Source organism: Actinopolyspora mzabensis, from assembly GCF_900101095.1.
Lineage (GTDB): Bacteria > Actinomycetota > Actinomycetes > Mycobacteriales > Pseudonocardiaceae > Actinopolyspora > Actinopolyspora mzabensis.
The window spans coordinates 73,709-275,416 of sequence record NZ_FNFM01000009.1 but is presented as its reverse complement, the minus strand read 5'-3'; the positions used below and the strand labels follow the sequence as shown (position 1 = coordinate 275,416).

The 201,708-nt window shown below is 68.5% G+C and carries 177 protein-coding genes, 1 tRNA gene and 2 pseudogenes; 68 read left to right on the top strand and 112 right to left on the bottom strand.

Annotated features, from left to right (window positions below; all coding sequences use genetic code 11):
• Positions 1-349: 349 nt before the first annotated feature.
• On the bottom strand, positions 350-793 hold the full coding sequence (locus BLR41_RS16710; RefSeq protein WP_092629569.1) for an HAD-IA family hydrolase: 444 nt from the start codon (positions 791-793) through the stop codon (positions 350-352).
• 132 nt (positions 794-925) lie between these two features.
• Between BLR41_RS16710 and BLR41_RS16705 the strand changes: the two genes are divergently transcribed.
• Positions 926-1,288, top strand: a complete 363-nt coding sequence (locus tag BLR41_RS16705; protein ID WP_092629568.1) for an Rv3235 family protein — start codon at positions 926-928, stop codon at positions 1,286-1,288.
• Positions 1,289-1,396: 108 nt separating this feature from the next.
• Here the strand turns inward: BLR41_RS16705 and secA are convergent, their stop codons facing one another.
• The 7 genes from secA to BLR41_RS16670 form a co-directional block, all read right to left on the bottom strand.
• Complete coding sequence (gene secA / locus BLR41_RS16700; RefSeq protein ID WP_092629566.1) at positions 1,397-4,261, bottom strand: preprotein translocase subunit SecA; 2,865 nt, start codon at positions 4,259-4,261, stop codon at positions 1,397-1,399.
• Between the two features lie 336 nt (positions 4,262-4,597).
• Positions 4,598-5,350: a ribosome hibernation-promoting factor, HPF/YfiA family gene (gene hpf, locus BLR41_RS16695; protein ID WP_092629563.1), complete on the bottom strand. Its 753-nt coding sequence runs from the start codon at positions 5,348-5,350 to the stop codon at positions 4,598-4,600.
• Positions 5,351-5,833: 483 nt separating this feature from the next.
• On the bottom strand, positions 5,834-6,526 hold the full coding sequence (locus tag BLR41_RS16690) for a ComF family protein (protein WP_218120191.1): 693 nt from the start codon (positions 6,524-6,526) through the stop codon (positions 5,834-5,836).
• A 134-nt stretch (positions 6,527-6,660) separates the two neighbouring features.
• Positions 6,661-8,397, bottom strand: a complete 1,737-nt coding sequence (locus BLR41_RS16685; RefSeq protein ID WP_092629560.1) for an LpqB family beta-propeller domain-containing protein — start codon at positions 8,395-8,397, stop codon at positions 6,661-6,663.
• A complete protein-coding gene (gene mtrB, locus BLR41_RS16680) occupies positions 8,397-10,040 on the bottom strand; it encodes an MtrAB system histidine kinase MtrB (protein ID WP_092629690.1) in 1,644 nt (547 codons plus the stop codon). Before mtrB ends, BLR41_RS16685 begins: the two co-directional genes overlap by 1 nt.
• Before the next feature lie 151 nt (positions 10,041-10,191).
• Positions 10,192-10,869, bottom strand: coding sequence for an MtrAB system response regulator MtrA (mtrA, locus tag BLR41_RS16675; protein ID WP_043576314.1), 678 nt, complete (start codon positions 10,867-10,869; stop codon positions 10,192-10,194).
• 127 nt (positions 10,870-10,996) lie between these two features.
• Positions 10,997-11,638, bottom strand: a complete 642-nt coding sequence (locus BLR41_RS16670; protein WP_092629559.1) for a dTMP kinase — start codon at positions 11,636-11,638, stop codon at positions 10,997-10,999.
• A 265-nt stretch (positions 11,639-11,903) separates the two neighbouring features.
• Here BLR41_RS16670 and BLR41_RS16665 point away from each other — a divergent pair, with 265 nt between their 5' ends.
• Positions 11,904-14,573 carry a hypothetical protein gene (locus BLR41_RS16665; RefSeq protein WP_092629557.1) on the top strand — a complete coding sequence of 890 codons (2,670 nt, stop codon included), beginning with the start codon at positions 11,904-11,906 and terminating at the stop codon, positions 14,571-14,573.
• A gap of 299 nt (positions 14,574-14,872) precedes the next feature.
• Here the strand turns inward: BLR41_RS16665 and BLR41_RS16660 are convergent, their stop codons facing one another.
• The 6 genes from BLR41_RS16660 to BLR41_RS16635 all read right to left on the bottom strand — a co-directional run bounded on the left by BLR41_RS16660 (position 14,873) and on the right by BLR41_RS16635 (position 21,435).
• Positions 14,873-16,378, bottom strand: a complete 1,506-nt coding sequence (locus BLR41_RS16660; RefSeq protein WP_092629687.1) for an amino acid permease — start codon at positions 16,376-16,378, stop codon at positions 14,873-14,875.
• A gap of 347 nt (positions 16,379-16,725) precedes the next feature.
• Positions 16,726-18,009 carry a mannose-6-phosphate isomerase, class I gene (gene manA, locus BLR41_RS16655; protein WP_092629555.1) on the bottom strand — a complete coding sequence of 428 codons (1,284 nt, stop codon included), beginning with the start codon at positions 18,007-18,009 and terminating at the stop codon, positions 16,726-16,728.
• 157 nt (positions 18,010-18,166) lie between these two features.
• On the bottom strand, positions 18,167-19,246 hold the full coding sequence (locus BLR41_RS16650; protein ID WP_176798021.1) for an SIS domain-containing protein: 1,080 nt from the start codon (positions 19,244-19,246) through the stop codon (positions 18,167-18,169).
• Between the two features lie 5 nt (positions 19,247-19,251).
• On the bottom strand, positions 19,252-19,479 hold the full coding sequence (locus tag BLR41_RS16645; protein WP_092629551.1) for a Trm112 family protein: 228 nt from the start codon (positions 19,477-19,479) through the stop codon (positions 19,252-19,254).
• Positions 19,480-19,588: 109 nt separating this feature from the next.
• Positions 19,589-20,938, bottom strand: coding sequence for a phosphomannomutase/phosphoglucomutase (locus BLR41_RS16640; protein ID WP_092629549.1), 1,350 nt, complete (start codon positions 20,936-20,938; stop codon positions 19,589-19,591).
• 140 nt (positions 20,939-21,078) lie between these two features.
• On the bottom strand, positions 21,079-21,435 hold the full coding sequence (locus BLR41_RS16635) for a DUF3499 domain-containing protein (RefSeq protein ID WP_245694359.1): 357 nt from the start codon (positions 21,433-21,435) through the stop codon (positions 21,079-21,081).
• A 265-nt stretch (positions 21,436-21,700) separates the two neighbouring features.
• Here BLR41_RS16635 and BLR41_RS16630 point away from each other — a divergent pair, with 265 nt between their 5' ends.
• The gene (locus BLR41_RS16630) at positions 21,701-22,174 is read left to right on the top strand and encodes a metallopeptidase family protein (protein WP_092629546.1); all 474 of its coding nucleotides are present in this window, start codon (positions 21,701-21,703) and stop codon (positions 22,172-22,174) included.
• A gap of 264 nt (positions 22,175-22,438) precedes the next feature.
• Here BLR41_RS16630 and BLR41_RS16625 read toward each other — a convergent pair whose 3' ends face one another.
• Both BLR41_RS16625 and BLR41_RS16620 read right to left on the bottom strand, forming a co-directional pair.
• Complete coding sequence (locus BLR41_RS16625; protein ID WP_092629545.1) at positions 22,439-26,005, bottom strand: glycosyltransferase; 3,567 nt, start codon at positions 26,003-26,005, stop codon at positions 22,439-22,441.
• Between the two features lie 334 nt (positions 26,006-26,339).
• Positions 26,340-26,651, bottom strand: coding sequence for a WhiB family transcriptional regulator (locus BLR41_RS16620; RefSeq protein WP_092629543.1), 312 nt, complete (start codon positions 26,649-26,651; stop codon positions 26,340-26,342).
• Positions 26,652-27,056: 405 nt separating this feature from the next.
• On the opposite strand from BLR41_RS16620, the gene BLR41_RS16615 reads away from it, so the two are divergent.
• The 6 genes from BLR41_RS16615 (at position 27,057) to BLR41_RS16590 (ending at position 31,872) form a co-directional block, all read left to right on the top strand.
• Complete coding sequence (locus BLR41_RS16615; RefSeq protein ID WP_245694355.1) at positions 27,057-27,848, top strand: site-2 protease family protein; 792 nt, start codon at positions 27,057-27,059, stop codon at positions 27,846-27,848.
• A gap of 131 nt (positions 27,849-27,979) precedes the next feature.
• Positions 27,980-28,990 (top strand): 2-phospho-L-lactate transferase, encoded by a 1,011-nt coding sequence (gene cofD / locus BLR41_RS16610; protein ID WP_092629542.1) that lies wholly within the window; start codon positions 27,980-27,982, stop codon positions 28,988-28,990.
• Positions 28,987-30,330, top strand: a complete 1,344-nt coding sequence (locus tag BLR41_RS16605) for a coenzyme F420-0:L-glutamate ligase (protein WP_092629541.1) — start codon at positions 28,987-28,989, stop codon at positions 30,328-30,330. Before cofD ends, BLR41_RS16605 begins: the two co-directional genes overlap by 4 nt.
• Positions 30,327-30,905: an NUDIX hydrolase gene (locus tag BLR41_RS16600; protein WP_092629539.1), complete on the top strand. Its 579-nt coding sequence runs from the start codon at positions 30,327-30,329 to the stop codon at positions 30,903-30,905. Before BLR41_RS16605 ends, BLR41_RS16600 begins: the two co-directional genes overlap by 4 nt.
• An 80-nt stretch (positions 30,906-30,985) precedes the next feature.
• On the top strand, positions 30,986-31,609 hold the full coding sequence (locus BLR41_RS16595) for a hypothetical protein (RefSeq protein WP_143013109.1): 624 nt from the start codon (positions 30,986-30,988) through the stop codon (positions 31,607-31,609).
• Between the two features lie 65 nt (positions 31,610-31,674).
• Complete coding sequence (locus tag BLR41_RS16590) at positions 31,675-31,872, top strand: DUF397 domain-containing protein (protein WP_092629534.1); 198 nt, start codon at positions 31,675-31,677, stop codon at positions 31,870-31,872.
• A 120-nt stretch (positions 31,873-31,992) separates the two neighbouring features.
• Here the strand turns inward: BLR41_RS16590 and BLR41_RS16585 are convergent, their stop codons facing one another.
• Positions 31,993-32,181, bottom strand: coding sequence for a DUF397 domain-containing protein (locus tag BLR41_RS16585; RefSeq protein WP_092629531.1), 189 nt, complete (start codon positions 32,179-32,181; stop codon positions 31,993-31,995).
• A 16-nt stretch (positions 32,182-32,197) separates the two neighbouring features.
• Complete coding sequence (locus BLR41_RS16580) at positions 32,198-33,049, bottom strand: helix-turn-helix domain-containing protein (RefSeq protein ID WP_092629529.1); 852 nt, start codon at positions 33,047-33,049, stop codon at positions 32,198-32,200.
• Between the two features lie 209 nt (positions 33,050-33,258).
• Between BLR41_RS16580 and BLR41_RS16575 the strand changes: the two genes are divergently transcribed.
• Entirely contained in the window at positions 33,259-33,555 is a 297-nt protein-coding gene (locus BLR41_RS16575) for an HC3 family zinc finger protein (protein ID WP_092629528.1), read from the top strand.
• A 257-nt stretch (positions 33,556-33,812) separates the two neighbouring features.
• Positions 33,813-34,442 (top strand): hypothetical protein, encoded by a 630-nt coding sequence (locus BLR41_RS16570; protein WP_245694353.1) that lies wholly within the window; start codon positions 33,813-33,815, stop codon positions 34,440-34,442.
• A gap of 318 nt (positions 34,443-34,760) precedes the next feature.
• Here the strand turns inward: BLR41_RS16570 and BLR41_RS23165 are convergent, their stop codons facing one another.
• Positions 34,761-34,910, bottom strand: coding sequence for a hypothetical protein (locus tag BLR41_RS23165; RefSeq protein ID WP_218120190.1), 150 nt, complete (start codon positions 34,908-34,910; stop codon positions 34,761-34,763).
• Positions 34,911-34,918: 8 nt separating this feature from the next.
• Entirely contained in the window at positions 34,919-36,016 is a 1,098-nt protein-coding gene (gene manB / locus BLR41_RS16565; RefSeq protein ID WP_092629682.1) for a mannose-1-phosphate guanylyltransferase, read from the bottom strand.
• A gap of 344 nt (positions 36,017-36,360) precedes the next feature.
• Between manB and BLR41_RS23160 the strand changes: the two genes are divergently transcribed.
• Complete coding sequence (locus BLR41_RS23160) at positions 36,361-36,843, top strand: prolipoprotein diacylglyceryl transferase (protein ID WP_218120189.1); 483 nt, start codon at positions 36,361-36,363, stop codon at positions 36,841-36,843.
• Between the two features lie 448 nt (positions 36,844-37,291).
• Here the strand turns inward: BLR41_RS23160 and BLR41_RS16555 are convergent, their stop codons facing one another.
• The 3 genes from BLR41_RS16555 to BLR41_RS16545 all read right to left on the bottom strand — a co-directional run bounded on the left by BLR41_RS16555 (position 37,292) and on the right by BLR41_RS16545 (position 40,744).
• The gene (locus BLR41_RS16555; RefSeq protein WP_092629680.1) at positions 37,292-38,179 is read right to left on the bottom strand and encodes a glycosyltransferase family 2 protein; all 888 of its coding nucleotides are present in this window, start codon (positions 38,177-38,179) and stop codon (positions 37,292-37,294) included.
• Between the two features lie 100 nt (positions 38,180-38,279).
• Complete coding sequence (locus BLR41_RS16550) at positions 38,280-39,428, bottom strand: glycosyltransferase family 4 protein (RefSeq protein ID WP_092629526.1); 1,149 nt, start codon at positions 39,426-39,428, stop codon at positions 38,280-38,282.
• Positions 39,429-39,553: 125 nt separating this feature from the next.
• Positions 39,554-40,744, bottom strand: coding sequence for a glycosyltransferase family 4 protein (locus BLR41_RS16545; protein WP_342745387.1), 1,191 nt, complete (start codon positions 40,742-40,744; stop codon positions 39,554-39,556).
• A gap of 85 nt (positions 40,745-40,829) precedes the next feature.
• Here BLR41_RS16545 and BLR41_RS16540 point away from each other — a divergent pair, with 85 nt between their 5' ends.
• On the top strand, positions 40,830-41,795 hold the full coding sequence (locus BLR41_RS16540; RefSeq protein ID WP_092629525.1) for a glycosyltransferase family 2 protein: 966 nt from the start codon (positions 40,830-40,832) through the stop codon (positions 41,793-41,795).
• Between the two features lie 31 nt (positions 41,796-41,826).
• Here BLR41_RS16540 and BLR41_RS16535 read toward each other — a convergent pair whose 3' ends face one another.
• The 5 genes from BLR41_RS16535 to BLR41_RS16515 are packed head-to-tail and all read right to left on the bottom strand — an operon-like array spanning position 41,827 to position 44,685.
• On the bottom strand, positions 41,827-42,345 hold the full coding sequence (locus tag BLR41_RS16535) for a DUF6346 domain-containing protein (protein WP_176798020.1): 519 nt from the start codon (positions 42,343-42,345) through the stop codon (positions 41,827-41,829).
• A gap of 51 nt (positions 42,346-42,396) precedes the next feature.
• Positions 42,397-42,900 (bottom strand): DUF6346 domain-containing protein, encoded by a 504-nt coding sequence (locus BLR41_RS16530; RefSeq protein ID WP_176798019.1) that lies wholly within the window; start codon positions 42,898-42,900, stop codon positions 42,397-42,399.
• Positions 42,901-42,956: 56 nt separating this feature from the next.
• A complete protein-coding gene (locus BLR41_RS16525) occupies positions 42,957-43,889 on the bottom strand; it encodes a WXG100 family type VII secretion target (protein WP_092629524.1) in 933 nt (310 codons plus the stop codon).
• 1 nt (position 43,890) lies between these two features.
• Positions 43,891-44,223: a type VII secretion target gene (locus BLR41_RS16520; RefSeq protein WP_092629523.1), complete on the bottom strand. Its 333-nt coding sequence runs from the start codon at positions 44,221-44,223 to the stop codon at positions 43,891-43,893.
• Between the two features lie 3 nt (positions 44,224-44,226).
• Complete coding sequence (locus BLR41_RS16515; RefSeq protein WP_092629521.1) at positions 44,227-44,685, bottom strand: YbaB/EbfC family nucleoid-associated protein; 459 nt, start codon at positions 44,683-44,685, stop codon at positions 44,227-44,229.
• Positions 44,686-44,902: 217 nt separating this feature from the next.
• Here BLR41_RS16515 and BLR41_RS16510 point away from each other — a divergent pair, with 217 nt between their 5' ends.
• From BLR41_RS16510 to BLR41_RS16500, 3 genes are all read left to right on the top strand, one after another.
• On the top strand, positions 44,903-47,389 hold the full coding sequence (locus BLR41_RS16510; protein ID WP_092629674.1) for a glycosyltransferase: 2,487 nt from the start codon (positions 44,903-44,905) through the stop codon (positions 47,387-47,389).
• Positions 47,370-48,464: a glycosyltransferase family 4 protein gene (locus BLR41_RS16505; protein WP_218120196.1), complete on the top strand. Its 1,095-nt coding sequence runs from the start codon at positions 47,370-47,372 to the stop codon at positions 48,462-48,464. Before BLR41_RS16510 ends, BLR41_RS16505 begins: the two co-directional genes overlap by 20 nt.
• Positions 48,465-48,722: 258 nt before the next feature.
• Positions 48,723-49,184: a VTT domain-containing protein gene (locus tag BLR41_RS16500; protein ID WP_245694346.1), complete on the top strand. Its 462-nt coding sequence runs from the start codon at positions 48,723-48,725 to the stop codon at positions 49,182-49,184.
• Between the two features lie 73 nt (positions 49,185-49,257).
• On the opposite strand, the gene rfbD is transcribed toward BLR41_RS16500, so the two are convergent.
• The gene (rfbD, locus tag BLR41_RS16495) at positions 49,258-50,169 is read right to left on the bottom strand and encodes a dTDP-4-dehydrorhamnose reductase (protein WP_092629519.1); all 912 of its coding nucleotides are present in this window, start codon (positions 50,167-50,169) and stop codon (positions 49,258-49,260) included.
• A gap of 236 nt (positions 50,170-50,405) precedes the next feature.
• Positions 50,406-51,380: a dTDP-glucose 4,6-dehydratase gene (gene rfbB, locus BLR41_RS16490; protein WP_092629517.1), complete on the bottom strand. Its 975-nt coding sequence runs from the start codon at positions 51,378-51,380 to the stop codon at positions 50,406-50,408.
• A 563-nt stretch (positions 51,381-51,943) separates the two neighbouring features.
• On the opposite strand from rfbB, the gene BLR41_RS16485 reads away from it, so the two are divergent.
• The 4 genes from BLR41_RS16485 to BLR41_RS16470 all read left to right on the top strand — a co-directional run bounded on the left by BLR41_RS16485 (position 51,944) and on the right by BLR41_RS16470 (position 56,831).
• Positions 51,944-53,374, top strand: a complete 1,431-nt coding sequence (locus BLR41_RS16485; RefSeq protein ID WP_245694336.1) for an LCP family protein — start codon at positions 51,944-51,946, stop codon at positions 53,372-53,374.
• Between the two features lie 234 nt (positions 53,375-53,608).
• On the top strand, positions 53,609-55,150 hold the full coding sequence (locus BLR41_RS16480) for an LCP family protein (RefSeq protein WP_245694334.1): 1,542 nt from the start codon (positions 53,609-53,611) through the stop codon (positions 55,148-55,150).
• Positions 55,151-55,249: 99 nt separating this feature from the next.
• Positions 55,250-55,981, top strand: coding sequence for a TIGR03089 family protein (locus BLR41_RS16475; RefSeq protein WP_092629515.1), 732 nt, complete (start codon positions 55,250-55,252; stop codon positions 55,979-55,981).
• Between the two features lie 64 nt (positions 55,982-56,045).
• Positions 56,046-56,831: a thioesterase family protein gene (locus BLR41_RS16470; RefSeq protein ID WP_092629513.1), complete on the top strand. Its 786-nt coding sequence runs from the start codon at positions 56,046-56,048 to the stop codon at positions 56,829-56,831.
• Between the two features lie 36 nt (positions 56,832-56,867).
• Here BLR41_RS16470 and purE read toward each other — a convergent pair whose 3' ends face one another.
• Positions 56,868-57,359 (bottom strand): 5-(carboxyamino)imidazole ribonucleotide mutase, encoded by a 492-nt coding sequence (gene purE, locus BLR41_RS16465; RefSeq protein ID WP_092629669.1) that lies wholly within the window; start codon positions 57,357-57,359, stop codon positions 56,868-56,870.
• A gap of 137 nt (positions 57,360-57,496) precedes the next feature.
• Positions 57,497-58,420 carry a LysR family transcriptional regulator gene (locus tag BLR41_RS16460; RefSeq protein ID WP_092629666.1) on the bottom strand — a complete coding sequence of 308 codons (924 nt, stop codon included), beginning with the start codon at positions 58,418-58,420 and terminating at the stop codon, positions 57,497-57,499.
• Between the two features lie 74 nt (positions 58,421-58,494).
• Between BLR41_RS16460 and BLR41_RS16455 the strand changes: the two genes are divergently transcribed.
• Positions 58,495-59,409 carry a DMT family transporter gene (locus tag BLR41_RS16455; protein WP_092629511.1) on the top strand — a complete coding sequence of 305 codons (915 nt, stop codon included), beginning with the start codon at positions 58,495-58,497 and terminating at the stop codon, positions 59,407-59,409.
• 195 nt (positions 59,410-59,604) lie between these two features.
• Here the strand turns inward: BLR41_RS16455 and BLR41_RS16450 are convergent, their stop codons facing one another.
• The 3 genes from BLR41_RS16450 to BLR41_RS16440 all read right to left on the bottom strand — a co-directional run bounded on the left by BLR41_RS16450 (position 59,605) and on the right by BLR41_RS16440 (position 61,516).
• Positions 59,605-60,066: a DUF2599 domain-containing protein gene (locus tag BLR41_RS16450; protein ID WP_176798018.1), complete on the bottom strand. Its 462-nt coding sequence runs from the start codon at positions 60,064-60,066 to the stop codon at positions 59,605-59,607.
• A 300-nt stretch (positions 60,067-60,366) separates the two neighbouring features.
• A complete protein-coding gene (locus BLR41_RS16445) occupies positions 60,367-60,564 on the bottom strand; it encodes a DUF397 domain-containing protein (protein WP_092629507.1) in 198 nt (65 codons plus the stop codon).
• Positions 60,548-61,516 carry a helix-turn-helix domain-containing protein gene (locus BLR41_RS16440; RefSeq protein ID WP_176798017.1) on the bottom strand — a complete coding sequence of 323 codons (969 nt, stop codon included), beginning with the start codon at positions 61,514-61,516 and terminating at the stop codon, positions 60,548-60,550. The genes BLR41_RS16445 and BLR41_RS16440 overlap by 17 nt, the downstream gene beginning before the upstream one ends.
• Before the next feature lie 22 nt (positions 61,517-61,538).
• Here BLR41_RS16440 and BLR41_RS16435 point away from each other — a divergent pair, with 22 nt between their 5' ends.
• Positions 61,539-61,739 (top strand): hypothetical protein, encoded by a 201-nt coding sequence (locus BLR41_RS16435; protein ID WP_218120187.1) that lies wholly within the window; start codon positions 61,539-61,541, stop codon positions 61,737-61,739.
• Between the two features lie 334 nt (positions 61,740-62,073).
• On the opposite strand, the gene BLR41_RS16430 is transcribed toward BLR41_RS16435, so the two are convergent.
• Entirely contained in the window at positions 62,074-63,258 is a 1,185-nt protein-coding gene (locus tag BLR41_RS16430) for a 5-(carboxyamino)imidazole ribonucleotide synthase (RefSeq protein WP_092629504.1), read from the bottom strand.
• Positions 63,259-63,445: 187 nt separating this feature from the next.
• Entirely contained in the window at positions 63,446-64,273 is an 828-nt protein-coding gene (locus BLR41_RS16425; RefSeq protein WP_218120186.1) for a hypothetical protein, read from the bottom strand.
• 331 nt (positions 64,274-64,604) lie between these two features.
• On the opposite strand from BLR41_RS16425, the gene BLR41_RS16420 reads away from it, so the two are divergent.
• Positions 64,605-67,250 (top strand): sigma-70 family RNA polymerase sigma factor, encoded by a 2,646-nt coding sequence (locus tag BLR41_RS16420; RefSeq protein ID WP_218120185.1) that lies wholly within the window; start codon positions 64,605-64,607, stop codon positions 67,248-67,250.
• 148 nt (positions 67,251-67,398) lie between these two features.
• Entirely contained in the window at positions 67,399-68,100 is a 702-nt protein-coding gene (locus BLR41_RS16415; protein WP_245694329.1) for a GtrA family protein, read from the top strand.
• A gap of 136 nt (positions 68,101-68,236) precedes the next feature.
• On the opposite strand, the gene BLR41_RS16410 is transcribed toward BLR41_RS16415, so the two are convergent.
• From BLR41_RS16410 to BLR41_RS16390, 4 genes are all read right to left on the bottom strand, one after another.
• A complete protein-coding gene (locus tag BLR41_RS16410; protein WP_092629503.1) occupies positions 68,237-69,739 on the bottom strand; it encodes a family 43 glycosylhydrolase in 1,503 nt (500 codons plus the stop codon).
• A 253-nt stretch (positions 69,740-69,992) separates the two neighbouring features.
• Positions 69,993-72,536 carry an alpha-L-arabinofuranosidase C-terminal domain-containing protein gene (locus BLR41_RS16405; protein ID WP_092629502.1) on the bottom strand — a complete coding sequence of 848 codons (2,544 nt, stop codon included), beginning with the start codon at positions 72,534-72,536 and terminating at the stop codon, positions 69,993-69,995.
• A gap of 469 nt (positions 72,537-73,005) precedes the next feature.
• On the bottom strand, positions 73,006-74,274 hold the full coding sequence (locus BLR41_RS16395; protein WP_092629499.1) for an ATP-binding protein: 1,269 nt from the start codon (positions 74,272-74,274) through the stop codon (positions 73,006-73,008).
• A 123-nt stretch (positions 74,275-74,397) separates the two neighbouring features.
• Positions 74,398-75,072 carry a response regulator transcription factor gene (locus BLR41_RS16390; protein WP_092629498.1) on the bottom strand — a complete coding sequence of 225 codons (675 nt, stop codon included), beginning with the start codon at positions 75,070-75,072 and terminating at the stop codon, positions 74,398-74,400.
• A gap of 178 nt (positions 75,073-75,250) precedes the next feature.
• Between BLR41_RS16390 and hisN the strand changes: the two genes are divergently transcribed.
• Positions 75,251-76,033, top strand: a complete 783-nt coding sequence (hisN, locus tag BLR41_RS16385) for a histidinol-phosphatase (RefSeq protein ID WP_092629496.1) — start codon at positions 75,251-75,253, stop codon at positions 76,031-76,033.
• A 720-nt stretch (positions 76,034-76,753) separates the two neighbouring features.
• On the opposite strand, the gene BLR41_RS16380 is transcribed toward hisN, so the two are convergent.
• Both BLR41_RS16380 and BLR41_RS16375 read right to left on the bottom strand, forming a co-directional pair.
• Positions 76,754-77,182: a hypothetical protein gene (locus tag BLR41_RS16380; RefSeq protein WP_092629494.1), complete on the bottom strand. Its 429-nt coding sequence runs from the start codon at positions 77,180-77,182 to the stop codon at positions 76,754-76,756.
• Positions 77,179-77,430, bottom strand: coding sequence for a hypothetical protein (locus BLR41_RS16375; protein WP_092629492.1), 252 nt, complete (start codon positions 77,428-77,430; stop codon positions 77,179-77,181). Before BLR41_RS16375 ends, BLR41_RS16380 begins: the two co-directional genes overlap by 4 nt.
• 343 nt (positions 77,431-77,773) lie before the next feature.
• On the opposite strand from BLR41_RS16375, the gene BLR41_RS16365 reads away from it, so the two are divergent.
• Together BLR41_RS16365 and BLR41_RS16360 are read left to right on the top strand one after the other, a co-directional pair.
• Entirely contained in the window at positions 77,774-78,622 is an 849-nt protein-coding gene (locus tag BLR41_RS16365) for a helix-turn-helix domain-containing protein (RefSeq protein ID WP_092629490.1), read from the top strand.
• Complete coding sequence (locus tag BLR41_RS16360; protein ID WP_092629488.1) at positions 78,622-78,813, top strand: DUF397 domain-containing protein; 192 nt, start codon at positions 78,622-78,624, stop codon at positions 78,811-78,813. The genes BLR41_RS16365 and BLR41_RS16360 overlap by 1 nt, the downstream gene beginning before the upstream one ends.
• 131 nt (positions 78,814-78,944) lie before the next feature.
• Here BLR41_RS16360 and BLR41_RS24025 read toward each other — a convergent pair whose 3' ends face one another.
• Positions 78,945-79,130: an Imm1 family immunity protein gene (locus BLR41_RS24025; RefSeq protein ID WP_176798016.1), complete on the bottom strand. Its 186-nt coding sequence runs from the start codon at positions 79,128-79,130 to the stop codon at positions 78,945-78,947.
• Positions 79,131-80,940: 1,810 nt separating this feature from the next.
• On the bottom strand, positions 80,941-82,107 hold the full coding sequence (locus BLR41_RS16350; protein WP_092629484.1) for a hypothetical protein: 1,167 nt from the start codon (positions 82,105-82,107) through the stop codon (positions 80,941-80,943).
• 104 nt (positions 82,108-82,211) lie between these two features.
• Here BLR41_RS16350 and BLR41_RS16345 point away from each other — a divergent pair, with 104 nt between their 5' ends.
• The 7 genes from BLR41_RS16345 (at position 82,212) to BLR41_RS23550 (ending at position 89,727) form a co-directional block, all read left to right on the top strand.
• Positions 82,212-84,284 carry a TIGR03986 family type III CRISPR-associated RAMP protein gene (locus BLR41_RS16345; RefSeq protein ID WP_176798015.1) on the top strand — a complete coding sequence of 691 codons (2,073 nt, stop codon included), beginning with the start codon at positions 82,212-82,214 and terminating at the stop codon, positions 84,282-84,284.
• Positions 84,281-85,696 (top strand): Cas10/Cmr2 second palm domain-containing protein, encoded by a 1,416-nt coding sequence (locus BLR41_RS16340; protein ID WP_092629480.1) that lies wholly within the window; start codon positions 84,281-84,283, stop codon positions 85,694-85,696. Before BLR41_RS16345 ends, BLR41_RS16340 begins: the two co-directional genes overlap by 4 nt.
• Entirely contained in the window at positions 85,693-86,250 is a 558-nt protein-coding gene (locus BLR41_RS16335; RefSeq protein WP_092629478.1) for an RAMP superfamily CRISPR-associated protein, read from the top strand. Before BLR41_RS16340 ends, BLR41_RS16335 begins: the two co-directional genes overlap by 4 nt.
• The gene (locus BLR41_RS16330) at positions 86,247-87,470 is read left to right on the top strand and encodes a type III-B CRISPR module-associated Cmr3 family protein (protein WP_092629476.1); all 1,224 of its coding nucleotides are present in this window, start codon (positions 86,247-86,249) and stop codon (positions 87,468-87,470) included. Before BLR41_RS16335 ends, BLR41_RS16330 begins: the two co-directional genes overlap by 4 nt.
• Positions 87,467-88,783 (top strand): RAMP superfamily CRISPR-associated protein, encoded by a 1,317-nt coding sequence (locus BLR41_RS16325; protein WP_092629474.1) that lies wholly within the window; start codon positions 87,467-87,469, stop codon positions 88,781-88,783. The genes BLR41_RS16330 and BLR41_RS16325 overlap by 4 nt, the downstream gene beginning before the upstream one ends.
• Positions 88,780-89,262, top strand: a complete 483-nt coding sequence (locus BLR41_RS16320; RefSeq protein ID WP_092629473.1) for a hypothetical protein — start codon at positions 88,780-88,782, stop codon at positions 89,260-89,262. The genes BLR41_RS16325 and BLR41_RS16320 overlap by 4 nt, the downstream gene beginning before the upstream one ends.
• A 69-nt stretch (positions 89,263-89,331) precedes the next feature.
• Positions 89,332-89,727: a hypothetical protein gene (locus tag BLR41_RS23550; RefSeq protein ID WP_245694328.1), complete on the top strand. Its 396-nt coding sequence runs from the start codon at positions 89,332-89,334 to the stop codon at positions 89,725-89,727.
• Between the two features lie 203 nt (positions 89,728-89,930).
• On the opposite strand, the gene BLR41_RS16310 is transcribed toward BLR41_RS23550, so the two are convergent.
• The 11 genes and pseudogenes from BLR41_RS16310 to BLR41_RS16260 all read right to left on the bottom strand — a co-directional run bounded on the left by BLR41_RS16310 (position 89,931) and on the right by BLR41_RS16260 (position 100,364).
• Positions 89,931-90,488, bottom strand: a complete 558-nt coding sequence (locus BLR41_RS16310) for a TetR/AcrR family transcriptional regulator (protein ID WP_092629652.1) — start codon at positions 90,486-90,488, stop codon at positions 89,931-89,933.
• Positions 90,489-90,501: 13 nt separating this feature from the next.
• A complete protein-coding gene (locus BLR41_RS16305) occupies positions 90,502-91,083 on the bottom strand; it encodes a sugar O-acetyltransferase (RefSeq protein ID WP_092629472.1) in 582 nt (193 codons plus the stop codon).
• Positions 91,084-91,147: 64 nt separating this feature from the next.
• Complete coding sequence (locus BLR41_RS16300) at positions 91,148-92,350, bottom strand: MFS transporter (protein ID WP_092629470.1); 1,203 nt, start codon at positions 92,348-92,350, stop codon at positions 91,148-91,150.
• A gap of 496 nt (positions 92,351-92,846) precedes the next feature.
• Positions 92,847-93,104 (bottom strand): annotated as a pseudogene (locus BLR41_RS23880) (hypothetical protein); the annotation flags it as partial.
• Between the two features lie 345 nt (positions 93,105-93,449).
• On the bottom strand, positions 93,450-96,026 hold the full coding sequence (locus BLR41_RS23720; protein WP_092629469.1) for a glycohydrolase toxin TNT-related protein: 2,577 nt from the start codon (positions 96,024-96,026) through the stop codon (positions 93,450-93,452).
• Positions 96,023-96,352: a WXG100 family type VII secretion target gene (locus BLR41_RS16285; protein ID WP_092629467.1), complete on the bottom strand. Its 330-nt coding sequence runs from the start codon at positions 96,350-96,352 to the stop codon at positions 96,023-96,025. The genes BLR41_RS23720 and BLR41_RS16285 overlap by 4 nt, the downstream gene beginning before the upstream one ends.
• Entirely contained in the window at positions 96,352-96,870 is a 519-nt protein-coding gene (locus tag BLR41_RS16280) for a YbaB/EbfC family DNA-binding protein (protein WP_143013105.1), read from the bottom strand. The genes BLR41_RS16285 and BLR41_RS16280 overlap by 1 nt, the downstream gene beginning before the upstream one ends.
• A 118-nt stretch (positions 96,871-96,988) precedes the next feature.
• On the bottom strand, positions 96,989-97,657 hold the full coding sequence (locus tag BLR41_RS16275) for an adenosylcobinamide amidohydrolase (RefSeq protein WP_092629465.1): 669 nt from the start codon (positions 97,655-97,657) through the stop codon (positions 96,989-96,991).
• Positions 97,654-98,604: a hydroxymethylglutaryl-CoA lyase gene (locus BLR41_RS16270; RefSeq protein ID WP_092629649.1), complete on the bottom strand. Its 951-nt coding sequence runs from the start codon at positions 98,602-98,604 to the stop codon at positions 97,654-97,656. Before BLR41_RS16270 ends, BLR41_RS16275 begins: the two co-directional genes overlap by 4 nt.
• A 132-nt stretch (positions 98,605-98,736) precedes the next feature.
• On the bottom strand, positions 98,737-99,246 hold the full coding sequence (locus BLR41_RS16265) for a PH domain-containing protein (RefSeq protein WP_092629464.1): 510 nt from the start codon (positions 99,244-99,246) through the stop codon (positions 98,737-98,739).
• 284 nt (positions 99,247-99,530) lie between these two features.
• On the bottom strand, positions 99,531-100,364 hold the full coding sequence (locus BLR41_RS16260) for a biotin--[acetyl-CoA-carboxylase] ligase (RefSeq protein ID WP_092629462.1): 834 nt from the start codon (positions 100,362-100,364) through the stop codon (positions 99,531-99,533).
• A gap of 241 nt (positions 100,365-100,605) precedes the next feature.
• Between BLR41_RS16260 and BLR41_RS16255 the strand changes: the two genes are divergently transcribed.
• Both BLR41_RS16255 and BLR41_RS16250 read left to right on the top strand, forming a co-directional pair.
• A complete protein-coding gene (locus tag BLR41_RS16255; RefSeq protein ID WP_092629461.1) occupies positions 100,606-102,243 on the top strand; it encodes an acyl-CoA carboxylase subunit beta in 1,638 nt (545 codons plus the stop codon).
• A 115-nt stretch (positions 102,244-102,358) separates the two neighbouring features.
• Positions 102,359-102,646, top strand: coding sequence for an acyl-CoA carboxylase epsilon subunit (locus BLR41_RS16250; protein WP_245694326.1), 288 nt, complete (start codon positions 102,359-102,361; stop codon positions 102,644-102,646).
• A 397-nt stretch (positions 102,647-103,043) separates the two neighbouring features.
• On the opposite strand, the gene BLR41_RS16245 is transcribed toward BLR41_RS16250, so the two are convergent.
• From BLR41_RS16245 to BLR41_RS16230, 4 genes are all read right to left on the bottom strand, one after another.
• The gene (locus tag BLR41_RS16245) at positions 103,044-103,346 is read right to left on the bottom strand and encodes a hypothetical protein (protein WP_245694325.1); all 303 of its coding nucleotides are present in this window, start codon (positions 103,344-103,346) and stop codon (positions 103,044-103,046) included.
• Positions 103,347-103,441: 95 nt separating this feature from the next.
• The gene (locus BLR41_RS16240) at positions 103,442-104,236 is read right to left on the bottom strand and encodes a putative protein N(5)-glutamine methyltransferase (RefSeq protein WP_218120182.1); all 795 of its coding nucleotides are present in this window, start codon (positions 104,234-104,236) and stop codon (positions 103,442-103,444) included.
• A gap of 146 nt (positions 104,237-104,382) precedes the next feature.
• On the bottom strand, positions 104,383-105,891 hold the full coding sequence (gene glpK, locus BLR41_RS16235) for a glycerol kinase GlpK (RefSeq protein ID WP_092629458.1): 1,509 nt from the start codon (positions 105,889-105,891) through the stop codon (positions 104,383-104,385).
• A 238-nt stretch (positions 105,892-106,129) separates the two neighbouring features.
• Positions 106,130-106,873, bottom strand: coding sequence for an MIP/aquaporin family protein (locus BLR41_RS16230; RefSeq protein ID WP_092629457.1), 744 nt, complete (start codon positions 106,871-106,873; stop codon positions 106,130-106,132).
• A gap of 346 nt (positions 106,874-107,219) precedes the next feature.
• Here BLR41_RS16230 and BLR41_RS16225 point away from each other — a divergent pair, with 346 nt between their 5' ends.
• Both BLR41_RS16225 and glpD read left to right on the top strand, forming a co-directional pair.
• The gene (locus BLR41_RS16225; RefSeq protein WP_092629455.1) at positions 107,220-108,014 is read left to right on the top strand and encodes a DeoR/GlpR family DNA-binding transcription regulator; all 795 of its coding nucleotides are present in this window, start codon (positions 107,220-107,222) and stop codon (positions 108,012-108,014) included.
• A gap of 149 nt (positions 108,015-108,163) precedes the next feature.
• Positions 108,164-109,906, top strand: a complete 1,743-nt coding sequence (gene glpD / locus BLR41_RS16220; RefSeq protein ID WP_092629454.1) for a glycerol-3-phosphate dehydrogenase — start codon at positions 108,164-108,166, stop codon at positions 109,904-109,906.
• A gap of 235 nt (positions 109,907-110,141) precedes the next feature.
• Here the strand turns inward: glpD and BLR41_RS16215 are convergent, their stop codons facing one another.
• The 9 genes from BLR41_RS16215 to BLR41_RS16180 form a co-directional block, all read right to left on the bottom strand.
• On the bottom strand, positions 110,142-110,909 hold the full coding sequence (locus tag BLR41_RS16215; RefSeq protein WP_245694324.1) for an ESX secretion-associated protein EspG: 768 nt from the start codon (positions 110,907-110,909) through the stop codon (positions 110,142-110,144).
• A 44-nt stretch (positions 110,910-110,953) separates the two neighbouring features.
• Positions 110,954-111,865, bottom strand: coding sequence for a PPE domain-containing protein (locus BLR41_RS16210; protein WP_092629451.1), 912 nt, complete (start codon positions 111,863-111,865; stop codon positions 110,954-110,956).
• A gap of 28 nt (positions 111,866-111,893) precedes the next feature.
• Positions 111,894-112,274 (bottom strand): PE domain-containing protein, encoded by a 381-nt coding sequence (locus BLR41_RS16205; RefSeq protein ID WP_218120181.1) that lies wholly within the window; start codon positions 112,272-112,274, stop codon positions 111,894-111,896.
• A 245-nt stretch (positions 112,275-112,519) separates the two neighbouring features.
• Positions 112,520-113,149, bottom strand: coding sequence for a DUF3558 domain-containing protein (locus BLR41_RS16200; RefSeq protein WP_092629637.1), 630 nt, complete (start codon positions 113,147-113,149; stop codon positions 112,520-112,522).
• A 139-nt stretch (positions 113,150-113,288) separates the two neighbouring features.
• Complete coding sequence (locus BLR41_RS16195) at positions 113,289-113,684, bottom strand: DUF1707 SHOCT-like domain-containing protein (protein ID WP_092629450.1); 396 nt, start codon at positions 113,682-113,684, stop codon at positions 113,289-113,291.
• Positions 113,685-113,920: 236 nt separating this feature from the next.
• The gene (locus tag BLR41_RS16190) at positions 113,921-115,708 is read right to left on the bottom strand and encodes an acetyl/propionyl/methylcrotonyl-CoA carboxylase subunit alpha (protein WP_092629448.1); all 1,788 of its coding nucleotides are present in this window, start codon (positions 115,706-115,708) and stop codon (positions 113,921-113,923) included.
• A 418-nt stretch (positions 115,709-116,126) separates the two neighbouring features.
• Positions 116,127-117,518, bottom strand: coding sequence for a dicarboxylate/amino acid:cation symporter (locus tag BLR41_RS16185; RefSeq protein ID WP_092629447.1), 1,392 nt, complete (start codon positions 117,516-117,518; stop codon positions 116,127-116,129).
• Between the two features lie 156 nt (positions 117,519-117,674).
• Positions 117,675-117,770: a putative leader peptide gene (locus tag BLR41_RS24020; RefSeq protein ID WP_425426929.1), complete on the bottom strand. Its 96-nt coding sequence runs from the start codon at positions 117,768-117,770 to the stop codon at positions 117,675-117,677.
• 65 nt (positions 117,771-117,835) lie between these two features.
• Positions 117,836-118,504, bottom strand: a complete 669-nt coding sequence (locus tag BLR41_RS16180; protein WP_092629445.1) for a Maf family protein — start codon at positions 118,502-118,504, stop codon at positions 117,836-117,838.
• A 161-nt stretch (positions 118,505-118,665) separates the two neighbouring features.
• Between BLR41_RS16180 and BLR41_RS16175 the strand changes: the two genes are divergently transcribed.
• Positions 118,666-119,970 carry an aminodeoxychorismate synthase component I gene (locus BLR41_RS16175; RefSeq protein ID WP_092629444.1) on the top strand — a complete coding sequence of 435 codons (1,305 nt, stop codon included), beginning with the start codon at positions 118,666-118,668 and terminating at the stop codon, positions 119,968-119,970.
• A gap of 19 nt (positions 119,971-119,989) precedes the next feature.
• On the opposite strand, the gene BLR41_RS16170 is transcribed toward BLR41_RS16175, so the two are convergent.
• The 4 genes from BLR41_RS16170 to BLR41_RS16155 form a co-directional block, all read right to left on the bottom strand.
• On the bottom strand, positions 119,990-120,877 hold the full coding sequence (locus tag BLR41_RS16170) for an MIP/aquaporin family protein (RefSeq protein WP_092629442.1): 888 nt from the start codon (positions 120,875-120,877) through the stop codon (positions 119,990-119,992).
• 193 nt (positions 120,878-121,070) lie between these two features.
• On the bottom strand, positions 121,071-121,958 hold the full coding sequence (locus tag BLR41_RS16165; protein WP_245694323.1) for a neutral zinc metallopeptidase: 888 nt from the start codon (positions 121,956-121,958) through the stop codon (positions 121,071-121,073).
• A gap of 282 nt (positions 121,959-122,240) precedes the next feature.
• Positions 122,241-122,648, bottom strand: coding sequence for a thiol-disulfide oxidoreductase DCC family protein (locus BLR41_RS16160; protein WP_092629631.1), 408 nt, complete (start codon positions 122,646-122,648; stop codon positions 122,241-122,243).
• 320 nt (positions 122,649-122,968) lie between these two features.
• Positions 122,969-124,372, bottom strand: a complete 1,404-nt coding sequence (locus BLR41_RS16155; RefSeq protein ID WP_092629441.1) for an NAD(P)H-quinone dehydrogenase — start codon at positions 124,370-124,372, stop codon at positions 122,969-122,971.
• 438 nt (positions 124,373-124,810) lie between these two features.
• Here BLR41_RS16155 and BLR41_RS16150 point away from each other — a divergent pair, with 438 nt between their 5' ends.
• Positions 124,811-125,269, top strand: a complete 459-nt coding sequence (locus BLR41_RS16150; RefSeq protein WP_092629440.1) for a gamma-glutamylcyclotransferase family protein — start codon at positions 124,811-124,813, stop codon at positions 125,267-125,269.
• Positions 125,270-126,148: 879 nt separating this feature from the next.
• On the opposite strand, the gene BLR41_RS16145 is transcribed toward BLR41_RS16150, so the two are convergent.
• The 11 genes from BLR41_RS16145 to mbhE all read right to left on the bottom strand — a co-directional run bounded on the left by BLR41_RS16145 (position 126,149) and on the right by mbhE (position 138,156).
• Positions 126,149-127,369, bottom strand: coding sequence for a M20 family metallopeptidase (locus tag BLR41_RS16145; protein WP_342745386.1), 1,221 nt, complete (start codon positions 127,367-127,369; stop codon positions 126,149-126,151).
• A gap of 185 nt (positions 127,370-127,554) precedes the next feature.
• On the bottom strand, positions 127,555-128,874 hold the full coding sequence (locus BLR41_RS16140; RefSeq protein WP_092629439.1) for an amidohydrolase: 1,320 nt from the start codon (positions 128,872-128,874) through the stop codon (positions 127,555-127,557).
• A gap of 401 nt (positions 128,875-129,275) precedes the next feature.
• Entirely contained in the window at positions 129,276-129,545 is a 270-nt protein-coding gene (locus tag BLR41_RS16135; RefSeq protein ID WP_143013104.1) for a hypothetical protein, read from the bottom strand.
• Positions 129,546-130,186: 641 nt separating this feature from the next.
• A complete protein-coding gene (locus BLR41_RS16130) occupies positions 130,187-131,851 on the bottom strand; it encodes a BCCT family transporter (protein WP_092629436.1) in 1,665 nt (554 codons plus the stop codon).
• A gap of 207 nt (positions 131,852-132,058) precedes the next feature.
• On the bottom strand, positions 132,059-132,409 hold the full coding sequence (gene mnhG, locus BLR41_RS16125; RefSeq protein WP_092629435.1) for a monovalent cation/H(+) antiporter subunit G: 351 nt from the start codon (positions 132,407-132,409) through the stop codon (positions 132,059-132,061).
• Positions 132,406-132,672, bottom strand: a complete 267-nt coding sequence (locus tag BLR41_RS16120; RefSeq protein WP_092629433.1) for a monovalent cation/H+ antiporter complex subunit F — start codon at positions 132,670-132,672, stop codon at positions 132,406-132,408. Before BLR41_RS16120 ends, mnhG begins: the two co-directional genes overlap by 4 nt.
• Positions 132,672-133,283, bottom strand: coding sequence for a Na+/H+ antiporter subunit E (locus tag BLR41_RS16115; RefSeq protein WP_245694319.1), 612 nt, complete (start codon positions 133,281-133,283; stop codon positions 132,672-132,674). Before BLR41_RS16115 ends, BLR41_RS16120 begins: the two co-directional genes overlap by 1 nt.
• Positions 133,276-134,811: a Na+/H+ antiporter subunit D gene (locus BLR41_RS16110; RefSeq protein ID WP_092629432.1), complete on the bottom strand. Its 1,536-nt coding sequence runs from the start codon at positions 134,809-134,811 to the stop codon at positions 133,276-133,278. The genes BLR41_RS16115 and BLR41_RS16110 overlap by 8 nt, the downstream gene beginning before the upstream one ends.
• Positions 134,808-135,230 (bottom strand): Na(+)/H(+) antiporter subunit C, encoded by a 423-nt coding sequence (locus BLR41_RS16105; protein WP_092629431.1) that lies wholly within the window; start codon positions 135,228-135,230, stop codon positions 134,808-134,810. The genes BLR41_RS16110 and BLR41_RS16105 overlap by 4 nt, the downstream gene beginning before the upstream one ends.
• A complete protein-coding gene (locus BLR41_RS16100; RefSeq protein ID WP_092629430.1) occupies positions 135,227-135,793 on the bottom strand; it encodes an MnhB domain-containing protein in 567 nt (188 codons plus the stop codon). The genes BLR41_RS16105 and BLR41_RS16100 overlap by 4 nt, the downstream gene beginning before the upstream one ends.
• Entirely contained in the window at positions 135,790-138,156 is a 2,367-nt protein-coding gene (gene mbhE, locus BLR41_RS16095) for a hydrogen gas-evolving membrane-bound hydrogenase subunit E (protein WP_092629425.1), read from the bottom strand. The genes BLR41_RS16100 and mbhE overlap by 4 nt, the downstream gene beginning before the upstream one ends.
• Before the next feature lie 601 nt (positions 138,157-138,757).
• On the opposite strand from mbhE, the gene BLR41_RS16090 reads away from it, so the two are divergent.
• The 3 genes from BLR41_RS16090 to BLR41_RS16080 all read left to right on the top strand — a co-directional run bounded on the left by BLR41_RS16090 (position 138,758) and on the right by BLR41_RS16080 (position 143,245).
• Positions 138,758-140,548 (top strand): serine/threonine-protein kinase, encoded by a 1,791-nt coding sequence (locus BLR41_RS16090; protein WP_092629623.1) that lies wholly within the window; start codon positions 138,758-138,760, stop codon positions 140,546-140,548.
• 152 nt (positions 140,549-140,700) lie between these two features.
• Positions 140,701-141,519 carry a purine-nucleoside phosphorylase gene (locus BLR41_RS16085; protein ID WP_092629424.1) on the top strand — a complete coding sequence of 273 codons (819 nt, stop codon included), beginning with the start codon at positions 140,701-140,703 and terminating at the stop codon, positions 141,517-141,519.
• A 46-nt stretch (positions 141,520-141,565) separates the two neighbouring features.
• Positions 141,566-143,245 (top strand): phospho-sugar mutase, encoded by a 1,680-nt coding sequence (locus tag BLR41_RS16080; protein ID WP_092629620.1) that lies wholly within the window; start codon positions 141,566-141,568, stop codon positions 143,243-143,245.
• Positions 143,246-143,781: 536 nt separating this feature from the next.
• Here the strand turns inward: BLR41_RS16080 and BLR41_RS16075 are convergent.
• On the bottom strand, positions 143,782-144,744 hold the full coding sequence (locus BLR41_RS16075) for a pentapeptide repeat-containing protein (protein WP_218120179.1): 963 nt from the start codon (positions 144,742-144,744) through the stop codon (positions 143,782-143,784).
• Positions 144,745-144,966: 222 nt separating this feature from the next.
• On the opposite strand from BLR41_RS16075, the gene BLR41_RS16070 reads away from it, so the two are divergent.
• Complete coding sequence (locus BLR41_RS16070; protein ID WP_092629421.1) at positions 144,967-145,419, top strand: flavodoxin family protein; 453 nt, start codon at positions 144,967-144,969, stop codon at positions 145,417-145,419.
• Between the two features lie 64 nt (positions 145,420-145,483).
• Here the strand turns inward: BLR41_RS16070 and BLR41_RS16065 are convergent, their stop codons facing one another.
• Both BLR41_RS16065 and BLR41_RS16060 read right to left on the bottom strand, forming a co-directional pair.
• Complete coding sequence (locus BLR41_RS16065; RefSeq protein WP_245694315.1) at positions 145,484-146,665, bottom strand: glycosyltransferase family 2 protein; 1,182 nt, start codon at positions 146,663-146,665, stop codon at positions 145,484-145,486.
• A gap of 225 nt (positions 146,666-146,890) precedes the next feature.
• The gene (locus tag BLR41_RS16060; protein ID WP_092629420.1) at positions 146,891-148,279 is read right to left on the bottom strand and encodes a glycoside hydrolase family 18 protein; all 1,389 of its coding nucleotides are present in this window, start codon (positions 148,277-148,279) and stop codon (positions 146,891-146,893) included.
• Between the two features lie 326 nt (positions 148,280-148,605).
• Between BLR41_RS16060 and upp the strand changes: the two genes are divergently transcribed.
• Complete coding sequence (gene upp / locus BLR41_RS16055) at positions 148,606-149,229, top strand: uracil phosphoribosyltransferase (RefSeq protein WP_092629418.1); 624 nt, start codon at positions 148,606-148,608, stop codon at positions 149,227-149,229.
• Positions 149,230-149,329: 100 nt separating this feature from the next.
• Here upp and rsmI read toward each other — a convergent pair whose 3' ends face one another.
• Entirely contained in the window at positions 149,330-150,190 is an 861-nt protein-coding gene (gene rsmI, locus BLR41_RS16050) for a 16S rRNA (cytidine(1402)-2'-O)-methyltransferase (protein WP_176798013.1), read from the bottom strand.
• Between the two features lie 11 nt (positions 150,191-150,201).
• Between rsmI and BLR41_RS16045 the strand changes: the two genes are divergently transcribed.
• On the top strand, positions 150,202-151,779 hold the full coding sequence (locus BLR41_RS16045; protein WP_218120178.1) for a dolichyl-phosphate-mannose--protein mannosyltransferase: 1,578 nt from the start codon (positions 150,202-150,204) through the stop codon (positions 151,777-151,779).
• 45 nt (positions 151,780-151,824) lie between these two features.
• On the opposite strand, the gene BLR41_RS16040 is transcribed toward BLR41_RS16045, so the two are convergent.
• Positions 151,825-152,565, bottom strand: coding sequence for an ABC transporter permease (locus BLR41_RS16040; protein WP_092629413.1), 741 nt, complete (start codon positions 152,563-152,565; stop codon positions 151,825-151,827).
• Positions 152,562-153,500, bottom strand: a complete 939-nt coding sequence (locus BLR41_RS16035) for an ABC transporter ATP-binding protein (protein WP_092629411.1) — start codon at positions 153,498-153,500, stop codon at positions 152,562-152,564. Before BLR41_RS16035 ends, BLR41_RS16040 begins: the two co-directional genes overlap by 4 nt.
• Before the next feature lie 167 nt (positions 153,501-153,667).
• Between BLR41_RS16035 and BLR41_RS16030 the strand changes: the two genes are divergently transcribed.
• Entirely contained in the window at positions 153,668-154,855 is a 1,188-nt protein-coding gene (locus BLR41_RS16030; protein ID WP_092629409.1) for a sensor histidine kinase, read from the top strand.
• A 3-nt stretch (positions 154,856-154,858) separates the two neighbouring features.
• Complete coding sequence (locus tag BLR41_RS16025; RefSeq protein WP_092629408.1) at positions 154,859-155,461, top strand: response regulator transcription factor; 603 nt, start codon at positions 154,859-154,861, stop codon at positions 155,459-155,461.
• 34 nt (positions 155,462-155,495) lie between these two features.
• Here the strand turns inward: BLR41_RS16025 and lat are convergent, their stop codons facing one another.
• Positions 155,496-156,860 (bottom strand): L-lysine 6-transaminase, encoded by a 1,365-nt coding sequence (gene lat, locus BLR41_RS16020; RefSeq protein WP_092629407.1) that lies wholly within the window; start codon positions 156,858-156,860, stop codon positions 155,496-155,498.
• A 210-nt stretch (positions 156,861-157,070) separates the two neighbouring features.
• Between lat and BLR41_RS16015 the strand changes: the two genes are divergently transcribed.
• The gene (locus BLR41_RS16015; protein WP_092629405.1) at positions 157,071-159,110 is read left to right on the top strand and encodes a neutral/alkaline ceramidase; all 2,040 of its coding nucleotides are present in this window, start codon (positions 157,071-157,073) and stop codon (positions 159,108-159,110) included.
• A gap of 289 nt (positions 159,111-159,399) precedes the next feature.
• Here the strand turns inward: BLR41_RS16015 and BLR41_RS16010 are convergent, their stop codons facing one another.
• Positions 159,400-159,783, bottom strand: a complete 384-nt coding sequence (locus BLR41_RS16010) for a hypothetical protein (protein WP_176798012.1) — start codon at positions 159,781-159,783, stop codon at positions 159,400-159,402.
• A 663-nt stretch (positions 159,784-160,446) separates the two neighbouring features.
• On the opposite strand from BLR41_RS16010, the gene BLR41_RS16000 reads away from it, so the two are divergent.
• Together BLR41_RS16000 and BLR41_RS15995 are read left to right on the top strand one after the other, a co-directional pair.
• Positions 160,447-161,331 carry a helix-turn-helix domain-containing protein gene (locus BLR41_RS16000; protein ID WP_092629404.1) on the top strand — a complete coding sequence of 295 codons (885 nt, stop codon included), beginning with the start codon at positions 160,447-160,449 and terminating at the stop codon, positions 161,329-161,331.
• A 12-nt stretch (positions 161,332-161,343) separates the two neighbouring features.
• The gene (locus BLR41_RS15995) at positions 161,344-161,544 is read left to right on the top strand and encodes a DUF397 domain-containing protein (protein ID WP_092629403.1); all 201 of its coding nucleotides are present in this window, start codon (positions 161,344-161,346) and stop codon (positions 161,542-161,544) included.
• Positions 161,545-161,664: 120 nt separating this feature from the next.
• Here BLR41_RS15995 and dgoD read toward each other — a convergent pair whose 3' ends face one another.
• On the bottom strand, positions 161,665-162,810 hold the full coding sequence (dgoD, locus tag BLR41_RS15990) for a galactonate dehydratase (RefSeq protein WP_092629613.1): 1,146 nt from the start codon (positions 162,808-162,810) through the stop codon (positions 161,665-161,667).
• A gap of 322 nt (positions 162,811-163,132) precedes the next feature.
• On the opposite strand from dgoD, the gene BLR41_RS15985 reads away from it, so the two are divergent.
• The 4 genes from BLR41_RS15985 (at position 163,133) to BLR41_RS15970 (ending at position 166,696) form a co-directional block, all read left to right on the top strand.
• Entirely contained in the window at positions 163,133-163,882 is a 750-nt protein-coding gene (locus BLR41_RS15985; protein ID WP_092629401.1) for a FadR/GntR family transcriptional regulator, read from the top strand.
• A 76-nt stretch (positions 163,883-163,958) separates the two neighbouring features.
• Positions 163,959-164,852: an SMP-30/gluconolactonase/LRE family protein gene (locus BLR41_RS15980; RefSeq protein WP_092629400.1), complete on the top strand. Its 894-nt coding sequence runs from the start codon at positions 163,959-163,961 to the stop codon at positions 164,850-164,852.
• On the top strand, positions 164,849-165,799 hold the full coding sequence (locus BLR41_RS15975; RefSeq protein WP_092629398.1) for a sugar kinase: 951 nt from the start codon (positions 164,849-164,851) through the stop codon (positions 165,797-165,799). The genes BLR41_RS15980 and BLR41_RS15975 overlap by 4 nt, the downstream gene beginning before the upstream one ends.
• A 273-nt stretch (positions 165,800-166,072) precedes the next feature.
• The gene (locus tag BLR41_RS15970) at positions 166,073-166,696 is read left to right on the top strand and encodes a bifunctional 4-hydroxy-2-oxoglutarate aldolase/2-dehydro-3-deoxy-phosphogluconate aldolase (protein WP_092629397.1); all 624 of its coding nucleotides are present in this window, start codon (positions 166,073-166,075) and stop codon (positions 166,694-166,696) included.
• Between the two features lie 50 nt (positions 166,697-166,746).
• Here BLR41_RS15970 and BLR41_RS15965 read toward each other — a convergent pair whose 3' ends face one another.
• Positions 166,747-168,156: an MFS transporter gene (locus BLR41_RS15965; protein ID WP_245694313.1), complete on the bottom strand. Its 1,410-nt coding sequence runs from the start codon at positions 168,154-168,156 to the stop codon at positions 166,747-166,749.
• A gap of 72 nt (positions 168,157-168,228) precedes the next feature.
• Between BLR41_RS15965 and BLR41_RS15960 the strand changes: the two genes are divergently transcribed.
• The 3 genes from BLR41_RS15960 (at position 168,229) to BLR41_RS15950 (ending at position 172,102) form a co-directional block, all read left to right on the top strand.
• Positions 168,229-169,152, top strand: a complete 924-nt coding sequence (locus BLR41_RS15960) for a LysR substrate-binding domain-containing protein (RefSeq protein WP_092629611.1) — start codon at positions 168,229-168,231, stop codon at positions 169,150-169,152.
• A 279-nt stretch (positions 169,153-169,431) separates the two neighbouring features.
• Entirely contained in the window at positions 169,432-171,153 is a 1,722-nt protein-coding gene (locus BLR41_RS15955) for an SDR family oxidoreductase (RefSeq protein ID WP_092629609.1), read from the top strand.
• A 169-nt stretch (positions 171,154-171,322) separates the two neighbouring features.
• Positions 171,323-172,102, top strand: coding sequence for an IclR family transcriptional regulator domain-containing protein (locus BLR41_RS15950; protein WP_092629607.1), 780 nt, complete (start codon positions 171,323-171,325; stop codon positions 172,100-172,102).
• 122 nt (positions 172,103-172,224) lie between these two features.
• Here the strand turns inward: BLR41_RS15950 and BLR41_RS15945 are convergent.
• Positions 172,225-173,091, bottom strand: a pseudogene (locus BLR41_RS15945) (glycine/sarcosine N-methyltransferase); the annotation flags it as partial.
• 998 nt (positions 173,092-174,089) lie between these two features.
• Between BLR41_RS15945 and BLR41_RS15940 the strand changes: the two are divergent.
• Complete coding sequence (locus BLR41_RS15940; protein ID WP_176798011.1) at positions 174,090-175,406, top strand: peroxidase family protein; 1,317 nt, start codon at positions 174,090-174,092, stop codon at positions 175,404-175,406.
• Positions 175,407-175,577: 171 nt separating this feature from the next.
• Here BLR41_RS15940 and BLR41_RS15935 read toward each other — a convergent pair whose 3' ends face one another.
• A complete protein-coding gene (locus BLR41_RS15935) occupies positions 175,578-177,041 on the bottom strand; it encodes a catalase (RefSeq protein WP_092629390.1) in 1,464 nt (487 codons plus the stop codon).
• A gap of 755 nt (positions 177,042-177,796) precedes the next feature.
• On the opposite strand from BLR41_RS15935, the gene BLR41_RS15930 reads away from it, so the two are divergent.
• From BLR41_RS15930 to BLR41_RS15915, 4 genes are read left to right on the top strand one after another with little or no spacing between them, the layout of a single operon-like run.
• The gene (locus BLR41_RS15930) at positions 177,797-178,408 is read left to right on the top strand and encodes a M15 family metallopeptidase (RefSeq protein WP_092629389.1); all 612 of its coding nucleotides are present in this window, start codon (positions 177,797-177,799) and stop codon (positions 178,406-178,408) included.
• Positions 178,405-179,550 (top strand): alanine racemase, encoded by a 1,146-nt coding sequence (alr, locus tag BLR41_RS15925; protein ID WP_092629388.1) that lies wholly within the window; start codon positions 178,405-178,407, stop codon positions 179,548-179,550. Before BLR41_RS15930 ends, alr begins: the two co-directional genes overlap by 4 nt.
• Positions 179,547-180,542: a D-alanine--D-alanine ligase family protein gene (locus BLR41_RS15920; protein ID WP_092629387.1), complete on the top strand. Its 996-nt coding sequence runs from the start codon at positions 179,547-179,549 to the stop codon at positions 180,540-180,542. Before alr ends, BLR41_RS15920 begins: the two co-directional genes overlap by 4 nt.
• Complete coding sequence (locus tag BLR41_RS15915) at positions 180,539-181,588, top strand: acyltransferase family protein (protein ID WP_218120177.1); 1,050 nt, start codon at positions 180,539-180,541, stop codon at positions 181,586-181,588. Before BLR41_RS15920 ends, BLR41_RS15915 begins: the two co-directional genes overlap by 4 nt.
• Before the next feature lie 200 nt (positions 181,589-181,788).
• On the opposite strand, the gene BLR41_RS15910 is transcribed toward BLR41_RS15915, so the two are convergent.
• From BLR41_RS15910 to BLR41_RS15875, 9 genes are all read right to left on the bottom strand, one after another.
• Entirely contained in the window at positions 181,789-182,367 is a 579-nt protein-coding gene (locus tag BLR41_RS15910; RefSeq protein WP_143013103.1) for a hypothetical protein, read from the bottom strand.
• A complete protein-coding gene (locus BLR41_RS23715; RefSeq protein WP_281240966.1) occupies positions 182,364-182,495 on the bottom strand; it encodes a hypothetical protein in 132 nt (43 codons plus the stop codon). The genes BLR41_RS15910 and BLR41_RS23715 overlap by 4 nt, the downstream gene beginning before the upstream one ends.
• A gap of 387 nt (positions 182,496-182,882) precedes the next feature.
• On the bottom strand, positions 182,883-183,260 hold the full coding sequence (locus tag BLR41_RS15905) for a DUF1330 domain-containing protein (protein WP_092629604.1): 378 nt from the start codon (positions 183,258-183,260) through the stop codon (positions 182,883-182,885).
• Between the two features lie 365 nt (positions 183,261-183,625).
• Positions 183,626-184,324: a mycothiol-dependent nitroreductase Rv2466c family protein gene (locus BLR41_RS15900; protein WP_092629384.1), complete on the bottom strand. Its 699-nt coding sequence runs from the start codon at positions 184,322-184,324 to the stop codon at positions 183,626-183,628.
• 583 nt (positions 184,325-184,907) lie between these two features.
• Positions 184,908-184,980: transfer RNA gene (locus BLR41_RS15895), tRNA-Ala, on the bottom strand.
• 90 nt (positions 184,981-185,070) lie between these two features.
• On the bottom strand, positions 185,071-185,715 hold the full coding sequence (gene sepX / locus BLR41_RS15890) for a divisome protein SepX/GlpR (RefSeq protein ID WP_245694309.1): 645 nt from the start codon (positions 185,713-185,715) through the stop codon (positions 185,071-185,073).
• A 525-nt stretch (positions 185,716-186,240) separates the two neighbouring features.
• Positions 186,241-186,906: a GNAT family N-acetyltransferase gene (locus BLR41_RS15885; protein ID WP_092629382.1), complete on the bottom strand. Its 666-nt coding sequence runs from the start codon at positions 186,904-186,906 to the stop codon at positions 186,241-186,243.
• Positions 186,907-186,984: 78 nt separating this feature from the next.
• Positions 186,985-188,208 (bottom strand): molybdotransferase-like divisome protein Glp, encoded by a 1,224-nt coding sequence (gene glp, locus BLR41_RS15880; protein WP_092629380.1) that lies wholly within the window; start codon positions 188,206-188,208, stop codon positions 186,985-186,987.
• 64 nt (positions 188,209-188,272) lie between these two features.
• Positions 188,273-189,193: a UTP--glucose-1-phosphate uridylyltransferase gene (locus tag BLR41_RS15875; protein ID WP_092629379.1), complete on the bottom strand. Its 921-nt coding sequence runs from the start codon at positions 189,191-189,193 to the stop codon at positions 188,273-188,275.
• 38 nt (positions 189,194-189,231) lie between these two features.
• Here BLR41_RS15875 and BLR41_RS15870 point away from each other — a divergent pair, with 38 nt between their 5' ends.
• From BLR41_RS15870 to BLR41_RS15860, 3 genes are all read left to right on the top strand, one after another.
• Positions 189,232-189,828, top strand: coding sequence for a 5-formyltetrahydrofolate cyclo-ligase (locus BLR41_RS15870; RefSeq protein WP_092629377.1), 597 nt, complete (start codon positions 189,232-189,234; stop codon positions 189,826-189,828).
• Between the two features lie 222 nt (positions 189,829-190,050).
• Entirely contained in the window at positions 190,051-190,410 is a 360-nt protein-coding gene (locus tag BLR41_RS15865; RefSeq protein WP_092629376.1) for an FmdB family zinc ribbon protein, read from the top strand.
• Positions 190,411-190,631: 221 nt separating this feature from the next.
• Positions 190,632-191,303, top strand: a complete 672-nt coding sequence (locus tag BLR41_RS15860) for an SAF domain-containing protein (RefSeq protein WP_092629375.1) — start codon at positions 190,632-190,634, stop codon at positions 191,301-191,303.
• 338 nt (positions 191,304-191,641) lie between these two features.
• On the opposite strand, the gene BLR41_RS15855 is transcribed toward BLR41_RS15860, so the two are convergent.
• From BLR41_RS15855 to BLR41_RS15825, 7 genes are all read right to left on the bottom strand, one after another.
• Complete coding sequence (locus BLR41_RS15855) at positions 191,642-191,821, bottom strand: hypothetical protein (protein WP_092629602.1); 180 nt, start codon at positions 191,819-191,821, stop codon at positions 191,642-191,644.
• Positions 191,822-191,993: 172 nt separating this feature from the next.
• Complete coding sequence (locus BLR41_RS15850; protein ID WP_092629600.1) at positions 191,994-192,494, bottom strand: molybdenum cofactor synthesis domain-containing protein; 501 nt, start codon at positions 192,492-192,494, stop codon at positions 191,994-191,996.
• 259 nt (positions 192,495-192,753) lie between these two features.
• The gene (locus BLR41_RS23530; protein ID WP_245694307.1) at positions 192,754-194,550 is read right to left on the bottom strand and encodes a trypsin-like peptidase domain-containing protein; all 1,797 of its coding nucleotides are present in this window, start codon (positions 194,548-194,550) and stop codon (positions 192,754-192,756) included.
• A 96-nt stretch (positions 194,551-194,646) separates the two neighbouring features.
• Entirely contained in the window at positions 194,647-195,744 is a 1,098-nt protein-coding gene (galT, locus tag BLR41_RS15840) for a galactose-1-phosphate uridylyltransferase (protein ID WP_092629374.1), read from the bottom strand.
• The gene (locus tag BLR41_RS15835) at positions 195,741-196,580 is read right to left on the bottom strand and encodes a DeoR/GlpR family DNA-binding transcription regulator (protein ID WP_092629595.1); all 840 of its coding nucleotides are present in this window, start codon (positions 196,578-196,580) and stop codon (positions 195,741-195,743) included. Before BLR41_RS15835 ends, galT begins: the two co-directional genes overlap by 4 nt.
• 293 nt (positions 196,581-196,873) lie before the next feature.
• Entirely contained in the window at positions 196,874-198,337 is a 1,464-nt protein-coding gene (locus BLR41_RS15830; protein WP_092629372.1) for a HAMP domain-containing sensor histidine kinase, read from the bottom strand.
• Positions 198,334-199,026: a response regulator transcription factor gene (locus tag BLR41_RS15825; protein WP_092629370.1), complete on the bottom strand. Its 693-nt coding sequence runs from the start codon at positions 199,024-199,026 to the stop codon at positions 198,334-198,336. Before BLR41_RS15825 ends, BLR41_RS15830 begins: the two co-directional genes overlap by 4 nt.
• Before the next feature lie 216 nt (positions 199,027-199,242).
• Between BLR41_RS15825 and bluB the strand changes: the two genes are divergently transcribed.
• Positions 199,243-199,923, top strand: a complete 681-nt coding sequence (bluB, locus tag BLR41_RS15820; RefSeq protein ID WP_092629368.1) for a 5,6-dimethylbenzimidazole synthase — start codon at positions 199,243-199,245, stop codon at positions 199,921-199,923.
• 105 nt (positions 199,924-200,028) lie between these two features.
• Entirely contained in the window at positions 200,029-201,522 is a 1,494-nt protein-coding gene (locus BLR41_RS15815) for a GGDEF domain-containing protein (RefSeq protein WP_092629592.1), read from the top strand.
• The last annotated feature ends 186 nt before the right edge of the window (positions 201,523-201,708 follow it).

The window sequence follows — 201,708 nt, the reverse complement described above, 5'->3', positions numbered from 1 at the left end:
CCAGCAGATCTCCCGAATGCCCTTTGCTGTTGACTGCATCCACCGTAGCACCCCAACCAACCCCCCACTCACCGGGGGGCCACCCACCAACACCGAAACCCAACCCACCAAGGCCAGATCCCGAGCCAGCAAGCACCAGGCACCACATGCAGTTCTTCAAACAACCAGCCACCACCACGAACCGAACACCAGAAACCACCCAAACAAACCCGGAACCACATCCCAGGCTCACCATTTCCCGTGATTTCCAGCCCGGCCCCGCCGTGCTGACAACAACCACTCTAAACCCCCACCACACCACCCCACACACCCACCCCCACCAACCACCAAAACACCAGGTGACACCGGATTATCGAGACTGTTCGCTTAACTCCGACTCGAAAAGCACGGAAAGTTCGTGCAGCGTCGACTCGACATCGGAATGCACGATCCCCACCATGCCCATCTCGACGGCCGCGGCAACGTTGCGCGCCTCGTCGTCGACGATGACGCACCGCTCTGCGGACACTCCCAGCTGTCCGAGTACGTGCCGAAAGCTCGCGGCGGCGGGCTTCCGAAACCCGGTCTCGGCCGAAACGGCCACCACATCGAACAACCGATCGCAGTCGATCGTCGTGGGGCGACTGTCCCCGTTCGACAACAAAGCGACGGTCACGTCACGGTCGCGCAACCACTCCACAGCCCGCACAACCGGTGCCGTCTCCGCATCGGAACCGGCTGCCCGCCCCGACGAAAGCTCCCCGAAATCGTCCAGGACCCCACCGAAATCGACCACGAGCGCCGACAAAGTCATTCCGACCACCTAACTCGCGCCCACTCGAACAGCCACGCTCATCCCATCGGGTGGTTGCCCGGTTCGGAGTGAACGTGCGGCGGAGCCGACGCACTCCTAATCCGTGAAACCGCCGGAAAGGAGAGCACCGTCATGCGCGAAGGAACCACCGCGCTCGCCGACGGCGAGAACCGCACCCCACCGTCCTACTCGGCGTCGGCACTGGCTCACGGCGCGGCCAGAAGCATGGTGGAGGTCCTGACCGGTCGAAGGCCGCTCCACCAGATACGCCGGTGGTTGAGCAGACCGGTGGCCGGCCTGCTGACGACCCTCACTCGACGCGAAACACCGCTGGACTTCCGCACGCGGATGAACTCGGTGCACGCCTGCCCCACCAACTCCAGCACCGTGGAAGTCTGCGTGGTCATCCGCGAACCGAACCGGCACCGCGCCATGACGCTCCGCCTGGAGCGAATGGATGCCGGGTGGTGGTGCACCCTGCTCAAGCTGATGTAACTCGGGAGGTGCATGTGGACTTACCCCGCTCGGGACGGGATCCCACGTAGGGGACCGTGGGATCCCGTCCATTCGAGCATCAGCTCGGCGAAGTTCGGGGAACCCCGCTCAGCGCTTCTTGCCCTTCTTGGACTCGGCCCGGGCGGCGGCACGACGTTCCCGCCTCGTGCCCTGCTGCTCCGAAGCGGAGTCATCGGATTCGCCGTTGCTCGTCTCGACCCCGCCGTTCTCCGACGGTCCCGAGTAACTGAGCTGCTGTCCCGACCTTCCGGCCCCGTTGCCGCGCAGGGCTGCCGGAACCTGCGACTGCTCTTCCTGCTGCGCCCCCAGCTGGCTCAGCGCGGGCCCCGCGGCCCGGGACTTCTTACCACTCTTGGAGCTGGGCTGGGCTGCCTGGCCGTCCTCCGCAGCGGCACCGTCACCACCGGAGCTCTGGCTGACCGAAACCGGCACCGACGGTTCCGCGGGCTCCTCCGGTTCGGCGGCCTCGACATGGACGTTGAACAGGTAACCGACGGACTCCTCCTTGAGTGCTTCCAACATGGCGTTGAACATGTCGAAGCCCTCACGTCGGTATTCGAGCAACGGATCCCGCTGTGCCATCGCACGCAGCCCGATACCTTCCTTGAGGTAATCCATCTCGTAGAGGTGCTCCCGCCACTTGCGGTCCAGCACGCTGAGCACGACACGGCGTTCGAGCTCGCGCATGCCGCCTTCGCCGACCATCTCCTCGATCTCGGCCTCCCGTGCGTCGTAGGCACGTTTGGCATCGGCGAGTACCGCGTCGTTCACCTTCTTGCTGCTGAGGTCGCCGTCCTCCTCGGCGATGTCCTCCCAGTGGATCGAGATCGGGTAGAGGGTCTTGAGGGCGGTCCAGAGCTGCGGGAGATCCCAGTCCTCCGAATATCCTTCGGAGGTCGCGCCCTTCACGTAGGCGCTGACCACATCCTCGATCATGTGCTCGACCTGCTCGCGCAGATCCTCGCCCTCCAGCACACGCCTGCGTTCGGTGTAGATCACCGAGCGCTGCTGGTTGAGTACCTCGTCGTACTTGAGGACGTTCTTGCGGATCTCCATGTTCTGTTGTTCGACCTGGGTCTGAGCGCTGCGGATGGCCCTGGTGACCATCTTGTGCTCGATCGGAACGTCGTCCGGGACCTTCAGGCGAGTCATGACGGTCTCGACCATGTTGGCGTTGAAGCGGCGCATCAGCTCGTCACCGAGCGAAAGGTAGAACCGCGACTCGCCGGGGTCGCCCTGCCGTCCGGAACGACCACGCAGCTGGTTGTCGATCCGGCGTGACTCGTGCCGTTCGGTGCCGAGCACGTAGAGTCCGCCCGCCTCGCGTACCTCGTCGGCCTCGGACTCGGCCTGCTCCTTGATCTTGTCGACCACCGCGGGCCACTCGGCCTCGTACTCCTCCCGGTTGTCGACCGGATCGAGACCCCGCTTCCGCAGTTCGCTGTCGGCCAGGTGATCGATGTTGCCGCCGAGCACGATGTCGGTACCACGACCGGCCATGTTGGTGGCAACGGTTACCGCGCCCCTGCGGCCCGCCTCGGCGATGATGCCCGCTTCGGACTCGTGGTGTTTGGCGTTGAGCACGCTGTGGGGAACACCGCGCTTGGTGAGCAGCTTCGCCAGGTACTCGGAGCGGTCGACGCTGGTCGTGCCGACCAGCACCGGCTGTCCGTTACCGTGCCGTTCCTCGATGTCCTCGGCGACGGCGGCGAACTTGGCCTCCTCGCTCTTGTAGATCAGGTCGGGCTGGTCCTGCCGGATCATCGGCTCGTTGGTGGGAATCGAGACCACACCGAGCTTGTAGGTGCTCTGGAACTCGGCGGCCTCCGTCTGGGCCGTACCGGTCATACCGGCGAGCTTGTCGTAGAGCCGGAAGTAGTTCTGCAGCGTGATCGTGGCCAGCGTCTGGTTCTCGGCCTGGATATCGACGCCTTCCTTGGCCTCGATCGCCTGGTGCATGCCCTCGTTGTAACGACGCCCGTGCAGCACGCGACCGGTGAACTCGTCGACGATGGCCACTTCACCGTTGCGGACGATGTAGTCCTTGTCCCTGCGGTAGAGTTCCTTGGCCTTGAGCGCGTTGTTGAGGTATCCGACCAGCGGGGTGTTCGCGGCCTCGTAGAGGTTGTCGATCCCGAGCTGATCCTCGATGATGTCGACGCCTTCCTCGGTGACGCCGACGGTGCGCTTGCGCTCGTCCACCTCGTAGTGCTCGTCCCGGGTCAGCATCGGAGCCAGTCGCGCGAACTCCTGGTACCAGCGAGAGGACTGGTCGGCGGGACCGGAGATGATCAGCGGGGTCCTGGCCTCGTCGACGAGGATCGAGTCGACCTCGTCGACGATCGCGAAGTTGTGGTCGCGCTGTACGCACTCGGCCAGACTCCAGGCCATGTTGTCGCGCAGGTAGTCGAAGCCGAACTCGTTGTTGGTTCCGTAGATGACGTCACAGTTGTAGGCGTCCCTACGCTGCTCGGGAGACATCTCGGCCGTGATCGCGGCGACTTCCATACCGAGGAAGCGATATATTCGGCCCATCCACTCCGAGTCACGTTTGGCCAGGTAGTCGTTGACCGTGATGACGTGGACGCTGTTGCCCGTGATCGCGTTGAGATAGCCGGGCAGCACGCAGGTGAGCGTCTTGCCCTCACCGGTTTTCATCTCGGCTATCTGACCGAAGTGCAGCGCGGCACCGCCCATGAGCTGGACGTCGAAATGCCGATTGCCGAGTGTTCGCCTGGCTCCCTCACGAGCGACCGCGAAGGCCTCGGGCAGGAGCTTGTCCAGCTGCTCGCCGTCGGCGTAACGGCCCTTGAACTCATCGGTCTTGGCCCGCAGCTCGTCATCGGACAGCGCGACCGTGTCGTCTTCGAGCTCGTTGATGTGCGCCGCGATGGAACGCAGGCGCTTGAGCATCTTACCTTCGCCAGCGCGGAGCAGTCGGGACAGGACCATCCGGTCGACCTCACTTGCTGATCGTGACGCGCCCGTCACGGACGCTTTACGGCCATAGTATTAGAAGCCCACCCCCGCACGGTTCGCTCAGGCACCGTCGGCCGATGCTCACTGCTCGAACACCGGAAGTGGCCACGGAGCACGAACGTTTCCGGCACGCACGTGTGTTCCCGCCACACCCGATCGTGCGGTGGCAGGGGGAATCTGGCCGCCCGTGGGCCGCGTCGAACCACAGACGTGGCCGTCCCCGCGCACCACGGTACGCGGTGGACGACCACGATGGTTATGGTCCGTACCAAATCGGTACGGCTGGAGTAGCCGCGGGGACCACCCGGCTCAGGCCAGTCTGATCACTCCGTAGTCGAATCCCTTACGGCGGTAAACCACGCTGGGTTTGTCGGCTTCCGCGTCGAAGAACAGGTAGAAGTCGTGTCCCACCAACTCCATCTCGTAGAGGGCCTGGTCCACGGTCATCGGGGTGGCGGGGTGCTCCTTCTCGCGGACGATTCGCCCGGGTTCGTAGTCACTGCTTTCCTCACGCTGTTGCGGGAATCCGGCGCCCGCAGGAGGTTCGGTTGTCCGGGAAGCCCGCTGATTGCTCACGGCGCTCTCGCTCACGGTGCTGTTCCCCTCCGCGCTGTCGTCTCGCAGCTGGTCGGTCGGCGGTTCCAGGAGTGTCGTGCGTGTGCGGCCGCCGGTCGTACCTCCGGCACCGGCGACGGCGACCGGACGATCCGCCATCGCTGCGGTGGCCTGCGCCACCGAACGAGGGTTGCGCCGGCCGTAGTGCACCTTCCGGCGGTCGTGCATCTTGCGTAGCCGGTTCTCCAGCTTCGTCGACGCGGCATCCAGGGCGGCGTAGAAGTCGACCGCGCTGGCCTCTGCTCGTACCGCCGGTCCGCGTCCCTTGAGGGTGATCTCGACCCGCTGGCAGTTCTTCGCCTGGCGTGGATTACGCTCGTGCCGGAGCTCCACGTCGGCCCGCATGGCCTTCCTGTCGTAACGGTCGAGGCGGCTCAGCTTCTCGTCGACGTGCTGCTGGTAATGCGTGGGCACCTCGACGTTGCGGCCCTTGACGACGATGTCCATTCACGACCTCCGTTGCTCAGCGTGCTTCCGTGAATGACGATCACGGCGACACCGGAGTGAGCGTGCTCAGCTCGTTTCCGGCGTCAGGGTCATCACTGCCTCACCTCATTCCACTGCCGGAAAACGGCTTGATGGGAACGCACGTTAGCTCGCGTTGCGGAGTTGTGACACCCCCCGAGTCGGGTGAAGTCAATTGGACACCCTGAGTAATTGCTCTGCTCCCGGGTTCGCAATGACACACCTCCGCCCGGCGCTGGGCCGGTCCCGACGACAGCAGTAGCACGGCCATGGCCAGTGCTCGCCCTTTCGGACCTGTACCCGGACGTCCGCACGTGCCCGCGCCGGGCGGTACGGTCATCCGCGTATACCCGGCAAACGCACGAGACAAACCATCGGTTCCCGGTGAGCCGGAATCTGGTTCACCTCGCGGGAAACACGGGTGGGCAACGGGCTGCTCCGGATGCAGGATCGGGTACGGGTCGGTCAGGACTCCCGGCAGGCGCTCGCCAGCACCAGTACGGCCACCACCGGGATTCCGACCTCGGACAGCGCTCTTCGGCAGTTGAGCACCGTGGCACCGGTGGTGAGCACGTCGTCGAGCAGCAGCACGGGCGTACCGGGCGGCGGCAGGCGGCCCGGGCGCGGCAGTACCCCACCACGCAGGTTCTCGAAGCGCGGTCCGCTGCCCAACCCGACCGATTCGCGCACTCGCGGACTCAGCCGAAGGCAGTCGGCCGTGCGCACGCCGGGCAACCTCCGCTCCGCGCGGCGGGCGAGCCGCGTCAGGTGCGCTCTGCCCCTGCGCCGCACGGCCGCGTCCCTCGACGGAGCCGCCACCAGCCGAAGCGAGTCGGTTTCGTGGATCGAGCCGGAGGCGAGCACCGCCCGGACGGCGGTGGCCACGTGCTCTCCCAGCGGTCTTTCCAGGTCACGACGAGCGCCCTCCTTGTAGGCCAGCAGCGTCGTACGCACGCGACCGCGATAACGCGCCAACGCGTGAATCGGCGGTTCCCGGAACAACGCGGGAGGGCGGATCACGCGCAGCTCGCGGAACCGCCGGTCGCATTCGGCGCACAGCACGGATCCGGCCAGGCCGCAGCCCGCACAGCGCAACGGCAGCAGCAGATCCACCAGCCCCGCGGGGACGACCGAGAAGGAGCGTCGATCGAATGACACGCCAACGAGGTTGCCTGGTGGGCGGGCCGGGCCGGGCACCCAGCTACCAACGGCTCGGCGTGTCGGTTTCACACCGTCCCGGGGCGGCTCGGTACCCGCTGCTCCGAGTCGCTCGGAGCGGTCCGCTCGCTCGATCAGCCAGGGTAGAAGGGGATCGAGGCCGCCCCGATCGGGATTTCCCGCAGCACTTCCCAGTAATCGGACAGATCCTTGGCCTGCCAGAGATAGGAGTCGTCGGCGACTATCACCCGTTGGTCCGGCCCCACGGTCACCCGTTTGGGGTTGCGCAGGTTGGAGGACCGGTAGGAGTCCCAGCTGAAACCGTCGACGGCGACCCTGACCGCGGGCTGACCGTCCCTGGCGGTGATGGCCACCAGCGAGTCGCCGGTGAGCCAGTCGACCCCCTTGATCTCGGAGTCCCCGGTACCCCCGCTCAGCGTCACGGGCTGTTGCAGCGCCACCTCCGAATCGCCGCCCGCTATACCCGCGACGACTATTCGCCCGTCCACGACGGCGGCGAGCCGGGTACCGCCGCGGGAGATCCGCAGGGCTTCGATCTTCCCCTCGCCCGGGAACGCGCTCGCGTCGATCCGGCTGACCGACCAGGAACCGTTCTCGTCCCGGGTCGCCCGCATCACCCGCTCACCGTCGACGACGGTCCAGAACTCGGTTCCACTGCGCCAGGTGGGCCTGCTCATGAAACTGCCTCGGATCCCGAGTCTGCGCAGTTCACCGCCGTACTCGCCCACGCGCAGCTCGACGCCGCTGTCGCCGCTGCGCACCACGGCGGACACGCGGGAGCCGTCGTCGGAACGAGCGGCGGTAGTGATCCGGTAACTCCCGTTGCCCGCGGGGCCAGGTGTCTGAGGGGCGTTCTCGCTGAACACCAGCAGCCGCTCGTTGACGACCGCGAGCGGCTTCACATCACGGGGCACCTCGTTCTGCTGCTCGTACTCGCTCACATCGGAAGGACGCAGCACCTCGGTGTTCGACAGCAACGACGCGCCCTCGCGCTGCAGCTCCACCCGCGCGGTTCGGACACCGCGCAGCGTCAGCACCACCTGTGCGGCGATCAGCCGCTTCTTCTTACCGCTCAGCTCGCCGAGGTCGCGAAGATTGACGAGCAGCGCGCCGTTGTCGGTCTCGCTCACGTTGCTCGCCGTGGTGGTGCCCTCCGGTATGGCGGTCTTCATCGCCAGATCGAACCCCTCGGACGGTCCCGACAGCAACAGGCTGATGACCCGCGAGGGCAGTGTGCTCTTCGGGTTCTGTCGCACCCACCGGATGTCGGGGATCACGCCTTCACGCTGATGGTCCAGGAAGTAGACCGATACCGCTCGGTAGTGGGACTTGAAGGCGACGCTGTCCACCAGCAGCTTTCGCGGCGGATCGACTATCCGCCACTGCCCGTCGGAACGCTGCCTGACCTTGACCCGCAGGCTCAGGTCCTTTTCCCCGGGTACGTAGGACTGGTCCTGCCGGATTTTGCCGAGCTGGTGCACGTCCAGACCGACGATCCTGACGGAGTCGGCGGTTTCCGGTTCCGACTTCGGCACGGTGTTGACGCTGTTGACGAGGAACAGTTCCGAGGGAGCTTGCCATGATTCGGCCGTTTGCTCGGTCAGGTGCAGTCGGGCCGCCTCGTAGCCGTTGGTGGGCTCGGCGGTGGCCTCCAGGAAACTGCGGACCAGGTCCAGGGCGTTGAGGCTCTCGGGCGGTGGTTCGGCCTCGGTGCTCGTCTCGGGCCCCTCCTCGACCTGGCGGATCACGGCGGGGCTGGTCTCCTCCGGTATCGAGGCACAGCCGGTGACCGGAACGGACAGCACCAGCAGCAGAGTCACCGCTCGGACGAGCCGCCGTCGCAACCTCATCACTGCTCCTGTTCGCCGGGACCGGAGCTCCGGGCCGGTCCATGGTCACCTTGCTCGGACCCCTCGCTCGAGGAGTCGGAATCGTTGTCCGTCACGTCCCCCGCCACGGCCAGCAGCGCCTCGGGGGCGGCGATGCTGCGGGTGCTCGGCAGCGACAGCGGGCTCTTGTCGACCCGGTCTCCCGACTCGCGCGGCAGGGTGAGTCGGAAGCAGGAGCCCTTGCCGGGTTCACCCCATGCGTCGAGCCAGCCACCGTGCAGCCGAGCGTCCTCGGCCGCGATGGAGAGTCCGAGCCCCGTCCCGCCGGTCTGTCGGTCCCGCGATGGATCGGCGCGCCAGAACCTGGTGAACACGAGTTCCGCCTCGCCGGGGCGCAGTCCGACACCGTAGTCGCGCACGGTGACCGCCACCGCGCGGTCGTCCGCGGCGAAGTTGATGTCCACCGGTTTGCCCTCCGCGTGGTCGATGGCGTTGGCGACGAGGTTTCGCACGATGCGTTCGACCCGCCGGGCGTCCGCGAGAACGTGCACCTCCTCGGCGGGGAGCTCACCACGCAGCTCGACTCCACCGGTGCCGGCGATGGGCAGTAACGAGTCCATGACGCGACGCACCAGGTACGGCACGTCGAGCGATTCGGTGGAGAGGTCGGCGACCCCGGCGTCGAGCCGGGATATCTCCAGCAGATCGCCGAGCAGCGACTCGAACCTGTCGAGCTCGTCGACGAGCAGTTCGGCGGAGCGCTCCAGACCGTCCGGCAGATCGTCGCGGGAGGCGTGCAACACGTCCGCGGCCATCCGCACGGTCGTCAGCGGAGTACGCAGCTCGTGCGAGACGTCCGAGGTGAAGCGCCGCTGGAGTTGGCCGAACTCCTCGAGCTGCTGAATCTGCTGCTTGAGGCTGTCGGCCATCTCGTTGAACGAGTCCGCGAGCCGGGCCATGTCGTCCTCGCCGATGACCCGCATCCGCTCGTCGAGATTGCCCCCGGCCAGCCGCTCTGCGGTATGGGCGGCCTGTCGAACCGGACGCACCACCTGTCTGGTGACGAGATTGGTGATGGCACCGAGCAGCACGAGCAGCACCAGGCCGCCCACCAGCAGCGTGCTCTGTACCAGCCCCAGTGTTTTGCGCTCCGACTCCAGCGGGAACAGGAAATAGGCCTGCAACGGTCGGGTGGCGGTTCCGGCCGGGCTGCCGATGATGAGCATGGTGACCGTTTCACCGTCTCGTCTGACGGTGTCGATCTTACTGGCCAGATTGTCCTTCTTGACGAGCTTGCGCAGCGATTCCGGAACGCTGTCGATGGGTCCCGCGGAAGGTTGTTCGCCGTTCTCGGTGATGGCTTGGCCGTCCACCAGGGCGGGCTCGTAGTTCCCGGCGAGCGATTCGGTCCCGGTCTTGTCGGCGGCGCTGGTGGTCAGCTGGTTCAGTGCGGCTTCCAGCTGCTCGGCGACCTCGCCGGAATTGGGATCGACCGCCGTCAGCTGGTACTCCAGGATCGGCAGGTTCTGCTCGACCTGCCGGACCGCGGCGTCCTCCTTGTTCTGCAGCAGCCTGTTGGTGATCTGCGTCTGCAGCACCATCCCCAGCACGAAGACCACGGCCGAGGACAGCGCCAGGGTGCTGACGACGACACGCAGCTGCATCGAGCGGCGCCAGGTCGATTCGAACCAGTGCCAGCGCCTGCGGACGTCCTCCCGGAGACGGACCGCGAAGGAGCGCTCGGCACCGGCACGAGGCTGCTCACCGTTCACCCCGCCCGTCCTGCCGCGTCGAGACGATCATCGTGTTCGGCGATCACGGCGGCCCGGCCTTGTACCCGACGCCCCGAACCGTCAGCACGACCTCCGGGTGCTCCGGATCCTTCTCGATCTTCGACCGAAGTCGCTGTACGTGTACGTTGACCAGCCGCGTGTCGGCCGCGTGCCGATAGCCCCACACCTGCTCCAGTAACACCTCGCGGGTGAAGACCTGGCGGGGCTTGCGCGCGAGCGCGACCAGCAGGTCGAACTCCAAGGGGGTCAGCGAGATCGGAACTCCGTCGCGCGTGACCTCGTGCCCGGGGACGTCGACCGTAAGGTCACCGATGGAGAGCACCTCGGCGGGTTCCGCCTCCGTGCGGCGCAGCCGTACCCGCAGCCGGGCCACCAGCTCCTTCGGTTTGAACGGTTTGACGATGTAGTCGTCGGCACCGGACTCCAGCCCGAGGACGACGTCCACGGTGTCACTCTTCGCGGTGAGCATGACGACGGGAACCATCGACTCGGCGCGAATGGCCTTGCACACGTCGATGCCGTTCATGCCCGGCAGCATCAGGTCGAGCAACACCAGATCGGGTTTCAGTTCACGCAGCGCGGGCATCGCCTTGGTGCCGTCGTTGACGACGGCGGTATCGAACCCTTCACCGCGGAGTACGATGGTCAACATCTCCGCCAGGGCAGGGTCGTCGTCCACCACGAGCACGCGTGACTTCATGCCCCACATGGTTGCACTTTGCACCACGGGGGCAAGCACCACCCGGTATTCATCACCGCAGGTCGTCGGATCACTGCCCAGCGCGATGGCTATGGTACCGCCAAACGGAGCACTACGGTGGAGTAGGTTACGCGATCACACGATCGGCCAGCCCCACCGGATCCGTGGTGGCGGCGTCGTCCACCACGTGCCAGGGCGACCACCACGACATCTCGGCGAGTTCCAGATAAACCGCCGCACAACGGTCCTGCAGTCCCGAGTCCGACTCGAACCTGTCCCTGCCGTCCCCCGTGCCGGATCGTTCCCTGCGTTCGGCCCGGTCCGCGGCGACCTCACTTGGAACCCGGAGCAGGATCTGCAGTTCCGGTTCCGGCAGCCCGAATCGGGTGACCTCGAGTTGGTACGCCCAGGAGACGAACTCACCGTCGGCGTGCTGCCACAGCCGGGCTGCCCCGTAGGCGGCGTTGGAGGCCACGTAGCGGTCGAGCAACAGCACGTCGTGTTCGGCGAGCCGCGCTCGCAGCCACTCCGCGGACCGCTGCCGGTCCAGTGCGTAGAGCACGGCCATGCCGTACACGGACTCGGCCAGGTCACCGTGCGCACCCCGCAACGCCTCGGCGACGAGATCGGCGTGCACGTCCTGGCCGTAGCGCGGAAAGGCGGCGCGGCCCACCGACAGCCCTCTCGCCGTCAGCTCGCCGCTCAACGCGCCGGCCAGCGTCTGTTTCCCCGCGCCGTCCAGCCCTTCGATCACGATCAGTCGCCCCATGGTGCGAACCCTACGCAGCACGGCCACCGGTTTGGCGACCGCGGGGGCGACCCGGTCGCGGGCCGCTCCGGGTACGGCGGGAAAGTGTCGGCGAAAGGATTCGGGAGGACGGTCGCGGCAGGACCGTCGAGAAGAGACAATCGAGCCGGGAGAATCAGCTCCCACAGGACCGAGTCGGGAGCCGCTCGTCCGTCGTGACTGGACTCGCGAACTCCGCGAGGAACGCGGGCACGGCCCCGAACCGCACCGACCCACAGGAGGAACAGTGCACGTACCCGGGCCGGACACTCGCGTGGTCGAGCTGCGGGTACACGGCGTCCTCGGAACGAAACCACGCGACCTGACGGATTCGGTGGCTTCGGTGGACGTGGCCGGGGACGGCACCGGACGGATCGTCAGCCCCGCCGACCGACTGCTGCGCCCGATCCCGGGGCCCGACCTCACCGCGGGAGAACGAACCGTCCCCCGTTCGGTGGAGGGTTATGTCTGGGGCGGCATGACGTCCGGGCGCGGCAAAGCGCTGTGGGCGCTGCTGTTCCCGTTCGCGCTGGCGAACCTGGCGCACTGGATGCTGCCGCCGGTCAACCGGTCCTGCCGCTGGTCACGCTCGCTGGGAGCACTGCTCCGCGCGGGCCTGCGACTGGCTGGGCTGCTGCTGACGATGCTGTTCACCGCGCAGCTGACCGTGCTGAGCCTGGATCTGGTGGCAGCCCAGTGCCTACGTGCCGGGAGCGGGTGTCTGAGCGCCGTTCCCGACGGGCTGCGGGCGTTCGAACCGCTGCGTTCGGTCCCCGCCCTGCTCCTCGTAGTGGGCGCCGTGTTCGGCATGTACCGCCTGTCCGCGATGTCCTGGCAGGTTCGGGACCCGAGCGGTTCCGGGAGCGGGCACAGCGCGCAGGCGCCGAGACTGCCCGGAACCGGGGTGGTGCGCGATCCGAGCACCCCCGCCCTGCGGACACTGCACGCGGTGGCCGCGCTGTGCACGACGGTGCTGCTGGCTCTCGGCGGACCGAACGCCGCCACGGATCCACGCTGGCTGGCGGCAGCGGCCGTGACAGCGCTGTGTGTGCTGGGAACGTTGCTGTTGGACGATCCGACCGGTTCGGGAGAGACCGAGAGCGGTTTCCGGCGTTCCGCAGCCCCGCTGCTGGGGCACTACGCGCGAATCCTGCTGCTGGGCACGGGCGGGATACTGGTACTGCTCACAGCGCTCTTCCCGGCGCACCTGTCCGGCCCGCTCCCCGGCTCGGGGCCGGTGACCGACTCGCTGACCCTCGGCCTGCTTGCGCTGTGCGGCTGCATCGGGGCAGTGCTGCTGCCGGCCACGTTGCTGGCTCGTCGCTCGTGGCGTCGTCTCCCGGTGAGGCTGCGCCCGTGGGCCGGTGGCTGGTTCGCCGCGCCGGTACTGCTGATCGCCTGCCTGCTCGGGGCGGGTTTCGGCGCGGGTCTGACGTTGAGCGCGCGTCAGGCGCTCGGCGCTGATCTGCTGCTGCCGGTCTCCTACGACACCGTGACGCTGCTGTGGGGCACGGCGACGGCCGCGCTCGTACTCGCGGGGCTCGTGGTGGTGCCGTGGGCATGGTTGCGCTGGTGGCGCGCGATCCGCACAAACGGGGTTTCCCCCGAGGTGGAGCTGCTGCACGCCGGGCGCCCCGCGGATCAACGCAGCGCCGAACGCGCGTGGAAATGGGCCGAGCTGCAACGCAGCCACGGGCATCGGCTGGTGCTGCTGCTGGCGGGTGCCCTGACGCTGGGTACGGTCCTGGCGCTGGTGCTGCGTCTGGTCGGGCCCGAACCTCCCCTCTGGGGACGTTGGTTGCTGCTGCTGGGGGTGGGCGCACTCGCGACGCTGGCGGCGACGCTGCTGCGGATGGTTCACCTGGCGGTGCGTCGCCCGAACGCGGGACGCCAGTTGAGCCTGCTGTGCGATCTGACCCTGTTCTGGCCGCGGGATTCTCATCCGATCGTGCCACCGTGCTACGCGCTGAAGGTGATCCCCGAGCTGGTCGACCGGGCGTGTGAGCATCTGGCGGACCCGAACACCCGCGTGGTGCTGTCCGGCCACAGCCAGGGCAGCCTGCTCGTCTCCGTCGCCGCGGCCAGGTTGCTCGGCAGGCTCGACGAACAGGATCACGAACGGATCGGCCTGGTGACGGCCGGTTCACAGCTGCAGTGGGCCTACGCTCGCGGGTTTCCCGGCTTTCTCGGTCACGAGGCGCAACGCTCCCTCGCGGGGTCGCTGGCCGGACAGTGGCGGTCATTGTGCCGAGGGACTGACCCGATCGGGGGTGCGGTCGGGACGTGGAACCGGCAGGTCCACGACGGCAAGCTGCTGGGGGTGGGTTTCCGCCCGGACGGCAGCGAGGGGCCGCTGCCCGCCGCCGCGCGCGGTCCCACCGGCGCGCTGGTTCTCGGCAACGATCACTGGTTGCCCGATCCGCAGCGCGGACCGTTCGAACATCGGCGTTGGACGGCCGGGCTGTTGCGGCACTCCGAGTACAGCGGCGACCCCGAGTGGGACAGGGCCGTGTCGATGGCGGCGGCCCTGGAGGTTCCGGCTCGTGGCACGAACCTCCCGCTACGCACGACGATGGTCGATCCGGCGGGCAACTCCCGGAACGGCAAGACCAATCGCACGGACGCTGCCGAGGGGCACGCTGCGAACCGTCCCGCCGGTGGGCCGTCGACGAGGGCGAACTCGCACCCCGTCACGGGTGGGGAGACCGGCAGGCGGGAAGAAAGGCTCGCCCCCGTGGCCACCGAGCTCCCCGTGACGCAGGACCCGGCCGGGCAGGAGAACCACGTCGCCGAAACCGACGGAACGGAACAGCCCGCTCCGCCCCCGCAGGCCGAACCTCCGGAGATCATCGACCTGCCCGGGATGACGCCGCCCTGGGAACGCGGCCCCGCCCTGCGTCCCTCGTCGAGCCAGTGAGCCGCGTCGGTCAGCCGCGCTCGTCGAGCTTCGGGGTCGGTCGTGGAGCGATTATCGCTGCACCGTGCTCACGCCTCGCGTAGATTTCGCGAGAAATCGACGGACAACCGGCGCAGCGCCGCACCCCTACCCCTCTCGCAGCCTGCACCGCCGCGGGTTCTCCGGTGCGGCTCTCGCGAAGAAGGCCCGACGTTGGGTAGATCGCTACCCGATGTCGGGCCTCCCCGCAGCGAGAGCCGTGCCAGAGGTTCCGCCCCAGAACCCGCCAAGCAGCTGGCACGGCCGATCCCTCCGAACCCTCAGTCGGGGAGGTTGTCGGCCCTCTCCCGCTGCCCGAGCACCGAGTGGGTGCGGCTGTAAAGGGCGTAGATGATCACACCCGCGAGCATCCACACGAGGAACCTGATCCAGGTGAACGCGGTCAGGTTGATCATCAGCCACAGGCAGGCCAGCACCGCCAGGATCGGAACCGCCGGAACCAGCGGCGCGCGGAAGCCGCGCGGCAGGTCGGGACGCTTGCGCCGCAGCACGATCACGCCGACCGAAACCAGGACGAACGCGAACAGAGTACCGATGTTGACCATCTCGGCGAGGCTCGAGAACGAGAAGAAACCGGAAGCGACGAACACCACCGCACCGACCAGCACGGTGGTGCGCACCGGAGTTCCACGGTGCGGGTCGGTCTTGGCCAGGCCGCGGGGCAGCAGGCCGTCCCTGGCCATGGCGAACAGCACCCTGGTCTGGCCGAGGAGCAGCACCATCACCACGGTGATGAGACCGATCAGTGCTCCCACCGAGATCAGTGTGGCCGCCCAGTTCACCCCGTTGACCTCGAAGGCGGTCGCGAGGGTGGCGCTCTGCCCGTCGGGGCCGGTTGCCAGCTCGGTGTAGCGCACCATGCCGGTCAGCACGAGCGACACTCCCACGTACAGCACGGTGGTGATCACCACCGAACCGAGGATGCCGCGCGGCGCGTTCCGCTGCGGATCGCGGGTCTCCTCCGCCGTGGTGGCCACCACGTCGAAGCCGATGAAGGCGAAGAACACCACCGAGGCTCCCGCCAGCAGCCCGTAGATGCCGAACGTGCTGGACTCACCACCGAGCAGCAGCGAGAGCAGCGACTGGTGCAGGGCGGGTCCGCCTTCGGATGTGCTCTGCCCCTCCGGGATGAACGGGGTGTAGTTGTCCGGTTTGATGTAGGCGATCCCGGCCAGGATGATGAACAGCACCACGCCGACCTTGATGGCCGTGATCACCATGCTGACCCGGGCCGAGAGCTTGGTTCCGGTGATCAGCACCGCGATCAGCACCGCGACGAGCAGCATGGCTCCCCAGTCGAACTGCAGCGGCCCCAGGGGAAGCTTGGTCTCCAAGGAGATCCCCATGCCGGACATGACCTGCTGCAGGTAAGACGACCAGCTCTTGGCGACGGCCGAGGCCGCGATGGAGAACTCCAGGATCAGGTCCCAGCCGATTATCCAGGCTAAGAACTCGCCGAACGTGGCGTAGGAGTACGTGTAGGCGCTGCCTGCCACCGGGACGGTGGAGGCGAATTCGGCGTAGCACAGTGCCGCGAGGGCGCAGGCGATCGCGGCGAGCACGAAGGCGAGCGAGACGGCGGGCCCGGAGGTGTCACCCGCTACCTGTGCGGTGAGCGTGAAGATCCCCGCACCGATTACCACCGAAACACCGAAAACGATCAGATCCCAGGTACCGAGATTCTTCCGTAGTCTGGTGTCGGGTTCATCGGTGTCCAGGATCGATTGTTCGACCGTTTTGGTCCGCCAGATTCCGTTTCCTGGCACCACTGCCTCCTCGGATCATGCTTGCTGGTGGCACCGCACGATAACGGGCACGAGACCGCTGCCGACCGTGGTTGAGAACACAATCTACTAACGAGCCGCCGGATCCGCGCGAATCAGGAAGCACGAGCGCCAGAAAAGTTGCACGACACCACTAATTGCTCGTGAAAAATACTCTTTTATGCGAGTACCGCCCCACGAGGAGCGAGTGTGCCCGAAGCGTGTTTCGAGCGCACCGCGAGACGTCGAGGCACGGGACGCGACAGCTCGATGCCCGGCACCGCTGCCGAGAGCGGACGGGAGCTCCGGCCGAACCCACCCGCCGAGTCCGCCCGAGCAGAGAACCCCGTTCAGACAGCGCCGGGTGCCGCTCGGAACAACTGCACCCCTTCGCCAGCCGCACCGAGCGGCTGCGCCAGCACACAGGGGTCCGAAGCAGCGAGCCAGACCGAGTCCCCGCGCGACAACTCCAGCTCGCGAGCGTTACCGGAGCCACCGCTGTGGCTGCCGTTCCCGTTGGTACCGGCCCCCGCGGCATAGGGGGACAACCTGACCCCGCCCTCGGTGCACAGCAGGATCTGCGGCCCGGCGGAGTCGAGCAGGACACCGGACCGGTCGCCGTGCTGCCATTCCACTCTGGACAACTCGAACTCGTCGGCCTCGGTGCGGTAGACCGTCAGATTGGGGTCGCGCCGCTCACCGTTGAGTATTCGCAGTTCACCGTTCTCGAAGTCGAGCACCCTGAGCAGTTCGGCCACGTCGACGTGCTTGGGGGTCAGGCCGCACCGAAGGATGTTGTCCGAATTGGCCAGTATCTCCACGCCGGTCCCGCGCAGATAGGCGTGCAGGTTCCCGGGCGCGAGATAGATGGCCTCCCCCGGCCGCAGCACGATTCGGTTCAGCAGCAGACTCGCCAGCACCCCGGCGTCGTTCGGGTAGTCCTCCCCCAGTTCGAGAACCGTGCGGCATTCCTCGGTGAACTCCCCCTCGGAGCGCACGTGCTCGGCACACGCCCGCAACAGATCCGGCATCAGCGCCCGGAGAGTGTCCTCCGGCAGAGTGATCCACGTGGTGAACAAGGCGCGCAGCCCGTCCCGATCCGGCTGGTCGGCCAGCAGGCGGGTGTGCGCCCGCAGGCTCGGCACGTCGAGCTGGTGCAGCAACCGAACGGTGGTTTCGGCGGCGCGGAACCCCGCGAGCGCGTGGAACTCGGTCAACGCACAGATCAACTCGGGTTTCGCGGTGGGATCCGGGTAGTTGCGGTCGGCCGCACTGCGCGGAACCCCGTCCGCCTCCTCCCGGGCGAACCCGTCGGCCGCCTGCTCGGCGGAGGGGTGGGCCTGCAGGCTCAACGGCTCGTCCGCGGCGAGCACCTTCATCAGGTAGGGCAGCCGATTGCCCCATATGCCGGTGCACGCCTGCCCCAGCTGATGGGTCGGCTCCGCGTCCAACAAGCGCACCAGCGAAATCTCCGATCCGTCCTGACACAGCAACCGCGAGGAATCTCCGGGATGGGCACCCATCCAGAGTTCGGCTTCGGGATGTGGCGCGGGGACGGGACGGCCGAGCAGCTCCGCGATCGCGGTCCGGGACCCCCAAGCATACGGGCGTACCGCGTTGCGCAGTAACTCCACAGTCGTTCTCGCTTCCTCGTCTAACCGCGTTTCCCCGACGGAACCGATACCGCCCGGCGGGAGTACAACGAATGGTGTCCCGCCCGCGCTTCGCAGGAGCACAACGGAACCTCCGTGCGAATCGGCCGGGGATGCGGGCGCCGAAGCACCCAGGTCCTCACCGCGCCGCCGACACCGGTCTGTCGTTCCCGTTCAACGAGCCCGAAATCAGTCCGATGTAGACCGCAGCCATGTCGAACCCGACCGCGAGGGACAGCGAACCGCGGACCCCGTCCCCCTGCTGGGACTCGTTCGGGGCGAGTACGTCGGCGCCGGGCAACGCCGCTGTGGCGGTTTGCTCGGTGAACCGTGCCCGTTCACCGGCACGGGTGCTCAGCAGCACGACGCGCCACCCGGCCGTGGTCTCCTCCGTGGGGTCGGCGAACAGATCCGCCTCGCTGCCGACGGTCGCGGCGGCGCGGTGCAGCGCCGCACGATGCACCGCCTGCTGATAGTCGGTGACGTCACACGGTATTCCCGCGTAGCACCCGAGGACGAAGGAACCGTGCCGGGCGACCGCCGTGGACGGCTCGTCCACTCCCCACAGCAGCGGGATGTGGTCGGCCAGCCGCAACGCCAGTGACTTGGCCGGATTCTCCGAGATCTCGTTTCCGGGGTGGGAGCGCTCCGCCTGTTCGTCCAACGAGTCGGCCAGTACGTCGGTGTCGGTCTCGAGCAGTCCCAACGCCGTGAGAACCCTCACCCCCGCGGTGAAGGCGTGCGCCAGCCCCAGCGGTTCGGGCACCGGAATCCTGGGGGGTATCGTTCTCGCCCGCCCCGCCGCGGCGGCCGCCAGCGGGCCCTCGTCCGGAGCGGCGAGAATCACGCTCGCCCCGCGCCTGGCGGCCAGTTCGAGCGACTCGGCCAGCGAGGTGTCCCCACCGTCGGCCCCGTAGGCGAAGACCACGTCCAACGGGCCGATCCAGGTGGGCATGACGTCGGTGACCACCACGGGAACCGGGCAGGAGGGGCCGAGCAGGGCCGCGAGCAACCGACACGCGGCAGGCCCGACACCGGAGGTGGACAGCAACACCAGAGCACGCGGCTTGTCCCCGGCGAGATCGTCCACGCCCGCCTCCGAAGCGGCGGAGGCCGCCGCTCGAACCTGCGCACCCCCCAGGGCGGACATACGGAGCAGACCTCCGGTGTCCAGCTCGAAGAGTCGCTGCTGGTCCTCGAGGACGCTGTCGTCCAGCACCGTCCTCACCCCTCCCCTGACTCGTCGGGGACGGGGTCGGCTCCGGAAGCGGGGAGGGCCTCCTCCAGCAGGAGAACGGGAATTCCCTCCCGAACGGGGAAACCGCGCCCACAGGAGGTGCAGGTCAGATATTCGGCGTCCGGATCGTCCGGCAGACCGTCCCGCAGCGGCGCGTGTCGGGGGCACGGGCACACCAGGATCTCCCGCAGTCGGGGATCGATCGCCACAGTCACTCTTCCTCCCTGGAATCACACCGCATCATCGGCCGGACGGCCCACCACCGGCCGGAACACCAAGACGCACCGGCGAGGACGCCGCACGCCCCGCCGGGAGCGGGCGGCTCTACTTCCGCAGTACCGCCAGCACCTCGTCGCGCAACGCGACCATGTTCGCCGAATCGACGCCCTCCACGTTCAATCGGAGGACCGGCTCGGTGTTGGACGGGCGAAGGTTGAACCACGACCCGTCCGACAACTCCACGGTAAGCCCGTCGAGCTCGTCGATACGAGCACCGTTGCGGTTACGAAACACCTCGATCACCGCACGCATCCGGGCCGAGGGGTCGTCCACCGTCGAGTTGACCTCACCGGAAGCCACGTAGCGGGTGTAGCCAGCCATCAGCTCCGCGAGCGAACCTGACTGACCACCCAGCGCCGCCAAGACGTGCAGCGCGGCCAGCATCCCCGAATCGGCGCGCCAGAAGTCCCGGAAGTAGTAGTGCGCCGAGTGCTCCCCGCCGAAGATCGCGCCGGTTTCGGCCATGGTCTGCTTGATGAAGGAGTGGCCGACCCTGGTGCGGACGGGCTTGCCGCCCTGTTCGATGACGATCTCGGGCACGGCCCTCGAGGTGATCAGATTGTGGATGACGGTGGAGCCCGGCTCCTTGGCCAGTTCCCGCGTGGCGACCAGAGCGGTGATCGCGCTGGGGGAGACCGGCTCACCCGCCGCGTCGACCACGAAGCACCGGTCCGCGTCGCCGTCGAAGGCCAGCCCCGCGTCCGCGCCGACTTCGCGCACCTTGGCCTGCAGGTCCACGAGGTTGGCGGGCTCCAGCGGATTCGCCTCGTGGTTGGGGAACGTGCCGTCGAGCTCGAAGTACATCGGCACGAGTTCGACGGGGAGACCGTCGAAAACGCTGGGGACGGTGTGCCCGGCCATGCCGTTGCCCGCGTCGACGACGATCTTCAGCGGTCGGATCGTGGTCAGGTCGACCAGCCCGCGCAGGTAGTGCGCGTACTCACCGAGCATGTCGCGCTCGGTGACCGTGCCCTGCGCACCGAGGAACTCGGGCACACCGTGGCCCACGAGCTCCTTGATCTCGGACAGCCCGCTGTCCTGCCCGACGGGGGCGGCTCCGGCGCGGCACAACTTGATCCCGTTGTACTGGGCCGGGTTGTGGCTGGCGGTGAACATCGCGCCGGGAAGATCCAGGTGGCCCGAGGCGAAGTAGAGCATGTCGGTGCCGGCCAGGCCGATGTGGATCACATCGATTCCCTGCCCGGTCACTCCCTCGGAGAACGCTGCCGCCAACTCGGGAGAGGAATCCCGCATGTCGTGACCCACCACCACCGCGGGTCCACCGACCAGTCTCGTGAACGCGGCACCGACTTCGCGGGCCACATCCGTGTTCAGATCATCGCCCACCAAACCCCGGATGTCATACGCCTTGACGATCCCCGACAGGTCCCGCACGCTGCACTCTCCCGTATTGACGGCATCCTTTGCCTGCGTGCCGCAGCTTACCCGCGAACGGCTCGGCCGTGGTGTCCGCCGACTGCCACAGGGGTTCGGCGGGAAAGACGGGAACGTGACAGCGACGGGATCCCCGAGGGCTACTCGTTGCCCGGGTCGGGCAGCGCACGCAGATGGCCTCGTTTACTTCCGCCCCCGTAGAACCCGGGGGGATCGGCCGGTTCGGAACGGCCCGCCTCCCGAACCGCCTCGGCGAGGGCGGTGAGGTCGTCGCCGGAAGGCTGGTCGGCGCTGAACTCCCCCTCGTGCCGCACCACGTGCCAGCCCTTGGGGACGGTCAACCGAAGGGCGTGTTCCTCGCAGAGGTCGTAGCTGTGGGGTTCGGCATAGGTGGCCAGCGGGCCGACCACCGCGGTCGAATCCGCATAGGCATAGGTCAGCGTCGCTACCGCCGGGTCGGTGCACCCGGTTCGAGAGCAACGCCTCACGCTCCGCACGCCTGGCACCATAGCGCTCTTGTCACGTCGGTACTCGACGGCACGCGGAAAAACCTGCCGGAATACCCCGATGTGGGAACTACCATCCGGCGCTCACCCGGAGAGGGCGATCCGTTGCGCTGCATTGATCATCCTGTTGGTGAAGTTGCGCACTCCAGCGAAACTACGCGGACGAATTATCCGAAACGTATCGCACGAACACGTTCGGTAGCTAGTGGTTCGGGCGCGATTCCGTATCCGGTTTCGGGCGGAGTATCCTCAGCGCGTGGTGACCACACGGCAGGCTCGACAGCGAACCGGAAAGCGACGGGACCGACACGGCCGCGGCCTACGCGGGCCGCTCTACCCGTCCTCGGTTCCTGCCGCCCGGAGCCGCTCGCAGCGCTTCGACGCGCTGGTACTCGACGCTCTCGAACCGATCGAGCAGCGGTGGCACACCGAACTCACCCAGCTCGACGTGGCGGTCGACGAAGTACCGGAAGTCGATGTGACGTCCCCCGAGTCCGTGGTGTGGGGCGACGACATGGTCGTGGACTCCAACGTGCCACTGGCGCGCCTCGTGCCGGAGAGCACCGATCGGCGCGGCAACGCCACCAGGGCGCGAATCGTGCTGTATCGACGTCCGCTCGAGGCCAGGGCGGGCAACGGCACGGACATGACCGACCTGATACACGACGTGCTCGTGGAGCAGATCGCCAGCTATCTCGGACTCGATCCCGGAGTGATCGACGGCAACTGACCCGATTGTGGCTGTATCACCTCGGTTTGGCGGGACGGTTCCGTGGCGGAACCTCTCGCGGGCTCTCGCTGCGGGGCCCCCGACATCGAGTAGGTACTACGCCACGTCGGGGGCGTCCTCGCGAGAGCACCACGAGAGAACCCGCGGCGGTGCCGGTGGCAAGGGTGGTCGGAGTTCACCCTGCGAGGGTGCTCGGGACTCGGCCTGCGTCGATGGGGCGCGGCGATTTCGTGGGAAATCGACGCCGCGCGGGGTCGCGCCGTATCAGTGTTCCGTGGAGTCGTCCCGCTGCCGTCGACCGCGGCCGGGGAAGGCACCGATCAGCGTGAACAGGACCGCGGCGGCCTGGCACGCGAGCAGACTGGTGCGAGGCACGGCGGTGAAACCGATCCTCACCTGCCCACCCGTCTCGGGCAGCGGCACGGCCACCTGCTCTCCCCAACCCGTGGCGAGCCCCACACTCGAGCCGTCGATGTACGCCCGCCAACCGGACTCCCGCTGGGCCGCGAGCAGCAGCACCCTTCCGGGACCTCCCTTGGAGACCCGAATCGTCACGTGCGGCAACCGGGTGGATATTCCTATCGGCCGGGTTCGCGGGCGCGGTGAGACGTCCTCACGGGCGTTGCGCGCCAGCGCGGGACCGAGCAGCGTCACGGGGGTGTGGGGCAGCAGCACCCGGAACACCCGCCGCCCGTTCACGGACTCTCCGGTGGCCGCGACGGTTCGGCCCGAGAGTGCCACGAATCCGGTCGAGTCGCCGCCCTCCGGAAGCGCGATGCGCCCCGCTCCCCTGGAAGCGGCTGCGGCCACTCCGGAACGCACCCGTTCCGCCTCGCCCGACAGCAGATCGGCCTGGATACGTGAGAGGGCCGCGACAGCCCCGGGAGCCGGCGCCAGCGAAGCACTGCCGAACCGGGGCCGCGGCCGGGGCGTGAGTCTCGGCGCTCCGGCGTCGGGGCGCAGGGTGAGCCAGTAGCCGGTGTCGCCCGCCGTGGTCGACGTCTCGGGAGCCGGACGCAGCGGCCCGGACCGTGCCGTGAGAAGCGTCCCGAGCGCCAGCGACAGCAGCACCACGACGGCGACCGCTCCCACCGGGCGCCACGAGACCACCCCTGTGGACCACCTTCGTGGTCCGGCGACACAGGCCAGCACGACCCAGAGCAGGCCGCACGCCGTCAGCAGCAACGCTCCACCGGCCCACCCGACACGGTCGGTCCCGCCGAGCAGCGGTGGCAGGGCGATCCGTGCGACGAGCAGACTCGCGCCCCATCCGAAGCAGGCCACCACCACACCGGGCAACGCCGCGCGACCGGGCACCCGGAACAGCAGGAGCAGCGCCGCGCCCACCGGCAGCGAAACGGCGAGCCAGCCCCACGCGCCGTCGCCGGGGTGCAATGCCAGCAGCGAGAGCCCGGCGGGATGCTCGGTCACCGGAAGGCCGGGCCCGTGCCACAGGAGCTCCGGATGTCGCAGCGCCACCACCGGCCACGGCAGCAGACAGGCCACGGGGAGCAGCACGAACGAGGCCAGCCCCGCCAGCCTGCGCACCGCACCCGCGGGGGCGAAGGGCGGGCAGAGGAATCCCACCACCGCGAGCAGCACCAGCAGCACGTACACGCCCGGGGCGAACGCGGCCAGCACCGCCGCCGCGAGCGCGGTGCGGCACGCCGTGCCCAACCAGTTGGGGCGCCCGCCCCCGTGACGCGGCACCAGTCCCAACAATCCGGCGAGGCCCGCCAGCAACGGCGGGAGCAGTACGTGCGCCAGCACCGCGTCGAGACGTCCCTGCACCACCCCCGCCATCGCGACCGGAAGCAGCGCGTAGGCCGCGGCGGCCAGGGCCAGCCAACTCCGGGGAACCGGGATCGAACGGCCCGCCAGGTAGGCGGACAGCCCGGCGAGGGGCAACTGTGCCAGCAGCAACAGTGCGACCGCCGTGGGCGGACCGCCGAACGGGGCGAGCAGCCCGCCCAACAACCCCAGCACCAGCAGGGTCGGCGGCGCAGGGGCTCCGGTTCCACCGTGGAGCGGATGCCACGCGGCGAGGTAGCTCGACCACGTCTGCTCCAACCCCGCCGCGGGCAGCAGCCTGCCCCCGTGCAGCTCCGCGCCCAGGCGGGAGGTCTCGGCGAACGGGCCGTGCGCGAGCAGCGCCAGCAGTACCAGCCCGACGAGCAGCACGAGCGGTGGGTTCAGCAGCAGCTCGCGCAGCACCCGCCGGCGGTCGACCGGCACGAACAGCAGCTCGTCCGCGGTCGATGCGGTGCCGGCGGCTCCGTCGCGGGGAGCGGGGGTGGGTCGTACCCGCGCTTCGATTCCGTCGCCGGCCTCGTCCGCACCGGTCTCGTTGTCCCGTGCGGCGCCGGAATGGTGCTCGGGCACGGCGATCACCACCGGATCGGTGGGTCTGCGCAGCCCCATCGCGGAGCGTCGGCGGGTACCCGCGTGCCCCAGCGCTCCGCTCGGCAACGCGTCCGGCCCGTGCTTGGCGGGGTTCGGCACCTCGGGAACGCGGGCGGGCGACGCACTCGACAGATCGAGGCCGAGCCGGGCGTCGTGCCGCACCCGGTTGCGCACCAACCTGGCGTATCCGCTCAGCACGAGGTCACGCATTCGATCGCCCCTGCCGGTCAGCAGGCCGTCGAGCCCGCTGCCCGCCGTGGCGGCTCTGCCGTGGCCGAGGCGTGCGTCCCGGAGCCGCAGCCTTCCCGTGAGCAGCCGGAGTCCTACCAGGAGCTCCGCGAACGCCTCCGGTGGTCGTCCCGTCACGAGCCGGGCGAAACTCCGGGGCAGCGCCAGCAGCACCAGCCGCGGTACGCCGAAGCGGTAGGCCCGGTTGCCCACATTGGCGAGGTAGGTGCGCACCTCGCCCTGGCGCCGAGTGGTGGCGGCGGTGCGGGAGTCCGCACCCTCGTCGCGCGGTTCACCCCGCTCGCCGGTGGTTGAGGCCACCGCGCGCCGCATGCGGGCCTCCGGCACGCACAGCACGAGGTGTCCGGCGGTGTTGGCCCGCCAGCCCAGGTCCACTTCCGCGCAGCCCGGTGGCAGTTGCTCGTCGAACCCGCCGAGCTCGTCGAAGACCTCGCGCCGTACCAGCGCACACGCCCCCGAGACCGCCAACACCTCGGACACCTGCAACGCGGAGCCCGCATCGGCCGGGAGGTGGCCGAGCGCCGGATCGAGTCCCGGTGATCGTGGACCGGTGCGCACCCGGCCCGAGGTGTCCATCGACAGTCCCGCGTCGACGATCAGCCGCGGGTCGTCCCGGTCGAGCCCCAGCGGGCCGAGCACGGCCGCCGAGGAATCGTTGTCGGCCACCCGCAGCAGCGTGTCCAGGCAGTCGGGTTCGGGAGCGGCATCGTCGCGCAGCAGCCACAGCCAGCTGCCGGGATCGCCCCAGCGCTGCTCGGCGTGGGCCACGGCGTGCGCCACTGCCGCGCCGAAACCGGTGTCGCTTCCGACGGTGAGCACACCGTCCAGCAACCCCGAACCGCCGGTCGCGGCACCGTCCACGGCAGTCCCATCCGGATCAGCCCCGTCCGGATCAGCCCCGTCCGGATCGATCTCCCCCGTAGCGGCACCGTCGGTCACCGAGCTTCCGGGCGCCGAGCTTCCGGGCGCCGCCTCCGCCGCGAGCGATTCGCCGGCTTCCCCGGCCGAACCGATCTCCACCGCCAGGAAGTGGCGTGGCGACACCGTCAGGCGCCGCAGTGCCGTCAGCACCTCCGGCAACCACTCCGCACCCCGACGACACACCAGCACCGCCAGCACCGGTGCCGTGCTCGGGTGGTGTTCACCGCTCGTCTCCCCGGCGGAACGTAATGCGGCCACCGTGTCCTCCCGCGTGCCGTGGTCCGATCACCGCACGACGGTAATGGACGGCCACGCGTTGGGGGACATGCTCCTACCGACGAGTAGGAATTCGTTGCCGCAGTGGACGGCTCGACTGGCGAGCGAGTTGATCAGCGGATGGCGTTGTCCACCGAGGGACGGCGCCGAACGAGCACCCCGAAAACCGGCAACGCAGCGGGTCCTCCCGCGTGTGCTCCCCGTGCGGACGCCCCCGAGACAGGCAGAAGACCACTCGATGTCGGGGCCGCCGAGGTGAGAGCCCGCGGGAGGCCCCGCCACCCGATCACTCGACGAACGGAACCGAAGAGTTCGGTCAACTGGCCTGCCGTTTGAGCCTGCGCCGTTCCCGCTCGGAAAGTCCTCCCCAAATACCGAACCTTTCGTCGTGCTCGAGGGCGTATTCGAGACATTCCGAACGTACTTCACATCCGGCGCAAATACGTTTCGCCTCGCGAGTGGAACCACCTTTTTCCGGAAAGAACGCCTCCGGATCGGTTTGGGCGCACAGCGCGCGTTCCTGCCAGTCCTGATCTTCCTCCGCCTCGATCAGTCCGGCCAGAATGTCGAGCTCGGCGACGCGAGCGTCCTCCCCCGCTGTCAGACCTTCCTGCTCGGTCCGCAACATTTGAACCTCCCCCGTTAAATTTTTCCGTTCCCGCGGCCCTCCCCAGGACTCACGGGACGTGATGAACCGGACAACCGGTTCGGTGTGGCCGGAATACCGGCCGCCGGACGAAATCGCGATCACGCCATCGCGGTTCGTCCGACCGTGCGCTTACCGGGCCTCCCGTCACCCGGCACCGCCGATCAGGTGATCGGTTTCCCCATCCCACCGAGTCAACCGATCAATCTTCCAGCGGTGAATAACACCAATGTGATTACACCCGTGTAGCCCGCCACGGTCAAGCGGAGACCATCCCGTAGGGGGACGGTTCCATCGACCGAAGGAGCAGAACGGGGTAACCGGAACAGTCCAACGGGGATCCCCCGTTCGGACCGCTCAAGATCCTCGAGTCAAGGAATACCACCGATGCGGCGACGACGCTTGGTGAGCGACCGGGAGACTGGTGGGGTGCGAAACACCCCGACACGTATCAGCCCACTGTTCCTCGCCCTGCTGGGGGCCACGGTCCTCGGCGGAGTGCTGGCCACCTCGGACAACCGGGCGCTGATCATCACCGGAGTCGTACTCCTCGTGCTCGGTGGCTGGGCCACCTCGCTGTGCCTGCACGAGTTCGGGCACGCCGTCGCCGCGCTGCGCGGCGGTGACCGCGAGGTGCGGGCGAAGGGCTATCTCACCCTCGACCCGAGGCGCTACACCGATCCGGTGCTGAGCCTGTTGCTGCCGATCCTGTTCGTGCTCATCGGCGGCATCCCGCTGCCCGGCGGCGCGGTGTGGATCAACCACGCGGCGTTGCGGTCCAAACGGGACGAGGCGAACGTCTCACTGGCCGGCCCGACGATGAACCTGCTGCTGGGTATCGGTCTCACCGCCTCGGTCGCCACGATCGAGATGCCGCTCGGACTGGCCGCCGGGCTGTCCTACCTGGCCTTCCTGCAGGTGATCGCCTTCGTGCTCAACATCCTGCCGGTTCCCGGACTGGACGGCTACGGCGCCATCGAGCCCTGGCTCTCGCCCAGGGCACGGCACTTCGGCGAACAGGCCCGGCCGTGGGCGCCGCTGGGGATCATACTGATCCTGTTCGTGATCCCCGGTGCGAGCTACGTCTTCTTCAGCGGGGCGGAAGCGCTGTTCAACGCGGTCGGCGGCAACACCCGCCTCTACGCGTACGGGAATCTGTACTTCCGGTTCTGGGAGTGACGCTCGTCGCGTGACCCGCCACGGGCGAGCACGCCGGGCGGCCCAGCGCTCCGCCCGGCACCGGTTGTCGCGGGCGGGGTCCACCAAGCCGCGGGACAGCCCCCGCCCCCGCCCGTGGGAGGATTCGGGACGTGAAGGTCGCAGTACTGGTCGGCGGAGTCGGTGGTGCGCAGTTCCTGCTCGGCGTCAAGCAGGCCCTGGGGCTGCCCCCGGTCGGCGAGCCCGAGGGGTCCGCACCGCACGAGGTCTCCGCGATAGTCAACATCGCCGACGACGTCTGGATGCACGGTCTGCGGGTGTGCCCGGACCTGGACACCTGCATGTACACCCTCGGCGGTGGCATCGACACCGGCAAGGGGTGGGGCCGCGCGTCGGAGACCTGGTCGGTCTCGGAGGAGCTGGCCGCCTACGAGGCCGAACCCACCTGGTTCGGCCTGGGTGACCGCGACATCGCCACCCACCTGATCCGCACCAGGATGCTGCGGGCCGGGTATCCGCTCTCGGAGATCACCGAGGCGCTGTGCGACCGGTGGCGGCCGGGCGTGCGGCTGCTGCCGGTGACCGACGACCGCGTCGAGACGCACGTGGCGATCGAGGACCCTTCCGGCTCGGGTGCCCGAGCGGTGCACTTCCAGGAGTGGTGGGTGCGCTACGGCGCCAAGCCCGAGGCCAGCGCGATCGTTCCGGTCGGCGCGGACGAGGCGACCGCCCACGAAGGGGCCATCGAGGCGATCAACGAGGCCGACATCGTGCTGGTGGCGCCGTCCAACCCGGTGGTCAGCATCGGGACGATGCTGGCCGTGCCGGGGGTACGTGCGGCGCTGCGCGAGACCACGGCGGCCGTGGTCGGGCTCTCCCCGATCATCAGCGGCGGGGCGGTGCGCGGCATGGCCGACGCCTGCCTGCGCGCGATCGGGGTGAGCAGCACCGCCCAGGCGGTGGGCGAGCACTACGGTTCCCGCTCCACCTCCGGGGAGGGCATCCTGGACGCCTGGCTGGTCCACAGCACCGACACCGCCCAGGTGCCGGGTGTGGCGACCCGTTCGGTGCCGCTGCTCATGTCGGACACCGCGGCGAGCGCGGAGATGGCGCGGGTGGCCCTCGACATCGGCGGGGTGGCCGCTCCGGAGGTGAGCGCATGAACGACCACGCCGCCGACGAGGAACTGCGGGTCCAGCCCGTTGCGGGACTGCCGGAGTTCGCGGCGGGCGACGATCTCGCGGGGGCGTTGCTGGCGGCGGCGCCCTGGCTGCGCGACGACGACGTCCTGGTGATCACCAGCAAGATCGTGTCCAAGATCGAGGGCCGGGTCATGGACACTCCGTCGGATCCCGAGGAGCGGGACGCGCTGCGGCGCGAACAGGTGCTGGCCGAGGCCGAGCACGTGCTGGCCCGCAAGGGCAGGACGCTGATCACGCAGAACAAGCTCGGCATAGTGCAGGCGGCATCCGGGGTGGACGCGTCCAACGTGGCCACCGACCAGATCGCGCTGCTGCCCCGCGATCCCGACACCACGGCGGAGCGGTTGCGCGCCGAGCTGGCCGAGCGGGCCGGGATCCGGGTGGCCGTGGTGATCACCGACACGATGGGGCGAGCCTGGCGGCTCGGCCAGACCGACGTGGCGATCGGTTCGGCGGGCGTGGCGGTGCTGCACCGCTACGCGGGCAGCACGGACTCGCTCGGCAACGCGCTGGAGGTCACCGAGGTGGCGGTGGCGGACGAGATCGCGGGCGCCGCCGACCTGGTCAAGGGCAAGCTGGGCAGAACCCCGGTGGCGGTGGTGCGCGGGATAGACGAGCGCGACGACGGTTCACGAGCGGGTGACCTGGTGCGCACCGTCGAGGAGGACCTGTTCCGGCTGGGAACCGCCGAGGCGATCGCGCAGGGACGCGGCGAGGCGGTGCTGCTGCGCCGCTCGGTGCGCGAGTTCGCCGACACACCGGTGGACGCCGAGGCGCTGCGCCGGGCGGTGGGTGCGGCGTTGACCGCGCCCGCCCCGCACCACACCCGACCGGTGCGGTTCGTGTGGCTGCGGGACCGCGCACTGCGCGGCAAGCTGCTGGACGCGATGCGGACCGCGTGGCTGGAGGACCTCCGCGCGGACGGGCTCTCCGAGGAGCGGGCCCGCCGCCGCGTCGGGAGGGGGAACCTGCTCTACGACGCGCCGGAGCTGGTGGTGCCGTTCCTGCTCCGGGACGGCGCGCACGACTACCCGGACGAGCGCCGCACCGACGCCGAACGCTCGATGTTCGTGGTCGCGGGCGGGGCCGCCGTGCAGAACCTGCTGGTCTCGCTGGCCGCCGAGGACATCGGCTCCTGCTGGGTCTCCTCCACGCTGTTCTGCCCCGAGGTGGTGCGGCACACGCTGGAACTGCCCGAGCACTGGGAGCCGCTGGGGGCGGTGGCAGTGGGGTACCCGGCCGAGCCGCCCGAGGGGCCGCGAGAGCCGCGCGATCCGGAAGAGGGTTTGGTGGAACTTTGAACGGGCCGCACACCGACGCGTTGCACACGCTGGAGGACTGGACACCGCCCACAGTGGCCGGTGGAGCGCCCGATCCGGGGCAGGAGGCGCTGCGGCACGCCTTCGTGGGCCTGCTGCGGGCGCGCGGCGACGCCTGCCTGCGGGAGTGCGAACCGGGCCACGTGACCTGTTCGGCGCTGGTGTTGGACGACAGCGGCGAGCACACCATGCTGACGCTGCACCCCAGGGTCGGCCGGTGGTTGCAGCTGGGCGGGCACTGCGAGCCCGCGGACGAGACGCTGGCCGCCGCGGCGTTGCGGGAGGCCACCGAGGAGTCCGGCGTCGAGGGGCTGGTGGTTAATCCCGACCCGGTGCACCTGGACGTGCACCCGGTCACCTGCTCGTTGGGCAAACCGACCCGCCACTTCGACGTGCGGTTCGTGGTGCGCGCGCCCTCCGGGGCCGTGCCGCGCCGCAGCGAGGAGTCGGTGGACCTGCGCTGGTGGCCGCTGGGTTCGCTGCCCGGCGGTGGCGATCTCACGCCGCTGGTGACGGCCGCGTCCTCCCGGCTGGGCGGCGATTTCGCGAGAAATTGACGGCCGTCCGGGGCGGATCCGATATCCGAACGCTGGTCCGATCCCCGAGGCCCGGAACACGCCGACCGGAACGAGCACCCATGAGCCACCCGGCCACACTGCCGCCCTGCCCCGACCCGCGCACCGGGCAGCCTCGTCCACCGCACGCACCGCTGGTCAGAGACCGAAACCGGAACGCGGCGACCAAGCGGGGTAAGCAGCACAACGCACCACGGCCGCCGCACGAGGCGTCTCCGATGGTCGAGTGGTTCCACCACTCCCGGTTACGCTCCCTGCTGGCCAGATTGACCCTGGTGTCCGTCATCTTCGTGATCGGTGTCTTCATGGGCGGGGTCGATCTGCCACGAGTGCTGGTTTTCTGGGTCACACTGGGCTCTTGGGCGTTGATTTCCGGGCTACGGAAGCACAATCCGAGCCTGTCCGCCGGGGTCGACTGGTTGGCCCACGAGAACGGGGACTTCGTGCTGACCTATCAGCTCGCCTTGGTCGAAGTAACCGGAACGAAGCTGCACCAGTCGCTGCGGCTCGTCGACGTCCACGGCAACGAGTTCTCCTCCTATCTCGACGATCCGCAGCGGAACACCGAGCTGTGGGACCTCGTCTACAACGGCATCCTGCACTCGGTGCATGTCAACGGGGCCACGATCAGCCAATCCACCCGCGATTCACTCGAACTCGACGACCCCTTGCGCTTCCGGGGATAGTGAGCGGCGCGGTTCCCGACGCTTCCCTGCCGCCGCACACCGAACCGCCGAGCGAGAGGTGAACGATGACCGGCAAGAACCCCGGCAAGGACCGCCGTCTCGACTGGCGGGTATCCAGCTACAGCGGCAACAACGGCGCGTGCGTCGAGGTCTCGGCGCTGCCCGGCGCGGTCACCGCCCGCGACTCCAAGGACCGCCAAGGCGCGGTGCTGACCTTCGACCAACACCAGTGGCGGGCCTTCCTGCACAGCCTGCGCGGGTAAGCACCGGGAAAACCGCGGACGACGACGATCCAACGCCGCTGGTGACGGCCGCATCCTCCCGGCTGGGCGGCGATTTCGCGAGAAATTGACGGCCGACCGGGGCTGCGGCCGGGTACTACCTCAGCGGTCGTTCACCGCACCGCGCAGTGTTCCCAGGAAGTCGAGCCACCGCGCCTCGGTGAAACGCAGCGTCCCGTGCTCGGGAGCCTTCGAGTCCCGCACGGCCACCGCGTCGCCGCCCAGTCCCACCTCGACGCAGTTCGCGCCGTTGCTGGTGTAACTGGAAGTACGCCAGGTTAACCGATCCATCGCATTCCTTCCGTAGTCAGCTCAACGCTCGCGCTCGTTTCGCGATCTCGTCGATCGACTCCTCTTGGGTGAGCGCAACCGAACAGAGCCTCTCAGCGGCTTTTCCGTAAGCCGCTACCTGATTCTCGTCCTGGATGTAGACCGCACCGTTCGGGTACTCGATGTAGCCCACCGACTTCGCTTCCTCGAAGTCGAGCACGCTGAACTCACCATCGAGACCGTCGTGTACCGGCACGGACAACGGCATCACGTGCATGGTCACGTTGTCCCGGCTTGCGAGTTCGAGCAAGTGCCGCAGTTGCGAGGCCATCACTTCCGCCCCACCGACGAGTCGGTCGAGCACCGACTCCTCTATGACCGTCTGGAAGTCGAGCGGCGAGTTCCCGTCGAAGAGTCGCTGCTGACGCTCCATCCGGAGCTTGACGACGCGTTCGGCGTCGATAGCGCTCACTCGAAGGTTATCGGCCAACAGGGCCTGCGCGTAATCCGGAGTCTGCACCAGTCCCGGCAGCGCCAGCGGTTCGTACATGAACTCCCGTGTGGCCAGCCCCTCCAGCCCGACGAATGTCTTCATCCAGTCCGGCACCACGTCCGAGAAGGCGGCCCACCAGGTTCCCTGATCGGCTCTGCCGGAGAGTGAAGCCAACCGGTCGATCTGCGCCTCGTCGGCTGCGTAGAACCGCAGCAACGTGGTCACTTCCTCGGGATGTTGCTGGTTACGGCCGATCTCCAGATAGTTGATCTTCGAGTGGGTGCACCCGAGCGCCTTGGCGGCAGCGCTCTGAGTCCTGCCCGAAGCGATACGCGCGAGGCGTAGCTCGTTGCCTATCAACCAGCGCAACGCGGACGGATCTGATCTGTCGGCCACCAGCGAACCTCCGTGTGCTCACCCACTTCCGGCTCCAGTTTCCCAGCATCATGTTCGCCCACTGAAATTCACCTACTTGTGGCACTTACACCGGCACATGTGCCTAGTAATGTGCCAAAGTGTCGACCGGAGCTGACGAGTCTGGAACTTTTCCCAGCGAACAGCTATCGAGTCGGCCTCACTCACGAAAAGCGAGGAAAGGAACGACCATGACGCTTCCCGAGGAAACGCTGCGCTGGCGGGGACCGGTGGTGTGGTGGCAGCCGGTGGCGGGCTGGCGGCACGCGCTGTCGCCGGAACTACGCCCCAGACCGGGGCAGCGACGAACGACGCTGTGCGGCGAGGACGTCGAACTGATCGACCCGACCGAGGTGGACTGGCTGATGCCCACCTGCGACACCTGCATGTCACTGGCCTGCGGCCGGATGGAGCAACTACGCCTGAACGAGGACGAGGAAGCGCGACGCCGAGCCGCGATCCGTCGTCTGACAGGTGAGAGTGAATGAGCACATCACGGGAAGAACATCGACTCGAGGAATGATCCCGCGCATGGCGGCACGGATCACGTCGTGCCGCCAGCCTACTGTGATGCTCGGCAGGAAACCGATCCTTCTGAGTAGCAGCACCCTGTCGATTTCGCAATTCAGAGTGACACCCTGCCCACTGATTCACTTTCGGCAGGCTGGGGAGGACCGTTGGCGATCAGCGACGCCGCGGGCGCGGTCGGCGACTTCGTCGGTGACATCTTCTGAAACGAGCACCCATGAGCCACACAGCCGGACTGCCGCCCAAACCCGACCCCAGGACCGGAGAACCACGGCCACCACGCGCGCCGCTCGAACCGGATTGGAAGCGTGCCGAGGACAAACGTCCCGGAGGTGAGCACCAAGTACCTCAACCACCCGACGGATACGGCCCCGTACTCGAATGGTTCCGTCCCACACGGGGTTACTCCGTGACACTCGGTGCGATCATGGCGACCATCATGTTCGTCTTCTTCTGCATCAGGGACACTGGATTCAGTTGGATGACGACGTGGTGGCTGTGGCTGTTCGTCGTTCTTTCACCGATACCGTTCCTGTTCATGGGGAGAGCCATCCGCATTTCCGCTGGCGCGGACTGGCTGCGCTACGGGAAGAGCGGATTCGTCGGCACCTACGAGCTCACCACGGTGAAGATCACGACCGGTGGAGCATCACGTTATCTTGAGCTCACGGACGAACACGGAAACAGCACGTACGCTCCGCTACACAACCTTCAGATGAACCGCGAGCTGTGGGACCTCGTCTACAACGGCATCCTGCACTCGGTGCGCGGCAACGGCGCCGAGACCAACAAACTCGCCCGGACCTTCCTCGACCTCGACAACCCGCTGCGGTTCCGAGGGGAGTGAGCGGCGCGGGCGCCGCCCGCGACTCCGAGGGCGCCAGGGCGCGGTGCTGACCTTCGACCACCAGCAGGGGCGGGTCTTCCCGCACAGCCTGCGCGGCTGAGGGCTGTCCGTAGATTTCTCGCGAAATCGCCGGCTCACCCGTGGCGCATCGCTCGTTCACCGAGCCGGGCTCGTCTCTCAGCCGGGGAGTTTCGTAAACCGCCCGGTGCCGGCCCTGGGGGGCGGGGCCACCCCACCCACTCGTAGCCCAGGTTCTCCGTCCACTCCCGTTCCGACGAGGTCGGTGTCGATACGATCACCCGCTGCTCGGCGAAATGCTCATTTCGGACCGTTTTCCTGTCCCGGAGCTTCCTCACGGACCGCGCGCACTGCCTCGACGATCTCGTCCATGCTCAGCGGGCCACCGCCCACCGGCTGCAGTTCGGTCAGTGCAAGATTTCGCGCGAACCGCGCTTCTTCCTCCGACATCCGCTCCCTCAGCAGTCGTGCGAGAAGCGCACCCCACCGGCGGGCAGTTCCACGCCGGGCCAGACGCGCACGCCTTCGAGCAGTTCGCAGCCCGCGCCGACCACGGCACCGTCGGCGACCACGGCACCACGCAGCACCGTGCCCGCCCCGATAACGGCCCCCGCTCCCACGACGCTGTCGGCGATCTCGGCACCGGCCTCAACCCTGGCCCCGTCGAACAGCGTGGCCCCCGAAAGCGCTGCCCGTTCGGACACGACGCAGTCCGCACCGACCGTGGTACCTCCCCCCAGTGAGGCGCTCTCGGCGATCGAGGCACCGGGCAGCACCAGCGACTCCCCCACCCGGCCGTCGAGCGCCTCCGTGGGAGCGACGCCCCGGACCAGATCCGCCGAGCCGCGCGCGAAAGCGGCGGGCGTGCCCAGATCCAGCCAGTAGCTGGAGTCCACGTACCCGTGCAACCGCGCTCCGGACTCCAGCAGTCCCGGGAACGTCTCGCGCTCCACCGAGACGGGACGGTCCCCGGGAATCCCGTCGATCACCTCACGACGGAAGACGTAACACCCCGCGTTGACCTGGTCCACCGGAGGATTCGGCGTCTTCTCCAGGAAAGCGGTCACCCTGCCGTCCTCGTCGGTGGGCACACAGCCGAACCGGCCGGGATCGTCCACCCTGACCAGGTGCAGTGTGACGTCGGCCGCATCCGCGCGGTGCTCGCCCAGCAGCGCGGGCAGGTCCACGCCGGAGAGGATGTCCCCGTTGAACACCAGCACATCGGGTTCCCGCAGCCGGTCCGCCACGTTGCGGATCGCACCGGCGGTGTCCAGCGGCTCGTGCTCCACCACGTACTCCAGCTCCAGCCCCATGCCGGAACCGTCACCGAAGTACTCGGTGAAGGTCTCGGCCCGGTAGGAGGTGCTGAGTATCACCCTGGTGACCCCCGCGGCGCGGATCCGCGAGAGCAGGTGGGTCAGGAACGGCACTCCGGCAGTGGGCAGCATCGGTTTGGGGGCGGACAGGGTCAGCGGCCGCAACCGCGTGCCTCGGCCACCCACGAGCACCACGGCCTCCGCACCGCTGGTCGGCGCGTGGTCGTCGGGACTCGTCATCGCCATGCACCTCCCCGGACCGAGGGTCCGCTCGTTTCGACTCGCACGGGTGATCGTCGCCTACGACCCGGCCACTTCACACCGTCGTCGAATTCGACCAACTCATCACCCTGACGTAGGAATCCATGAGGAATACTCTGGCAGTAGCAGCACCCACCTGGTATGGCGCCCCTGGTCGGCACGGTCCGCCAATGCGAAACCACGCGGTGTCGAACACTCTGTCACGATGGACCTGCCACCACGGGGTCGAGCCGTGAGGTCGGCCGACTCGGGACCGGCTAATCCACCGGACGGACGGGCCACGCTGCGGCTGAAAATCCACCGGCCAGCATTGAGAGGGACCAATGGACCCCCGCAACCGAGCCGACGAATCACTTGCTCGTGCGCGGGCACGGGGTGCGTTCGTCGTCACACCGGACAGCGCTACCTCGCCGATGGACGCGGCGCAGACCGTGCGCATCCCGCGCGACTCGATGCGTGACGTGGAGCGGGAGGATCCGAACTCCACGCAGCTCCTCCCGGACTCGACGGGACAGTCCTCCCAGCGGGAGCAGCGGAGCAATCAGCAGGAACAGCAGAACCCCCGAGGGGAACAGCCCAACCAGTGGGAGCAGCGTCCCCGCCAAGGGGAGCAGGAGAGCGCGCGGCGCTCGGAGCCCCAACGGCCGGAGCAGCACCCCCCGGCCGAGCACTCCACAGCCGAGCAGCCGTCGACCGAACAGCGGGCCTGGCCCACCTACGACGCCGACGTACCCACCACACCGCACCGGATCGACAACGCCGCCTACCGGCACGATCCCCGGCACAGTCCACAGCGGTTCGACTGACTCGGCGTCCCGGCAGACCCACTCTGCGCGGGAGAAGAGCTCACCGGGGGGTGGAGCCCTTCAACTCCCGGGCCGAACCCCGACCACTTCCGCTGTCGGCACCGCTGCGGGATTCCCCGCAGCGGTGTCGATTTCTCGCGAAATCGCCGGGCCGGTGCGGCGGTGCGGGCGTCAATTTCTCGCGAACTCGCGGTGCACGAGAACGTCGTCGGGAAACGACCATGCGACTGAGAAGCGCGGGAAACCCCGAAGCCGAACCCCGAGCACTCCCGCAGGTCGAGTTCCAACCACTCTCACCACCGGCACCGCCGCGGGTTCTCCCGCACGGCTCTCGCGAAGACGCCGGAGACGTTGTGTACCTACCCGATGTCGCCGGACCCGCAGCGAGAGCCGTGCGAGAGATTCCGCCACGGAACCATCCCAGCAGCTGACGTGGAACGCTCTGCTACTAGCGGTCGGAGTTGCGCGCGACGAACCGGGCACGTGCGCCCAGCGCGGCCCGCAACGCGACCCGCAACGGTGCGCGGGTCGGCCCGGGATTCCGGTCGGCGAGGTAGCGGTATGCACTGCGATGGTGTTCGTGCAGCATCCGCCCCGAGGAACGGGCCGTGGCGTGCCCACCGATGTGGGTCACCTCACTGTCCGGCACGTACACGTTGAGCCAGCCCGCGCGGCCCAACCGGTCGCCGAGGTCGACGTCCTCGAAGTACATGAAGTAGCGCGGATCGAAACCGGTCACCGAGTCCAGCGCGGCTCGCCGCAGCAACAGGCAGGAGCCGGACAACCATCCGGCCGTGCGCTCGGCGGAGCTGTCGGTGGACTGCCGGTAGGCGCGGCTGAACGGATTGTCGGGCCATATCCCGCCCAGCAGGGCGTGCCCGGCTCCTCGTCCCAGTGACGGCAGCGCTCGGGCCGAGGGGTAGACGCTGCCGTCCGGTTCCCGGATCAACGGGCCGAACGCACCGCCGCGCGGCCAGCGTTCGGTGGCCGCCAGCAGCTCGTCGAGACTGCCGGCGCTCCACTCGACGTCGGGATTGGCGACGACCACCCAACCGATGTCGTCGCCCAACTCGGCGATACCGCGGTTCGCGGCCGAACCGTAACCCAGGTTGGCGCCCATACTCGCGAGCTCCACGCCGGGGCGCAGCGCGGCGCGTTCCGGGGAGCCGTCGGTGGAACCGTTGTCGGCGAGGATCACGCTGAGTTGCCGATCGGTGGCCTTGGGCAGGGTCTCCAGAAAACGGTCCAGCGCGTTGCCGGGCGAATAGGTGACGGTGACGACGGCGAGCCCCTCGCCGTAACTTTGGGAGTCGCGCACGTCGTCATTCTCACGCATGGCGCGGAACCGAGCGGCCCCGGGAGCCGCCAACCGCGACGCCCCGCCCGGAGGCGGCCGAGTTACGGCGACGCCGCACGCCGCCTCGCCCGGAGCGGTTTCACCGCAGACAGCGGTGCCACCGGTTGCGCCGGTGCAGATACTCGGCGTGCTCGTAGGCGGCGCGATGCCTGTCCGCGCAGTCGGCCCAGGTGAACTCCTTGGCACGCTGCTGGGCCGCGCTGGACAGTTCGGAACGCCGCACCGGATCGTCGAGCAGCTCGCCGATTCCATGCGCGATCCCTCGTTCCGCCACACCGCAGTAGGCCACCGCGTCTCCGCCCACCTCCGGCAGACTGAGCCTTCGGGTGGTGAGCACGGCCGCGCCGCAGGCCATCGCTTCCAGCACCGGAAGACCGAACCCCTCCCCGAGGCTCGGATAAGCCACCAGGGCGGCTCCCCCGAGCAAACCGGCCAACCGATCGAACGGTTGATAACCGGCACGAATCACCCGAACACGGTGCGGTACCGATTCGAGCGCGTTTTCCACATCGGTGTCCCACCCGGTCTGCCCGGCCAGCACCAGAGCGGGGGAATCGCGACGGTCGGCGACCGCCCGGGCGAAACCGCGGATCAGCGCCGGAACGTTCTTGCGCGGCTCCAACGCCCCCAGAAAGGCCACATAGGGCTGGTCGCCGAGCCCGAGGGAACGCCGCACGGCGGTGACCTCCTCAGGTGCCGGCGGGTGGAACCGCTCCGGGTCCACCCCGTGATACATCACCCGCAGCCGCGTGGCGTTGGCTCCGGCTGTGCGGATGAGCTCGTTGGAGGTAGCTCTGCTGGGCACCACGCAAACCGTGGCGCGGCGCAGCGCCGCCCGGGTCCACGCCCGGAAGAACCGTGCCTTGACCGGCGAGTGCAGCGGCGCGTCGGAGAAGAACGTGGCGTCGTGCAGCGTCACCACCGAAGCGCTGGTGTTGGCCAGCGGAACGGTGTAGTGCGGGGAGTGCACCACACGGGCGTTCAGCCGCCTCGCGAGCCTCGGCAGCGTGGTCTGCTCCCAGGAGAGCCGGGCGGTGCGGGTGACGACCGAGTCCGCGGCGGGCACTATCCGGGTGTGCGGCGCGATCCTGCCGTAGAGCTCGGCGTCGCGTGGCTGGCAGGCCACGCTCATCGGTGTTCCGGCGGTGTCCAGCGCGGCGAGCAGGGAATCGATGTATCTGCCGACGCCGCCTCGGTCCGCGGGCACGGCGGTGGCGTCGACAAGCACGTGTGGATCTCCTCGGTGCACGCGAGCAGCCTAGGAGGTAGGCATCGGCCCTCGTGGCGGGATGGTGAAATCCACCGCCGCCAAGCCCGAAATGTGACAGCGCTCCCACCCGTTGGGGGGATCGCTCACCGAGCGTCGGGGCGCGGAGAGTGGTTAGCCGCGTCCGCAGCACCGGTGTGCAGGCGCCAGACGCGGCGGGCGGTGTCGTGCCAGTCGAACCGGCTCGCCCGAGAGCCGCCGGCTTCGATCATCCCTGCCGCCAGACGTGGATCGGCGAGCACCTCGCGCAGCGCCGACGCCAGCGCGGTCGCGTCCGATCTGGGCACCGCGACGCCCGCCCCGTCCGCGAGTTCCACGAGCGCGGGAGCGTCGGAATGCACCACCGGGGTTCCGGCCGCCATCGCCTCCAGCACGGGCAGCCCGAATCCTTCAGCCATGCTGGGGGCCACGAGGGCGGCCGAGCGACGCAGCAGCACAGCCAGGTCGCTGTCCGCGACGGGACCGAGATACCGGAGCCTGCCGGGTGGGAGCCCGTGGCGAGCCGCGAGATCCGACAACGAGACGTCGCCCCAGCCGGGCGCGCCCACCACCAGCAGTGGGACCTCCGGAGCTTCCGGCTCGGCCAACGCGCGGATCAACCACTCGTAGCCCTTGCGGGGCTCGATCGTGCCCACGGCGAGCAGGTATCTCGGTGGCAGCCGCAGCCGACGTGCCCTCTCCTCCGCTGACTCGCCCGTCTCCGCTGGGTGCCCCGTCTCCGCTGGGTGCCCCGTCTTCGCTGTGCCGGGGGAGAGCACGGCGGTGCCGACCCCTTCGCCGATCACCTCGATCCGCGTGGCGCTCGGGACGTGTCGCCGCAGGTCGGCGGCGACCGCCTCGGTGGGCACCACCAGCGAGTCCGCCTTTCGCGCCGCCCTGGCCACGGCTCGCCGGTGCCAGACCGCGCCGCGTGCGGTGAGTGTCTCGGGATGGCTCCAGGGAACCGTGTCGTGCACGGTCACGACCAACCCACGGCCGGGCGCGACCGGCGGGAACAGCGGCGTGGGGGCGTGCACCGAATCGGCGGAGACGCGGGGCCACCGGCAGTACTGCCAGGCCAGGGTCAACGCCCTTCTCGGCAGTGGCAACACCTCCGGGCCGCCCACTCCCTCGACCTCGGCGCGGGCCGGATCACCGCCGGAGCTGACGACCGTACTCACTTCCCAGCCGGGCGGAGCCGTGGCCGCCAACGCGCGCAGCAACTCACGGGTGTAGCGCCCCGTGCCACCCGGTACCGGTGCGAGCAACTGCTCGGCCACGACAACCAGCTTCGGCACAGCCACCCCCAGTCCACACGTTTCACCGACCGCTGCCCGCCAGACAACCACATCCGCGATCGGGGTGAGGCGATAGGCTACGGACGTGACCGTGGAGCAGGCCCGCAGCACGATCGTGGTGGTGACCTGGCGCGGTGCCGAGCACATCGGAGCGTGTCTGGACGCGCTCGCCCGGCAACGGAACCACCGGCTGCTGGTGGTGGACAACGCCTCCGACGACGGCACGAGCGAACTGCTGGCCCGGCACCCTTCGACTCCCGAGGTTCTCCGACTACCCCGCAACCTCGGCTACGCGGGCGGTCTCGCTGCTGCCTTCGGGCTGGTGCGGACACCCTACTTCGGCTGGCTCAATGACGACGCCGCACCGGCACCGGATTGGCTGGCCACATTGGAGGATTCGTTGGACCACGATCCGGGTGTCGGTGCGGCGACGAGTCGGATGTGGAACCGGCGGGGGCCGCTCTCCAGTGGTGTTCGGCTGACCGGCACGGGGCACGGCGCCGACACCGTGGCGGGGGACGGCATCGTGCCAGCGGACAACGCCGGTACGGGTGAGGAAGTGTTCGGGTTCTGCGGCGGGGCGGCCCTGCTGCGCACCTCGGCGCTCTCGACGGTCGGCGGCATCCCGGCCGACTACTTCTGCTACTACGAGGACACCGACACCTCCTGGCGCCTGCGGCTGGCCGGGTACGGGATCACGCGGACGGCCGCGAGCTGCGAGCACTCGCACGGTTCGTCCTCCGATCCCGGATCGGCACGGTTCCACCGCTGGAACGAGCGCAACCGGCTGCTGACGCTGCTGCGCTGTGCGCCTGTGGAGGTCGCCCTGCGGGAACTGCTGCGGTTCGGCGCGATCACCCTCACGCTGCCCTGGCGCGGACTGCGGCAGCGGCGAGTCCCGGACGCAGCGAACTTCCGGGTGCCGCTGCGGCTGGGAGTGCTGGCCGAAGTGGCCGCGCGGGCGCCGACGACTCTGCGGCAGCGACGCAGGATCACCGAGGTCTGTGCCGTCGATCGCCGTCGTCTCTGGCGGAGCTGGGCCGGGAAGTGAGGGACGTAGGCCCGCCTTCCCGGCCGGGAGATCAGGTTTCGACGGACTCTTTCCCGCTGAACATCTGGTAAAGCCGGACACAGGCGGGCACTCCCACCATGAATCCGAACAGCATCACGGCCAGCATCACGGGCACCCCGAGCCATATGTTCGGCTCGTAATCGGCCCGGAACACCTCCGGACGAGTGCTGGTGGTACCGGCACCACCGCTTCTGATGGCCCGCCGGACCACCGCGACTTCCTCACCGACATCGCCGGGCTTGAGCTGCGAACCCGAGACCTCCCACATCTCCGTCGTGCCGTCCCGCCAGGTCACCCGCGCCTGACAGATGTAACCGAAACCGACGATGTTGCCCCGCTCCGGAGCGTCCGACTCCGTGATCGGACCGTCGAACCGGCACTGCTGCGCCACAGCCGTGCCACGAGCCGTCACTTCCGAACCGACAACCCCGAAACCGAAGAACGGGATCACCACGAGGATCCCCGAGAGGAACAGTGCCACCCCGACCGGCACCAGCAACACGTCACGAATGAAACGAACAACACGCACGCCGAACTCTTCCTCTCCCGTTCTTCGGCGATCGAACCGAACGAACTTTACTCACTCGACCGGAACGCTCTCCCCCGAGAAAATCCGGGACAGCCCGGAAATCCCGAGAGCGGCGAACACGAATCCCAACAGACACGTGGCCAGGACCGAACCCCACGCCAAGAGCACCTGTGGTTCGAAGTCGGCACGGTAGATCTGCGGACGCGTGTCGCTGCCCTTGGAGTAGTCGATCCGCCGCTCGACAACGTCCACCCTGTTCCCGACATCGTCCCCGGTCAGTTGCGAACCGCTCACTTCGCGCGTCTCCACACCGCCGTCGTTCCAGTGAACCCGAGCTCGGCAGATCCATCCGAAGCCGATCACGTTCTCCCGCTTCGGGGCACTCGACTTCGCGATCGGCCCCGCGAAGCGGCACTGCTGCGCGACAGCGGTACCGCGCGCCGAGACCTCGGCCCCCGCCGCACCGGTTCCGAAGTACGGCAGTACGACGAAGAACGCGGCCAGAAACAACAGCACCCCGATCGGCACCAGCAACACATCACGAACAACACGCACGATTTCTCCCAGGACCGGCCCGATAGCTGCTCCGCGAGCTACGAAAACTTCACGGCTCACGCACCGTCGGTGTGATCGTGCTTGCCCATCTCGTGATCCGCGTAGTCCTGGTCGTCGGCCGTGGCACCGATCGCGGCGGTGTTGCGAGCGATCTCCTGCCCACGGGTCAGATCGGACAGTGAGCGGTTGCTCGCCCAGTTCTGGATACCCTTCCCGATCCGCGAGTTCGGCTGCAGCAACTCGTCCACCTTGGTCAGCAGTGGTTTTACCTTGCCCACGAGCTCAGCCAGCTGCCGGAAGGCCCGGACGATCTTGTCCAGCCATTCGGAGACCCTGCTGGCCCACTTCGCGACGATCCGGATGCCGTCGGCGATGAGCAGCGGGGTGAGCGCACCGAGCGAGAGACCGGCCGCCGCCGAGGACCGCACCAGATAGGTGACCAGTTCGGACATGGCCGAGGCGATCATGTCCCGCACGGTGGTGCGGACGATCAGGATGGCCGTTCCCGCACCGGAAACCGCCGCGCCAACCGCCCTGGCCGATTCCGCGGCTCCCTCGATGAGCTTGGCCTCGCCGGAGCCGAACATCCGGTACGACTCGGCGGCCGGTCCCTGCCAGCCTGCCGTGTCGGTGTCGACCGCCTGTTGCATCTCCGTCGCTGCCTGCTGCAACTCGTCCGAGATGTTGGCCCAGGTGTGGGCGTTGGCCTGCACCTGGTCGTGGTTGCCCGCCAGCGAGTCCAGCATGTCCGGTAGCGGCCAGACGTGTTCCATCATCCAGGCGAAGGTGGAGGTCAACAGCGCGTCGAACGGATTGGCCACGGTGGCGAGAGCGTCCACAGCGGCGGCGCCGCCGGTGATGGCGGCTTCGCCCCAGTCCTCATTCTTTACCGCGCGCCAGGAATCGACGGCGAAATCGACGACCATGAGGCCGTCCTCCCACATCTGGGAATCCGGCTCCGCCTCGACCAGCGGATTGTCCTGGCTCACGTCAGATCTCCCCCAATTCGTTGCGCACCGACTCCAGTAGTTCGGAGACGTGCTGATCCACGGCGTCGTAGGTCTCCGCCGCTCCCTCGATCCCGGCGGCCGTGGCCTCCACCGCCGCGTTGGCGGTCGCGATGGTCGCCATGCACTGCACCTCGATCGCACCGATCAACGGGGTGAGGATGGGGCTGCACAGGATCCCGTACGCGTCCGTGCCGTTCAGCGAGACCTCACCGGCAGCACCCTGCGCCGTGCCGATCCGGTCGGTCACCTGCTGCAGGTGCTGCGCGTGCGCGCGGATCTCGTCGGTGTTGACGTCGAAACGCTGTTCTCCCAAGGTTCACCTCCTGCGCTGGTTCAGCCAGTCGTACTCGTCGAACTGCTCGTCGTCGGAGTCCTGGCCGCCACGAGTGGACGCGGCGTCCCCCTGCTCCGGTTCCACCGGAAACCGGTCGCGCATCCCGGACAACACCGAATCCATCGTCTCGCTGTCCTGCCCCAGCACGGGTTCCATCGCTTCCCGCATCCGATCCGTGAGCTGCGCCTGGGCCGAACGCACCGTGGTCAGGATCGTCTCGGACAGCTGCTCGGGACGCTGTCGCAGCGCACCGTCCTCCAGCCGCAGATCGGACATGTTGCCGTTCTGGTCGACGGTCACCCGCACCGAACCGTCCCCACTGCTCGCCTCGCCCGAGACCGCCGAGGCCGCGTCCTGGATGCGCTGCGCCTGCTGCATCTTGTCCTGGATCTGCTGCCGGAAACCGGCCAGCATCTCGTCCGGATCGGAAGGTGTGCTCACTTTTCCCCTCGTCCTTTCACCCGGTCGTGCTCCGAACTCGTACGGATACTACGGAGCGGTTCACAGCGACATGACACCAGACGAGTGAGGCCGTGTTGGGCAGAACGGATCATTCCGGACAGCGGACACCCGACACCGGGTGCCTGCGCGAAGCGGTACTCACCCGATAGGGCAGTCTGGTGGCGTGGCTGACCCCGGGAACAGTGCCGAGCTGCCGATGGTGTCGGTGATCACCGTCAACTACTACGGCACCGACAGCACCATCACCTGTCTGAACGCGGCGCGAGAGTTGGACTACCCACCCGACAAACTCGAACTCATCTGCGTGGACAACGAGAGTTCGACCGAGAACGCGGAACGGCTCGGTGCTCTCGACGGGGTGAAACTGCTGACGTCCCGGGAGAACCTGGGATTCGCGGGCGGCTGCAACCTGGGGGCCCGGGAAGCGAGCGGCACCGTGCTGGCGTTCCTGAACAACGACGCGGTACCGGACCCGGGGTGGTCGCGCGCGGCGGTCGAGGTACTGCGTGCCGCACCGACGGTGGGAGCCGTGGCGGGCAAGGTGCTGGATTGGCAGGGCAGCCGGATCGACTTCGTCGACGGCGGGCTTACCTGGTTCGGCATGGGCTACAAGCGCCACGCTGGCGAGCTCGACGACGGCAGTCACGACGGCGCCCGCGACGTGTTGTTCGGCACCGGTTCCTCGCTGTTCGTACGCACCGAGCTCTTCCGAGCACTCGGTGGGTTCGACGAGCGGTTCTTCATGTTCTACGAGGACGTGGACCTGGGGTGGCGGTTGAACCTGCGCGGCTGGCGGGTGCGCTACGAGCCGACCTCGGTGGCCTACCACCGGCACCACGAATCTATGACCGCGGTGAGTTCGGCACGCGAGCACTACCTGCTGGAGCGCAACGCCCTGGCCGCGTTGTACAAGAACGTCTCCGAGGCGACCCTGGCGCGTGCGCTGCCCGCCGCGCTCGCGTTGAGCGTGCGCAGGTCGACCGCCCGTGGCGAACTGGACCCGCACCAGCTGGAGCTGGACCGCAGGCCCGCCGATCCGCGCGAGGACGAAACACCCGTACCCGTGGACCGACAGGTCCTGGCCGGGGTGCTCGCCATCGACCGGTTCGTCGACCTGCTGCCCGAGTTCGCACGCGCCCGCGAGGTCGAACAGCGCGAGCGGGTCCGCTCGGACGCCGACCTGGTTCCGCTGCTGCGCAAAGCGATGGAACCCGCCTATCCGCTACCGCGTTACCTCGCGGCGCACGACGCGCTGGTGGAGGCCTTCGAGCTGGAAACCGTCTTCGGGGGCTCGCGCCGGATCGCGGTGTTGACCGGGGACGCGATCACCGAACGGATGGCCGGGCCCGCCATCCGGGCATGGCACACGGCGGAAGCGCTCGCCGTGGAGCACGAGGTGCGACTGATCAGCGTCAACGCCGAGGTCACTCCCTCCGATGCGGACTTCGCGGTGCTGCGCGCCGCACCCCGCGAGCTGCCGTCGCACGTGGACTGGGCGGACATCGTGGTGGTGCAGGGGCACGTGCTGGAGATGGTGCCCGCGCTGCGACGGCAGGACTCCGGCACGATCGTGATCTGCGACATCTACGACCCGATGCACCTGGAACTGCTGGAGCAGGGCAGGGACACCGACGAGCAGCGCAGGGACGCGGACCTGCGCGGCACCACCGAGGTGCTCAACAAGCAGCTGCGCCGCGGCGACTTCTTCCTCTGCGCCTCGCAGCGGCAACGACACTTCTGGCTGGGCCACCTCGCCGCACTGGGCAGAATCACACCCTCGGTCTACGACGACGACCCGACCATGCGCTCGATGATCTCGGTGGTGCCGTTCGGACTGCCGAACCGGCCACCGAGTCGCACCGGCCCGGGCATGCGCGGGCAACGGGAGGGCATCGGGCCCGCGGACAAGATCGTGCTGTGGGCGGGTGGGGTGTACAGCTGGTTCGATCCGCTCACCCTGCTGCACGCGGTGCACCGGCTGTCGGAACACCACCCCGAACTGCGGTTGTTCTTCCTCGGGATGCGGCACCCCAACCCCGACGTCCCGGAGATGGGCATGTCGGACCGGACCAGGGAACTGTCCGACCGGTTGGGACTCACCGACAAGCACGTCTTCTTCAACGAGACCTGGGTGCCGTACGAACAACGCCAGAACTACCTGCTGGACGCCGACTGCGGAGTCACCACGCACTTCGAACACGTCGAGACCACCTTCGCGTTCCGCACCAGGATGCTGGACTACCTCTGGGCAGGGCTGCCGGTGGTCACCACCGACGGCGACTCGTTCGCCGACCTGGTGCGGGACGAACGGCTCGGCGTGGTGGTCCCCGCCGAGGATCCGAATGCCCTGGCGGAAGCCATGGAACGGGTGCTCTACGACGAGCCGTTCATCCAGGAGTGCAAGGAACGGATCGCCGAGGTGCGGGAGCGGTTCACCTGGGAGACGGCACTGCGACCGCTGACGGAGTTCTGCCGCGCTCCGCGTCCGGCTCCGGACCGCCTACCGGCCAGTGCTCCGCTGACGCGAACACCCCGGAAGTCGAGGACGGCGGCGCTGCGCGAGGATGTCGGACTGCTGCGCGAGTACCTGGACCAGGGCGGGGTACGCGAGGTCACCAAACGTGCGGCGGGCAGACTGCGCCGACTCGCCGGGCAACGGCTGCGTGGCAAGGGAAACCCCTGACGTGCGGATAGTGCTGGACGGAACCCCGCTGTTGGGAACGCGCACCGGGATCGGACGCTACACCGCCCGCCTGAGCGAGGCACTGGCCGAACTCCCCGAAACACGGGTGCGGCTGCTGGGACTGACCACCCGCGGCTGGTACGCACTGCGCGGTGCGGCCCCGGCGGGAACCCGGACGTGTGGTCCACCGCTTCCCGCGAGGATGCTGGCGGCGTGCTGGTCGCGTTCGGAGTTCCCACCGATCGAACCGCTGGGTGTGCGCGGTGACGTGGTGCACGGCACGAACTTCGTGCAGCCCGCCACGGCACGCACTCCGGGGGTCGTCACGATCCACGATCTCGACTTCCTCGACACATCCGCGAGCGGTACGAGCGGTGCAGTGCGAGAGCGGTCGGTGGCCCGCTCCGTACGGCGAGCGAAGGTGGTGTGCACCCCGAGCTCGGCGGTCGCCGAGCGGGTCGTGGCACGTTTCGGGATCAGTGCGCGGCGCACGGTGGTGACCCCGCTGGGAGTGGATCCGGAGTGGTTCGAGGCGCGACCGCCGGACCCGGCACTGCGGCGACAGTACGGCCTGCCGGCGGACTATCTGCTCTTCGTTGGCGACGACGGCCCGCGCAAGGGACTGTCCACACTGCTGGAAGCGCTGGATCCCACACTGCCGCCGCTCGTCATGGCGGGTCCGAGCGGTACGGGGACGGGAGAAGCGCGCTCGCTCGAGCGGGTGATGCGCACCGGCTACCTGCCGGACGAGGTGCTGCGCAGCGTGGTGGCGGGTGCCACCGCGCTGGTACTCCCGTCGCGCGACGAGGGATTCGGGCTGCCGGTCCTGGAGGCGATGGCCGCCGGGGTTCCCGTGGTGTGCAGCGACATCGCCGCGCTGCGCGAAGTGACGGCGGGGCACGCCCACCTGTTTCCGTACGGCCGTGCCACGGCACTGCGCGCGGCACTGCGTCGGGCCGTAGAGTCAACCGGGGACCACGAGTCCCGGGAAGCGGCACGCGGCCACGCCGCCGGATTCACCTGGCAAGGATGCGCCGAGGCAACGATGCGGGCCTATCGGCTGGCACGGTCCTGACGAGGTGGCGCCGCCTCCGGCGCCCGCCAGCTCGGGGCCGACAGCTCGACCGGCGGAACCTCCCACCGCTCGGCCGCGCCAGTTCCGAGCAGGACACTCGCGGGCGACTTTCACGCCATTCGGCCCCGCCGTGACTTCGGAGCGGATAGGATCACCAGTGGTGATCAGCAGTACACCCTGAGTGCTCGCGCGGTTCCGCGACACCGGGGAGATTCGCTTCGCGGGGGAAAGGTGCTCTGGGCGCTGAGCGTGTTCGCGATGAGCGCGGGCACCGCCGTGGTGCCGGTGTTCAGTGCCGAGGTGTACCTGGTTTCGGTGGTGCTGACCCAGCCCGGCCCGCCGTGGTGGGTGCTGGGCCCGGTGGCGGCGGTGGGACAGCTGTTGGGCAAGGCGGTGCACTACCTCGCCGCTCGGGGTGCCTTGCGGCTGCCGAAACTGCTGAAGCGCGACGGTGGCCGCGAGGGGTGGCGATGGCCACGCCGACTGGGCGAGCTGTGCGAGCGACACCCCGTCGGCGGGGCGAGCACGGTGCTGCTCAGCGGCCTGGTCGGCGTGCCACCGTTCGCCGCCGTCGTGCTCGCGGCCGGGATGCTGCGAGTTCCGTGGCTGGTGTGGCTGCCCAGCGCCGCCACCGGCCGGGTGGCGCGATTCTGCCTGCTGGCGGCACTGCCGGGCCTGCTGCGGCTCAGCACCCCGCTGGCGGGTGCTCCGCTCTGCTGAGCGCGCTCCGCAGTGCAGCGCACGGGCAGCACTGGAAAGCACGGGCAGCCTTGGAGAGGAGCGTGGCCGGAACTCAGCTCGCGCCCCAGACGGCACCGTGCCGCTCGAAAGCCACGCGCAGCGCTTCCCGCCAGTGCCGCAGCGGAGTGAGGCCGCCCTCGGCCCACTGCCGGTCGGACAACACCGAGTACGCGGGTCTGGGCGCCGGGCGGGGCACATCGGCCGTGGCGACCGGACGCACTCGGTCGGGGTCGGCGCCCAGCTCCTCGAAGATCGCCCTGGCGAACTCGTAACGGCTCACGCTGCCGGTGTTGGTGCAGTGCAACACACGTGCCGCGGGCTCGTCCCGGCGCGCGACCGAGTCGGCCAGTTCCAACAGCCCACCCGCCAGGTCGGCGGTCCAGGTCGGCGAGCCGATCTGGTCCTCGGCAACCGAGACGGTCTCGCGTTCGGCGCACAACCGGGCCATCGCGCTGACGAAGTTCGCTCCCCGCGCGCCGTAGAGCCACGCGGTGCGCACCACCCACGCGCGGGAATGGGCGGCCAGCACGGCCTGTTCACCCGCCAGCTTGGTGCTGCCGTACACGCTGCGCGGGCCGGTCTCGTCGGTCGGTTCGTAGGGCTCGACGGCATCACCGGCGAAGACGTAGTCGGTGGACACGTGCAGCAGCGGCATCCCGCGCTCACGGCACAGCCCGGCGAGCTCGGCGGGACCGCGCGTGTTGACCCGCTCCGCCGTCGCGCGGTCGGACTCGGCGTCGTCCACCGCGGTGTAGGCAGCCAGGTTGATGACCACCGGCCGCAGCCCCGCGTCACTCGCGGCGTCGGCGAACGAGTCGACCGCGTCGGTGAGCATCCCGGAGTCGGTGATGTCGAGTTCCGCGGAGCCCGGGGCGTGCACCAGCCCCGCCGCCCCTCGGGCGGCCGCCAGATCGGCGCCGAGCTGGCCACGTCCTCCCGGGATCAGCAAAGCAGAGGGCGGCATCGATTTTCTCCTCGCCATTCGGAATTCATGACTGGACCTGGTTACGTGGTCTGGTAGCCGTCACGTGAGTCGGCGCCTTGCAGCGTTGGGCCGGCTCTTGAGTAGCGACCTACGCGGCGAGCGGCCCGGCCTTGCAATGCATCCGACTCACGCACCGGGGACAGGCGCGCTGCTTACCCGCATGGGCGCTTCCCGACACGGGTGCCGACGGGGCACGGTGAGGGTGTGCCCGGCACTCAGGCGTGCTTGAGCGGTTCCCACCAGGCACGGTTGCGTCGATACCACTCCACGGTCTCGGCGAGCCCCTCCCGCAGCGAAACCGTGGGACCGTAGCCGAGCTCCGCGCTGATCTTGTCGTGGCGCAACGAGTAGCGGCGGTCGTGCCCCTTGCGGTCGGTTACCGGCCGCACCATCGACCAGTCCGCACCCACTGCTTCGAGCAGCATGGAAGTCAGCTCGGAATTGCTCAGCTCGGTACCGCCGCCGATGTTGTAGACCTCGCCCGGCTCGCCCGATTCGGCTACCAGTTGTATCCCACGGCAGTGGTCGGCCACGTGCAACCAGTCGCGGACGTGGCCACCGTCGCCGTAGAGCGGGACCTCCTTGCCGTCCAGCAGGTTGGTCACGAACAGGGGGATCATTTTCTCGGGGTACTGGTGAGGACCGTAGTTGTTGGAGCACCGCGTGATGCAGACCGGCAGTTCGTGGGTTCGATGGTAGGCCCTGGCCAGCATGTCCGCTCCGGCTTTGGAGGCGGAGTACGGCGAGTTCGGTTCCAGCGGATGGTCCTCCGACCAGGATCCCTCGGCTATGGAGCCGTAGACCTCGTCGGTGGAGACGTGCACGAACCTGGTGACCTCGGCCGAGACCGCCGCGCGCAGCAGGTTCTCGGTTCCGACGACGTTGGTCAGCACGAAGTCGCCACCCGCCGTGATGGAACGATCCACGTGGGATTCGGCGGCGAAGTGCACCACCACATCGGTACCCGGCATCCACTCCGCGAGCAGCTCCGGATCGCGGACGTCGCCCCGAACGAACCGCAGCCGGGGGTGATCGGCCACTTCGGCCAGGTTCTCGAGGTTGCCCGCGTAGGTGAGCTTGTCCAGCACGACCACCTCGGCACCGTCGAAAGCCGGGTACCCGCCCGTGAGCAGCTGCCGCACGTAGTGCGAACCGATGAAACCGGCTCCGCCGGTGACCAGGACTTTCATGGCACCTTTCCCATCACGGTGTTACTTCCGCGGCACGATCCCGAGGGCCGCGGCGGCCGTTCGAGTCTGCCATGCGGCGCGGCGGGCGAACTCAGCTGATACGCAACCCAACGTGAACGCTATGCGTCCCCCGATCGAGGTTAGGCCACTTTTTCCCGCTACGAACCACGTACTGCCGTGATCAGCGTTAACCTACACACAGCAGCAAGGGCGGCGAAGTTCCACCGACGGCACCGCCCCGCTCAGGAGCTCAAGGGGGATTCGGCGTGAACAACCGGCCACGACGAGCGGGTGGCCCGAACGGGCCCGCCGGAAGGCCCGATTCCCGCCGCCTCCACGACACCGGTGACCGCGCCGACCGCGGGCGGCCCGAGCCCGGCGGACGCGCTGCCGCACGACCGGGACGGCAGCACGAGACGAGAAACACGCAGGGTAGCCGACAGGAACAACAGGGCCGACCGCGTGACCCCCGACAGCCCCCGCCACCGACCGACGTGTGGGACCGGCGCGGGGGCCGGGGAGGTGGGCGCGGGGGCCGTGCCCGGATCGCTCCCCGGATTCTGGTGCTGCTGCTCTCGCTCATCGTGCTGAGCACCACCGGATACGGCTGGGGCAAGGTGAGTCAGCTCGATTCCGGCCTGCGGGGCAACATCGACATCAACAACGAGCGCGACTCGCCGGACGGCGCCACCGACATCCTGCTGATCGGCAACGACAGCCGCACCGACGCCCAGGGCAACCCGCTGCCGGACGAGGTGCTGCGCGAACTCCGCGCCAGCCAGGGGGGCGGGCACCTGACCGACACGATGATCCTGCTGCGGATTCCCGACAACGGCAAACGCGCCCGCGCGGTCTCCTTCCCGCGCGACACCATGGTCGACATGGGCGAGTTCGGCGAGAACAAGCTCAACTCCGCGTTGAACCGGAAGCGCGTGGCGAAGCGGGAGGAGCTGGAGGCGCAGGGGATTACCGACGAGAAGAAACTGAGCAGGTTGTCCGAGAAGGCGGGCAAGGAGTTCCTGATGGAGACCATCGAGGACTTCGCCGGTGTGACGATCGAACACTACGCGGAAGTGAACCTGCTCGGTTTCTACAAGCTCACCGAAGTGGTGGGTGGTGTCAAGGTGTGCCTGAAGAACCCGGTGGACGACCCGTACTCCGGTGCCGACTTCTCCGCAGGGGTGCACACCCTCTCCAAGGGGGACGCGCTGGCGTTCGTCCGGCAACGACACGGCCTGCCCAGGGGCGATCTCGATCGGATCGTGCGCCAGCAGGTTTTCATGTCGGGCCTGGCCAAGAAGATGCTCTCGGCGGGCATGCTCAGCAACCCCGGCAAGCTGAACGAGCTGATCAAAGCGTTGCAGGACTCGATCACACTGGACAAGAACTGGGACGTGCTGTCCTTCGCGAAGCAGATGCAGGGCATGGCCGCCGGCGACATCGAGTTCTACACCATTCCCGTGGAGATGAACGGCCCCAGCTCCGGGCTGGACGCCGAGCCCGATGAGGTGAAACGGTTCGTCGACAACCTGCTGCTGTCCCAGCGGAAACGCGAACAGGCGCAGCGGGATGCCGAGCAGGCTCAAGAGCTGCGCGCCGAGACCGAGGTCAACGTCTACAACGCCTCGGGAGTGTCCGGCCTGGCCGGACGTGTCCTGCAGGACCTCGCGGCGGAGGGCTTCGACAGCGGCGCCGCGGCCAACGCGGAGAGCATGATGTCGGACTCGGTGGTGCGCTACGCCTCGGACACCGAGCAGGCCGCGAAGCTGGCCGCCTCCGACCTGGGGGGCGTGCCGGTCGAAGCGAGCGAGGACGTGCCGGCCGGGAGCGTCTCGGTGTATCTGGGGGACGACTACGCCGGCCCCGGCACCCGCGAGTTCGCCGGCGAAGGCGCGGTGCGGTTGGACGGCACGGCGCAGGCGCAGGATTCGGAAACCGACCCGAGCACCGGTAAGCAGCCGATCACGGCGGGAGGGGTTCGCTGCGTGAACTGACCGAGCGGTTTCGCGCGGCCACCGTGGCCACTGCGATCGCTGGAGCAGCGGCGACACGGCACCGATAATCGAAATATCCTCACATGAACTCGGCCTTCGCACGTTAACCTTGGACTCCCGGCTCCACACGTTGGTCCGGAGTTCGAGGTGTGCCACTCCCACGAGCGCGATGTGGCGTGTCGCGGTCCCGCAGTGACCACCGAAGGGAAAAGGCCGCTTTTCAGGAGGACCCAAGTGGACGAGCCCGACACGCACGCGACGTCGTCGGAGGGACCGCGCGACGAGGACGCGGCATCCGGTAACGCGGAGTCGGACTCGACACTCCCGGAGGACGAGCCGGAGGACGTTTCGGACACCCGCGGGAAGGCAGCGGCTTCGGATACTCCCCCGGCCGTCGTCTCGGACGGGGGAAGGAGCACCGCCGGTAGTCGCGGCAGCCGTGTGCTGCGAGGTACGGCCCGGGTCACGATGCGCTCCCTGCTGGTACTCGCCTCGGTGGTGACCCTGGCGGGGACCGGCTTGGGCTGGACCGCGCTGGGAGTGCTGGAGGACCGGTCCAACAAGGTCGATCTGCGAATCGGTGACTCGCCCCGGCAGATGCCGGAGGACACCGCGACCGACATCCTGCTCGTGGGCAGTGACAGTCGCACCGATGCCCAGGGCAACCCGCTGCCGGACGAGGTGTTGGACATGCTGCGCACCGAGTCGGCCAGTGGGCTGAACACGGACACGATCATCCTGCTGCGGGTGCCCGACGACGGGACGGCCTCGACCGCCGTCTCGATCCCCCGCGACACCGCGGTACGTCGCTCCGGGGAGGCCGAAAAGATCAACGGGATTTACGGGCTGACCAAGACCGCCAGGGAGGACGAGCTGCGCGCCACCGGTGATCACACGGCGGCGGAGATCGAGAAACTGTCCAAGCGGGCGGGAATCCGCGCGTTGGTCGGCGCCGTGGAGTCGTTGACGGGCGTCGGGGTGGATCACTACGCCGAGGTGAACCTGCTGGGGTTCTACGAGGTCACCAAGGCCCTCGGTGGGGTGAGAGTCTGCCTGAAACGCGCGACCAGCGACAAGAACTCCGGCGCCGAGTTCCCCGCGGGAGAGCAGACGATCTCGGGTGGGGACGCGCTGGCGTTCGTCCGGCAGCGACACGGCCTGCCCAACGGTGATCTGGATCGGATCGTGCGCCAGCAGGTGTTCATGGCCGCCGTCGCGGACAAGGTGCTCTCCAGCGGAACCCTGACGAACACCGGCAAGCTCCGGGACCTGATGACCGCGGCCCGCAAGTCGGTGGTGCTGGACAGCGACTGGCGAGTGCTGGACTTCGTGCGCAGGATGCAGTCACTGGCCTCCGGCGACATCGGTTTCGTGACCATCCCGGTGGAGGACACCACAGCGCGCAACTCCGCGGGGCGCAGTGTCGTCAGCGTCGACGAGGAACGGGTGCACGAGTTCGTCGCGGGCTTCGGCCACGACGTCGCCGAGGCCACTTCGGACTCGAACAGCGGTTCGCCCGGTGCGTCGTCCCGGCCGAGTCCGACCGGCTCGCGGCCCGGCTCGCCCCGGTCACCCGCCGGTTCGCCACAGTCACCCGCCGGTTCGCCACACTCACCCGCCGCTTCTGCCGAGTCCCGACCCGGCTCGACGGAACCGACGCATCGGATGACCGGGGATCCGCTGGTAAGACTGGACGGCGTGCGGGCCGCGTCGAGCGCTCCGGTGGACTCGCCGAAACGGGAGATCACCACGGAGGGGATTCCCTGCGTCTACTGACAGCGGATTCCCGGGCCGGGGTGACGAACAGCGCGTGACTCCCCTACCGGGCGGAGGAGACATCGAGTGGGCACTGCCCCGGTGGGTTAACCTGCCCCAATGAGCGTCACCGCGAGCCTGCTGTCACCCCTGCTTACCAACGGATCCGCGCGCCCGCTGATCACGCACTACGACGAGGCCGCGGGAGGCAGGATCGAGCTCTCCCGCGCCACGGTGGGCAACTGGGCCGCGAAAACGGCCAACTGGCTGACCGAGGAACTCGACCTCGAACCGGGTATGTCGGTGGCCGTTCGGCTGCCCGCCCACTGGCAGACCGCGGGGATCCTGCTCGGAGCCTGGTGGTGTGGTGCCCGCGTGACGGACTCCCCGGCGGGGTCCGAGGCGGCTTTCGTCCCCGGACAACGGGTGTCCGAGGGCAGCGGAGCGCACACCGTCGTCGCGGTGGGGCTGGACGCGCTCGGTGGCTCCGTGTCTGGGCTCGACGACAAGGTGTTGGACTACGCGTCCGAGGTGCGGGTCCGCGGCGACGAGTTCAGTCCGCTACTGCCCGTCCCCGGTGACACTCCCGCGCTGTTCGACTCCACCGTGGACGAAGTGATCGAGTCGGCGCGGCGGAGTGCCGCGAGCTCGGGTATCGGCGAGCAGGACCGGGTGCTTTCCACACTGGACTGGACGCTCCCGGAGGGTGCGGTGGACAGCCTGTTGGCCGTGCTGGCCGCGCGGGCCTCGCTGGTGCAACTGACCGGGCTGCCCGAAGGCGGGAACACCGAGCTGCTGGAAAAACGGCGCTCCGACGAGAAGATCACGGTGGAACTGGGCGCCGAGGACTGACGGGACGACAAAACCGGATCGGACACGTCTCGCAATTTGCTTTACTCGCAAGTAGCATCAGGGTGTGCCAGATGCGAGGCGGACGCTGTTCGAGACCGACGGAACCGGATTCATCCCGACCGAGGCCGCGGGAAACCCCTGGGGCGAACTGACCGGCGGTGGTCCGGTGGCGGGACTGCTGGCACGCGCCATCGAGCGCGCGGCAGCGGATCCCGAAATGTTCGTGGCCCGGATGACCTTCGACCTGATGCGCCCGGTTCCCCGCGAACACGTGGCGGTCTCGACCCGCACCCTGCGGTCGGGCAAACGCCTCCAAGTGATCGAGGCGGAACTGACCAGGGGCGAGGAGACGCTCACCCGGGCGACCGCCCAATTGCTGCGGCGTAGCGAGCTGGACGGGCCGAACTCCACGTCGGTTCCGCCGTTCACCGGCCCGGACGGTATCGCCGACGGATCGCTGATCCCTCCCGAACTCGGGTTGCGCTGGGGAGTGCACGACGTGGTCGACGTGCGGTGGATCGACGACCAGAGCAGCCCGGACGCCAGCAGGGTGTGGATGCGGATGCCGGTGCCGCTGTTGCCGAACGAGCCGATGACCCCACTGGTGCACACCGCCACCCTGGTGGACTGCATCAGCGCGGCCAGCCCGATCGGCGAACTGTTCGGCCCCTGGATCAACACCGACATCACCTGCTACCTGCACCGCGAACTGGCGGGCGAATGGCTCGGCATGGAGATCCGGCGGGACGTCGAGACCAGCGGCATCGGGGTGGCGCGAGCGCGGCTGTTCGACACCTACAGCCCGATCGGCACGGCCCAGGAAGCGGTGCTCGTCAACGAGCTCGGCTGAGCAGGGGCTTGCCGGTTCCGCACGGCGCTGCTTCTCCTACTCCCCGCCCGCGACCCGCTCGCGCAGCGCGGAGTCCTTGTCCAGCACCTTGGTCTCCAGCTCGCTCTGGAACCGGCTCATCCGGTCGCGCAGCCGCGCGCCGAGCTCTCCCGAATCGGCGGCCAGCGTGCGCACCGCGAGCAGCCCGGCGTTGCGGGCGCCACCGACGGAGACGGTCGCCACCGGTATACCGGCGGGCATCTGCACGATGGACAGCAGCGAGTCCATGCCGTCCAGGTACTTCAGCGGCACCGGAACACCGATCACCGGCAGCACCGTGGCCGAGGCGACCATGCCGGGAAGGTGTGCCGCACCGCCCGCACCGGCGATGACCACCCGGACCCCGCGCTCGGCCGCGCCGCCCGCGTAGTCCAGCATCCGCTGCGGAGTGCGGTGCGCCGAGTACACGCCCACCTCGTAGGGGACGTCGAACTCGCGCAACGCCTCCCCCGCTTCGCGCATCACCGACCAGTCCGAATCGCTGCCCATCACCAGGCCCACCAGCGGTGTCCGCTCGTCGGACTCCACCAACGCTTCCTCCCCGAGGTCGTCGAAATCGGTTTCCCGCTGAGCCTAGATGCCCGGATACGAGCTCGGTCGGGCGGTGGAAACCCGAGTCGGCGCTGCTACTGGTGTTCCTGCGGCGCCACCAGGGTCTGCTGCTCGGTGACGGTCGCCAGCGCGTCGACGCAGGCACGGATCGCCGGGCGCTCGGAGTCGGTGCGCCAGACGGCGAGCACCTGCCGCTGCAGCACCGGCCTGGTTCGCACCACCGCGACTCCGCTGGGTACCGAATCTCGGGCCAGTCTGGGCACCAGGGCCGCCGCGAGATTGGCGCCCACCAGTTCGAGCTGGGTGGGATACCCCGCGACGTTGCAGGTGATGCGCGGCTCGAACTCCTGAGCCCGCAGGGTCTGCACCAACCACTCGTGGCAGGCGGTCCCGGTGGCCCAGCTCACCCAGGGAGTGTCGGCCAGTTCGTGCAGCGAGACCGAGGTCCGGTGGGCGAGCCGGTGCTGCTCCGGCAGCGCGACGTCGGCGGTGTCGGTGCACAACCTGCGATAGCTGACCTCGGCGGGCAGCTGCGTGGGCAGCCGATCCCAGCTCTCCAGCACCGCCAGGTCGAGATCGCGCCCCACCAGGGCGGGCAGGGTCTCCTCGGCCTCGCCCTCGCGCAGCGTCACCTCCAGCCGGGGGTGCCTGCGGTGCAGCGCACTCAGCGCGCCGGGAACCACCGCCCGCAGCACGGTGGAGATCGAGCCGATCCGCAGCGGGCCGAGGATCTCCTCGCTGAGGCCGTCGAGATCGGACTGCGCCTCCGACATCCTGGAGAGGATCTCCGAGGCGTGCTTGGAGAGCACGTGCCCCGCTGCCGTGAGACGTACGCCGCGACCGTGCTGCTCCAACAGCTGGTGTCCTGCCTCACGTTCCAGCTTGGCGAGCTGCTGCGAAACGCCGGAGGGAGTCACGTGCAGCGCCGAGGCTGCCAGCGCCACGGAGCCGTGCGCTGCGACGGCGTGCAACGCACGAAGTCGTTCCACATTGAACACGGAAGCGATGCTACCGAATTCCGGCCAGAAACATTCGATTGTGCTGAATATTTTCAACCAGCATCGTTGGAGTCATGACCGCCCCCGAGACCGAACCGCCCGCTACCGGACGCACTACCGCTCCCGACGCGCGACTGGTACTGACGCTCGGCGCCACGATCCTGTCGGGCTCCGCACTGTTCATGCAGCTGTCCGGCACCGCCGCCGGTACGGCCGCGTTCTACCGCTGCCTGCTCGCTCTGCCGGTTTTGCTGCCGCTGGCGTTACTCGAACGGCGCAGGCTCGGCGGCCGGGGTTTCCGGTGGCAGGCGCTGGATCTGCTGGCGGGATTCTTCCTGGGGCTGGACCTGGTGTTGTGGGGCGAGTCCATCGTCAACATCGGCACCGGCATCGCCACGGTGCTCAACAACGTGCAGGTGCTCGCGGCGCCGCTGCTCGCGCTGCTGATCACCCGCGAACGGCTCTCGGTGGGTTTCCTGCTGGCCACGCCGGTGATGCTCGCGGGGGTGGCGTTGGTGGGCGGTGTGGCGGACAGCCGAGCGTTCGGCGATGCCCCCGCCTACGGCGCGCTGCTGGGAGCCGCCTCGGGAGTGGCCTACGGCGGCTATCTCTTCATGCTGCGACTGAGCGGCACGCGACACGGCAGGCACCGCTTCTCGCCGGTCTGCCTCGCCTCCGTTTCGGCAGCCGCCACCGCGCTGCTGCTCGGCGGGCCGTGGCAGGGCGTGGAACTGGCGGTAGGCTGGCCCGCCCTGGGGTGGCTGGCCGCGCTCGCACTCTCGTCACAGGTCACCGGCCTGCTGGTGGTGGGGTCGGCACTGCCGCGGGTGCCGAGCAGTGTCGGCAGCACCCTGTTGCTGCTGCAACCGGTGCTGGCCGTGCTGTGGGGAGTGCTGCTGCTCGGGGAGTCACCCACGTGGTGGCAGCTGCTGGGGTGCGCGCTGGTGGTGGGGACGGTCTGGTTCGTGGGCCGTCGGGCGCGTTCCTGACGCACCGGGGGCTCCAGAGGAGCGCTTCCACCCCGTGCCTTCGGGACCCCGGGCCTTCGGGACCCGAGGTCGAAGCGTGGGACGCGGGGCACGAGACAGCCTCGCGGCCCTGCCGAAGCACCCACCTGCGCGGCTGACTCCCGCGGGAGGTTCCGCCGAGTGGGCACTACGGCACGTATGAACAGCGAACTTCGATCAGGAGGAACCGCCACCGTTACTGCTGCCCCAGTTGCACTTGTGCTGCGTCGGGTTGTCCGTCTTCCAGTCGGGGTTGGAGAAACGGTCGGACTCCATGTTCCACTCCGGCTCCTTGCGTCCGAAGGCGGCGTGGCAGTCGAACTGCTGGCGCAGGGTGTCCCAGTTCGGGAAGCTCACGCAGTTCCGCAGGTCGCCCCACGCGGCCCCGACCGAGGGGTGGGGGACGCGCAGGGCGTGCGACGGAACCATGTTGACCTTGAACATGTCGCCCCTGTTGTCCACCGAGGCCTTGTTGATCAGCAGGCTGCCGCAGGAGCGCCAGCCCTGGTCCGGTGGCAGCGGGGCGGCTTGTGCCTGCCCCGCGGCCGGTCCCGCACCCAGCAGCGTGGCGGCCAGCGTGGTGACGGCGACGAGCGCGAACCGTTTCGTCGCGCGGGCGGTCCTGGTGGGTCCGAACATCCTCGACTCCTGTAGTTCTCGGCAGACGCGGTGTTTCACCGATGTCGGTCGAGCACGGGCACGAGTCGCCGGAGTGAACCGCCCCCGGATCAGGGGCGCGGCCACTGACATCGCGGGAGGACCGACACTCGAAGTGACGTCCCGTAACGCTCGACAACCGTCGGTGGTTCTAACAAGTCCGAATCGGACGGAAAACCACGTTCGGCACATCGGATCGGTTCAGACTGGGATCTCATCGGATCCGGTTACCACGGAAAGAGCAGCACGGCCGCCGGACCGAATGAAAGTCACGCGGAGAGCTCAACCATCTCGCAGGGCTACCACGAAATCGCGCCACCGTAATGGGTCGAACACCAGTACGGGCGAGAAATCACCCCGCTTGCTGTCCCGAACCCCCACCACCTCGGAAGATCCGGCCACCTCCACGCAGTCACGTTCCGGATCGCTGTGACTGGACTTCCGCCACCCAATGAATCGATGTTCAGTCTGGGGAAACATACTTTCCTTTCGCTTCCCGAATCATCTCCAGGGAGCGTTCCGGCGATATCGCGGTAGCGATGATGTGACGCCAGGCCCGCTGGTACTGCTCCACCATGTAACTGTCGTCGATATAGCGGGCTTCACCGAGCAGATCCAGATGAACGAGTCCGGGATGCCCCCGCAACGGCTCGGGAAAGTTCATGATCGTCCACGAGGTCCCTTCTCCGCGGTACGATCCCGCATCCAGCGGGAGCACCTGGAGATCCACTTCGGAAGTTCGGGCCACATCCAGCAGGTAATCGAGTTGATCGCACATCACGGTGGCATCACCACGAGACCGGTACAGCACGCTCTCGTCCATGACCACGTATAGCCGAACGGGCCTTTCCTCCCTGGTGAATATCTTCTTGCGGTCCATCCGGGCCGCTACGAGCTGCTCTATCTCTTCGTCGGAAAGGTTCGGATTGGCACGGAAAACAGCGGCGGCGTAGCAGGGGATCTGCAGCAGCCCCGGAACCAACGAACCGCTGAGAATGTCCAGTTCGGCCATGCCGACTTCCAGGTTCAAGCGGAGGTCGTAGTCCTCCGGAACCGGAGCCTGCCGCTTCGGCACGCTTCGTCGTGCTACGGGCAACAGTTCACTTAGCTCGACGAACTCATCGGCAGCCCCGTAAATCTGGAGCAGTTTCTCAAGATCGCTCTGCGTAGGAGCGTTGACGGCGTTCTCGATGTTGGCGACCGTCTGCCCCGTGCGCCCGATACGACCGGCCACCTGCTGCTTGGTCAATCCCGCTTCGCCGCGCAACTGTCCCAAGCGAAGCGCTAGGTAGTACCGGACGACCGCGGGAGACGACGACGTGATCATCTTTGAACCTCCCGAGCAAGGATCATCGCACTCGCGTTTTCTCACCCGATCGAGCCCCACCAACCCCTTGTTTCTTTTGAAATCAAATTGCTTGAATTCAAGCACAGTGAACACGAAGGGAGCCGTGATGAACGGGGTCAGCATGGGCACGTGGATCAAGGTGGACGACGGTCCGATCCGCTACGCGGTGTGCGGCGACGTGGTGGAAATGGAACTCGGTGGGCAGGGTTCGGGCGCTGAACTCGTCACCACCGAGGAGGGCCTGAGCAACCTACTGCGCGAAGGTACCGAAGCACTCCACGAACTCCGGCGGAAGCGGCACGGCTGATTCCTTCCGCTCGAACGACGACCGGGGCCGGGATCTCTTCGACACTCCCAGCGCCAAACCGATGCCGCCATCACTCAGCCCGGGCGTCGATTTCCCACGAAATCGCCGGGCGGCCTGGCGAGGGCACCAGTGTTGAACCCAACCACTCCCGCGGGCCGCACTCCCACCACTTACGCCATCGGCACCGCCGCGGGTTCTCCGGTGCGGCTCTCGCGAGAACGGCCCCGACGTTGTGTAGGTCGGCTACCCGATTGTCGGGGCACCCGCAGCGAGAGCCGCGCCGGAGGTTCCGCCAAGCGACCAGTTACGAAGACCGGCCCGCCATCGACCGGGTTCAGTGGATGGAGTAACCATCGGGCCACTCGGCGTGCGCCAGCCAGTGCGCGGCCAGCCGCGCCCGCTCGCTCACCTCGTCCATCCGCTCGCCGAGCATGTTGACGTGGCCGACCTTGCGTCCGGGCCGCTCGGTCTTGCCGTAGAGGTGCAGCTTGGCCCCGGGAAAACGCGCGAACAGGTGATGCACCCGTTCGTCCACGCTCATCCGCGGCTCGGTGGGAGCGGCCAGGATGTTGCCCATCGCGACGGCGGGCGCGGTCAGCTCGGTGGTACCCAGCGGGTAGTCCAGCACCGCCCGCAGGTGCTGCTCGAACTGCGAGGTCCGCGAGCCGTCGATGCTGAAGTGTCCGGAGTTGTGCGGCCGCATCGCCAGCTCGTTGATCACCAGGCCGTCCACGGTCTCGAACATCTCCACCGCGAGCACCCCGACCATCCCCAGCTCGTCGGCGATGCGCAGCGCGATGTCCTGCGCCCGCTGCGTCAGCTCCTCGGATGCGTCGGGGGCGGGGGCGAGCACCCGCACGCAGATGCCCTCGGACTGCACGGTCTCCACCACCGGCCAGGCACCGCCCTGCCCGAACGGCGAGCGCGCGACGAGCACCGCGAGTTCCCTGCGCAGCGCCACCCGCTGCTCCACCATCAGCGGCGCCCCGGCATCGAGCAGTTCGGCGGTGGTGCGGCGCGCGCCGTCCGGCGTGTCCAGCACCCACACGCCCTTGCCGTCGTACCCGCCGCGCGCGGTCTTGAGCACGCAGGGCCAACCGTGTGCGGCGCCGAACTCCAGCACGTCGGTGACACTGCCGACCTCCGCGAACGGGGGCACCGGAAGTTCGAGGTCACGCAGCTTGCGCCGCATCACGAGCTTGTCCTGGGCGTGCAGCAACGCGTCCGGCCCGGGATGCACCGCCACGCCCTCGGCGGCGAGCGCCCGCAGGTGCTCGTTGGGGACGTGTTCGTGGTCGAACGTGACGGCGTCGCAGCCTTCGGCGAACGTGCGCAGCGCGGCGAGGTCGGTGTGCGAGCCGATCTCGATGTTCGGCGCGACCAGCCCGGCCGATTCGTCCGGGGAGGCCGCCAGCACCTTCAGCGACTGCCCCAGGCCGATGGCGGCCTGATGTGTCATGCGCGCGAGTTGACCGGCACCGACCATGCCGACGACGGGAGTTGCAGTGCGGTGGTCCACAGCCCGAATAGCCTACCCGTTCGGGGGATCGGGCCGAGCGGCGGTATCCCCACCGCAACTCCCCGATCGGAGGCACGACGGCATTCGCGTACCTCCTCGCGCACCGCGAGCGACCGCCGCGCCGGGCCCCACCGAGCGGGCAACCACACCGGCTCCCCGTGACCGGCCCGCCCCCTCGATCAGCCGCTCAACGGAGCGAGTCGAGCAGTTCGCAGGCCCGCGCGTACTCGGTCGGCAGCGGCGAACGGCGAATTCGCACGGCACTACCCGAATCGTCCAGGGCTCGCGCGAACTCCGGATCGGCCAGCACGCGCTCGTTGATCGCGGCTTCGGCGCGGAAACAGCGTTCCGTCAGCCTCGGGTCGGCACGCGTGAGCACCACGGGGGTGGACTCGCGCAGCAGTGACACGGTTTCGCCGGCGTCGAACACTTCCCGCAGCACATCGGCGGCCAGCACCAGCGCCATCAGCCGGGCCCACCGGTCGTCGTCCCCCGGCAATCGGAGCGTGACGACGAGCAGCGCGTAGCTGTCCCTTCCGGGAGACGTTGGCGACCCGGTTTCGGCCGCACTGGTCTCGCGGTACACCTCGTGCAGCCGCATCCGCAGGTAGGAAAGCGTACTCAGCCCGGTCAGCGCGTCGGTGACCTCCCGGCTCGCCGAACGGCCCGCGACGACATCGGCCCAGGCCAGTGCGGCGCGGCGCAGCAACGAAGCGGGCACGTCGTCGCACTCCTCGCCGATCAAAGCGCTGCCGGTGTCCTCACGCGAGAGCACGGCGTGCAGCACTCCGAGGTCCCGCAGCGTCTCGTCCAGTCCGATCCCGGAGTCCGCCCGTTGCGCCGCGAGTTCGTCGACCGCGTTCCCCGGATCGTCCCCACTTATCACGGCCTCGCACACCCGGTCGACCGCCGGGCAGGCCCAGTCGCCGGGAAACGGCCAGCCGGAGGCCAACGTGGCGCCACGCCACCGGGACCGCAACGCGCGACGACGTTCCGGCGCATCGGCGACGCTCATCGCACGACCGGGCGGGATCGCCCGTGCACCGTGCTGTCCCGAATTCGAAGCGTGCGGTTGCGACGTTCGGGGGTCGTTCGTTTCCCCACCGCATCTCGGTTGTTCGGGTGATTGCTCCTTCGAATGTTCCATCCTTCCTCCCCTGCCGGTGACTCCCCGCCGTGGGGACGTCTCGGGGAGCGCTCCGTGACGGTGGTTCGAATAGTGTTCACCCGGAGAGCTCGATCACAATCACCGCTGAGTACAGTACCGATCACACCGCGAACACACTGCGGCACGTCGCGGACACACCGCGGCTCGTCATCGACACGCACCGAGGGGAGCGCCGGGTTTGGAAACGGATCCGAACGAGTTCGAGGACGCGGGCGACAACGAGCTGATCGAAGCCGTTCGCGGAGGTTCCACCGCGGCGTACGGAGTGCTCTACGAACGCCACAGTGCCGCGGCCCACAGCATGGCTCGCCAGGTGGCCAACGACTCGTCGGAGGCGGACGACCTCGTTTCCGAGGCGTTCGCGAAAGTACTCACCGGACTGCGTTCCGGCCAGGGCCCGAACACGGCCTTCCGGGCTTACCTCCTCACGGCGGTCCGCCGCACGGCCTACGACCGCACCCGCAAGGAGCGCAGAGTGCGGTACTCGGCCGACGTGGGTGCCGAGGACGGCGCGGACGTCAGCGTGCCGTTCACCGACACGGCGGTTGCCGGTCTGGAACGCTCACTGGCCGCGCAGGCGTTCAACAGGCTGCCCGAACGCTGGCAGACGGTGTTGTGGCACCTGGAGATCGAGGGCGAGTCACCGTCCGAGGTGGCCCCGATCCTGGGGCTGACCTCCAACGGGGTCTCGGCGCTGGCCTACCGGGCGCGCGAAGGGTTACGCCAGGCGTACCTGCAGGTTCACCTCGGGCAGCTGGACTCCGACGAAGCGGGGTCGCAGCAGTGCCGGGCAACCGCCGATCGGCTGGGCCAGTGGACCAGGGGCGGGCTGTCCAAACGGGAGTCCGCCCAGGTGGACACGCACCTGGACTCCTGCACGAACTGTCGCGCGCTGGCCGCCGAACTGGGCGACGTCAACGGCGGTCTGCGGCTGGTGGTCGCGCCGTTCGTCCTCGGCACCAGCGCGGCCGGGTATCTGGCGGGCAACTCGGGCACGGCCGCGGCGGCCGGACTCGCCGCCGGGGGCGCGGGCAGTACTGGTGCCGCCGGCGCCTCGGGGGCGGCGAGCTCGCTGCCCCGGCAGATCGTCGGCACGACCGCCTCGGCCGCCGCGATGGTCGTCGCGGTGGCTCTCGGCCTGGCTTCGGGTGGGCAACCACCGACTCCCGCGGCCGCGGCGCCTCCCACCTCGGAACAGCCCACGCCGCGCCCCGAGCCGCCCGCACCGGAGCAACCGTCCCGCCAACCACGGCAACCCTCCGAGCCAAGCCCTCCGCCACGCCCCTCCCCGGAACCGAGCCAACCTTCCGAGCAGCCTCCCCCGTCGGCGCCGGAGCCGGGGGAGCCGAACCTCGTGGCATCCGGCCCGGGACAACCGGTGCGGCTGATCGCGGGTGGTGATCCCGCCGAGCTGCCCCTGACGATCGGCAACAACGGTTCAGGAATCTCCGAGCAGATCACGGTGCTTCTCGCGCTGCCGAGAGGAATCAGCGCCCGTGTCCCCGGCGCCTCGGACGCGGCCGAACGATCGGGGAACGAGGCCGCGAGCACCGAACCTGCGTGGGTGACGGCACGTTCGGCGAGCGCGCGCAACGCGGTGGTTCCGGCGAGCGTCGGGAACAGCGCGGGCGGGGCGCTCCCGGTCGAGCCCGCGGTCTCCGGTTCGAACGGAACGGATCCCGGCCTCGGTTGCGCTTCCGAGGAGCGCTCCATGACCTGCACCACCGAACGCGGGTTGCGGCCCGGCGAGGAGCTGCGACTGGACTTCCGGGTTCGTGCGGACAGCACCGCGCGCAGCGGCGAGGTCGCGGTGAACATCACGAGCGCGGGCGGGCTCTCGCTCTCGCTGGCCGAGGTGCGTGTCCGGGTGAAGCCACGGACCGAACCGGGCATAACGCTCACGACGGACGGCTGGAGCGGGGTGTTTCCCTGGAGCGGCTCACGGGTGCGCGCACACGCCCGCAACACCGGGGACACCACCGGAACGGCACGGGTGGTGTTCGAACTGCCGGAGGACACCCGCGCGGTGACGATCCCCTCGGAATGCGAGCGCGCGGGTTCGACGGTGCGCTGCTCGGAGCGCCTGCGCCCCGCCGAGACCGCCGAGTTCGTGCTGTGGCTGTGCGACTCCCGCTGGCTGTCCGCACGCCCGCTGTCCGAGGCGGGGCTGCTCGACGAGTCGCCGACCGAGTGGTTGCGTCCGACTCGGCTCACGGTCAGCGCCGAGCTGGCCGAGGCCCGCGACAGCGAGCGGGTCACCCTGGAACCGTGGTGGTCCCGACTGCCGGACTACTGGGATCTCCCCGAACACTGGGACTTGCCCGAACCCTTGGACCTGTCGGAGCACGGGGAGCTGTCGGACGACTCGACGAGCACCGAGCGACGGCCGAGCGGGTCGGAGGATCCCGGTTCGGGGGACGACGAGTCGCAGCCAACCGAGCAGGGGCGGGGATCCACGAACTCGGAGTCCGAACACCGCGAGCGTTCGGAACCGAGTGCGGAGTCGGAGCCGAAACAGGACGCCGAGCCCGAGGGACCGGCCGGAAACGGGGCGGAGCAGTCGGGCGGTTCCCCGCACGGGAAGCCACCCTCCCTCGACGTCCCGGGAACCGGCGCGAGCACCCCGGCACCACCGACCGCGGAGCACGAGGGCATCACCGGCCCGGAACCGCCCGAATCCACCGAGGAACCGGAGTCGCGAGCGCCGGAACCCTCCGAGGGCCCGGGGGAACGAGAGCCGGCGGACTCGGCCACCGAGGACCCACCCGGATTCGATCCGGAGAACTTCCTCGGCGGGCTGCTCTACGTCGGGACCGGGGACTGATCCGCGTGGCTCCAACCCCCGGTCGGGGCGGCGATTTCGCGCGAAATCGCCGCCCCGGAGGCGCCGCGGTTATGAGGTGTGACACTCGACCGAAGGGGAGTCGCAGGTACGGCGGGGGTGCGGTGGCACCGCTCCGTAGACTCGTCGGGTGTCGGTAGTCGACGAGGTGCTCACCCAACTCCCCCGTCCGGTACGGCAGCTGGCGCTGCGATATCGCGAGCTGTTGAAGTTCGCGATGGTGGGCGCGAGCACCTTCGTCATCGACACGGTGATCTTCTTCGCGCTCAAGTGGACCGTGCTGGCCCCGAAGCCGGTCACGGCCAAGGTCGTGGCCGTGCTGGTGGCCACGATCGTCTCCTACGTCCTCAATCGGGAGTGGGCGTTCCGTACTCGCGGCGGGAAGGAACGCCACCACGAGGCCAGCCTGTACTTCCTGTTCAGCGGCATCGCGGTCGGGCTCTACGCCGCGCCGCTGTGGGTATCCAGATACCTGCTGCACCTGCAGACTCCCTACACCACACCGCTGGTCGAGGAGATCGCCGACTTCACCTCGGGGCAGATACTCGGCGTGCTGCTGGGCATGGCGTTCCGCTGGTGGGCATTCCGCCGCTGGGTCTTTCCCACCCGGGCGACGGAGACCACCGAGCACCCCGCCGAACACTCCGCGAGGCTCTCCAACGTCGAACACTTCCCCCTTGAGCGAGCCACCGGTGAGCGAACCACCGTTGAGCGGAACGAGACCGAGCGAGCGGCTGCCGACCTCGCCGCCGGGGAACACGGCGACGGCGCGAACAGCGCCTCCCACGGATCGACCGCAGAGCACGACATCTCGCGTCCGGCCGCCGGATGAGACCGCCCCGGAACCGGGTGGACCCCACCGAGGGATCCACCCGGGGATCCACGCACGCGGGGGGCGGTTTCGCGCGTGGATCGCGGGAACCCGACCACGGTGCCGGACGAGGGCTCACGGCACCGTGGTGGGCGACTCAGCGAAGCCGAAAGGTCGCCCGCTCCCGGTCCGCACGGCTCCGGGGCCGTTCCACGACGAGCCTGCCCTCGCGGTGCGCGAGGTAGCTGTGCGGCTCGTGCGAGAGCCGGAAGGACACGCCGTCGCGGTCGGCGAGCCCCTCGTCGCGGATGAACCCGCTGGCCCGGCCGTACTCGTCGCTGTCGGCGTAGGGCTCCACCACGGGCGAGCCGTCACTCACCCGGACGTGGTGGTCGGGGAGATCGACGCACCGCAGCGCCACCCTGCCGGGGTCCAGGAAGCCGGGCACAATGCGGAACTGGCTCCGCTCGATCCGATCGGTGACGCGCTCGACGACCAACCGGCCGCCCTGGCCGTGCCGCACGAAGGACTCCGGGCTGTCCAGCGGCGAGAGCCGCACCACCGACTCGCCCCCGGCGATCGGTATCCCGAGTGCGGGCGTGCCGTCCGGGTACCAGTTCAACCGCTGCACCCTGGTGTGGCGGTTCGGGTCGTACAGCGGATCGCCCTCGATCCCCTGGTAGGACCGCGCGTGGTACACGAGCACGTCGGTCTCGCCGTCCTCGGCCACCGTGAAGGAGTTGTGCCCGGGGCCGTACCTGCTGTTGGCCTCGTTCGTCTCCATCAACGGCTGGGGCGACTTGGTCCAGGAAGCGGGATCGAGCAGATTCGCGCCGGCGTCGGCGGTCAGCAGCCCCACGCAGTAGTTGGCGTCGGTGGCGCTGGCCGAGAAGGTCATGAAGACCCGTCCGTTGCGGACCAGCACGTACGCGCCCTCGTTGACCTTGAAACCACGGGTTTCCCAGTCGGCGGTGGGTACCGCGATCCGGACCGGATCGCCCTTGATCGCCACCGGGGAGGCCATCTCGGCGATGTAGAGGTTGCTGTTGGTGTCGATGCCCGGTTCCGCCTGCGCCCACGCGTAGTACCGGGTCCCCGCGTGTTCGAAGGTGGTCGCGTCGAGCGCGAAGGTGTCCCAGGCCGTGGTGATCTGACCGCGCAGCTCCCACGCGTCCTCGCGGGGGTCCTCGGCGCGGGATTCGAGCACGTACATCCGGATGCGGAACACGTCGTCGGAGTCACCGGCGGCGAAGTAGATGTACCAGCGGCCGTCGATCCGGTGCAGCTCCGGCGCCCAGATGTGGCCGCCCATCCGCCCGGACTCGGGGCGGCGCCAGACGGTGCGCTCCCCGGTGTGGGCCAGCCCCTCGATGGTGGGGGCTCCGCGCACCACGATGCGGTCGTACTCCGGCACCGAGCCGGTCATGTAGTACATCCCGCGGTGCGGGTAGGTGATGAGCGGATCGGCGCGCTGCTCGATCAACGGGTCGCGGGTGGTCAGTACGCCGGAGCTCCGAGCGGGGTCGTGACCGTGTCCGTTACCGGGCCGCTGTGTCGCCGCGCTCGCCGAGGTGCCGAGCAGCGGCACCGCCGCCGCTCCCGCCGCGGCCGCTCCACCGCCGCGCAGCAGCGAACGGCGATTCAAATTGTTCTGCGTCATGTCGTACTCCTCATCGAAGTTTCCCGCGCGCTCTTTTCGCGGTGCTCGCTCGGCGGGCGCAGTGCTTTCGGCGCTCGGAGCGCCGAAACGACCACGTACGCGGCTCAACTGACCGCGGGTTCTCCCGTGCGGCTCTCGTGAGGAAGGCCCGACGTTGTGTAGTAACTACCCGATGTCGGGCCTCCCGGAGCGAGAGCCGTGCGAGAGGTTCCGCCACCCGAGCCCACGGACGAGCCGAGCGGAAACCTCGTAATCAGTTGCCTTGGGTCTTGATCCGCATGACGGTGATCGAGTTGGGCGGGAAGGTGTGGCTGAAGTTCTCGTCCACGCCCCGGACCACCGACTTCTCGGGTTTGATCGGTCGCGACTCGGCGGTGTTGACCGCCTGGGGGTCGCCCTGCAGCGTGGTCAGCCGCGCCGTGTTCGCCAGCCGCGAGGCACCGGTGATGTCCAGCTGGGTACGTGCCCGGTTGTTCTGGGCGTTGACGACCTTGACGATCAGCTCACCGGTCTCCTCGTCCCTGGTGACCACTTGGCGGAACGGTTCGGCGTTCTGCTCGTCGGTGAAGCTGCCCCACTTCTCGTCGTCGAGGAACAGCGTCACCTGCCGGCCCCGGACCTCGACCCGGATGTCGTACTCCCGGCCGGTCTCGATGGTGGTGTCCTTGGACAGCACGGTCTGCGAGCTGCCCGCGGTGGTTCGCTGCACCGCCGAGCGGGTGTTGTTCCAGCCGCCCAGGTTCCACCAGTAGTAGTCGCCGGTGCCCTTGACGCCGAAGGCGACGAGGAACCCTTCGCTGCCCGCGCGCTTGGTGGCGGTCAGGTTCAGGTCGTAGTCGCTCCAGCTCTCGTCACCCGCCGTGACCATGGTGTTCTGCACCGAGGCGTCCGACTGCACGTAGGCACCGTTCTCGATCGACCAGTCGCCGGTGCCGGTGAGCCCGCTCCACTTCGAGGCGTCGCCGGAGAAGTCGTCGGCCAGCAGGGTCTCGCCGTCGGCGGAGGTCACCCGCACGTCGTCGTAGGCGGCGCTGGTGTTCCAGGTGGACAGCCCCACCGCACCGCTGATCGGTTTCTCCTCGACCGGCGTCGAGGAGGCCTCGCTGGGCACCACCTGGTCACCGACGTTGTTGCCGAACAGCTTCTGGGCCTCGTAGCTCGCCGAGCCCCACGACCGGTGGTTGTCGAACCAGATCATGTCCGGAGTCCACTGCGGATCGTCCTCGTGGGCCAGCAGCGGGGCGTAGGAGCTCATCCGCACCACGTCGGCGTTGCGTTCCAGCCCGGTCATGAAGGACGCCTCGACCAGCGCGTTGTAGAACCTGTTGCCCTCCGAGGCGTACTCGGTCAACGAGACCTTCGGTCCCGAGCGGTCGTAGGAGTCGTAGCGCCGGTTGTTCGCCAGGAACCACCGCGGGTTGTTGTAGTAGTGCTCGTCAACCATCGCCGCGTTCTGCTCGCGGGCGAGCTCCCAAGCACGTTCGAAGGTGGCTCCGCTGTCGTCGGGGCCCGAGTTGGCGACCACGGTGATCCCGGGGTAGCGCTGCTCGATGGCGTCGCGGAACTTCTCGAAGTGCTCGTAGAAGTCCTCGGGGAGGTTCTCCTCGTTGCCCACGGCCAGGTGCGTGAGCCCGAAGGGTTCGGGGTGGCCCATGGCGGCTCGCTTGCCGCCCCACTCGGTGTCGACCGACCCGTTGGCGAACTGGATCAGGTCGAGGGTGTCCTGGATGTGGCGCCGCAACAGCTGCGGATCGTGGGTGGCCTCGTCCTCACCGCAGCCGGTCACCAGGGCGGGCACCACCGGCAGCGGCATCGCGCCGATGTTCTCGGCGAACCGGAAGTACTCGTAGAACCCGAGGCCGTAGGACTGGTTGTAGCCCCAGAAGTTGGCGTTGGTGGGGCGTTGTTCGACCGGCCCGACGGTGTCCTTCCACTGGTAGGAGCGGCGACGTTCCCAGTCGGGGGCCTGGTAGGACTCGTGGCTGCCGGTGTTGACCAGGCATCCGCCGGGGAACCGCACGAAGCCGGGGTTGAGCGCTTCGATCTTGCTGGCGAGGTCCTCGCGCAGCCCGTTGGGTTCGCCCTTGAACGTGTCGCGGGGGAAGAGCGAGACCATGTCCAGCCGCACGGTTCCCGAACCGTGTCCGAGCACGCGCAGCCCACCGGTGTTGGTGTTGTCGTTCGCGACGAAGGTCCCGCTGTACTCGGTCCACTGATCACCCCGGACCCGGAGCCGCATGGTGCGGCCGACCGGTGAGCCGGAACCGTCGGTGGCGGTCACGGTCAGCGGGGTTCCGCCGGGTCGGTCGCTGCGGGCCCAGATCGAGAAGTCGTACTTCTCGCCTCGTTCCAGCGACATTCCGGAGTGGTATCCGGCGTTGGTGACCCCGTAGGCGGCGCGACCTCGGGCGTTCGGTCGCAGGCGCAGGTAGCGGCGGTTGTTCTCGTTGAGCCGCTGGGCGTCGTCGACCACCTCGGCGGAGCCTTCGGCGCCGCCGACCGAGGTGGTGCTCCAGCCGGTCATCGGGGTGTAGGAGGGGTTGTCCACGGTGTCGTACTCGAAGGAACGGTTGCGCACCAGCTCCGCGTAGATGCCGCCGTCGGCGGCGTCGTTGATGTCCTCGAAGAAGACTCCGTGCATGGTGTCGGGGATCGACTTGGTCTCTCCCGCCGCATCCACCTGCAGCGAGTAGTCGATCGGTGAGCTTTCGGCGGTGTCCGCGAGAGCCGATGGCAGCAGCGCGCCGCCCAGCAGTACGGCTGTGGCCAGGCCGACCGCCGAGTGTAATCGGGACATGCGGGCTCCAAGTCCGGTTTCGGATGACCGAGATCCTCGTTGTCTGATATACCGAACCAAGTTCGGTATTCCGAAAAAGTAACCGCCCTCACACGGAAGGTCAACAGCATGTGACAGCGTGATTACACCCGGACCGCCGTCGAGTGGGGGTTCTCGGCGCGCGGCGAGGCCGGAGGCGGGACGATCTCCCTCCGGCCGAACGAGAGGAGAGCTCGTGGCGCGGGCTGCCGCTCACCGGCAGCGCCGGCACGGCAGCCCCGGCGTCGCACGACGAGTTCCCGGTGCTGCGAGGTCCTGGTGCTGCGAAGCCCCGCCACGACGCGGCCCCGGTCCCGGCCCGCGCCAGGCCCTTCGGCAACTCCGGCGGAACCCGCCCGGATGAGCCGGTCGCCGCCCGGCTGGCTGCCGCCGGAGCGGTCACTGTCCGAGCTGTCACCGCCCGAGCCGTCGGCGCCCGCGGGGGCCGACGTCAACGCGGGGTGGAGTCGGTCTTCCAGGGAACCCCGAGCACGTCGTCGGCCCGGGCCACCGGCAGGTAGATCTCGAAGGTGGCCGGGCGGCTCAGCTCCAGCCGACCGCTGTCGGCCTCGACGAGCGCGCGGGCCAGCGCCAGACCGACCCCGGTGGAACCGCCGCCGGAGAAACCTCGGGTGAACACGTGCGGCGCCAACTCCTCGGGAACCCCGCCGCCGCTGTCGGCCACCTGCACCAGCACGGTGCCGCTGCCGTACTTGGCGGACAGCGTGACGGTTCCCTCGCCGTGCCGCAGCGCGTTGTCCAGCAGCACCCCCAGCGCCTCGCGCAGCCGCGCCGGGGTGGCCCTGGCCAGCAGGCCCTTCTCGATCCGCTGCCGCAGGGTGCGCCCCTGGGAGCGGAACTGCTCGCGCCACTCCTCGGCCACCCCGGAGAGCTCGGCGGAGACGTCGAGCGGTTCGGCGTCGCGCGCCCGGGCTGCGGTGGCGGCGGCGAGCAGGTCGTCCAGCACCCCGGAGAGTCGTTCGGCCTGCTCCAGCGCGGCGCCCGCCTCCTCGGCGGTCTCCTCGTCCTCGGTCTCGGCCAGCGCCTCCAGCCGCAGCTGCAGCGCGGTTAGCCTGCTGCGCAACTGGTGGGAGACGTCGCCGACCAGCTCGCGTTCCCGCTGCATGAGCTGCGAGAGCGCTGCTCCGGAGGCGTCGAGCGCATCGGCGACCCGGTCGAGCTCGGGCACGCCGTGCCGCTTGAGGTCGGGCCGGAAGTCCCCCGCGCCGAGCCGGGTGGCCCGGTCGGCCACGTGGCGCAGCGGGTCGGCGAGCCTGCGCGCCGTGACGATGGCGACGAAACCCCCGGTGGCCGCCGACAGCACCGCCAACAGCGAGATCCCGCCCGCGACCTGGATCTGCTGGGTGCGCACCGGGGAGCTGGGCACCGCCAACCGCACGGTGCCGCTCTGCACCATGGACACCGTCTCGACCAGCGGGTCCTCGCCGGGGTCCGTGCCGTACGTGTAGGTGCGGTCGCTGATCCGGACGGTCAGCCTGGCGTCGTCGGGCACCACCAGCCGGACGTTGGACAGCTCGATCGGTTCACCTGCGGCGACCTGCTCGTCGAGGCGGGTGGCGATCTGCTGCGCCCTGCCGGACAGGTCCCCGCGCGTGATGTCCTCGACCAGCTTCAGCGCGCTGACCACGAGCGGGATACCGAGCACGAACGCGGTGACGGCGACGGCCAGCAGGGTCGCCTGCAGCAGTCGTTTACGCATTGGTTGGGCTTTTCCGATCGGGTTGTCGGGGTGATTCCGCGCCGGAACCAGCCGAGGCCACGGGGCTGGCGACGCGGGACGTCCGGTTCCCCGGTTGTTCGCGGGATCAGATTGTTCGCGGGCTCAGTCGGTGTTGAACCGGAAACCGACGCCGCGCACGGTGGCGATCCGCTGCTCGGCGGCCCGGTAGTGGCCGTCGCCGAGCTTGCGGCGCAGCCAGGAGATGTGCATGTCCAGCGTCTTGCTGCCCTTGCGGCTGGGTTCGGGCCAGACCTGCTCCAGGATCTCCTCGCGCGTGACCACTTCCCCCGCGTGCCACATGAGCACGCGTAACAGCTCGAACTCCTTGTTGGCCAGCTGCACCTCCTCGTCGTCGACCAGCACCCGCCGGGCGGTGAGTTCCAGCCGGACGCCACCGGCCTCCAGCGTCTCGGGCGAGTTGCGCCGCAGCAGCGCGCGGATGCGCGCCATCAGCTCGGCCAACCGGAACGGCTTGGCCACGTAGTCGTCGGCGCCCGCGTCCAGCCCCACGACGAAGTCCACCTCGTCGGTGCGCGCGGTGAGCATGAGCACCGGTGTTCCCCTGCCGCGGGCGCGGAGCCTGCGACACACCTCGAGCCCGTCCATCCCGGGAAGCCCGAGATCGAGTACCAGTAGGTCGACACCTCCCGCGCAGGTCTCCCGCAACGTCGCGTTGCCGTCCTCCAGCACCCGCACCGAGTAGCCTTCCCGCTGCAGCGCCCTGGACAGTGGCATCGCGATGGCTGGGTCATCCTCGGCCAGCAGCACTACGCTCACGGGTCCCAGCCTAGTTGCACTCGGAGCCCCCGAGCCGGTGTGTCGCCGCGCGTGCACCGAGCGCGGGGTGTTCCCCTCACGGGCGCGGCGATTTCGCGGGACTCGGCGCTCCGCTGGTCGGAGCAGCCGGTGGGCACCGCCGGGCGGTCGCGGCGGCAGTGGTCTATAGGCTGCGGGCGTGAGCGCAGTTACCGATCACGAGCTGGCGCAGCGGCTGGCCGACCGTGCCGACGAGATCACCACCGCCCGGTTCCAGGCGGCCGACCTGCGGACCACCAGCAAGCCCGACCGGACTCCGGTGACCGACGCGGACGTGGCCGTGGAGGACGCGGTGCGCGCGGAGCTGGCCGAGCACCGCCCGGACGACGTGGTGGTGGGCGAGGAGCGCGGCGGAAGTGCCACGGCCGGGCGCAGCTGGATCATCGACCCGATCGACGGGACCAAGAACTTCCTGCGCGGGGTGCCCGCGTGGGCGACGCTGCTGGCGCTGGTCGAGAACGGCTCGCCGGTGGTCGGTGTGATCAGCGCTCCGGCGTTGGGGCGGCGCTGGTGGGCAACAGCTGGTGAGGGTTCTTATCGGCGGGTCGGTGTCGAGGGTGAGGCGGAGCGGATCTCGGTGTCCGGGGTGGCCGAGCTGGGCGATGCCTACGTCTCCACCACGAATCTGGGCAGCTGGAGCGAGCTGGAGCGGCGCGCGGACTACCTGCGGCTGGTGGACAGCTGCTGGGAGAGCCGCGCGTTCGGGGACTTCTGGCACCACTGCCTGGTGGCCGAGGGAGTGATAGATCTGGCGGCCGAGCCGCTGGGCAACCCCTGGGACCTCGCGGCGGCACAGGTGATCGTCGAGGAGGCCGGGGGCGGCTTCACCGACCTGTCCGGCGAGCCGCGCTTCGACGGCGGCAACGCGCTGAGTTCCAACGGCGCACTGCACCGGGCCGCGCTGCGCGCGCTTGACGGCTGAGGGGCCGATTGGTTTCCGGGGGTGGCTTGCCGGGCGGGGTTACGGGCAGCTGATCGGCGGCGGTGCCGCGCTGGGTGCGCCGGGGATGCTGGATGCGCAGTGCGCGAGCGGCGCACTGGAGCAGCGAGGCATCGCCGGGTAGCGCTCGCTGTTCCATGGGAATGAGCACTACCCGCGCGCCGATCACTGCGTAAGTCCGCAGCACGTCCCCGCGTGCGTGGGGCCTACATCATGAGCCACCTCAACCCCCACAACGGCAAGGGTCTATCCCCGCGTGCGCGGGGCCTACGCAGGACCGGGAACCGGAAAGTCGGCCTTCGTCGGTCTATCCCCGCGTGCGCGGGGCCTACACTCACTGCGCTGGGATTCTAGCGGTGTGAAGGCGTTGTGAGAACCACGTGGTTACTCCTTTTCGGACACCACAGCTTCGGGCGAGCCACTCCGGAGGCTGGATTGGCGATGAGTTCGGTAGCGGTTCCCACCATTGTTGTCTGCTGTGTGGGGGTCCCCGCCCGGCCAGGTGGGAGCGGGGAGGGAGGCCCGGCCGGGCGGGGTTTGGTGGTGGCGGTGCGTACATTTCGTGGGAAATTGTCGCCCCGCCACCGATGGCCCGGGGTGTGTCTCGGCGGTTGTCGGGGGTTGGCCGAGTGCACGGTTCCGGGCCGGTCTTCACGGGGAGTGGACTGCGGGGGACGGAAGATCAGAATGGTGCTGAGGTGTCTAGAGGCGGTGCAACCCGTCGAGAACGCGGCGCATGAGTGCCAGCTCGGAGTGTTCCGATGCCGATGCGGATTCAGGGGAGGCTGCGGAAATGGCGGGAGCGGTATTCACGGTGGTCGGGCTGGCGAGATGATGCGGCGCTGCCGGTGCCGGTTCCAAAGACGGTGCCACGGGGGCCGGTGGGTCAAGGCGGAACAGGTGCGGATGCTCGTCCGGGTCGCACAGCGGCCAGCCGATCAGCTCGGTGGTGGGGCGTTCGTCGCGGAAATACGACTCCAGTCGGAGTGCGGCCAGGCGCCTGGCGGCCGGGCCGCTGCCACCGGCATGGCGGGGCCGGTAGCTGACCCGGTTGCCCCAGCCGCCCAGCACGATCGCGGTGGCGGCCAGCACCACGGCGGTGGAAAGCAGCATCGCCGGATGGGTGCTCACTCCGCATCACCCCGCCTGCGGAACTCGTCCGGCGGGTCGATCGACCCCGATTCCGGCGGGTTTCCGCCGCCGAAGGCCAGTCCGGCGGCGTAGTCACGCAGCTCATCCGACAATCGCTGCAGCACCCCGGCGAGTTCGGCGCACTGCCTCGGGGTGGCCTGCCGCGCCGGGATGTCGTAGGAAGCCTGTTCCAGCTTCCACTGCTCGTGGGCCAGCCACATGCCCAACCTGCCCGCATAACTGGTCACGACCGCTCACCCCCAGTCTGAATCGCCGCAGTCAGCACATCCCGCAGGTGGGAAGCTTGGTTCACTGTCCACACCGTCCGGTGGAACACCGTCGGCGTCTCGATCCGAATCACCTCCGGCGTCCACCGCGAGATCCACACCAGCAACGACGACGACCACCCCGACTCGTCACCACACCGCACCCGAACACCCGGATAACGCACCTCATAACTGGTTGGCACGGCGATACCTCCCAACAAGATTGATTCCGTGTTACCGCAATACTTTGCCGATGCGGTAACAGTTCATCAATTCCCCGTTCGGGTGATCGTTGAGGCAGCTCCGCCATCCGTACGATCGCAGCATGACTGGAAACGCACGAAAGACTCCGAAAGCTCGTGCTCTTGGCGCTGAGCTGCGAGAAGTGCGAGAGAATGCAGCACTGAGTCAGCGAAAGCTTTCCAGTCTGGCAACAGTCTCGAACGCATCACTGTCTCGCTACGAGACCGGCGAACGGGTTCCCTCATCTGAAGATGTCGCGAGCATTGTTACCGCTGCCGGAGGCGACGGCGCGTTGCGGGATCGCCTGATCGATATGGCCCGCGACGCGGCAGAACCCAACTGGCTCGCCGCCGGAGCGAAGAGCACCCACAAAGAGCTGACCACACTGATCGAGTTCGAACGCACCGCGACCCACATCCTCGAAGTCGCCCCCATGCTCGTACCCGGCCTGCTACAGACAGCGGACTACGCACGCACCGTCATGGCCGGTCTGCCCACCGAGGAACTCGACATGCGCGTCACCACCCGCGTAGGCCGACGCGACGTACTGCTTCGCCCCGGTGCACCTCGATTCGACACACTCATCGACGAGCACGTACTGCAACGTCTCATCGGCGGCCACTCGGTCATGGGACACCAGCTACGCCACATCATCGCGATGGCCGAACAACCGAACATCACCGTTCAGGTCGTGCCCAGCGACCTCAACGAATGGCACCTCACCCTCGAAGGCGCCTTCATCCTGTTCGAATTCCCCAAAGCAGCCCCCATCATCAACCTGGAACACTTCCGATCATCAGCGTTCCTCTACGACGAAGACGACATCCGAGACTACATACACGCAGCCGATACCCTCCGGCAGACAGCGATGAGCCCCACCGAATCCCTGGACACCATCGCCCGATACGCCGACAAAATGGAGGCACAGTAGTGACATTACTTCCCGAAGACTGGCGCAAATCGAGCTATTCCGGACAACAGTCCGCCTGCATCGAAGTCGGCCGCACCCACGACGGCGCCGCCGTGCGCGACACCAAGAACCGCTCGGCCGGATACTTCACCGCCACCGGCCAGCAGTGGGACACGTTCATCAACGCGGTCAAGACCGACCGCTTCGACTGAACCCCAGTGAACGAACACAGCGCCTCCGGAACAGCACTCCGGAGGCGCTTTACTGTCCACGCTGCTGCGTGCGCTGGGCCTATCTCACCGGCCGCACCGAACATGCGCTCCAGGGAGTACTCGTCGGTTCCTCACAGCCTGTCGAAACACGCCCAATCGACTCCCGCAGGACGTTTGCCGGTGGAGACGAACTCGACAAGAGCTTTGCGGATATCGCCCAGTGGCAGAGCAGCGGAACGTGGGAAGTAGCTAGGAGTACCGCCATCGGTGAGAAGATCCACCTGAGGCTCAACATCCGAGTTACGGGTGATGCGCAACTCATCCTTCCAGGGGAATGTATCAACTTGTTCGAGCGAGCAGCGGATCGCAATTACTCCACCCGGATCCTGTTTCTACGGATTTGGCTGAATCTTGTTCCCGCTTGGACGCCGTCAAACGAAAATGAATCATCGTGATAATCAACACAGCGTCTTGCTCCGCCCGAGCGGACACTGCGAGCATTGATCTCGCAATAAAATTCAGCGGGTTCCAATATCATCCAAATTGGAGTAAATCTCGTTTGGCAAGTTGTTTGCTTCCGCATCGACGGGGTAACACTCTTCTCGATTGTCGGAACCGGCGCGGCCACTGCTGCCACCACCAACCACTGAGACCCCAGAACGGCGCGAGCTGGGACGGCCGTCCCTTACGACACCCCAGCCTCGGAACGAGCAACGATCCACCGCTTGTCGCCGACAAAGGCATGCAGAGAAATATCTCGACCGCACCGACTGGACAGAGGCCAGCCTCAACGTGTACCTGGGCGGTTGCTTCGGCGATCTACGCGTTCGCCGCTCGGAACGTCTGGCAAATCTGTACAGTATTCTAAACACGGAAACGTTCCCCCGAAAGGCCGCTGATCGTCGTGTCCGCCGTGTCCACGCTGCTCCTCGTCAACCTTTTGTGTCTCGCCGCCATAATCGTATTGTATTTACGAGACAAAAACGGGCACAGCAAGGCGATCGTCGCGCTAGCTTGCGTATCGGCTCTAACCGCGTTAACGTCATCAGGGATCGTTCTGTTTTCTTAGGGCCTACAGGATGAATCGGATGCGTGAGAAATTTTTCCTCGGTGCCGCACTGCTGACAGGGATGCTTATCCTGGCAGCATCGATGCTGATCGGTGGTGTTCCGTCGAGTATGTTGTGCATCCTACTGTTGCCGTTAATACCGCTGGGAGCACTCACGATGGGAGCTCTCACGCTGGTGTTCGCACGGCACAACAGCGGCGCTGCAGAGCATGGGACAACCCTCCCCGAGAGGACTCCGCGTACCATGGCCGACACCGGTCCAGTGTCGTGAGTCGTTGATTCGATCGCAGCGGGGATTGCGGAAGAGCCGGGGAAGTTCGAACATCACAGCTTGCCAGGCTGCTGACTCAGCCAGCTCTAGAGCGAGCACATACTCATCTTCGATGCTGTGACCAGCAGCTGTACACGCTCGCGTCCCACTTCTCCCGGTTCTTTCCAGACCTCGGGCCATATCCCGTGGTCCAGCCGCATCACGAAAAGCCATCCGACGCACTCGAATACCCCTCACGGAATGGAACGCGGTTCGCGGCGGTAAGACGCCTGTTGCCTGGTTGTTCGAGGGTGGTCGGCACTCGGCCAATGAAGGATGGGGAATAACAGTGCAGCCCGGTGACTGCCGGACACAGTCACCGGGCTTCATGATGTTCGAACCGCTAGTTCGCCAGCCGCGACCAAGTGCGGCGTAATCGTCGGCTCACAGATCTGCGTTTCACGGGAAATCGCCGCCGCCACCGGGGTGGCGGCGAAGCGATGGTTTGCCCCCCGCGGGGCCTACCGATCCGGCCGGTGCGGGAGAGCCTGCACATGCGGTCCATCCCCGCGTGCGCGGGGCCTACGAACTCCCCGAGTGCGCCGAGAGGTACATGGAGGGTCCATCCCCGCGTGCGCGGGGCCTACACTCACTGCGCTGGGATGTTAGCAGCGCGAGCGCGCGTTGAGAACCACTCGGTGAGGCGGCATCGGCTGACTCGGCACTCCTTCCTCATCCGGGGCAAGGCGTAGATTTCCCACGAAATCGCCGCGTCGGGCGGCTCGGGCCAAGGGGGACACGGCCTCGGTCAACCGTCGCGAACGGTTTCGGTCTCCGGCTCGGCGGAATGCACTTCGAGCTCCTCGCTCGGCTGCTCGGATTTCCGGCCGGACTCGTCGGCCGGTGCAGCAGAATCCACCTCGGAGGGCAACGGCGGGGTCGTGGGCTGCGACTCCCGGACCCGCATCGGGATGTAGCTGTAGCTGTCCCGGTCGAAGTGCATCAGGTGCGTGCCGTGGAAGAACCGGCACTCGTGCTGCGAGAGGTGCCACCCCACGGCGAGCACGACCGCCTTGGGCGCCATCGCGATCATGACGAGCTCCCGCTCCCCGGCTTCCGCCTTGATACGCGCCAGGTGCTCGGCGATCTCGCTACCCAGGTGCCCCAGCTCATCGGCCGAGTAATCGGGGGGACCACTCGACTCGGGCATTCCACCCCGGTAACTGATCAGGTGCAGCTCGTCCACACCGAACCGCCGGAACCCCTCCTTGGAGAAGTGCTTGCTGGCATCTCCGAAAGCCAACCAGACCCCTACCCTGCCCCGACCGTGCGACCGCCCGTCGAGTCGGCTCAACGCCGCACTGGTGCGGCTGCGGGGTCGTGCGGTGAGCGCGAACTGCTGCTCGGTGTTGTTCGGCAGCAGTTCGAGCAGCCGCAGGCTGTCAGGGTGCGGCAGGTAGGCACCGACCGTCAGCGCCATCGGCCAGAGCATGTTCGGTGCCACGGTGTAGCCGGTGTCGTCGCGATCGTTGTTGATCGCCTCCTCGATCACCGCGCCGATCTCGTGACACGGTTGCACGACGTCGATCACCCCGCCGCTGGTGCGCTGCTTGAGATCCACCCAGCGAACCACCGAGCGCATCGACATCCGGCTGCTTCGCGCGGCGCGCAGCGAGCGCTCGTGCCAGTTCGGCATCGACTCGTCGAGCAGGTGGACGTAGAACAGCGTGCCCAGCCTCCGGTGCAGCCACGCGCGCCAGGCCAGCCCGGACAGCAGCGCGCACAGCGCCAAGATCCCCACTGCCCAGCGCGTCAGCACGACGTAGCCATCGTCCGGATCCTTCGGGAACAGGTCCTCCAGCACCAGCGCCAGCGAGGCGGTGATCAGCGAGGCGGCCACCACGACCAGCGCGTTCGCGGTGAAGATCTGGGTCTCACCGCTTCGCAGTGACTGACGACGCCAGAATTTGACCATGAATCCCCCTCACGAACGATGATCGTTCGGTAACCTACCGCAGTGATCACCGCTGGTGTTCTGCCGAACGCGCATTCGATTCGCGCAGCCTGGGGAGGCAGTGCTTGAACGACACCTTCGTGAACCCCTACACCTTCGTTCCGTTCCCGAAAGCCGGACCACATCGCTGTGAACCACACGGCCACCTCGGACAGGGCGAGTTGCTCTCGGGGAAGCTGGTGCTCACGCTCCACGCGCGAACCCCGCTGCTGATCCGCGAGATGAACGACACGAAGCGAGCGGAGCCCGACCTGCCGCGCAGACCCGACGGCACCCCGATCATCCCCGGCTCCTCGCTGAAGGGAGCCCTGCGCTCGCTGCACGAGACCCTGACCGGCAGCTGCCTGCGGGTGTTCGACGAGGACTTCGTTCCCGGATACCGCGATCCCGCCTCCACGGAGAAATCCGGCAAGCGGCACATGGCGATCGTGGAGCGGCACGACAGCGAGGACACCCCACCGGTGCTGCGAGTGTGCGACAAGGGATCTACCGAAGCCCGACTGCGCCAGGAGGAACTAGCGCGACTCCACCGCGAGGAAGAGCCGCTGACCTCCGGTGACCGGCTGAAGGTGGATTTCGACGACGAAAGCGGAAGGCCAGTACGAGCCCACCACCACTCCGAAGGTGAGTGGGTGGTGCTACTCAGCGACGCGAGTGCCCGCAAGCAGCACCAGCCCTACTACGCGCACATCCGCAGCTTCACCGGCGAATCCCCCAAACAACAGCTTCAACAAGAGGTTTGGGACGACTTCCGCAGCGCCGTCGAGAACGCCGACGAGCTGCGCACCGCCCAGCAGGGCAAGCGGGACGAACAGGACCCCTTCACCGAGGTCACCTTCACCCACGTCCCGAAAGGTCGCAAGGCCGAGCAGGGCACCAGGTACGAGCTGGGCAGGCGACACCTGGCCTCTAAACGACTGCGCCCTGGCCAGCCGGTGTGGGTGACCACGAAGTCCAACGGCGAGATCGACAGTCTGCGACTGGGCATGCTCGGCCGTCACGCCGGTAAGTACCCCGCCGGAGACCGAGTGAGGCCCGAACTGCTGCCCTGCCGTGACCACGAGGAGCTGTGCCCGAGCTGCCGGTTGTTCGGTTCCGCGGACACGGCGGGCAAGGACAGCGAGAAAGCACAGCAGCGCTCCTACCGAGGCCACGTCCGCGTCGGCGACGCGGTGGCGCTGGACGAAGTGACCCCGTGGTCAGTGACGCTGCCGCCGATGGGCATCCCACGTCCCGGCGCCGGGCAGTTCTACCTGGTCAACGACGCCAAGGTTCGAGGCAACGCGGCGGTGGACCCGCCACTGCGAGAGTGGGGCTCGGCCGCCGACCAAGGTGATCAGCCGCGCGATCTCCGAGGCCGCAAGCACTACTGGCACACCCCAACCGAGAACGGGGGAAAGCCGAGTCGAGCCGAGGCACGGAAACACCAACTCAACAGCGACATGACCAGCGAGGCGAAGCTGTTCCCGACCGGAACCCGCTTCACCGTCACCATCGCCTTCACCGATGTCGACGAGGTCCAGCTCGGTGGCCTGCTGGCCTGCCTGTCTCCGAGCTCGGTGCTGGGCGGAGAACTGTGGCAGCACGTCGGCGGCGGTCGCCCGCTCGGGCTCGGCTCCTGCACGTTCGAGCTCGACGAGCACGCCAGTGAGATCCGCCGTTCCGGGGCACGGTACGGCGCGGCACAAGAACCGGTGGACCCGAGCCCGGAGCGGTTCCGGGCGGAGTTCCAGAGCTGGATGCGCCAACAGGCACCGGCAGCTCACGAACTCTGGCCGCAACTGAGAAAGGCGCTGTCACCGAACACCGTGAATCCGAACTCGGTTTGGTACCCGCCGGGCGCGTACTGGAACCAGCAGGACTCCGAGAACTTCGACCGGGGTTACGAGTTCTGGAAGCGGACCAGCGGTACGGAGCTGAGCTCCAAAACCGCGAACCCCCGGATCGGATACCCGCTGCTGGCACTGCCGGACATCGACGAGCAGAACCAGGAACTGCCGATCATTCCCAACGCCCAGGGCGGCGACGAGGAAAAGTCCGAAAAGCTGCCGAACCAGATGTGGCCTCCGAGTAACCGGCGGAGCGGCACACGGGACAACGCGAACCGGAAGAACCACCCGAAAGGCAAGCGGCGATGAGTGACTATCTGGATGTGGCGGTGGTGCGCATCCAGTCGTGGTTGAGCCGGGTCCCGGATCTCGCCGGACGACGGGGTGCCTCCGCCATGATCAGACGGGCCACCGAATCCGAGACGATCGACTCGCTGTTGACGGGTTGGGAGGACCACGCGGAGCGGTGCGCCGAGGCGGGCCACGTGGACGGCGTGGTGCCGCTGCGGCTGCGGGCCGAGGATGAGGAGACGCGGCACCGGGTTGAGCGGCTCGTGGTGGGTCACCTGCGCGAGTGGTTACCGGGAGCTTCGCTGCGCAGCACGCTGCGGCGGGGCGAGGACTGGCTGGCCGCCCACGACGGTGCCCCCGCGTGCTGGGAGCGGGACTGGCCCGCCGCCGTCTCCGAATGGCCGCTGGGCAAGCAGTGCGACTGGTGTCAGACGTGGCCCGCCAACGGCCACCGCTGGACCGGGGCGAAGGAAAAACGCAAGCAGGAAGCGCTGTGCCCGGACTGCCTGCTCCGGTATGACAACGCGGGAAGCCCATCCAGTGACAAGGCGGAGCGGACCCCGGGTACTGAACGGGACCTGCTGGACCTCTGGGATAAGCAGCACAACACCGCTGCGCGAATTCCGGACAAGTTCCCCGAGCTGGTCGAGAAGTTCGGCGAACGGGGCGACAACACGCACCTGGCGACCGTGTACGCCGACGGCGACGCGATCAGCCAGTTCGGCAAGGAGCTGCACAAGCAGCGGTCTCGCGGTCGTGGCGGCGAGTTCGACATGGCCAAGGCCATCGATGACGCGACCTGGTGCGCCCTGCTGCGAGGAATCGAAGCGGTCGCCAACCCCGACGCTGAGAGCGACTCCGGAATCAAGACGCTGCCGCTCGTGGCGCACCTCGTCGGTGGCGACGACGTGCTGGTCAGCCTGCCCGCGCACCGCGCGTGGCGGTTCGCCCTGGAGATGCAGCGGAAGTTCAACGAATCACTACGGAAAACGCTCAAAGATGCCGGGCTGGGGACCATCAAGGTGCCCACGCAGTCCGTGGGCATGGTGTTCCACCACCATTCGAGCCCGCTGGCGACGGCCTCGGACCTGGCCGAGGAGCTGCTGCAGGAGACCAAGCGCGACTACCGAAGCAGCAGGGCCTCGCTGGGCTGGCAGGACATCACCAATGACGGGCCGCACCCGGTCGGACGCGGCGGCATCACTCCGGAAACGCTGGAGCACTGCTGGGGCGACCTGACGGAACTGTCGAAGCTCGGCGGCTCCGCACTCGCCAACCTGGCGAAACTCGCCCGCACGAACGATCAACAGCGGCTCCACCAACAGGCCAAGCGGCTGGGCCGCGAGGAACTCGTGGCGAGGTTCGATTCCGATTCCATCCCGCTCGAGGACGCGGTGGGCATGGTGCGCTGGTGGAAGGAGTGGTCATGAAATCCACGGTGGAATTCGAGATAACCTTCCACGGACCGTTCCGGGTATCGACCGGGCACGCCCGCTCAGGAGTGGACTCTTCCGTCCCCGACAGCGAACGGCTGCCCAACACCAGCCTGAAGGGCGTCATGCGCGCCACCGCCAGGCGGCTGCTCGGCGAGGAAGCGGCGATCGTCGGTGAGGTGTTCGGCTCCTACCGCCACGAGTCCCCGTGGCGCTGGAAAAGCGCGAAGCCCGGTACCTCCAGCTGGCCCGCGCCACAGCCCGCGGCGCGGGTACGGATCGACCCGAATACCCACAGCGCGAGCGAGGACATGCTGGCGGTCAGCGAGCAGACCTGGGCCGAGCGCGCCGAGTTCCGCGTCGAATCGCGCGGCCACCTGAGTGGGGAAACGCTGCGCAAACACCGACTGGTGCTGGCCGTGACCGGGCAGGCCATCCACTCGCTCGGTGCGGAGACCCGGCGCGGCCTGGGTTGGGTCGGCATCAGCTGCACCAACGTCGAACTGGACGAGCGATCCGTAGCGGAATTCCTGGAGTTGAAGCAGGCATGACCCAACACGCATTGGTGACAGTGCGTCTCGAAGAGCCGATGGTGGCGGGCAAGAACCCGCGCGCCGACTCCCGGCAGGACAGCCACAACCACGTGCCCGGCTCGGTGCTGCGCGGAGCGCTGGCGGCGGTGTGGCTGCGGGAGCACGGCACCGAGGCCAACACTTCCCCGGAGTTCGAGCGGGTCTTCGAGGGGGAGGGCTCCTTCGGGCCGCTGCACTACGCGTCGAGCAAACCCGTCCCGCTGTCGATGCTGACGCACAAGTACGAGCCCACCGACGAATGCCACACCCTGTGGTGGGACCAGGCTCGCGGTGAGAAAGCGAGCCACTGCCCGAACGACAGATGTGGCAGTCAGCTGGAGGAAAGCAAGGGACAGCCGTACGGCAAGGTTCCGAGCGTCGACCGCACCATGGTCGCGCTGTCCACCGATGGGGTGGCGCTGGACGGCAGCCTCTACAGCCAGCGGGCAGTGCAGGACGGCCTGCTGCTGCGCGGCTGGGTCTACGGGGACGCGGTGCGGGCGTTGTACCCCGAGGGCACGGCCATCGAATCGCTGTTGCTGGGATCGCGGCGCAGCCTGCGTGGTGAGGCCACTGTCGAGGTGGACACCGAGGCGTTTCCCGAACCGGTGGAGCTCTACGGCGAGGAGGTCGTGCTGCGGCTCGCCTCACCCGGCGCGTTCGTGGACGAGTTCGGCATGCCGAGTGCGACGCCGGATCCGGACGAGCTGTCCGAACAGCTGGACGTGTCCGAAGTGGAGATCACCGGCTCTTGGACCCGATGGGAGGAGGCCGGTGGGTGGCACGCGGCCAGCGGGCTGCCCAAACCCGTCGAGCGGGTGGTCGCGGCCGGTTCGACCTACCGGGTGAGGTGCGCGGAACCTCCAACCGATACCGCCCGACGCAGGCTGATGACACGCGGAATCGGCCTGCGCCGCCGCGAGGGGTTCGGGGCGCTCTACCGTTGCGAACCGCCGTGGGGAATCAGCTCCTTTACCGGGCACGCAGCCGCACTGCGGGCTCATCCGGAGCTGGTTTCCCGATTCCAGGCACGGCTCGAAGAAATCCGGCTGGACAATGCCGACGATTCCCAGTTCGACGATGCGCTCCGGTCGACCGAGTACGACGATCGAATCCACCAGGCCATCCAAGCGGTGCTGACGGTCAAGGACGCGGAAATCTACGAGCAGATCTTGAGGTACATGGAGCAGAACCGATGAAAAGCGCGCTGTTCAGCCTCCGGCTGCGGATGCTCACTCCCGGCGGGGTGACCGCGCCTGAAGCACTCGACGCACCGCAGAACACCGTGGAACTGCGCCGGGACCACAACAACAACGTTCATCTCCCCGGCTCGACCGTGGCGGGCAGCCTGCGGGAGCACTGCTCCCACTACACCGAGTTGCACCAAACCGGAGATCTGCCGGAGTTGTTCGGCCCAGCTCCGGAACCGAACGAGCGGCGCGCCGCCTCACCGGTCGGAGTGCTGGGCACGCTGCTGCGTGTTGAGAAGGAAACCTCGACGGCCAAGCGCACCTCGATCGACCGGAAACGCGGGGCGGCGGCCAACACCGAGTTGCACCACACCGAGCTGCTGGCCGCCGGGACCGAGTTCGACGTGGTGCTGCGCTGGGAGCACCCGGACGAGCGCCTCGATACGTTCCTGCGGGCGTTGCGGGAGTGGCGGCCGAGCATCGGGCGCGGGGCCAGTCACGGAGCCGGAAAGTGCCAGGTGGTCGGACTCGGACACCGCGTCTACGACCTCGACAACAGCAAGGACCTGCTGGACTGGATCGGACTCACCTCACCGGAGGACTACCCGACCGCGGAGCCGTGCACGAGCGAGGCTCCGGACGACCGGCTGATCGACGTGGAACTGCGCATCGAAGACGGCCTGCACATCGGCGCGGGAGAGCCCGAGACGGATTCGGAGAGCGGCAAGCTGATCAGTCAAGCGCTCCGGCGCGACGAGGACGAGTTCCTGGTTCCCGGAACCAGCCTCAAGGGAGTGCTGCGCTCCCGCGTGGAGTACATCTGCCGCGTGGTAGGCGCTGCGGCGTGCACGGGCGGGGATTGCGGGCGGTGCAGGCCGTGCCGGATCTTCGGATTCAGCGGCAAGGAAGCGCACACCCGCCGAGCCAGGATCGCGGTGCACGACAGCACCGTGACCGATCACGTCGCGGAACGGCGGCAGCACGTGGCGATTGACAGGTTCACCGGCGGAGCACGGCCGAAGCTGCTCTACACCGACGAGGTGGTGACGGCGGGACGGTTCCGGCTGCGTATCGACGAGCTCGAACCGCTCGACGAGCCGGAACCGGCCGGGGTGTCGAACTCGGCTGCTACTCCAGAAAACCGCACCGGAACGAACCGGTTGCTGCTGGAGGCGGCGCTGACCGACATCCACGACGGGCTGGTCGGCATCGGTGGGAGGACCACCGCGGGGTGCGGCACCGTCAGCGTCAGCGATCCCGACTGGCAGCGCCCGGCCGGGATGACGGAGTTGGCCGAACGGCTGCGTGAGGAGCACGTATGAGGACTTCGTGGACGCTGCACGGCAGCGGACGTCGTCGCCTGGATGACGGCTGGGCTGGGCTGCACCGGATGGCCGAGGACTGGACGGCGGCGTGGTCGGACAACGACGGCTTCCATCTGGAGGTCATGCCCGAGCGGGCGCCGGTGACCACCCAGTTGTGGGCATGGACCACGCGGAAGTGGCTGCGGGTGCGGCTGGACCCGCCGCACTGGTGGGCGGCGGTGCTGCGCTACGAGTCCGAGCAGGACGGCGGTGAGGATCTCGTCGAGGAGTCGTGGTCGGCCGATGACGTGGCACAGCCGCGAATCGATCGAGTGCTGCACTGGGACTCGAACGACAAGCGCATCCAGCAGCTCCGGAGCCCGAACGAGCGACCGTTCGACCACGAGATCTTCCGGCTGGTTCCGCTGCGTTCCCGGCCGACCACCGCCACCTTCATCGGCGGCAAGGATTCGGTGCCGCAATCGCTGCGCAAGTAGCGGCGAAACACCGGTAGGTTGTCGCCCGGACATACGACCGGGCGATGACGACGTGGAGGTCGGGACGCGGTGAAACGGACGCCCCCGAGAGGAGTCGCCACCGTGTTCGCGGTGGCGATGTTCCTGTTGCTGCTGTTTCTCGGTGTCGAGAAATGGATTCTGTGGACGATCGGCGTGCTGACCGTGATATTGGTGGCGGCCGAGGTCGGGCGTGAGGTGAGGGCACGGAGCATCGAGAACCTGAAGGTGGAGTCCTTCGTAGCGCCGGACACCCTTGATCGGGCCAAGAACGCGGTGGGCGCGCTCGACGGGCGCGTGGCACACACCGCGAGCCTCTACGAGCTCACGGAGCACGCACTGCGCAGCGAGGTCGAACGGCTCGAAGCCGAGCACAACGACGGGAGCAGGTTCCCGAAACCGGACGACGGATCCCGCACCGGTTCCGCATCGAGGCGAAGCGGCTGACGGCGCCTCCGAGAGCCCGGATCCCGAAGCGAAGCCCCGGCTCATGATCGGTGAGCGTAAATTTCCCACGAAATCGCCGCGCCAGTGCGGCTGTGCGGCTCCAGCTCCGTCAATTTCTCGCGAAATCGCCGCGCCGCAGGGCACAGGGGCACAGGGGCAGCGGGAGCAGGACAGCGGAGCCAAGGCACCGGGATCAGCGCGGGTCAGCGCTGCGCCGGGTCTCTCGTGGTGATGCGGGTGACCGCCTCGCGGGTGAGGGCGCGGTCGTGGGGTTCGGGAGTCAGGGCGCGGTGCAGGGTCATTCCCTCGATGAGGGCGTCGAGCTGGCGGGCCGTGTCCGGGTCGAAGTGCCTCTCCAGGTGGACCCGGCTACGGCGCATCCACTCCTTGGTCAGCTCCCGGTAGGCGGGTTGCCGGGCGGCCAGGGTGTAGAGCTCCTGGGTGAGCACCAGGTAGCGCTGATCGTCCTCGGACAGCTCGTGGATGAGGTCGGTCACCGCGTCCCTGGCCCGCTCCCGGTCGTTCGGCGCGGCGAGGTAGCTGTCGAACAGGGCGACGATCCGCTCGGCGAACCGGCCGAACGCCTCCCGGAGCAGCTCCTCCAGCCCGCCGAAGTGGTAGGTCATCGATCCCAGCGGCACCCCCGCCCGGGTGGCGATCCGGCGGTGGGAGACGTTGGCGATCCCCTCCTCGGCGATCAGGTCGAGGGTGGCGTCGATGATGCGCTCGCGGCGCCGCGGGTCGGTGTGTCCGGTAGCCATGACACTGAGCATCCTAGAGGTTCCGGACCTCGCGGGCCGGATTGCCGACGGCGACGACGTCGGCGGGCACGTCCCTGGTCACCACCGCACCGGCACCGATGACGGAGTTCTCGCCGATGGTCACGCCGGGCAGCACGATGCAGCCGCCGCCGAGCCACACGTTGTCGCCGATGGTGATCGGGCTCGCCGCCTCCAGCTTGTCGCGCCGGGATTGCGGTTCCAGCGGGTGCGTCGGGGTGAGCAGCTGCACTCCCGGACCGAGCTGGCAGTCCTCACCGATGGTGATCGAGGCGACGTCCAGCGCGGTGAGGTTGTAGTTGACGAAGCTGCGCGCCCCGATCGTGATGTTGCTGCCGTAGTCCACGTGCAGCGGTGGCCGAAGGTGCGCCTCCTCCCCCAACGAGCCGAGCAGTTCGGCGAGGATCGGCCGCGCCGCGTCCGGATCCTCGACGTAGGCGGCCTGGTAGCGGGCGGCCAGCCGCACCGCACGCTGCTGCATGCGGCCGAACTCGGGGTCGTCGGCTATGTAGTTATCACCGGCAGCCATGCGTTCGAGATTCGTGCGCGGATCGTCCGCGAAGTAGTCACTCGGCATGCGTACGATCGTACGCTCTGAAGCGGTCCACAGTGCCCTGTCAGTAACCGCGCACCGACAACGCTCAGTTGTGCCGGTTGCTCAACACTCCGGCGAACAGCAGCACGAGCACTCCGGCCAGCGGCACCACCAGCAGCCCCACCCGGAGCCCCGCCGCATCGGCGGCCATGCCGACCAGCGGTGGGGACAGCAGAAAGCCCAGTCGCATGAGCCAGGAGACGACGGTCAGCCCCGACCCCGGCTTGAGCCCGGGCAGCTCGTCCGCCTCGTGCATCGCGGCGGGCACCAGCGTCGCCACCCCGAACCCGGCGGCGGCGAAGCCGAGGATCGTGCCGGGAACCGTGGGCGCGGCCAACGCCAGCCCCATACCGACGGCGGTGATCAGACCACCGGCGCGGGCCACGCTGCGCTGCCCGAACCGGCCCACGAGCCGGTCACCGAGGATGCGGCCGACGAACTGCGCGGCCACCAGCGCCACGTAGCCCTGCGCCGCCAGCGCCGCCGGGGCGTGCAGCGAGTCCGACAGGTAGAGGGTGGCCCAGGAGTTGCCCGCGTCCTCCACGACGGTTCCCGCCACGGCGATGACGACCAGAGCGACCAGCACGAACGCGATGCGCGCATCCGGCCCGCGCCTCACCTGTTCGGTGCCGCCGTCGCTTTCGCGCTCCGACTCCGCCTCGTTGTCGATACCGGGCAGGCAGAACCACCAGGCGAAGCAGGCCGCGCCCGCGAACACCACCCCCGAGATCGCCAGATGGTGCCCCCGCCCGAGCCCGAGGGCCATCGCGGCGGCGGCCATGGAACCGCCGACGACGGCGCCGCCGGACCAGAGGGCGTGGAAGGAATTGATGATGGAACGCCCGTAACGGCGCTGCACCCGCAATCCGTGGGCGTTCTGCGCGACGTCGACCAACGCGTCCAGCGCTCCGGCGAGGAACAACACCGCCACCAGGAATCCCACCGAATTCGCCAGACCGGCCCCGAGGATTCCCGTCGCGGTCAGCAGGGTCCCGAGCACCGCTGCCCGTGCCGACCCCAGCCGACGGACGACCGCGCCGGCGGCCAACCCGGCCGCGACGGCCCCCACCGGGAATGCCACGACCACCAGCCCGTAGGCGGTGTTGCCGAGCCCGAGATCCGCCTTGATCTGCGGAAATCTCGGCAGCAGGTTGGCGAACAGCGCTCCGTTGGTGAAGAACAGCGCGGCAACGGCCACGCGAGCCCGCCGCTCGACCGGGGTGGGTCGGGGTGGTGCGGCAACGGTCATGGTCAAGAGTCTACCGAGCGGAGCGGACGATCGTACACTCGTTTTCGGCACCGTTCCAGGAGGAGGCGCGTCGGCCGGCCTGGGCGTCAATTTCTCGCGAAATCGCCGCGCGGGTGGGGAGTGCTCAGCCGCCCGAGGTGCGCCGTTCCGACCCGGCGTTGCCCTGCTCGGTTCCGGAAGTATCCCGGTGGGAAGCCCCGGCATCGGATTCGGTGCCGGTGGCCGCATGAGTGCCCGACTCACGCTCCAGGGGGCTCCCGGCCACGGGGTCAGCAGCGGGATTTCCGGAATCGGGACTCCCGGAGCCGGGAACGGCCGGGGTGCTGCCGGTGGCGGGGGTCGCCGGGCCGTTGCTCGCCTCGGGGGAGCCGCTGCCGGAACCCGAAGAAGCGCTGCCAGAACCCGAAGAACCGCTGGCGGATTCGGAGGGGCCACTGCCGGGATCGACAGAGCCACCGGGGAGCGGGACTCCCCTGGGCGGCGTGCTGCCGGAGTCGAGCGGGCCGACCGCGCCCCGCAGCGCCTGGGTCCAGGTCAACCGCCCGAACAGGTAGAAACAGGCCACCCGCTCGGCCGAGAACCGCGCCCAGTCGTAGCGGTTGCCCTGCTCGCGCCAGAACACGTCCCAGACCGGCTTCCCCTCGGAGTCGTCCCGCAGCAGGCACCAGGCGTCGTCGCGCTCGGCCGCGACGGAAACCACCTGCGACGGCACTCCCATCGCCTCCAGCCATCCCAGCACGGATTCGGAATTCACACGGCCTCCTTGGAGTTCACAGCTGTAGTTGCGTGCGTGGTCGGGTAGCCGGCACGTGAGGCGGCGCCTTGCTGCGTTGGGCCGCTCTTGAGTAGCGACCTACGCTGCGAGGCGACCCGGCCTTGCAATGCATCCGCCTCACGCACCGGAGTCCCCGGCGCAACGTCGCGGCGATTTCGCGAGAAATTGGCACCGCCCGAGCCACACCTCCCCCACCGGCACGACGATTTCGCGAGAAATCGACGCCGCACGCGAGAACCCGCGGCGGTGCGAGTGGCGTGGGTGGTGGGAGTTCGGCGCTGGGAACGCGGAAGAACTGTTCCAGCGTCGACACAGCGGCGAGCATCAGCGGGGCGTCTCGGCGGAAGCCGTCATCGACCTCACCTCGACGCCCGTGTCCTCACTATGGATCCGCACCGTCCGTTCCGTCGTTTCGGAGTCAGCCGCTTCGTCCTGTTCGGACGTGTCGTTCCGCCCGGCAACATCGACACCACCGGACGAAACTTCCTGTCCGGAGACATCCCCGTGTTGGGCCCCAGTCTCCATTTCGGATTCGACAGCCGGATCGGCCAGTAGTCCCAGGGCGAGCAGTTCGGTGATCGGGTGCGTCGTGCGGTAGCGCAGTCCGGTGCCGGGTTGCTCGAACCAGGCGACGGTTCGGGTGAGCCACACCGGCAACGGGTGCACCACCCGGTAACGCCGATAGGCCCGCTCCCGGAACTCCGGAGGTAGCGAACGATCGGCGAACGCGGTCCCCTCGGGAGCCAGCACGATCCCCCGCTCGTCACCCAGCCGATCGAGCATCGTGCCCGGCGGCAACACCTCGGGAGCGGGCTCCTCGACACCGTTGTCCGCGAAACCGTGCCGCACCGGCCAGTCGTAGGCGTGCGTGCGGTTCCCGTCCGGTCCGGGAAGCAGGTAGCGCCGTTCCCACTCGAACTCGCCGACCTCGGTTTCCGGACCGAGCGGTTCGTAGCCGACCAGCAGCTCCGCCGGGATCGTGCGGGCCGCTTCCTCCGCTACTCCCGGCACGTCCCGGCGTGCGACGGAGCGCGTGAGCGCGGCAACGACGAACTCCTCGACGAGGTCCGCACGCGGATGCGACTGCGGCGGAACCGTGCGGGTGTCCCGTTCGGACGGTTGCCCGGAAGGGGACCACTGCCTGCTCGGCCGGGTCTCGGCCACCGGCATGTGCCCCAGCGGGAACTGGTGCAACACGAAAGCCACGACGGCGGGATCCCGCTGGTTCTCCCGCAACGGACGTCGCCCCTCGCCCGGCTGCTGCTGTGGAGATTGCGGCTGCGGAGATTGCTGCGGTGGAGGCTGCTGCGCAGGGTGCGGTGGTGGCGGGGGCTGTTGGGACATCCCGCCGCCGGGAGCGAACGGATTACGTCCCGCCGGTGGCGCCGCGCCCGGATGGGCCACCCCGGTCGGCTGGTAACCGCCCCGTGCCGGAGGTCCGGGGCGCGGAGCTGCCTGCCCGGGTTCCGGCTGTCCGACTCCCCTGCCCCCTCCGGGAGCGCCCGGGGGTGGCGGAGGACCGGGGCGCTGCGGCTGCGCAGTGGCTCCGGGCTGGCCAGCGGGATTGGGCTGCCCAGCGGGGCCGGGCTGTCCCGTCATCCCCGGCTGCCCGGCGGGCCCCTGCGGAACGGCACCGGGTTGTGGTGCGGGACCGGCGAGCGGCGGCGCGGCCGAACCCGGCGGCGCGGGAGGCGGCGCGGCGGCGGGTGAGGCCCAGGCCTGGTGCACGGCCTGCGGCGCGGTGATCGGATCCCGCCCGGCGTCCGTGCGTTCGCCACCAGCACCCGAGGCCGTTGGGCCGCCGGCAGAGTGCGGGTCGGGCTCCACTACGGGTATCGGTCCGGTCCCGGCATCCGGTCCACCCGCCGGGCCGGCGGCGGCGCGCCGAACCGTTTCCGGTGCGACGGGTCCGGTCAGCTCCCGGTCGGCAGCCTCTTCGGCCGGATTCGCGTGTGGTGGCACTCCGGTGGCACCGGATCCCACTGCTGGACCGCGCTCGTCCGAGCCCGGCATGTCGGGTGAGAGGAGTTCCGAGATCCGACTGCGGGGAGTGCCGGTTTCCTCGTGCTGCTCGGATCCTCGGCCCGGTGGGACGGTCTCGTCGATCGCAGCCGCCGACCGGTCCGGCAACGAAGCCGCTCGATCAATCGCTTCACCGCCGGCGTCTGCCTCCCCGACAGCACCTTCTTCCTCGACAGCCCCGGCTGCGCCGAGAGCGCCTTCACCCACGACGCCCGCCCCCGCAACGGCGTCCTCCACCGAACTCACGTCCGTCACCCGATTCGCGACCGCCCCGACGCCGGTGGCCGGTTCGTCGTTCGCGTCGGTAAGGCCGAGCGGTGCGGAGTCGGGCGATGCCGATCCCGGTGATGCGCTCGAATCGATGGTGACCCCGCTCGAACTGTCCACCGCCCCGACCAGAGTCCGGTTCAGCTCGGCGATGTTGCCGGCCGTCTCCCCCACGGCGGACTCGGCCCGCAACGCGGCGGAGGGGTTCCCCGCCGCGGCGGCGCGCTCGGCCGCGTCGGTCCGCTTGGCGAGCGCGACCAGTTCCCGCACGATGCGCACCTTGGCGGCCCCCACCTGGTCCGCGGCGTGATCCAGCCGATCGGCCGCGGCCGCGCACTCCCGTGCGCTACCCGGCAGCCGACCGGTGTCCGGCTCGACGAACTCCCGCCACCGGCTGCTCGCGGCCCGCGCCGTCTCGCCCTCGATCGCGGCTAGCGCCCCACCCGCCGAGGCGTCGGAGGTGGCGGCCAACCTGTCCAGCGATTCGGCGGCACGACGCCAGGCGGCCGCCGCCTCGCGCATGGCGTCCTCATCGGCCTCCGGCCAGTGCGCGCCGGTGCGCTCGGCCACCCCGCGCAGTTCGACGGGAAGTTCGATCCCCAATCCGATCACTCCCGTTCCGGCCCGGCATCGATCCCGTCCAGTCGTTCGGCCGCCGCCTCGTCGGTGCGGCGGTAGGTATCGGCCACCTCCGACAGCTTCGTTCCCATCTCCGCCAGCTCGTCCGGCAACCGTTCGAGCCCGCGCAACGCGCGCTCGGCGCCGGGAAGGTGCAGCTCGGCGAACCTGGCTCCCGCCTCGTCGGAGCCCCAGCACTCGCCGGACGCCTCCAGGGCGGTGCGCAGCTCGTGGCGGATCCGCCTGGCTTGCTCCGCGTGCTCGGTGAACTCCCCGGCGTGCTCGGTGAGTTTCCCGAGGTCACTTTGGAAACCTGTCATCACCGGTTCCGTTCCGCCGCTCCGACGTCCCGCAGCCAACTGCGGGGTTCGAGCGACTCCTCCTGCTCTGGCTCCGCTGCCGAAGTCTCCGGTCCATTGTCCGCAACGGTGGCTCCGTACGGCACCGACACCCCGGTGACGGGGGGCGCGGCGCCGGACGACGCCGCGGAATCGGACGACGCCGCGGAGTCAGCGCGCAGGGCGGCGGGATCGGCTCCGGCGGGGAGCACCGTCGCGAGCACCGCGTCGGTGCGTTCGGCGATCCGCGCGGTGGCGGTCGCGGACAGTCGCACGAGGAGCCCGCCGAGTTCGTCCGGGGAGTACGTGCGGTAGACCTGTTCGGCCAACCACACCCGCCGCAACGCTCCCCCGGAGCCCACGGTGACCGAGACCTCCCCGCGCTCGTCGCCGACGGTCTCCTCGATCGTGGCGAGTTCGTCGTCCACCTCGGAAAGCCGCTGACTGCTGCGCCGGTAATCGGCGATCATCTCCTCGACCTGCGCCCGATGGTCGGTCAACGCCACTCACCTTCCTCCCACTGCGGTCCGCCGCCCCCACCGTCGGTGGGACGCGTCGGAGGTCGCGCCGGTTCTGCCCGGGCGAGCCCCTCGCGGTGTGGTTCGCCCGAACGCGTGCTCACCGGTGTCGCGGGTTGGTCACGCGCAGCCCCTCGGTCACCGCCCGGTGGATCACACGGGCCAGCGGTGCGCCGAGCACGGAACGCGGCCCGCCGTAGGGTTCGGGCTCACCGTCGGGCGGACACAGCAGCACGGTCGCGTCGGTGCAGGTGCCGGTGCCGGGCACCCCGGCCTCCGCCAGGGCCTGCGCCTTCGCCTCGGCGACGGTGGCGACCAGGTTGACCAGTGCGGACTCGCTCACCCGCACCGGGAGGAAGCACACCGCGTTGATGGTTCCCGGTGTGGGGTCCCGCTCCAGGTGCGAGGTGTCGGCGGCGTCGTGCGCCGCCCAGATCGGATATCCCACCCCGGTGGTCACGCTCGCCCGCACACCGGCTTCGGTGGCGGTCACCTCGTGCCGCACGTCCACCGCGGTCAGCAGTCCGGTGCCCGGCCCTTCGAGCTCCAGCTCCCCGGCCATCTCGGCGATGTGCGCTGCCGGGTCGGGGCGGTCGTATCCACTGGGGACGGTGGCGTTGAGCACCCAGCGGCGAAGTCCGAGACCGCCGCCGTACGAGCCGGAGGAAACGGCCAGCCACTCACCGGCACCTTCCCAGGCCAACAGCGGCTGCCCCCGCAGGGTGCGCGCGCTCGTGGCCGGGAAGTACGCGGTTTCCGAGGTCGTCATCGCGCCATTGCCTTGACCACCGGCGAGGGGCTCGGTTTGCCGAGCTGCTCGGCCATCCAGGTGCTGGTGTCCACGAGCAGCTCCAGGTCGACGCCGTGCTCGATTCCCAGTCCCGAGAGCATCCAGACCAGGTCCTCGGTGGCCAGATTGCCGGTGGCGGAGCCCGCGTAGGGGCAGCCGCCCAGCCCGCCCGCCGAGGAGTCGACGGTGCTGATCCCCAGCCGCAGCGCGGCGTAGGTATTGGCCAGTGCCTGCCCATAGGTGTCGTGGAAGTGCACGGCCAGCCGGTCCGGGGTGATGTCGGCCTCCTGGAAACCGCGCAGCACGCTCTCGACCTGGCCGGGTGTGGCCACACCGATGGTGTCGCCGAGCGAGAGCTGGTCGCAGCCCATCCCCAACAGCCGCTTGCCCGCGTCGACCACCTGATCGACCGGCACGGCCCCCTGCCACGGATCACCGAAGACCATCGAGAGGTAGCCGCGGACCCGCATGCCGGAGGACGCCGCACCGCGCACGACCGGGCGGAACATCTCGAACTGTTCCTCGAAGCTCCGGTTGAGGTTGCGCTGGGCGAAGCTCTCAGTGGCGGAGGCGAAGATCGCGATGTCGGAGACCGCTGCCTCCCTGGCGCGGTCGAGGCCGCGCTGGTTGGGCACCAGCACCGGGTAGCGCACGCCGGGTTTGGGGGAGAGCCCGTTGAGGACCTCACCCGCGTCGGCCAGCTGCGGAACCCAGTCGGGGTGCACGAAGCTCGTGGTCTCGATGACCGGCAGTCCGGCGGCGTTGAGCCGGTTGAGGAACTCGAGCTTGACGGCGGAGGGGATCACCCCGCTCTCGTTCTGCAGCCCGTCACGAGGCCCCACCTCCCAGATGGTCACCCGTTCGGGGAGTTCCGGCGTGTTCGGGGAACGAGTGGCCTCCGGCAGACCCAGCGCACGTACACCCATCAACAAGTCTCCTTCCACAGGTCACGGATCGCACCGCTTCTCGTTGCTCCCAACGGGTGTAGGACGCTACTCGTTACGGAGCATCGGCGGGAGAGCCCCGGAATCATCCCCTCCACCGAGGAGAACGATCCGTCAACGATCGTCCGGGTACTGCTCGTGGGGCTCGCCCTCGACAGCGCCGTACAACAGCGACTGCACCCGGTTCACCTCCGGGATGTCGTCGAACTCCAGAGGTTCGTCCGAGGCGGACTCAACTATCAGCGTTCCGCTGCCGAGCATCCGGTCCAGCAGCCCCCGACGGGACCGGACGCTGTTGATCCGCCCGAGCGGGATGTGCACCCCGGAACGAGTGAAGACTCCCTCGCGGATCATCAGCCGGTGGTTGGTGACCACGAAGTGGGTGGTGCGCCAGCGCAGCAGCGGAGTCAGCACCAGCCAGAGCAGCAGCACGACCCCCACGATCCCGCCCACGGCGAGCAACGGGATGCGCCAGGCGAGCGACTCGGTGAACAGCACGAGCACGCCGAAGCCGACCAGGACCACCAGCAACGCGAATACCGGCCCCACCAGCAGTTTCCAGTGGGGATGCCGGTGCACCAGCACCTGCTCGCCCTCACCGAGCTGATCATCGGGATATGCCACCTGTAGTCCCCCTTCGGATCAGCGGCGAGCCACGCTCACCGTACCGGAACCTCGACCGGTTCCCGCGCCTGTCCGGAAGCTCCCGAGCACGCCCCGCGAAGCGCGCATGGACCGGTTCGGGGCGGGATCGTGCCACGTCGGAGCACACCGACGGCCCGGCCACCTGAGCAGCCGTACCGGCCGCCCAGCATCGATGCCGCAACACCGATGCCTCGATACCGGGGTCGCAACACCGTGGTCACAGCAGAGGGATCACAGCAGCGGGATCGCAACTCCGAGGTCTCTCAACGCTGCGCCGGACGCAGGTGCACCACGTCCCCCGCGGAGACCGGCGTGCGCGTCCCGTCGCGGTCGCGGACCACGAGCCTGCCCTGGGTGTCCACGTCGCGGGCCTCACCTTCGAGTATCCGGCCACCACCGAGTTCGACACGCACCCAGCGGCCGATCGTGCCGCACAGCGGCCGATAGCGTTCCAGCACACCCCCGTCCAGGACCTCCTCGGACACGGTGTCGCGCCAGCGCAGCTCGATACCGGACAACCGCTCCAGCAGACCGGCCAGCAGCTCGGTGCGGTCGACCTTGCCCCCTTCGGCGGCGATGGAGGTGGCGGGCAGCCCACCCGCGCTCTCGGGCAGGCTCGCCGCGTCGTGGTGCACGTTGACACCGATGCCCAGCACCACCGCCATACCGTCCAAAGTGCTCACCGCCTCGGCCAGAATGCCCGCCGCCTTGCGGTCGCCCCCCAGGAGCAGGTCGTTGGGCCACTTCAACTCGGCGGCCAGCCCGGTTTCCTCCCGCACCGTCTCGGCCAGCGCGGTGCCAGCCAACAGCGGGATCCAGGACAGCGCGGTACGCGCCGCCACCACGGGACGCAGCAGCACGCTCACGTGCAGCCCGTAGTAGCGCGGTGAGACCCACGAGCGGCGCATCCTTCCCCTGCCCGCCTGCTGTTCCTCCGCGACGAGCACGGTGCGGTCGGTAGAACCGGCGTTGGCCGCGGCGACCAGATCGGTGTTGGTCGAACCGGTCACGGTCACCACGTCGAGTGCCCGGTACGGGCCGTCGTCGAGCAGACGAGCACGCAGCACGTCGGCATCCAGCGGGGACGGGGTGGTCATGTGCCCAGGTTATGCCGAAGGCGGCCCGAGTGGTGAGCGGTCACCCGCTGTGGGCGACGCACGGCGCGACATCACCGGGTCGCGCCACGGGCCGCCACGGCCCGGTGAGCCGCCCCGAACGCCACGGCACATCCGTCACTCCCGGAAGGAGCAGCAGCGCGCCCCCACCCACCGGAAAGGTGATACTCGTCACCCGAGACCTCTTCGTGGTGGCCGAGTTCGGCTGGCTAGGCTGCCGGGCATGAGCAGTGCGACCGAACCGATTGGTGAGCCGTCTGTCGGTGAACCGGACATTCACACCACGGCCGGGAAGTTGGCCGATCTGTATCGGCGCAATTACGAGGCGGTACACGCCGGTTCCGAACGTGCGGTGGAGAAACAGCACGCCAAGGGCAAGTACACCGCCCGCGAGCGGATCGACATGCTGCTGGACGAGGGCTCGTTCATCGAGTTGGACGAGCACGCCCGCCACCGCTCCACGAACTTCGGGATGGAGCAGTCCCGGCCGTACGGCGACGGTGTGGTGACCGGTTACGGCACAGTGGACGGTCGGCAGGTGTGCGTGTTCTCGCAGGACTTCACCGTCTTCGGTGGTTCGCTGGGCGAGGTGTTCGGCGAGAAGATCGTCAAGGTGATGGACCTGGCGCTCAAGACCGGCTGCCCGTTGATCGGGATCAACGACTCCGGTGGGGCCCGCATCCAGGAAGGCGTGGCCGCGCTGGGGCTCTACGCCGAGATCTTCAAACGCAACACCCACGCCTCCGGGGTGATCCCGCAGATCTCGCTGATCATGGGGCCGTGCGCGGGCGGTGCGGTGTACTCACCCGCGATCACCGACTTCACGGTGATGGTCGACCAGACCTCGCACATGTTCATCACCGGCCCCGACGTGATCAAGACCGTCACCGGTGAGGACGTGACCTTCGAGGAGCTCGGCGGGGCGTACTCGCACAACTCGAAGTCGGGCAACGCGCACTACATGGCCTCCGACGAGGACGACGCGATCGCCTACGTGCAGGAACTGTTGTCCTACATGCCCTCGAACAACCTGGCCGAGCCGCCGGTGTCGGACGCGCCCGCCGAGAGCGGGACGGTCGCCGACAACCTCACCGAGTCCGACCGGGAACTGGACACGCTGGTGCCGGACTCGCCGAACCAGCCCTACGACATCCACGAAGCGATCACGCGGGTGCTCGACGACGGCGACTTCTGCGAGGTCTCCGCGCTGTTCGCACCCAACATCGTGGTCGGTTACGGCCGCATCGAGGGCCACAGCGTCGGAGTGGTCGCCAACCAGCCCACCCAGATGGCGGGGACACTGGACATCGAGGCCAGCGAGAAGGCCGCGCGGTTCGTCCGCACCTGCGACTCGTTCAACATTCCGGTGGTCACCTTCGTGGACGTGCCCGGTTTCCTTCCCGGCACGGACCAGGAGTGGAACGGCATCATCAGGCGCGGCGCGAAACTGCTCTACGCCTATGCCGAGGCCACCGTCCCGCTGGCCACCGTCATCACCCGCAAGGCCTACGGCGGTGCCTACGACGTGATGGGGTCCAAGCACCTGGGCGCCGACATCAACCTGGCCTGGCCCACCGCGGAGATCGCGGTGATGGGCGCGCAGGGCGCGACCAACATCCTCTACCGCAGGCAGCTCTCGGAGGCCGCCGAGCGTGGCGACGACGTCGAGACGGTGCGTGCGCAGCTGCAGCAGGAGTACGAGGACACCCTGTGCAACCCGTACGAGGCGGCCGAGCGCGGTTACGTGGACTCGGTGATCCCGCCCTCCCACACCCGGGGCCACCTGGCGCGGTCGCTGCGGATGCTGCGGAACAAGAAGGACTCGCTGCCCGCGAAGAAACACGGCAACATCCCGCTGTGAGCGCGGGACCGGTCGTGGTGCTCGCGGCGCTCGTGCCGCGAGCACTGTCCACCGCGTGCCGGGCGTCGTTATGCTGGCCTCTCCGGCACGCAGACCCGCCGATGGAAGGTGCACCTTGAGCGACGAGCCCGTTGCCGAGTCCGGTGAGTCACCCGCTTCCGAGACGGGTGGTGCCCAGCAACCCGTGCTGCGGGTGGAGCGGGGCAGGCCCGACGACGTGGAGGTGGCCGCGTTGACCGCGGCGCTGGCCGGGATCGCGGCGGCGAGCTCCGGCGGTGGGACCGAACGGCCCGAACGCATGTCGATGTGGGGCGACCCGGGCTCTGCGCTGCGCTACCCCGGTGGCAGGCGGCCGATGCGGCCCGGCCCGAACGCCTGGCGCGCCTCCGCCCTGCCGATGTGAGTCCGTCCGTTCGACGTCGATCTCTCGCGAAATCGCCGGGCCGGTGCGGCTGCGCGGCCCCCGGGATGGCGTCGATTTCTCGCGAAATTTCCGGAACGGCGAGGCAGCACGGCTCCGGTTTCCCTCGATTTCTCGCGAAATCGCGGGGCCGCTCGTCGGTACGGGGCAGTGCGACTGAGCAGCGCATGGAGTCACGGAGCCGAACCCCAACCACTCACGCAGGGTGCCCCCGACCACCCTCGCAGTCGGCACCGCCGCGGGTTCTCCCGTGCGGCTCTCGCGAGGACGCCGGAGACGTTGTGTAGGTCGCTACCCGATGTCGCCGGATCCGCAGCGAGAGCCGTGCGCGAGGTTCCGCCACGAAACCACCCACGAGAAACGACCCGACGACCTCTCACTAAACCGGAGGGCGGAGGCCGGGTGTATGTCCGTCTCCCTGGCATTGGGGGCAGGTCCGCCACTCCCCCAGTGTCATCCCGGCGTGGGTCTCCTCGGTGGCCCGGATCATGTAGAGGCGGGGTTCGCTGACCTTCTGGAATCCGCCGCAGTTCGGGCACACCGTGTTCGGTCCGTGCTTGAAGTTCGGTGAGTACTGCTCGTTCATGTCCCGCGCCTCTCGTTCGTGCGCCGCTTCGCTGGGATAAACGGCCGGAGCGGTCGCCGGGGCGGCCGAATCGGCTCGCTTCCCCAATGCTGCCATCCGCGCGACTCCGGAACGCCGTAGCCGGGACTCGCCCGTGCGGGACTCAGCGGCGCCACCCTCGATTTCCCGCGAAATCGCCGGGCCAACCGGGGTCAGGACTCGGGTGCGGTCGCCACGACGACGGTGGCATCGGTCTCCTCGCAGCGGACCACCCGGACATCCAGTCCGTGCTCGACGCAGCCGGCTGCCGAGCGTTCGGCCTGCCGCCCGCTGGTCTCCAGCAGCAGCCGCCCGCCCGGCGCCAACCACTTCGGAGCTTCGGCGGCGATCGCGCGATGCACGTCGAGCCCGTCCGCCCCGCCGTCCAGCGCCACCGCGGGCTCGTGCTCGCGTGCCTCCGGTGGCATCGAGGCGATCTCGTCGGTGGGCACGTAGGGCGCGTTGGCCAGCAGCAGCTCGACCCGACCGCGCAGTTCCCCGGGCAGCGGCTCGTAGAGATCTCCCTGGTGAACCGTGCCGCCGAGCTCCGCGAGGTTGCGGCGCGCGCAGCGCACGCAGTTGGGGTCGATGTCGCAGGCGTGCGGTTCGATCCCTTCGACAGCGCGGGCCACGGTCGCGACGAGCGCAGCGGAACCGCAGCACAACTCGACCACCACGGCGCCGGGACGCGCCAGCGAGATCGCCTGCTCGGCCAGGAACTCACTGCGCCGTCGGGGGACGAACACGCCGGGTTCCACCACGAACCGGGTGCCGCGGAACTCCGCCCAGCCGAGCACGACCTCCAGCGGCAACCCCGCCACCCTGCGCCGGGTCATATCGGTCAGCTCCGCACGCGTCCCGGCGGCCAGGAGCAGCAGTTCGGCCTCGTCCTCGGCGAACACGCAGCCCGCCGCGCGCAGTTCGGTACTGATGTCGGTCAACAGTCGGGACTCGCCCTCGACGCTCACGAGTCGGATACGTTACCCATCGTCCCGCCCCGGGTCGGAAACCAGCCCGTCCGGCGACGGTCCCGCATCACTGCGGACCTCCCCGCCGGGCCGCCTCCGGTGGGCGCCGAGACGGCCCGACGAGAACGATCACTTCCGCCGGGAAATCAATCCTCGACCCAGCCGAAGGTCTTGGTCACGGCCTTCTGCCACTCGGCGTACTGCTGCTCCCGGACCTGCTTGGACATCTTCGGGTCCCACTCCTTGTCCTTGGCCCAGTTCGCTCGGATGTCCTTCTCACCGGACCAGAATCCGACGGCCAGCCCGGCGGCGTAGGCCGCACCGAGCGCGGTGGTCTCGTTGACCTTCGGACGGATGACGGGCACGTCGAGGATGTCGGCCTGGAACTGCATCAGCAGTTCGTTGTTGACCATTCCGCCGTCGACCTTGAGCGCCTTGAGCTCCACACCCGAGTCCGCGTTCATCGCCTCGGCGACCTCACGGGTCTGGAAGGCGGTGGCCTCGAGCACCGCGCGTGCGAGGTGGCCGCGGTTGACGAACCTGGTCAGCCCGGCGATCACGCCACGAGCGTCCGAGCGCCAGTGCGGCGCGAACAGCCCGGAGAAGGCGGGCACGAAGTAGGCGCCGCCGTTGTCCTCCACCGAGGCCGCGACCTGTTCGATCTCGGGAGCGCTGCCGATCATGCCGAGGTTGTCGCGCATCCACTGCACCAGCGAACCGGTTACGGCGATCGAGCCTTCCAGGCAGTAGACCGTGGGCTGGTCGTCGATCTTGTAGCCGACGGTGGTGACAAGCCCGTTCTCGCTGAGCACGGGCTCGGTGCCGGTGTTGAGCAGCAGGAAGTTACCGGTGCCGTAGGTGTTCTTGGCCTCGCCGGGGGTCAGGCACGCCTGTCCGAACGTCGCCGCCTGCTGGTCACCGAGGATTCCCGCGATCGGCAGCCCGCCGAGTACGCCCCGCTCGCGGAAGTGGCCGTAGATCTCGGAGGAGGAACGGATCTCCGGAAGCATGGACATGGGGACGCCGAACTCCGCGCAGATGTCGGGGTCCCAGCTCAGCGTACGCAGGTCCATCAGCATGGTGCGGGAGGCGTTGGTGGGGTCGGTGATGTGCAGGCCGCCCTCGGTGCCTCCGGTGGAGTTCCACAGCACCCAGGTGTCCATGGTGCCGAACATCAGTTCACCGCGTTCGGCGCGTTCCCGCGCCCCGTCCACGTTGTCCAGGATCCAGCGGATCTTGGGGCCCGCGAAGTAGGTGGCCAGCGGCAGACCGGTCCGGGACTGGTACCTGTTCTGGCCGCCCTCGCCCCGTGCCAGTTCGTTGACGATGGCGTCGGTACGGGTGTCCTGCCAGACGATGGCGTTGTAGACGGGTTCACCGGTGTGGCGGTCCCAGACCACGGTGGTCTCGCGCTGGTTGGTGATGCCGACGGCGGCTATCTCGGACAGCACCAGGTCGGCCTTGGCCAGCGCACCGGCACACACCTGTCGCGTGTTGGTCCAGACTTCCATCGGGTCGTGCTCGACCCAACCCGCCCTGGGCAGGATCTGCTGGTGTTCCACCTGGTCTACGGAGACCACCTGGCCGGCATGGTCGAAGACGATGCATCGGGTCGAGGTCGTCCCCTGGTCGATGGCTGCGATGTAGGAGGCCATGTCGCTACCTTCCGATCGACGCGTGTGGTTGGTGATGTGAGGGTGTCGGCTTCGAGAATGCCCGTTCTGGCAGCGATGGGCAGGGCTCGGTCGGGGCGCGAACAGCGTTCGGGCCGACTGTCGGACGGCGGACCGCACCCGGCCACTCGGGAATCGGCCGGTCAGGGGTCCGGTCAGCGCTCGGCCGGGCAGGCCCCAAGTGAGCCACTCAGGGCCCGCTCAGCCGCCCAGGACCCGGTCATCCTGTGGGCATGGCCAGGGCGAGGGCTCCCGCCGCGGAACCGCCGATGATCGGCCCGAGGATCGGCACCCAGGAGTAGGCCCAGTCCGCGCCGCCCTTGCCCTTGATCGGCAGCAGGGCGTAGGCGATGCGGGGACCGAGGTCGCGGGCGGGGTTGATGGCGTATCCGGTGGGCCCGCCGAGCGAACTGCCGATGCCGATGACGATGAAGGCCACGGCCGCGTAGCCGAGCGCGGCGTTGCCGAACTCCGGAATACCGTCGGGTCCCGAGCTGGCACCGGGGCTGAGCAGGATCCAGAACACCAGCACGAAGGTGCCGATGATCTCGGTGACCAGGTTCCAGGGCGCGTTGCGCACCGTGGGGCCGGTCGCGAAGATGCCCAGGGTGTTGGCCGGGTCGTCGTGGCTGTCGAACTGCAGCTTGTAGGCGGCCCAGCAGACCGCGGCACCCAGCGCGCCGCCGACGAGCTGTGCGGACAGGTAAACCGGCACCAGCGACCAGTCGAGTTGCCCGTTGACCGCCAGCCCGAAGGTCACGGCCGGGTTGATGTGCGCCCCGGCGGGGGCCGCGATGCTCGCACCGGCGAAGACGGCGAAGCCCCAACCGAAGTTGACCAGCAGCCATCCGCCGCTGTTGCCCAGGGTGTCGCGCAACGTCACGTTCGCGACCACACCGCAGCCGAGCAGGGTCAGCGTCGCCGTGCCCAGCAGTTCGAAGAGGAAGATCGCGCCCGCGCTCATCTCGCGCCTCCCAGCGGCACATCGATCGGACCGGGCAGTGCGCTACTCGTCGGGGCGCTACTCGGTCCCGACCGAGGCGAACGTTCGTGTGTCGTGTACCACCGCATATCGGTTACCACCTCCGGCTGAAACCCGGGTTTCTCGGTATGGAAGATTGGGTCACACTAGACCTGTGAAAAGAAACATTGCAATAACCTCACCTTGATGTTTTTATCGGTTCAGATGGTTTACTTGTGACGTCCGGGAGCACTTCCCGATCACGCGAACCCCGTCCGGATGACGGACAGGGGTTCCGGCGGCGGTGGAGGATGGCACCTGTCCGTGAAACAGGAGTGGTGCGAGAGGAATGACGATGGCCACGCAGGGCAGGCGACCTTCCGGACGGCAACAGGACCGCAGGCGCAAGATCACCGAGCTGGTCATGGCCGAGGGAACCCTGCGCATCGACGACCTGATCGCGACAGTGGAAGCCAGCGCGATGACCGTCTACCGGGATCTGGCCGAGCTGGAGTCCCAGGGGCTGGTGCACCGCAACCGGGGATACGTCTCCGCCGCCTCCTCACTGCTGTACGAGGCCGCGTCCGAGTACCGGATGCAGCAGAACGAGGCGGAGAAGACCGAACTCGCCAAGGCGGCCGTCGAGCTGGTCGAGCCCGGCCAGGCGCTGGTGCTCGACGATTCGACGACCGGGGTCTACCTGGCACGGCTGCTGCCGGAACGAGCTCCGCTGACCGTGGTGACCAACCACCGGGGAGTGTTCGACGAACTCGCCGGGCAACAGGGAATCCATCTGATCTGCGTCGGAGGCGACTTTCTGCCCTGGGCGGACGCCTTCGTAGGGGGCATGGCGCTGGACGCGCTCCGCGGTATGCGAGTGGATCTCGCGATCATGTCCGTCTCAGCAGTCACCGACGGTGTCTGTTTTTATCCGCAACAGGAAATGGTGCAGCTCAAAAAGGCCATGCTCGCCTCGGCGAGTCGCCGCGTGCTCTACGTCGACCACACCAAGTTCAACAGGCGCGCACTGCACGCGGTAACACCCGCCGAACACTTCGACACCGTGATCGTGGATTCGAGAACCCCGGAAGCCGAGGTCGAAGTGCTGCGAGAGCGGGGAGCGACGGTACAGCGAGCCGGATAACCCCGGCCCGACCTCGCGAACCCGCCACTGTCGGTCACGCACCACGCGCGGGGCGTGTCGATCCGGCATGATGAGCGCTGTCGGACGTACTGGCGATGAGGCGTTCCGCCCAGGGGCGGTGGGCTGCGAAACGAGCGAGGAGGACGCTGGTGGCCAGCGACAAACCGGAAGGCACCGGGCAGCCACAGGGCAAGCTCGGCCCCGAGGAGCACGAGGAGAACTGGCGGCGCCTCGGCAGCGAGGAGTTCGACGTCGTCGTCATCGGTGGCGGTATCACCGGAGCCGGGGTCGCGCTCGACGCGGCCACCCGGGGACTGCGGGTGGCGCTGGTGGAGGCCCGCGACCTGGCGGCTGGCACCTCCAGCCGCTCCAGCAAGCTGTTCCACGGTGGGCTGCGGTACCTGGAGCAGCTCGAGTTCTCCCTGGTGCGGGAGGCGCTGCACGAGCGGGAGATGATGCTCAACCGGCTCGCCCCGCACCTGGTGAAACCCGTCAGCTTCCTCTACCCGCTGACCCACCGGGTGTGGGAACGCCCCTACACGGCCGCCGGGCTGCTGCTCTACGACCGCATGGGCGGCGCACGGTCGGTCCCGGGACAGAAGCATCTGACGCGCGCCGGGGCGCGGCGGATGGTGCCCGCCCTCAAGCAGGACGCGATGGTCGGCGGTATCCGCTACTACGACGCGCAGGTCGATGACGCCAGGCACACCATGACCGTGGCGCGCACCGCGGCCCGCTACGGCGCGGTGGTGCGCACCTCCACCCAGGTGGTGGAGTTCCTGCACGAGGCGGACCGGATCGCGGGCGCGCGACTGCGCGACGTCGAGGACGGCAGGGAGACCGAGGTCCGTGCCCAGGCGTTCATCAACGCGACGGGTGTGTGGACCGACGAGCTGCAGCGCCTGTCCGGGGGGCGTGGGCACTTCCGGGTGCGCGCGAGCAAGGGCGTGCACGTGGTGGTCCCGCGCGAGAAGATCGTCTCGGACAGCGGGTTGATCCTGCGGACCGAGAAGTCAGTGCTGTTCGTGATCCCGTGGGGCAACCACTGGATCATCGGCACCACGGACACGGACTGGAACCTGGACCTGGCGCACCCCGCCGCCACCAAGCGCGACATCGACTACGTCCTGGAGCACGTCAACAGCGTGCTCGCCACCCCGCTGACGCACGCGGACATCGAGGGTGTCTACGCCGGGCTGCGTCCGCTGCTGGCAGGCGAGAACGACGACACCTCGAAGCTCTCCCGGGAACACGAGGTCTCCCGGGTCGCCCCGGGGCTGGTGGCGATCGCGGGCGGCAAGTACACCACCTACCGGGTGATGGCCAAGGACGCGGTGGACGCGATCGGCAACGACGTGTCCGGCCGCATGGCCTCCTCGATCACCGACAAGGTCCCGCTGCTGGGAGCCGACGGCTACCACGCGCTGGTGAACCAGGCCGACCAGCTCGCGGCGGCCCACGGGCTGCACCCCTACCGCGTGCGGCACCTGCTGGACCGCTACGGTTCGATGATCCACGAGGTGCTCGCGCTCGGCGACAGCGACCCCGAGCTGCTGAAGCCGATCGACGAGGCCCCCAACTACCTGCGGGCCGAGGTCGTCTGCGCGGTGCGCTACGAGGGGGCGCTGCACCTGGAGGACGTACTGACCAGGCGCACCCGCATCTCCTTCGAGTACCCGCACCGCGGTGTTGACTGCGCCGAGCAGGTGGCCGGGCTGATCGGCGCCGAGCTCGGCTGGGACGAACAGCGGCGCAGCAGTGAGGTCGAACGTTACTCGGCGCGGGTGGCCGCCGAACGCGAGTCGCAGAGCCAGCCGGACGACCAGGCCGCCGACGCCACTCGGGTGGCGGCTCCGGAGGCACGGGAAGGCATCGTGGAACCGGTGAGTTGAAGCACCGGACCGGCAGGCGGTTGCCCGGTGGTTCGTGCGTCTGAGCGGTTCGTGCGCCTGAACCGTTCCGACGCCCGAACTTTCGGGCCACCGCCGCCGGGGCGGGTGCCCTCCGGCCGCTTCCCGTCCGGTGGGTACACGCGAGCGCGGCGCGGGCAGCACCGCTCGGGTAGGCAGCACAGCTCGGGCGGCAGGACAGCTCTGCCGAGTGGACCGGTCAGCGGGACGGTGCCGATCAGCGGGGCAGCGGTTCCGCCGCGAGCTCCGCGACCCGATTCACCAGCCCACGCCGGTCCACGGGCGCGACGGTGCTCCACGGCTCGCCGGACGAGGTGTCACGCCGCAACTGGAGATAACGGCCCGCGCGGGAGTCGAAGAAACCGACCACGTGCTCGACGCGGTACCGCCCCGCGGGCTTCCGCCGGACCGCGGCGCCGAACTGGCCGCTGGCTTGCACTCCGTCCAGCATGCCCACCAGCATCTCGGCCTCGTCGGCCCGCACCCCGCGTGCGCACAGCGCGGCGCGCAGTGCCGGGAGATCATCACCCGCTTCGGAAGCCGCCGCTTCCAAAGCCGCGCTCGGCAGGCTGACCGAACGTCCACTTCCCGCGGCGACCTCGGGCAGCACGGACAGCGCCTCACGGGCGAGTCCGGTTGGGGCGGCCGGACGCAGCCACAGCCGCTGTTCCTCCTTGACCGCCAGCACCGCTTCGGAGGCGTCGCCCTCCCCACTCGCGGCGGCCAGCATCCGGACACTGCGGCCCGCCCAACAGCGGCCGTCCACCTCGCGGGTGGGTGCTTCGAGCACCGACATCATCCGCCGCAGCGAATCGATCGGGGTGTTCCCGTGGCACAGCCCGCGTTCGGTCATCGAACGCCAGGCCACTTCACACAGCTCGCGGCGCCGCTGGTGGGTTCTGCCCGGGGAGGGAACCCTGAGCACCAGCGGCGGATCTGCGATGCCCAGGTGTTCCAGCAGCACGTCGAATTCCAGGTCCGACAACGATACCGGCTCGTCGGGATCACTCGCGCCGAGAACTCCGGTCACTAGGGTTCACCGCCGATGACCGGACGAGCGGAGACCCGGTGTTCGTCGAACGGTCCGGTTCCCCCCTCGGACTCGGTGGCCTCGACCGAGAGGTCGCGTTCCTCCTCCCAGCCGGCGCGGGAGGTTCGCGGTGCGGCCACGCCGTGGGTGCCCGAGGCGGAGCCGTTGCGCGAACCGGAGCGGAGCGAACCACCTCTGGTGCTGCCCTCCGCGGGACGAGCGGAGCTCGGAGTGGCATTACCACCGCCCGCACCGCTCCTGCCCGGACCAGCACCGCTCCCGCCGGTGCCGGCGCCCTCCGGGTACGACCTGGTCCAGGAGATCGTGATGTCGCCACGGCCGGCCCCGCCGCCGCCCGGAGAGCTCCCGGAGGGAGCGTCGACCACCACCTGTGGCGGTGTCTCGAACGAGGCCAGCGAGGTGGTGTTGGCCTCGGAAGCCGCCTGGTAGCGGCGCATGACGTCGAACGCGCGCTGCTCGGCTGCGTGCTGCTGCTGCTCGCGCAGCTCGTAGTCGGTCTGCCCGCCGAACAGGTGAACCAGGGTCGAGGTGAAGGCGTTCGGTTCCTCGGCCGTCACCCGGACCGGAGGCGGCATCTCGGCCCGCGCCCTGGCGACGAGCTCGGCCTGGTGCTCGGAGCACTGCCGCATCCGTGTCGCGGCCAGCGTGACCTCGTCGGCCCACTCCCGCAGCGGGAGCAGTCCACGCCGGACACTGTCGGAGGCCTCGCCCTCCCAGTCCGCGGCCACTGCCTTCAGCGTGGCGGCCATGCCGTCGTCGATCTCCCGGAAGGCGGTCTCCAGCTCACGCCACCGATGCGCGGAAGCCCCCGAAGCCGAGGGACCGGGGCCCTGGTGCAGCAGCTCGAAGAGCTCGGCATGGGTGTAGCCCTGCCAACGGTGGTCACTCATCGACGGCCTCCCACGGGAACTCGAGCGGTCAGCAGCCCGTCCGCATCCGGGACGTGTTGGCGTCCTCGGTCTCCGAGTAGCGGCGTTCCACGGCGCGCAAGGCGTCGGAGGCGGACTGCAACCGATCGCGGTACCCGTACAACGCGGTCAACGCGGCCCGATCACCGCCGACCGAGTGCTCGTTGAACTTCGCGGCTGCCCCGGTGCTGACCGGATCCCCGGCCCAGGGGTAAATCCGGAGTTCCGTGATGGCGTGCTCGATCTGCACACCCACGGCGTCCAGCGAGGACTGCAACGAGCTGATCAGGTTCGGGATGGCTGACGGCTCGACACGCACCGATCCGGCCCCCACCGCCTCGGTGGCGGAGGGCGAATCGCTCACACCGTCCAGTTCGGAACCATTCGGCACGATCGCCTCCACTCTCGGAAATCCGCCAGCCCACTCTAGTGGCTCGGGCGGGAGATAGGCAGTAGTCCGATAGCGGATTACTCCAGACACGAACCGTGTCCGGAGTAGTGCTCACTCGGTTCGCGAGGCGGTGCGGGTGGCGGTGCGGGTGGCGGTGCGGGTGGCGGAACCTCTCGCACGGCTACTCGTCGGCGCTGCCGGACCGGCGATTTCGCGAGAAGTCGCCGCGCCGGACGGTGACGCGGTCAGTCGTCGGCGCCGGGGGAGTCGGTGCCGACCGGCCCCCGCAGCGTTCGCACCGCGGCCGTGGCCACCCGACGCGCGCCCGCGCACAGCTGATCCAAAGTGGCCGGACGATCGGCACCGTCGTCGCGGTACAGCACGTCCAGATGCTGTCCCTCCGCCACGTCCACGGCCACGTTGCAGGCCAGTCGCAGCCCGGGGGTACGAATCACCAGGGCCGGAAAATCGTCGAGCACCACCGGGGTGGCCCTGACCTGTGCGGTGTCGCTGGTCCAGACATTCATGTCCTCACCGGTGACCAGCGCGAACCGGGCCCCCACCTTGGCCCGGCTGTTCCGGTAGCTGCAGGTGGAAGCGTTGTCGAACCCCTCCTCGACCCCCGGCAACGGGTCGCGGTCGAAGCCGAGCGCGGCACGCTGCCGCGCTGTCAGCAGCCCGCAGGGGTTCAGCCCCCGCAGCGAGAGTTCAGTGGGGCGCGGCGGCAGCGAACCGCTCTCGCGCTCGGGTAACGGGATCGGCTCGGGCGGAATCGGCGCGTTGTCGGCGGCCTCACGAGTGGGCAACACCGCACATCCACCGAGCAGGAACAGCACACCGCCCAATCCGGCGAGCAAACACCGTGCAGCGGTCATCCGGCTGCGCATGTCGCCAGCGTAACCCACCGGACACCGCCGGTGTACGCCACGCACTCCACCCGGAACTCCGGTCCGGGCTACGGGCCGTCCTCGCGGCGAATCCGGTCGCGGGCACCACCCCGGCAGAGCTGCCAGGTCACCTACGCGTGCCGAACCAGACGAAAACGAAACCGACCATCGGCAGCAGCGCCCAGAACTGTCTGGTGACCACCAGCAGGCCGAGCAGTGCTACCGCGACGGAGATCCCGAGCAACGCGCCACGCCGAGCACGCGGCACGCGCGACGCGCCTTCCCGCTCCGGTTCGGCCGCCGGACCGGTGTCGCGGGGCACCAGCAACTCCGGATGGGGATCGGGCAGATCGGCGAACAGCACCGCCACGTCGGCACGGAACCGCGCCCGGGCCGCCCGCTTACACCGCTCGTCGAACTCGTCGATCTCCAGCCTTCCGGCTGAAAAGTGCTCGCCGAGCAGGGCGATCACCCGGTCGCGGTCCTGATCACCGATACGAACCCCATCGCCCCGCTCGGCCAACGGTGCTCACCCAGCTTTTCCGCTCGTGTTGTCGCCCGGAGGTAGTGGTGTTCCCGGCACGGCAGTGCCGACCGACCGCCCGCGCGATCGGCGATGCGGCGGATTCTCCCACGCGGTGCTCTCGCGAGGAAGGACCGACGTGGCACGGTTCCCGTGCGATGTCGGCCCTCCTCGACCGAGGAGGGGCGGGACGGCCCACGGGCCGAGCCCCCGACCGCCCCGCTCGGAGAACATGCTCAGTCCTTGATCTCGCAGAGCGTCGTCTCCTGGCTGATGGAGTCACCGGGCTGCGCCTTGAGGCCGGTGACCGTTCCGCTCTTGTGCGCGGTGACCGGATTCTCCATCTTCATCGCCTCCAGCACCACCAGCTTATCGCCCACTTCGACGTGCTGGCCGTCCTCGACGGCGACGGTGACCACCGTGCCCTGCATGGGGGCGGTCACGGCGTCACCCGAAGGGGCGGCTCCCGAAGCGGCGGAACGCCGTTTACGGGGCTTGGCGGCCGGTGCGGGGTCGGCACCCCCCACGCTCGCCCCCAGACCGGCGGGCAGGGAGACCTCCAGTCGCCTGCCACCGACCTCGACGGTGATGCGCTGGCGCTGCTCGCTCTCACCCGTGTCGGTGCCGCCCGTGTGGGGTTCGATGGTGTTGTCGAACTCCGTCTCGATCCAGCGGGTGTGCACGGTGAAACCGTCGACGCCGGTGAAGGAGGGATCGCGCAGCACCACCCGGTGGAACGGCAGTACCGTGGCGATACCTTCCACGACCATCTCGTCCAACGCGCGGCGGGAACGCTGCAACGCCTCGGCGCGGTCGGCGCCGGTGACGATCACCTTGGCCAGCAGCGAGTCGAACTGGCCGCCGATGACGCTGTCGGTCTCCACACCCGCGTCCACCCTCACCCCCGGGCCCGCCGGCGGCACGAACCGGGTGACCGTACCCGGGGTGGGCAGGAAGTTCCTGCCCGCGTCCTCACCGTTGATGCGGAACTCGATGGAGTGCCCCCGCGCCGGTGGGTCCGCGGTGAACTCCAGCGGCTCGCCCTCGGCGATCAGGAACTGCTGCCGCACCAGGTCGATGCCGGTGGTCTCCTCGGAGACGGGGTGCTCGACCTGCAGCCTGGTGTTGACCTCCAGGAACGAGATCGTGCCGTCCTCGCCGACCAGGAACTCCACGGTTCCCGCACCGTGGTACCCCGCCTCGGAGCAGATCGCCTTGGCGGCGGCGTGGATGCGTTCCCGCTGGTCGTCGGTCAGGAACGGGGCGGGAGCCTCCTCCACCAGCTTCTGGTGCCTGCGCTGCAACGAGCAGTCCCTGGTGCCCACCACGATCACGTTGCCGTGCTGGTCGGCCACCACCTGCGCCTCCACGTGGCGCGGCCGATCGAGGTAGCGTTCCACGAAGCACTCGCCACGGCCGAAGGCCCCCTCGGCCTCCCGAACCGCCGAGTCGTACAGCTCGGGAATCTCCTCGATGGTGCGGGCCACCTTGAGGCCACGACCACCACCGCCGAACGCGGCCTTGACCGCCACCGGCAGACCGTGCTCCTCGGCGAACTCGACGACCTCGTCGGAACCGGAGACCGGGTCCTGTGTCCCCGGCACCAGCGGTGCGCCCGCCTTGGTGGCGATGTGCCGAGCCGTGACCTTGTCCCCCAGATCCCGGATCGCGCGCGGCGACGGGCCGATCCAGGTCAGCCCCGCGTCCAGCACCGCCTGCGCGAAATCGGCGTTCTCCGAAAGGAAACCGTAGCCGGGATGCACCGCGTCGGCGCCGCTGCGCCGGGCGGCTTCGACGACCTTGGCGATGTCGAGGTAGCTCTCGGCCGCCGTGGTTCCCCCGAGCGCGAACGCCTCGTCCGCGAGCCGGACGAACGGCGCCTCCGAGTCGGGCTCCGCGTAGACCGCCACGCTACCGATGCCCGCATCCGCACACGCCCGCACCACGCGGACCGCGATCTCACCCCGATTCGCGACCAGCACCTTGCGTATCCGATTACGCGTGGTCGAGTCCTGCTCGGGCACCTCGTACCTCCTGTCACGACAGCGTGGACCGCTCAAGAGTCTAAGAGCTCGACACCTCACCCGGGTAGGTGCCCGTCGCAACCACGCACGGATCATCACCGCGGGCGAGCGGGGCCGGACGTTCCGCCGCCGGCCCCGCCCGGCATGCCGGGACCGACTGACCTCGGAAACCGTTCCGCTCCGAGCACCACACCCTTCGGGGTGAGGTTCCCGGTCAAGCGTGCTCTCGGAGAGTTACGCTACACAATCGGCCGGGAAGCGGGAACACGACGGACCATCACCGGTGCGTTCCGGCCGTGTTGTCGAGTGGCCTAGGTCTTTTTCGGTTCCGAAACGTCGAAAGCCACGTCACCAACTCGACCACCAGCGGGAGGTTCCCCCGGGCGAGTAGCTCCCTCACCCGACCGGAAAACTTCGATCAGGATCGGGCCGGAACGGGCTCACCCGTGCCGGAGCCCCGCGCGTCGGCGGGCTCCGACTCCTCCGGGCCGTTGAACAGCGGCGGCGCGCTGGGTGCGCGCAGTACCTCGTCGTCCAGGAGCCCCTCGGTACGCGCGACCACCGTGGGTACGGTGATCTGACCGGCCACATTGGTCATCGTGCGCATCATGTCCATGATCGGGTCCACCGCGTAGGCGATGGCTATTCCGGTTGCGATCATGGCGGGTGGGAAGTCCAGCGCCCCCACGGTCAGCGTCAGCATGGTGAACCAGCCGGTCACCCCGGCGGTCGCGATCGCGCCGAACACGGCGACGGCCACGATGGTCAGGTACTGCACCGGCCCCATCTGGAAGCCGAACAGGTTGGCGATGAAGATGGATCCCACCGCCGGGTAGACGGCGGCGCAGCCGTCCATCTTCGTGGTGGTCGCCAGCGGCACCGCGAAACTCGCGTAGGAGCGTTCCACCCCGAGGTTGATCGCGGTCTGGCGGCTCAGCGGCAGGCTCGCGCCGGAGGAGCGGGAGACGAAGGCGAACTGGAGCACCGTCCACGCCTTGCCGAAGAACTTCGCGGGGCTGACCCTGGCCACGAACCAAAGCAACAGCGGGTAGACGGCGAACAGCACCAACGCGCAACCCAGGTAGGTGGCGCCCGTCAGCTTGAGCAGCGGAACGAAGAACTCGTTGCCGTAGCTGGCCACCGCGTTGCCGATCAGCCCGAGGGTTCCGAGCGGAGCGAGCCGGATGATCCATCCCAGCACACGCTGGATGATCTCGAACACGGCCCGGTTGAACTCCACGAAGGGACCGGCCTTGTCCCCCAGGCTGTAGGCCGCCGCTCCCACGAGCAGGGAGACGAACACGACCTGCAGCGTCTCCCCGTTCGCGAAAGCACCGACCAGGTGCTCGGGCACGAGCCCCGTGACGAGATCCAGCCACGAGCCGCCGCTCATGTCGTTGACCTCTTCGACGCGCTGCCGGTCCGGCGAGATGTCGAGTCCCTGTCCGGGGCGCAGCAGGTTGGCCACCCCGATGCCGATCAGTACCGCGATCAACGAGGTGGCGGCGAACCACACGGCCGTCTTGCCGCCGAGGCGGGCAGCGGTCCGGCCGCCGCCCACGGAGCGAAGACTGGTGATGCCGAGCACGATCGCGGTGAAGATCAGCGGCAGCACCGTGAAGGTCAGCAGCTTGGTGAAAGTGGACCCGATGGTGTCCAGCGTGGTGACGAGCCACTCCGCTCCGGTCGAGTCTGCCACCCAACCGAGCAGGGCTCCGAGCACCAGCGAGGCGAGCACCGCCAGCGCGAACAGCTTGGGATTGAAACGTAACCGGAAACGAGCGGGGCGCGGGGATTCGACATCGGACACGGTTGTCTCCCGGAGACTCACGGATTCGACCGCCGTGAACGGGGCGGCCGTGGAACGGGCACGAGAACGGAATCGGCGCGGGAGGAGTCGAACGGGATCGCGCGTTCGGGGGCAACGATCACCGCAGTCGGCGGGAAAGGACTCCGCCCGGAGGAATCACGGGCGACAAACACAACTGGCCTGCCGTCGCAGATCGACGTGCAGGCGTTTGGTGAGGTACCGCGCGGCGCGGCGGAGTCGTTGCGGTGTCATGCCGGTAGGGGTGAACGGTCCGGCGATCGTGATTTGTTCCGCGAACGCGCCGGATGTAGCCGCGGTCACTCCGAAACGGCAACACCGTTACGCTCGGCGCTCGGTTCGTTCCACAGTGAAACCACGCTGACGCCGACCTCGGCCAGCAACGACCTGGTCAGCGAGAGACTGATGCCGAGCACGCTGGCGGGGTCGCCGTCCACTCCGGTGATGAACCAGCCGCCGAATCCGTCCAGGGTGAACCCGCCCGCCACCTTCATGGGCTCACCGGTGGCGATGTAGCTGTCCAGTTCGGCCCGGGACGGCTGACCGAACCGGACGGTCGTGGCGAGGTGATCGCTGTGTTCGGCCACCGTCGTGCCGTTCCGCAACCGCAGCAGCGCGTGGCCGGTCAGTAGACTGCCGGTGCCCCCGGCCATCCGCTCCCACCGCTCGGCGGCCAACTCCGGGGTCTCGGGTTTGCCCACGAGTTCGGCCGCGTGCTCGCCGGGGGTCCACAACATCGAGTCGCAGCCCACGATCACGGCGTCCGGGAACTCGGCTGCCACCTGATCCACCACGGCCGAAGCCTTCGCGTGAGCGAGGGCGGTGACGACCTCGGCGGGCGAGGGATCGGGCAGCGAGGCTGTCACCGCGTGCTCGTCGACCCCGGAGACCCGCACCACCGGCTCCACCCCCGCGGCGCGGAGCACGGACAGGCGGGCGGGCGAAGCGGAAGCCAGTACCAAGCGCACACCGAGGACTGTAGTCGCAAACCGCCGGCCGGTTCGTCGCGGTGGGCCTGTCGAACCGGTGACCTGCGAACGAGGAGCTCGACTCGCCGACAGCGGTGACCGAAATTACCCGATTCGGGTGAGGCCGGGACGGCTGCTCGGCACGGTTGCATACTGGCGGTGTGCGATTAGTCGTCCGGTCCCTCGAGGGTGATGCCGCAGCCACCGAGGTGCTGCGTGCCCTCGAGCAGCGTGCCAGCGATCGTGGGCTGCCACCCCCAGCGGCGCTGACGGGCAACTGGTTCGGCGGGAGCACCGTCCTGGTTCCCTCGGTCCGGGTGCGTCCGGTCGAGTCGGCCACCGCGTTCGACGTACTCGATCGGCAGCCGGCGGTTACCCGCGAACCCGGGGTTCCGGAGGACGCCGTCGGCGGAGGCTGGATCGGCTATCTGGGCTATGAGCTGACCGATTCGGCCGCAGCCCGCTCCGGGAGGCGACGCTTACCGGTGGCGGCGTGGGGCTGGACGGATGACGTGTTGCGGCGCGACCGGTGGGGGCAGTGGTGGTTCGAGACGCTCACCGAGCGGGAGTCGCACGCGCGGGCAGTGGAACTCGCTGGGATCGTCGCGGAAGCGGCGGGCCGGGAGGCCGGGAACACCGCGGGAGCGGGAACGGTCGTGGTGCCCGACGCCGATCGGCACCGCAAGTCGGTGCGACGCTGCGTGGAGGAGATCGCGGACGGCGAGATCTTCCAGGCCAATATCTGCAGCCGGTTCGCGGTCCCGTTCACCGGCAGCCCGCTGGAGCTGTTCGCCACCGGCAGCGCACGGTTCGGTCCGGCCAGAGCCGCCTACGTGGCCGGGGAATGGGGCGCGGTGGCCTCCCTCTCGCCGGAGCTGTTCCTGGCGCGCCACGGCAGGGTGGTGCGGAGCAGCCCGATCAAGGGGACCACGCCGCGCCGGGGTCCCGAGGACGACCACAATGCGGATGTGCTGCGCGAGTCACGCAAGGACATCGCCGAGAACGTGATGATCGTGGACATGTCCCGCAACGATCTGGGGCGGGTCGCCCGCACCGGCACCGTGACCACGCCGAAACTGCTGCGCGTCGAGGCACATCCCGGAGTGTGGCACCTGGTTTCCGAGGTGCGGGCGGAGTTGCCCCCGGATACCGGCGACGCCGAGCTGCTGCGGGCCACCTTCCCGCCCGCCTCGGTCACCGGCGCTCCGAAGGTGCGTGCGCTCGAGATCATCTCCGAGCTGGAGTCCGATCCCCGGGAGGTCTACTGCGGTGCGGTGGGAATGGCCTCGCCCGTGGGCGGCACCGAGCTCAACGTGGCCATCCGGACGCTGGAGTGCTCGGCCGGTGAGGTGGCCTTCGGGGTGGGCGGCGGGATCACCGCCGACTCGGACGCGAGCGCGGAGTGGCGGGAGTGCCTGACCAAGGCGGCACCGCTGCTCTCGCTGCTGGAACGCTCGGACGAGTAGGTCTCCCGGCCGGCGGTGATCACTCGGGGACGCGTCCCACCTCGGGCTTCGCCCGCTCGGCCAGCACGTGGCCGACGAACAGGTCGTAGACGACCGCGCCGATCACGCCGCCGATGAGCGGCCCCACTATGGGGATCCAGAAGTACCACGAGAACCACTCGTAGCTGCCGGGGAAGGCTATTTCGTCCCAGCCCGCCACGAAGGTCCACAACCGCGGACCGAAGTCGCGTGCCGGGTTGATGGCGTAGCCCGCGCCCGGCCCGAAGGTCAGCCCGATCACGGTGACGACCATCCCGATCAGGAACGGCCCCATGTTGGCGGAGGGGGCCATGTTGCGCGTGTCGATCAGCGCGCAGATCAGGCACACCAGAATCCCCGTACCGACCACTTGGTCCAGCAATGGCCCCCACCAGCTGCCACCGAAGTACTCGGCGGGGAAGGTGGCGAAGATGGAGAAGGTGTTCAGCGACTCGGAGCGGGCCAGTCCCTCGGATGCGTTGAGGGAGTCGATGGCCGGCGCGTAGACCGCGTAGACCAGCGCCGCCGCCAGAAACGCCCCCACGACCTGAGCGAACCAGTAGGGCACCACCTTGTACCAGGGGAAGGCCCGCCGTACGGCGAACGCGAGGGTCACAGCGGGGTTGATGTGCGCCCCGCTGACGCCACCCGCGGCGTAGACGCCGAAGACCACCCCGAATCCCCAGCCCCAGATGATGATCAGCCAGTTGGCCGGGCCGAAGTCGGTCACCTGTCGGCCCGATTCGGGCAGCGCGGCCACGGCCACCGCGACGGCGCCGCAGCCGAGCAACAACAGGATGAAGGTCCCCAGCACCTCGGCGAGCATCTCGCCCCCGAGCCCCCGGCGGTAACGCCAGTGTGTTCGTGTGCGCGCAGCGTTCTCGGCCATCGATCCTCCTCGCCCGGAGGGCCGTGTGGTGTCTGCCCGGAATCCCCCTGCCCGGAATCCCCCCATCCGGGATCCCAGCTCCGTTCCTACCGGAGCGGTAATCACACGCTCCGTGCGAACGGACGGACAAAGCGTAACCGAACTCCGGGGCGAACGCCGGACAGCCGAGACCGGCCGGAACGCGGGGACGGCGTCAGCGCACCCGCTCGGCGGGGACGTTCCACGTGTCGCAGGCCGCGGTGGTGCGTTCCCGGAACCCGGTCAGCTTCCAGTCCCGCTGATTCTCCGGTGAACCGTGGGTGTCGCCGAGCTCGGCGCTTCCCGTCGCCGAGACGAACCGCTCCGCGACGCGATCACGCAGCGTGCCGCCCTCGGCGGCGGCCGCCATGAACATCCCCGAATAGCAGTCGGCCTGCAGTTCGAGACGGCGCGAGATCCGGAGCCACTCCGGACTCCGCACCTCGGATTCCTGCTGGCGAACGGTGGAAGCGCGCAGCATCCCGGCACGCTGCTGCACGTGGTGGCCGTACTCGTGCGCCAGCAGTATCAGGTGGGCGGGTTCCCTGGCGCCGATGTCGGAGAGCACCCACTGGCGGGGCATGTGGATGGTGCCGTCGCAGTAGAAGGCGGTGGGGCGGCTGCTGCCCTCGGTCTCGCTGCAGTCGCTCGTGCGAGACCGCAGGCTCACCTCGGGGGGTGCCCAGCTCAGGTCCGCCCCGACGACGACGGGACGCCAGAGAGTGTTCAGGCAGCGCACGGCGGCCTCGTAGTAGGACCGCATCCCGGCCTCGGACTCGGCGAGTTCCGGCAGGCGACAGTCGGCGGGCTCCAGCGAGGCGTTTTTAGAGTTGAGCGGGTTGCGCTCCAACAGGGCTACCGGGTCGAATCCGGGCTGCGGAACGCCGTCACGCATCTCGGGGACCGCGGTGGTCTCCGAGTCGGCACCACCACCCGCCAACAGCTTTCCCGGCTCGGCCACCACGGCCACCAGCACGATCAGGAACACCACACCGAGCACGCCGAAGATCGCCAACGGCGAGTTGCCCGGCTGCCGGTCGTCCTGCTCCGGGTCGGGGACCACGCCGCCACGTCTTCTCCGAAACACCTTCACTCTCTCCTACCCGCCTGCCCGCGGGACACTCGGCAGCGACAGTCCCGAATGATTATCCACGAAAGGGTGACAGCGGACTCGGGGTTTTCGGCGCCCGCGAACGGGGACTCTCGATACCGAAACCGGTAACGACCAGGCACGAAACCATTCGGAACGCCGCGGCGAGATCCGGGATGGATGTCGAACCGTTACGCGAAGAAAATCCGCAATCGACCGGTTTGGGCGAGCGACGGACTCCGGAGAGCGGCGGGTTCAGCGGCCGGAACCTCGGTCCGGCTTGCCGGGACGGCTCTCGGGCGGCAGCTGACAGGCAGGAGTCTCACCCGGCATCCGGTGCCGGTTGTTCGCCACGAGGCGGTAAACCACATCCGCCACCGAGCGGATCACCGGCGCGGCGAGCACGGAGCCGACCAGCCGCCACGGCCCCCGGCAGTGCCGCAGCAGAGCCGCCACCGCGGCGGCCCCGCCGTGGAGTCGGTGGTACTCGTCGACGAACACGACCTCCTGCCGCGCCCGCTGTTCGGGCACCCCCAGCCACTCCAGGTTCGCCTCCTGCCAGGGCACGGAATCGACCCGAACCGGAAGCCGGTCGGCCAGGCGCACGCTGCGGGTGCAGAACCCGCAGTCACCGTCGTAGATCAGCGCGGGAAGCTCAGTCACGACACCAATGTCCCGCAAGCCGCCCCGGCCCCGCACACCGACGACCGGAAACCTCGATGACCGGAAACCTCGATGACCGGAAACCAACACCGGCGCACCAGCACCGAACCACCACCCCGGCAACCGGCACCGCCCCCACGCAGCGCGCCCCCTCACGAACCCCGCACGCACCTCGCACCGCCGCGGGTTCTCTCGTGGTGCTCTCGCGAGGAAGGCCCGACGTGGCGTAGTACCTACTCGATGTCGGGCCTCCCCGGAGCGAGAGCCCGCGAGAGGTTCCGCCACGCAACCAGCTACGCAGAACGTGGCACCGACTCTCACTAATCCAGATCGTCGTGGCGCATGAGCTGCCTCCCCGCCTCGGTCAACGACCCGGAAAGCGCCGGGTACACCGAGAAGGTGTTGGCCAGGTCCTCCACGGTGATCTGGTTCTGCACCGACAGCGCCAACGGCAGGATCAGCTCACTGGCGTTGGGGGCCACGACCACACCACCGACGACCACACCCGTCGCCGGACGACAGAAGACCTTGAGGAAGCCGCGCCGGACCCCCTCCATCTTGGCGCGGGGATTACCGGAAAGCGGCAGCACCACGCTCCGGGCGGGAACCTCGCCGGACTCGATCGCCTGCTGGCTGATCCCGACGGTGGCGATCTCGGGGTGGGTGAAGACGTTGGCGGCCACCGTCTTGAGCTTGATCGGGGTGACCCCCTCGCCCAGTGCGTGCCACATCGCGATTCGCCCCTGCATAGCGGCCACCGAGGCCAACAGCAGCACGCCGGTGCAGTCCCCGGCCGCGTAGACGCCGGTCGCACTGGTTCGGGACACGCGATCCACCGGGATGTAGCCCGCACGGTCCGGTTCGATACCGATGCGGTCCAGCCCGATGTCGGCGGTGTTGGGCACCGATCCCACGGTCATCAACGCGTGGCTGGCCTCGATCCGACGCCCGTCATTGAGGTGGATCAGCACCCCGGAGTCGGTGCGGTCGATGCGATCGGCCCGGGCGTGCTTGACCACGCTGGCTCCCCGCTCGGAGAACACCTCCTCCAGCACGGCGGCGGCATCGGCGTCCTCGTGCGGCAGCACCCGGTCGCGGCTGGAGACCAGCGTCACCTTCACACCCATCTCGGCGTAGGCGGATGCGAACTCGACACCGGTGACGCCGGAACCGACCACAGCGAGGTGTTCGGGAAGTTCGGGCAGGTCGTAGAGCTGTCGCCAGGTCAGGATGCGTTCGCCGTCGGGCTGCGCTCCCGGCAGCACGCGCGGTGTCGCGCCCGTGGAGATCAGTACGGAGTCGGCGACGAGCTCCTCCTGTCCGCCGTCGCTGAGGTCGACCCGAATACGGTGCTGCGCCAGCCCCGGTGTCTCGTCGACGAACCGCGCGCGGCCCCCCAGGATCCGAACCCCTTCCCGGTGGACCCGGGAACGGATGTCGGCAGACTGGGCCAGCGCGAGCCCCTTGACCCTGCCGTGCACCACGGCCGTGTCCACGTCCGCGGCACCCTCCTTGACCCTGATGCCGAGTTCCTGCACATCACGGATGGAAGAGCGAGCGCCCCCGGAGGCTATGAAGGTCTTCGACGGCACGCAGTCGTAGAGCACACAGGCGCCGCCCAGTCCCTCGGCTTCGACCAGCGTGACGTCAGCCCCGTTCTGGGCGGCCACGAGGGCGGCCTCGTAGCCCGCGGGCCCGCCTCCCATGATTACGATGCGGGACACTTCGCTCTACCTCCTCGTAGGACTTTGTCACCCCGGGTTGGCCGGGGTACTTGCTCGGCGGAACCTCCCACCGGTTCTCGTTCCGGGAGGATCGACATCGAGTAGGCACGTTCAGAGCACCGCGTTGCCGGGTTCGCGCCGCTGGCGCTCCGAACCGTTCTCCGAGACCACGCGACGGTCACGGCACTGGGGTGTGCTCGCGGCCGTGTGAGAGGGAGCCGTGCGGGAGGAAATCGCCCTCGCCCGGAATTGGTAGAGACCATTTCGCACCCCTCGCCCCGGGCTCGCAACCGCCGGCCCAACGGTACGCCGCCACCCCGCTCGCGCGACCCACCGGTACCCGCCGGAAATCACGTGTCTCACGAGCACACGAAGTAGTGAACCGAGTACGTTCAGCGAGAGGGGACAACAGATCGAGGCGTGGTTATCCTGTGACCCGTGCCGCTATACGCCGCTTACGGATCCAACATGGATCCGACCCAGATGCTGCAACGCGCTCCCCACTCGCCCATGACGGGCACAGGCTGGTTGATGGGCTGGCGGCTCACCTTCGGCGGTGAGGACGTGGGCTGGGAAGGGGCACTCGCGACGATCGTCGAGGAATCGGACGCGCAGGTGTTCACCGTGCTCTACGACGTCAGTTCCGAGGACGAACAGGAACTCGACCGTTGGGAGGGCTCGGACCTGGGGCTGCACAAGAAACTGCGGCTACGGATCCACACCTTGGACGGCCCCACACTCGCCTGGCTGTACGTGCTCGACGCCTACGAGGGCGGTCTGCCCTCCGCGCGTTATCTGGGACTGATCGCCGAGGCCGCCGAGCGGGCCGGAGCGCCGAACGACTACGTGACCAAACTGCGCACGCTGCCCTGCAGCAACACCGGTCCGGCTCGCTGAGCGCTCCGACTCCTCGACGTCGGCCCCTTCGCTGCCGCCTCCTTCGCGCACTGCCCGGTCGTCGACTGGATGGCAGGCCGCGAGCAGCGCCAGCGCACGGCGCGTGCCACGCCGATCCGCCCTGGTGGCGATACGCCACCGCACCAACTCGACGAGCTCGCGCGCCGCGGCAGGCGTAACCACCGACAGCGTCCGCCGCAGACATGCCGAGGCGAACGTCTCGTCACCGGCCGTGCAAAGCACCTCGGTCAGCACGACGTCGAGCACCTGGGTGCGCAGGCCGTCCAGCTCCACCACCTCGGACTCGCGCACCCGGCTCTGCCGGACCACGAGCCCGCTCCCCCTCGGCGGTCGCCTGTCGTGGACAACGGTGAGGTAAGTCGCGGCGGGAACGGGAGCACAACCGTGCACCGCGAGCGCGGTCGGCCCCGACAGCACCGCCCCGGGCGCTCCCCACAACAGGGCGGCCAGCGCACGGGTGCGTGGCTGGTGCAACGACTCGGCGGGCACCAGGATCCCCGGCCACTGCGCGGCCACCGTGCCCCGGGCCAACGCGGCGCTCAGTCGCCGCCGCCCGAACCGGGCAAGTAGCCGACTCCGGGGCAGCGCCCCGGCGGCCCGTACGGCTCCGAGCAGATCGGAATCGCACCGATCTCGGGACAGGACTCGTTCCGTGCGTTCGCTCATACCGACAAGAGGAACGAACGGCACGCGGTGATACACCCCGAACGAGTGAGACCACGCTTCCTCCCGGCCGCGGCCGGTGTAGCGGGGAATTCGGAACGAAGACTTCGTGAGAGGACTCCACGACCGGGATTTCGCGGTTGGCACTCCGCGGCTGGGAAGTCGGCCCGGCCCGCGAACCGGCCCGGGGAACGGCTACTCCCGCAACGCGGTCAACGCGGTGTGGACCATCGTCCGAACCCCCACCAACAGCGCGCGCTCGTCCAGCACGAAGTCCGGTTGGTGCAAGTCGTTGGCCGGCCTCCCCTCACCCGCCACCCCGAGACGTGCGAACGAGCCGGGCACGTGCTCCAGATACCACCCGAAGTCCTCGCCGCCGGAGGACTGCGGTGTACCGCTCTGCGCCTGCTCCCCCAACGCCTCCCCGATGGCCGATCGCAGCAGCCGGGTGCTCTCGGCGTCGTTGACCACCGGCGGCACACCGCGACGGTGCTGCAGGTCGTAACCGACCCCGAGCGGGGCCAGCAGTCCCTGGACCAACTCCTGGACCAACGGGCCGAGCTCGGCCCAGGTGTCACGGTCGGCGGTGCGTAGCGTGCCACGCAGGGTCCCCTCCTGCGGGATCGCGTTGAGTGCCTCGCCGGAACGCACCGCGCCCCAGGCAAGCACGGTCCCGGTGCGCGGATCCACCCTGCGCGAGAGCAACGTCGGCAGCCCGGTTATCAACGTCCCCAGCGCGTGCACCAGATCGGCGGTCAGGTGCGGCCGGGAAGTGTGGCCACCCGGCGAGGTCAGCCGCACCTCCACCGGGTCACTGGCCGAGGTGAGAGCTCCGATACGAGTTCCGACCGTGCCCGCGGGCAACCGCGGGTCGCAGTGCAACCCGAAGATCCGGTCGACACCGTCGAGCCCACCAGCGGCGAGCACGTCCAGCGCGCCACCGGGCATGACCTCCTCGGCGGGCTGGAAGATCAACCGGACTCGGCCGGGCAGCGCGCCGGGGGCCGAGGCCAGTGCCATCGCGGTCCCCAACAGCACGGCGGTGTGCGCGTCGTGGCCGCAGCAGTGCGCCGCGCCCTCGGTGGTGGAGGCGAACGGCAGACCGGTGGATTCGGTGAGCGGTAGCGCGTCGATGTCGGCACGCAGCGCGATCGTGCGGGCCACATGGGTCTCCTGCCCGATGTCGCAGATCAGCCCCGTCCCCACCGGCAGTCTGCGAGGGCGGAGACCGAGCGCTTCGAGCTGCTCGGCCAACAGCCTCGTAGTGCGGTGTTCGGCGCGCGAGAGTTCGGGGTGGGAGTGCAGCTCCCTTCGCCAGGCCACGACGAGCTCGGAATTGTCGGCCATCCACTCGTCCAGCCAGGCGGGTCCGCGCCCTTGTCCCGGATCCGCAACCCCGGATCGCACGGGACCGATGGTCCCGCTCGTGGTGCGTTCCGGCCCGCTGGAGACGAGCGCGGTCGTGGAGTCCGCCCGGAGGGAGCTGTCCCCGGAGTCACCGAGGGCCCGCGCGGCGTCCTCCTCGGCGAGCGGGTCTGCGGATGGGTGCTCGACCACGGAGTTACCACCGTGGGTGTTGGGACCTAGCGAATTCAACGCGGTCACGTCACGCCTCCCGACGCGAGGAATCGGTTCGACGACCGTCGAAACCCGGAAGCGGTTCGATTGCGGACGGCGGCCAGCAAGCGCTCTCGCTGGTCTCCGTCGAGGGCGGCAGCCGCCGCGGTGCGGGCGAGGGCGGCGGCACCGTCGAGGACGGCCCGGTCGGCCGAGGGTGAGGCGCACGCCGCCGCGAACTCCGCCTGGTGATTGACCGCATCCCCACACTCCAGGGCGATCATCGGATGCACGGCCGGTACCCGGAGACTCACGTTGCCCATGTCGGTACTGCCGATCACGTCGTCGCGTTCCACCGCACGCGCGACCGGATCACGGCCGAGGTCGACCACGGTGCGGCGGTATGCCTCGGTGAGCCACTCGTCGGAGGACAGCTGGGTGTAGACGGGCGAGACACGCACCACTTCCGTCGAACAGCCGGTGGCGGTGCCCCCAGCCTCGAAACAGGCACGTATCCGGTCCTCCAACCGGGCCAACGATTCCGGGTCGGCCGCTCGCAGGTTGTACTCGGCCGCGGCCCGCTCGGGCACGATGTTCGGCGCCGCCCCTCCGGAGGTCACTATCCCGTGCACCATCTGACCGGCTTCCAGGTGCTGCCGCAGCAGCCCCACGGCCACCTGGGTCACCGTGAGCGCGTCGGCGGCGTTGACCCCCAGTTCCGGGGCCGCTGCCGCGTGCGCCGCACGCCCGGTGTAGTGGACTCGCAGATCGGTGATGGCCAGCGAACGCGGCGCACACACCTCCGTCGGACTGGGATGGATCATCAGAGCGGCCGCCAGCGGATCGAACACCCCCGCCTCCAGCATCGTGACCTTGCCCCCGCCGATCTCCTCGGCGGGTGTACCGAGCACGCGCACGGTGATTCCGAGTCGTTCGGCGTGCTCGGCCAGTGTCAACGCCGCACCGACCGCGGCAGCCGCGATGATGTTGTGCCCGCAAGCGTGGCCGACCTCGGGCAGCGCGTCGTACTCGGCACAAAGCCCGACGACGAACTCCCCCGAGCCGTAATCGGCGATGAAGGCGGTGTCGAGCTCGGCCACCGGTCGCTGGACGCGGAAGCCGTGCGCGGCGAGTGTCCCGGCGACGGTTTCGGCGGCGCGGTACTCGGCGAAACTGATCTCCGGGTCGGCGTGGAGCCCGTGCGACAGGTCCAACAGCTCGGCTCGGTACTCGTCCACCGCGGCACGCCACGCCGAAGCGGTGCCCGGGTCACCCGTCGACGGTTCCGGCTCGGTGGAACCGAGCCGTCCCCTCGCCGGAGGAACCGTGTCGTGACCGCTGTCGTGCGGGGATTCGGTACTCATTTGCGACCCATAGTGCAGGATACGAGCACTCGTGGCCGCCTCGGACGCGCCCCGGATAGCTCACCGGTCACTTCGACGCGCCGAACGGGTGGAGGAGTTCAGGGGAACCGAAGACCGGACGAAACAGTCACCCGGCCATCGACGAGCGAGCGGCACCACGGGGATGCGCACTGTGGACCGGGGTGTCGGGTGGATCGGCACCGGTCGGGGGGCTTCCCGGCGCCGACCCACTTCTCCGGGCGAGTGCCCGAAGTCGAGAGGCGAATTCCGACAACGTCACAGTGTCGTCGGTTCGCCACGCGAACCGTCGACTGTGAAACTCCCACAGGATTTCGCTCAGGTCTAGTCCAAGTGACGGAAAATTCACGCAAAACAGACCGTGAGTTCCGTTAAGCGGGGGTTCAGCTGCGTTTGCGCCACCGAACCACGAGCGACTGCTTGCCGCGCTTGCGACGGAGCAACAGCACGCCGGCGACGAGAACCACACCGAACGCGCCTATCACGGTTCTGCGGTCCTGCCCGCCGTCGGAATCGTCGGATGGGGAGTTCCCCTCCGACTGTGCCCAAGTGTGACTGTCCTCACGCGACACGACGCCGAGCGAGGAGCGACTCGGGAGTTCGGATGCGGTGGACTCGGCCACCAGTGGACGGACGTGGGGTTCGGCCGCCACGGCGGCTCCGGAATGCCCCGCGAGGAGGACCGCGGAACCGAAAACCGATGCGAGGAAGAGGCGCATCGGGGCCGACCGGCGTCGCGTGGCTCGGGTCACACGATCGCCTGCTTCCGTGGGGCGCCTTCGGACAGCACACGCAACAGACAACCGAACCTCCAACCGTGGCCACTCGTCGGTGTGACCATTGCATCATATTGAGCACCATGAGTGACTTTTCCGTGAAAAAACACCCAGATCGGAGCAGAGCAACCACTAGCAGTCACTCGAACGTGTAAAGCCTCGAACTTCCTACCGGTGCGAAAGCCAACCTGACCGGGAATCAGCACTGCGAACGCCGCCACACGGTTCCCCGAGGCGACGTCAATTTCTCGCGAAATCGCCACCCCCGACACCGCAGCCGGAGCGCGACTATGCGGGTGAGCAGCGCGCCTGGTCCCGGTGCGTGAGTCGGTCGCATCGCAAGGCCGAGCCGCTCGCCGCGTAGGTCGCTACTCAATAGCCGGCCCCACACTCCCAAGACGCCGACTCACGTGACGGCTACCCGACCACCCGGACAAACCGTTCCAAACATGAAAGAGGGGCTTCCCGACCGGTGTGGCCGGGAAGCCCCGTCGTTTCAGCGAACGAGCTCAGTCAGCTCAGGAGTCGGAGTCCTTCTTGACGGAGCCGTCCGAACCGGAACCACCACCGGTGCTCGCGCCCGTGCGCGTCCTGGCAGCACTGCTCCGGATGCCCTCCACCGGGCTTGGCTCGCGCTGCACGGCCAGGTTGGGCCGCTCCTGGCTGAGCGCCTTGGCGATACCCAGGCACATCAGCAGCAGCACGATGCAGAACGGCAGCCCGGTCACGATCGAGGCTGTCTGCAACGCGCTCAGCGCGTCGGCGCCGCTGGCCGCACCGGCGGCGAGCAGCACGCAGGCGATGACGCCCTCGGAGATCGCCCAGAACAGTCGCTGCTGCCATTTCGGGTTCGGGTCGCCGCCGTTGGTGAGGATGTCGACCACCAGCGAACCGGAGTCGGAGGAGGTGGCGAAGAACAGCACGACCACGATCACCGCGAGCACGGAGGCGAGGATCGAGACGATGTCGGCTACCGGAAGCTGGTCCAGCAGCACGAACATCGCCTTGTTGAACCCGGCGTCGACGAGTGCCTGACCGTCCTCGCTACCGGAGAGCACGCTACGCAGACCGGAGTTGCCGAAGATGCTCAGCCAAACGAAGGAGGCACCGACCGGGGCGAACATGGCGCCGCCGATGAAGTTGCGGATCGTCCGGCCGTAGGAGATCCGGGCGATGAACATGCCCACGAACGGCGACCAGGCGATCCACCAGCCCCAGTAGAACAGCGTCCAGCCGGCCTGCCACTCCTGAGCGCGACCGTTGCCGTTGTTCGGGAAGGTCTGGAAGCTCAGCTCCGGCAGGTGCTGGAAGTAGTAGCCGACGTTGCTGGCCAGCATGTTCAGCAGGTCCAGTGTGGGACCGAAGAAGAACACGAACAGCATCAGGGTGAACGCCAACCACAGGTTGATCAGCGAGAGGTTCCGGATGCCCTTGTCGATGCCGAACATGACCGAGACCACGGCCACGGCGGTGATCGCCAGGATGACGATGACCTGCAGCATCGTGGTGTTCTCGATGCCGAACACCGCGTTGAGCCCGGCGCCGACCTGGTTACCGCCCAGCCCCAGCGAGGTCGCCAGGCCGAACAGCGTGCCGAACACCGCGAGCACGTCGACGATGTGGCCCGGCCAGCGGTAGATCCAGTTGCCGATCAGCGGGTAGAAGGCGGCGGCCGGACGCAGCGGCAGGCCCTTGCGGAAGGCGAAGTAGCCCAGTGCGAGCCCGAGCACGATGTAGATCGCCCACGGGTGCAGGCCCCAGTGGAAGAACGTGAAGTTCATCGCACGTTGCGCGGCGGCCTGGGTTCCCGGCTCACCGACCGGCGGGTTCCCGAAGTGCCAGACCGGCTCGGCCACGGCGTAGAATACCAGGCCGATCCCCATACCGGCGGTGAACAGCATCGCGAACCAGGCGAGATTGCTGTACTCCGGCCGGGAATCGGGCGGACCGATCCGGATCGTGCCGAAACGGCTGACCATGATCGCCAGCACGAAGACCACGAAGAACGTGGCCGAGAGGATGTAGAGCCACTCGAAGTTGGTGGTGATGAAGCTATTCACATTGCTTGAGACCGTGTTCAGATTCGCAGGTGCGAGCACGCCCCAAAGCACGAAAGCGATCACCAGGATCCCCGAGGTGATGAACACCGGGGGATTGGTGTGTTCTTTCAGATGCTGTTTCATTACTGTACGTCACCTTTCCAGCGCATATCGACACAATTGCCATCTGCGCCGTAAGCAACCAAAGATCGCAACGGACGCGTTCGGCCACTGTGGTGGCTTCCCCAGCGCGGACCGCATATCACAGCGAACCACGGTAAAGACTGTTCCGGCGAATGTGAAACTCCAGCGCCAAACGATATGCAGTTGAAACACGAAAAATGTCGCCGGTCACAAAGTTCGACCGCGTTCGTGTTCGATCCGTCGCGCAAGGTGATCGGCGTCGAGGGTGTCCCGGCGAACACTGCCCGCCCGGTAGGCGGCACGCCCGACGAGCTGGGCCAACACCGGTGCCGTGATGGCCTGGAACAACCCGACCAGAATGAGCCCTGAGGCGTATCGCACTTCCAGATGCACCGCACTGCCGAGCAGTATCAACACGAGGCCGAGGGTTTGCGGCTTGGTAGCCGCCTGCAGCCGGGCGGCGACATCGGGAAAAGTCAACAATCCTATCGCACCGAACAGACAGGACACGGCACCGGCTATCAGACATACCGCCGAGAACAGATCCAGCCAGCTCATCGATGTGACTCCTTCTTCTCGACGAGACGAGCGGCACTGACCGAACCGATAAACGCCAGCAGGGCGAATGCCGCGGCCAGCGCGACATTCGATCCGTCCTCGTTCCTGCCCATCCCCACACATGTGGCGGCCACGATCAGCGTGATGAACACGTCCAGCGCCACTATGCGATCCAAAGTGCCCCGTCCGAGCAGCAAACGCACCAGAGAAAGCAATCCGGCCAGACACAACAAACCGAATGTGATAGCGAACACCACGCCCATCATCCGACCTCCGACCGATGATTCCGATCCACCATCCGCACTTGCTCACCCGTTCCCACGGCGTGAACCACCCGGCGTTCCCAGCCGAGCACCTCACGCCGCACCCGCTCGGTGGCGTGTTCTCCCGCACCGAGCGCGTATACGTAACAGATCCGGTTGGCCCGATCGATCTGCAACACGAAATTGCCGGGGGCGAGCGAAACCGCGTTGGCCACCATGGCCATCAGGTGGTCCGAGTCGGTGACCAGCGTCACCGCCACGATCGACGCCCGCACTCGTGGTCCCCGCACGATCGCTTCGAAAGCCACTCGCCCGGTGGAGACCACCAGATCCCACGCCAGGAAGAGCACGAGCTGACCGAGGCGCAGCGGACGCAGCCGGATGTCGGTGGCGATCGGCGGTGCCGGGAAGAACCAGATGACGAGCACCCCAACCACGATCCCGAAGAAGGCCGTGCCGGGATCGTAGGTTCCCCAGAGCAGCAGCCAGACCAGGACCAGCCAGCCCAGCATCGGCAGCCTGCGCACGGCTCGCCCGATCGGATACCGCCTGCTGACCACGTGCTCACCGCGGGTGCGCCGTTGCCGGTGGCGCGGTTCGGGATCAACCACCGGAACCACCTCCCAGCACCGCCGTGCGGTACGCCTCCCCGGTGATCAGGTCGGTGGCGGCACGCTGGCTGATCTCGGCGAGCGGTCCGGCGAGTGCCGCGACGAGCACGGTGGACAGCACCAGCACTCCGGTGGCCTGCACCATCCCCGGCGAGGTGTCCCCCGTACCCACGACGAGTTCGTCGGTGGGATCCGGATCGCCCTCCGGCTCACGCACCTGCCCCCAGAAGGCCCGAGTCCACACCCTGGCTACGGCGTAGAGCGTGAGCAGACTGGTCAGCACCACGACACCGGTGGCCACGTAGCCCCACACGGTGCCGACCCCGATCCCGGAGCGCAGCAGCGCGAGCTTGGCGACGAAACCGGAGAACGGCGGTACCCCGGCCAGGCTCAACGCGGGCACGGCGAACAGCACGGCCACCAGCGGGGATATCTTGGCCAGGCCGCCCATCCTGCTCAGCGCGACCGTTCCGGTGTAGCGGGTGATCAGACCGCTGACCAGGAACAGCGTGGCCTGCACCGTGATGTGGTGCACGATGTAGAGGATCACCCCGGTCAGTCCGGCAATGTCGTAGACGCCGAGCCCGAACAACATGAACCCGATGTGGCTCACGAGCAAAAACGAGAGCATCCGGTTGAGGTCGTTCTGGGCGAGCGCGCCGAGCGCGCCGATGATCATCGTCGCCATGGCCAGGGTGAGCATCAGCGGCCAGCTCGGTTCGCGTTCGAAGACCACGATCTGGGTGCGGATCATGGCGTAGATGCCGACCTTGGTCAGCAACGCGGCGAGGATGGCCGTGATCGGCGCGGGCGCGTTGGGATAGCTGTCCGGTAGCCAGAAGTGCAGCGGAACCATGGCCGACTTGACGCCGAACACGATGACCATGAGCAGCGCCAGCGCACGCACCGGCGCGGGCGGCAGTTGCCCCATCTCCAGCGCGAGGTCGGCCAGGTTCACCGTGCCGGTGGCGGCGTATACCAACCCGATCATGGTCAGGAACAGCACCGAGGAGGACAGGCTCACGATCGTGTAGGTCATTCCGGCCCGCACCCGGCTCGCGGTGGTGCGCCGGTTGATCAGCACGTAGGAGGAGGCGAGCATGATCTCGAACGCCACGAACAGGTTGAACAGGTCACCGGTCAGATAGGCCAGTGACACTCCCGAGCACAGCACCAGGTAGATGGGGTGGAAGGTGGTGCTGGCGGCTCCGCGTCCGTAGTCGGTGATGCGCTGGCCGATGGAGTACAGCAGCACCGCGAACATCACGACCACGCTGATCAGCAGCAGCAGCGCGGCCAGCCGGTCGGCCACGAGCGCGATCCCCACCGGGGCGGCCCAACCGCCGAGGTGCAGCACCAGTGGGCCGTGCACGTCGGCGAAGTACAGCAGCACCGCCGCGTCCACGACGATCACGCCGAGCACCAGCAGCCCGAGCAGGCGTTGCACGTCGGCGAACCGTCCGAACGCCATGGACAGTCCGGCCGCGGCCAGCGGAAGCAGCACCGGGACGGCTACCAGTTCGCTCACCGGGTGGCCTCCGAATCCAGTTCCCGCTCGGTGTCCTCGTCCGCTTCGGCCAGCTCGGCCTCCAACCTGCGGATCCTGCGGTCCTCCACGTCGTCCTGCACCTCGTCGTGCCCGAGCAGCTGCCAGGCGCGGTAGGCGAGGGCTAGCAGGAACGTGGTCAACGCGAAGGTGATGACGATGGCCGTGAGGGCCATGGCCTGCGGCAACGGATCGGCCATCCGTCCGATCGGGGTATCGCCGAGCATCGGGGGGCGGCCGGCCTGACTGCCACCGGCCAGTTGCAACAGCAGGTTGGCACCGTGCCCGAGGATCACGATGCCCAGCAGTACACGCATCAGGGAACGCTGCAGCAGCAGGTAGAACCCGGTGGCGTAGAGCCCACCGAGCACGATCGCCATCGTCAGGTTCACGGTGTTCATCGGGATCCACCTCCCAGCTCGACGATGTCGGCCTCGATACCCGAGCCGAGCGTGCGCAGCAGGTCGAGCACCACCCCGAGGATCAGCAGATAGACACCGATGTCCAGGAACAGGCTGCTGACCACCTTGATCTTGCCGAGCAGCGGGACGGCGAAGGTGAAGCTCGCGCTCTCCAGCACCACACCACCGAACAGCACCGGCACCAGACCGGTGAGCACGGCGATCGTCAACCCGATCCCGATCAGCACCGGTGGGCGCATGGACACCGTGGAGCTGTCGTCCAGTCTGCCGCCCGCGAGGTAGCGCAGCACGAATGCCTGACCCGCCACCAGACCGCCGCTGAATCCACCGCCGGAACGGTAGTGCCCGGCGAACAGCAGGTACACCGAGAAGACGATCACTGTCGGGAACACCACGCGAGCGACGAGTTCCAGCAGGATGGTTCGCTCCCGGGGATCCCGGCTGTAACCGGAGAGCAGCCAGCGCTCGGCCGGAGCGTCGGAGTGGAACCAGGCACCCACGGCCGTTTCCTCCCGTCCGTCGGATGCTCGGGGATCGGTCATGTTCGCCCCTTTCCGCCGCCTTCGCCGGGCAGCCGCCCGGCCGTGAAGCGGGATTCCCGGTCGGACCTGGCGTGTTTCCTACGACGTGCGGATCCGGCACTGAGCACCAGGCTGGCCACTCCGGTGGCCGCCACGGCCAGTACCGAGAGTTCGCCCACGGTGTCGAAGGCGCGGAAGTCGATGATGATCGCGTTGACCACGTTGGTGGCGGAGGTGCCCTCCTCCGCGCGTTCCAGGTACTCCCTGCTCACCGCCGAGGGGGTGTCGCGGGCCGAGCTGAAGATCAGCGCGGCGAACCCGACGAACACCCCGCCCGCCAACGAGATCAGCACCTTCGGCAGCCGCACTCGACGCGAGGACGGGGTCTCGGTGAAGCGGGCGGGCAACCGGCGCAGCACCAGCACGAACGCGATCAGCGTCAGCGTCTCCACCAGGAACTGGGTCAGCGCGAGGTCGGGGCCGCCTCCGACGATGAACATCCCGCCGATGGCGTAGCCGATCACTCCCACGAGCAGCACCGCGGTGATCCGTCGTGTGGCGCGGAGCACACCCGCCGCGGCGATCAGGATGACCAGCGCCAGCGGCAGTTGCAGCACGTTGTCCCACCAGCGCAGTTGTTCGATCGGGGTGACCCTGAGCAACAGCACCGAGCCGGGAACGATCAGCACCGTGAGCAGGATGATCCCGAGGTAGGTGGGCAGTGAACCGACCTGCACCCGGCCGGTCACCCCGACGGCGAGCCGTTCCAGCGAGCCCATGACGCGTTCGTAGCCGCGTTGGGCCTGCAGCGGCCTCGGCAACCGGTCACGCAGCCGGTTCAGTTCGGGGTTGCAGGCGGCGAGCGCCAGGCCACCGAGCAGTGTGATCAGGGAGAACAACAGCGGGAGCTTGAAGCCGTGCCAGAGCCCCAGGTGGTAGTCACCGGAGCCGCCCACCGCTCGTTCGGCGTAGGTGGCGGCGAGTTCGTCGGTCAGCGGGTAGGCGACTCCGAGCGCCAGGCACAGCAGCGCGGTGACGGCGGGTGGGAGCAGCATCCCGGCGGGCGTGGGGTGGACCTCGGTGGGCATCGTGCCGCGCTTGGACGCGAAACCGCCGACCAGCAGTCGTGCGGTGTAGGCCACCGTCAGCACGGAGCCCAGTACGATCCCGGCCTCGACCACCGCCACGGATCCGCCGCCGAGATAGGCCTCGAAAGCGGCTTCCTTGGCCACGAAGCCGATCATCGGAGGCACCCCGGCCATGGACATGGCGGCCAGCACCGCCACCGTGGCCACCCAGGGAAGACGGCGACCGACCCCGGAGAGTTCGCGGATGTCCCTGGTGCCGGTCTGGTGATCGACGATACCGATGACCAGGAACAGCGTGGCTTTGAAGGCGCCGTGGGCCAGCAGCATGCCCGCCAGGGCCAACTCTCCGGTGTAGCTCCCGGAGCCCGCCAGCACCATCAGGAACCCCAGCTGGCTGACCGTGCCGTAGGCCAGCAGCAGTTTGAGGTCGTACTCCCGCAGCGCGCGCCAACCGCCGACGAACATGGTGAGCAACCCGAACATCGCGGTCACCACGGGCAGGTAGGACACTTCGGACAGCACCGGGGTGAGCCTTCCGACCAGGAAGACGCCCGCTTTGACCATGGAGGCGGCGTGCAGGTAGGCGCTGATCGGGGTGGGGGCCACCATCGCGGCGGGCAGCCAGTTGTGGAACGGAACCTGCGCCGACTTGGTGAACGCCCCGACCAGGATCAGCCCGGTGGCGACGGCGGCCGCGGAACCGGCGGGCGGTTCGGCCGCCAGTTGCGAGATCCGGTAGGTGCCGCTCGACTCGCCGAGCACGATGAACCCCAGCAGCATCACCAGGCCGCCCAGGGTGGTCACCAGCAGTGCCTGCAGCGAGGCCCGGCGGGATTCCCTGCTCACCCCGGACTGGCCGACGAGCAGGAACGAGCAGATCGTGGTCAGTTCCCAGAAGATGTAGAGGGTGAGCAGGTGGTCGGCCAGCACCAGCCCGAACATGGCGCCCGCGAAGGCCAGCAACAGTGGGGCGGAACGTTTCGCGTCGCCGCTCGGGGTCTCGAAGTACCACCTGGAGTACAGCAGGACGAGCACGCCGATCCCCGACACCAGCAGCGTCATCACCAGTGCCAGGGCGTCGAGTCGGAACACGAACTCCAGCCCCAGCGTCGCCGACCAGGTCACCCGCTCGACGGGCTGATCACCGGCCAGCACCGCCGCCGTGTGCGCCAGTGCCCAGCACAACGCCGCGGCGGGCGGCAGCGCGGCCACGAGGTAGGCGGCGCGGGTGTGGCGCATCGCGACCGGAGGCAGCAGGAACGCCACCAGCAGGTGCGAGGTCACCAGCGCGAGCACGAATCCCTCCCCTGCTGCGGCGTTGCGGGTCTGCTGTGGCGTTGCGGGTCTGCTGTGGCGTTGCGGGTCTGCCGTGGCGTTCCGGGCCGGCGGCGCCGCGACACGGTCCGCACACCGGTGCTTCCGTCATCGCCTGCACTCGTGGTGGCGGGCCGGGCACGAACCCCGGGCGACGGCACGGCTGTGCCGTCCGGACCAGCCACGATGACCCGATCACCGTCAAACTTAGCCCACGATCGCCCGAAACACCCGATCGTTCCGGCTCACGGAGCAGGGTGTTTCGCGTCCCGTCACGGCGTTTCCGCCGGTTTCGGCGACGAACCGGCCGCGCGACCGGCTTCCGGAGAAGCCGATCACGTGGGAAACTTCACTGTCCGTAACACGCAGGGAACACGGGCGAGGGTAATTCGGCGGCGCTGTCCGTTCACTCCCGGAAGTCGTGCGGCACGGCGGTGCCGGACCGCTTCGCCCGGTACCACGCCGCTGGAGTCGCCCGAACACCTTGTGGAGCGGGTGTGGCGGGCTGTTGGACAATCGGGGCGTGCCCAAGGAGGAACCGGAAGAAAGCAGTATCGGTCGACTGATCGCCGACCGGTACCGAATGCGCGCCAGGATCGGCGGCGGCGCGATGGGCTCGGTTTGGTCCGGCATGGACGAACTGCTGCGCAGGCCGGTCGCCATCAAGGCTGTGCGGCTACCACCGGGCATCCCGGAGGCCGAGGCCGCGGAGATCCGCGAACGCACGCTGCGGGAGGCGCGCGCCACGGCGGTGGTGACCCATCCCAACGTGGTCACGCTCTACGACGTCGCCCGCGAGGGCGATGAGCCGTTCGTGGTGATGGAGCTGGTGCCCTCGCACAGCCTGGCGAGCATCATCGCCGACCACGGCCCGCTCGACGACAGCCAACTCGCCGTGGTGATCGACTCGGTCGCCTCCGCGTTGGAGACCGCGCACCAGGCCGGTGTGGTGCACCGGGACGTGAAGCCGGGCAACGTCCTGCTGGCCGCGGACGGGCGGATCAAGCTCAGCGACTTCGGCATCTCCCGCAACGTGGCCGAGCCCACGCTCACCCGCACCGGGATCATGCTGGGTACTCCGGCGTTCATCGCTCCGGAGGTGGCGGCCGGTGAGACCGTCACCGCCGCGGCCGACCTCTGGGGCCTGGGCGCGGCCCTGTTCGCGGCCGCCGAGGGCGTGCCGCCGTACGACACCGACGACAATCCGGTCGCCACCATCAACTCGGTGGTCAACGGTCCCGTCCCCAGCACCGCCAGACCGGGCCCGATCGGTGAGGTCATCACCGCCCTGCTGGTCAAGGAGCCGCGGCGACGCATGTCGCTGCGCGAGGTGCGCGGTCTCGTGCAGCCGCTGTTGCCGGAGCCCGGGACGGAGCCGTTCGCGGGACTGGTACCCGAGGAGTCGGCGACGGTGCGGACACCGCTGCCGGAGAGCTCCGATTCGGAACGTGGTGGGCGGTCCGAGAACTCGTGGCCCGCGGAGCAGGCCTCGGGTTCCGGATGGGGCGCGCGGGAAACCTCCGCCGGCGGTTCCCAGTACAGCAACGGTCCGCAGTACAGCGGCGGGTTCTCCCGCGGCTTCACCGCTTCGGGGGGCGGGGGAGCGAACGAACCGGGCTCGGCGCCGCTCGCCGCTGATCCGGGACCACTGCCGTTCACCCCCAGCGAGCCGCCGCCACAACGGAGGAGTCGCTCACCGCTGGGTGTGTTGCTGCTGACGCTGGCGGCGGTACTGCTGTTCGTCCCGGCAGCGGGAGCGTCGTTCGTGGGAACCCGGATACTCGCGGGGGAACAGGTGCTCCCCAACCACGAGGACCCGGGACCCGAGACCCTCCAGCGGCAGGAACCGGTGGAGCTGGTGGAAAACAGCGGAACGCTCGAACATTCCAACGACGGTGGCGGCGGCTACTACACCATGCCCGTGCCCAGAGGTTGGACCCACTACCAGGAGTACAGCAGTCAGACACCGACCCGCAGCATGACCGATCGATTCGTCTCCCCCGGCGGGGGTACGGAGCTGGCGGTGCAACGGTTCGGGGGCTACTACGAGCGCGGCTACACGACCGAGGGCTACACAACCGCCCTCAAGGAGAGACAGCGCGGCGCGAACAACACCTTCGAGATGCGGTCCAGGAACTACGTCGCGGGCAACCAGTCGCGCGGCACGAGAGAGCTGCGGCTGCGCTACAACGTGATCATCAGGTCCTACGACGAGATCCCGGCGGAGCAGGATCCACTGCTGCGTCACGTGGCGGCTCGGGCGATGCGGATCGACGGTGATCTGTGGATCGTGCGAGTGACCACTTCCGGATCGGCACGAGAAGCGGAACAGCTGCTGGAACGAACCGCGAACCGGTTCCGGACACGGAACTGAACGCTCGCCGGACAGCCCGGCTCTCAGGGCCACGACGAGAGTTCGCCGCACTGGAGTGCCGGAGTGCCGGGCCCGCACGGGCCGAACTTCTCGAGCGACCTCCGGCACGGGCGAGAGACTCGTGCCGGGCTGGTTGGTTAGGCTGACCGACCGTGACGTCTTCCAGCACATCGGAGTCGCCCGATCCGGCGGCCGTGGCGAGCAACGCGGCGGCCACCCTTGCCGAGCTGACCGGAGTCGCCGGGCACGACCTGGCGGTGGTGCTCGGTTCGGGATGGCAGCCCGCGGCCGAGGAGCTGGGCTCGCCCGAGAGCGAACTCGACATGTCCGAACTGCCCGGTTTCGACGCCCCCTCGGCGGTGGGACACACCGGCAAGGTCCGCTCGGTGCGGATCGGGAACAAGCGGGTTCTGGTGCTGCTCGGCAGAACCCACCTCTACGAGGGCCGAGGGGTGGAAAAGGTCGTCCACGGGGTGCGGACCGCCGTGGCGGCGGGCTGTCGCACGGTGGTGCTGACCAACGCGGCGGGCGGGCTGCGCGAGGACATGAGCGTGGGGCAGCCGGTGCTCATCAGCGACCACCTGAACATGACGGCCCGCTCCCCGCTGGTGGGGGCCAGGTTCGTCGACCTCACCGACCTGTACGCGACGCGGCTGCGCGAGATCGCGACCTCGATCGACCCCTCGCTGGCCGAGGGTGTCTACGCGTGCATGCCGGGACCGCACTTCGAGACGCCCGCCGAGATCCGGATGCTGCGCACGCTGGGTGCCGAGCTGGTGGGCATGTCCACAGTGCAGGAAGCGATCGCCGCACGCGCGGGAGGTGCCGAAGTGTTCGGGCTGTCGCTGGTCACCAACCTCGCGGCCGGTATGACCGGGGAGCCGCTGAACCACCAGGAAGTGCTGGAGGCGGGCAGGGCCGCCGCGGACAGGATGGGCAAGCTGTTGCGCTCGCTGGCCGAGCGCGCCTGAGCGAGCTCTCCGGCCCGATCGACGCACGTCGCCGGAGGTGATCGTGATGCCCCGGGACCAACGAGTCCGGGAAACCGCGCGGGAGTGGCTGGCGGGCGAGGTCGACGAGACCGACCGGGCGGAACTGACCGAGCTGACGCGGCGCGCGGAGGCCGGGGACGCGGACGCCGCGGCAGAGCTCGCGGACCGCGTGGCGGGCCCGCCCGCCTTCGGCACCGCAGGGATCCGCGCGCCGCTGCGGGCGGGTCCGAACGGGATGAACCGCGCGGTGGTGATCCGCACGACCGCCGGGCTGGCCGGTTGGCTCCGTGGGCGCGGCACGGCGGGCACCGTGGTCATCGGCCACGACGCCAGGCACGGTTCCCACCGGTTCGCCGTGGACACCGCCGAGGTGCTGTGCGCGGCCGGTTTCGACGTGCGGCTACTGCCGGAACCGCTGCCCACCCCGGTACTGGCCCGCGCGACGCGGGCGCTGGAAGCGGTCGCGGGAGTGCAGCTGACCGCCTCGCACAACCCGCCCACCGACAACGGCTACAAGGTCTACCTGGCGGGCGGTGACCCGCTGGTGGCACCGTACGACGCCGAGATCGAACACGCGATCTCCGAGGTGGGGGCCGCCGCCACCGTGCCGCGGGAGCGCGGCTGGCGCCACTACGAGCGTGCGCTGCCCGAATACCTCGAACGAGTGGTCGAGCTTGCCGGCGGTGCCGGAGGACTGCGGGTGGCCGCGACGGCGCTGCACGGTGTGGGGGCCGCACCGCTGGAACGGGCGTTGCGGACTGCCGGTTTCACCGACACGCACTTCGTCACGGCACAGCGGGAGCCCGATCCGGACTTCCCGACCGTGGAGTTTCCCAATCCGGAGGAGCCGGGCGCCACCGACGCCGTACTCGAACTGGCCCGCGACATCGACGCGGACCTCGCAGTGGCGCTGGATCCGGACGCGGACAGGTGCGCGCTGGGCGTTCCCACCTCGGAGGGCGGGTGGCGGATGCTGCGGGGCGACGAGACCGGAGTGCTGCTCGGTGACCACGTACTGGCCGCAACCGAGAGAAAAGCCGGCGCGGATCCGCTGGTGGCCACCACGATCGTCTCCTCTTCCATGCTGGAGTCGGTGGCACACGCGCACGGGGCTCGTTACGACGAGACGCTGACCGGCTTCAAGTGGCTGATGCGCGCGGGCGACGGGAGCGGCGGCGGGCTGGTATACGCCTACGAGGAAGCGCTCGGGCACTGTGTCGACCCGGATCACGTGCGGGACAAGGACGGCATCGCCACGGCGGTGGTGGCCTGCGGTCTCGCGGCCACGCTGGCACGTGCCGGCACGACACTGTCGGAACGGCTGGCCGAGCTGGAGATCGAGCACGGGGTGCACGAGACGGGGCAGATCACGGTACGCATGACGGATCCGCAGGTCATGGCGGACACGATGCGACTGCTGCGGCGGAACCCGCCGACCGAACTGGTGGGAACCCCGGTGGAAACGCGTGACCTGCTGCCCGAGGCCGATGTGCTGATTCTGCGGGGTGCGGGCGACGAGGAGACCGGGAAGCCGAGGGTGGTGGTCCGTCCTTCCGGGACGGAACCGAAGCTCAAGTGCTATCTGCAGACGATCGTTCACGTCGAGGGGCCGGACGAGGTGTCCGGGCTGACAACCGCGCGCGAACGCGCGCGGGAGCTGCTCGCCGAACTCACCTCGGAGGTCCGTTCGTTGGTCGGCGGCTGAAAGCGCGGCCGCCACAGTTCGGGAACCGTGGTGGGGTCCCCTCCGCAGGAAGAGTCGTGCACCCTCCCGAATCGTGCGCGGGACCGGAATCGGCTCACCTAGGGCGGGGCCGCGCGACCACCAAGCCGTGCGGAGGTCCCCGCCGGAAGGCTCACGTACCGGTCAGGACGCACGCGAACGGATGATCTCGTGCGAATGTCGTACTCGTCGTGGTTACCCGTGACCGCCGTGACGGCCCCACGCGACCACCAAGCCGCGTCACGTGACCCCCAAGCCACGCCTTCCGACCGTCCGACCGCGACGGCACCGGGATTCCCGCACGCCACTCGCCTCGGAGAGTGTTCCGCGGAACAACTCATCAGTTCGGATCCATCCGGATAGGACATCCTTCTTCACTCCCCTGCCGATCACTCTCTTCGATCCGAGCGATGTCGAACCGATGGCCACGTACCCTGCGGGGCCATCACCGATGGGACGTCTCGGAGAAGAGTTCGGTTCCCCGTTCGGACCAATCGAACCGCCGCCGTAGGACTCGCTCAGCTTCTTCGTGCCACGAGCTCGGCCCAACCGGTTCGCTCGGACGAGGGGCGTTCGGACCACTCCTCGGGCCATTTGCGCCGCGTACCGTTGTCGAGCCGGGTCATCGCGCCGGAGAGCACGGCCGTGGTGTGCGTGCCGAAGTCCACCTCACCCTCGAAGGAGGCCCCGCGGAAGGTCACGCCCTCGCCCTCGAAGCCGACGCGACGGAAATCCCCGAGGCCGCTGAACCGCACTCCACGGAAATCGGCGTGCTGCTCGAACAACGTTCCCCGGAACACGGCCGGACCGTGGAAACTGGCATCGGCGAAGGTGGCGGAACGCACCCGGCACCGGGAGAAGGTGAAGGTGTGCAGCACGGCACCGGACAGGTTCAACGCGATGTCCGGCCAGAACAGGGAGTCGTCGGTAGGTTCCGCCGCGGGGCGCAGGTGGGTCACCAGCACCTGCTGCGCGGCCTGCCGAACCTCGAACTCCTGGGGACCGCCGTGTTCGGAACTCTCCTGCCCCTCGGACGCGTCCGGCGGCATACGGAGGTAGGCGCAGATGAGGTCGACGATCGTCTGCCGGTGCGTCGGATAGGTCTGGCCCAGCCGTTCCAGCGCGAAGATCCCGGCCAGCCGCACCGGTGCCTTGTCGGCGCTGAGCTGCTCGGCGGCCCTGCCGTAGAGTTCGGTGACCCGGGTCTCGGTGGCGTCGTGATCCCGCCGCAGGATGCTGACCTCGGTGCTGCGCTGTCGGCGGGCCGCCAGCCAGAGAGCGGCGGCTCCGCCCGTGCCCACTCCGATGCTCGCCGAGGTGCGTACGGCTTCGAGGATCACCTTGGGTGGCGCGTCCCGCAGCACGACCACCAGCAGGGTCGTCGAGAGCAGCGTGATCCCGACGACCACGAGGGCGCCGATCGTGATCGCCCTGTTGCTGAGCACCCGGGGAATGTCCGGGGTTCGCCGGGAACGTGCCACGGTTCCCGATCATGGCAAAGACAGCGGTGCCGTGGTCACGAAACCGGCGAACTACGCGGCCGAAATCTCCGATGCCGCGGGCCCCCACGCCGTGCGAGCGGACCGGAGGAGAAAAGCATTCCAGGACCGGAGCGCGATTGCCGCGGACCGGCGTATCCGCCCCGGGAAGTCCGCCCCGGCCGCCTCGGCCCCGAGGCGGCACCGGAATCCTAGACTGACGGCATGGCCCGACTGCTGATCGTGCACCACACTCCTTCACCGGGGATGCAGGCGATGTTCGAGAAGGTCGTCGAGGGGGCGACCACCGACGAGATCGAGGATGTCGAGGTGGTGCGCAGGGCCGCGCTGTCCGCCACTGCCGCCGACGTGCTCGCGGCCGACGGGTATCTGCTGGGGACCCCGGCCAACCTCGGTTACATGTCCGGCGCGCTCAAGCACTTCTTCGACCAGATCTACTACCCGTGCCTGGACGCCACCGGCGGCAGGCCGTTCGGGATCTACGTGCACGGCAACGAGGGAACCGAGGGCGCTCTCCGAGCTGCTCGTTCGATCACCACAGGCCTGGGGTGGCAGCAGGTGGCCGAACCGGTGGACCTCACCGGAGAGCCCGACTCGACGGGGTTGGACGCGTGCTGGGAACTCGGCGCCACCGTGGCGGCGAACCTGATGAGCTGAGTACCGCTTTCGCCCCTTCCGGAACGGGACGAGCACGTTGTGGATTTCGCGCGGAATCGTCGGATCAGAACTTCGCGGCGCGTCCCTTCCAGCTGGTCACTCCCCGCGCCACCTCGAGCGCACCGTGCAGCATGATGCCGCCGAAGACCGCGTTGGTGAACGGCGCGGCCGGTGCCAACCAGGGGCCCGCGTGCATGACCCGTGCGGTACGGGCATGCGTCGTGCTCTGCGCGGCCCAACCGAGCGAGCCGAGCGCGATCAACGCCGGATTTCGGCCACGCACCCCCGCCGCGACGATCGCCGGGGAGGCCAGTGAGAGCGAGATCTGGCCGAGCCCGATACCGAGCAACAGCGGAAGCGAACCGTTGGTGCCCGCCACGAAGCTCTTGCGGAAGGAGTCCCACCCCTGTCGGAAGGGATCCATACCGCTGGTGGTCGCGTAAGAGAGCCCCTCGACCACCCTGGTGACCCCGCCGTGATCGCGAACGGTGGTGGCGATGGCGATGTCCTCGTTGCGACGCCCGGACAGCGCCGCCCAGCCGCCGATCTTCTCGTAGTGCGAGCGGCGCAGCAGGATGCAGTGGCCGATGGCGAACGCCTTGCTTCCCTTGCCGACCGGATCGGCGTTCTCGCCGATCATCTGCAGCCCGGCAGGCATGAGTATCGGCCAGCTCGCCGAGTGGTTCTCGGGCGGCCCACCCGGTGTGGAAACCAGATCGGCTTCCGCGTGTTCCGCGGTGGCCAACAGCTTCGCCAGCAGTTCGGGGGCGAGCACGGTGTCGGCGTCGACGAACATCAGCCACTCGCCCGCCTCGGGCTCGCCCGCTGCCTCGACACCGACGTGCATCGCGTGCACCTTGCCGGTCCACCCCGCGGGCGGCCCATCGCTGCGTACGACCCGCACTCGGGGGTCCTCGGCCGCGTGGCGGGCAGCGATCTCGCTGGTACCGTCGGTGGATCCGTCGTCGACCACCACGACCCGCAGGGCCGGTTCCTCGTCGTCCGGGTCACGTGCGGAGCCGTAGGTCTGCTCGCGGATACCGCGCAGGCAGTTGTCCAGCACGTCCTCCTCGTTACGAGCGGGAACCACCACGGTCACGGTGGGCGGCAGGACGGTACTCGCCGGTTGCCGCTCCAACGGCAGAATGGCTCGCGCCTTCCGAAGGGTGCGCAGGCTGCGATACACGGTCCCGCCCACCGTCGCGGCCAGCAGAGCGCATCGGACAGCGTTATGTCGTGATACCACACGCACAGCTTGCCATGCGTTCCCGGAAAAGGACCCCACCGGCAGTGCGAACCGCACGTCAACAACGCGCGTACGCCGGGTTAGCGAGGTTCGGACGGCCCGATCGGCCGGACACGCGGTCACAACCGGTAGTCAACACGATTTCGGCAGCGGAAGTCCGCCCCGGCGACGGGGATCGCCGGGGCGGCCCATGGGCCCGCCACGTGGCCCATGCCTGGGAGGGGATCAGTTCAGGTTCTGGTCGATGGCGGTCATCAGCTCACCGTCGGCGGTGTCGCCGTCCAGCGACCAGATCATGGCGCCGCCCAGAGCGTTGCTGTTGACGTAGTCCATCTTCCTGGCTATCTCCGTGGGATCGTCGAAGGTCCAGAACGTGTCGCCGTCGTACAACCAGGCGAAGCCCGCCTGCTCGTCGCGGTGCACCGTGTACTGCCCGACCTTGTCCTTGAGCACCTTGTAGTCCTCGTAACCCGCTTCGTACGTCGCGGGAGCCGGGCCCGTGGAGGTCTGGAACAGACCGTTGTTCCGGTCCGGCACTCCGGTCCATCCTCGCCCGTAGAACGGGACTCCGAGCACCAGCTCGTTCGCCGGAGCCCCCCGAGCCAGGTAGGTGTCGATCGCCTTGTCGACGCTGAACCTCTCGGGCGAGGGGTCGCCCGTGGGGCTGTACAGCGCTGACTGGTGGTTGGTGGTCTCCTCGTAGGCGCCGTGCAGGTCGTAGCCCTGCACGGTGGCGAAGCTCAGCGAGTCGAAGATCTTGTCCACCTCGAAGCCCGCGTCGATCTTCTCCGGTGAGGCGGGCAGGAAAGCGGTCAGATCGTAGCTCTCGCCGGTCTCGGCCTCCAGCCCGTCGAGCTGGCTGCGCCACTCCCGCAACAGGGCGGTGTAGTTCTGCTTGTCGGCCGGATCCACGATGGTGCCGGGGCCGCCCTCGGAGGCGGGCCACTCCCAGTCGATGTCGACGCCGTCGAAGATGCCCGCCGCGACACCCTCGCCGCCCTGCGGCGAACCGCCGAGCTTCGGCAGGTTACCCCGCAGCCACATGTCGATGCAGGACTTCACGTGCTGCGCACGGGACTGCTGCGTCGCGGCCGCGGTGTGGAAGTCGTCCGACCACGACCAGCCGCCCAGCGAGATGTAGACCTTGAGGTGGGGGTACATCTCCTTGAGCTCGGCCAGCTGGTTGAGATTGCCCGCCAGCGGCTGGTCCCAGGTGTCGGCGACGCCGTCGACGGAGTTGGCCGCGGAGAACCGCTTCTGGTAGTCGGCCCACGCGTCGGCCTCCCCGGCCTGGTTACCGGTGAAGCACTGCCCGGAGGCATCCAGGTTTCCGAACGCGTAATTGATGTGGGTCAGTTTCTCGGCGGTGCCGGAGGTGACCAGATCGTTGATGTAGAATTGTCGGTCGTAGATCGACCACTGTGTGAAGTAGCCGACCTTGCGGGATCCACTTTGGGCGGTCGTTTCGGCGGCCGTGGCCGCTCGATCCGCACCCTGCTCGGTGGAACCGGCAACGCTGGTGGCAGTGGCCGGGACGGCCAGCAGCCCGGTGAACATCGCGGCTCCGGCCGCCAGGGCTGATAATCGCCACGCCGAACGTGAACTCAGAGACATCGATCACTCCCGGTGGGTCGGTACGGGATGACCAATACCGTGTGGTCTAGACCAAGACTGGTCAAGGTATGGACCAATCTTTCACCCGTTCGGACGCGCGGCCCACCACAGGGAAAATCGGGAACCAACACGGCTCTGCCCGGAACAGACGGAACAGATCGATCCACACCGGACCGCCCACGGATCCACGCGCGGCTTCCCCGCCCACCCCGTCCGCGAGCCGCGATGGCACGAACTCGAACCGGACGCCCGAGGGGGCTCGCTCCACGAACCCGCGCCAAGGGCGAACGGAAGACTTCGACGAGCTTGCCGATACCGTGGAAGCCATGGATGTGCGGGTCATCGATCACCCTCTTACGCAGGCAAGACTTTCCACCATGCGTGACGCGCGAACCGACAACGCGGCGTTCCGGGCAGCGTTGCAGGAGCTCACCCTGATGCTGCTCTACGAGGCCATCAGGGACGCCGAGCTCACCGAGGAGTTCATTCACACGCCGGTGGCGCGCACCAAGGGGTACCGGCTCGCCGATCCGCCACTGCTGGTTCCGGTGCTGCGCGCCGGACTGGGCATGGCCGACCAGGCGCACCGCCTGATACCCGAGGCACAGATGGGGTTCGTCGGTCTCGCCCGGGACGAGGAGACGTTGCGACCGACCCCGTACATGGAGTCACTGCCGGACGACCTCTCGGCACGTCCGGTGATCGTGCTCGATCCGATGCTGGCCACCGGCGGCTCGATGGTCCACACGATCGGACTGCTGCACCAGCGGGGCGCCCGGGACGTCACCGCGATCTGCACGCTGGCCGCGCCGGAGGGCATCGACCGACTGTCCGATTCGGAACTTCCGGTCCGGGTGGTCACGGCGAGTGTGGACGAACGGCTCAACGAGTCGGGGTTCATCGTCCCCGGCCTGGGAGACGCCGGGGACAGGGAGTACGGCCCCCGCTGAGGGGCCACGACACCACTCGCGTGTGACCGGGTACCGACACGTGAGTCGGCGCCTCACGCACGGGGCCGACTCACGAGTGGCGAGGAGCGGGAAACCGCCCTCAGCCGCGGGCCGCCAGCACCGCGTCGTAGAGGTCCTTCTTGCGCACTCCGCCCATCTCCGCTATCTCGGCGACCGCGTCCTTGAGCCGCATCCCGCTGGCCGCACGCTGCTCGACCTGGGCCACGAGTTCGGCGGGGTCCTCCGGTGCCGCGGTTTCCGCCCCGGCGAGCACCACGGTGATCTCGCCGCGCACACCGTCCCGTGCCCACTCGGCGAGTTCACCCAGCTCACCACGACGAACCTGTTCGTAGGTCTTGGTCAGCTCCCGACACACCGCGGCACGTCGCCGTGAGCCGAGCACGGTGACCGCGTCGTCGAGCGTGTCGGCTATGCGATGCGGTGCCTCGAAGAACACGGCGGTGCGCTGCTCGGCCACCAGTCCGGCCAGCCAGCGTCTGCGCGGCCCGGGCTTGCGCGGCGGGAATCCCTCGAAGCAGAACCGGTCGCTGGGAAGCCCGGACAGCGCCAAGGCGGTGGTCACCGCGCTCGGGCCGGGCAGGCAGCTCACGGGGAGCCCCTCCGAGGCGCACGCCGCGACCAGCCGGTAACCGGGGTCGGAGACACTGGGCATCCCCGCGTCGGTGACCAACAACACGGTCGAACCACCGCGCAGCGCCTCCAGCAGCGTGGGCTGCCTGCTCTCCTCCACCGCGTCGTAATAGCTCAGCACCCGCCCGGCGGGAGTCACCCGCAGCGAACCGGCCAGCGCACGGACCCGCCTGGTGTCCTCGGCGGCTATGAGGTCGGCCGTGGCCAACGCTTCGGTCAGCCTCGGGGACGCGTCGCGCGCGTCGCCGAGCGGGGTGGCCGCCAGCAACAATGTGCCCGATCCGGATTCGCCAGTCACGAGAACCACCATACGATTTCAGTGTGAACGTCCTCGTGCCGAGCTCCGGTGGCAGCAGCGCCCACGACGAAGCCGTTCGCGACGGCGAAGCCCCGCCGGTCCGGTATCCCGGTGAACACGACCGGGCGAAACTGTTGTGGCCGAGGGAACCGACGGATCGCCTGCGCGGATGGATCGTGACCCTGGTGGTCACCCTGCTGGCGAGTGTGGTCCGCTTCTGGCGACTGGGGCAGGCGACTGACGAGGGCTCCCCCGTCTTCGACGAGAAGCACTACGTCCCGCAGGCGTGGCAGATGCTGCGCAACGGAGGCTTCGAGGACAATCCCGGCTACGAGCTGGTGGCCCATCCGCCGGTGGGAAAACACCTGATAGCGGTCGGCGAGTGGCTGTTCGGCTACACCCCGTTGGGCTGGCGGTTCAGCGCAGCCGTCGCGGGCACGCTGATGGTGCTGCTGCTGGTGCGCATCACACGCCGCATGACGCGCTCCACCCTGCTGGGCGCGCTGGCGGGAATCCTGCTGATCTGCGACGGGCTCAGCCACGTGCAGGCGCGCGTGGGCATGCTGGACATCTTCCACGCCGTGCTGGTGCTCGCCGCGTTCGCCTGTCTGCTGGTGGATCGCGACCGAATGCGCGCCCGCCTGGCGCTGGTCGTCACCGAACAGCGAATCGGGGACTCGGAACTGGGCCCCAGGTTGGGATTCCGCTGGTGGCGGTTCGGCGCGGGTGCCCTGCTGGGGCTGGCGTGCGGGGTGAAGTGGAGCGGCATCTACTTCGTGCTGGCGCTGAGCCTGCTGAGCCTCGCCTGGGACGCACTGGCCCGGCGGAGCGCCGGAGTGGCCCGCCCGTGGCGCGGTGCGTTGTGGCGGGACGCCCTGCCCGCGTTCGCCTCGCTGTTCGTGCTGCCGTTGGTGGTCTACTTCGCCACCTGGGCCGGCTGGTACGCGAGCGAGACGGCCACCGATCGACACGCGGCGGCCATCGCGGACGACGTCGGCTTCGGCTTCCTGCCCGACATGGCGCGATCGTTGCTGTACTACCACTTCAACGTGCTGGAGTTCCACACTCATCTGGTCACCGGCGACGATCCGCACCCGTGGGAGTCGAAGCCGTGGGCGTGGCCGATGGGCATGCGGCCGATGCTCTACTACTACGAGTCCGGGATGCCCGGCTGTGGTCAGGACGAGTGCGTGCAGGCCACGATGCTGCTGGGGACCCCGGCACTGTGGTGGACGGCGTTGCCGGTCGCCGGTTGGGCGGTGTGGCGTGCCGTCGGGCGGCTGGACTGGCGCTACGCCGCGGTGCTGGTCGGCTACTGCGCCGGTTACCTGCCCTGGTTCGTCAACCTCGACAGGCAGATGTACTACTTCTACGCCACACCGCTGGCACCCTTCCTGGTGTTGGGGATAGTGCTGGTGCTCGGCGAGATCATGGGGCGTTCGAACGCGAGCGCCGAACGCCGCAAGACCGGTCTGCTGGTGATCGCGCTTTACGTCGGACTTGTGGTGGCCAACTTCGTGTGGCTGTGGCCGGTCCTGAACGGTTTCACGATCACGGAGGCGCGCTGGGCGGCCGAGCTCTGGCTCCCCTCGTGGCGTTGAGCGGCCCGGCCGCGAACGAACCGACACCCGGCAGGAGAATTCCGCTCAGCTGCGCGGTTCCCAGCGGAAGGTGCGCCGCGCCACCAGCAGGGCCAGCAGTGTCCACCCGGCCAGCACCGCCAGATCAGTCAGCGTCGCGGCGAACACACCGTCCCCCGGGGCCACGGCGCACCGCACCAGATCGGTGACGGCGCCCCCCGGAGTGAGCCGCAGCGGCTGGGCGGCCTGGCCCACCACGGCGGATCCCGCCCCACCGCCGAGCAGCAACAGCAGGAACGGCAGCGTAGTGATCTGGGCGTGCTCCGCGCTCGAGGTGTAACCGGTGGTGGCCACCCCCATGACGGCGCAGCAGATCGTGCCCGCCAGTACCGCCAACAGCAGGAACAGCACCTCCACTCGCAGCGGGGCCAGCAGCCGCAGGCCGATCGCGAGCACCACGGCGAGCTGCGCCACGGCAAGCAGCGCGGGCACGAGCACCAGCGAGTTGAGCACGGTCGCCGGGGAGGGCGCGGCGCAGCAGAGCCGCTTGAGGTAGTGCTCCTGGCGCCTGCTGGTCAGGGTGGTGGTCACTGTCAGGTACACGGTGAACCCGAGAATCGTAAGAACCTGCATCGCCAGCGCGGGCACCGCCATCGAGGGCCCGGAGGTCCTGGTCAGCAGCAGCCCCAGCAGCACGGGCAGCAGCGTTGCCGTCACCGCGACCGTGCGGTTGCGCAGCAACAGGTTGAGTTCGGCCCGCAGCAGCGCCGGTACCGCGGCACGTGGTGTCCCCAGCGGTGTACTCATCGGAACTTCACCTCCTGTTGCGTTCCCCGACCGGGCCGACCGTCGCTCTCGCGGACCGCGTGGAAGACGTCCTCCAGGGATGCCTGCCTGGCTCGCAGGCCGCTCAGGTGGATCCCGTGTTCCCGCGACCAGTCGAGCACCCGGTGCAGGTCGGACTGCAACGAGGCGGTGCGGATGTCCACCCGGCCCGCGCCGTCCCGCTCCACCTCGCCCGCCAGTACCGGAAGTCCGGGAGCTCGCGCGGCGACGGAGAACCGGATGCGGGCGCTCTCGGCGGCCAGCACCTCGGACAACGTTCCCGACAGCGCGATCTCGCCGCGGTGCATGATCGCCAGCCGGTGGGCCAACCGCTCGGCCTCCTCCAAGTAGTGGGTGGTCAGCAGCACGGTGGTTCCCTCGGCCAGCAGTCCGGCGACCAGTTCCCAACTGGCCCGGCGCGACTCCGGATCGAGCCCGGTGGTGGGTTCGTCGAGGAACAGCAGTTCGGGACGGGCCAGTGTGGCCAGCGCCAGGTCCAGTCGACGGCGCTCCCCGCCGGAGAGCAGCTTGACGCGAACTCGCTCGCGGTGCCGCAGCCCGACCGTTTCCAGGGCGGCACGCGGGTCCTTCGCGTTCGGAACCATGGCCCGCCACAGTCGAACCGTCTCCAGCACGGTGAGTTCCCCGGCGAATCCGCTGTGCTGCAGCATGATCCCGGTGCGGGGACGCACCTCGGACCGTCGCTGCCACGGGTCCTTGCCGAACACCCTTACGCGGCCTCGCGTGGCCGGGCGGAGTCCTTCGACGGTTTCCAGCAGTGTGGTCTTTCCCGCACCGTTGGTGCCGAGCAACGCGAACAGTTCACCGGCGCGGATGTCGAACCGCACGCCGCGCACGGCCTCGTAGGAACCGTAGGAGCAGCGCACCCCGTCGACGTCGACGACTTCTTCGAACATGACCCGAGCCTGCTGCCTGCGGGGACGGTGCGGTAGGAACAGCGATCACCGGTGTTCGTGACCGTGGTCGCCGAGGGGGTGACATCCGTCATCGAGGCACGTGACATCCACGGTCGAACCGCCCCCGCGGTGTGTGTGTCCCGGACCGGATCGGGGATGCTGCCCCCGTGAACTCCAGTGCTTCCGACAACAGCGCGTCACGGGTGCGCCGGGTGCACCGCTACACCTGGTGGATGGTGATGCCGACCGCGCCGATCTACTGTCTGCTCGCGATCGTCAACCTGGCGCACGGCCGGGTGGCGGGTCTCTACAGCAACGTCGAGCTGGCGGTGCTGTTGGCGGTGGTGCTGGTCATCGCGGTGGAGGGAACCCGGGCGTGCGGAATGATCATGCGCGGGATGGGGGCGGGCGTCCCGGAGCCCGTGCGGATCACGACGGATTTCGCCGCGTCGCTGCTCGTGCTGGGTTACGTGACCGCGCGGGAGATCCCCGCCTTCCTGCTGTTCTCGCTGCTGCCCGCTCTGTTCGCCGCGGCGATCGTGACGGGGTCACGACGCGAATACCGCTGGTGGATGGGCTGCGGCTGTACGGTGCTGACGGCCGGGGTGGCGAGCACGAGCGTGGTCGTGCGGGGTAACGAGGAGTTCGTCCCGGTGACGGTGGGCTACTCGGTGTTCCTGGTGGCGATGACGGTGTTCGTGCTGCTGGTGCAGGGTTGGATCTGGGACGTGGTGTGCGAGCTGGACCGGGCGCGTGGCACGGAGGCGGAACTGGCAGTGGCGCGGGAACGGCTCAGGTTCGCGAGCGAACTGCACGACGTGCAGGGGCATCATCTGCAGGTGATCGCGCTGAAGGGCGAACTGACCGAACGCATGATCGACAGCGACGGTGCCGCCGCGCGCGCCCAGGCATCCGAGATCGCCGAGACGGCCCGGCGGGCGCTGCGGGAGACCCGTGAGGTCGTGCACGGTTACCGGCGCAGTGATCTGTCCACCGAGTTGAACAACGCGGTACGGATCCTGCGGGCGGCGAGCATCGAAACGAGCGTCGAGGGCAGCAGCAGTTCGGTACCGCCGCCGCTGCAGTCGCTGTTCGCGGCCATGGTGCGCGAGGGCACCACCAACATCCTCCGGCACAGCGGTGCCCGGCGGTGCGAGTTGCGTATCGACGACACCGACGGCATATCGGTGACCCTGTGCAACGATGGAGCCGGGGACGGAGCGGACCACGAAGCCGGGTCGGGTATCGCCGGCCTGCGGGATCGCTTCGATCCGATGCACGGCAGTGTCACGGCCGAACGACGTGGTGAGTGGTTCGAACTGGCCGGTCACGCACCGGAGCCCGGGAGGCAGTGAGACATGATCGGGGTCGTGCTGGCCGACGACGAGGACCTGATCCGTGGCGCCATGGCGGCACTGCTCGACCTGGAAAGCGACATCGAGGTTCTCGCGCAGGCCAGCAACGGCACCGAGGCGATCGAGGCCGTCTCGCGGGAGCGTCCCGACGTGGTCGTGCTGGATCTGGAGATGCCCGAACTGGACGGTGTCGAGGCCACCGCCGAGATCGCACGAGACACGGCGACCCCGGTGGTACTGGTCACCAGGCACGCCAGGCCGGGGGTGCTCAAGCGCGCGCTGAGCGCGGGGGCGCGCGGTTTCGTCCCCAAGACGACACCGGCGAGCAAACTCGCGGCCATTCTCCGCGACGTGCACAACGGCGGGCGCTACGTCGACTCCGAGATCGCCGCCAGCGCGCTCACCGAGGGGGACTGCCCGCTCGGTGAGCGCGAGATCGAGCTGCTGCGGCACACCCAGCACGGGGCTTCGATCAACACCATCGCCGAGCGGGTGCACCTGGCTCCGGGAACGGTTCGCAACTACCTCTCGGCCGCGATGAGCAAGCTGGGTGCCGAGACCAGGCACGAAGCGGCCCGCAGGGCGTGGGAGGAGGGCTGGATCTGACCTGCCCGGCACGCACGGGTGCCGCGGTGGCCGCTCACTCCGCGGAAAGCTCCCGCAGGGTCGCACGCAGCGCCGCCACGGCGTCGGTGAGCTCGTCCGGGCGCACCGACAGCGCGGGCCGCCACCGCAACGAACGCGGCCCGGAGGGCAGGAAGACGGTGTGGTGGCGCTGTCTGGCCAGGGCTGCCGCCCGGTCCCGCAGTGTGCCGTCCGGGAAGTCCAGCGCGGCCATCAGACCACGGCCTCGGGGAGCGGTGACCAGGTTCGGGTATTCCGCGGCCAGTTCACGCAGTTCGGACAGCAGTAGCTCTCCCATCCGCGACGCGTGGTCCAGCAGGTTCTCCGACTCGATCACTTCGAGGATCCTGGTGGCTCGCACCATGTCCACCAGGGAACCGCCCCAGGTCGAGCTGATCCTGCTGGGCTCGCGGAAGGCGTTGTCCTCGATGTCGTCCACTCGCCTACCGCCCATGACGCCGCACACCTGCAGCCGCTTGCCGAAGGCGACCAGATCGGGTTCGAGGCCCAGTGCCTGGTGCGCCCAGGGGTGGCCGGTGATGCCTCCGCCGCTCTGCACTTCGTCAGCCACGGTGAGCACGTGGTGCTCCTGGCAGAGCCGCTGCATCTCGCGCAGGAAGGCCGGACGCAGATGCCGGTCGCCGCCCTCACCCTGGATGGGCTCGTAGACGAAGCAGGCGATCTCGTTGCCGTAGCGGGTCAGCGCGGCCTCCGCCGCGTCCAGCGCCTCCCGCTCGGCGGGCAGCAGCTCGGCCGTGTCCCACCGCGGCCCCGGTTCCACCGCGGGGCTCGGGATCCTGGGCCAGTCGAAGGCGGGGTAGTCGCGTACCTTCCTGGGGTCGGTGTTGGTCAGCGACATCGTGTAACCGGTCCGCCCGTGGAAAGCCCACCGCAGGTGCATCGCGCGAGAGCCGCGCATCGGCACGCCGCGCCGCGCGTTGTGCTTGGTCTTCCAGTCGAAGGCCACCTTGAGGGCGTTCTCCACCGCCGGCCCGCCACCCTCGATGAAGAACAGCCACGGCAGCTCGGGATCTCCGAACACGCGCCGCAGGGTCTCGACGAACCGGGCCTGCTCCATCGTGGCGAAGTCCGGGTTGGCCGGTTTGACCCTGCCCGCCCGCACCAGGGCCGCCTCGAACTCGGGGGTACGCAGACCGGGGTGACCGTGGCCGAGCGGCGCGGAGCTGAAGTACATCGTCATGTCGAGATACCGGGTGCCGTCCCGCAGGTCGCTCACGCGGCATCCCTCACCGGAGTCGAGATCGACGACCACGTCGAGCAGATCACCTGTCACCCGCGAGCGGAGTTCCTCCACGACGTTCGGAGCGAGAGCCTCCGGAGCGGCGTCGTGCTCGACCGGTGCGAGTCGCTGTGCGGTCATGTGCAGCCTCCTGTGGGCCGTGACTACCTCGCCTTGCGGAATTCATACCCCAAATCACGAGTAATGGGCAATATTTTCCGCTTGAACTCCAAATATAGAGAAAGATTTTCTTAGCGTCCTCCCTTTGAGGGACATTAAGCGAGAAATATTCACTTCCTGGTGATCGCGGCACTACCGTGATGTCCGTCATCACCCGCGCGGAGGTGGGCAATGGACGGCGGAAACACGCTAGGCAGACGCCCGGTACTGCGGGGCGGACTGGGCGCGCTGCTGACGGCAGCCGCCGCGGGGCGCACCGCCGCGGCGAGCGAGTCCGAGCGGGAGCGTTACCTGCTCGGTCGCGGCATCGGCGACGTGACCGGCCAACCCGCCGAGAACGGCATGATGGGCTACGCCCGGCTGGAACAGCGCACCACCGGAATCCACCAACGGCAACGCGCCCGCGCCTTCGTCTTCGCCGAACGAATCGCACCCGAACGAAGGGTGGCGGTGGTGACGGTGGACGCGGGGATGATCTTCGGAGCCGTGCGCCGCGCCGTACTCGAACGCCTGGCACACGCGCACGGCACGCGTTACGGCGAGCACAACGTGCTGCTGACGGCCACCCACACCCACGCCGGACCGGGTGGCTTCTCCTGCCACACCCTCTACAACGTCACCACGCTGGGATTCCAGCCCGGCACCTTCGAAGCGCTGGTAGCGGGCATCACCGAATCGATCGAACGCGCCGACGCCGACCTGGCTCCCGGCAACCTCCGCGTCGCACGCGGCGAGCTGACCAACGCCAGCGTGAACCGCTCCCGCGCGGCGTTCGAACGCAATCCGGCGGCGGACCGGAGCCACTTCCCCGACGCCACGGACCCGGCCACGGTGCTGCTGCGTTTCGAACGCGGCGGGAGGGCCGTGGGCGCGATCAACTGGTTCGCCACCCACGCCACCAGCCTCAGCCCGGACAACACGCTCATCAGCGGCGACAACAAGGGGTACGCCGCCTACCGGTGGGAACGCGAGATCACGGGGGTGGACTACCGCGCGGGCGACCCCGGGTTCGTCGCCGCGTTCGCGCAGTCCAACGCCGCCGACATGTCGCCGAACCTGGAACTGCGCCCCGGCACCGGCCCCACGGACGACGAGTTCGCCAACACCCGGATCATCGGCGATCGGCAGTACACCGCGGCGGCGCGGCTGCTGCGGGAGGCCAACACCGCAGTGGAGGGCGGCATCGACCACCGAACGTCCTACGTCGACATGTCGGACACGGTGGTCGGGCAGGAGTTCACCGGCGACGGAAGTTCGCACCGGACCTGCGCTGCGGCGCTGGGTGCCTCGTTCGCGGCCGGGGCCGAGGACGGGCCGGGGCCGTCCTTCTTCGAGGAGGGGACGGGCAACAACCCGTTCTTCGGCACGATCAGCCGTGCACTGTACCGGGCGTCGCCGCGGCTGCGGGACCGGCAGGCACCCAAAGAGATCCTGTTGCCGGTGGGGTCGATGGGCTGGGTACCGCGGATACTGCCGATCCAGCTGGTGCGGATCGGCACGCTGTACCTGGTCGGGATTCCGCAGGAGGTCAGCATCGTCGGCGGGCTGCGGCTGCGCCGCACAGTGGCCGCCGAACTCGGTGTGGAGTCGACCGACGTCGTGGTGGCGGGCTACGCCAACGACTACGCCGGATACCTGACCACTCCCGAGGAGTACGACCAGCAGGCCTACGAGGGCGGCCACACCATGTTCGGAAGGTGGTCGCTGCCCGCCTACCAGCAGGAGTTCGCCAGGCTCGCGGCCGACATGGCCGCCGACCGGGACAGCGAACCGGGACCGTCCCCCGCGGGCAACCCCGAAGGGGGCAGGGTTCGGCTGCAGCCGGGCGTGGTGTTCGACTCCCCACCCGTGGGCCGGGAGTTCGGCGAGGTGCTGGAACAGCCACAGGAGCACTACCGGCGCGGTGGGACGGCGCGGGTGGTGTTCGCCTCGGCACACCCCAACAACGACCTGCACCGCGACGGCAGCTACCTGCTGGTGCAGCGCCGCTCAGCCGACGGCTGGGTGACCGTGGCCGACGACGGTGACTGGTCGACCCGGTTCCACTGGGCACGTCGCGGGGTAACGGCCTCAACCGTGACCGTCAGCTGGACGATCCCACCGGACGCCGCCGAGGGCGAGTACCGCGTGGTGCACCACGGCGCCGCCAAGGCCGTAACCGGGGCGATCACGGCCTTCACCGGGACGTCGCGGAAGTTCCGGGTGGGGTGAGTCCCGGCCGGTGCGGGGTGGGAGCGGCCCCTGCTCCCGGCCGGGGTGGTGCCGCGCCGGACGGGACTGTGTTGTCCCAGGAGGGGAGAACTCCGGCGCGGCACCGGTCTAGGGGTGTGCACTGCTGGGCGGTGCACATTTCGCGAGAAATTGACGGCGCCGCCGCGATTTCTCGAGAAATCGACGGTGGGGTGTTGGTGGTCCCGCACGGCGGTGTGCGGGGCCGGGCGGGCGCGTGCCGGAGGTGTCGGGGGTTTTCACGGCACACGCCCGGGTCCGAAAGGGACGGTCAGGCCACGGCTGGGAGATCATGGTGCCCGGTCCCTGCTGGACACGGGCTGGCGGGGGTTTTCTCGGTGGGGTTGTCGGTGTCGAGGTGGGCCAACTCGCACAGCCACGGCTCGTAACGGTGCCGCGGGCTGGGCGGGTGGGCCTCGCTGCCGCCGATCACGTACTGCAAACACACCGGGCAGTAGTGGTGCCACCCGCCCAGAATGCGCTCCGGCGGGTGCGGGGCCAGCTCAATCGCCTGCCCGCAGAAACACGCCACCATCCCCCGACCCGCACGGGCGGACTCGGCGTGTTTGTACGGGGCGGTGGCATGAATCTCGCCCGAACCGGTGCCGGTGACGAACCGAGGCGGCGGCACGGGCGGCTCAGCCAGCGACGGCATGGCGCACCACCCGCCCCCCGCAGACCCGACCACGCGATCATGGAACAACACTGCGAACACAGCTCCGAATCGGCCTCCGGCTCGCCGAGCGGCGTGATCTCACCCAACCCCAGATAAACCTGACACAGCGACAGCACCCACGCCGCCGTGTACTCACCCGGATGATGCCCGATCGCGTGCAACCGAGGTGCCTGGCCACACCGGTGATCGGCCTCCGTCGCCGCCAGCACCACAAACACCAGGCTGCGCGGAAACAACGCACCCACCTCACACCACCCCCACCAGGCAGCCGAGGTGCGAAGGTTCCAGACGCGCAGACACACGCCCCACCACAAGCGATAGCATCAACAACGCTCCACATCAGTAGTAAACGGCTGACGGAGCCACCCCCGCGTGATGCTTGCCGGCTGTACGCGGGAAGGGCTACTCGTCCGGTGGTCGCTACCGGACGAGTGGTTCACAAAGCGACGAACTCGCTGATCGACTCGAAGAACGCACGAGTACAACCGCACGGCCGAGCTTCACGGCCCAACGGCAGAGCACTTGTAGTGCCGGGTTCTGACTCAATCACTGCTGTATCGATCCTGACTCTGCTATCCATACGACAACATCATGACAATGTCAGAATATATCGTTGATAGTGTCATCAATGCATTCATCTGAATGGGCGATGATCTCCAGCAGCTTGTCATAACTACGCTGTTGGACATGTCATCCGCGAGGCGTCGGCAGCTCGGCTCATGGCTTACGAAACTCCGCCAGTCGGCGGAGTTCGACGTGGCGGACGCAAGCAGCGCTCTCGGGTGTTCGGACTCGAAGATCCGACATATCGAAGCGGGACGCTCCAAGATCAAACGTCACGAGCTCATGAGCTTGCTCGATCTCTACGAAGCAGATCAAGACGTTCGCAGACAGTTGGACGAGACCCGCCAGCAAGCCGAACAGCGTGGCTGGTGGGAGAGTTACCGCGTACCGAGTTGGTTCGAGCCGTTCGTGGACTTCGAGAGCTTCGCTACCGAGGCTGTCAACTTCGAACTCGACTTGATCCCCGGTCTACTTCAAACCGAGGCATACGCTTACGAGGTGCACCGCGCGGGTAGGTACACGACGAACCCCGTGGATATCTCGCGACGGGTACAGGCCAGAGCGGAACGTCAGAAACGGCTTACTGAACCGAATCCACTCCGCCTCCGAGCCGTCATCAGCGAAGCAGCTCTACGTCGCGAAGTCGGCGGCCCCGCCCTCATGACAGGGCAATTGGACCAAGTGATGCGCTGGTGTGAACTTCCGAACGTAATTGTTCAAGTGCTCCCCTACAACGCCGGAGCACACGCCAGCCCTTCCGGCTCGTTCGCGTTGCTCTCGTTCGACAACAACGAAGCTGTCGGATTCCTCGACACTCCGTTGGGAGGGCACACCGTGGATGACCCCAACGATGTGGAAGCTCTGAAGTACGTCGGCGACGAACTTCGATCCACAGCCCTACCAGCCCCGGTCTCCCTGGAGCTGATACGTAGCATTCGGGAGGCGCACACGGCACAGACCTAGGAGGCTGGCACAGTGGATCTCTCGCGTGCGACGTGGCGAAAGTCGTCACGATCGAACAGTGGCGGTAACTGCGTCGAGGTCGCCCAGAACCTACCGGGGACCGCTCTCCTCCGGGACAGCAAACTCGGCACCGACAGCCCCGTCCTCGCGGTCTCCCCGCATCGCTTCACCGCCTTCGTCGACGCGATCAAAAGCGGCCGTCTCGACGGCTGAACCGCTGCCGTGAAGTCCCGCTCGGTACCGCCGGGCGGGCTTTTCGCTTCTCCGGCCACGACGGCCGATGACGGTGTGCATCCTCGCGGCCGAGGAGCGAACCGCCACCGACGACCCGGCTCACCACTCGGCGAAAGCGCCGTCCGAGTCCCGCCAGACCGGCGAACGCCAGCGGTGACCACGCTCGGCGGCCTCGCGCACCTTCGCCTCGTCGATCTCGACGCCCAGGCCGGGGGCCTGCGGCGCGGCGACGTGCCCCTCGTCGAACCGGAACGGGCTGGGATCCACCAGGTAGTCCAGCAGGTCCGAGTCCACGTTGTAGTGGATCCCCCGGCTCTGCTCCTGGATCAGGAAGTTCGGGGTCGCGAAGGCGACCTGCAGACTGGCCGCCAGCGCGAGCGGTCCGAGTGGACAGTGCGGTGCCAGCGTCACGTCGTGCGCCTCGGCCATCGCCGCGATGCGGCGCACCTCCGAGATCCCGCCCGCGTGCGACAGGTCGGGCTGCGCGACCGCGATGCCGGAGGTCAGCACATCGCGGAAGTCCCAGCGGGAGAACAACCGCTCCCCCAGCGCGATGGGAATGGAAGTGGAGGTGACGACCTCGCGGACCTTGGCGGTGTTCTCGGGTAACACCGGCTCCTCGACGAACAGCGGGGACAACGGCTCCAACCGGGGCAGCACCCGACGGCTCATCGCGGTGGAGAACCGGCCGTGGAAGTCCACCGCCACGTCACGCGCGTCGCCGAGCACCTCGCGCACCGCGGCGACCCGGCTGACCACCGCGTCCAGCTCGGCGGGCGTGTCGATGTGGCGCAGCCTGCCGCTGCCGTTCATCTTCACGGCGGTGAAACCGGCCTCGACCTGCTCCGCGGCTGCCTCGGCCACGTCCGAGGGCTCGTCACCACCGATCCACTGGTAGACCCGGACCCGCTCGCGCACCGGACCGCCGAGCAACCGGTGGACGGGAACGCCGTAGCTCTTGCCCGCGATGTCCCAGAGCGCCTGGTCGATACCGGCCACGGCGCTGGAGAGCACCGGACCACCCCGGTAGAAACCGCCCTTGGTCATCACCTGCCAGTGATCCTCGATGGCCAGCGGGTCGCGTCCCACCAGCAGCTCGGACAGCTCGTCGACGGCCGCCGCGACGGTGTGGGCACGCCCCTCGACCACCGGTTCGCCCCAGCCGACGAGTCCCTCGTCGGTGGAGATCCTGAGAAACAGCCAGCGAGGTGGCACCGGGAAGGTCTCCAGTCCCGTGATTCGCATGTCCACTCCGTTTCGCCTGTCTGGTTTCGCCTGTCTGGTTTCGCTCGTGGGAGTCCGAGGTTTCACGCTTGCCGGAGTGCTCATCCCTCTTCCGGACGAGCACCGAGCGAGAAATCCTGTATGACAGGTTACTCCACGTCAACACCACATCCGGAGCAATCACGACCCGATCATCGGTCTACGTGATTGGCATGAGCTGGGTATTCGTCGGATCATCCGACACGGATGACGCCTATCGAGGCAAGAACGTATCTGATAGGTTCTCGATCCAGACGCCGGGGATACTCGGCGGATGCCGCGCAACGAGCGACCGAGGACACGGATGAGCGAGACCGACGAACCGGAGCGCCCGGCGAATCGGGACGCCGCGACCGAACTCGAAGAACTGATCTTCGAACGGTTCGGGGTGGGCGAGCTGCTTCCCTCCGAGTCCGAGCTGGCGACCCGGCTGGGTGTCAGCAGGCTGACCGTGCGCGAGGCGATCCGGTCGCTGCAGGCACGGGGCCTGGTGGAGATCCGCAAGGGAAGACGTCCCCGCGTCACCGCACCCAGCGGGGACCAGATCGGGGACTTCTTCAACATCCTGTTGCGCTGGAACCCCGGTTCGGCCTTCGAGCTACTCGAAGTCAGGCACGGCCTGGAAGTACAGACCAGCACGCTCGCCGCCAACAACGCCGGCTCGAGCGACGTCTCCGCGATGGAACTGGCGATCCGGGCCATGGAGCGGGCCGAGGACGCCGCCGAGTACCACGATGCCGACCTGCGGTTCCACGAACTGCTGGCGCGCGCCTCGGGCAACCGGATGCTGGCGCTGCTCATCGAGGCGCTGGCGGGCAGCCTGCGCGACAGCATGATCGCCAGCTACCGGGGCCACCGGAAGCTGGGCGGGGCGCACACCGACGCCGCCGAACAGCACCGCGAGGTGCTCGACCGCGTCCGGCAACACGATCCCGGCGGGGCGGCCGAGGCGATGCGGAGGCATCTGCGAACCACCGAGCGGGACCTGCGGGCCGTGTTCAACACGGCACCGACGGGTGACACCGCGAACGAGCGGCGGGATCAGGAATTCTGAGCGGAAACAGCGGCAGTGTCCGAACCGGACAGCACTGTCCGGCTCGGCAGACCCCGGCACGAAAGGATGCTTCGGCTTGCACAGCGATTCGAACGTTGCCGTACACCGGGCCGAACAGGCGACCGAGAACTGCGCCGAGCACGGCGAGGGTCCGGTCTGGGACGAGGACACCGGGCAGCTGCACTGGGTGGACATGCTCGCGGGTGACCTGCTGAGCATGGTGCCGGGCGGCACCGTGGCCCGCACCAAGGTCGGAACCGTCGCCGCCGTGGCACGACCGGTGGCGGGCGGCGGTCTGGTGCTGGCGCTGGAGCGGGGATTCGCCCTGCTGCGGCCCGGCAACGAGACACCGGAGTCACTGCCCGAGTTGTGGAGCGACCCCTCGGTGCGCATGAACGACGGGGGGTGCGACGCCCTCGGCCGGTTCTACGCGGGGTCGATGGCCTACGACGAATCCCCCGGACAGGGGGCGTTATGGCGACTGCACCGCGACCTGAGTACCGAACGGGTGCTGGACGGGGTGACCATCTCCAACGGTCTGGTGTGGACTCCCGACGGTGGAACGGCGTACTACGTGGACACCCCGACCAGGCGCATCGACCGGTTCGACGTCACGCGGGATACCGGCGAGCTGCACGACAGACGCCCCGTGGTTCGGATTCCGAACGAGCTCGGTGCCCCGGACGGATTGACGCTGGACGCCGCCGGCTGCCTGTGGGTCGCGCTCTGGCAGGGCGGGGCGGTGCATCGCTACAACCCGGCGGGCGAACTGCTCACCAGGGTCGAACTGCCCACTCCCCAGGTGACCGCCTGCGCGTTCGGCGGAGCCGACCTGGACACCCTCTACATCACCACCTCCCGGCAGGGCATCGAGAACCGGGAGGACCCACACGCGGGCGCGTTGTTCCGCTTCGATCCCGATGTCCGGGGCAACCGCGTGCACCCGTTCCGGACCGAGGAGGACGCTTGACCCCCGAGGTGATCACCTTCGGTGAGACGATGGGGCTGCTGCTGGCGCAGCAGGGGCAACCGCTGGAGCACGCGACAGGGTTCCGGCGTTCGATCGCCGGTGCGGAGTCGAACACGGCGGTGGGGCTGGCGCGGCTGGGCCACCGCGTGGGGTGGTTCGGGCGGGTCGGCGACGATCCGTTCGGCCGTTCCGCGCTGCGCACCCTGCGAGGCGAAGGAGTCGACGTCTCACGGGCGGTGGTGGACGAGTCGCTGCCCACCGGCCTGCTGGTACGCGACGCGCACGCGCACCGCCCCATCGAGGTCTGCTACTACCGGAGCGGCTCCGCCGGAAGCGCGCTGCGCGAGGGGGACGTGGACGAGGAGTGGATCGGTGGGGCCGGTCTGCTGCACCTGACCGGTATCACCGCCGCGCTGTCCGAGGACGCGAGAGCGGCCACCGAACGGGCGGTAAGGGCGGCGCGGGATGCCGGGGTTCCGGTGAGTCTGGATCCCAACATCCGACGCAAACTCGCCGGGATCGAGCGGTGGGTCGAGCTGCTGCGCCCACTCACCGAGCACGCCGACCTGGTACTGGCCGGGCTGGACGAGGCCGAGGAGATCAGCGGGTGCAGCGGCGAACGTGCCACCGCCGGATGGCTGCTCGAACGGGGTGCCCGGCTGGTGGTGCTCAAACTGGGCTCGCGCGGGGCCTGGGCCACCGACGGTGAGCGGGAGTGGTTCCAGCGGGCGGCGGAGGTGCCCGCGGTGGATCCGGTGGGCGCCGGTGACGCGTTCAACGCGGGATTCCTGTCCGCACACCTGCGGGGAATCCCGGTGCCCGGGGCGCTATCCGAAGCGGCCACCGTGGCGGGCAGCGTGGTGCAGATCCCCGGTGACATGGACGGCCTCCCCGACTCGCGGCTGCGGGATCTGGCCGTGGGCGAGGAGCAGGTAACCGCGCGCTGACGCCGTTCGAGCGCGCGGTGCGGAGTCGACCCGGCCCGGTGCGCCTCGATTTCTCGCGAAGTCGCCGCGTCGCTTCGCCACCGGACCGAGCTCCCACTACCCTCGCAGCTCACACCGCAGCGGGTTCTGCCGCGCGGCTCTCGCGAGGACGGCCCCGACGTGGTGTGTGACTACCCGATGTCGGGGCACCCGTGGCGGGAGCCGTGCGAGAGGTTCCGCCACGAAACCACCCACGGAAACCGACCCGGCGCAATGTTCGTAGGGAGAAGAGGAATGTACCGCTGGCAGATAGCAAGCACCATCGCCGAGCACGGGGTGGTGGGGATCGTCCGGGCCACCGACTCGCAATCGGCACGGCAACGCGCCGCGGCCTGCCTGCACGCGGGGCTGGAGGTGCTGGAGGTCTCGCTCACCACGCCGGGGGCCACGACGGTGCTGCGTGAGCTTCGCGACGAGTACCCGAACGCGCTGTTGGGGGCGGGAACAGTGCTGGACGCCACCTCCGCACGGCTCGCCGTCGACGCCGGGGCGCGATTCCTGGTCGCACCGTCGCTGCACGAGGAGGTGATCTCCACCGGCCACCGCTACGGTGCGGCGGTGCTGCCCGGGGTCGACACTCCGAGCGAGCTGGTGCGGGCGCTGGAGTCGGGGGCCGATGCGATCAAGCTTTTCCCCGCCAGCAGGTGGACCCCGGAGAGCATGCGGGACGTGCTCGCGGCGTTGCCGCAGGCCCCGCTGGTTCCCACCGGCGGCGTCTCGGTGGATCGGGCTCCCGACTGGATAGCGAACGGGGCGGTCGCGGTCGGGATGGGTTCTGGGCTGTCGGAAGGCGATCAGGCCGAGGCCACCGAACGTATCTCTGGACTGCTGCGAGGGATTCGCCAGGCCCGCGGCTGATCCCGCTCGCACGCGGTACGGCCGGGAGGCGCGGGCCTGTGCACGATGGTTCATCCCGAGCGGCTGAGCTCACTCCCCGAGCGGCCGGACTCGGATGCCGAGCGGCTGGGGTCGGGGGCGGCCGGTTCGGGCCGATCCCGGCGTTCGGAAACGTTGCGTCGACCGAAACGCCGGGACTCGCGGAACGGCTGGTACGTGGCGGGGCCTCGCCCCTGGAACCCGGTGCGCGATACCCGCCGGTGACGATCGGACAGCAGCAGCGCCGCCACGACGAGCGGCACGAGCGAAGCGGCGAGGGCACCCAGCCAGGACACGGCCGTGGCCATGTCGTGCCAACGGGTCAGCAGCCCCACCGCCACCGCCGGCAGCCCGGCCCCGGCGTAGAAGGCGATGTAGAGCGCGGAGGTGACCGCCGCGCGCTGCCGTTCGGGAGCGACCGCGTCGATGGTGGCCCCGGCGCCGCTGTAGGTGAGCCCGTGTCCGACTCCGGTCGCCACCGCCGCGATCGCGGTCACCGACAGCGAGCCACCGCCGGTCAACGCCAGCAGCACGAGTCCCCCGAGCAACGCGCCGTGCCCGAGCAGCTGCGCCAGGCGAGGGCCGAGGCGGGTCACCAGCGGTTGGATCAGCACCGAGCAGGTGAGCACGGCGCAGAGCAACGCACCCGTGATCGCCGGGTTCTCGATCCCCGCCCGGCGACCGAGCACGACCGGCACGACCGCCAGGAAGAGCCCCGCACCGGTCCAGGCGAGGAAGCCGGAGGCGGCGGCCGTGGTGAACGAGGCGCGTATCCCCGCCGGTATCCGCGGGCGGGTCGGGCGCCAGCGACGCGCCCGGGAGTTGACGGCGGGCAGTGCCGATACCAGATACCAGCCGCCAGCCAGCAGCAGCAGGTGCACCAGATAGGGCGAGAGCCGGGGCGCGGGTGCGTACTGGGCCAGCACTCCGGCGGCGAGCGGCCCGGCCGCGGTACCCGCCACGAAGCCCATGCTGGCCAATGTGGACGCGCGTAACCTGTCCCTGTTCGCGGCCCGTTCGACGAGCAGTGCGCTGGTAGCCCCGGTCACGGCTCCCAGTGCTGTTCCCTGGGCGGCGCGCCCCACCAGCAGCCAGGCCGGGCCGGAGGCGAGCGCGAAGCAGCACGAACCGAGCGCGGCGGCCAGCACGCCCGCGCGCAGTACCGTTCGGGGGCCCAGCGCGTCCGAAGCCGGACCGAACAGCAGCAGGGCTGGCGCGCTGACGAGTGCGAAAGTGGCGTAGACCGACGTCATCGTGAGATCACCGAATCCGAAGGCCTGCTGGTAGTCGGGATACAACGGGCTGGGCAGATAGGCCCCCGCGGTTAGCACGACCAGCAGGTAGACCGCGGTACGCACCTCGTGGGCACGACCGGTGGCAAGCCCGCCCGTGGTGAGTCGGGGATTGGAACCGTCTTCGTCGAGAAATCTCCGGAACAGCACGCCACCAGTCTGTCCACGACAACTGCTGCAGAGAAGCAAACGTTTTCGCATATGATCGTGCAAAATGATTACATGATCGATCCGAAGTTGCGGGTGCTGCAGCTGGTGGCCCACCACGGCACGGTCACCGCCGCGGCCCAGGCGTTGCACTACACGCCCTCGGCGGTTTCGCACCAGCTGCGTCAGCTGGCCACCGAGCTCGGCGTGGAGCTGATCACCCAGTCGGGGCGCGGTATCCGGTTGACCGCCGCCGCCACGACCGTGCTGCGCCACGCCGAGGTGCTGTCCGCACAGGCCGAGCGCGCCCGAGCGGAGCTGGCCGCCGCCACCGACGAACCCGAGGGCTCGTTCACGGTGTGCGGCTTCTCCACCGCGGCGACCCACCTGCTCCCCCCGGCTGCCGCCGCGCTGCGGGACCACTACCCGCACCTGCGGGTCCGGGTGATCGAGGCCGAACCGGCCCGCTGCTTCGATCTGCTGCTGGCCGGGGACGCCGATCTGGCACTGCTGATAGCCACCGACGACACGCCGCCCGCGTCGGACACCCGGTTCGACCAGCACCCGCTGCTCGACGATCCGCTCGACCTGGTCGTTCCCGAGCACCACCACCTGACCCACCGCCGAACGGTCACACTCGCCGACGCGGCCGACGAGTCGTGGATACTGGGACGACCGGGCAGCACCTACCACCACCTGGTGCGCACCGCCTGCATGGCGGCCGGATTCACCCCGGACATCGCGCACTACGCCGACGAGTGGGAGACCGGAACGGCTCTGGTGGCCAACAACTTCGGCATCATCCTCGTTCCCAGGCTCGCCCGGCTGCACCACGACTGGCCCGTCACCCGCATCCCGCTGCGCGGTGAGCCGGCACCGGCACGCCGCATCCTCGCGACCAACAGACTCGGCAGCCGTGATCGGCCGGCCATCGCCACCGCGCTGGACACGATCAGCCGAACCGCCGGCACACTCCTGCCCCCACCCGACCAGGGATAGCGGGACTTCGTCACCTCGGCTTCACGTGGGGTCCGCCTGGCGGGAACCTCTCGCCCCGCCAACTCCCGAGACCGGGTAGCGAGGTTCCCCGGAAGGGTGGCCGGGACGTGAGTCGGCGCTTCGCGACGGTTCGTCGGTACCTTTCGGTGTTCGACAATCTACTGTTACTCGTGGTAACAGTTACTTCGCCGATCGGGCCGGACGGAGCGACTTCCGATCCGTTCGGCTGCCCGCCCCGGGCGGGTCGACGGCTTCGGAAACCCCGGCGAGGACGTGATCATGACGGCGAGTCCGCGAGTACACACCAGCGACGGAATCCGACTCGCGGTGCGCGAGCACGGCGAGCGTGCGCGCCCGTGCATCGTGTGCGTACACGGCTATCCCGACGACCGGCACGTCTGGGACGAGGTGGTCCCCCGGCTCGCCGAGCGATACCACGTGGTCACCTACGACGTGCGGGGCGCGGGCGAATCGGACAGGCCCCGCCGGAACGACGCCTACGACCTCGACCGGCTCGCCGCCGACCTGGAACGGGTCGTGGACGAGGTCAGTCCCGAACGACCCGTACACCTGCTGGCCCACGACTGGGGATCGATCCAGGCGTGGCAAGCCGTCACCGACCCCCGGCTGCGGGAGCGAATCCGCTCCTTCACCACGATCTCGGGCCCCTCCCTCGACCACGCGGGCGAGTGGATGCGGAGCAAACTGCGCCGCCCCACGCCGCGAGGGCTCCGCGACCTGCTGCGCCAGCTCACGCACTCCGGCTACATCGGTTTCTTCCAGCTGCCCGCGATACCCGAGCTGGCCTGGCGCACCGGCCTCATGCGGCGGGTGATACGGCTGCTGGATCCCAGCGCCCGGCACATCACGGCGCGAACCGCCGACGGGGTGGCCGGGCTCGCGCTCTACCGCAGGAACACCCGGCGACGATTCCGAGCTCCGAACCCGCGTGCCACCTCGGTACCGGTGCAGGTACTCGCCCCCACGGGCGATGCCTTCGTCGGAACCCCCATGCAGACCGAGATCGACCGCTGGGTCGAGGACCTGCGGGTGCGGTACCTGCGAGGCGGGCACTGGCTGCCCCACAGCGCCCCGGACCGGATCGCTCACGTCACCGAGGAGTTCGTCCGGCACACGGAGGGCGGGGAGCAGACCCGGGAACTGCGCAGGGCCCGAACCGACGTCGATCGGCGGAGTTTCGCGGATCGACTCGTCGTGGTCACCGGAGCGGGAAGCGGGATCGGCCGTGCCACCGCGCACGCCTTCGCCGCGGCGGGTGCCGAGATCGTGGCGGCCGATGTGGACGAATCGGCGGCGCGGCTGACCGCGGCACGACTACGCGACCAGGGCGCCGTGGCCACGGGGTACGGGGTGGACGTGGCGAGGGGCTCCTCGGTGCGGGAACTGGCCGAACGGGTCCGGGAGGAGCACGGCACGGCGGACATAGTGATCAACAACGCCGGGATCGGCATGTCCGGCTCCTTCATGGACACCACGGAGGCCGACTGGCAACGGGTGCTGGACGTGAACCTGTGGGGCGTGATCCACGGTTGCCGGGCGTTCGCCGAACAGCTGATCGAACGCGGTGAGGGTGGCCGGATCGTCAACGTGTCGTCGGCTGCGGCCTACCTGCCGGTACCGGGGCTGGCTGCCTACGCGAGCTCCAAGGCCGCCGTACTCGCCCTCTCCGAGCGACTGCGGGGCGAGCTGTCCGCGCACGGCATCGGGGTCACCGCGGTGTGCCCCGGCGTGGTCAGCTCGGCGATAACCGACACGACGACCTTCGTGGGCAGCTCGCCCGAGCAACAACGACGCAAGCGGGAACGGGCGGGACGCCTCTACCGTCGTCGCGCCTTCACCCCCGAGGCCGCCGCCGCGGAGATCCTGCGGGCGGTACGCCGCGACCGAGCCGTGGCACCGATCACGCCGGAGGCCAGGGTGGGGCTGCTGCTCTCGCGGCTGGCGCCCGGGCTGCTGCGAACGGTGACACGTTCCCGGTGAAGAGCACGGGAACCGCGCGAACGGGGAGCCACCACGGGGCCCCGGCCGCGGAGTGATGAGCCCGCCCGGAGGCTCACTGGGCGCGGCGCCCCGCTGCCCCAACCGGCGGAACACCCCGTGATGAGCTCGTAGAATGGCGGGTCGAGTACCGGACACGGACGAGGTGGGAATGACGGAGGAACGCGGCGAGCACTTCATCAGGGCGGTCGAGCGGGCGATGTCGGTGCTACGCGCGTTCACACCGGAACACCCCGAGCTGACGCTGACCGAGATCGCCAATTCGGCGGGACTGGATCGTGCGGGAGCCCGGCGGCTGCTGCTGACTCTCGTCGACCTGGGCTATGTGCGCCACGACGACCGGCACTTCGCCCTGACGTCGCGGGTACTCGAATTCGGATACGCGTACCTGTCGAACCAATCACTGCCCCGCACCGCGGAACCACATCTGCGGCGGCTGACCGACGAACTGCAGGAGATGAGTTCGATGGCGCTGCTGGAGGGCCACGAGATCCGCTACATCGCACAGATCGCCAGCCCCAGGTTGCTCTCGGTGGAGATCCCGGTCGGCACGAGATTCCCGGCTCACGCGACGTCGATGGGCAAGGTTCTGCTGGCGGGCCTGCCTCCCGAAGTCCTGGAGGCCCGGCTCGGCGGAATGCGCCTGAAACCCGTGACGGCCCGAACGGTCACCAGGCGGGAGAACCTACGTACCGAACTCGCATCGATACGCGGGCAGGGGTATGTGATCTGCGATGACGAACTCGAAACCGGTCTGCGCGGTGTCGCCGTACCGCTACGTGGGCCGGAGGGGGAGGTACTCGCCGCGGTCAATGTCTCACTGCACTCCAACAGCTCGTCGGAGGAGGAGGTTCGCAACGAGATCGTCCCTCGTCTCCGCACCACGGCCGACCGGATCGAAGCGGACATGCGCTCCCCCGCGCGGGGTTGACGGGCACGGGATTGAGGGGCACGGGGTCTCCGGAACCGCTCGTCACGACTCCGAAGACGCCCCGTAGCCACGCACGCCATGCGAACGAGATTCGTCAGAAGCTACCGTGCCGACCGTTAGTCGTCGTTCAGCTCGCCGAAATCCCGGTAGGACTTCTCCGCTACGTGGATGAAGTAGTCGGGCTCGTCGTCACCGTAGGTATCCTGGAAGTCACCGAAGGTGTCGATTCGCTGGAAGCCGACATCGCGCATCAGGCCGCGCAGGTAGTTCTTCCGAATCGGGTACATGTTGAGAAAGTATTCACTTTCATCGGGGAAAGTGTACTTGTAGCGGGCCAATCCCTCGTCCACGTGATCCGGTTTCGCCGAGACCTGCTCACCGCAGTAGTAGTATGTTCTGTTCGAACCGGATCCGTTGTCCAGCACCGCGTCGTAATTCCGCTGATCGATGATCAGCACTCCGTCGTGGCTGAGCATCGCGTAGAACTCGGCGAGGGTCTTGCGCCGGTCGTGCTCGGAGAACAGATGCGTGAACGAGTTTCCCAGACAGATAATGGCGTCGAATTCGCCGTGCACGTCACGATTGAGCCAACGCCAATCCGCGTTGACCACACGGAGTACGTGGCCACCGTAGTCCATGCCGTTCCGGAAAGCCCTGGCGAGCATCTGCGGACTGCCGTCGGCGCTGACGGTGTCGAAGCCCTCCTCGAGCAACCGCACCGAGTGGAAACCGGTGCCGGTGGCCGCGTCCAGTACGGTACGTACGCCCCGGGATCTGAGCTGGTCGACGAAGAAGTTCCCCTCACTTTCGGAACGCTTCTTCCAGTCGATCAGCTCGTCCCATTTCTCTACCATCCCACCGACGTACTCGCGAGTGTAGTGGTCCGTGTCACGGACCTCGGTCGGATTGTCGCCGAAAACCTGGTTCTCCAGCTCGACGGAACTGACGGATTCGTCCCCGCCCTGCCGGTCGGACGTGTCAGCGGTCATGTTGGTCTCCCTGCACGTCGACGCTGTCGATGGGAAGGCACGCCGCATTCCCGACCGAACCGGATCGCCAAAAAAGATCATCCGGATCGACGACACCGCCGTCGCAATTGATTCGCTTTCTTGTTTCGTTTCACCGCGTGCTTCGGGAACCAAGCTAGCCGACTCCGGGCCACGGACAACCCGAAGCGTTGTGGCCGAACCCACAGGAAAGCGAGAACAAGGCTCCCGAATAGGGATTGAAGGCATTCTCACCAGGTGAATCACCCGCTCGGCCCGCTCCACCGCCCCACCGAAAAAATCGTGGTCGAATCCCCGAAGGGTTCGCACCGCGAAACCGGGTTTCACCGCCCGAACTTCACGGGAGCCCTCGTGCGCCCACCCGCGAGAGCCCGCCCCTCGCGAGAGCCCGCCCCTCGCGAGCGATCGAGCGCCCGACCCGGGAGCAGACCGGCGGGACTGGTCGAACTCGAGCCCCACCCCGCAACGGGGCGAGCAACACCGCACACCGGAACGACCCCACGCCCTGCGGGATCTTTCACCCGCGGCCCTCGGAAGCGACTTCCTACCACAAGACTGAGCACGCATCGTCCGAACGAACAAACATCTTGCTCCATTCGAGTGGCTTACCGAGTAGTTGATTGTCACTGCCGAGTGAAGCCCACTACTCTCGATAACAGATCCGCTTGGGAACCGGGTCTTTTCCAGCGAGAACCATCTCTTCGCGCACGCATTCGCGAGGAGGCGTCGCAGGCACATCGGGAACGACCGAAGGCCTGTTCATGGGGGGCGCAAGGCATTCGATCCTTTTGCGATGTTCGCCGCATGAAAACCAGATCGGGAGTTCGTTCATGACGGTACACGGATCGCGGAACCGGGGACAGTCGGCGGCACGAACCGGTGCGGTTACCGGCAGATTCGGCAGAATGTTTCCGACGATCGAACCAAGGAGGGCCACCGGGCAATCACTGGCCGAGGAGTTCGGCCTACCCGGTGGGAAAATGGATTCCGGAACCACGACCGACGAACAGCAGAATCCGGCCCTCGACTCGGGGTTCACCTTTCTCGGACAGTTCATCGACCACAACATCACGTTCGATCCGACCAGCAGCCTGGAACAACGGATCGACCCCGACGCCCTGCGCAGTTTCCGCTCACCACGCCTCGATCTGGACCATCTGTACGGCGGCGGTCCGGTCGTCGACGAATTCCTCTACGACGGTGAGTCACAGCAGACCAAGCTCGCGATCGGCGAAGGAGGTCACGATCACGCCCGAACTCCGGAGGGCGTGGCGTTGATCGGCGATCCGCGCAACGACGAGAACCTGATCTTGTCGCAGCTGCACCTGGCCTTCGCGAAGTTCCACAACCGGATCGTGGACGAGCTACGAGCCGGGGAGATCACCGATGTCTTCGGTCAGCTCTTTCCCGACGCGCCCGAACGGCCGGAGGAAGGCCGGTCGACCACCGAACTGCTGACGCTGAGCAATTACTACGACGACCTGCTCGCCACCGCACAACAGCTGGTGCGCTGGCATTTCCAGTGGATCGTACGCAACCAGTTCCTCCCGCTGGTGGTCGGCGAGGACCTGATGAACGACATAGCCGAGAACGGGCTGCGATTCTTCGACCCGAGCGGTGATCCGTTCATCCCGGTGGAATTCGCGGTGGCCGGCTTCCGATTCGGGCACGCCACCATCCGCTCGCACTACCGGGTCAACGACTCCTTCTTCGCACCGATCTTCCCGGAGGATCCGGACGCCCCCGGTGTTCCCAGAACGGATCTGAACGGCGGACCGGTATCGCCGGAGGACACGGTGGACTGGCGCTACTTCTTCCAGGCTGACGAGGAACTGCGCGCCACACAGGCCAAGCGGTTCGAGGCCGCGATCAACACGCGGCTGCTGGATCTGCCCATCCGTGCCGTTCCGGGCGCGGTCGACGGTGCGCTGCCGGCACAGCTGCGCTCACTCGTGGTGCGCAACCTGCTGCGCAGCGAGACACAACAGCTCCCCTCGGGACAGGACGTGGCCCGCAAGATCGGTGAGCTCCCGCTCAGCGACGAGGAGCTGGAGAGCGAAGGGCCGATATACCTCTGGTACTACCTGCTGAAGGAGGCCGAGGTACTGCGCGGGGGAAGGCAGCTCGGGCCCGTCGGCGGTCGCATAGTAGCCGAGACACTGGTCGGCCTGCTGCAGGCTGATCCGAGCTCGTACCTGTCGGTGTTCCCGCGCTGGGAACCAGCGATCGGTGGTGCGGGCAGCGAGTTCGGCATCGTCGACCTGCTGCGCTACGCCGGGGTGCTCCCGGTGGAGTGACACCTCACTCGCGGACGGCGCCGCGCCCGGGCGGGGGTCGAAGTGGCACGGGGAACGTCGATTTCTCGCGAAATCGCCGGGCACGCGGCCGGCGGTACGCGCCGCGCACAACCCGGGGTGCCCCGGCCGGGGCACCCCGGGCGAGGAGATGCGGCGGGTGGACCCGAACGGTCAGCCGTTGTGGTTGCGGACCGCCCGCTCGATGCGCTTGCCGATGTCCTCGTCGACGTTGCGCCAGTACTCGAAGGCGCGCTGCAGGATCGGCTCGGTGACGCCGCCGAGCAGGTGCCCCGAGACGTTGTTGACCAGCCGCTCCCGCGCGGCGTCGTCCATCACCTCGCGCACCAGCGTGCCCGCCTGCCCGAAGTCGTCGTCGTCCCGACGAGGGGTGTAGGGCTCGTGCACCATGTCCCCGCTGGTGTGCCAACCGGAGTACCCGCCGAACCTGGCGGTGTCCGCCTCGGGGCCACCGTAGGAATTCGGTGCGTACACCGGGTCCGAGATCTTGTTGACCCGCATGTTGCCGTCCTTGCTGTAGCTGTGGACGGGCACCTCGGCCGAGTTGACCGGGATCTGCTTGTAGTTGGCGCCCAGCCGCGCCCGGTGGGCGTCGGCGTAGGAGAACAACCGGGCCAGCAGCATCTTGTCCGGGCTCGGACCGATCCCCGGGACGAGATTGTTCGGCTCGAAGGCGGCCTGCTCGATCTCGGTGTGGTGATCGGTCGGGTTCCGGGTGAGCTTCATCCGCCCCACCTCGATGAGCGGATAGTCACCGTGCGGCCAGACCTTGGTCAGGTCGAACGGGTTGAACCGATAGGTCTCGGCCTCCGCGAACGGCATGATCTGCATGTACAGCGTCCAACTGGGATAGTTCCCACTCTCGATCGACTGGAACAGGTCCCGCTGGTGGTAGTCGCTGTCCTCGCCCGCCAGCCGATCGGCCTCCTCCTGGGTGAGGAAGTCGATGCCCTGGTCGGTCTTGAAGTGGTACTTGACCCAGAACTTCTCGTCCCGCGCGTTGATCCACATGTAGGTGTGGCTGGAGTAACCGTTCATGTGTCGCCAGGTCTTCGGGATCCCCCGGTCACCCATGAGCCAGGTGACCTGGTGCGCCGACTCGGGAGAGAGCGTCCAGAAGTCCCACTGCATGTCCTTGTCGCGCGAGTTGGTGTCCGCACGCCGCTTCTGCGAGCGGATGAAGTGCTGGAACTTCATCGGATCGCGGACGAAGAACACCGGCGTGTTGTTGCCGACCATGTCGTAGTTGCCGTCGCTGGTGTAGAACTTCGCGGAGAAGCCACGCGGATCACGCCAGGTATCCGGACTGCCGCGCTCACCGGCGACCGTGGAGAACCGGATCATCATCTCGGTGCGAGTACCCGGCTGGAACAGGGATGCCTTCGTGTAGGCGCTGACATCGTTGGTCACGACGAACTCACCGAACGCCCCGTTACCCTTGGCGTGCGGCTGGCGTTCCGGGATCCGCTCCCGGTTGAACTGCGCCATCTGCTCGATGAGGTAGTTGTCCTGCAGCAGGATCGGCCCGTTCGGGCCCACCGTCAACGAGTGCTCGTCGCTTTCGACCGGGATTCCGGCATCGGTTGTCGTCGGGGGTTTGGGTTTTTCCTGCGTCACTGCTGGTGCCTCCTCGTGGCGGTTTCGAGGGGCGTATTCCGCACGCTCACCCGGCGAGCCCCGCGACGGGTCCCACTACCTGCGACGGGTCCCGCTGCACGAGCTCGATCCCTGGCGAGCATGTACGCGCCGTCCTCGTTGGGTTTCAGGCAACGGCGAAGTACCCGCTACACGCTCGCTCTCATACGACCTGGTCGACGAGCCGGCGATCCGCACCGGAGCGGCACCGCCCGGGGCTCGGACGAGCCGCTCTGCCGCGACTCACGAACCGCGATCGGCCCGAGCGCGTCGGCCCCGGCGGGGTCGGCTCCGACACCAACCGACCAGCCGGGCATGGCTTTTCGTGTACCGGCACACCGCCATTCCCCATACACCCAGTGCACTCCCGTATCCGGTACGGAGCAAATCGGGACACGCGGAAAGACACTGATCGTGTTGCCGTAGGCGGTAGAAAACGGAGCGGTGCCGGTATTCGCCCGGCACGGGCAGCCTGTGCCTGCCGAACGGAGCACCACCCTGGCGGTACGGATGGGAGGTGCAGGCCGATGGCCGGCCCCTTCCACATCGGCGAGGATCACCGGCACCGGCGGAGTAGCTGGAGCGCCCCCGACGGTTCGAGCGTCACCTCCGGTGGGGAGGGGCGCGGCGCTCGACCGATCGACCCATCAGAACGGCCGGAAAACCGACCGTTCGTCGCTGCTGCTCGTACTTCCGGACGATGTGGCGACACGCGGTGTATTCATAGTGTCGACGGCATGACGATCTTGCTATCCGACCAGCGAGTCCGAGCGATCGGTGTGCGCGACAACGGTGAGCCGCTGGTGCCGTTGGACTTCGCGTCGGGAGTCGTGGTGCGATCGGGGCTCGCCAATCGGTTGTACGACGCCAGGGGCGCACTGCCGTCCGGTGTGGACCTGCGGGTCCTGGAGGGACACCGGGGTGCGAGCGATCAGCAGGCCATCATCGAGGACTACACCAGCGAGTTACGTGTGCTGCATCCCGACGCCGACGAGGCCGAACTGGACCGGCTCTCCAGCCGGTTCGTCGCCCCCATAGCGGTGGCTCCGCACGTGGCCGGAGCGGCGGTCGATCTGACGCTGGTCGACGACGGGGGCGAGGAACTGTGGATGGGGACGGCGGTCGACGCCACCCCGGAGCACAGCGACGGCGCGTGTTGGTTCGACGCCGAGGTCGACCGAACGGCGCGGCACAACCGGACGATACTGGCCCGTGCGCTCAAGGGCGCGGGACTGGTCAACTACCCCACCGAGTGGTGGCACTGGTCCTACGGAGATCGGTACTGGGCGTTGCTGACCGAAAGAGAACACGCCGTCTACGGACCGGTCGAAGCGAAGGCTCCAGCATGAAAGCTCCCACGATCCATCCCAGGAGACCCCGAAACGCCACCGGAGTCCAGGAGCCCACCCTGGAGATCGACCTGGCCGCCGTGGCCGCCAACACCCGTCGGTTCGTCCGGCAGGCACACGGCGAAGTGATGGCCGTGGTGAAAGCCGACGGGTTCGGACACGGGCTGCACGCGGTGGCCAGGACCGCGCTCGCTGGCGGCGCCACGTGGCTCGGTGCCACGTCGATCGCGGAGGCCCTGGCCGTGCGTGGCACCGGAGTGGAGGCACCTGTGCTGAGCTGGCTGAACCCGGTGGAGGCCGACGTGACGACCGCTTGCAGGCACCGGATCGATCTGGCCGTGCCCAGCGGAAGACACCTCGCGGCCGTGGTCGAGGCCGCCGCACGAGCCGGTTACCGGGCCCGGGTCCACCTCCAGCTCGACACGGGAATGGCCCGCGACGGGGCCGCCCCGGAGGAGTGGCCGGACCTGGTGAGGACCGCCAGACGAGCCGAGAGCGCCGGGCACATCACGGTCGTGGGGGTGATGGGCCACCTGGCCAGGGCAGCCGAACCGGGCCACCCGGCGAACACGACCGGGCTGCGGGCGATGCTCCGCGGAGTGGAAACTGCCGGGCAGGCCGGGCTCCGCCCCTCCACGCGCCACTTGGCTGCCACGGCCGCCACGCTGACCGACCCCGACACGCACCTGGACCTGGTTCGGATCGGGGCCGGGCTGGTGGGCATCGACCCGTCCGGCAGCACACGGCTGCGCTCCGCGTTGCGGCTGACCGCACCCGTGGTCCAGGTGCGGCGGGTGCCCGCCGAAACCGGGGTCGGCTACGGACACACCCACGTGACCGACCGTGCGACCAATCTGGCGTTGTTACCGATCGGCTACGCCGACGGGCTGCGTCGGGACACATCGGAGGGGGCTCGGGTCCTGGTCGCGGGCAGACGGTGCCCGGTAGCTGGGGTGATCTCGATGGATCAGGTCGTGGTGGATCTGGGGGACGATCCGGTCGAGCCCGGCACCGAGGCGGTGGTGTTCGGTCCGGGTGACGACGGCGAACCGACCGTCGACGACTGGGCGCACTGGGCGGGCACCATCCCGCACGAGATCGTGACCGGTATCGGTCACCGGATTCGGAGGAGCATTCGATGAGTGGACGGTTACGGGTGGCCGTGATCGGCGGCGGACAGAACAGCGAACACGAGGTCTCCCTGGCATCCGCGGCCTCGGTACACGCGGCGCTCGACCCCGCCGGGTACGAGGCGGTGGCGTTGACCATCCTCCGCGACGGCAGGTGGCTGGGCCCGGACGAGCAGCCACTCGGCAGCTCGACGGCCGACAGCCTCGCCGCCGTGCTCGGGGTTCTCTCGGAGTGCGACGTGGTGCTGCCGCTGTTGCACGGACCACGAGGCGAGGACGGCACCCTCGCCGCCTTGTGCGAGCTGGCAGGTGTCCCCTATGTCGGCGCGCCGGTACGTGCCGGTGCGCTCGCGATGGACAAGTGGATGACGAAGCGCGTGGCCGAGGCCGTCGGCGTGCGGACCGCGCCGGGCGGACTCGTCACCCGGAACGATCTGTCCACAGTAGTCTTCGACCGCCCCGTGGTGGTCAAGCCGATCGCAGCGGGCTCGAGCTTCGGGGTGCGCCTGGTGCAGCACGCGGCGGAACTCGAACCGGCACTGCGGGCAGCGTTGGAACTGGACGAGCGGGTACTCGTGGAGCACGTGGTGACCGGCCGCGAGGTGGACGTCACCGTGATCGACGATCCGGAACACGGGCGCCGGGTCGGACCGCCGCTCGAGATTCTGGTCGACGACGGCCTGTTCGACACCACCACCAAGTACGACGGAAGTGCCGCGTTCGAGATCCCGGCTCGGCTCACCGAAGCAGAGGTCGAGGAACTGACCGATTCGGCGCTGCGAGTGTACGACGCCCTCGGCTGCCGCGGGCTCGCTCGCATCGACTTCTTCCTGACCTCCGACGGTTTCGTACTCAACGAGGTGAACACGATGCCCGGCATGACAGCCGAGTCCCAGGTGCCCAAGATGTTCGCTGCCGAGGGCCTGACCTACCCGGAGCTGTTGGACCGGCTCATCCGATCGGCCCTGGTCGACGATGAAGCGACCGTAGCGGCAGTCGGGTGAACCGGGTAAGGGACGGAGGGAGCACACGAGGCGGACAGATCGTCGGGCTCAACGTACTGCGGGGTCTCGCGGTGCTGCTCGTCATGCTGCGCCACGCGTTCCCCGACATCTTCCCCGGTGCGGGCGTGGTCGGGATCGTGATGTTCTTCACCTTGAGCGGTTACCTGATCACCGGGGTGCTGACCAAGGAGTTGACCACCGGCGGCAGGATCGACTACCGGCGATTCTATATGCGCAGGGCCCGGAGGCTGTTGCCCGCGTTGCTCGCGATGGTCGTCGTGTTCGTCGCGGTGACGGCGACCGTCGACCCGCTGGACGAGAGCGGCAGCCTGCCCCGGACCGTCGCGGTGCTGCTGACGTTCACCGGCAACCTGCCGGTTATCCACTTGGGGGGCGCCGCGTTCCACTGTTGGACACTGGCCACAGAGGAGCAGTTCTACCTGGTATGGCCCGCGCTGCTGGCACTGGCCTGGAGACGTCGCAGCGTCACGGCCACGCTCGTGAGCACCGCGGTTATCGTGCTGGCCGGTTGCGTGGCGACGCTGGTGTGGCTGTGGCCCTACCCCGACAACGCCTACGGACTGCCCACATCTTGGTTCGTGTGCTTCGTGATCGGCGCTGCCACCCGACTCCGCGGTGACTCGGGGTGGATGTCCGCCAAGTTGGTACCGCTCGCCCTCGCGGGCCTTGCGGTGCTGTCGCTCCTGCCACTGCGCGGTCACGTGCTGACCTACCTGCTGGTCGGCCCGACGATCGCCATCCTCACGGCAGCGCTGCTGCTGTTCTGGTCACACTGGCGGGAGCTGGCCGACCGCGCGTTGCTGACCCGGGGGCTCGCGGCACTCGGCCTCGTCTCCTACGGGGCCTACCTGTGGAACTACCCGCTGACCCTGTGGCTACGGCCCGAGCTGGGTGCGGTGGCCGGGCCGCTGGCCCTGGTGTTGACCATCGTGGCTGCTGCGCTGAGCTGGCGGTTCATCGAGCAACCCGTCATGCGAGGCGGTCGAACACAACGTGGACGGTCTTCCGAGGCCGCACCCCGATGAGCAACCAACGTGAGCTCGGCGGAGTCGGCGATGTGCTGCGCCGAGCCACCACCGGCAAGGCGGGAGGCGACGCGCTCACCGCCGCGCTCGACAGGTGCTCACCACCTGGTAGCGATGCCGGTGAAGGAGAACCTGCCCCGCCAGTGATACCCGAGGAGTGGCATCGGGGGGCAGGCACTGTCCACTGCGAAACGTGCTGGTCAGGCTTGCGGAGGTCCCCATCTCCGAGGAGGACCGGCAGGCGGGCCGGACTGAGTCGGCGGCCCCAGGATCTCTCCGGACAAACCGTATCTGTGAAGGATCGCGGGAGCCGGCGGCAACGAACGCCGGACGATCAGGTAGTTCATCACCACCAAGAACAGAATGACCACGGGAACCAGCATGGCTACAACGAGCGACACTGTGGACACGTCGGTCGGCTCGGTCGCGTGAATAACCAGCGGTAGGTATGCGATCCCCATGAGCACTGCCGTTATGATTACCAACGCCAACAGGGGACGACGCACTTGAGCCGCGATGGTCAAATTGACATATCCGGCGGACAGGCTTCGACGTCCAGCCGGAAGATAGCTCCCCGCCGTGAGCAGGCACAGAGCGCCGATCCCGAGAAACAGTTTCGCGATCATCAGGTCGCCATCTAGAAACAGCACTACGAAACCCGAGATCACAGCGGCGAGGATCGACGGCACACCACCACGCACCAGGTCATACCTGATCTTGGCTTCAAGTGGTGGTGACACCCACATGTAGTGCAGGTGGAGAAAATGTCCAGGATTCATCGGCGAACCTGCCAGTTCGAAGGGTCGTCATCACTCGTGGCCGCGTCCGAGAGATCAGCACTGGAACGCGTCCACTCGTCGCCGAGCTCGCTGATCTTCTGGAAGTATTCCACAGCCTCATCAGGCATGTCTTCGAGTTCCGTGTGCGCCGAATCGTACGTGGCGCGCAGTTCTCATCGTCGGGAATCCACCAATCGTCGCCCCCAGTGGCAGAGCCCGACAGTCCGCCCTGCTCTGATGCGCGATCTCGTGTGGTTCATTCTGGTTTCCTTGCCGCACCGATAGTGCGGACACCGTTTCCGGCGTCAAGCGAGTGGCTCGGTTTGCCGGGTTGATGCCACGTTCGACGATGTTGCGCTGTCGAGGAGCAGCAGAGTCGAAAACGGGTGCGTCGCCGCCCTGTCCCGTCAGTGACCAGCAGAGTCGACGAGTCCCTGGCACCTGCCGGGGGCCTGCCTTGCGATACGGTGGCTCACCCTGGCGGTCGCCCCCACGCTCCCCGCAGACCGAGCTCGTCAGGACTCGCTACGCGAGCCCCAGGGGAGAGTCGGCTGGAGCACGGCCTCGACGAGCCCGCGGGCGCGCAAACCGGTGATCTCCTGGTAGTCGGGATCCGCGACCATCCGGCTGAACGCCTCCCGATCGGGATACCGGACGAGCAACACCGCGTCCCAGTCCTGCCCTTCCTCGGCCACCAAGGGCGTCGTGCCATCGCCAACGTAGAGGACCTCACCCCCGTAACGCTGCAGCAAGGGCCTCGCCCGCCGCGAGTACTCCTCGTACGAGGAGCGGCCGTCCGGGGCGAACCGCAGCAGGTTGAGCATCACGAAAGGGCCGTCCGGGACTTCGTCCAGCACGCGTGCGAGATCGTCCCCCGCGGGATCGACTGCCATCGGCAACTCCCTGTCGTAGTCGGATTTTCGTAGCGACCGCACTCGCTCCAGCATGAAGGTCGCCCAAGTTCGGACGTCGCACACCAAGTCGCATACCGTCCAGTCGGTATGCTACTTGGGTACCTCGCCGTGCGGCTAGAGGTGGTTGGAGATTGGGGTCGTGGCGATGGGGGCCCAGTCTGGTCCTGGCGAGGTAACCGGTGAGCAGGCAGGGCTGGCGTCGCATTCGTGCCAGGCGGATTGTGATCAGCTCGAATAGTCGGTGGGAGCTACAGGGCGTGCGTCGTGCGCTTCGGATCCACCACGAGCGGTAGCGGAACCCCGACACGGCCTGCCGCACACGGACCCCGACACTTCGCCGATGATCAGCGCACCCGGGTTTCCCGACCGGCGATGCGGCTGCTCAGCGGAGTCTCGGGGAAGCTGCGCAGACTGCGTTTGAGCTCGGCGAATCCCGGCCACCGGGTGAGCGTCTCGACCGCGTCCCAAAGCCGCACCGCCTCGGTGTCGTCCGGAGCGCTGTCGATGACCGGACCGAACAGGGCAGGGCCGTCCGGCGGATCGAACGACAGGATCGGCGTGCCAACACCACCACCGGCGCGCTGCACGGCCTCCTCCGTCTCACTGCGCAGGCCCGCATCCCACGACGGATCGTGCGCGGCGTCGGCGAGCCCCCGTGGCAGGCCCACCTCCTCGAGCACGGCTTCCAGGTCGCGCCCCGCGGCCGTGCTGGCCAGTACCGCCTCGAAACTCTCCTCTTCCGGGGGTGCGACGTTCCAGACCGCCTCACCCAGCGCGCGATACAGCTCACCGAGCACCTCCACACCGTGCTCGGCACGGGCCGCCGCCACCACGCGCAGCATCTCCAACCCGCGCTGGTGCGCCTCCGGATAGGCAGCGGGTTTCCCCTCGTAGCCGATCGGCTCGTTGAGCACCTTCAGCGACAGCGGGCGCCAGTTCACCAGCAGCGGACGCTGGGCCGCGACGCTGCGCACCCAACGCGCGGTCACCCAGCAGAACGGACAGACCGGATCGAAGAAGAACTCGATACGTTGCTCGGACACGGTTGCACCTCACGTCGTTTCGTCGTCGGACGGGTCCAGCAGACCGCTGCGCTCGAGTCTTTCGGAGCTGCCTCCTCGAGCCGACGCTGCCTCCTCGAGCCGGCGCTGCTCACGTGGCCGGCGTCGGGGAGCGGGCCGCCCCGGCGTCGACGGCGGTGCGAGCCCGGGTTGTGGCTCACGCTCGCCGGGCGTACGCCTGGAACGGTTCGTCGACCGGAGTTTCGGCTAGGTGGTTGGTCAGCACCTGATGCTCCTGTGGGCGGTTCGGAGGAAGATGCCGTGCCGGCTCGGCACCGTCCCAAGGTTCCCCCTCATGATGCTTCAGGACGTCAACGAGTTCTGCTGGGCGAGATGCGGGGACGAGGGGGCGCGGCCACGTCGAGTTCGACGCGAAGCCGCGTACCGGTCATCCGGAGCAGCAACGCGGCGAGGCGCTCGTCGAAGTATCAGGGCCGGTAAACATGGGGACCACCGGACGATCCCGCTCCGCCGCAGCCCGCCTCCGCGACAAAAAAACGAGGCCGCCCCCGCCTTACTGGCGGAAACGGCCTCGAAAGGATGGTTCGCACAATGGCCAACCCGGTGGAGCTGCGGGGAATCGAACCCCGGACCTTCTCGATGCGAACGAGACGCGCTACCAACTGCGCTACAGCCCCGGCGCTCCCAGCCTTCCGACCGAGTGCGCGACTAGCATAGCAACCGTCCCAGGCGGATGGGCACACCCCCCACCCATCCGCCGTTCGACGTTATTCTCCCACCGCACGGCGGTACGGCTGCCACAACCGGTCGTCGAGTTCGTCGAACTCGGGATCCTCGTCGTCGATGTCGAGCACCTCGGTGTCCCCGGGGCGGGAGACGTCCGGTCGCGCCCCCGGATGCCTCTCCTCCTCCGGAACGGGCTCCTCGGCCACGTAACCGGATTCGGCCGCGGCGTGAGCGGGCCCCTCGGGTTCCTTGCCCCGCGCGTCGGTACGCTCGTCCGACTCCCCGGAGAGTCTCGCGAGCCTGCGACTGCGCACGTCCTCCTCGATGCGCACCTGCTTACGCAGATACCCCAGGTATCCGATCAGCAGCAGATCGGTGAGGCCGTGCACCCACCACAGCGTCGACCAGGACAACCCGGCGAGCACGGCGGTCACTACGGCCACCGCGAGCATGGCGAGCACGATCCGCTGTCTGCGCGCGTACTTGGTGCGCGCCGCCAGTGCGGCGGCGTCCGGATCGAAACCACCACGACCGGGGCGATAACGCCGTCCCGATCCGGCCTCCTCGCTGTCCGGACCACGCCAGTACTCGCTTCCGGCGGCGTCGAACTCGTCGTCGACGTCGGTTTCGTCCGAGTCGTCCCGCGCGGCCGATGAACGGGACTTGCCTGCTGTGTTGTCAGGCATCGTGAGCGCCTCCTTGTTTCCACTGCCGCTCGCTCCACCCGCCCCGGGCCGGGCCTGGCCGCCGCGCCGAACCACTCTCGAGTTCAGCGCGGTATCCGTCGTACGTGGGACTCGCCGGCCGCGGCGGACGAACATGGGCACCAGAACGATGAGCCAAGCCGCTGCCAACCCCACGAAAATCAGTGCGCTGAGCACACCTTGCCACCTCCCCCTGGCAAACGGCGGCACACACCTGCACTGTCCACGTTATCCAGAACCCTCATACCTGTCTTGGAGCCACGCCGAGCGCGGTTCGCTCCAAGCAAGCACGAAAATCCCGCAAACGGGGCAAGATACGACACGCAGTGATCAAATTTTGTCGATGGATTTCACCCGAAAGAACCAGTGAGCCCTAATGAGTTTGTGTGATCGTCAATACACAACATCATCAGAGGGCGCGTTCGGCGGAATCATCGACCCCTCGCAACGGCCGGAACGGACCGAAGGCTCCCCCAAGATCCCGGCAGCCGAACCGGAACGGCTACGTCAGGGGCGCTCGGCACGCCCCGCTCGAATCAGTGCGGCCACCGCCCCTTCGGGGACCTCTTCCCGGGTCAGCGCGTAAACCCAGTGGTCGCGCCATGCTCCGGCCACGTCGAGATAGCGCTCGAACAGCCCCTCGCGTCGGAACCCCGACTTCTCCAGCACCCGAACACTGGGAGAGTTCTCCGGTCGCACGGTCGCTTCCAACCGGTGGAGTCCGGTCGGGCCGAAGCAGTGGTCCACGGCCAGCGCCACGGCGGCGGTGGCCACTCCCGATCCCGCGTTCCGTTGCGACACCCAGTAGCCGATCCATCCGGAACGCAACGCGCCCCGGATGATGTTCCCGATGGTGAGCTGCCCCGCCAACGCCCCGTCCAGCGTTATGACGAACGGCAGCACGTGGCCGCGCCTGGCCATCCTGCGCAACGCGTTCCACTGTCCGAACCAGGCCGTGCTGGTGTTGCGCTGGTTCCAGTCACCACCGGTGGGTTCCCAGCGCCGCAGGTAGTCCCGGTCCCGCAGCCGCACCTCGCTCCAAGCGGCGGCGTCGCGCAGCCGGGGCGGGCGCAACGCCACCCTGCCTGCCGACACCACCACCGGCCCGACCCTGGCGGGCCAACCGGGATGTCTGCCCTCGGCGAGCTCGAATTCGGGGACGGCTCCCGCCATAACGAACACCGGCTCCCATCACTGGAAACGCTGCCTCGAAAGCCCCCCGCCACGGCAAGCGGACGCGGAGCACCGTTCTCAGGACCGCTGTGACAGGAAACTCACCCGGAGCCACTCGCCCGCAACGGCTTGAGTGACATCCTCGTCGAGCATCATCAGGCAATTGGCCTCGGCCAGCGAAGCCAGCAGATGCTCGTCGGAACCACCGACCGGCTGCACCAGGTAGGAACCGCCCTCGGCGTCGCGCAGCAGTCTGCCCCGCACGAAACCGCGTCGCCCCTTCGTGGACGAAACCGGCGAGACCAGCTCCGCGGTTATGGAACGACGATGCGGATTCGCCTTGCCCAGCGCCGAGCGCAACAGCGGCCTTATCAGCACTTCGAAGACCACGAGGGCGCTCACGGGGTTGGCGGGGAGCAGGAAAGTGGGCACTCTGTCGGGTCCCAGCCGTCCGAACCCCTGGGTGGAACCGGGGTGCATGGCCACTCGCGTGGTGTCGAGCTCGCCGAGCTCCGTCAAACAGGAGCGGACCTCCTCTGCCGCGGAGCCACCCGCACCACCGGCGATGATCACGATCTCGGAAAGCAGCAGCCTGCCCTCCACCACCTCGCGCAGGCGCCGGGGGTCGGAATCGACAATGCCCACCCTGGTCACCTCGGCACCGGCGTCCTTGGCGGCCGCGGCCAACGCGTAGGAGTTCACGTCGTAAACCTGTCCCGCACCGGGATTACGGTCCACATCGACCAGTTCCGGCCCCCACGAGATGATCGATATCCGCGGTCGGGGATGCACCAGCACTTTGCTCCTGCCGACCGCGGCCAACAGGCCGACCTGGGCGGGACCGATCGCCGTGCCCCGGCGTACCGCGGCGTCACCGGAGCGCACGTCCTCACCCTCGCGACGGACGAAGGCCGCCGATGGCACCGAACGCCAGATAGTGACCTTGGCGGGATGCTGGTCCGTATCCGAGACCGGCACCACCGCGTCGGCCAGCGTCGGCAGCGGGGCCCCGGTGGTGACGTGAACCGTCTGTCCCGGCTGCAGTCGACGGGGCTGTCGTGAACCGGCGGTCACCTCACCCACGACGGGCAGCTCCACCGGTTCACTCCCGGCGTGGCGAACATCGACGCTGCGAACCGCGTAGCCGTCCACAGCGGCCTGGTCGGCACCCGGCAACGCCCGCTCCGCCACGACTTCCTCGGCACACAACAACCCCTGTGCCTCCGCTATTGCCACCCGAACAGGTGAAGGCCGCACGGCGGCCGCGAGTACCCGTGCCAGCTGTTCATCCACTGATCTCATGGCTCGACCTCTTCGGCGAAGACACTGTTGCCCGGTACGCGCACGGGACAGCGGCGTACGGAGCTCAGCTCCGGTTCAGCCGTTCGCCCAGCCACTCTCGCAGGTCATCCCCGTACTCGGAGTCCTGTAGCGCGAAATCGACCGCGGCTTTCAGGAAACCGCCGGGATTTCCCAGATCGTGCCGCGTCCCGCGATGGACCACGACGTGGACCGGGTGCCCCTCAGCGATCAGCAACGCTACGGCATCGGTCAGTTGCAGTTCACCGCCGGCACCCGGTTCGATGCGCCGCAACGCCTCGAACACCTGGCGGTCGAGCAGATAGCGGCCCGCGGCCGCGAGATTGGAGGGGGCGTCGGCTGGTTGGGGCTTCTCCACCATGCCGCGGACACGTTTGACATCGGAGTCCTCTGTGTCGGAGACGTCGAAGACACCGTAGGAGGAGGTCCGTTCGGGCGGCACGTCGAAGGCACACAACACACTTCCGCCGTAACGGGCACGCACCTCGGACATCCTGGTCAGCACACCGCTCTCGTCGGCTGCTGGATAGACCAGATCGTCCGGGAGCAGTACCGCGACGGCGTCCTCGTCGGCGCCGAGGTTCGGCTCGGCACAGGCCACGGCGTGCCCCAGCCCCAAGGCCTTGTCCTGAATGGCGGAATCGGCCGTGATGAGCTCCGGGGCGCGACGCACCTTGCGAAGCAGTCGCTGCTTGCCCCTGGCCTCGAGAGTGGCTTCCAGTTCCGGCTGGGAGCGGAAGTGTTCGACCACCGAGCTCTTGTCCGGAGCGGTGACGACGACCAGACGGTCGGCACCGGCCTCGGCGGCCTCCTCCGCCACCAGTTCGATCCCCGGGGTGTCGACCACCGGCAACAATTCCTTGGGCACGGATTTCGTGGCCGGGAGAAAGCGAGTTCCCAGCCCCGCCGCTGGCACGATCGCGGTGCGGAAGGCCGCAGCCGCCTGCGAGCTTGTCGGGCTACTCATGACCGCGAGCCTAGCGATATTGACTACCCTTCGTCGTTGTGACGCTCTCTGCAGACGAACTGAACCGGAAAGAACAATGGCGACGCGGGCTGGCTTCGGAACGTGAGGCGCTCACCGAACGAATCCGTGCCGAGGAGGCTCAGGCGCTACGAACGGCGATAATCGACTGGTTGGCCGAGACACGGATCACAACCGTCTGCGCCTATGTGCCGGTGGGGTCCGAGCCCGGTTCGCCGGAACTGCTCGACAGCCTCGTGGCGCGGGGGCACCGCGTGTTGCTGCCCGTCATGGCGGGCAGGAACCCGTTGGAGTGGGCGGCCTACGAGGGGCCGGACTCGCTGCATCGTGCGACCTACGGATTGCTGGAACCGAGCACGCCCCGCCTGGGGACGAGCGCGATCTCCGAGGCGGGCGCGGCGCTGGTTCCCGCCCTGGCCGTGGACCGCCGGGGGGTACGCTTGGGCAAGGGTGCCGGTTTCTACGACCGGTCGTTGCCACTGGCCGACGACTCGGCCGAGCTCACGGCGGTGGTTCGGGATTCGGAGTTCGTGGCGGAACTGCCCGCCGAGGCACACGACGTGCGTGTCACCGGAGTCATAACCCCCGCTTCCGGCTTCACCCGCCTGCCGGCGTGATTTCGGTTACGGCCGGCTCGCGGCACACCTCGGAGGGCGTGACATTATCGGCGTCGCATTGTGACGCAGCCCCGATTGCGTCGGTGTCCAGCCGTGCAGCATTATCGTATTGGCACTCGCCCCATTCGAGTGCCAATGTCGTTGTCCGGGGACCGGCACCGCGTGTGCCACCGAGCGCGGCGTGTCGATGCGTCGCCGTCCGATTCCGGAGGTATGAGACCCGTGCCCACTTACCAGTACGCCTGCACCTCCTGCGGGCACGATTTCGAGACCTTCCAGTCGTTGAGCGAGGACTCGCTCACCGATTGCCCGGAGTGCTCGGGCAGGCTGCGGAAGAAGTTCAACGCGGTGGGCGTCGTCTTCAAGGGCAGCGGGTTCTACCGCAACGACAGCCGCGGGTCGAATTCCTCCAGCGAGTCCGGTACCTCGACGGGTACGAACTCCGGCTCGGGCAACGGTTCCTCCGACAGCTCCGGTTCGGGTAGCTCCGGGAGTTCCGAGTCGTCGGGCGGGAGTTCCGGTGGATCCTCGGAATCGAGCTCCTCCGGAGCCCAGACGCAGACCTCCGCTGCTACGAACTGACGGAGCCGCTCCCCGCTCGGAGCCGAGGTACGTCCGCTGTCCGCGCGAGCCGCGGGCGGACAGCGGGAGACCGCACCGGCGGGCTCGGTTCCGCCCCACACGCTGCCGTCCACATCCGGATCGACGCTCCACAGCGGATCCGATCGGGATTGTTCGGAACCCCCGACCCCGCTCCAGACTCGTGGTGACGAGAATCACCACGAAACGAGCGGGAGATCGAATTGCGGGAGAGTGCCACCGACCGACGGCTTGACCGACGACTACTGCGAGGCGTGCGGGAACGGCTGCGCGAGAGGATGCGGATACGGGGCAGACAACTCGTGTTGCTCCGTCGTGCCCTGGCGGTCGTGCTGCTGCTGACGGCGGGGTGGTACGCCCTGCCCGCACACTCCGGGAGCGCTTCGAGAACGAAGACGGTACTGACCGCCTCCCGCGACCTCGCTCCGGGGACTCGACTCGGCCCACAGGACGTCACCGGAGTCCGGATGCCAAAACGGCTGGTGCCGGAACGAGCGCTGCGTCGGCGGGAACGAGCCACCGGCGAGATCATGGCACGCGCGGCACGCCGCGGCGAACCACTGACCGATCTGAGCCTGTTGGACGATCCGCTCACCGAACTGACCACGGGCGACGAAACCGAGGCCGCGGTGGCGATCCGAGCAGCCGACGAGGCGGTGGCCGAACTGCTTCACCCCGGCCTACACGTGGACATAGTCGGCAGCCGGAGCGGAAACACCCGGATACTCGCCGAGCGGGCGACCGTCGTGGCGGTTCACCCCTCCGGCAGGAACAACGAGGGCGAGACGGTTGTGGTCGTCGGGCTCGAACACCGCCGCGCCGCCGACGTGGCAGCGGCGGCGCTACACGAATCGGTGACGATGACCCTGCGCTAGCCGGTGACGATGACCCTGCGCTGAATCGCCCTGGCCGACCACTGCCACGCGCGGCTCAACCGCCGTCGATTTCCAGCGGATCACCGCGCCACTACGGCGGCGCGGCTTCGTGCTCCGTGACTCTGTCGCGAGATCGCCGCGCGGACGGGGCGCTCAATCAGGATTCCCACCACTTCCGCAATCGGCACCGCCGCGGGTTCTCCCGTGCCGCTCTGGCGAGGACGGCACCGACGTTGTGCAGTACCTACCCGATGTAGGGGCACCCGCAACGAGAACCGTGCGAGAGGTTCCGCCACTCGAGCACCTACGAAGCGACCCGCCGAGCTCACCCGAAAAAGTCAGGAGTCGTGATGGGGCGGCCTGTTCTCGACGTACCAGGAGTTCGAATCCCCGCTCTCGGAAGCGTCCCGCTCGTCCGCCGTGGTTTCCGGCAGTACGTCGCCGAAGATCTCGTCGATCGAACGGGATCGGCGCCGCGGAGCCGGTGCTCGCCCGGTCGGATATTCCTGCTGGCTCACGACGCCATTGTCCCGCTCGTCATCACCCGCCGCCACGGAGCCACCCCCGTGCACACCTCCGGTGCTCCGCCACTGGGAGCTCGTGTGGTGTTCCGGGAGTGTGCTTCGTTCACCGCGACGGCCGGTGGTGGTCTGTTTCGCCGCGGCCCGTAGCCGCGGCGTGGCAACACTCTCAGATGCCGTCGATGCCGGAAAGCTGCTCGATCACGTGCGTGACCAGCGGGGTCAGCGTCGCCATACCGTCCCGGATGGCCGCGCGCGAACCGGCCAGGTTGACCACCAGCGTGCTGCCGGACACGCCCACCAGCCCACGGGAAACCCCGGCGTCGACCGCTCCCGCCGCCAGTCCGGAGGCACGCAGCGCCTCGGCGATGCCGGGAACCGGCCGATCCAGCACGCCGGACGTGGCGTCCGGCGTGACGTCGCGCGGCGATACCCCGGTACCGCCGACGGTGATGACCATGTCCACGCCGCCGATCACGGCCGTGTTCAACGCGTTCCTGATCTCCACGGTCTCACCGGCGACGGCGACGCTGCCGTCGACGATGAATCCCGCCTCCTCCAACAGCTCGGTCACCAACGGACCGGTGGTGTCCTCCTGCTCACTCTGCGCGACCCGGTCGTCGACAACGACCACCAGCGCTCGTCCCAACCGCTGCGCGTTGCGTTCCATATCGCTCACCGTAGCGGCCGACGGATCGTCGTCCGGATCCAGTGGATCCGAGGTCTTCACCTCGCGAAGCGGGTGATCTACGACACGGCCGTATCGACCGTTCATGGCTGCTCCTGATCATCGGGGAGTACGGCGTTGCTGCTCGGATGCCTCCGGGTACTCGACGGCTCCGGTACTCGACGACTCCGGTGAGTCCACGACTCCGGTGAGTCCACGACTCCGGTGAGTCCACGACGGCGCACCACCACCGGAGGGCTCACTACTCCTGGCCGGTCAGCGTCGCTTCGACCGTGTGCTTGTTGCCGCCCTGCTTGTTGGTGATGGTCAGCGTGACGGTATCGCCCGGAGCGTAGGAACGGATGGCCGCGATCAGCTCGTCCCCACTGGTGATCGTGCGATCGTTCACCTTGGTAATGACGTCGCCGCTCTTTACACCGGCCTCGGCCGCCGGTCCGCCCGAGGGAACCTCCATGACGAGACCGCCGTTGGCGTTTCCGCCGACCCTCACCTGCACACCGAGCGTGGTACGAGCGGCCGATCCGTCCTCGATGAGCTGCTTGCCGATCCTGCGGGCGTGGTCGATCGGGATCGCGAAACCGAGCCCCACCGATCCGGCCTGTCCGCTGGAGGAGCTGGGACTGTAGATGGCGGAGTTGATGCCGATGACCCGGCCGTTCATGTCGACGAGCGGCCCACCCGAGTTGCCGGGATTGATCGCGGCGTCGGTCTGCAGCGCGTTGAGCACCGTGGCCTGGGTTCCGCTCTGGCCGCCCGCGCGGACCGGACGATCCTTGGCGCTGATGATACCGCTGGTCACGGTCCCGGAAAGCCCGTACGGGGAGCCGATCGCGACCACTCCGGAGCCGACGTCCAGATCCCCGGAATTGCCCAACTCCGCCGGGGTCAGACCGGTGACATCGGCTTTGACCACGGCGAGATCGGACCACGGTGCGGTACCGACCACATTGAGCTGACTGACCTGTCCGTCGTTGAAGCGCCCGACGAGACCACCACCCGCTTGGGAGGCGCCCTCCACGACGTGATTGTTCGTGAGGATGTAGCCGTCCTCGCTTATGATGATTCCCGAGCCGGAGCCCGAAGCACCCCGAGCGGTCTGCACCTGGATCTGCACCACGCTCGGCAGCACCGTGTCGGCGACGGACTGCACCGACCCCGAGGGCGCGCTGCTGCTGTTCTCCGAGGCGGGTGCCTGCTGGTCGAGCGAAGTGACCACACCGTTGCCACCGGTGATCTGGTGAACGGCGTAGGTCCCCCCGGCGCCTCCCACCAGGCCGGCTACCAGGGCTAACGCGGTCATACCCACCAGCAGGCGCCCACGGGCACCGCCACGCCCGGATCTCGGTGGCTCCTCGACCGGTGGCTGGGGGTACTGCTGCGTGGCGTAGGGGTACTGCTGGGTCGCGTAAGGGTGCTGCTGGGCCGCATAGGGGTGCTGCGGATCGGTCTGGGGTGGCGGTTGCTGCGCGCCGTACTGCCCGGGCTGCTGCGCTCCGCCCGCGGCAGCACCGGCCTGGCCCGCGTACTGGCCGGGGTACTGTCCCGGCTGCATCGGCTGCCCGGACTGGGGGGAGTACTGGCCCGGGTAGTGCTGTTCCGGTTGGCCGGGGTACTGCTGGCCCGAGTACTGCTGTGGCGGATTGCCCAGACCGTGGGGCTGCTGGGGGTCCGTACCGGAGTACTGGCTCCATGGTTGCTGCTCCGAGGCACCGTACGGGCCGGCGGGGGCAGCGTTTTCCGTGCCGGTTGTGGAACCGGTGGAGGTGGGGTGGTCGGTTCCGGGCCGTGGGGCTCCCGGTTGCCCCGTGCTCGACTCCTCGGTGCTCTCCGGGACGGCTCCGGATGCCTCGACTCGCTGCGTCGACTCCGGCGGCGGCCCTTGGGAGCTTTCCGGGGCTTCTCCGGGTTCCGCCGCTCCCGTCGAACCGGCACCGGCGACGCCTTGCTCACCGGACTCCGGCCGAGCCGAACCGTGCTCTGTCGGCGTGTCGGGACGGTCCCGACTTTCGTCGGGAGAACCAGGGTGATTTTCGCTCATGTCTCCACTCTGCGCTATCCGACTGAGAGTCGCCTGAGATCAGGCTTGGAAGCGAACGATGAATCTGTTCCGCCTTCCCGGGGGTGGGCAGGCCGATCAGGACACCTCGCGAAGGCGCTCCGCGACCTGCTCCGGGGTCACGTCGCTGATCCAGACTCCCATCCCGGACTCCGAACCGGCCAGGTACTTGAGCTTGTCCGGTGCGCGCAGCACCGAGAACAGGTTCAGGTGCAGCCAGGAGAGTTCCCTGCCGAACCGAAAGGGTGCCTGCTGCCAAGCCGCGATGTAGGGCAGCGGCCTGTCGTAGAGACGGTCCAGCCTGCGCAGGGTGTCAAGATAGACCTCGGCGAGATCATCGCGCTCCTCGGCGGTGAGAGCCGCCAGATCGGGAGCCCGGCGGTGCGGGACGACCACGAGTTCCACGGGCCAGCGAGCAGCGGGGGGCACGAACACCGTCCAGTGTTCGGATTCACGGATCACGCGTTGCCCGGAGGAGCGCTCGGCGGCGAGCACGTCCCCGAGCAGGTGGCTGCCGTGGGTTCGGTGATGTTCCTCGGCGTTTCGCAGCAGCTGGCTGGTCTTGGGGGTGACGAAGGGATACCCGTAGATCTGGCCGTGCGGATGATGCAGCGTCACCCCGATCTCCTCGCCCCGGTTCTCGAAGCAGAACACCTGCTCCACGCCTTCCACCTGGGCGAGTTCCGCCGTGCGGTCGGCCCAGGCGTCCACGACGGTGCGCGCCTGTCGTGGGGTCAGCGCTGCGAACGAGCTGCGGTGCTCGGACGTGAAGCACACGACCTCGCACCTGCCACTGGCCGGAGCCCGTTGGACCAGTGAATCCGTGTCCAGCACTCCGCCATCGGATACCCCGGGCTGTTCCTCCGGCGCCGCGAACGAGGGGAACCGGTTCTCGAACACGGCGACCTCGTAGTCGCTCTCCGGGATCTCGCTGGGTTTGCCCGGCTCACTGGGGCACAGCGGGCACAGATCGGCAGGCGGCTTGTAGGTGCGGCTCTGTCGATGTGCTGCCATGGCGATCCACTCGCCGGTCAACGGATCACGCCGCATCTCCGGTGCCGTGGGTGGCCCGTCGAGTTCGCGGAGGTCCTCGGCGGTTCGTTCCGGCGCCGTTTCCTCCGAGTCGAAGTAGATGATTTCCCGCCCGTCGGCCAGCTGCCGCGCGGTTCGCCTCACTGCTCACTCTCCGCCCGCATAGTGTCCTCATACGTGAAATCGGCCGGTTCGCCCCGCTCACCGGAGACGGGAGCGATCGACAGCTCCGCGATCCGCTCTCCGAGCACCCGACGCGCTTCCTCCGGCAATCCGTCGTCACTGATCAGCACGTCCGCCTCCTCGAGGCCGACGATGGTGGAGATACCGACCGTGGACCACTTGGCGTGATCCGCTATCACGACCAGCCGGTTGGCCGCCCGCGCGAGCGCGCGGTTGGTCTCGCTCTCGTCGAGGTTGGGTGTGGTGAAACCGGCACGGGTGCTCATCCCGTGCACTCCCAGGAAGACCAGGTCCAGGTGCAGCGAGTGCAGCGCCCGCACGGCCACCGGACCGACGAGCGCGTCGGAGGGGGTACGTACCCCACCGGTCAGGATCACGGTGCGGTCGGCACGCCCACGCTGCTGGAGCACATCGGCGATGCGCACGGAATTGGTCACCACGGTCAGATCGGCCACGTCGTCGAGGTGACGTGCCAGGGTCCAGGTGGTGGTGCCCGCGGAGAGCCCGATGGCCGATCCCGGGCGGACGAGCCGTGCGGCCCGGTCGGCTATGGCTTCCTTCTCCGCGGGTTGGTACACCGATTTGGCTTCGAAGCCGGGCTCGTCGGTGCTGCGGTCCAGCACGGAGGTGGCACCGCCGTAGACCTTCTCGACCGCACCTCGTGCCGCCAGGGTGTCGAGGTCCCTGCGAATGGTCATGTCGGACACGCCGAGACGCTGCACGAGGTCACTCACCTGCACAGCGCCGGTCCTACGAACTTCGTCCAGTATCATGTCCTGACGCTGACGTGCCAGCATCACCACTCCAACCCCGCCGTGTTCGCCGCGAATCCGACGCGAGTGCCGCAGTCGAAATCATCACGAAACCACGCGAACTTGACTCGTCAAGTAAACACAAACCAACAATACCCTACACGAAGCAGCACTGAAACCACACAAAGCCAGCACCGCCCCACCGGGCGCGCCGACACGTCGGAAACCACCCGACGAGCAGCACGGAAAACCGGAACAGCGCAGGAACGGAAGGGCTCGCACCCCTACCGCCGTTCGCGAGCCGCCCTTGAGCAGCCCGGGCGAACAGCGGAGTCGCCTCAGCTCGAACGCGCGGGCCGCTGGGACTCGGCCTGCTCGGGATCGACGTGGCCGGGCAGATACATCGAGATCATCGCTCCGCCCTCCGGCGCCTCGCCCGCGGCCACGCTTCCGCCGTGCCGCTCGGCCACCTGCTTGACGATCGCCAGCCCCAGTCCTGAGCCGCGCAACGGTCTGGCCTCGGTGGAACGGTAGAACCGCTCGAAAACGTGCCTGCGGTCCTCCTCCGGGATGCCCGGCCCGCTGTCGGCGACCTCGAAGACCGCGAATCCGGCGTCCAGCTGGCGGGACTCCACCCGCACGATTCCCCCTGCCGGACTCCACTTGGCGGCGTTGTCCAGCAGGTTCAGCACCGCACGTTCCAACGCGGTGGCGTCACCGAGCATCGACCACTGCCCCAGGCGAACGTCGAACTCCACCTCGGAGGCACGCCGCCGGGCCCGGCTCAGCGCCCGCTCCACGACGTCGACGAGTTCGAGCGGTTCGTGCACCGCGTTCGGCGCGTCCTCCCGAGCCAGCTCCACGAGATCCCCCACCAGCGCGGACAGCTCGGTGATCTGTGCCTGCACGTCACCGAGCATCTCGGCACGATCCTCATCGGACAGTTGGGGACTTCCCGGCCGGTCGGAGGCGATGAGCAGTTCGAGATTCGTGCGCAACGAGGTGAGCGGGGTACGCAGTTCGTGGCCCGCATCGGCGACCAGCCTTCGCTGCTGCTCCTGGGACTCGGCCAGTGCCCCGAGCATCTTGTTGAAGCTGGTGGTCAACCGTGCCAGCTCGTCGTCGCCGCTCACCGGGATCGGACGCAGATCACCCGTTCGAGCGATACGTTCGGTGGCCGCGGTGAGCCGTTGCACCGGCCGCAGCGCCGTGCGAGCCACGGCGGTGCCCGCTGCGGCGGCAAGCAGGATGCCCGCACCACCGATCACGACGAGTACCACGCTGAGCTGGGCCAACGTGGCCTTGGTCGAGGCCAGTGACTGCGACATGACCAGGGCACGATCGTTCCCGGCGGGCAGTGCCACCACCCTGCTTTCGGTGGCGTCGTCGGTACGCAGCGAGGAGTCCGTGAGACCACGCGCCACGGCCAACTCCGCCGGCCCCCACGGCGGAGGTTTGCCGGGCCCGGTCAGTGCCCTGCCGTCGGCGGTGACCAGGCAGATTCGTAAGTTGGCCGCCGCGTAGAAGGCGGCGGGAACCGAACGCAGATTGGGTTCCAGCACCTGCGGGCCGGAGACCGCCTGGCTGGCGCGTTCCCGCAGGTTCTGGTCCACCTGCTCGTAAAGACTGTCCCGAACCGTCAGAAACGCGCCGATCGAGACCAGCGCGACGGCCCCCGCCACGCAGACGGCGGCCAGCAGCGTCACCCTGTTGCGCAGCGAAGCCCGCTGCCATCTGCCGGTCTGCCCCTCGGATACGGGCGACCCGGTCAGTTCGGAAGGTGGCGGGGCCGGTGTGGTCACGGTGGAGTCTCCCGTAGCACGTAGCCGACGCCGCGGACGGTGTGAATCAATCTCGGTTCCCCCGATGCCTCCGTCTTGCGGCGCAGGTACCCGATGTAGACCTCCAGGGCGTTGCCCGTGGTCGGGAAATCGTAGCCCCAGACGTCCTCGAGCAGCCTGCTGCGAGTGAGTACCTGCTTGGGGTGTGCCATGAGCAGTTCGAGCAGCGCGAACTCGGTGCGCGTCAGGCTGATCTCACGGCTCCCCCGCCGGACCTCTCGGGTTCCGGGGTCCAGTTCCAGATCGGCGAACCGCAGCGACTCCGGGACACCCTCGTCGGGATCCGGTGGGCTCGCCCTGCGCAACAGCGCTCGCAGCCGGGCGAGCAGTTCCTCCAGCGCGAAGGGTTTGGGCAGGTAGTCGTCCGCCCCCGCGTCCAGGCCCGCCACACGATCCGAAACGGCCTCGCGCGCGGTGAGTACCAGGATCGGCAGGTCGTCGCCGGTTCCCCGCAGCCTGCGCGCGACCTCCAGACCGTCCACCTTGGGCATCATGACGTCGAGGACCATCGCGTCCGGTCGGGCGGCGGCGAGCGAGTCCAGGGCCTGCTGACCGTCCGAGGCCAGTTCCACCTGGTAACCGTTGAATTCGAGAGATCTTCGCAATGACTCCCGAACGGCACGGTCGTCGTCGACGACGAGTATGCGCATGTCCCCCAGTCTTACCCGAAGCCCTGAGAGAGAACTGAGAAGTGGGGGCGTCATCACCGGCGAGTCGGGGTTCTATGACGGGCGTCACAACGGAGCACCCCCCAGCGGCAGTGAGGCCGCACGCCGGATCGGCGCGGCGGGCGACGAGGGTGTGCGGAGTCATTCCCGTCGCGGGGCACTGGGAATCGTACCCGCGGACACGGCAGGATAGCCGGGATGACAACGGCAGACCGATCCGGCCGACCCGAATCCCGACAGCCGGTATCCGACCTCTACGACGTGATCAACCGGCGCCGCGACGTACGCTCCGAGTTCACCGGCGAGACGATCGACTCCGAGGTGCTGTACCGCGTCCTGGGGGCCGCGCACAGCGCACCGAGTGTGGGACTCTCCCAGCCGTGGGACTTCGTACTCGTACGTGACGAGGCCACGCGGCGCGCCTTCCGCGAGCACGTGCTGGCGGAGCGAAGCGTGTTCGCGGCCGAGCTCAGCGGGGAACGTGCCCGGACCTTCTCCAAGATCAAGGTCGAGGGCATCGTGGAGTCCTCACTCGGCATAACGGTCACCTACGACCCGGAACGCGGTTCCCCGGACGTGCTCGGCAGACACGCCATCGCCGACGCCGGGCTGTACTCGGTGTGCCTGGCGATCCAGAACCTGTGGCTGGCGGCCACGGCCGAAGGACTCGGCGTGGGATGGGTAAGCTTCTACCGGGAGGAATTCCTGCGCAGACTGCTGGACATCCCGTCAGGGGTCCGGCCCGTCGCGTGGCTGTGCATCGGGCCGGTTCGCGAGCTCGCCGAAACCCCTGACCTGGAACGGCACGGCTGGCGCAACAGGCTGCGGTTGGAGGACGTTGTACACGACGGCAAGTATCGTCACGATTTCACCCGGTAGCCTGTTACTCGAAGAGCAGGTAGTCGAAGCGGAGACTCCGGGTGCCCGACCCTCGCGGGTTCGGTGAGAACCCGCAGCGCCGCGATCTGCGAGTGCGAGGACGCCGTGGAAGAGGACGATCCGCTGTTGGCGGGCCGGATACCCGAGCAGGACCGTCAGGTACGGCTGCTGCTCGACTCCGGCCTGATCGAACAGTGCGAGGCGGCCTTCGACGATTCGGTGGCCAGCGCACCGAACCTGGTCAGCAGTGAGTGGAACCGCCCCATCGTCCTCGTGAACCGGGCTATCCTCGCCTGGCGGTTGGGACGGATCTCGCTGGCCCTCGAACTCGCCGCGGACGCCTGGACCGAACTCGACGCGGAGAAGCACCGCGACGCGGAGACCGCCCACGCGCTGAGCATGCTCGGCTACCTGCTCGAAGGGCACAGCGCCCCCGCGCTCGAACTGCTCAGCAGGGCGGTGCGGATCGCACGGGAGGTGGACGAACCGGCCACGCTAGCGCACTGCCTGCTGCGGGAGGGGGGCACACTCGCGGCACGGGTGCTCGTCTCCGGGGTGTCGGTGGAACGCCACCTGTCCGACTCCCTGCTCCGGTTCGACGAGGTGTTCCGGCTGGAAACGCAGGGGGCGGTGCATCGCCGCGCACTGGCCAGCAGCGGCCGGGTGCTGGTGGCGCTGGAGGAACTCGAGGTCGCGCAGCAGCGCGCCAACTCGGCGCTGGCGGAGGCCGAGACCGCCGGGGACATGTACGCGCAGTCCCTCGCCAACTGGACGCTCGCCGAGGTGTGCAGGCGGCAGAACCAGCTGGAACAGGCGAGGACGTTGGGCAGCCGTGCGCTGCACCAGGCGGAGACGGTCAGAGAAACCATGCTGGTCAACCGCATCTCCACCGACCTGGCGTCGGTGTGCCAACGTCTCGGCGACCACGTGGGCGAGGCCACCGCGCTGCGGCGAGCGGTACGTGCGGCCAACGAAAACATCCAGGTGCTGCAGGAGGGACTGGGCCAGGCACTCGAGCAACGCCGCATCGCGGTGCACGCCCAGCGCAAGGCCAACGCGGCCGAGGCCGCGGCACTGCGTGACCCGCTCACCGGACTGGCCAACCGGTTGGGGCTGGAACGGTACGCACCGACGCTGCTGGAGCGCAGCGCCTCCCAGGGCGGCATCCCGTGGCTGCTGTTGCTGGACGTGGACTGGTTCAAGGACGTCAACGACGGAGCGGGACACTCGATGGGCGACGCCGCGCTGCGGGAGGTGGCTTCGCTGCTGCGCGCCGAATGCCGCGCCGAGGACCTGATCTGCCGTTGGGCCGGTGACGAGTTCGTGGTGGTGCTGGCCGCCTACTCCGGGGAGTCACGCACGGCGGGCCCCGCCGTGGCCGAACGCATCCGAGCGGCGGTGGACCGGCACGGCTGGCGGCAGGTTCTCGGCGAGGTAGAGCAACCACCCACCGTGAGCATCGGCGCGGCGGCCGGTCCGGCCAGGCTGGACGAACTGTTCACGGCTGCCGACGTCGCGCTCTACCGCGCCAAGCACGGCGGGCGTAACCGCGTGGAGGTCGACGGCCCGGAGCGCCGGGAGCCCCTGCCCGCCGAATGAGCCGCGAGCGGCACGCCACCGGCGAGAGGCCGCGCGGCGGTAGGATCGGAGCTCATGGGCTTGACGGACGAGCCGGAACGCTCCGGCGAGAACGGTTCGTCCCGCCTGCCGTCGGATACAATCCGGGCATGGAGCCGGGAGCCGGGAGCCGGGAGCCGGGAGCCGGGAGCCGGGAGCCGGGAGCCG

Excerpts from the sequence above, each read along its gene's own strand:
- BLR41_RS16335 (WP_092629478.1), top strand. The coding sequence starts at position 85,693 with ATGAAATCCACGGTGGAATTCGAGATAACCTTCCACGGACCGTTCCGG.
- BLR41_RS16120 (WP_092629433.1), bottom strand. The coding sequence starts at position 132,672 with ATGGGCGTGGTGTTCGCTATCACATTCGGTTTGTTGTGTCTGGCCGGA.
- BLR41_RS16000 (WP_092629404.1), top strand. The coding sequence starts at position 160,447 with ATGGGCGATGATCTCCAGCAGCTTGTCATAACTACGCTGTTGGACATG.
- BLR41_RS16555 (WP_092629680.1), bottom strand. The coding sequence starts at position 38,179 with ATGCGTGAGAATGACGACGTGCGCGACTCCCAAAGTTACGGCGAGGGG.
- BLR41_RS16170 (WP_092629442.1), bottom strand. The coding sequence starts at position 120,877 with ATGGCCGAGAACGCTGCGCGCACACGAACACACTGGCGTTACCGCCGG.
- BLR41_RS16225 (WP_092629455.1), top strand. The coding sequence starts at position 107,220 with ATGACGATGGCCACGCAGGGCAGGCGACCTTCCGGACGGCAACAGGAC.
- glp (WP_092629380.1), bottom strand. The coding sequence starts at position 188,208 with ATGAGATCAGTGGATGAACAGCTGGCACGGGTACTCGCGGCCGCCGTG.
- BLR41_RS16620 (WP_092629543.1), bottom strand. The coding sequence starts at position 26,651 with ATGTTGCGGACCGAGCAGGAAGGTCTGACAGCGGGGGAGGACGCTCGC.
- BLR41_RS16595 (WP_143013109.1), top strand. The coding sequence starts at position 30,986 with ATGAGCCACCCGGCCACACTGCCGCCCTGCCCCGACCCGCGCACCGGG.
- BLR41_RS16100 (WP_092629430.1), bottom strand. The coding sequence starts at position 135,793 with ATGACCGATCCCCGAGCATCCGACGGACGGGAGGAAACGGCCGTGGGT.
- BLR41_RS16285 (WP_092629467.1), bottom strand. The coding sequence starts at position 96,352 with ATGACAGGTTTCCAAAGTGACCTCGGGAAACTCACCGAGCACGCCGGG.
- BLR41_RS16070 (WP_092629421.1), top strand. The coding sequence starts at position 144,967 with ATGGCCCGACTGCTGATCGTGCACCACACTCCTTCACCGGGGATGCAG.
- upp (WP_092629418.1), top strand. The coding sequence starts at position 148,606 with ATGGATGTGCGGGTCATCGATCACCCTCTTACGCAGGCAAGACTTTCC.
- alr (WP_092629388.1), top strand. The coding sequence starts at position 178,405 with ATGAAAGCTCCCACGATCCATCCCAGGAGACCCCGAAACGCCACCGGA.
- BLR41_RS16130 (WP_092629436.1), bottom strand. The coding sequence starts at position 131,851 with ATGAAACAGCATCTGAAAGAACACACCAATCCCCCGGTGTTCATCACC.
- BLR41_RS15940 (WP_176798011.1), top strand. The coding sequence starts at position 174,090 with ATGGATTCCGGAACCACGACCGACGAACAGCAGAATCCGGCCCTCGAC.
- bluB (WP_092629368.1), top strand. The coding sequence starts at position 199,243 with ATGACAACGGCAGACCGATCCGGCCGACCCGAATCCCGACAGCCGGTA.
- BLR41_RS16445 (WP_092629507.1), bottom strand. The coding sequence starts at position 60,564 with ATGTTTCCCCAGACTGAACATCGATTCATTGGGTGGCGGAAGTCCAGT.
- BLR41_RS16300 (WP_092629470.1), bottom strand. The coding sequence starts at position 92,350 with ATGACCGTTGCCGCACCACCCCGACCCACCCCGGTCGAGCGGCGGGCT.
- BLR41_RS16015 (WP_092629405.1), top strand. The coding sequence starts at position 157,071 with ATGGACGGCGGAAACACGCTAGGCAGACGCCCGGTACTGCGGGGCGGA.
- BLR41_RS15885 (WP_092629382.1), bottom strand. The coding sequence starts at position 186,906 with ATGGCGGGAGCCGTCCCCGAATTCGAGCTCGCCGAGGGCAGACATCCC.
- secA (WP_092629566.1), bottom strand. The coding sequence starts at position 4,261 with ATGGTCCTGTCCCGACTGCTCCGCGCTGGCGAAGGTAAGATGCTCAAG.
- BLR41_RS15905 (WP_092629604.1), bottom strand. The coding sequence starts at position 183,260 with ATGGCAGTCGATCCCGCGGGGGACGATCTCGCACGCGTGCTGGACGAA.
- BLR41_RS16350 (WP_092629484.1), bottom strand. The coding sequence starts at position 82,107 with ATGGTCAAATTCTGGCGTCGTCAGTCACTGCGAAGCGGTGAGACCCAG.
- mtrB (WP_092629690.1), bottom strand. The coding sequence starts at position 10,040 with ATGCAGCTGCGTGTCGTCGTCAGCACCCTGGCGCTGTCCTCGGCCGTG.
- BLR41_RS15875 (WP_092629379.1), bottom strand. The coding sequence starts at position 189,193 with ATGAGTAGCCCGACAAGCTCGCAGGCGGCTGCGGCCTTCCGCACCGCG.
- hpf (WP_092629563.1), bottom strand. The coding sequence starts at position 5,350 with ATGGACATCGTCGTCAAGGGCCGCAACGTCGAGGTGCCCACGCATTAC.
- BLR41_RS16200 (WP_092629637.1), bottom strand. The coding sequence starts at position 113,149 with ATGACCGCTGCACGGTGTTTGCTCGCCGGATTGGGCGGTGTGCTGTTC.
- BLR41_RS23160 (WP_218120189.1), top strand. The coding sequence starts at position 36,361 with ATGGACCCCCGCAACCGAGCCGACGAATCACTTGCTCGTGCGCGGGCA.
- BLR41_RS16245 (WP_245694325.1), bottom strand. The coding sequence starts at position 103,346 with ATGGCAGCATTGGGGAAGCGAGCCGATTCGGCCGCCCCGGCGACCGCT.
- BLR41_RS15920 (WP_092629387.1), top strand. The coding sequence starts at position 179,547 with ATGAGTGGACGGTTACGGGTGGCCGTGATCGGCGGCGGACAGAACAGC.
- rsmI (WP_176798013.1), bottom strand. The coding sequence starts at position 150,190 with ATGGTGGTTCTCGTGACTGGCGAATCCGGATCGGGCACATTGTTGCTG.
- BLR41_RS16255 (WP_092629461.1), top strand. The coding sequence starts at position 100,606 with ATGAGCAGTGCGACCGAACCGATTGGTGAGCCGTCTGTCGGTGAACCG.
- BLR41_RS16260 (WP_092629462.1), bottom strand. The coding sequence starts at position 100,364 with ATGACCACCCCGTCCCCGCTGGATGCCGACGTGCTGCGTGCTCGTCTG.
- BLR41_RS16320 (WP_092629473.1), top strand. The coding sequence starts at position 88,780 with ATGAGGACTTCGTGGACGCTGCACGGCAGCGGACGTCGTCGCCTGGAT.
- BLR41_RS15985 (WP_092629401.1), top strand. The coding sequence starts at position 163,133 with ATGAGCGAGACCGACGAACCGGAGCGCCCGGCGAATCGGGACGCCGCG.
- BLR41_RS16140 (WP_092629439.1), bottom strand. The coding sequence starts at position 128,874 with ATGAGTACCGAATCCCCGCACGACAGCGGTCACGACACGGTTCCTCCG.
- BLR41_RS23530 (WP_245694307.1), bottom strand. The coding sequence starts at position 194,550 with ATGAGCGAAAATCACCCTGGTTCTCCCGACGAAAGTCGGGACCGTCCC.
- rfbB (WP_092629517.1), bottom strand. The coding sequence starts at position 51,380 with ATGAAAGTCCTGGTCACCGGCGGAGCCGGTTTCATCGGTTCGCACTAC.
- BLR41_RS16060 (WP_092629420.1), bottom strand. The coding sequence starts at position 148,279 with ATGTCTCTGAGTTCACGTTCGGCGTGGCGATTATCAGCCCTGGCGGCC.
- BLR41_RS16575 (WP_092629528.1), top strand. The coding sequence starts at position 33,259 with ATGACGCTTCCCGAGGAAACGCTGCGCTGGCGGGGACCGGTGGTGTGG.
- manB (WP_092629682.1), bottom strand. The coding sequence starts at position 36,016 with ATGACGAGTCCCGACGACCACGCGCCGACCAGCGGTGCGGAGGCCGTG.
- BLR41_RS16405 (WP_092629502.1), bottom strand. The coding sequence starts at position 72,536 with ATGTCCCGATTACACTCGGCGGTCGGCCTGGCCACAGCCGTACTGCTG.
- BLR41_RS15955 (WP_092629609.1), top strand. The coding sequence starts at position 169,432 with ATGACGGCGAGTCCGCGAGTACACACCAGCGACGGAATCCGACTCGCG.
- BLR41_RS15960 (WP_092629611.1), top strand. The coding sequence starts at position 168,229 with ATGATCGATCCGAAGTTGCGGGTGCTGCAGCTGGTGGCCCACCACGGC.
- BLR41_RS16410 (WP_092629503.1), bottom strand. The coding sequence starts at position 69,739 with ATGACGCAGAACAATTTGAATCGCCGTTCGCTGCTGCGCGGCGGTGGA.
- BLR41_RS16230 (WP_092629457.1), bottom strand. The coding sequence starts at position 106,873 with ATGAGCGCGGGCGCGATCTTCCTCTTCGAACTGCTGGGCACGGCGACG.
- BLR41_RS16330 (WP_092629476.1), top strand. The coding sequence starts at position 86,247 with ATGACCCAACACGCATTGGTGACAGTGCGTCTCGAAGAGCCGATGGTG.
- BLR41_RS16365 (WP_092629490.1), top strand. The coding sequence starts at position 77,774 with ATGACTGGAAACGCACGAAAGACTCCGAAAGCTCGTGCTCTTGGCGCT.
- BLR41_RS16425 (WP_218120186.1), bottom strand. The coding sequence starts at position 64,273 with ATGAGCGTCGCCGATGCGCCGGAACGTCGTCGCGCGTTGCGGTCCCGG.
- BLR41_RS15835 (WP_092629595.1), bottom strand. The coding sequence starts at position 196,580 with ATGCTGGCACGTCAGCGTCAGGACATGATACTGGACGAAGTTCGTAGG.
- BLR41_RS24020 (WP_425426929.1), bottom strand. The coding sequence starts at position 117,770 with ATGACACCGCAACGACTCCGCCGCGCCGCGCGGTACCTCACCAAACGC.
- mtrA (WP_043576314.1), bottom strand. The coding sequence starts at position 10,869 with ATGAAGTCACGCGTGCTCGTGGTGGACGACGACCCTGCCCTGGCGGAG.
- BLR41_RS16310 (WP_092629652.1), bottom strand. The coding sequence starts at position 90,488 with ATGGCTACCGGACACACCGACCCGCGGCGCCGCGAGCGCATCATCGAC.
- BLR41_RS16395 (WP_092629499.1), bottom strand. The coding sequence starts at position 74,274 with ATGCGTAAACGACTGCTGCAGGCGACCCTGCTGGCCGTCGCCGTCACC.
- purE (WP_092629669.1), bottom strand. The coding sequence starts at position 57,359 with ATGGGCAGCGATTCGGACTGGTCGGTGATGCGCGAAGCGGGGGAGGCG.
- BLR41_RS15970 (WP_092629397.1), top strand. The coding sequence starts at position 166,073 with ATGTACCGCTGGCAGATAGCAAGCACCATCGCCGAGCACGGGGTGGTG.
- BLR41_RS15910 (WP_143013103.1), bottom strand. The coding sequence starts at position 182,367 with ATGAATCCTGGACATTTTCTCCACCTGCACTACATGTGGGTGTCACCA.
- BLR41_RS15950 (WP_092629607.1), top strand. The coding sequence starts at position 171,323 with ATGACGGAGGAACGCGGCGAGCACTTCATCAGGGCGGTCGAGCGGGCG.
- mnhG (WP_092629435.1), bottom strand. The coding sequence starts at position 132,409 with ATGAGCTGGCTGGATCTGTTCTCGGCGGTATGTCTGATAGCCGGTGCC.
- lat (WP_092629407.1), bottom strand. The coding sequence starts at position 156,860 with ATGACCGCACAGCGACTCGCACCGGTCGAGCACGACGCCGCTCCGGAG.
- BLR41_RS16570 (WP_245694353.1), top strand. The coding sequence starts at position 33,813 with ATGAGCCACACAGCCGGACTGCCGCCCAAACCCGACCCCAGGACCGGA.
- BLR41_RS16450 (WP_176798018.1), bottom strand. The coding sequence starts at position 60,066 with ATGTTCGGACCCACCAGGACCGCCCGCGCGACGAAACGGTTCGCGCTC.
- rfbD (WP_092629519.1), bottom strand. The coding sequence starts at position 50,169 with ATGCCGCCCTCTGCTTTGCTGATCCCGGGAGGACGTGGCCAGCTCGGC.
- BLR41_RS16340 (WP_092629480.1), top strand. The coding sequence starts at position 84,281 with ATGAGTGACTATCTGGATGTGGCGGTGGTGCGCATCCAGTCGTGGTTG.
- BLR41_RS15850 (WP_092629600.1), bottom strand. The coding sequence starts at position 192,494 with ATGGAACGCAACGCGCAGCGGTTGGGACGAGCGCTGGTGGTCGTTGTC.
- BLR41_RS16105 (WP_092629431.1), bottom strand. The coding sequence starts at position 135,230 with ATGAACACCGTGAACCTGACGATGGCGATCGTGCTCGGTGGGCTCTAC.
- sepX (WP_245694309.1), bottom strand. The coding sequence starts at position 185,715 with ATGCCTGACAACACAGCAGGCAAGTCCCGTTCATCGGCCGCGCGGGAC.
- BLR41_RS16670 (WP_092629559.1), bottom strand. The coding sequence starts at position 11,638 with ATGGGGCGACTGATCGTGATCGAAGGGCTGGACGGCGCGGGGAAACAG.
- BLR41_RS15930 (WP_092629389.1), top strand. The coding sequence starts at position 177,797 with ATGACGATCTTGCTATCCGACCAGCGAGTCCGAGCGATCGGTGTGCGC.
- BLR41_RS16270 (WP_092629649.1), bottom strand. The coding sequence starts at position 98,604 with ATGGGTGTACGTGCGCTGGGTCTGCCGGAGGCCACTCGTTCCCCGAAC.
- BLR41_RS16585 (WP_092629531.1), bottom strand. The coding sequence starts at position 32,181 with ATGGATCGGTTAACCTGGCGTACTTCCAGTTACACCAGCAACGGCGCG.
- BLR41_RS16615 (WP_245694355.1), top strand. The coding sequence starts at position 27,057 with ATGCGGCGACGACGCTTGGTGAGCGACCGGGAGACTGGTGGGGTGCGA.
- BLR41_RS16685 (WP_092629560.1), bottom strand. The coding sequence starts at position 8,397 with ATGAGGTTGCGACGGCGGCTCGTCCGAGCGGTGACTCTGCTGCTGGTG.
- dgoD (WP_092629613.1), bottom strand. The coding sequence starts at position 162,810 with ATGCGAATCACGGGACTGGAGACCTTCCCGGTGCCACCTCGCTGGCTG.
- BLR41_RS16705 (WP_092629568.1), top strand. The coding sequence starts at position 926 with ATGCGCGAAGGAACCACCGCGCTCGCCGACGGCGAGAACCGCACCCCA.
- BLR41_RS16500 (WP_245694346.1), top strand. The coding sequence starts at position 48,723 with ATGAGCGCGGGCACCGCCGTGGTGCCGGTGTTCAGTGCCGAGGTGTAC.
- BLR41_RS16305 (WP_092629472.1), bottom strand. The coding sequence starts at position 91,083 with ATGCCGAGTGACTACTTCGCGGACGATCCGCGCACGAATCTCGAACGC.
- BLR41_RS16210 (WP_092629451.1), bottom strand. The coding sequence starts at position 111,865 with ATGAGTGACCACCGTTGGCAGGGCTACACCCATGCCGAGCTCTTCGAG.
- BLR41_RS16475 (WP_092629515.1), top strand. The coding sequence starts at position 55,250 with ATGAGCGTCACCGCGAGCCTGCTGTCACCCCTGCTTACCAACGGATCC.
- BLR41_RS16010 (WP_176798012.1), bottom strand. The coding sequence starts at position 159,783 with ATGCCGTCGCTGGCTGAGCCGCCCGTGCCGCCGCCTCGGTTCGTCACC.
- glpK (WP_092629458.1), bottom strand. The coding sequence starts at position 105,891 with ATGGCCTCCTACATCGCAGCCATCGACCAGGGGACGACCTCGACCCGA.
- BLR41_RS16035 (WP_092629411.1), bottom strand. The coding sequence starts at position 153,500 with ATGTTCGAAGAAGTCGTCGACGTCGACGGGGTGCGCTGCTCCTACGGT.
- BLR41_RS16590 (WP_092629534.1), top strand. The coding sequence starts at position 31,675 with ATGACCGGCAAGAACCCCGGCAAGGACCGCCGTCTCGACTGGCGGGTA.
- BLR41_RS16605 (WP_092629541.1), top strand. The coding sequence starts at position 28,987 with ATGAACGACCACGCCGCCGACGAGGAACTGCGGGTCCAGCCCGTTGCG.
- BLR41_RS16455 (WP_092629511.1), top strand. The coding sequence starts at position 58,495 with ATGACCGCCCCCGAGACCGAACCGCCCGCTACCGGACGCACTACCGCT.
- BLR41_RS16040 (WP_092629413.1), bottom strand. The coding sequence starts at position 152,565 with ATGAGTACACCGCTGGGGACACCACGTGCCGCGGTACCGGCGCTGCTG.
- BLR41_RS23165 (WP_218120190.1), bottom strand. The coding sequence starts at position 34,910 with ATGTCGGAGGAAGAAGCGCGGTTCGCGCGAAATCTTGCACTGACCGAA.
- BLR41_RS16090 (WP_092629623.1), top strand. The coding sequence starts at position 138,758 with ATGCGCGCCAGGATCGGCGGCGGCGCGATGGGCTCGGTTTGGTCCGGC.
- BLR41_RS16025 (WP_092629408.1), top strand. The coding sequence starts at position 154,859 with ATGATCGGGGTCGTGCTGGCCGACGACGAGGACCTGATCCGTGGCGCC.
- BLR41_RS16275 (WP_092629465.1), bottom strand. The coding sequence starts at position 97,657 with ATGACGACCTCGGAAACCGCGTACTTCCCGGCCACGAGCGCGCGCACC.
- BLR41_RS23715 (WP_281240966.1), bottom strand. The coding sequence starts at position 182,495 with ATGCCTGATGAGGCTGTGGAATACTTCCAGAAGATCAGCGAGCTCGGC.
- BLR41_RS16325 (WP_092629474.1), top strand. The coding sequence starts at position 87,467 with ATGAAAAGCGCGCTGTTCAGCCTCCGGCTGCGGATGCTCACTCCCGGC.
- BLR41_RS16510 (WP_092629674.1), top strand. The coding sequence starts at position 44,903 with ATGGTGTCGGTGATCACCGTCAACTACTACGGCACCGACAGCACCATC.
- BLR41_RS15825 (WP_092629370.1), bottom strand. The coding sequence starts at position 199,026 with ATGCGCATACTCGTCGTCGACGACGACCGTGCCGTTCGGGAGTCATTG.
- BLR41_RS16710 (WP_092629569.1), bottom strand. The coding sequence starts at position 793 with ATGACTTTGTCGGCGCTCGTGGTCGATTTCGGTGGGGTCCTGGACGAT.
- BLR41_RS16435 (WP_218120187.1), top strand. The coding sequence starts at position 61,539 with ATGAACGGGGTCAGCATGGGCACGTGGATCAAGGTGGACGACGGTCCG.
- BLR41_RS16080 (WP_092629620.1), top strand. The coding sequence starts at position 141,566 with ATGCCCCGGGACCAACGAGTCCGGGAAACCGCGCGGGAGTGGCTGGCG.